The following is a 230,686-nucleotide window of genomic DNA, read 5'->3' as shown; positions in this document are numbered from 1 at the left end:
TGCAGCCAGGGCAAGGTGATCCCGGGGGCGTTGGCCCGGCTCGCCGGGCGGGAGGCCGACTTCAGCACCGCCAAGGGCGGGGGCTGGCTGCTCGCCTTCACCGCCGACCGGCTGCTCGCCGCCGACCGGCTCTGAATACCGGAAACGGGCGTCCACCGCACCGGTGGACGCCCGTTTCGTCGTACCGAGAAATCAACGCTTGGCGGCGCTCCGCTTCGCCGGCGCCTTCTTCGCGGTGGTGGCCTTGGCCGTGGTGCTCTTGGCCGTGGTGCTCTTGGCCGCGGTGGCCTTGGCCGTCGTGCTCTTGGCCGTCGTGCTCTTGGCCGCAGCGGTCTTCTTGGCCGCCGTGCTCCGGGCGGGGGTCGACTTGGTCGCCGTGGCGGTCTTCTTCGCCGGAGCAGCCTTCTTGGTGGCCGCCTTGGTCGCGGTGGCGGCCTTGGTGGCCTTCGCCGCGGTGGTCTTGGTGGCCGCGGTCGTCTTCTTGGCGGCGGTGGCCTTCGCCCCGGTCGCCTTGCTCGCCGCGGTCGTCTTCTTGGCGGCGGTGGCCTTCGCGCCGGTCGCCTTCGCGCCGGTCGCCTTGGCCCCACTCGCCTTGGCCGCGGTGGCCTTCGTGCCGGTGGTCTTGGCCGCCGCCGTGGTGGCGGTCTTCTTCGCCGGAGCAGCGGTCTTCGGCACCTTGCCGGTGGCCACCATCTCCTTGAAACCGGCGCCCGGCTTGAAGGCCGGAACGGATGTCTTCTTGACCTTCACCGCCTCGCCGGTACGCGGGTTGCGCGCTGTTCGCGCCGCCCGGACACGCTTTTCGAACGATCCGAATCCGGTGATCGCCACTTTGTCGCCCTTGGTGACCGCCGCCTGGACTTCAGCGAGGACCGCGTCGAGCGCCGCCGTCGCCGACTTCCGGTCCCCCAGGCGAGCGGCGAGCGCCTCGATGAGCTCGGCCTTGTTCACGACTTCCTCCCGATTGTGCAACTGACTCGACGCGAGCCATTCTGCGCGCACCGTATGCCCTGCGCTGCCTGGACACAAACATTCGGTGGAAAAAAGCCCTTGTGTCGTAACGGATTCGCCCCCACCGGATGAACCGGTGGGGGCGAAAACGGTGCCGTGGTCGGGCGTACGGCTAGACCACGGCGGGGCTGAACGACGGCCGACCCGCCTCGTAAGCCTCGATGTCGGCGAGGTGCCGCAGGGTGAGTCCAATGTCGTCGAGGCCCTCCATCAGCCGCCAACGGCTGTGGTCGTCCAGCGGGAACGACCAGGTGGACTCCCCGACCCGGACCTCACGGGTGGTCAGGTCGACCGTCACCGGCGTGGTCGGATCGGCCTCCACCCGGTCCCAGATCTGCTCGATCGCGGTCAGTTCCAATTCGACCGGGAGGAGCCCTTCCTTGAGCGAGTTGCCCCGGAAGATGTCACCGAACCGGGGAGAGATGACCGCCTGGAAACCCCAGTCGCGCAGCGCCCAGACGGCGTGCTCCCGGGACGACCCGGTGCCGAACTCCGGCCCGGCGACAAGGATCGACGCCCCGGAATAGACCGGGTCGTTGAGCACGAATGCGGGGTCGTCCCGCCAGGCCCGAAAGAGTCCGTCGGCGAAACCCGTCCGGGTCACCCGCTTGAGGTACACGGCCGGGATGATCTGATCGGTGTCCACATTGGAACGCCGCAGTGGCACGGCGGTGCCGGTGTGGGTGGTGAACTTGTCCATCTCTCGGCTGCCCTTCTACAGATCTGCCGGGGCGGCGAGCCGGCCGGTCACGGCGGTGGCGGCGGCGACCGGCGGCGACACCAGGTGGGTGCGCCCGCCCCGGCCCTGCCGGCCTTCGAAGTTGCGGTTGGACGTCGAGGCCGAACGCTCGCCCGGCTTCAGGGTGTCCGGATTCATGCCGAGGCACATCGAGCAGCCGGCGAACCGCCACTCCGCCCCGGCGTCGGCGAAGACCTTGTCCAACCCCTCCGCCTCGGCGGCCTCCCGGACGGCGGCGGAGCCGGGCACCACCAGCATCCGTACCCCGTCGGCGACCCGGTGGCCGCGCAGCACGTCGGCGGCGGCCCGCAGGTCCTCCAGCCGGCCGTTGGTGCAGGAACCGACGAAGACCACGTCGACGGCGAGGTCGCGCAGCGGGGTCCCGGGGGTGAGGTCCATGTACTCCAGGGCCCGGCGTGCGGCGGTCCGCTCGGCGTCGGTGTCGAAGTCCTCCGGGTCCGGCACGGCAGCGCCGAGCGGCACCCCCTGGCCGGGGTTGGTGCCCCAGGTGACGAACGGGGTGATCCGGCTCGCGTCCAGGGTCACCTCGGCGTCGAAGGCCGCGTCGGCGTCGGTGGGCAGCGTCCGCCAGTAGGCCAGCGCCGCGTCCCAGTCCGCCCCGGCCGGCGCATGCGGCCGACCCTTGAGGTACGCGAAGGTGGTCTCGTCCGGCGCGATCAGGCCCGCCTTGGCACCCCACTCGATGGACATGTTCGCCACCGTCATCCGGCCCTCCATGGACAGCGCCCGGATCGCCTCGCCCCGGTACTCCACGATGTGGCCGCGTCCACCGCCCGTGCCCACCTGCGCGATCAGCGCGAGGACCAGGTCCTTGGCGGTGACGCCGGGGCCGAGCTGACCGGTGACGTTGACCGCCATGGTCTTCGGGCGGGCCTGCGGCAGGGTCTGGGTGGCCAGGACGTGTTCGACCTCACTGGTGCCGATGCCGAAGGCCAGCGCGCCGAACGCGCCGTGGGTGGCGGTGTGCGAGTCGCCACAGACGATCGTCATTCCGGGCTGGGTCACCCCCAACTGCGGGCCGATCACGTGCACGATGCCCTGGTTCTCGTCGCCCAGGGGGTGCAGCCGCAGGCCGAACTCGGCGCAGTTGCGGCGCAACGTCTCGATCTGGGTACGCGAGGTCGGGTCCGCGATCGTCAGCAGGTCACCCCGACGCAGCCGGAACGTGGGATCGTCGTACCCGGTCGGGGTGTTGTGATCCTCGGTCGCGAGCGTGAGATCGGGTCGGCGGACCCCCCGGCCGGCCTGCCGCAGCCCGTCGAACGCCTGCGGGCTGGTCACCTCGTGCAGCAGGTGCAGGTCGATATAGAGCAGATCCGGCTCGCCCTGGGCGGTCCGTACGATGTGTGCGTCCCAGACCTTCTCGGCCAGGGTCCTCGGTTGAGTGACTCCCACCATCTGGACATCCTAAATTCTGGGAGGTAAATTTCGGCTTGTGGGACACAGTATGAGCGGTGTCGGCGTGCTCGACAAGGCGGTGGTCATCCTGGCCGCCTGTGTCGACGGCGCCAGCCTGGCCGAACTCGTTGAACGCACCAAGCTGCCCCGAGCCACCGCACATCGGCTGGCCCAGGCACTGGAGATCCACCGGATGCTGGTCCGGGACACCCAGGGGCGATGGCGTCCCGGGCCCCGGCTCGGCGAGCTGGCCAACGCCGCCCCGGACGTCCTGCTGACCGCCGCCGAGCCACTGCTGGCCGCGCTGCGCGACGCCACCGGGGAGAGCGCCCAACTCTACCTGCGCCGGGCCGACGAACGGGTCTGCGTGGCCGCCGCCGAGCGGGCCAGCGGCCTGCGGGACACCGTGCCGGTCGGCTCGGTGCTGCCCATGACGGCCGGCTCCGCCGCGCAGATCCTGCTCGCCTGGGAGCCGCCCGAGGCGGTCATGCCGCTGCTGCCCCGGTCCAAGTTCACCGGCCGCACCCTCGCCGAGGTACGCCGCCGGGGCTGGGCACAGAGCGTCGCCGAACGGGAGGCCGGTGTGGCGAGCGTCTCCGCCCCGATCCGGGACCGCACCGGCCGGGTGATCGCCTCGATCAGCATCTCCGGCCCGATCGAGCGCCTCGGCCGCCGCCCCGGCGAACGCCACGCCATGGCCGTCGTCCGCGCCGGCCAACGCCTCTCCGGCCTCTAACCCACCCACCCACCCGACCCCACCCGCCCACCCGACCCCGCCCGCCCCGTCCCGCCCCGCTGGCCGTGTTGATCAAGAGGTTTACGTCACTTTGATCTTCAGAGTTGACGCAAACCTCTTGATCAACACCAAAAAGGGGCCGGGCGGGGGGGCGGGAACGGGGGGTGTGGAGTGGGTGGGGCGGGAATGGCGATCGGCCCGACTCGACGGGCGAGACGGGCCGATCGTGTGGTAGCCCCGACCGGATTCGAACCGGCGCTACCGCCTTGAGAGGGCGGCGTCCTGGGCCACTAGACGACGGGGCCAGGCACTTTTCCTGCTTCACCACCCCGTGAGGCGGTGCGGCATTAGTCTAACGGCATCGACATCCGGCCCCCGAGACGGGGGTCGGGCCCTGCCGGCGCGCCCGAGGAGAGCAGGCGCCCGGGTGGCGAAGTAGCGGCATTCGGGTGCTCGGGACCATGCGATGTCGCCCCAGAGGCGCAGGCCTGCACGACGGGGACGGCCTGCCCAGCCAGGAGGGGCCGACGGGTCGCGGCGAGCGAGGCCGGCAGCGCGGGCGGCACGGGCCGGCCAGTACGAGGGTGGGGCGGGGGCGCATCAGCCAGCAGCATGCGTGTCGGCCCTCAGCAGTACCCGGCAGTGCGTAGCTACGGAGCGGGAGGCGGTGTACGGGCGGAGGAACCCGTCCCACCACACGGAGACGCGAAGAAGCCCGCCCCAACCAGGTGGGACGGGCTGTCAGCGTTGTAGCCCCGACCGGATTCGAACCGGCGCTACCGCCTTGAGAGGGCGGCGTCCTGGGCCACTAGACGACGGGGCCAGAACATAGCTTGTGCTTCCCTGCCCTGCCGGGCGGGGAAGCTGCACTCTACCAGAGATCAACTTCGCTCCCCTGCGGGAACGACATGGATCTCCATCAGAATCCAGCGTCCGCAGATTCGGATGAACCTGCGGTTGCGCTGGGGTACCAGGACTCGAACCTAGACTAACTGAACCAGAATCAGTTGGGCTGCCAATTACCCCATACCCCATTGGCCCCTTGTGGCGCCGGGAAGGAACTTTACCCTCCCCGCGCCAACAGGCCAAATCCAATCCCCCAAACCGCCCCTGAGCTGCGGAAACAGGGGGTGACGTACGGTCAGACGACCGGCACGACCGAGTTGGTGAGTTCGCCGATCCCCTCGATCCGCACGGTGACCGTATCCCCGTCGGTGAGCGGACTAACCCCGGCCGGGGTGCCGGTCAGCACCACGTCCCCGGGGAGCAACGTCATCACGTGCGAGATGTACGACACCAGCGCCGGCACGTCGAACACCATGTCCTTGGTCCGGCCGAGCTGGCGTACCTCCATCTCGTCCGGGTTGCGTCCCACCTCGCAGCGGATCTCCAGGTCGGAGACGTCGAGACCGGTGGTGATCCAGGGGCCGATGGGGCAGAACGAGTCGAAGCCCTTGGCCCGGGTCCACTGCGAGTCGGACCGCTGGAGATCCCGCGCGGTGACGTCGTTGGCGCAGGTGTAGCCGAAGATCGCCCGCGCGGCGGCGGCCCGGTCGGCCCGGCGGGCGCCGGGCGCCCCGATGACCACGGCCAACTCGGCCTCGTGCTCGACCTGCTTGGCGAAGATCGGCAGCCGGATCGCGTCCCGGGGGCCGATCACCGAGGTGGACGGCTTGAGGAAGAGCAACGGCTCCTTCGGCACCTCGTTGCCGTGCTCGGCGGCGTGCTCGGCGTAGTTACGCCCGACACACACCACCTTGCTCGGCAGGATCGGCGAGAGCAGCCGAACGTCGGAGAGTGCCCAGCGGGCACCGGAGAACTGGATCTGCCCGAACGGGTGGCCGTCGATCTCGGCGATGGTCAGGCCCTGCGGCCCGGCCTCCGACTCGCCCTCGACGACCCCGAACGACATTCCCTTGGCATGAGCGAAACGAGCGATACGCACCCGGCCAATCTATCCCCCACGGTGGCGTCGCCCGTCGGCCACCGGGAAACGTCGGCGCAGCGTAGGCCATCGGTCGCCGCTGCGGGCGGGGTTCGGGGCTTCGTACCCGCCCGGAGGGTCCCCGCTCCTAACGTCGGCTCCGGAGGTTCGTTGGTATGCCTGCATCGAGACGACACCACAGGGCCCTCGCGGTTTTCGTGAACTGCCTGGGCATTCTCGCCGCCGTACCGGCGCTGCCCAGTACGGGCCCCGCCACCCGGGCCACGGCGGCAAGCCCCACCACGGCGGCAAGCCCCGCCGCCCGGGAGGCGTCACCGGCAGCGGGGGGCCGGGCCGCACCGGTCGCACCGCGGGTGGCGGCCAGCGGCGCGGTCGTGCCGGTCACCCCGACGGCACCCGCCCCGGGGATGACCACCGCCGGCAACCCCGGCGTACCCCGACCGGCTCCGCAGGTCACCGTCGCCGTGGCGCCCGCCGCGACATCGGTACCGGGCTACCGGATCATGGTGCGCAACACGGGTAGCGCGACGGTGCGGACCATGGTCCGGCAGGGGGTGCCGGCGGACGCCTCGATCACCGCGGTCAGCGCGGGCGGGCTGACCACCCGGCCGGGCGGCGGCACCGGCGGCGGGGAGGTCACCTGGCGGCTCGTCGTGCCGGCCGGGGCGACCCGGACCCTGGACACCGCCCTGGCCGCCACCGCGCCGGGCCAGGACCTGACCGCACCGGCCTGCGCGTACGCCAGCGACGGCGACCAGCCGTACGACTGCGCGACCGCCACCTGGCACAGCGCGGGGACCCCGGAGGCGGCGGTGTCCGCGACGCCGGCCTGGCGGCAACCACCGATCCTGCTCGGCTTGGCCCTGGTGCTGCTGGCGCTGCTGGCCGGCGGGCTCTGGTGGTGGCTGCGGGCCCGGCGACGGGTGAGCGGCGTCGCACCGGCCGCGACCGGCCACCCGCCGTACACCGGCGGCCCGACGACCCCGGGCGGCGGGACGGTGTACCCGTCCGCCGGCGCGACGGCAGCCCCGAGCGGCGGGACGGTGTACCCGCGCCCCGCCGCCCCGGGACCGGTGGGGCGACGACGCAGCCCGTCGGTGTGGCTGGTGGTGGGGGTGGCCGCGACGGTGCTGGCCGGGGTGGCCCTCGCCGCCACCTGGACGGCCACCCGGCAGGTCGCCGCGATCGACACCACCAAGCAGCCGACCGCCGGGGCGTGGACGGGCACCAGCACGACCGGAGCCGTCGGCACCCCGCTGCGCGAGAAGGCGTTCGAGTTCACCGTCTACCGGGTGGCCTGTGGCACCGCGAAGGCGGCGCGCCAGCAGTGCCAGGCCACGGTCGGGGTACGCAACGTCACTCCGGAGCAGCAGAGCTGGCACGGTCAGCTCCAGCGGGCGTACCTGCCGGGGGGCACCTGGGTGAGCACCGACGAGGACGCCACCCGACTGGCGAACCTGGGGCGGGACATCTTCGCCCAACCCGTCTCGGCGGGCAGCCGGGTGGTGCTGCCGCTGGTCTTCACCGTGCACGGGATGCAGAAGCCGAAGCAGTTGGAGCTGCGCAGCGGGGTGTTCTCCGCCGGCGTCCGGGTGGACGTGCCCTGACCGTCAGGACCCGCCCCACGGGAGGAGACGTCCCTGGCCGGCGGGACACGCCGAATGGAAGAGCCGTCCCCTGGCCGGCGGGACGCACCGGACGGGAAAGGGGCCCGGCCGGCGGGACACGCCGGACGGGCGACGTGCCCCGATCGGAGAGACGTGCCGGGGGACGTGCGCTGAGCGGGGGCGGGCGGCGGTCGTACCCTGGAGGGTGTGACCGCCGCCCTCGCACCCGCCGCCCTCGACGCGGCCGACTGGCGGGCCCGGCGGGCGGCCCACGAGGCGCGGATGGCCGGCTGGCTGGACCCGCACCTGGCCCGGCGTCGCACCGGCGGCCGGCATCCGGTGGAGGACTTCCTCTTCACCTACTACTCCTACCGCCCGGCGCAGCTGCGCCGCTGGCACCCGGGCGCGGGAGTGCTGCTGCGCGACGCGGACCGGGCCGAGTTCGGCCGGGACTACCGCGCCGGCCCCACCGGGGTCACCCTCGACACCGACGGGGTACGCGACCGCCGCGCCGAGTCGATCGGTTGGATCCGGGAGCTGCTGGCCGCCACCGCGCGCCGGCCGGCGCATCTGGGCTGCTTCGGGATGCACGAGTGGGCGATGGTCTACCGGCAGACCCAGGAGGAGGTCCGGCACAACGCCTGGCCGCTGCGGCTCAGCCCGGACGACACCGCCGCCGTGGTACGCGAGCGGGGCGTGCGGTGCAGCCACTTCGACGCGTTCCGGTTCTTCACCGCGCCGGCCCGGCCGCTGAACCTGCTCCAGCCCACCCGGGAGACCCAGCACGCGCTGGAGCAGCCGGGTTGCCTGCACGCCAACATGGACCTCTACAAGTGGGCGTACAAGCTCTCCCCGCTGGTCGCCTCGGAGCTGGTCGCGGACTGTTTCGCGCTGGCCCGGCAGATCCGGGCGCTGGACATGCGGGCCAGCCCCTACGACCTGGCGGCCCTCGGCTATCCCCCGGTCCGGGTGGAGACCCCCGAGGGGCGGGCCGAGTACGCGGCGGCGCAGCGGGGTTTCGCCGAGCAGGCCGCCGTGCTCCGCGCCCGCCTGCTGACCGCGCTGGATCACGCCGTTCCGCCTGCCGCCCTCTGACCCTGCCGACCGCCGGGCGAGGGTCCGGGTCGATTCCGGCCCGGACCCTCGTCGGATCAGCTGGCGGTGCAGGTCGCCGTCGGGGCGGTGGCGGTGCCGGTGTGGGTGCCGAGGAACCCGAAGGTGGCCTCGGCGGCCGGGGCCAGCGCGCCGTTCCAGTTGACGTTGCGGGCGGTGACCGCGCTGCCGGTCTGGGTCAGCTCGGCGTTCCAGGTCTGGGTGATCTGCTGCCCGGCGGGCAGGGTGAAGGTGACCCGCCAGCCGGTGGTCCGCGTGACGCCGGTGCTGCGCACGGTCACCTCGCCCTGGTGACCGCCCTGCCACTGGTTGGTGATCCGGTAGCTGGCGGTGCAGGCCACCCCGGCGGGCGGCGACGTGGTCGGCGGGTCGACCGTGGGCGACCCGGTCGGACCACCCGTGGGGCTCGCCGTCGGGGTGGGTGAGGTGGTGGGGCTGACCGTCGGGGTGGGCGAGGCGGTCGGGGTGGGCGAGGCGGTCGGGGTGGGCGAGGCGGTCGGGGTGGTCCCGCCGAGGGCGGCCACCAGCGCCGGGTACCACCGGTCGGACATCTTCTGGTCGCCGGCCGCGTTGGGGTGCACCCCGTCGTAGGTGTCGGTGGTGGTGCTGAACCCGGTCCACTGGTCGACCACCACGATCGGCGACCCGGCGGTGGTCTTCCCCGCCGCCCAGCCGTCGATCGCGGCGTTCAGGGCCACCGCCCGCTGGCCGCACTCGGCGCAGCTGGACGGGGCCATCGGGATGATCTTCGCGACGATCACCCGCATCGCCGGGTTGCTGGCCCGCATCTGGTCCACCAGCTTCGAGTACGCGGCGAGAATGGTGGCCGGGGCGATGTTGCTCCACACGTCGTTGGTGCCGAAGTGCATCAGCACGATGTCGGGGCGGGTCGCGGCGAGCCAGCCGGGCAGCAGGTTCTGGTTGGCGACGTTCGTCACCAGGTAACCACCGTGGCCCTCGTTGTCCCCGTCGTACGGCTGGCCGCAGCCCTGCGGGCCGAGGGTGCCGACGAAGTCGGTGTTGGTGTGGCCCGTGGACTGGAGACGGTTCCAGAGCACGGACCGCCAGCAGCCGGGCGAGCCGGTGATCGAGTCGCCGAGCGGCATGACGCGGACCGGGGTGGCGGCGGCCGGGCGGGCCGGGCTGGCGGCGACCAGCCCGACGAGCAGGGTGAGGGGGACCGCCGCGAACGCGGCCAGCAGGGCGGAGAGGAACGGCCTTCGGAGCATGGTGAGGGGACTCCTGTCACGTGACGACGTGCGGTCGGTGACGGCCCGGTTGCTCCCACGGACATCCCAGCAGACCGCGCGCCCCGCCTCAACGCCCTCCCGCATCCTGGCGAAGCGCTTCGACGCGCAGCCGCTCCTCCAACTCGGCCAGGGTGTCGACGAACCGGAGCTGGCGGCCCCGGTCGGCCTCGACGACGAAGTCACGCAGGGCGGTGCTCCGCGTGACGTGCCCGGAGATGTCGCCGACCACGGCCAGCCGCAGCCGGTAGTTGACGAACTTCTGCACCACCTCGCCCGCCACCCCGGTTCGCAGCGTGAAGAACTCGACGGCGAGCCGGCGGACCGGCAGCACCACCAGCTCGACCCCGTGGCCCAGCGCGGCACCGATCACGTCGGTGGCGTCGTCGCCGCCGCAGATCTTCGGCCCGTCGGGGGCGCAGGCGAGCGCGGTGCAGCCGGCGAGGGTGACCAGGGTGTCGGTGGACATGCCCGCCAGCCTAGGCAGCGCGGGGGTGATCCGGCCCCGGTTTTCCGGCGCGCAGCCGGCCCGTGGTGCAGCGGCGGGCCCGCCCAGCGGCGGGCCGTACGACTCAGTCGCCGTCGGCGCGGCGGTCCCGCTTGCGCTGCGACTGCCGTTTCTTGTCGGCGAGACGGCGTTCCTTGGCACCCCGCGACGGTCGGGTGGGGCGACGGGGTGGCGGGGGCGGGGCGACGGCGTCGCGCAGCAGCGCGGCCAGGCGCTCCCGGGCCGCCTCCCGGTTGGCCAGCTGCGCCCGGTGCTCGCTGGCGGCGATGGTGAGCACCCCGTCGACCAGCCGGCCGGCGAGCCGCTCCAGCGCCCGTTCCCGCAGCACCGGGGGCAGGCTGGTGGTGCCGGCCAGGTCGAAGCTCAGCTCGACCCGGGAGTCGGTGGTGTTGACACCCTGCCCGCCGGGCCCGGACGAGCGGGAGAACCGTTCCCGCAGCTCGGCGGCGGGCACGGTCCACCGATCGGTCACCCGCAGTCCGTCGTCCACCCCGCGAGGCTAACGCCCCCGGTTGACCCCGTGCGTCGCGGTCACCGAGGGCGCGGGGCCGGGAGCCGGTTCCGCCCGGTCGTGGTCGGGCCGGCACCGGCTCAGCCACCCTTGCCGATGATCGTGTCGGCGGTCTGCTGCACCTGGTCGATGGGGATGGCGAAGCCGATGCCGATCGAGCCACTGCCGTCGATGGTGGCGATCGCCGTGTTCACCCCGACCACCTCGCCCCGGGCGTTGACCAGCGGGCCACCGGAGTTGCCCGGGTTGATCGACGCGTCGGTCTGCACCGCGCTGCGCCGGTTGGTGCCCAGCCGTACCTGCCGGTTGAGGGCGCTGACGATCCCGGCGGTCACCGTGCCGGCCAGGCCGAGCGGCGACCCGACCGCGAGCACCGGCTCGCCGACCCGGGTGGACCGGGGCTTGGCCAGGGGCAACGGGGCCAACCCGGCGGCCGACGGCACCTTCAGCACGGCCAGGTCGCTGCCGGGTTCCCGGCCCACCACCTCGGCGGCGTACCGGCGGCCGTCCGGCATCTCCACGGTCACCGCGCCACCACCCCCCTTGGCCAGGATGTGGTCGTTGGTGACGATGTGCTGCTCGTTGTCGATGGCGAAGCCGGAGCCGGTCGCCGACTGCCCGGTGGCACCCCCGCCGACCAGCACGGACACCACCCCGGGGACGGTCTTCTGGGCGGCGGTGACCAGCTCCGCCGGCACCGGGGCGGCGGAGGCCGCCGTCGGGCCCGCCCCGCCCTGGCCGGCCACCCAGCCGCCGGCCGCCGCGCCGGAGACGGTGGAGAGGGCGACCACCGCCGCGGCGGTCCACAACCGGCCACGCCAGCGCCGCCGGGACGGGTCCTCCCCCGGCCCCGGTACGTCCCACCGGGGCCGGCCGTCCGGTCCCAGGTCGGGTGAGAGAAACCAGGGACCCCGGGGCTCCCCCAGACCGGTCTGTACTGCCATACGTCCGCTCCTCACTGTGCGCTGCGACGGATCAGGGGCAGGTGGGCCAGCGCCGTCCACCTCAGGGCAGGCGGGAGAACCAGCGCATCGATCCGGCCGCCGCGCCCATGGCGAAGACCAGTCCGAGCCCGATGAACCGGGCGGAGATGTCCTGACGTTCCTTGCGGTAGCCGACCGAGGAGCCGATGTCCTCGTACACGTTGCGCAGTTCGGCGCTGCTGCCCGCCTCGTGGAAGCCGCCCCCGGTCTCGTCGGCGACCGCCCGCAGGGTCTGCCCGTCGACCGGCACCTGGATCGGCCGGCCACCCCGGTCGACGAAGCCACCCGGGGTGCCGAACGAGATGGTGTGCACCGGCACCTTCGCCGCGACGGCCGCCGAGGCCGCCTCCATCGGGTCCGCGCCGGAGGTGTTCGCCCCGTCGGAGAGCAGGATGACCCGGGCCGGCGGCGGTTGCTCGGCCGCCTTCTCGTCGAGGCTCTTCACCGCGCCGAGGGAGGCGCTGATCGCCTCGCCGATGGCGGTGCCCTGCACCCCGGTGATCCCCTCGGCGAGCCGGTCGATGCCGTCGTGCAGGGCGCCCCGGTCGGCGCTCGGCGGCACCAGCACCGCCGCGCTGCCGGCGAACGCGACCAGCCCCACGTTGAACTCGTCGGGCAGCCCGTCGACGAAGGTCCGGGCGGCCTCCTTGGCGGCGGTCAACCGGTCCGGTTCGACGTCGGTGGCGAGCATCGACGTGGAGACGTCCACGGCGACCATCACGGTGGCCCGCTCACGGGGCACCCGCACCTCGGCGGTGGGCCGGGCGAAACCGACCACCAGCAGCGCCAGCATGGCCAGGAAGAGACCGGCGGGCACGTGCCGCCGCCAGGCGGGTCGCTGCGGGGCGACCCGGTCGAGCAGCCGCAGGTTGGTGAAGCGGACCGCGTACCGGCTGCGTCGGCGCTGCATCAGCAGGTAGCCGGCGGCCAGCGCGGCCACTCCCAGCAGCAGCAGGAGCCGGGTGGGTGACTGCCAGTTCACGCGACACCTCCCCGGGAGGCGGCGGGCGCCATCGCCAGCCGACGCTGGGTGTGCACGTGCCGCACGATGTCGGCGGTCCAGTCCCGGTCGGTACGCAACGCCAGGTGACCGGCCCCGCTGCGGCGCAGCGCCCGGGCCACCTGGGCGCGCTGCGCGGCGGCGGCGCTGGCGTACCGGCGGCGCAGCCCCGGGTCACCGGTCCACACCTCGCGCCGCCGGCCGGTCTCCGGGTCGACCAGGGTGATCAGGCCGACGTCGGGCAGCTCCAGCTCGCGGGGGTCGGTCACCTCGACCGCGAGCACCTGGTGCCGGGCGGCGAGCCGGCGCAGCGTCGGCTCCCAGGGGGCCGGGGCGTCGTGGTCGTCGGGGAGCCCGTCGAGGAAGTCGGAGACCACCACCACCAGCCCCCGCCGCACGGCGGTCCGTTGCACCGCCGCGAGGGCGGCGGCCAGGTCGGGGCCGGCCGGCGGGGTGGTCGGTGGTTCGGCGTCCGCCCGGGGGGCGTGCAGCAGCGTGCGGAGCAGGCTCAGCAGGTGGGTACGTCCGCTGCGGGCCGGGAACCGGCGCAGCCCGTCGGTGCTGAGCACCTGTGCGCCGAGCCGGTTGCCGGTCCCGGCGGTGAGGAAGCCGACCGCGGCGACGGCCGCCACCGAGAGTTCCCGCTTGTCCAGCTCGGCGGTGCCGTACTCCATGCTGGGGCTGGCGTCGACCAGCAACCAGGTGGTCAGCTCCCGGTCCGCGTCGACCTCACGCACGTGCGGGACGGTGGTGCGGGCGGTGACCGCCCAGTCCATCCGACGTACCTCGTCGTCACCGGGGCGGTACTCCCGGCTGCCGGCGAGTTCGCTGCCGGGGCCGGGCAGCAGGCCGCGCAGCTGGCCCTGGAGCAGCCCGTCCAGGCGGCGGGTGACGGTCAGTTCGAGGCGGCGCAGCCGCTGTTCGGGGGCGAGGTCGGCCAGCGCCGGGCCGGCGGGTGCCGGGGCGGTCGGGGGTCTCACGCCGCCGCCAGGACGGGCGTGTATTCGGGGTGGCCGGTGGCGAGCACCGGGGGCGGCACCGCCTGGACCAGCCGGTGCACCACCGCCTCGGCGGAGACCCCGTCGGCGACCGCGTCGAAGGAGAGCACCAGCCGGTGGGCGAGCACGTCGACCGCGAGTTCGCGGACGTCCTCGGGGAGCACGTACTCGCGGCCCCGCAGCAACGCCTGGGCGCGGGCGGCGGCGACCAGGCCGAGGGTGGCCCGGGGGCTCGCCCCGTACGCCAGCAGCGGGGCGATCTCCGGCACCCCGAAGCGGGCCGGGTCACGGGTGGCCAGGATCAGCCGGACCACGTACTCGGCGAGCGCGTGGTGCACGAAGACGTGGGCGGCCCGGCGCTGGTAGTCGCGCAGCCGGACCGGGTCGAGCACCCGACGTGGGCGGGGTCGGTCGCTGCTCATCCGGTAGAGGATGGCCAGCTCGTCGGCGTCGCTCGGGTAGTCCACGACGATCTTCATGAGGAACCGGTCGCGTTGTGCCTCGGGGAGTTGGTAGACCCCCTCGGACTCGATCGGGTTCTGGGTTGCCAGCACCAGGAACGGTTGCGGCACCGGCCAGCTCCGGCCGCCGATGGTGACCTGCCGCTCGGCCATCGCCTCCAGCAGCGCGGACTGCACCTTGGCCGGGGCCCGGTTGATCTCGTCGGCGAGCACCAGGTTGGCCATGATCGGGCCGAGTTCGACGTCGAAGCTCTCCGTGGAGGCGCGGTAGATCCGGGTGCCGACGATGTCGGAGGGGACCAGGTCGGGGGTGAACTGGATCCGGGTGAAGGTGCCGCCGACGACGGTGGCGAGGGTCTGCGCGGCCAACGTCTTGGCCACCCCGGGCACCCCTTCCAGGAGGCAGTGCCCGTTGGCGATCAGCGCGGTGAGCAATCTTTCGACGAGCCGATCCTGCCCGACGATCACGCGTCTGACCTCGAAGAGGGTCTGTTCCAACTCGGCGCCTGCCGCGTCGGCTTCGACCGGGCTGGGCAGGCTGGCCAGGGTGTCCGAGATGTCCGTCACGGTGCTTGCTTCCCGGGGCGGCCGGCAGGCAAACGTCGGAATTTCCGCTCCTGTCAGGCGGTTTCCCACCCGGATCGGGACGACCTGCCCGTTGGGGCGGCAACACCGTGAGGCGGTAGGAGCCGCACCCCGGCCGGTGTCGACGCCGGGCCTCCACAGCAGACGGTGCCGACCCCCGGGTGGGGGCCGACACCGTCGACGGGGCCGCGCCTCAGTTGGCGACGAACAGGTGGAACGGCTTGCTGGACACCGAACCGCCGGAGCTGTACGTCTGGACGAAGACGCCGTTCGGGGTCTGGTTGCGCGGCGCGACCGAGATCTCACCGGCCGGCGGCACGTTGAACTGGTCGTTGGTGCCGATGGTGGCCTGGAACGCCTTCCCGACCACGCTGTAGTCGAGCAGCACCTGGTACTGGCCGGTGCCGTACTTGGTCGCCGAGACGACGTTGGCCGAGTGCTGGAGCAGGGTGCCGCCGCTGGTGACGACCGCCCAGGCGACCGAACCTGCGGCCGGCGGGGCGAGCGACACCTTCAGCGCCGCGCGGGCCTGCTGGGCTTCGGCCGCAGTTACGGCCGGCTGACCGGCGACGCCGGCCTGCTGAGCCCCGGGCTGAGCTACCTCGGCCGGGGCCTTGGTCGCCGGCTGGGCGACGGCGATCCCGCCGCCGGCCAGGGTGAGCGCCAGGACGCCGAGCGTCACCGCCGCCGCCTTACGCCTGAAGAATGTGGCCATGACAGGTCTCCCTTTTGTGACCGTGGCAATACGGCCGGCCCACCGTTCGGAGAGCCGGATGGGTCTGGTGCGGACGGGCCGGAAATGACGCGGACAGAAGAACTCCACCCGCGCCGGAAACGTTGAACGAACAACGCTTCCAACCGGTCTGAGCTGGGATTACTACGCTCCGTTGCGGCACCTCAACGAGGAGGAACGTAACACCAGCAAAAGCGGAGCGTCAATAGCGGACCAATCCGTTTTGCCATCTTTAAAATGATGTTGGAAATTGCGAAAGATGAACTCTCACCCATTCATGAATTGGCTCCGGCGCCCCTGCGCAACGGCGTCGGCCACTAGGCTGGCCGCCGTGCTCCTGATCTCGACGCCGTCCACCACCCGACGTCCCGCCGCCACCCTGATCTGCTGGCTGGCGGTGGCACCCGGCCTCGCCTGGGCGGTGGTCCGCCTCGCCGGGCTGGACCGGGGCCCGCTGGTGCAGGCGCTCGCCTTCACGCCGTACGTCGCGGGGTGGAGCCTGCTGGCGCTGGCCCTGACCCTCGTCCTGCGACGCCGGTGGCCGGCGGTGGCCGCGACAGTCGCGGCGCTGGCCCTGGTCGGTGCGGTGGCACCCCGCGCGCTGTCCGCCGGGCAGCCGGCGGTCCAGGGGCCCGGGCTGCGACTGCTCACCGCCAACCTGCTCAAGGGGGGTGCTGACGCGGCCACCCTGGTCGCGCTGGTCCGCCGGCACCAGGTGGACGTGCTCACCGTGCAGGAGTTCACCCCGGCGGCGCGGGACGCCCTCGACCGGGCCGGCCTCGCCGACCTGCTCCCCCACCGCCAACTCCACCCCGAGGTGGGCACGACCGGGTCCGGGCTCTACGCCCGTTTCCCGCTCTCCGCCGGCGGCTTCCGACGCAACGCCGGCTTCGCGTTCACCCAGGCGTACGCGACGGTGGCGGTGCCCGGTGCGCCGGCGCTACGGGTGGAGTCGGCCCACCCGGCGGCACCCTGGTCGGTCGGGGTGGTCGGCGAGTGGCGCACCGACCTGGCGGCCCAGCCGCGCGCCACCCCCGACGGTCAGCTCGGCATCCTCGCCGGGGACTTCAACGCCACCCTCGACCATTCCCCGTTGCGCGCCCTCCTCGCGAGCGGATACGTGGACGCCGCCGACGCCGTCGGGGCAGGGCTGGTGGGCACGTGGGGCCCGTACGACGGCGACCCGATCCCGCCGGTCACCATCGACCACGTCCTGGTCGACCGCCGGATCGCCGTCCACGCGGTCACCGTCCACCAGATACCCGCCACCGACCACCGCGCCGTGCTGGCCACCCTGCGCCTGCCCACCCCGTGACGGCGGGAACGCCGGCTCAGACCCGGGCCCGGTCGAGGCCGTAGGTGAGGGCGTCGACCAGGGCGTGCCAGGAGGCTTCCACCACGTTGGGGTGCACGCCGACGGTGGTCCAGTCGCGGCCGGTCCCGTCGGCCGTCTCCACCAGCACCCGGGTCACCGCGCCGGTGCCGTGGGTGCCCTCCAGGATGCGCACCTTGTAGTCGGCCAGCTCGAAGTGGCGCAGTTGCGGGTAGTACCGGGACAGCCCGACCCGCAGCGCCTCGTCGAGGGCGTTGACCGGGCCGTTGCCCTCGGCGGTGGCGATCACCCGCTCACCGCGTACCCGGATCTTCACGGTCGCCTCGGAGACCACTGCGCCGTCCTCCCGGTGCTCGACCAGCACCCGGTACGACTCCAGCGCGAACGGTCGCACCGGGGCGGCATCCGGCAGCTCGGAGCGGACCAGCAGCTCGAACGACGCGTCGGCGGCCTCGAACGACCAGCCCTCCGCCTCCAGTTCCTTGACCCGGGTGGTCACCTTCGACACGGCGTCCGGATGGCCGGCCAGGTCAAGACCCAGCTCGCGGCTCTTCAGCTCGATGCTGGCCCGGCCGGCCATCTCGGTCACCAGGATCCGCATGTCGTTGCCCACCACCGACGGGTCCACGTGGTTGTAGAGCAACGGGTCGACCTTGATCGCGCTCGCGTGCAACCCCGCCTTGTGGGCGAAGGCGGCGGCCCCGGCGTACGCCTGGTGGGTGTCGGGGGCGATGTTGGCGATCTCGGCGATGGCGTGCGAGACCCGCACCATCTGTTCCAGGCAGCCGTCGGGTAGGACGGGCAGCCCGAGCTTGAGCTGGAGGTTGGCCACGACGGCGAAGAGGTCGGCGTTGCCGGGGCGCTCGCCGTACCCGTTGGCGGTGCCCTGGACGTGCCGGACCCCGGCCTCGACGGCCGCGATCGTGTTGGCCACCGCGCAGGCGGTGTCGTTCTGGGCGTGCATGCCGAACAACGCCGGGGCGATCCCGGTCCGCACGGTCAGGTCGGCGATCGCGGCGGTCACCTGGGACGGCAGCATCCCCCCGTTGGTGTCGCAGAGCACGAACCGCTCGGCACCGGCGGCGAGCGCGGTCTCGACCACCGAGGCGGTGTACGCCGGGTCGTGCCGGTACCCGTCGAAGAAGTGCTCGCCGTCGACGAAGACCCGCCGCCCCTCGGCTACCAGGTGGGTGACCGTGTCCCGGACCATCGCCAGGTTCTCCGCGCCGGTGGTGCGCAGGGCGCGTTCGACGTGCCGGATGTCGGCCTTGGCGACCAGCGCGACGGCCGGGGTCTGCGCGTCGAGCAGCGCGCGCACCTGCGGGTCGTCGGCGACGGCGACCCCGGCCTTGCGGGTGGCCCCGAACGCGACCAGCAGGGCGTGCCGCAGGTCCAGCTCGGTGCGTGCCCGGCGGAAGAACTCGGTGTCCTTCGGCACGGCGCCCGGCCATCCGCCCTCGATGAAGCCGACCCCGAACTCGTCGAGCAGCCGGGCCACCGCGAGCTTGTCGATCACCGAGTAGCTGAGCCCCTCGCGCTGGGCGCCATCACGCAGCGTGGTGTCGTAGACCTGGAACGTCATCGCGAGTCCCTTTCTTCGGACCGTCGAACCTTGCGGGGGCAACAAAAAGACCCCCCGCGGATGCGGGAGGTCTGCGCGCTCGGCGGAGGGGAGGCCGGCGCGCTAGCTGCCAATAATGCGGGCGGAGCTGGTCACGGTCGCCACTCTGCCACTCCGCCCCGATTCTGGGAGGCAGAATCCACATCCCGGGACGGGATGTGTGGGACGTCTCCCCTCGGGTACCTCAGATGCGGACACGAAGCGCTTTTCTCCGATAACGACTACGACAGTCGAGGCAGGAGTTCTCATGGACAGGCTCGACCCGCACACCGCCCACGGCACCACGGACCCGATGGTCGACGACGGCCAGGGCGCGATCGCCGGCGGCGCCCCCGGCGGGGCGTTCAACCCGTGGAGTTACCGCGACGAGGCCGGGGTCGCCGACGCCGACCTGGTCGGCTACAAGGTCGAGGCGACCGACGGCGGCATCGGCAAGATCGACGAGGCCAGCCACGAGGTCGGCGGCAGCTACCTGGTCGTCGACACCGGTCCGTGGATCTTCGGCAAGAAGGTGATGCTCCCCGCCGGCACCATCAACCAGGTCGACCACGACGACCGGAAGGTCCACGTCGACCGCACCAAGGACCAGATCAAGGCCGCTCCCGAGTACGACGAGACCAGCCACAGCGACCCGGCCTACCGGGACAAGCTGGGCGGCTACTACGACGACACCTACGGCAACCTTCCTCCGGGCACCGCCCGGTAGCCGGTCGGACGGCCCGACCCGGCGGCCGGACGGCCCGGTAGCCGGCCGGACGGGCATGGCGGTCGATCGAAGGCCACGGCCGACGGGGCGTACACACGCCCCGCCGGCCGTTACCGTGTCCGGGTGAACCCCACCGAGGACAGCCGCCGGATCCCGTTCGCTGCGATGTTCAACTTCCGCGACGTCGGTGGCTATCCCGGCCACGACGCCCGCACCGTCCGCTGGGGGCGGCTCTACCGGTCGGACTCCCCGCACCGGATCGACGGCACCGACCGGGAAGCGTTCAGCGCCCTCGGCATCCGCACCGTGATCGACCTGCGCCGCCCGACCGAGGTGGAGCGGGACGGCCGGGTGCCCGACCTGGACGGCCTGTCCTACCGGCACATCCACCCGGAACACGCCGACTGGGCGGCGCAGACGCACGACCCGGACTCCAGCCTGGCCCGCTACCTCGCCGACCGCTACGCCGACCTCGCCGAGACCGGCACCGCCGGGCTGGCCGAGGCGGTCGGCCTGATCGCCGACAGCGCCAACACCCCCGTCCTGGTGCACTGCGTCGCGGGCAAGGACCGCACCGGCATCGTCTGCGCGCTGACCCTGTCGGTGCTGGGCGTCGACGACGACCGGATCGCCGCGGACTACGCACTGAGCGCCGAGGCGTCCCAGCGGTTCAGCGCCTGGCTGGCGGAGGCCATGCCGGACGCCCAGAAGCCACCCGCCCCCTTCCTCGGCTCCCCCGCCGAGGCGATGTCGCTCTTCCTCGCCGAACTCCGCCAGCGGCACGGCTCGATCGAGGACTACCTGCACCACGCGGGTGTGACGGATGCCCAGCTCGCCGCCCTCCGCGACCACCTGCTGGAGCAGCCCACACCGGAGTGACCCGGCCCCGGGCGGTCAGCGGATGTGCGTCACCCAGCCGCGCGGGTCGGGGGCGTCGCCGCGCTGGACCGCCACCAACTGCTCCCGCAGCGCGGAGGTGGACCGGCCCGGCTCACCGCCGCCGATCACGAACTCGCCGCCGGGGTGACGCACCCGGGCGACCGGGGTGATCACCGCGGCGGTGCCGCAGGCGAAGACCTCGCGCAGCCGGCCGCTCTCCGCGTCGGCCTGCCACTCGGCGAAGCTGACCGGGCGTTCGACGACCTGGTGCCCGGAGGCGGCGGCCAGGGCGAGCAGCGCGTCCCGGGTGATGCCCGGCAGGATCGTGCCGGTCAGCGGCGGGGTGACCAGGGTGTTGTCGTCGTAGACGAAGAAGACGTTCATGCCGCCCAACTCCTCGACGTAGCGGCGCTCCACCGCGTCCAGGAAGACCACCTGGTCACACCCGGCCTCGATCGCCTCCGCCTGGGCGGAGAGCGACGCGGCGTAGTTGCCGCCGCACTTGGCCGCGCCGGTGCCACCGGGAGCCGCCCGGGTGTAGTCCGGGGAGACCCAGACGGTGACCGGCTTGACCCCACCGGCGAAGTAGGCGCCGGCCGGCGAGGCGATGACGCAGTAGAGGTATTCGTTGGCGGGGCGGACCCCGAGGAAGACCTCGCTGGCGAACATGAACGGCCGCAGGTAGAGGCTGGTGTCGGCGCCCTCGGGGATCCAGTCCCGGTCGATCTCGACCAGCTTGCGCAGCGACTCGACGAACAGCTCCGCCGGCAGCTCCGGCATGGCCAGCCGCCGCGCGGAGGCGATGAACCGGGCCGCGTTGGCCTCCGGCCGGAACATGGTGATCGAGCCGTCGGCCGTCCGGTACGCCTTCAGCCCCTCGAAGATCTCCTGCGCGTAGTGCAGGACGGCGCTCGCCGGGTCCATCGGGATCGGCGCACGGGCCTCGATCCGGGGGTCGTACCAGCCCTTGCCCTCGGCGTACCGGATGGTCACCATGTGGTCGGTGAAGACCCGGCCGAAGCCGGGGTCGACCAGCAGGGCGGCCCGTTCGACGGCGGATACCGGCGCGGGATTCGGACGGATCTCGAAATCGAGCATGTCACCACCGCTCATCGCGCTGACCTCCCTGCGGGTTTGACGGCACGCGGGGACCACGCACCGAGCTGCTGTTCAGAAACCTACCCCGAACGGTCGTTCAGCGGATAGGTCCGCTCCCGGTGGGATCAGGCCACCGCGTGCGCGGCGAGCCGGTCCCCCACCTCGTCGGTGCGCAACGCCACGCCCGGCGTCCGGCCGGCCAGTTCGGCGGCGACCGCGCCGGTCACCCGGGCGGCGGCGTCGGCGTGGCCGAGCTGGTCGAGCAGGAGCGCGGCGGAGAGCACGGCGGCCACCGGGTCGGCGACGCCCTTGCCGGCGATGTCCGGCGCCGAGCCGTGCACCGGCTCGAACATCGACGGGTACGCCCCGGTGGGGTTGATGCAACCGCTGGCCGCCAGGCCGATCCCCCCGGTGACCGCGGCGGCGATGTCGGTGAGGATGTCGCCGAAGAGGTTGTCGGTGACCACCACGTCGTACCGCTGGGGCTGGGTGACCAGGAACATGGCGGCGGCGTCGACGTGCTGGTATTCGGTGGCGACGTCGGGGTGTTCGGCGGCGACGGCCGCAAAGGCACGGGCCCACAGCGACCCGGCGTGGGTCAGCACGTTGGTCTTGTGCACCAGGGTGACCTTGCGGCGCTCGCGGCGACCCGCCCGGGTGAAGGCGTCCCGGATGACCCGTTCCACCCCGTGCCGGGTGTTGAGGCTCTCCTCCGTGGCCACCTCGGCCGGGGTGTCCCGGTGCAGGCTGCCGCCGGCACCGGCGTAGAGCCCCTCGGTGCCCTCCCGGACGACGACCAGGTCGACCTCGCCCGGTTTGACGTTGACCAGCGGGCCGGGCACGCCGGGCCAGAGCCGGGACGGGCGCAGGTTGACGTACTGGTCGAAGGCGAAGCGGAGCTTCAGCAGCAGTCCGCGCTCCAGCACGCCGGGCGGCACGGTGGGGTCGCCGACCGCGCCGAGCAGAATGGCGTCGTGGCCGGCCAGCTCGGTCAGCACGGAGTCGGGCAGCACCTCACCGGTGCGGTGGTAGCGCGCCGCGCCGAGGTCGTACTCCGTGGCCTCGACCCCGGGGAGCACGGCGTCGAGGACCTTGAGGGCCTGCGCGACCACCTCGGGTCCGATCCCGTCCCCGGCCACCACCGCGATCCGTGCCACCTGCCGCTCCTCACCTCGTCCGCTGGGGTGAACGGTACGTCGCCGTCCCGGCTCCCGGTACGAGCCTTCCATTATCTGGGAGGGCGAAATGCTCAGCAGGCTCCCAGGCAGCATTCATGGTGCGGTCATCTCCACTGCCTAGGGTCGGTGCAGGACGGGTCGTGGGGATCCGGGACGGACCGGTCGCGACGCCGCGGCACCGTCGGTGAAGGAGCAGTGTGATGCGGACCGAGCAGCAGCGGGGGCCAGGCCGACTGGACGAGCAACCGCGCACCCGCTGGGTGGACCAGACGGCATTCTCCCGACGCCGCCCCGACCTGCGCCTGGGCGCCCGCAGCCACCGCCTCGACCGGCCCGGCGACTCGCCCGGCGGCCGGATCGCCGTGCAGCATTCCGTCCGGACCGGCACCGCCGAATACTCGCTCCTGCTCAACGCCCCCGAGGACCTGGGCCGGCGGGCGGTCGGTGACGCGCTGCGCGACGCCGTCGCCGAGCTGCGGGCCATCGACCTCACCTACGGGCCGAACCGGCCGGAGAGCCTGGTCTCCCGGCTACGACGCGGCGAGATCAGCCCCGAGTCGTACCCGCCGCTGACCGACCTGGTCGACCGCTGCGCGGCCATGCGGGCCGCCACCGACGGCTGGTTCGACGCCTGGGCCGTCCCCGGCGGCTTCGACCCCGGCGGCCTGCTCAACGGCTGGGCGGTGGAGCGGGCCGCGACCCGGTTGCGCGCCGCCGGCATCACCGACTACGCGGTGCTCTCCGGCGCCGACCTGACGGTACGCGGCCACGCCGCGCACGGCGGCCCGTGGCGGGTCGCGGTGCACCACCCGACCGACGGCCGGCGGGCCCCGCTGGTGCTGGAGATGACGGCCGGCGCGGTGGGCACCTCCGGGGTGAGCGGCCGGCAGGGACACGTGGTCGACCCGCACACCGGCGAACCGGCCCGGCAGTTGGTCGCCGCGACTGTCGTCGGGCCGGACCTGGCGGTGGCCGACGCCTACGCCACCGCGTTGTACGCGGCCGGGCCGGTGGGGCTGTCATGGTTCCGCACCGACTCGGCATATCAGGCTCTCTTCGCCCACCGGCGCCGCTGAGCGGCGCTGCGGCGCGTCGGCCGACCTGTGGAGGGGGTCCACGGGGTGGCGCGGTCGATGGGCCGGCGATCGGCCCCCACGGTCTCGGCAACGACCGTGGGGGCCGGTCAGCGACGAGTGCGCGTGGCTCGCGCATTCGAGGGGTGCGGGCCGGCCGGCCGGACGTTCGGCCCCGTCACCCGAAGACGGGTCGACATCTGACTTCCCGGTGACCGCCCCGATACGCTATCGAATCGACGCAACTCGACGCAAGAGTCTCCACAGCGGACTGTTTTCTCCGGACACTCGAACTACCTGCGGGAATCACGGCGGGTCAGTGTCGCCCGGGTGAACGCGTGATGGCACGCTGTCCGCCGTGAGTTTCGATCTGAGCGTGTGGGCCCTCCACGACGGGGCCACGCCCGAGGACGTCCGGGCGGCGGTGCGGCGGTGCCGCGAGGGGCAGCACGCCGAGCGGTATCCGGACCCCCGGGTGGTGGGCTTCTATCGGGCCGTCACCGCCTCTTATCCCGACCGGCCCGCCCATCAGGGCACCCCCTGGGAGGTCTCGCCGTTGCACGCGGCGGCCGACCATGTGGCGTTGAGCCTCGTCCCGACCTGCGACGACCAGGTGCTGCTCGACATCGAGCGGTTGGCCGGCGAGTACGACCTGATGCTCTTCGACCCGCAGGACGGCTCGGTCTACCCACCGCCGTCCCGGGTCGCCCGCTGACCCGACGCCCGACCCCACCCCGGCCCTGACCCGACTGCCGTCGGTTGTGGCCTGACCCGGCTCCTGTCCCGTCGGGTGTGGCCTGACCCGACTGCCGTCGGGTGTGGACGACGGAGGGGCCCGACCGCACGGTCGGGCCCCTCCGGATGCTGTGCCGTGGAACTACTCGTCGCGCAGGTCGGCCGCGCTGGCGGCGGTCGCGCCGATCGAGTCGGCCGCCGAGGTGAGCAACTCCGCCCCGAGCGCCTGGTCGACGGTGAGGGTCATCAGGGTCTCGCCGCCGGCCTCCCGGCGGGCCACCTGCATCGCGGCGATGTTGATGCCGGCCTCACCGAGCAGCGTGCCGACGGTGCCGACCACGCCCGGCCGGTCGGCGTAACGCAGGAAGAGCAGGATGCCCTCCGCGCCGATCTCCACATCGAAACCGTCCACCTCGGTCAGCTTGAGGACGTCCCGGGCACCGGTGTGGGCGACCGTGCCGGAGACGCTGACCGTACGACCGTCGGGCAGCGCGCCCCGGATGGTGACCAGGTTCGGGTGGTCCACCGTCTCGGCCTGGGTGACCAGGGCCACCTCGACGCCCCGCTCGGCGGCCAGGTGCGGCGCGTTGACGTAGGTGACCTGCTCCTCGACCACCGAGCTGAACAGCCCCTTGGTGGCGGCGAGCTTGAGCACCGACACGTCGTGGTTGACGATCTCGCCGCGTACCTCGACGGTGACGCTGGCGGCGATCCCGCCGGCCACGGCGGTGAACGCCCGGCCCAGCTTCTCGGCCAGCGGCAGCAGCGGCCGGACGTCCTCGGCGACGACGCCACCGGCCTGCACGTTCACCGCGTCCGGCACGAACTCGCCCTGGAGGGCCAGCTTGACGCTCTTGGCCACGGCCAGGCCGGCCTTGTCCTGCGCCTCGTGGGTGGACGCGCCCAGGTGCGGGGTAGCCACCACGTTGTCGAAGGCGAACAGCGGCGACGCGGTGCACGGCTCCTTGGCGTACACGTCGACGCCGGCGCCGGCGACCCGACCCTCGGCGATCGCGTCGGCCAGGGCCTGCTCGTCGACCAGCCCACCCCGGGCGGCGTTGACGATCCGGACGCCCGGCTTGACGATCGCCAGCTCCTTCTCGCCGATCAGGCCGACCGTCTCCGGGGTCTTCGGCAGGTGGATGGAGATGAAGTCGGCCTCCCGCAGCAGCTCCTCCAGCCCCACCAGGCGCACGCCGAGCTGGGCGGCGCGGGCCGGCTGGATGTAGGGGTCGTACGCGATCAGCCGGGTGCCGAAGGCGGCGATGCGCTGTGCGAAGAGCACGCCGATCCGGCCGAGACCGACCACGCCGACGGTCTTGCCCTGCAACTCGACGCCGGTGTACTTGGACCGCTTCCACTCGCCGGCCTTGAGCGCGGCGCTGGCGCTGGCGGTGTTCCGCGCGACGGCGAGCAGCAGCGCGACGGCCTGCTCGGCGGCGGAGACGATGTTGGAGGTGGGGGCGTTGACGACCATGACGCCCCGCGCGGTGGCGGCCGGAACCTCGACGTTGTCCAGCCCGACGCCGGCCCGGGCGACCACCTTCAGGCGCGGCGCGGCGGAGATCGCCTCGGCGTCGATCTGCGTGGCACTGCGCACGATCACCGCGTCGGCCTCCGCCAGCGCGGAGAGCAGGGCCGGGCGGTCGGTGCCGTCGACATGGCGCACGTCGAAGTCGTGCGCGAGCACCTCGATGGCAGCAGGAGCGAGTTCTTCGGCGATCAGTACGACAGGATTCATCGGTCCTCGTAGACGTCGTATTAGGTCGGCCGGGGCGACCGGGCGCCGCGATGCGCCCTGCGCCGATCCGTGCCATGGCCGTCAGGTGCCGGTCACGCACCTCTCCAAGGATCGTAGGGGGCACCCCGGCCGGCATGTCCCGGTCTGTGGGGTGAGGGCCCTCACACAGCGTTGTCGCACGCCTGTCATCCCCCGTTCATCCGACCCGGAGCGCGCAGTGCCGCCCGGTTCGGCCCGATGAGGCGTCGCTCACCCCATCCCGCCAGGTGAACCTCGCCCGCCGCCGGGCGGGCGGCGCACGGCGGGCGGCGGGGGCACGGCAGGGCCGCACGGCGGCCGGCGGGCGGCGCGGCAGGCGGCGCGGCAGGCGGCGGGCAGCGGACGACGGCGGAGCGGGGACGGCGGGCGGCGGAGCGGGGACGGCGGGCGGCGGGCGGCGGGCGGCGGGCGGCGAAGCGGGGACGGCGCCCACGGGCCTAGCAGCGGCACGGCAGATCCTCCGCATGCAGGTCACCCGCGGCCACGGCATGTCGGCCGCACCGCAACGATCTCGGCGGCCACCCCGTGGCACCGCAACGATCCCGGCCGCCACCCCTGGCAGCGCAACCGCCCCGAGGCTCCCTGTGGCACGGCGACCTGGCGGCCTGTGTTACCCAGAAAGCGGTATGCCTGGCTGGCATATTCATGCCAGCCAGGCATACCGCTTTACTCCACAAGACCAGTCAGCCCGCGACACACCCGGCGGAACCGACGACCCGCACAGGCCCGGACGACCCGCACAGGCCCGGCCGACCCACACAGGCCCGTCTAGGGCTCAGCGCGCCCGAGACCCCTCTGGTCACACCGGTCCAGGGGGTGGCGCGAGGGGTCAGGCGGTCTCGGTGAGCGGGCGGTCCACCCAGCTCATCATGGAACGCAGCTTCTGACCGGTCTCCTCGATCGGGTGCGCCGCGCCCTCGGCCCGCCACTTGGCGAAGTTCGGCCGGCCGGCCTCGTCCTCGGCCACCCACTCGCGGGCGAACTCGCCGGACTGGATCTCGCCGAGGATCTTGCGCATCTCGTCCTTGACCCGGGAGTCCACCACGCGCGGGCCCCGGGAGAGGTCGCCGTACTCGGCGGTGTCGGAGATGCTGTAGCGCATCCGGGCGATGCCGCCCTCGTACATCAGGTCGACGATGAGCTTCAGCTCGTGCAGGCACTCGAAGTAGGCCACCTCGGGGGCGTAGCCGGCCTCGGTGAGCACCTCGAACCCGGTCTGCACCAGGGCCGCCGCGCCACCGCAGAGCACCGCCTGCTCGCCGAAGAGGTCGGTCTCGGTCTCCTCGGTGAAGGTGGTCTTGATGGCGCCCGCCCGGGTGCCGCCGATGCCCTTGGCGTACGCCAGGGCGAGCGGGAAGGCGTTGCCGCTGGCGTCCTGCTCGACGGCGACCAGGCAGGGCACGCCCTTGCCGTCGACGTACTGGCGGCGGACCAGGTGGCCCGGGCCCTTCGGGGCGACCATCGCCACGTCCACGTCGGCCGGCGGGGTGATCAGGCCGTACCGGATGTTGAAGCCGTGACCGAAGAAGATGGCCTTGCCGGGGGCGAGGTTGGGGGCGATCGACTCGGCGTAGATGCTCCGCTGGGCGGTGTCCGGCGCCAGAATCATGATCACGTCAGCCTCGGCCGACGCCTCGGCCGGGGTGAGCACCCGCAGGCCCTGCTCCTCGGCCTTCGGCCGGCTCTTGGAGCCCGCCGGCAGGCCGATCACCACGTCGACACCGGAGTCGCGCAGCGACAACGCGTGGGCGTGCCCCTGGCTGCCGTACCCGATCACGGCGACCTTGCGGCCCTGGATCAGGCCCAGGTCGGCGTCGTCGTCGTAGTACACCTCAACGCTCATTGACTTCCCTTTCGTACGGCGGTCTCGTCGGACCGTCGTGGACTGTGTGCGGTGGCGGGTGAGCGGCGCGCGGTCAGGCGGCGCGCAGCGCGGGGCCGGCGGTGATCGACCGCGAGCCACGCCCGATCGCCACCGTGCCGGACTGGACCATCTCCTTGATCCCGAACGGCTCCAGGTCGCGCAGCAGCGCGTCGAGCTTGTCGGGGGTGCCGGTGGCCTCGACGGTGAGGGTGTCCGGCGCGACGTCGACCACCCGGGCCCGGAACAGGGCGACCGTCTCCAACACCTGCGCCCGGGCGGTGCGGTCCGCGCGGACCTTGACCAGCAGCAGCTCCCGGGCCACCGAGACCTGCGGGTCCAACTCCACGATCTTGAGTACGTTGACCAGCTTGTTGAGCTGCTTGGTGACCTGCTCCAGCGGCGACGAGTCGGCGTTGACCACGATGGTGATCCGGGAGACGTCGGGGTTCTCGGTCTCGCCGACGGCGAGGCTGTCGATGTTGAACCCGCGCCGGGAGAACAGGCCGGAGACCCGGGCCAGGACACCGGGCTTGTTCTCCACCAGCACGGACAGGGTGTGCAGGGTCATGCCGCCGTCTCGCTTCGCTCGGTCGGGCCGTGCCAGCGCACGGTCACGGGGAATCGGGCACTCATGTCAGATGTCGTCCTCGTCGAACGTCGGGCGGACGCCCCGGGCGAACATGATCTCGTCGTTGCTGGTGCCGGCGGCGACCATCGGCCAGACCATCGCGTCCTTGCCGACCACGAAGTCGATCACCACCGGGGCGTCGGTGATCGCCATCGCCGCCTCGATCGTCTTGTCGACGTCGTCGGCGTTCTCGCAGCGTAGGCCGATGCAGCCGAGCGCCTCGGCCAGCTTGACGAAATCCGGGATGCGGTGCTTGTGGGTGCCCAACTCGGTGTTGGAGTAGCGCCCCTCGTAGAACAGGGTCTGCCACTGCCGGACCATGCCCAGGTTGCCGTTGTTGATCACGGCGATCTTGACCGGGATGCCCTCCAGCGCACAGGTGGCCAGCTCCTGGTTGGTCATCTGGAAGCAGCCGTCGCCGTCCACCGCCCAGACCACCGTGTCCGGCCGGCCGACCTTCGCGCCCATCGCCGCCGGGACGGCGTACCCCATGGTGCCGAGGCCACCGGAGTTGAGCCAGGTGCCCGGCTTCTCGTACGAGATGAACTGGCTGGCCCACATCTGGTGCTGGCCGACCCCCGCCACGTAGATCGCGTCCGGGCCGACGATCTCGCCCAGCCGCTTGATCACGTACTGCGGGGACAGGGTGCCGTCGGCGGGCTCGTCGTAGCCCAGCGGGTAACGCTCGCGCAGGTCGTCGAGCTGGTGCCACCAGTCACCGAGGTCGGTGCGGCGGCCGGCCTTCTGGTCGGTCGTCACCGCCGCGATCAACTCCTCGATGACGTGCTTGGCGTCGCCCACGATCGGGACGTCGGCGTGCCGGTTCTTGCCGATCTCGGCCGGGTCGATGTCGGCGTGCACCACCGTCGCGTCCGGGGCGAACGAGTCCAGCTTGCCGGTCACCCGGTCGTCGAACCGGGCCCCCAGCGCGACGATCAGGTCGGCCTTCTGCAGGCCGTAGACCGCGGCGACGGTGCCGTGCATGCCGGGCATGCCCAGGTGCTGGCGGTGCGAGTCGGGGAACGCGCCCAGCGCCATCAGCGTGGTCACCACCGGGATGCCGGTCAGCTCGGCGAGCTGGCGCAGCGCCTCGGTGGCACCGGCCTTGAGCACCCCGCCGCCGACGTAGAGCACCGGCCGGCGGGCGCCGCTCATCAGCCGGGCCGCCTCGCGGATCTGCTTGCCGTGCGGGTGCAGGGTCGGCCGGTAGCCGGGCAGGTCCAGGGTGGGCGGCCAGGAGAAGCTGGTCGCCGCCTGGAGGACATCCTTGGGGATGTCCACCAGCACCGGTCCCGGACGACCGGTCGCGGCCAGGTGGAACGCCTCAGCGAGGACCTGCGGGATCTCCTCGGCGGTCTGCACCAGGAAGTTGTGCTTGGTGATCGGCAGCGTGATGCCCTGGATGTCCGCCTCCTGGAAGGCGTCCGTGCCGATCGACGGACGGGCCACCTGGCCGGTGATCGCGACGATCGGGACGGAGTCCATGTACGCGTCGGCGATCGGGGTGACCAGGTTCGTCGCGCCCGGCCCGGAGGTGGCGATGCACACACCGACCCGGCCGGTGGCCTGCGCGTAGCCGGTGGCGGCGTGACCCGCGCCCTGCTCGTGCCGGACCAGGATGTGCCGCACCGACGAGTCGTAGAGCGGGTCGTAGGCGGGCAGGATCGCCCCGCCGGGGATGCCGAAGACGACGTCGACGCCGAGCGCCTCCAGGGACCGCACCAGCGAACCGGCGCCGGAGACCGGGACCGGGCCGGACGGCCGTACGGCCGGGGTGGCCGCAGCGGCGGTGGCTCGCGGCGTGGTGGTGGGGTCGGCGTCGCCGGCCGGCTCGGTGACCGTGCGGGCCCGCCGGGCGGAGTGGGCGAGGGTCTCTGGCGTGGGTCTCGTCATGGCGGTTCAGGCCTTCGGCTGGAGTTGGGTGGAGCTGCTACGGCAGGTGCGACGGGGGCGACTGCGCGCCCCGGTGGTTCCGACGGCAATAAAAACGGCCCTCGTGCAGATGCACGGGGCCAGCGCACTCTCGACAGCAGGAGAGTGCGCTCAGGTAAGTACTCGCAGCGACCGGTTCGACGACATGGGCCAAGCCTGACGCATCTCACGCGATGAGTCAACTGATCCCACATGTTGGTTCACGAACGGGGGACACCATCTCCGGTGGGCGTCTCGTCAACCGGCCCGGCCTGCGCAGACTCCTCGTACGCGGGGCGTGGGGTGGGCACCGGCGGCGACACCGGTGGGTGGGATCGCAGCCGGGGCAGCAGCGGCGACGGGGTGGGTAGCCGCGGCGGTGGCGGCGGGGCCGGCGGGGCCGAGGCCGGGCGGGCTCCCGGCGAGGTGGCCGCCTCCAGCATCGCCTCCAGGTGCTCGGCCGGCACCCCCCAGCCGAAGAGCGCGCCCTGGCCGAACCGGCACCCGGCGGCGACCACCGCGGCCAGCTCCGTCGGGGTGGTGACCCCCTCGGCGATCACCTCCATGCCGAGCTGGTGGCCCAGCCGCATGACGATGTCGACCATCGGGGCGAAGGCCGGCCCGTCCCGGCCCACCGGGCGGACCGGCTCGTGCTCGGCGACCAGACTGTGGTCGATCTTGAGGATGTCGATCGGCAGCCGGCGCAGCTGCCCCAGCGACGAGTACCCCGCGCCGAAGTCGTCCAACGCGATCCGCACGCCGGTCAGCCGCAGCGCGGTCAGCCGGCGGATCAACTCGTCCAGGTCGGTGGCGACGGCGTGCTCGGTGACCTCCAGCACCAGCCGCTGCGGCGGCACGTGGTGGGCGCGCAGCGCCTCGGCGACCTGCACCACGTACTCCGGGGCGTGCAACTCACGCGGGGAGACGTTGACCGAGACCCAGACGTCGTGGCCGTCGGCGAGCCAGCGGGACAACTGCCAGCACGCCTGGTGCAGCACCCAGGCCCCCAGCTTGGCGATCATCCCGCACTCCTCGGCCAGCGGGATGAACTCGTCCGGCCGGATGTTGCCCAGCTCGGGATGGTGCCACCGCAGCAGCGCCTCGGCGCCCACCGGCCGGACCGAGGGCAGCGAGGCCACCGGCTGGAAGGCCAGCCGCAACTCGTCGCGCTCGATCGCGCCACGCATCTCGTGCTCCAGCCGGGTCCGCCGGGTCAGCAGCCGGTCGTAGCTGCCGTCGTAGCGCTCGATCCGGTTCTTGCCGCGCTGCTTGGCGTAGCGCAGGGCCAGGTCGGCGTGGCGCAGCAGGCCGACCACGTCCGGATCGCCGCCCTGGCCGGCCACCCCGATGCTGACCGAGAGGAAGACCGCCCCGCCCGCCTGGTCGTACGGCCGGCCGAGCACTCCCAGCAGCCGCTCGGCCACCACGTCCGCGTCGGTCGGCCGGCCCCGCATCAGCACCGCGAACTCGTCGCCGCCGAGCCGGGCGGCCAGGTCACCGGGGCGCAGGTTGCTCCGTAGCCGCCGGCCCACCTCGGCCAGCACCATGTCACCGACGTCGTGGCCACGCATGTCGTTGACGTTCTTGAAGCCGTCCAGGTCGAGCCCGAGCAGCACGCAGTCGGCCCCCTCGGCGGCACAGCGCTGCATCTCCCGCAGCAGGCCGCGCCGGTTGGCCAGGCTGGTCAGCGGATCGGTGTGCGCCAGCTCACGGAAGTGCGCCTCCCGCTCGGCCAACCGGCTGGCGTACCGGCGGACGTCGTTGAGGGTGAGGTACTGCCGGGTGACCAGCGCGAACCCCTCCAGGCTGCCGGCGATGATGGCCAGCGCGTCGAACCGGCCGCCCTGCACCAGGTGGTACATCGCCGAGCCGGCCATCGCGACCATCGGGATGAAGGCGTACTCGCCGTCACGGCGGATCAGGTCGATGTCGACCTGGCCGGGGGCGTCCACCCGGTGCACGGCGAGCGCCCCGGCGAGCAGGCCCACGGCGAGCAGCGCCATACCGGTCACCGCCATCACCGAGCCGCTCTGGCAGACCCCGGCGGCCACCCCGAGACCACCGGTGGCGGTCGCGGTGATGCCGGTGCCGAGCACGGCCAGCCGGGCCCGGGGGCCGTCGGCGCGGGCCACCACGATCGAGGTGAGGCCGGCGGTGAGCGCCGCGGTCACCGACGCGAGCAGGATGGCCGGGCAGGCGGTCGGCGTCGCCGGCCCGAGCAGCCGGGTCGGCTCCGAGAAGAGCACCCAGCCGACGAACCAGATCGCGGCGGCCACGGTCAACCCGTCGAGCAGCAACCGCGCGGCGGCGGCCCGGGCCACCATCGCGCCGGGCAGCCGGAGCAGCCCGGCGCAGAACGCCAGCCCGGTCAGCGCGGTGCCGACGGAGATCAGCGAGGCCCAACCCATCTTCTGCCCGCGCTGGTGCGCCCCGTGCTCGGTCGCGCCGAGCAACGCGACGGTGCCGGCCACCAGGGTGGCCAGGGCGACGGCGGCGGCCAGGGCGAACAGCAGGTGCGCCTGACGGTGCGGCCCGCCGCGTCGCCGGGCCGAGTCGGCCAGCAGTGCGGTGGCGGCGGCGGCCAGCAGGCCGCTCAACACCGCCACGGCGACCATGCCCGGGGGTAAACGCACGACCTCAACTGTGCCGGATCGGCGTCGGCCACGGGGTACCGGGTGTGCAACTGTTGGGACACGGCGTGCGCGGTGGTCGCTTCCCACCGGACGGTGCAAGACTGGTACCCATGCCTGAGCTGCGGTCGAGGACCTCCACCCACGGTCGGACGATGGCCGGCGCCCGGGCCCTCTGGCGGGCCACCGGGATGACCGACGACGACTTCGGCAAGCCGATCGTCGCCATCGCGAACAGTTTCACCCAGTTCGTCCCCGGTCACGTCCACCTCAAGGACATGGGTGGCCTGGTCGCGGACGCGGTGGCCGAGGCCGGCGGGGTGGGACGCGAGTTCAACACCATCGCCGTGGACGACGGCATCGCCATGGGCCACGGCGGGATGCTCTACTCGCTGCCCAGCCGGGAGCTGATCGCCGACGCGGTGGAATACATGGTCAACGCGCACTGCGCGGACGCCCTGGTCTGCATCTCCAACTGCGACAAGATCACCCCCGGGATGCTGCTGGCCGCGCTGCGGCTCAACATCCCGACCGTCTTCGTCTCCGGCGGCCCGATGGAGGCCGGCAAGACGGTGGCGATCGAGGGCGTGGTGCACTCCAAGATCGACCTGATCGACGCGATGATCGCCTCCTCCAACGAGGCGGTCACCGACGACCAGCTCGGCGAGATCGAGCGCTCCGCCTGCCCGACCTGCGGCTCCTGCTCCGGCATGTTCACCGCCAACTCGATGAACTGCCTCACCGAGGCGATCGGCCTGGCCCTGCCCGGCAACGGCTCGACGCTGGCCACCCACGCCGCGCGCCGGTCGCTCTTCGTCGAGGCCGGCCGCACCGTCGTCGAGATCGCCAAGCGCTGGTACGACCACGACGACGCCTCGGTGCTGCCCCGCAACACCGCCAACCGCAAGGCGTTCGACAACGCGGTCGCCCTCGACGTGGCGATGGGCGGGTCGACCAACACGATCCTGCACCTGCTCGCCGCCGCCCGCGAGGCCGAGCTGGACTTCACCGTCGCCGACATCGACGCCGTCTCCCGCCGGGTGCCCTGCCTGGCCAAGGTCGCCCCGAACTCCCCGAATTACCACATGGAGGACGTGCACCGGGCCGGCGGCATCCCGGCCATCCTCGGTGAGCTGGACCGCGCCGGCCTGCTGCACCGCGACGTGCACGCGGTGCACTCCCCCTCGCTGGCCCAGTGGCTCACCGACTGGGACGTCCGGGGCGGCTCGCCGAAGCCGGAGGCGGTGGAGCTGTTCCACGCCGCGCCCGGCGGGGTGCGCACCACCGAGCCGTTCTCCACCACCAACCGCTGGTCCACCCTGGACACCGACGCCGCCGAGGGCTGCGTGCGGGACCGCGCGCACGCCTACAGCGCCGACGGCGGGCTGGCCATCCTGCACGGCAACCTCGCGCCGGAGGGCTGCGTGGTGAAGACCGCCGGGGTGCCCGACGACTGCCTGACCTTCCGCGGCCCGGCCAAGGTCTACGAATCGCAGGACGACGCGGTCTCGGCGATCCTCGCCAAGGAGATCGTCGCCGGGGACGTCGTGGTGATCCGCTACGAGGGCCCGAAGGGCGGCCCCGGCATGCAGGAGATGCTCTACCCCACCTCGTTCCTCAAGGGGCGCGGGCTGGGCCGGTCCTGTGCGCTGCTCACCGACGGCCGGTTCTCCGGCGGCACCTCCGGGCTGTCCATCGGGCACGCCTCCCCCGAGGCTGCCTCCGGTGGGCTGATCGCGCTGGTGGAGCCCGGCGACGAGATCGTCATCGACATCCCGGCCCGGTCCATCGAGCTGAACGTGCCCGACGACGTGCTGGAGGCCCGTCGGGTGGCACAGGAGAAGCGCGACCGGCCCTACACCCCGCTCGACCGGCAGCGGCCGGTGTCCGCCGCCCTGCGCGCGTACGCCTCGATGGCGACCTCGGCCAGCGACGGCGCGTACCGGCGGGTGCCGGAATGACCGGCCGCGCGGGTTGATCGTCTCCACGTCGGCGATGTAGCGGTATCCCTACACGGGGACACCGCTACATCGCCCCCAAAGAGTCGATCAATCAACCCCGGGCGTCGGCACCAACGTGCTTCGCCGGCTGGCCGCAGTCGGCTACCGGACAGAAGTGTCGTGACGGACCAAAGTGATGATGTCGACAGCTCCGTCCGACAGCCGCAGCCGACCGGGCGACTCGACCGACGCCCGATCCGGCAGCTTCTTCGGTGCGTTCGCACCCACAGTCGCGCCGGTTTCTCCCCGGTTCGCCGAGTAACTTCTCGTACCACCGCCTTCACGAGGAGTCATCGCATGTCCGAGGAGACCTGGCTCGCCGCCCGTCTGATCCCCACCTCAGGCATCAACGGCGCAGAGGAACAGGAACGCCGGGCGACCTCCGCCCTGCTCGCGGTGATGAGCGCGGTACGCGAGTTCGGGCGGGTCCTGACCCAGTCCCTCGGAGCGCCGGCCGGCACCGTGCAGACCTTCATCGAGGTCCCCTTCAAGCTCGGCACCCAGCAGCTCTTTCCGGACGGCCTGATCCGCGTCACCCGGGGGCAGCGGCAGTGGACCGCCCTGGTCGAGGTGAAGACCGGCGGCAACGCGCTGAAGTCCGACCAGTTGGAGGCGTACCTCGACGTCGCCCGGGAGCAGGGCTTCGACGCCCTCGTCACGATCTCCAACGAGATCGCCCCCGTGCCGGGCCAGCATCCGACCACCGTCGACCGGCGCAAGCTGCGCAAGGTCGCCCTGTACCACCTGCCCTGGTCGGAGATCCTGACCCAGGCGGTGATCCAGAAGGAGTATCGCGGCGTCGCCGACCCGGACCAGGCCTGGGTCCTCGGCGAGCTGATCAGATACCTCGAACATCCCCGCTCCGGCGCGCTGGAGTTCAGTGACATGGGACCGGCCTGGGTGCCGGTACGCGACGGGGTGTCCGCCGGGACGCTACGGGCCAACGACGGCGGCGCGGCGGAGGTGGCCGGTCGCTTCGACGCGCTGATCCGCTACGCCTGCCTGCGTCTCGGCCGACAGTTGGGCACCGAGGTGACCCCCGCGTTGAGCCGTCGTGACCTCGCCGATCCGGCCGCCCGTACCCAGTCGCTGGTGAACCAGCTCGTCACCACCGGGGCCCTGACCGGGAGCATCAGGATTCCCGGTGCGGTCGGCGCGCTTCAGGTCACGGCCGACCTGCGGGCCGGGCAGATCGTCTGCCACGTCGACGTGGACGCCCCGCGCTCCGGTCGACCGACGACGAGGGTGAACTGGCTGGTCCGCCAGTTGAAGGAGGCACCGGACAGCCTGCGGATCGAGGCGTTCGCCATGCATGCCCGGGGCGGCGGCGCGACGGACCTCCTGCGCCAGGTCCGCGAGGAGCCCACAACGCTGATCACCGACCCGTCCCGTGAACTGCGCGCCTTCCGGGTCGCCCAGAGCACCACCGCAGGCACCAAGCGCGGCACCGGCCGGGGTGCGTTCATCGACTCCGTGCTGCACGCGGTCGACGACTTCTATCAGCACATCATCCAGAACCTGAAGCCGTGGATGCCCGCGCCGCCCCGGCTGCGTACCCCCGACGACGTCACCCCGGTGCAGCCGGTGGCCGCCAGTCTCGTCTCCACCGCCATCTCCTCCCAGGACGCCCCGGAGTTCGACGGTCCGGCGGTGCGACACGGGTCGGCCGGCCCGTCTCAGGAGTGACCCGGTGGGCTCAGGGAATGGGGCGGACCTGGGTGGCACCCCGGTAGCAGCCGGTCCGGGCCGGCGGTGACGACCAGCCCGCGCCGGTGATCAACACCTGGGCCCAGACGCAGCTCCGGGTGCTGGTGAGCAGGTTTCCGTAGGCCGAGATGCCGGCGTAGTCGATGGTGAAGTCGTGGCTGCGGGCCGGGGTGTCCCCGTCGGTGACGGCGAGCACCACCCGGGCCGGCCGGGGCACGGTCGGGGTGCCCGCCGGGGCCGGCATGAACCGGGGCCAGCTCGCCCCGCAGACCGGTGAGTACCTCAGCTCCACCAGGCCGATCACCCGCTCGTCGATCAGCACCGCCGCGCTGTCCACGGTGGCGACGGCGGGATCGGCGGCACACCCGGCGTCCTTGGGGTCCGCCCCGTCGTGCACCCGCACGGCGGGAACGGACCCGACGGGTGTCGGGGTTGCCACCCCGGCGGGCGGGGCGGACGAGTCCTGCGGCCGGTCGGCGGAGCGCCAGCCGATCGAGGCCAGGCCGACGACGAGCACCATGAGCAGGCCCGCGCCGGCAGCGGGGAGCAGCAGCCGACGGTCGGACCGGCCGGCCCGCACCGCACCCGACGGCTGCCCGGTGGGCGAGGTCTCCCGCACACCGGTAGCCGCGCCGGCGTCCCCGGCCGGACGCCCGACGGTCGCCGGTTCGACGGGAGACGGGACGGCGGGAGGCGGCGATTCACCGGCGGGCAGGGGCTCGGCGGCGCGAGGTTCGAGGTCGTCGGGCGCAGGATCGGGGGTACGCGCGGCGACCTCGTGCCAGCGGCGGGCCCAGGCAGTCTCGTCGCCGCCGAGCGTCCGGACGTACGCCAGGGTGGTGTCCAGGGTGGGCAGCTTCCGGCCGCCGGCCGCCTCCGACAGCGAGCTGGACGACCGGTGGGCCCGCCGGGCCATCGCCTGGTACGTCGGTCGGCCGGCCCGCTCGCGCAGGCTGCGCAGGTCGGCGGCGAATGCCTGCACCGGGTCGGCGTCGGGATCGAGGGGCCGCTCCGTCCGGGCCATCCGTGACTCCTCGAAATTGATTGACCAGCGCCGGCTATTGATTGTCCGACGCCACACAGCGTAGAGACGGCCGTCGACGGAAGGTAGAGATGGGAGTCGACTCATCCCGAACCGAAAGTCGACCATCCACACCGGAGGAACGATGACCACCGCACCCCGTACGTCGAGGGCCGCCCGCCGGACGTTGGCCAGCGTGGCCGCCGGCACCCTGGTCGCCGCGAGCCTGCTCGTGGCGAGCCCGGCCAGCGCCGTCAGCTGCACCACCACCGGCTGCGACGGCACCGACCCGATCAACACCGGCTGCTCGGCCGACGCCCGCAACGCGACCAGTCAGCCGGCGTACATCGTGAAGGGGGCGACCACGCTGGCGGTGGTGGAGCTGCGGTACAGCGCCACCTGCGGCACCAACTGGGGCAAGATCAGCAACCGGGTGACCCCGAACCGGGTGCAGGTCACCGTCTACCGGGACAGCCCGCGCAAGTCGACGTCGTGGTACGGCGGCACCGGTGCCCAGTACTACGGCGACCAGCTCTACGGCGACAACTCGACGATCTGCGCGGTCGGCGAGGTCGTCTACAACGGCACCACGTACACCAGCTCGCCGCTCTGCGCCTGACCAGGACGGCGGCCGGTCCGGCCGGAGCGCCGACGGGCGGCGAGGTGCGCGTCGCCCGTCGGGCGGTGGGCGACGGTGTCGCCCACCGCCGCGCGCCGGCCGGCCACGGTCAGGTGGTGACGGTGCCGCGCAGCAACTCCCGGGCGTGAGCGATGGCCGCCGGGGTGTCGGCGAAGACCAGCCCGTCGCGGCGCAGGTCGTCGGCCACCCCGAGGGTGGCGAGCACCTGGTCGTGGTCGGGGGTGATGCCGGAGAGCAGCACGGTGATCCCCCGGCCCCGCAGCCGCCGGATCGCGTCGCCGAGCACGTGTGCGCCGGTGGCGTCCAGCGCCGACACCCGCGACATCCGCAGGATGACCACCCGGACGTCGGCCACCTCGGAAAGCTCCAGCAGGAAGGTGTGCGCGGCGGCGAAGAACAGCGGACCGTCCAGCCGGTACGCCACGATGTGCTCGGCCAGCAGGGCGTGCTCCTCGGCGCTGTGCTCACCCCGGTCGAGCGGGACCTGTTCCAGCCGGGCGCTGCGGGCCACCGCGCGCAGCGCGATCACCACCGCCACGGCCACCCCGACGGCGACGGCGGTGACCAGGTCCCAGGCCACCGTGACGACGAAGGTGAGCACCAGCACCAGCGCGTCGCCCCGGGTGGCGCGGGCCAGTGCCCAGAGCGCGCCGGCCTCGACCATCCGTACCGTGGTGGCGAGCAGCACCCCGGCCAGCGCGGCGAGCGGAATCCGGCCCACCAGCGGGGCGGCGGCCAGGACGATCGCGGCGAGCGCCACCGCGTGGGTGAGCGCGGCCAGCTTCGACGCCGCCCCGGCCCGGACGTTGACCGCCGTCCGGGCGATCGCGGCGGTGGCCGGGATGCCGCCGAACAGCGGCGCGGCGAGGTTGGCCAGGCCCTGGCCGAACAGTTCCCGGTCCGGGTCGTGCCGTTGCCCGACGGTCATCCCGTCGGCGACGGTGGCCGACAGCAGGCTCTCCAGCGCGGCGAGCGCGGCCACCGCCAGCGCCGACGGCAGCAGCACCCCGACCGCGCCGGGGTCGAGGAAGCCCAGTGACGGCGCGGGCAACCCCTGCGGCAGGGCGCCGATCCGGACCAGGTCGACCGGGACGGTCTCGGCGAGCACCGTGGCGGCGGCCACCCCGAGCAGCGAGAACGGCAGGCCGGGGCGCCAGCGCGCGCCGAGCAGCATCAGCGCCGCCACCCCGAGGGCCACCGCCAACGCCACCGGCCGGGGATGGACGACGAACCGGGCGACCGCGTCGGCGGCGACGGCCCAGACCCGGTCGCCGTGCGCGTCGGTCACGCCGAGTGCGGCGGGGAGTTGTTGCAGGGCGATGACCACGGCGATGCCGGCGGTGAAGCCCTCGATGACGGGGGTGGGCAGGTAGCGGACATACCGGCCGAGGCGGGCCAGGGCGAGGGCGATCAGCAGCAACCCGGCCAGCGCGCCGACCATCAGCACCCCGGTCGGGCCGAACTGCTGCACCACCGGCACCAGCACCACGGTCATCGCCCCGGTGGGGCCGGACACCTGGAGGTGGGAGCCGCCGAAGACGGCCGCCACCGCCCCGGCGACCACGGCGGTGACCAGCCCGGCCTGCGCGCCCAGCCCGGAGGTGACGCCGAAGGCGAGGGCGAGCGGCAGGGCCACCACCGCCACGGTCAGCCCGGCGACCAGGTCCCGGCGGGGTGCGCGGCGTACCGCCTGCCAGTCGGCGCGGTCGGGCAGCAGGCCGAGGACCCGGTCGGCGACGGCGGTGACGCTCACCGGCCCGGCCGGGTCGGCGAGCCGTTCGTGGCGAGGGTACGCGGCGCGTGCCCAGCCCCGCCGGTGCCGGGCGGACCACCGACGGCGGGTCCGGCGACGGTGGGTCCGGCGACGGTGGGTCCGGCGACGGTGGGTCCGGCGACGGTGGCCGGGTCGGGGGCGGCGCGGAGTTCGTCGAGGAGGGCGTCCCGGTCGGTGAGGACGGTGCCGAGGATGCGTCGCCCGGCGGCCAGCAGGTCGGCCACGTCGGGGGTGCTCAGCGAGTACATCACCAGCGGGCCGTCCCGGTAGGAGGTGACCAGGCCGGCCCGGCGCAGCACGGCGAGTTGCTGGGAGAGGTTGGACGGCTCGACCTCGATGACGGCGAGCAGGTCGCGGACCGGCTTCGGGCCGTCCTGGAGCAGTTCGAGCACCCGGATGCGCACCGGGTGCCCGAGGGTGCGGAACAGCTCCGCCTTGGCCTGGTACAGCGGCACCGACACCGGCGACCTTCTTCCGTTCGAAGTCATGAAGACTTTAGCACTTGCGAAATTCTTCAAATAGCCTGTCGCGTGGTTCGTGACTCCCCATTCGGTACCCCGATCGCGTGGTGTGCCCCCGGCGGATCTGCCGGGGGCACACCATGCGGGTCAGTCGAGGCTGGGCCGACGAGGCACGGCGGCGGTCAGCGTGGCCCGCCCGGGTCGCGGGTCGACGCAGCCGGCGCACCGTCGGCCGGCGCGAAGATCAACCGGGAGCGCAACTGCCGGAAACCGGTACGTTCCAACTCCGCGACCACCGCCACCCGGTGGGCGTCCACGTCGGCCACCACCTCCCGAGCACCCTCGGCCGCCAACGCCGCGACCGAGTCGGCCAGCAGGTCGCCGCGCGCCGCCCCGTCCACCAGGCCGAGGTAGCCGAGCAGCGGGAAACAGGCGTCCCCCGCCGGCCCGGCCAACCCCACCGGCTCCCCGGCGGCCAGGGCGATCCGCCAGGTCGCGGCCGGACCGGTCAGCCAGGCCAGTGGATCTCTGGCCAGGTCCACCCCGGCCACCGCCTGGGCGATCTCGCGGCCGGTCAGCACGTCCGGCTCGGCGATCCGGCCGACGAGGGAGTCGATCTCCGTGCTGTCGGTGGCCGGACGGAAGGCGTAGCGGCCGGAGGCCGCCGGCAGTGGTGTGCCCGCCCACGAACACCGGAGCCGCTCACCCTGCTCGACCAGCCCGGCGAGCCGGGCCGCCGCCAGCGACGCCCGGACCACGGCGAGCACCTCCGGCCGACGCCGCCAGTGCGCCGGCAGGCCGGCGTAGTACCGGTGCGGACCGCCGAGCGCGTCGTGGGCCGCGCGCAGCAGGGCCGCACCCACCTCCGGCTCGGCGACCAGGTCGAAGCGGTCCAGCCAGGGTGCGCCGGCGGCTCCGGGCGGCAGGAGCCACGCGGCCCGGCCGACCACCCGGCCGCCCCGCAGGGCGACCCAGGTGCGCTCCGGGCGGTAGCCACCTCCGGCGACGCCGTCGGCGTAACCGATCTTGCGTAGTGGGGGCAGCGGGTCGGGCATGGACTCGAACAGCTCTTCCTCGCCCGCGACGAGCGGGCGGATGACCAGGTCGGTCATGGGGAATCCTCCGGAAGGCGAACGCCCCGGTCAGATCCGCGTGGACGCCGGAACGCGGAGGGGGCGCAGAACATCGGACATTGTTCTGACCTCCTTTCCGGCTCGACGGCGTGCCGCAAAAACGTACTCGACGCCACAGCACCGCCGCAACACCGCTTCCGGGCTGCCGAGGACCGCGCCCCGGCTCAGGCGACGGCGGGCAGGAAGCGGGCCGCGTCGGCCACGACGTACCCGTCGGTGGCCTCGGTACGGATCAGCACGCTGCCGGCCGTACCCGCCGGGAACTGGTAGGTCCCCAACGACACCCACTGCCCACCCGAGGTGCGCTGATCGACCAGCCGGGTGGTCACCCCACCGCCGTGCACCACGTCGACCGGGACGTTGCTGGCCCGGTTCGGGTCGGCCGTCCAGCGCAACTGGACCGCCCAGCTCCCGCCCGTCGGCAGGGACGGGGTGAAGCGCAGCCGGTTGACGCCCTTGCCGGTGTTGCCGTCGTGCTCGTAGTCCGTCCCCTGGTAGCCGCCGATGGCGGTGCTGGCCACCCAGACCCCGGCCCGGGTGACCCCGGCCGCCCGGTTGTCCACCACGATCTCGCCGTCGGCGGTGGGCGGCCAGCTCAGGAGCTGCCCGTCCCGGCGCAACCGGGCCTGGAGGGCGGCGACGTCGACCTGCTGCACCGGCACCCCGGCGTCGACGGCCAGCATCGCCGCCGTCGCGGCGGACTGGGCGAGGATCATGAAGACCGGTTCCATCCGGATCGAGCCGTAGGCGATGTGGCTGGCCGACAGGCAGACCGGGACGAGGAGGTTGGCGCACTGCGCCGCGCCGGGCACGATCGCCCGGTAGCTGACCGGGTACGGGCCGGGCACCCCGACCTGCACGTCGCCCTCGTTCCTGACCAGCCCGTCCACCACCACCCGCTGGCAGTTGTGCGAATCCATGGTGTAGCTGGCCAGCCCGATCGAGTCGGTAGCCCGGACGACGCCCCGGCAGTCCCGCTCGGTCATCACGTACGCCGACACCATCCGGCGGGCCTCGCGGACGTAGAGCTGCGGGGGCCAACCGCCGGTGGCGGTGAACTCGTCGGCCGCCAGGCCCCAGCGGGCGACCCCCGCCCGGACCGACGCCGGCAGCCGGGGGTCGTTGGCCAGGAACCACATCAGCCCCTGCTGGTACGTCCGGTGGTCGGCGGTCAGGCTGTCCCGCTGCGCCCGGGTCGCCGTCGGGTAGGCGTAGTTCGCGCCGATGAAGTCGGTGGAGAACGCCCCGGTGTTGTTCGAGTCGGTCTTCCCACCACCGACGCTCTGCGTGGTGAAGAACGGCCCGGTGTACCCGGCCTGCACGTACCGCAGCAGCAGTTCGTAGTCGGCCGGGTCGTAGCCGGCCGGTCGGGGGAACGGGACCCGGCCGGCGGCCTGGGTCAGGCACATCCGGAAGTTGTACGCCTGGATCCGGTCGTCACCGGTGCCGTTCGCCGCGACCGGCCCGGCGGAGATGCCGGGCAGCAGCCCGCTGGCCGGATTGCCCGGCACCACGTACGGGTCGACCGGCAGGGTGAACTGGTGTGCCCCGCGCAGTTGCACCCCGTTGATCGTCTCGCCGTACGCGGCGTTGGCCTCCCGCCCGACCGTGTACGACACCCCGGCGGCGGCCATCAGGTCACCCTCGTAGGTGGCGTCGACGAACATCGGGCCGGTGAAGAGCTGCCCGTTGTCGGTGACCAGGCCGGTGATCCGGTCACCACTGCGCTGCACGGTGGCCAGTCGGGCGTTCAGGTAGACCGGCACCCCGTGCTCGGCGAGCAGTTCGTCGAAGACCTCGGCGGCCACGTGCGGCTCGAAGACCAGCCGCATCGGCGAGTCGGGGGTGACCGGGACGCCCTGGTACCTGGCGTACACCCGGCGGTAGAACTCCCCGGCGAGACCGCCGATCGCGGCGCTGGTGCCGCTGTCGGTGTAGCCGAGCCCACCGGTGGTGAGCCCGCCGACGTGGCTGCCCGCTTCGACGATCACGGCGGTCCGCCCCAGCCGGCGGGTCTGCACGGCGGCCACGATGCCGGCCGAGGTGGCACCGTAGACCACCAGGTCGGCGGTGACGGTGCCGGCGGCCAGGGCGGGCAGGTCAAGACCGGTGCCGGCGGCCAGGGCGGGCAGGCCGGGACCGGCGCCGGCGACGACGAGGGTGGCCCCGCCGAGGCGGAGCAGGTGACGGCGGGTGAACGCAGACGACATCACGGCTGCCCTTCGGAAACGAGGGGAGGAGCGCGCCGCCGCACCCGGAATGCATCGACCCTCGCTGATCAGATCGGGGGTGTCAAGAGGCCGGGGCCGCGCCGTCGACCAGGTCGTTGACGCAGCGCAGCACCGGCCGGGTGGTCAGCGCCGCCGGGTCCAGCGGCGCACCGCAGGTCACCGTGAACGTGACCGACTCCCCCGGCAGCAGGGTGACCAGCGCCGCGTCGACCTCGGCGGCCGGGTCGAGCCGGTCCGGAAAGAGCGTCAGGTCCCGCAGCAGGGTACGGGCGGTGACCCGGACCCGCTGCCCGCCGGGGACCGGCTCCACCGTCGCGTCGAAGCGGGCCGCCGGCCACTGCGCGTCCCGGTCCTCGGCGAAGAACCACAGCGCCCGCTCGGCGGTGTCACCGGCCTCGGCGACCAGCAGCTCCCGGCGTCCCTCCTCCGCCACCGCCAGGTCCACCGGCAGCGGCACCGTCACCGCCGCGTACGCCGGCACGTCGAGCGGGTACGACGTCTTCGCCCTCGGCTCGCCGGTCAGCGTCGTCCGGGTCACCGTCACCGGGGCCCGCCACGGGGTGCCGGTCTCGTTCACCGCGACCAGGGCCAACCCGCCGTCGCGGGGCTGGACGGTGAGCAGCCGGTCGGCGTACGCCCGACGCAGCGCGTACCACAGGGGTTTGCGCCGGCCGTCACCGTCGACGGCCGACCAGGAGGTGACCGGCCAGCAGTCGTTGAGCTGCCAGACGATGCTGCCGGAGCAGACGTCCCGGTGGGAGCGGAAGTGCTCCACCCCCAGCTGGATGGCCCGCGCCTGGTTGAGCTGGGTCAGGTAGTGCCAGTCGTCGAAGTCGGCCGGGGCGGGCAGGTGCGCGTCGAGACCGCGTTGCAGCTTGGCGTCCCCGTCGGCCGCCTTCTGGTGGTGGGCCATCCCCGGCGAGTCGTGCGCCAGCGGCTCGTCGGACAACGCCCGGCGCAGCGTCGCGTACGCCGGGGGCGCCTGGTAGCCGAACTCGGCGACGAACCGGGGGACGTACTCGCGGTACTTCGGGTAGTCGTCGGTGTTCCACACGTCCCAGATGTGCGTGGTGCCGTGCGCCGGGTCGTTGGGGTGGATCGCCTCCACGCCCGACCACGGGCTACCCGGCCAGTACGGGCGGGTCGGGTCCAGCTCGGCGACCACCCGGGGCAGCAGGTCGAGATAGAAGCCCCGCCCCCAGCTGCGCCCGGCCAACGGCTCCTGCCAGCCCCAGTCGTGCCAACCCCAGATGTTCTCGTTGTTGCCGGTCCAGAGCACCAGCGAGGGGTGGCCGGCCAACCGGGTCACCTGTTCCCGCGCCTCCGCCTCGACCTCCGCGCCGAACGGCTCCTCCTCCGGGTAGGCCGCGCAGGCGAACAGGAAGTCCTGCTGCACCAGCAGACCCCGCTCGTCGGCGAGGGAGTAGAAGTCGGCCGACTCGTAGCGGCCACCGCCCCAGACCCGGAGCAGGTTGACGTGGGCGTCGGCGGCCTGGGTGAACCGCCGGGCCAGCCGGTCGCGGGTGATCCGGGTGGGGAACGCGTCGTCGGGGATCCAGTTGACCCCCCGCACCAGCACCGGCACGTCGTTGACGTGCAGGGTGAACGGGGTGCCGTGGGCGTCGGGGGTGGTGTCGAGGCGTACCGAGCGGAACCCGATCCGGTGCGACCAGGTGTCCAGCGGGCGGCCTTCCGCCGTCGACAGGGTCACCGTCAGCGGGTGCAACGGCTGCGCGCCGTACCCCCGGGGCCACCACAGCTCGGGGTCGGCGACGGTGAGGGTCAGCGCGGCCGTGCGCTGCCCGGCCGGAACGGTCGTCTCGCCGGTCACCCCGGCGACCTCGGCGCGGACGGTCAGCGGCACGTCGGCCACCCGCTCGACCTCGACGTGCAGGTCGACCCGCCCCCGGCCGTCGACGACCGTCACCAGTGGACGGACGGTGCCGAGCCGGGCGGTGGACCAGGCGTGCAGCCCGATCTCCTGCCAGATCCCGGCGGTCACCACCGTCGGCCCCCAGTCCCACCCGAAGTTGCAGGCCATCTTGCGGATGAACGCGAACGGCTCCGGGTAGGCGTTCGGCCGGTCGCCGAGCCGTTCCCGCTGCTCCTCGGCATAGCGGTACGCCGAGTCGAACCGGACGGCGAGGGTGTTCTCCCCCGACCGCAGCGCTGACCGCACGTCGAACCGGTACGACCGGTGCATGTTCGCGGTGCGGCCGACCTCGACACCGTTGAGGGTGATCGTGGCGACCGTGTCCAACCCGGCGCAGACCAGGTCGACCCGGTCGTCGTCGCCGGGCCGGTGCACGAACGTGGTCGCGTACTCCCAGTCGGTGCGGCCGATCCAGGCCAGCGCCGTCTCGTTGTCGTCGAGGTAGGGGTCGTCGATCAGGCCGGCGGCGAGCAGATCGGTGTGCACGCAGCCCGGCACCGTGGCCGGTACCGCCCGCCCGGCCACCGCGCCGGGCACCTGCGCCCCGGCCACCGCCCGCAGCTGCCAACCCTCGTGCAACACCAGCTCACTCACGACTTCACCGCGCCTTCCATGATTCCCGGACGGTCTGCCGGCCGTCCAGGACCGTTTCATCTCATCCTCCGCGCACACGTCGGGACGCCCATGACATCGACAGGCGTTGACTGAACCGGATAAGTGAGGTCACCGTACGGGCCACCCCTGACGGTGTCAACGGCCGGTTAACAGCGCCTCAATCCGGCAATCTGCACGTGATCATCGGCGCGGGAAAGCACGGCCGGGGACGCTCCTCACCCCGCTCGGCCTGCTGCTGCGGTACCCTCGCGTACATCCCACCCCGTACGCTTAACCGGGCAAGCAAATCCTCGTCGGCGGTAACGGATGACCGCCCCGGCCGGAGCGTCGACCCGACCGGGCACCGGTAGCGTGGGCACCGCCGGCGACCCCGGCCCCGTGGACGGCCCGCCCAGGCCGTGGGAAATGGAGGAGACACGCCGGTGAAGCGGCCGACCATCGCCGACGTCGCCCGACGCGCCGGGGTGTCCAAGGGGGCGGTGTCCTACGCGCTCAACGGGCAACCGGGTGTCTCGGAGGCCACCCGGCAACGCATCCTGGCGATCGCCACCGAGATCGGCTTCAGCCCCAGCAGCGCCGCCCGCGCGCTCTCCGGCGCCACCGCCGACGCGGTCGGCCTGGCCCTGTGCCGACCGGCCCGGATACTGGGCATCGAGCCGTTCTTCATGGAGCTGATCAGCGGCGTCGAGGCCGAACTCTCCGCCCGGTCGTACGCGCTGACCCTCCAGGTGGTCGCCGACCAGGAGGCGGAGATCGCCGTCTACCGGCGGTGGTGGGCCGAACGGCGGGTCGACGGCGTGCTCGTCTGCGACCTGCGGACGAACGACGTCCGGGTGCCCGCCCTGGAGGAGTTGCAACTGCCCGCCGTGGTGATCGGCGGGCCGGGCCACACCGGCACCCTGGCCCACGTCTGGGCCGACGACGCGGCGGCGCTGGCCGAGGCGGTGGAATACCTGGTCGCCCTCGGCCACCGCCGGATCGCCCGGGTCGGCGGGCTGCCCTCGCTGCTGCACACCGAGATCCGCACCGACGCCTTCGCCGAGGTGTGCGGCCGGCTCGGCCTGACCGACGCGGCGACGGTGTGGTCCGACTACACCGGCGAGGAGGGTGCGCGCGCCACCCGACGACTGCTCAGTTCCGCCCGACGCCCGACCGCGGTGATCTACGACAACGACGTGATGGCGATCGCCGGGCTCGCCGTGGCGCAGGAGATGGGCCTCGGCGTCCCCGCCGACCTGTCCATCGTGGCCTGGGACGACTCCCCGCTCTGTCAACTGGTGCACCCACCGTTGACCGCGCTCGGTCGTGACATTCCCGCCTACGGCGCGCACGCGGCCCGCCAACTGCTCGCCGTCATCGCCGGCGAGTCGGTGCGCGGGTTCCAGGACGAGACGGCGCACCTGACCCCGCGCGGCAGCACCGCACCGCCCCGGGTCAGATGAACCGGTTCAGCGGCGATCGTGCCGGCGCAGGTCACCGGGAGGTCGTCGGGAACTCCTCGAAGTACGCCTCCACCCGCTCGGCGGTCGCCGGACGCGCCAGTGCGAAGCCCTGGCCGTACCGGCAGCCGGCCCGCGTAGCCCGGTCGACCTCCGGCTCCGACTCCAGCTCCGCCATCACCACGGTCACCCCCAGCCGCTCCCCCAGGCCCACCACCACGTCGATCAGCGGTCGGGCATCCTCGTCCGGCCCGACCGGGCGGGGTTGCACCTTCAGCAGGTCGATCGGCAGCCGACGCAGCTGCGCCAGGGAGGCATGCTCCGCCCGGAAGCTGTCCAACGCGGTACGCACCCCCATCGACCGGAGCCCGGTCAGCCGGGCCACCACCGTCGGCAGATCCGCGCCGAGCCGCGACTCGGCGATCTCCAGCACCAGCCGTTCCGCCGGGACACCGTGCCCGGCCAGTACCGCCGCCACCCGGGGCACCAGATCCGGTGCCAACAACTCGGCCAGGGTGAGGTTGACCGCCAGCCACAGCTCCCGACCCCCGGTCGACCAGTCGGCGAGCTGCCGACAGGCCCGGTCCAGCACCCACCGCCCCAGCTCACCCAGCAGGCCGAGATCCTCGGCGACCGGCAGCAACTCGGCCGGCAGCACCGTGCCCAGCACGGGACTGCGCCACCGCAACAACGCCTCGATGCCGGCCGGCCGTCGATCGGCCAGCGCCAGCACCGGCTGGTAGACCAGGTCCAGCTCGCCCCGGGCCGCCGCGCCGGGCAGCTCCCGTTCCAGGTCCAGCCGGCGGACCAACTGTTCCTCCAGGCAGGCGTCGTACCACTCGATCCGGTTCCGGCCGAGTTGGACGGCGCGGCGACGGGCCAGGTCGGCCTGGCGCAACACGTCCTGCGGTCCCGTTCCGGTCAGCTCGGCCAGGCCCACGGCAACCCGCAACCGGGCCATCCCGGTCGGCACCGGGCAGGGTTCGGTCAACGCGGCCAACAGCCGTTCGCCCAACGCGTACGCCGGCACCGAGCCGGCGTCGGTGACCACCGCGAACTCCTCCCCGGACAACCGGGCGACCAGGTCCCGGGGGCCGACCACGTCGCGCAGCCGACGGGCGGTGGTGACCAGGAGCGCGTCGCCGTCCACCGCCGGGCCGGGGCCGTCCTGCGTCGGGCCGGGCACGTGCACGTCGACCAGGAGCAGGGCACCGGGCGGACCGCCCCGCTCGCCGAGCACCCGGAGCAGCTCCTGCCGGTTGGCCAGCCCGGTGAGCGGGTCGAGGGCCGCGACCCGACGCAGTTCCCGCTCCAGCCGACGGCGGTCCCCGACGTCGCGTACGTGCAGCACCACCGCCGCCACCTCCGGCACGGCACGCTGGTCGCTCACCGTCGACTCGATCTCCCGCCAACCACCGTCACCGGTGCGCATCCGGGCCACCAGCGGCGGAGCGCCGTCGTCCGGCCGGGCGGCCAGCCTGGCCAGCACCACCGGTGTGTCCTCCGGGTGCAGCAGGTCGGCCAGCGGCAGCCCGCACACCTCGTCCTGGCACAACCCGAACCAGCGCTCACCGGCCGCCGAGAGCCACTGGACCCGCAACCCGTCGTCGAGCACCACGATCAGGTCACGGCCGCCGGAGACCAACGTCCGGAAGTACGCCTCCCGGGCGGCCAGCCGCCCGGCCCACCGCCGGTTGTCGGTCGCGGAGATCAACTCCCGGGCCACCAACGACGGGATCACCGCCAGCCCCAGCAGCACCTCGGTCGGGGTGAAGCCGTCGACGAACACCAGGTGGCCGGCCGCCGCCACGGTGGCCACCACCGCCGGTGCGGTCACCCGGGGCCAGGCCGACGGCGGGCCGGCCGGATCGGCCGGGTCGCCCGCCGCGACCCGGGCCATCCCGGCGGCGGTCAGCAGCGCCCCACCGACCAGCAGTGGCGTCGCGGTCAGCAGCGCCGCTTCCGGCGCCCGGTAGGCGAGCAGCACCACCAGGTCGGCCAGCCCGAGCAGGACGGCCGCCACCCCGACCCGGCAGCGGGCCGCCCCGGGGCGTCGACGACGGTCGGCCAACGCGCTCACCAGCAGCCCGGCCAGCCCGCCCGCGCCGACCACGGTGACCACCCGGACCACCGGTGGCACCGGGCCGGGCGGGACCAGCACCCAGCCGGCGAAGAGCAGGGCGGTGCCGAGACCGAGCACGTCCACGCCACGGCGACACCGGGCCCGGGGCGTCAAGCGGGAGTGGCCGGGCAGCAGGAGCAGACCGATCGCACAGGCCAGCGTGGCCGCGCCGAGCCCGGTCGCCACGACCTCGGCCCGTCGGGACGTCGGCGCCACCGGCAGGACCGCCACGGTCAGCCCGACCACCGTCACCGCGACGTTGAGCAGAGTGGCGGCCCGACGCCGGTGCCGGGCCCGGCGCTCCCGCCCGCCCGTCGCGGTCAACTGGAACAGCCGGACGGTGGCCAGGGCGCAACCGGCGGCGCCGGCCATCGTGGTGGCCGCCAGCGGCCGGAGGAGACCGACCAGGCTGACGCCGATCAGGAGGGTGACCAGCACCGACAGCATGGCCGGTGCGGACGGGGAGCGACGGAGGAGGTGAGCGACGGTCACGGCGGTCGCCTTCGTGAGGGGGAACACGGGGCGGTGCGACAGGGGGTTATCGGCTCAACGAGTCATCACTCACCGGGTTACGCCCGCCCACCGTGATCCAGGTCACCAGCCGCCGGTGGTCGCGGCCGGTCGCCCGCCCGGCCGGAGCCGCCTCGGCCAGGGGTGGGATCATCGGACAGTGAGTCGCGCCGACACCATCCGCTTCCGGCACAACCAGGCCATCCTGGTCGCGGCCGTCATCGCCACCATCGGCGCGCTGCCCCTGGCCGCCGCCCGGTGGTACCTGCTGCCGGTGCTGCTGGTCCCGCTGGCCGTCGCGATCTGGGCCTGGCGCTCCGGCACCGACGCCGACCCGCGCGAGCTGCGGCTGCGGGCGCTGGCCGGGGGCCGACGAATCCCCTGGGAACAGGTCGTCGAGCTGGCTGCCGACCCGCGCGGCCGGGCTGTCGTCCGGCTCGCCGACGGGCAGCAACTGCCCCTGCCGGCGGTCCGGGGCGTGGACCTGCCCCGCCTGGTCTCGATCACCGGGCAGACCCTGCCCGACCCCCACTGATCCGGGGGCCCGCGACCCGCCGGCCGACCACCGCTCCCGGCCCGCCCGGCACCACCCCGTGCGGCCCGCCGCCGCCCCGGCCCGCCCGGCACCGCCGGCGTCAGTAGCCGTCGACCACCGTGTTGACCAGCGGCGTCCCGGCGACGAACCGGCGCACCTGCTCCCCCACCAGCCGGTACGCCCGGGGCAGCAGCCCGCGTACCGAGCCGGCGACGTGCGGGGTGAGCAGCACGTTCGGCAGCTCCCAGAGCGGATGGTCGGCGGGCAACGGCTCCGGGTCGGTCACGTCCAGCGCCGCCCGCAGCCGGCCGGAGGTCAGCTCCGCGACCAGCGCCGAGGTGTCCGCCACCGGGCCCCGGGCGGCGTTGACCAGCAGCGCCCCGTCCGGCATGGCGGCCAGGAAATCGGCGTCGACCAGCCCTCGGGTGGCAGCGGTCAACGGCACCAGCAGCACCACCACGTCGGCCCCGGGCAGCAGGCGGGGCAGCTCGGTCACCGCGTGCACCCCCTCGGCCGGCCGGGCGGTCCGGGCGACCAGGGTGAAGGTGACGTCGAACGGGGCCAGCCGGGCCCGGACCGCCGCACCGATCGAACCGGCCCCCACGATCAGCACCCGCTTGCCGGTCAGCTCGTCGGTCGGCGCGACCTGGTCGTACGCCCACTCCCGCCGCGCCTGGGCGCGGGCCAGCGCCGGGAAGCCGCGCAACTGGGCGAGGATCGCCGTGACCACCCACTCGGCGGTGCTGGCGTCGTGTACCCCCCCGGCGTCGCACAGGGTGACCCCGGCCGGCACCCGGCCGGCCCAGGCGTCCGCCCCGGCGGAGAGCAGCTGCACCACCGCCAGCTCCGGCAGCCGGTCCAGCATCGCCGTGGTGTCCGCACCGGCCAGGAACGGCGGCACCCAGAACCGGACGTCGGCCGGGTCGCCGGGCGGGTTCTCCGGGTCGGTCCACGGCTGTACGGTGACACCGTCCGGCAACGGCCCGAGCAGCTCGACACCGGCGGGATGCGGAATCCATACCTTCACACGTGCCGACGATAGCCCTCCGACGGCGGGCGGTGCCGACGGGCCGCCGAACGACGCCGCACCGGGCGACGCCGCCCACGTCCACAGGCGCTGGTCGGCCAGGGCGGGTATAACCGAGGGTCGGACGTCGCACGGCGCCCCCCCTCCACGGCAGACAGGTGGTCGATGACCGAGCGCAGCGAACGGCCGGCTGTCGAGATCGTCGCGTTGGCCGACCCGGCCCGGCTGCGGTCGCTGACCGACACCGGGCTGGACGCCGCGCCGGACGAGGCGTTCGACCGGTTCGCCCGGCTGGTCGGCGACCTGCTCGACGTGCCGGTGGCGCTGGTCTCCCTGGTCACCGAGACCCGCCAGTTCTTCCCCGGCGCGGTCGGGCTGCCCGACCCGTGGGCCGCCCGTCGGCAGACCCCGCTGAGCCACTCGTTCTGCCAGCACGTGATCGACACCGAGATCCCGCTGGTGCTGCCGGACGCCCGGCTCTACCCCCGGGTCCGGGAGAACCTGGCCGTGCCGGAGCTGGGTGTCGTCGCGTACGCCGGGATGCCGCTGACCGACCTGGACGGCCGGGTGCTCGGCTCGCTGTGCGCGATCGACAGCAAACCCCGGGCCTGGACGAAGGCACAGCTGCGGACGCTGGCCGACCTGGCGGCGGCCTGCTCCTCCGAGCTGCGGCTGCGGATCGCGCTGGATGCCGCCCAGGAGGCCCGCCGCCTGGTCGAACACGCGCACGACCGGCTCAACCTGCTCGCCTCGCTGAGCGAGACCCTGGCCGGCACGCTCGACGTCGAGACGGCCGTGGGGCGGCTGGCCGACGCGGTGGTGCCGCTGCTGGCCGACTGGGCCATGGTGACCCTGACCGACCGGGCCGGTACCCCCCGCCGGGTCACCGCCGTGCACCGCGATCCGGCCCGGGCCGCCGAGGTGGCCCGCTTCGGCGAGCTGGCGCTGCGCCGGCTCGGCCCGGCCTCGATCACCCGGACGGTGCTGCGGACCGGTCAGCCGGTGCTGCGCGGCGTCGCCGACCTGGACGACGTCCGGCGGGCCAGCGACGCGCCGGAGCTGGTGACCCTCGCCGAACGGCTGGGCTTCGCCTCACACCTGACCGTGCCGGTGCCGGCCCCCGGCCGGGGCGCGGTGATGGGCGCGGTGACCCTGGTCAACGGGGCTGACCGGCGGGCCTTCGACGAGGACGACCTGGGCACCGCACTGGAGATCGGCCGGCGCGCCGGGCAGGCGGTCGGCAACGGCTGGATCTACGGCGAGCAGCGGCACGTCGCCGAGGTGCTGCAACACAGCATGCTCCCGCAGTTGCCGCAGAGCCCGTGGGTCGAGCTGGTGGCCCGTTACCAGCCGGCCGCCGACCGGGTGGAGGTGGGCGGTGACTGGTACGACGCCTTCGTGCAGCCCGACGGCGACCTGATCGCAGCGATCGGTGACGTCGCCGGCCACGACATCGAGGCCGCCGCGACCATGGGTCAGCTGCGCAACCTGGTACGGGGCAACGCGTACGCGCGCAGTGATCCGGTCGACGAGCTGATGCGGCGGTTGGACGCCACCATCTCGGGGCTGCGCATCCCGACCGCCGCCACGGCGGTGCTGGCCCGGCTGCGGCCGGCACCGGGCGGGGTGGCGGTCACCTGGTGCAACGCCGGCCATCCCGCGCCGCTGCTGGTCACCGCCGACGGCACGGCACGGCTGCTCGAAAGCCGGCGGGAACCACTGCTGGGGTTGACCCGCCCGGTCCCGCGCACCGGGGCGCAGGTGCTCCTCGCCCCCGGGGACACCCTGCTGCTCTACACCGACGGGCTGGTGGAGCGGCGGGACCAGCCGATCGACGAGGGCATGGCGCAGTTGTGCGAGCGGGTCACCGCCGCCGGGGCCCGCCCCGCCGCCGACCTGTGTGACCTGCTGCTCGGCTCCGAGCAGCGGCGCGAGGACGACGTGGCGCTGCTGGCCCTGCGGGCCCGCTGAGGCGTCCGCCGACCGGTGGCCCGTCCCCGGTGACCCGGCGGGCCCGGGTTCGCGGGCTAGGCTGGGCCGGGTGAGCGCCCGTCTGCCGTACCCCCGCACCGCCCGGGTCCGCGCGGCCCTGGCGACGTCCGGTGTCGCACTGCTGCTGACCGGGTGCAGTCTCGGCCCGCCGGAGCCCGACCCGGCCGGTGAGCCACCCAACCTGCCGACCCCGTCGGCGTCGACGGGCAACCCCGAGCAGCAGGTGGTGGCCACGGTGCTGGCGAAGGGGTTGCGGGTGCCGTGGGGGATGGCCTTCCTGCCGGACGGGGCGGCGCTGGTCACCGAACGGGACAGCGGCAGGATCCTCAAGGTCGGGCCGGAGTCCGGGCCACAGGGGTTGACCGTCACCCCGGCGCAGACCGTGCCGGGGGTGGCCGCGTCCGGCGAGGCGGGGCTGCTCGGTGTCGCCGTCTCCCCGGCGTACGCGCAGGACCGGTCGGTCTTCGTCTACTACACCACCGAGCAGGACAACCGGGTGGCCCGGTTGACGCTGGGCGGCACCCCCACGCCGATCCTGACCGGCATCCCCAAGGCCGGCAACCACAACGGTGGCGGGCTCACCTTCGGCCCGGACGGGCAGCTCTACGTCAGCACCGGCGACGCCGGTGACCGCGCCGCCGCCCAGGACCGGGCCAGCCTGGCCGGCAAGATCCTGCGGATCACCCCCGACGGCAAGCCGGCGGCGGGCAACCCGTTCCCCAACTCGCCGGTCTGGTCACTGGGGCACCGCAACGTGCAGGGCATGGCCTGGGACGCCGGAAAGCGGATGTACGCCACCGAGTTCGGACAGAACACCTGGGACGAGATCAACCGGATCGACAAGGGCGCGAACTACGGCTGGCCGACGGTGGAGGGGCAGGCCGGGAACAACAGGTTCGTCGACCCGATCGTGCAGTGGGGCACCGACGAGGCGTCCTGCTCGGGGCTGGCCGCGACGGGCCGGCTGTTGGCCACCGCCTGCCTGCGCGGGGAGCGGCTCTGGTTGGTGGAGTTGACCGACAGCGGCACCGTGCTCGGCGCACCCCGGGAGCTGTTGACCGAGAAGTACGGCCGGCTGCGGGCGGTCGCCGCCGCCCCGGACGGTTCGCTCTGGGTCTCCACCTCCAACCACGACGGGCGGGGCCAGCCGGTGCCGGAGGACGACCGGCTGTTGCGGCTGGTCTTCGCCGACGGCGGCGCCGGCCGGAGCTGACGACACGCCGACGGTCGGACAGCAGGGCAGGTACCGGGCGGATCGGCCGCCCGTCCGCCGGGTTTGCCAAGATCCTTCACTGGGCAGGTCAGAATCTCAGCATGGACGGTCAGGAGAACGAGCAGCGCGGGCCCGGGGACACCGACACCCCCTCCCGGCGTGAGCGGCGCTGGCGGCCCCGGTGGCCCACCGACCGGTCGGGGCGGGCGCGGCGGGTCGGCGTGATACTGGCGGTGCTGCTGGTCGCCCTGACCGGAACGGCCCTCGGGGTGTTCGCCGGCGGTCGGGTCAGCACCGACATCGGCCCGTTCCGCGCCGACCTGACCCTCGCACCGGCCGTTCGGGGCGGCACCACCGTCGACATTCCCCCGCTGGGCGCGCTCCAGCTCGACAGCCACCAGGGCCCGACCCACCTGACGGTCGGCCTGGGGGCCCTGGATCAGCGCAAGACCGAGGCGTTGATCGACGACCCGGCCGGCATCAGCCGGGCCAGCCAGTCGGCGGTGACGGACGTCCGCAACGGGGTGCTGCGCCTCGGGCTGCGTACCCTCGGCGCGGCGGTGCTGGTCACCCTGATCCTGGCGGCGTTGGTCTTCCGGGACACCCGGCGTACCGCCTGGGCCGGCGGGGTGGCTCTGGTGGTCACCGTCGGCAGTCTCGGGCTGGCGGCGAGCACCCTGCGCCCGCAGGCCATCGAGGAGCCGCGGTACGAGGGGCTGCTGGTCAACGCGCCGGCGATCGTCGGTGACGCGCGGCGGATCGCCAACGACTACAGCCGCTACGCCGAGCAGTTGCAACGACTGGTGGGCAACGTCAGCCAGCTCTACACCACGGTCTCGGCGCTGCCGGTGTACGAGCCGGCGCCGGGCACCACCCGGGTGCTGCACGTCTCCGACATGCACCTCAACCCGACCGGCTGGCAGCTGATCCGCACCGTGGTCGAGCAGTTCGGCATCGACGTGGTGATCGACACCGGTGACATGACCGACTGGGGCAGCGAACCCGAGGCGTCCTATGTCGGCTCGATCGGCCTGCTCAAGAAGCCGTACGTCTACATCCGGGGCAACCACGACTCGCCCAGGACGGCGGCGGCCGTGGCCCGGCAGCCGAACGCGGTGGTGCTGAACAACTCGACCACCACCGTCGCCGGGCTGACCGTCGCCGGCATCGGGGACCCCCGGTTCACCCCGGACAAGGAGACCTCACCGGCCGGCAGCGGCCTCACCGCGCAGGTCGCCAACCAGGTCATCGGGGCCGGGGAGACGCTCGCCGCCACGATCCGCAGCTCGCCGCAGCCGGTGAACATCGCGCTGGTGCACGACCCGGCGTCGGCCGGGCCGCTCTCCGGCACCTGCCCACTGGTGCTGGCCGGGCACACCCATGCCCGCCAGATGTCCAAGCTTCCGCAGGTGGACGGCCAGCAGCCGACCCAGCTGATGGTGGAGGGCTCCACCGGCGGCGCGGGGCTACGCGGGCTGGAGGGTGAGAAGCCGACCCCGCTGTCGATGTCGGTGCTCTACTTCGACCAGCAGAGGCTGCTCCAGGCGTACGACGACATCACGGTCGGCGGCACCGGGCAGGCCCAGGTGAACCTGGAACGCCACGTGATCCGCGATCCGGCGAAGGGCGCCGACGTCCCCGTCACCCCGACCCCGACCCGGGGCGCCTCGGAGTCCCCGTCCCCCTCCGGTACCGCTCCGACCCCCACGTCGCCGTCCCCCAGCCCGACCCGCTGACCTACCGCTCTCCCCACCAGCCGACTCCCCCGCTGGGCCTGTCCGGGCCGAGCGGACCTGACCGCTGGGCCTGGCCCGGTAACACCAGGCCGGGCGGGGCGGCCCAGGTGAACCGGGCCGGGCGGGTCGGGCCAGGCGGGTCGGGCCAGGCAGGGCGGGCCAGGCAGGGCGGGTGGCCAGGCCCTGGTGCGAGCGCCCGCAGGCTGTCGCCGGCCCCTGCCGCTGCCGCTGCCCCTGCCGCACCACCGGAACCCGCCTCCAGAACGACAGTGCCACTCCGACACCGCCGAGCCGGTCGGTGTCGGCGCGCGGTCGAGCGCGCCACCTCGTTCGGAAGCCACCGCACATCACCCAAAGTCACCCCCAGGCCACCACCACCTACCCCCACTCGGAGACTTTGCTCTGCTGCCCCGACAGCGACAGTTACATACGGCAATGCCGCCGATCCCCGCCCTTAGCTGATCGTTTCGCATTCGCACTGGTCAAAGCTCTGTCGCTTCGAGGGCAGCAGAGCAAAGGATGCGAACCGATGACAGTGGAGGTCAGCAATCACACACGGAGGGTTATCTGCCGCGATGCGGCACACGCGCCCACGGAGGGTTATCGAAGCAGGGCAGCATTCGGCTTCCGGGTGGGTGGCAGAGAGTGCCAAGTAGTTCGCGCGCTCGCATCGTAAGCCGTTTACCGGACCCGCACCGAGGCTGCGGAGAACCTGGGCAGGGTCGACGACCGTCCCCGGCCTTCGGTCGCAGATGCCACCAATCCGGTCCAGAATGAGGGACGCGACGAAACCTGGGGCGGGGCCGGGACGCCATGAAACCGAGGCGGGGCCGAGGACCCCAGGAAATCCGAGGCGAGACCGGGCAACCCCGAGGCGGGACCGGGGAACCCCGAGGCGAGACCGGGGAACCCCGAGGCGAGACCGGGGAACCCCGAGGCGGGACCGGGGATGCATCGCAACCCGAGGCACACGTGGGGCAGGAAGCTACGTGACGACGCCGGGCCGGGGGCAGCAGGAGCAGGGGCAGAGCCGGGCGTGCGGGTGGCAGGTGGGTCAGCGCAGGGACAGGGCGGCCAGGGCGGCATTGACGATGCTGCCGGGCAGCAGGTCGTGCAGTTCGTACAGCTCGCGGACGCTGCCGGACTGGCCGAACTCGTCCACCCCGAGCGGCACCGCCGGCACCCCGAGCGCCGAGCCGAGCCAGGCCATCGCGTGTGAGGCGGCGTCGTGCACGGTCACCAACGGGGTACGGTCCCCGAAGGCGGCCCGCAGCGCGCCCGGGACGCTCGGCACGGTCGCCGTGCGCACGCCCTGGCGCAGGGTGCGCTGCCAGGCCCGGTAGAGCCGGTCGAGGCTGGTCACGTCGACCACGTGCGCGGCGATGCCCTCGTCGGCCAGCTCGGCGGCGGCGGCGAGCACCTCGGGCAGCACCGCCCCCGAGGCGGCCAGGGTCACCACCGGCGCGTCCACCAGGTGCGGGTACGCCTGGTGCGCGTCCACCAGCCGGTACGCCCCGGCGACCACCTGCCGGCGCAGCACCGCGTCGCTGAGGCGGCCCCGGGCCGCCTCGAACGGCGTCTGGTCCAGCGGGCGGGTGCTCAACCGGAAGTAGTACGCCCCGTCCTCGGCCGGCGCGGCGGTGGCAGCCGGCGCGGCACCCTGCGCGATCTGGCCGAACGCGTCGCAGAGCAACCAGTCGAGGCTGGTCGCGTACGCCGGTTCGCAGAAGGTGACGCCGGGCAGTTCCAGGCCGACGGAGGCGGTGATGGTCGACTGGTGGGCACCACCCTCCGGGGCCAGCGTGACGCCCGACGGGGTGCCGGCGACCACGAACCGGGAACCCGAGTAGGTGCCGTAGAGGAACGCGTCCAGCCCACGCAGCACGAACGGGTCGTAGACGGTGCCGACCGGTAGCAGCGGCTGCCCGGACAGGTCCCACGACAGGCCGAGCTGCCCCAGCAGCAGGAACAGGTTCATCTCGGAGATGCCCAGTTCGATGTGCTGCCCGGCGGGGCTCTCCGTCCAGCGCAGCATCCGGTCCTGCGACCAGGACCGCCGCTCGGTCGGGGCGAACACCCCGGTCTTGTTGATGAACCCGGCCAGGTTGGTGGAGGTGGCCACGTCCGGCGCGGTGGTGACCAGGTAGGGCGCCACCTGCGGGTCCCGGGCCAGCTCCACCAGCACCCGCCCGAAGGCCTCCTGGGTGGAGATCGGCTTGTGGGTGCGTACCCCGGTGGTCTCCGGGACGCTGACCCCCAGCGACCGTTGGCGGGGCATCCGGGCCAGCGCCTCGCGGCGCGCGCCGGCCCGGATGCCGGCCGGGCTCGCCGGATCGAGCCGGTCCCACTCGGTCGCGGTGGTCAGGCCGTGCGCCGTCCGCAGCACCTCGATCTGATCGGTGGAGAGCAGCGCCGAATGGTTGCGCGGGTTGCCGGCGAGCGGCAACCCCCACCCCTTGACGGTGTACGCGAAGACGACGCTGGGCCGGTCGGTGACCGCGTCGCACTGCGCGTACGCGTCGAGCATGGCCTGCAGGTCGTGCCCGCCCAGGTCGGTGACGAGCGGGGCCAACTCCTCGTCGGTGAGGTCGGCGATGAACTCGGCGATGCCGGTCGGCGCGCCGTCCAGGAACTGCTGACGCAGCGCCGGCCCGGCCAGCCCGAACAACGACTGGTACTGCTCGTTCGGCATCCGGTCGATCCAGTCGCGCAGCGCCGCACCGCCCGGCCGGGCGTACGCCTGCGCCAGCCGACGGCCGTACTTGACCTCGACGACGTGCCAGCCGGCGGCCTCGAACTGCCCACGCCACTGGTCGATCCGGATGCCGGGCACCACCCGGTCCAGCGACTGCCGGTTGAAGTCGACCAGCCACATCACGTTGCCCAGGCCGGTGGTGGCCGGGTCGGCGACCGCCTCCCAGATGTTCCCCTCGTCCAGCTCGGCGTCGCCGATCAACGCGACGAACCGGGAGTGCGGCCGGACACCGAAGTGGGCGTCGACGTAGCGGCGGGTCACCGCGGCGAACAGCGGTGCCGCCGCGCCCAGCCCGACCGAGCCGGTGGAGAAGTCCACCTCGTCCGGGTCCTTGGTCCGCGACGGGTACGACTGCAACCCGCCCCGCGCCCGCAACCTCGGCAGGTACGACCGGTCCAGGTTGCCCAGCAGGTACTGGATCGCGTGGAACACCGGGGAGGCGTGCGGCTTGACCGCCACCCGGTCCTCGGCGTCCAGGTGGGCGAACCAGAGCGCGGTCATCGCGGTGACCAGGGAGGCGCTGGACGCCTGGTGCCCGCCGACCTTCACCCCGTCGCCGGTGTCCCGGTCGTGGTTGGCCGCGTCCACGATCCGGGTGGCGAGCCACAGCACCCGTCGCTGGATCTCGTCGAGGACGTCGAGGTCGTGCTCGTTCACGGGAACTCCATCCGGGCGTCGCCGTTGACGCCCTCGGGCGGGGGGTCGCGCGGGTCGCGCGCGTACTCCGGGGGTGCGGTGCGGGCCGCCGTCGGGTCACGACGACGGCCCTCGCCGGGTGGCGGCCAGGGACCCCGTCGGGCCCCGGCCGCACCGGTCAGCCCTGGACGCCGAGGCGCTCCAGGATCAGGTCACGCAGGGTCTTGGCGTCCGCCTGGCCACGGGTGGCCTTCATCACCGCGCCGACCAGCGCGCCGGCCGCCGCCACCTTGCCGCTGCGGATCTTGTCGGCGATGCCCGGGTTGGCGGCGATCGCCTCGTCCACGGCGGCGGTGAGCGCACCGGTGTCGGAGACCACCTCCAGGCCCCGGTTGGTCATGATCTCGGTGGGCGAACCCTCGCCGTCGACCACGCCCTCCAGCACCGTACGCGCCAGCTTGTCGTTGAGCTTGCCCGCGTCGACCAGGCCCTGGAGCTCGGCGACCTGCGCCGGGGTGGCCCCGATGTCGGCCAGCTCCACGCCGGTCTCGTTGGCCCGACGGGACAGCTCACCCAGCCACCACTTACGGGCCGCCGCCGGGGTGGTGCCGGCGGCCACGGTCGCCTCGATCAGCTCGACCGCACCGGCGTTGAGCACCGACTGCATGTCGAGGTCGGACAGGCCCCACTGCTCCTGGAGACGGCGACGGTGCAGCCGGGGCAGCTCCGGCAGGGCCGCCTTCAGCTCGGCCACCCAGGCGGTGTCCGGGGCGAGCGGCACCAGGTCCGGCTCCGGGAAGTAGCGGTAGTCGGTGGCGGTCTCCTTGGAGCGGCCCGGCGTGGTGTCCCCGGTGTCCTCGTGGAAGTGCCGGGTCTCCTGGGTGATCCGGCCGCCCGCGTCGAGCACCGACGCCTGCCGCAGGATCTCCGAGCGGACCGCCCGCTCCACCGACCGCAGCGAGTTGACGTTCTTGGTCTCGGTGCGGGTGCCCCACTCCTCGCCCGGCAGGTTGAGGGAGGTGTTGACGTCGCAGCGCAGCGACCCCTCCTCCATCCGTACGTCGGAGACGCCCAGCGAGCGCAGCACGTCCCGCAGCTCCGTCACGTACGCCTTGGCCACCTCGGGGGCGAGCGCACCGGTGCCGGGAACGGGCCTGGTGACGATCTCCACCAGCGGGATGCCGGCCCGGTTGTAGTCGACCAGCGACTCGGTCGCGCCGTGGATCCGGCCGGTGGCCCCACCGACGTGCAGCGTCTTGCCGGTGTCCTCCTCGAGGTGCACCCGCTCGATGCCGATCCGCACCAGCTCGCCGCCGACCTCGACGTCCAGGTAGCCGTCGGCGCACAGCGGCTCGTCGTACTGGCTGATCTGGAAGTCCTTCGGCATGTCCGGATAGAAGTAGTTCTTCCGGGCGAACCGGCACCAATCGGCGATGGAGCAGTTCAGCGCCAGCCCGATCCGGATGGTCGCCTCGATGGCCGCCTTGTTGGCCACCGGCAGCGACCCGGGCAGACCCAGGCAGACCGGGCAGACCCGGGTGTTGGGCTCGCCGCCGAAGTCGGTCGGGCAGCCGCAGAACATCTTGGTGTTCGTGCCCAGCTCGACGTGGGTCTCCAGGCCGATCACCGGCTCGTAACGCGCAACGACCTCGTCGTACGCGGGCAGTGTCGTCGTCATCTGAACTCCAGCCTCACAGTGCCGGTGGGGTGAACGTGCCGACCACGGACTCCAGCGCGGCGGCGACCCGGTACATCCGGTCGTCGGCCATCGTCGGGGCCATCACCTGCAGACCGACGGGCAGCCCCTCGGACAGGCCGCACGGCACCGAGATGCCCGGCCCGCCGTAGAGGTTGGTCGGGATGGTGAACAGGTCCGCCAGGTACATCTGGTACGGGTCGGCGGTGCGCGCCCCGATCGGGAACGCCACGAACGGCGTGGTGGGCGAGATCAGCGCGTCGACCTGCTCGAACGCCGTGGTGAAGTCGCGGGTGATCAGGGTACGGACCTTCTGCGCCTGCCCGTAGTAGGCGTCGTAGTAGCCCGACGACAGCGCGTACGTGCCGACCATGATCCGCCGCTTGACCTCGGCGCCGAAGCCGGCCTCCCGGGTCAGCGACATGACCTCCTCCAGCGACCGGTTGCCGTCGTCGCCGACCCGCAGCCCGAACCGGACCCCGTCGAACCGGGCCAGGTTGGAGGAGCACTCGCTCGGCGCGATCAGGTAGTACGCCGGCAGCGCGTACCGGAAGTGCGGGCAGGACACCTCGACGATCTCGGCGCCCAGCTTGGCCAGCGTGTCCACCGAATCGCGGAACGCGGCCATCACGCCCGGCTCCGCACCCTCACCGGTGAACTCCTTGACGATGCCGAGCTTCACCCCGGTCAGGTCACCTGTCGCACCCTGCCTCGCGGCGGCCACCACGTCCGGCACCGGCTGCGGGATGGAGGTGGAGTCGCGCGGGTCGTGCCCGCCGATGACCTGGTGCAGCAGGGCCGCGTCGAGCACGGTCCGGGCGCACGGGCCGGGGGTGTCCAGCGAGGAGGAGAACGCGACCAGGCCATACCGGGAGGTGCCGCCGTAGGTGGGCTTCGCGCCGACGGTGCCGGTGACCGCGCCGGGCTGGCGGATCGAGCCACCCGTGTCGGAGCCGATGGCCAGCGGAGCCTCGTACGCGGCCAGCGCGGCGGCGCTGCCCCCGCCCGAGCCGCCCGGGATCCGGTCGGTGTCCCACGGGTTGTGGGTCGGGCCGTACGCCGAGTACTCGGTGGAGGAGCCCATCGCGAACTCGTCCATGTTGGTCTTGCCGAGCATCACCGTGCCGGCCGCGCGCAGCCGCTGCACGATCGTCGCGTCGTACGGCGGACGCCAGCCTTCGAGGATCTTCGAGCCGACGGTGGTCGGCACGCCCTTGGTGGTGAGCACGTCCTTCACCGCCACCGGCACCCCGGCCAGCGGACCCAGTTCCTCACCGGCGGCCCGGCGCTCGTCGACCGCGCGGGCGGCGGCCAGCGCCCCCTCGGTGTCGACGTGCAGGAAGGCGTGCACCCGGTCGTCGACGGCGGCGATCCGGTCCAGGTGGGCCCGGGTCACCTCGACGGCGGAGGTCTCCCCGGCGGCCACCAGCCCGGCCAGGTCGGTCGCGGTCATTCTGGTCAGGTCGGTCATGCCGTCGCCTCGCTCCGCTCACCGGCGCCCCGGGCACCCGGCGCACTGGGCTCGATGGTTCGCCTGTCACGCCCGCTCACGACGCCACGTCCTCGTCCAGGATCCGCGGGACGCGGAACCGCTGCTCGGCGACGTCGGGGGCACCCGACAGCGCCTCCTGCGGGGTCAGTCCGGGCACCACCACGTCCTCGCGGAGCACGTTGGTCAGCGGCACCGAGTGGGAGGTCGGCGGGATGTCCGCCGCCGTGACCTCGCCGACCTGCGCGACCGACTGGAGGATCACGTCCAGTTGACCGGCGAAGGTGTCCAGCTCCTCCTCGGTGACGGCGAGCCGCGACAGTCGCGCGAGGTGCGCGACCTCCTCGCGGGAGATGGCGGCCATCGGTGCCCCCTTCGTGACTGTGCTGCTGCGTCTGGGTGTGCCGGCCGCGCCGTCGACGGGATGACGCGCGGTGACCGGAGCGAGTCTATTGTCCTGCGCTCACCCCGACGCCTCCGACTCCCCTCATCCCGGTAGGACCGGGTCGGTCAGCGGGCGTGCCGGCGGGGAATCTCAGCGTCCGGGCTGGGCACCGGGCTGAGCGGGCGGTAGCGGGCCAGCCAGGCGGCCAGTTCGTCGGCGGGCATCGGGCGGGCGTAGAACCAGCCCTGCGCGGCGTCGCAACCGGCCGCGTGCAGGAGCCGCCAGGTCCGTTCGTCCTCGACCCCCTCGGCCACCACCCGCAGCCCGAGCGCGCCGGCCAGCTCGATCGTCGACCGGACGATCGCCGCGTCGTCGGCGTCCTCGGCCATCCCCAGCACGAACGACCGGTCCACCTTCACCTCGGACAGCGGCAGCCGGCGCAGGTGCTGCAACGACGAGTAGCCGGTGCCGAAGTCGTCCAGCGAGATGGCCACCCCGAGCTGGTGCAGCCGGGTGATGGTGGCGAGCACCCGCCGGGGGTCGGCCATCAGCGCCCCCTCGGTGATCTCCAGTTGCAGCCGTTCCGGGCGTACCCCGCAACCGGTCAGCCGCTCGGCGATCCGGTCCACGATCTCCCCGGTGTGCAGGTCGCGGACGCTGACGTTGAGCGCCGCCCGCAGGGTGATCCCGGCCGCCGCCCACTTCGCGAGCTGCGCCACCACGTCGTCGATCACCCGGTAGGTGAGCAGGCGCATCACGGCGCTCTGCTCGGCGACCCGGATCAGCTCCTCCGGGTCGACCATCCCCCGGCGCGGGTGCCGCCAGCGCAGCAGCGCCTCCACCCCGACCACCTCCCCGGTGGCGATGGCGACCTGCGGTTGGTAGTACATGGTGATCTCGCCGACCTCCGCCGAGCTGGCCGGCGGCGCGGCGTCCTGCGTCACCGAGGTCAGCACGGAGGGCCGGTGCTGCGGGGCCGCACCGCGGCGGCGGACCGGGTCGGCACCGGTGAGAATCCGGTTCAGCAGCTCGTCGGGGTGCGCCGGCCCCGGCCGCAGCCGTCGGCGCGGCAGCCACCACCGGCCCGGGACACCCAGCTCGGCCCCGCCCCGGGGACCCGGGTCGCTGGCAGGTCCGTCGTCGGGGGCCAGCCGGGGCGGCAGGGTCGCGCCGTCACCGCCCCGCACGGTCCGCCCGCCCGCCGGCCCGGCCTCCAGTACGCGCCGCAGGTCGGCCAGGAGCCCCAACCGCTCGGCGGAGTTGTGGTCGGACTCGGCCGCGTACACGGCGACGGTGTCGTTGCGGTGCTTCGCGTCGTACATGGCGACGTCGGCGTGGCGCATCAGGGTGGCGTAGTCCTCGCCGTGGTCGGGGAAGAGCGCGATGCCGATCGAGCCGCCGACGTCCAGCGGCAGCCCGTCCAGCGACACCGGTTCGGCCAGCGCGGCGACCACCCGGTCCGCCAACTCCCGGGCCTCGTCGACCCCGTCGAGCCCACCGGCCACGATCGCGAACTCGTCCCCGCCGAGCCGGGCCAGCAGGTCCCGGTCCCCGATCACCTGAGCGAGCCGGGCACCCACCTCGACCAGCAGCCGGTCACCGACCGCGTGGCCGAGCGCGTCGTTGACGTTCTTGAACCGGTCCAGGTCGATCAGCAGGAGCGCCACCTGCGCGCCGGGTTCCCCCCGGGCGGCCCGCTCGGCGTGCCGGTGCACCTGCTCGGCCACCTCGGCGAGCAGCGCCTTGCGGTTGGGCAGGCCGGTGAGCGGGTCGAGGGCCGCGAGCTGGACCTGTTCGTCGGAGAGGCGGGCCATCCGGTAGACCGCGAACAGCGGCACCAGCACCAGCGGGATCAGCGCGGCGTTGGCCCGCGCGGCGGTGACCAGGATTGGGGCGAGCAGCAGCAGCGAACCGGTGGACAGCAGTTCGAACGGCAGCCCCTGCCGGGCCGCCGGCCACCAGCGGCCGCCGAAGCGCAGCCGCAGCGCGGTGCTGACCAGCCCGTAGTTGACCACGAACCAGGTGACGGTCGCGCCGCCGACCGTGAGGATGTCGGTCCAGCCCCACCGGTCGTCGTCGAACAGGCCGCCCGGCCCGAGCCGGAGCACCAGGTACGCGGCGGCGAGCGCGCAGGCGTACTGGGCCGCGTTGAAGGTGGTCCGCCAGGGGGCGTGTCCCAGTCGTACGCCGGAGACGGCGACCGCGACGGCCTGCACGAACACCGCCGGGCCGAGACCCCAGCCGAGCAGGATGGCGAAGGTGAAGCAGGTGGACGGGAAGACCGCGGAGGTCTGCCGGCGTCCCGAGGGCACGAAGGGCCGGGCGTCGCAGCCGACCGCGAGCACCGCCATCGTCCAGAACGCGGCCGGCAACCGGTCGGGCCGGTCGAGGAGGTCGACCAGCGGCGCGACGGAGGCCAGGACGGCCAGGCCGATCACCCCGGCGACGAGACCCAGGAACGGTGCCTCCCGCCCACCCGGGAACGAGTTGCGGGGATCGGCGGTCTCCATCGCACCTCCCGGGCACGCCCATCAGGGTGTACGCCTGCCGCACACCTGCCACCATGAAACGCCCTGGGTGCCGGTGGATCCGTACGACAGCCACGAATCGGTCGTAGTCGTGACTAAGTTGGTATACGACCCCAAGATTCACCTATGGGTGGAGCGGGACAGGCGGGGCCGCGCCGGGTGGGGCGGGCGGTCAGCTCTCCTCGACCCGGGCCACCTCGCGGGCCGCCTCCGGGCCGGCGTCGAGCAGCACCCGGAAGCCGTCCTCGTCGAGCACCGGCACCTTCAGCCCGGCCGCCTTGTCGGCCTTGGTGCCGGGGTTGTCGCCGACCACCACGAAACCGGTCTTCTTGGAGACCGAGCCGGTGACCTTCCCGCCCCGGCTCTGGATCGCCTCGGCCGCCTGGTCCCGGCTGAATCCGGTCAACGTGCCGGTCACCACCACGGTGATCCCCTCCAGCGGGCGCGGCCCCTCGTCGACCGCCTCCTCGGCCATCCGGACCCCGGCCTCGGCCCACTTGCGGACCACGTCGCGGTGCCAGTCGACGGCGAACCACTCCTTGATGCTCGCGGCGATGGTCGGGCCGACACCGTCGACCGAGGACAGCTCCTCCTCGGCAGCCGCCTCGATCGCCTCCATCGCGCGGAAGTGCCGGGCCAGGGCCTGCGCGGCGGTGGGCCCGACGTGCCGGATGGAGAGCGCCACCAGCACCCGCCACAGGTCGCGTTCCCGGGCCACGGCGAGGTTGTCGAGCAGCTTGGTCGCGTTGGTGCCGAGGCTGCCGTCCTTGTTGACGAAGAACGGCGAGCGGGCGAGCTGCGCGGCGTCGAGGGAGAACAGGTCACCCTCGTCGCCGATGATCTCGGCGTCGAGCAGCGCGGCGGCACCCTTGTAGCCGAGCACCTCGATGTCGAACCCGCCCCGCCCGGCGAGGTGGAAGACCCGTTCCCGCAGCTGCGCCGGGCAGCTGCGGGTGTTGGGGCAGCGGATGTCGACGTCGCTCTCCTTGGCCGGGGCGAGCGGCGTGCCACACGACGGGCAGTGGGTGGGCATGACGAACGGGCGGGCGTCGGCGGGACGCAGCTCGATCACCGGGCCGAGCACCTCGGGGATCACGTCACCGGCCTTGCGCAGCACCACCGTGTCGCCGATCAGCACCCCCTTGCGTTCGACCTCACGGGCGTTGTGCAGGGTGGCCTGGGCGACCGTCGAGCCGGCCACGTGCACCGGCGTCAGCACCGCGTACGGGGTGATCCGGCCCGTCCGCCCGACCCCGACCTCGATGTCGAGCAGCGTGGTGTTGACCTCCTCCGGGGGATACTTGAAGGCGATCGCCCATCGGGGCGCCCGACTGGTCGAGCCGAGCCGACCCTGGATGGGGACCGGGTCGATCTTGACGACCACCCCGTCGATCTCGTGCTCGACGTCGTGCCGGTGCGCGGCGTAGTGGGCGATGTATCCCGCCACCCCGGCCAGGTCGGGGACCACCCGCCAGCGGTCGCTGGTCGGCAGCCCCCACGCCTTCAGCGCCGCGTACGACTCGGACTGGGTGGCCGGCCGGAAACCGGTGCGGGCACCGGTGCCGTGCACCACCAGCCGCAGCGGCCGGGACGCGGTGATCCGGGGGTCCTTCTGGCGCAGGCTGCCGGCGGCGGCGTTGCGCGGGTTGGCGAACGGGGCCCTGCCCTGCTCGACCAGGCTGGCGTTGAGGTCGGCGAAGCCGGCGACCGGGAAGTAGATCTCGCCTCGGACCTCCAGCAGCTCCGGGACGTCGGGGAACTCGTCGGACGGGGTGAGCCGGGCCGGCACGCTGCGGATGCTGCGGACGTTGGCGGTGACGTCCTCGCCGGTGCGCCCGTCGCCCCGGGTGGCGGCCCGGACCAGCCGACCCTTCTCGTAGGTCAGGTTGATGGCCAGGCCGTCGACCTTCAGCTCGCACAGGTAGGGCACCGGGCCACCGGCGTCCCGCTCGACCCGCTCGACCCAGGCGGCCAGCTCCTCGTCGGCGAAGGCGTTGTCCAGCGAGAGCATCCGCTCGGCGTGGGTGACCGGGGTGAAGTCGGTGGAGAAGGTGCCGCCGACCCGCTGCGTCGGTGAGTCGGGGGTACGCAGGGCCGGGTACTCCGCCTCCAACGCCTCCAGCTCGCGCAACTGCCGGTCGAAATCGGCGTCGGTGATGGTCGGCGCGTCGAGGACGTAGTAGCGGTACTGGTGTTCGGTCAGCTCCTGGCTCAACGTGGCGTGCCGCTCCCGCGCCTCGGGGGTCGGCTCACCGCCGGCCGCCGCCTCCTGCGCCGCGCTGACCTGCTGGGGAATCTCTTCTTCCGACACCCTGTCGCCTCCGGACATCGTGCGAACCTCCCCGTGATCACGCTACTGGAGCACGGTAACGGGCCGGTCGGACACTCTGCGGCCTCCCCCACCGCGCCCGACGGGCGGGCGACCCCCGACCGTGCGACGATCGCCGCACGTCGGCGGCACGGTGGCCGCCCGGAGGAAGGCGGGTACCGATGCCGGAGTGGGTGCTGTGGGGTCTGCTGATCGTCCTGGCGGTCGTCGCCGGCTGGGCCTGGAACGAGTGGCGGCAGCGGGGCGGACGCCCGTCGAGCGGCGGCCAACGCACCCGGCCGGAGCGGGGCACCCCGCCCCGGGACCGGGCCCGTCCGGCCGCGCCACCCCGCCCCCGCACCCCCACCGGCACGCCGCGGCCGGGTGACATCTGGTGGGCGGACGTGCCGTTCCACGACGGCACCGGCTCGAAGGTACGGCCCTGCCTGGTGTTACGCGCCGACGACCGGGGCGGTGAGGTACTGAAGATCACCAGCCAGGACAAGGGCGACCGGGACGACCACGTGTCGATCCCGACCCGGGACTGGGACCCGGACGCCGAGCACGACAGCTGGCTCGACCTGGCCGAGCCGCTGCACATCCCGGCCGACGCCTTCACCCGCCGGGCCGGCAGCTGCGACCCGGCGTTGTGGCGTCAGGTCCAACGGCTGCACGGACGCCGCAGCCCGGCCTGACCCGCACCGCACCCCGCCCTGACCGCACCCGGGCCGGACCGCACTCCGGCCTGACCCGCCCTTCGGGCCTGACACTGCCACGCCGCACCGCGCCCGCGCACCACCGCATCCGACTCCGCCGCACGGCGGAGCACGACCGGGTCGGTCGCGGGTCGGCGGACCGCGCGACGGCGCAGCCCACCGGTGATGCGACCCGCCTGGGGTACGGCCCGCGCGACGGCACGAACCGCCGGTGCTGCAACCCGCAGGGGTACGGCCCGCAGGGATACGGCCCGCAGGGGATACGGCCCGCGCGACGGCACGACCGGCCGGTGGTGCGGCAACCCTCCGGGCGGGTCAGTCCCAGGCCGCGCCGAGGGTGGCGAGCTGATCGGCGTACTCGATGCGGGGGGACCAGTCGGCTGGCCAGCCGGACAGCCCGTGGGCCGTGCCGAGGAACGCGCCGGCCAGCGCGGCGATCGAGTCGGAGTCACCCGCGGTGGTCGCGCCCCGGCCGATCGCCGCCACCGGGTCGTCGGGGTGCCGCAGGACGCAGAGCAGCGCGGTGGCGAGGGCCTCCTCGGCGATCCAGCCCTCCCCGGTGTGCCGGCACGGGTCACCGCCGTCGTCCGGCAGGCGCAGCGCGGCGTCGAGCCGGTCCAGCGCCGACCGGCACTCGTCCCACCCCTGGGCGATGAACTCCGCCGGGGAGTCCGCTCCGGAACGCCGCCACAGGTCGCCCAGCCAGTCGGCCCGGTAGGTGCGGCGCTGGGTCCGGGCCCGGTCGGTCAGCAGGCCGGGCAACTCCGCCAGCGCCGCGCCGTCCCGCAGCACCCGCACCGCGTACGCGGTCAGCTCGCTGGCGGCCAGGCCGGTCGGGTGACCGTGGGTGAGGCCGGCCTGGAGCTGGGACAGACCGGCGAGAGTGTCCAGGTCGACGTCGAGCAGCCCGACCGGGGTGACCCGCATGTTGGCGCCGCACCCCTTCGAGTCGATCACCGTCGCCTGCTGCCACGGCAGTCCCCGACCCAGCTCGCCGCAGGCCCGCAGGCAGGTCATCCCCGGTGCCCGGTTGTTCTCCGGGCTGGCGGCCCAGTCCAGGAAGCGCCGCCGGAGCAGCGGCTCGACCGCCTCCGGGGTGTAGCCGGGCGCGTCGTGCAGGGCCCACGCCACCGCGAGCGCCATCTGGGTGTCGTCGGTGACCAGCACCGGATCGCCGACCAGTTCCCGTGGCCCGTCCGGGCCGTACCGGCGGTGGATCTCCGGCACGGAGAGGAACTCGGTCGGCTTGCCGAGCGCATCGCCGTAGGCGAGCCCGAACAGCGAACCGGAGGCGCGGCGCAGCGAGGAGTCGATCACAACCCCGATCATGCCCCGCCCCGGCCACCCCGGCACGCCGGACGCCGCCGGCCGGGGCAGCGGCGTCGCGGCGGCACCCGTCGCGACACGTCCGCCACCCGGACGTCCGAGGACGGCCGGGCCGGCGGCGGCGCGGCAGCCGACGGCCCGGCAGGCAGCGGCGTCAGTCCCAACAGAGACAGAACGGGTGGCCCACCGGGTCGGCGTACACCCGGAAGCCCTCCCCCTCACCGGGCAGCCGACGGGCCCCCAGGGCGAGCGCCGCCTTCTCGGCCACCTCGATGTCGTCGACCGTGACGTCGAGGTGGAACTGCTGCGGACGGGCGGGATCGGGCCAGGCCGGAGGAAGCAGGTCGGGCGCCTGTTGAAAGGCGAGCCGGGGCTGCTGCCCGACCGGACCGCCGAGCACCACCCACTCGTTGCCGTCGGAATCCTCCTCGACCAGGGGCAGGCCGAGCAGCTCGGCATAGAAGCCGGCCAGGGCCCGCGGGTCGGGACAGTCGATGGCCACGGAACGCAGTTTTCCCATCATGACCGTCATCCTGCCCGCAGGGTACGACGTGAAACTCACTCCTCGTGCAGCCGCCGCCCGGCGTCACGACAGGCGGTGAGCACCGCACGGGCGTACTCCGGGCTGGCGCTGGCGAGGCCGCAGGCCGGGGTGACCACCACCTGTTCGGCGAGTTGGCGGCGCGGAAAGCCGAGGCGGTCCCAGAGTCCGCGTACCCGATCGGCGAGCTGGGCCGAGGTCGGCGCGCGGCCGGCCGACGGCGGCTGCGTCGGTGCCACCCCGGCCAGCAGGCCGAGACCGGCGTCGATCGCCTCGCCCAGCGGGTCCAGGTCGGTGAGCAGGGCGAGGTCCAGGGCCACGCCGACCGCCCCGGCGGTACGGAGCAGCTCCAGCGGCACGTCCGACGCGCAGCAGTGCACCACCGTCGGCACCCCGACCGCGGTGATGACCTCGCTCAGCAGGGAACGGGCGACGGTGGTGTCGACCGGTCGGTAGGTGCCCAGACCGCTCTCGGTGCGGACCCGCCCGGCGAGCGCCGCCGGCAGCGACGGCTCGTCGAGTTGGAGCAGCACCGACGCCCGGGGCAGCCGGCGGGCCACCGCCTCGACGTGCAGCCGCAGCCCCTCGGCCAGCGACGCGGTCAGCTCCCGCACCGCGCCCGGATCGCGCAGCAGCCGACCGCCGATCGGCAGCTCCACCGCCGTGGCCAGGGTGAACGGCCCCGCCGCCTGCACCTTCACCGGCCCGGCGTACGTCTCGGCCTGCTCGGCGAGCTGATCGAGGTCACGTTCCAGCAGGTCCCGGGCCCGGCGCAGGTCCCGACCGGGGCGGGGGGCGATCCGCCAGCGGGCGGCGTACAGCTCCACCGGCAACTCGACGAGCAGCCCGCCGGTCCGCCCGATCAGGTCGGCGCCGGGCCCCCGGGCGGGCAACTCGGGCAGGTGGGGCAGGGCGGGCAGTTCACCGACGACGATCCGTTGCGCCTCGGCGATGTCGGTGCCGGGCAGCGAACCGATGCCGGTCGCCGCGCCCGCCGGCCAGGGCCAGAGCTGCTGTCGAGTCACTGCCGAAGGGTAACCGGCCCCGGGCGACCCACCCGGCCGCCGGGGTCGGGGGCCGGGTTCAGCCGGTGATGGTGGCGGAGCCGAGCACCACGTCCCCGGCCGGGTCCGGCCGGTACGCCACGACGGCCTGCCCGGCGGCCACCCCGCGCACCGGACGGCGCAGCTCGGCGACGAGCGTGTCGCCGTCCACGGTCACGGTGGCCGGCACGACGTCGCCGTGCGCCCGCAACTGCACCTCGCACTCGATCGGCGCGGTCGGCCGCTCCCCACCGGTCCAGACCGGACGGGTGGCGCGGACCAGGGAAACCTCCAGCGCCTCGGCGGGGCCGACGGTGACCGTGTTGGTCTTGGGGGTGATGGAGAGCACGTATCGCGGTCGCCCGTCCGGGGCCGGCCGGTCCAGGTGCAGGCCCCGCCGCTGGCCCACCGTGTAGGCGTACGCGCCGGTGTGGCTGCCGACCACCGCGCCGGTCAACGCGTCGACCACCTCGCCGGGGGCCTCGCCGAGCCGCCCGGCGAGAAAGCCCCGGGTGTCGCCGTCGGCGATGAAGCAGATGTCGTGCGAGTCGGGCTTCTCGGCCACCGCCAGGTCACGCCGGGCCGCCTCGGCGCGGACCTCCGCCTTGGTGGCGTCACCGAGCGGGAACACCGACCGGTCGAGCTGCGCGCGGGTCAGCACCGCCAGCACGTACGACTGGTCCTTGGCGAGGTCGACGCTGCGGCGCAACAGACCGTCGGGGCCGAGCCGGGCATGGTGACCGGTGACCACGGCGTCGAAGCCCAGCGCCACGGCCCGGTCCAGCACCGCCGCGAACTTGATCTTCTCATTGCACCGCAGACACGGATTCGGGGTACGCCCGGCCGCGTACTCGGCGACGAAGTCGTCCACCACGTCGGCGTGGAACCGCTCGGCCATGTCCCATACGTAGAAGGGAATGCCGATCACGTCGGCGGCCCGCCGCGCGTCCCGGGAGTCCTCCAGTGTGCAGCACCCCCGGGCTCCGGTCCGGAAGGTCTGCGGGTTGCGGGCCAGCGCCAGGTGCACCCCGGTCACGTCGTGTCCGGCCGCCACCGCCCGCGCCGCCGCGACAGCGGAGTCCACCCCACCCGACATCGCCGCCAGAACCCTCACCAGCCCACGCCCCTCTCCCCACCAACCCTACCCACCCACCCCACCGCCCTCCCTCCCCCTCCCGGTCCCCCTCCCCCCCGCTCGCCCCGCCTCCGCCCCGCCCTGCCCCGCCCTGCCCTGCCCTGCCTGCCTCGGTGATCAAGAGATTTGCGTCATCCCAGCCCCCGTTCCTGACCTAAACCTCTTGATCACCGAACACCACCACCACCGCCACCGGCCACGGGGTGGGCTGGAGGGCTTGTGCGGCCGGGCGGGGTGGATGCCCGGCGAGGGCAGCCCGATGAGGGCGGGTGATCAAGAGGTTTGCGTCAACCGGCGGCCAGATTCTGACGCAATTCTCTTGATCACCGGGGCGGGGCAGGACGGGACAGAGGGGGGACGGGACAGGGGGGACGGAGGCGGGGGGTAACGGGCGGAGGCTAGCGGGGGGTGCGGAGGGCGGCGGCTCGGCGGGCTCGGTCGACGGCGGTGGGGAGGGCGGCGATGAGGGCGTCGACGTCGGCGGAGGTGCTGGTGTGGCCGAGGGTGAAGCGCAACGAGGAGCGGGCCCGGTCGTGGTCGGCACCCATCGCCAGCAGTACGTGGCTGGGCTGGGCCACCCCCGCCGAGCAGGCCGAGCCGGTGGAGCAGGCGATGCCCTGGGCGTCGAGCAGGAGCAGCAGGGCGTCCCCCTCGCATCCGGGGAAGGAGAAGTGCGCGTTGCCGGGCAGCCGGTCGACGGGGTCGCCGTTGAACACCACCTCGGGCACCGCCTCCCGGACCCGCCGGACCAGGTCGTCGCGGAGCGCGGCCACCCGGGCCGCGTACTCCTGCTGGCCCTTGACCGCGGTCTCGACGGCGACGGCGAAGGCGACGATGCCGGCGGTGTCCAGGGTGCCGGAGCGGACGTCCCGCTCCTGACCGCCGCCGTGCAGCAGCGGGGTGGCGGCGACGTCCCGGGCGAGCAGCAGCGCGCCGACCCCGGTCGGCCCGCCGAGCTTGTGTCCGGTCACGGTGAGCGCGGAGGCCCCGCTGGCCGCGAAGTCGACCGGCACCTGGCCGACCGCCTGGACGGCGTCGGTGTGCAACGGCACCCCGTGCTCGGCGGCCACGGCGGCCAGCGCGGCCACCGGCTGTACGGTGCCGACCTCGTTGTTGGCCCACATCGCGGTCACCACGGCGACCCGCTCGGCGTGCTCGGCCAACTCGGCGCGCAGCCGCTCCGGGTCGAGTTTGCCGGCGTCGTCCGTCGGCAACCAGGCGACCTCGGCGGCCTCGTGGTCGGCGAGCCAGTCGACCGCGTCGAGCACGGCGTGGTGCTCGACCGCGCTGGAGACCACCCGGACCCGGTCGGACCGGGCCGCTCGCCGGGCCCAGAAGATGCCCTTCACGGCGAGGTTGTCGCTCTCCGTACCGCCGCCGGTGAAGATGACCTCGGAGGGGCGGGCGCCCAGCACCGCAGCCACCCGCTCGCGGGACTCCTCCACCCGACGCCGGGCACGCCGGCCCGTCGCGTGCAACGACGACGCGTTGCCGACCTCGCGGGCGGTGGCGACGTACGCCGCCAACGCCTCGTCGAGCATCGGGGTGGTCGCCGCGTGATCCAGGTATGCCATCACCGTTCAGCGTAACGGCCGGGGCACGGCGCGTCGGCTACCGGATCACCCGTACCGAAGCGTGGATCAGCCCGACCCGGCCGGACCGGGACCGGCTCGGTCCCGGTCCGGCCGAACGCCGGGCCGGCACAGCCGCGCATCGCGCTGCTCCGTAGGGCATCCGGGCCGGCAGGGCAGCGCATCAGGCCGGTACGGCGGTGACGACGATGTTGTCCCGGTAGTGCCGGGTCTTCGGGTCGAACGGGCCACCGCAGGTGATCAACGTGAGGCGCGGTTTGCCGTCCCGGGCGAAGTACCGGTCCAGCGGGATCTTCGTCTTGACGTACTCCTCGCGGGCGACGACCCGGTAGGGCCGCTGCTTCCCGTCCGCGCCGGTGGCGGTGAGGGTGTCGCCCCGGTCGAGTTCGCGGAGCCGGAAGAACGCCCCCTTGCCCTGTTCGGAGCTGTCGACGTGGCCGGCGATCACCACCGAGCCGGCGTCGGTCTCCAACCCGGGTCCGTAGCGGTACCAGCCGATCTGGTCCACGCTCGGCGGGACGTCGAACTCGTCGGTCCGGGTGTCGACGCCCACCGGGTTGACCGTGGCGGTGACGTCGATCGCCGGGATGCGCAGCTTCACCGGCGGGACGGTCCGCTCGCCGGTCGGCAGGTCACCGGCGGTCACCGGCACCGACGGACCACCGGTGCCGGCTCCGGCCGTCGGGGTCGGCGTGCCGGTGGCCAGCGCCGCCGCCTCGTCCCCGCCGACGTCCTCGGCCGGCTGCGATCCGCACGCCACCAGGGTGGCGATGGTGAGCGCGGCGACGCCGGCGGCCATCGCCGCCAGCGCCCCGCGGTGGCGCACCGTCACCTGCGACCGGTCCGGGTGGTGGCCACCCGCGCCCCGCCGCCGACCAGCAGCAGTACGCCGGCACCCGCCAGCACGTACCACCAGGTGTCGACGCCGGTGCCGGCCTGCCCGCCGGTGCCGCTGGGCACCCCGCCCGGCGCGGAGTGCAGGCCGGTGATGGTCTGGGCGGCCAGGTCGAGGTTCTTGGCCTCGGCGGAACCGATCGCGTAGACGATGGTGGCGGTGCCCTCCTTGAGGTTGAGGTCCGCCGGGCCGATCGCCACGGTGTCGGTGCCGGCCAGCACCACGTCGGCCTTGACCGTGCCCGCGTCGACGTCCGCCTTGGCCTCCTTCGGGTTGGTGAGGTCCTCGAAGACCGGCTTGCCACCCGCCCGCACGTCGACCGCCGGGGCGGCGGCGGTGTGCCGGACGATCAGCCGGGCCTTGCCGGCGGCCAGCTTGGCGGTGTCGTTGACGAACGGGGTGATCTGCGGCTTGCCGTCCGCGCCCAGGTGTGCGGCGAGGCTGATGTCGGCGCCGCCGGGCACCTCGGCGTTGTCGACCTTGAGGATCGCGCTGCCGACCGGCTCGCCCGGCTTGGTCAGGGCGATGTCGTACTCGCCCTCGGGCAGGGTCAGCGGGCCGGCCACGTCGCCGGGCTTGAAGTTGTCGAGGGTCTTCTTGCCGTTGACGTAGACGTCGACCGGGGTGTCCGGGATGCCGTGCACGACGGAGACCTTGGACGAGGCGGCGTACGCCGGGCCCGTGGTCGCGGCGCCGACGCCCGCGAAGGCCAGGGCGGCCACCGCGCCGCCTGCGGCGACCCGACGGAAGATAGCGAGCTGCATGTCTGCCTCCTGGTGATTGGTACTGGTTCGTCAGGTCTGGCTTGCAGAACGGGTTACGCCGCCCGTCGCACCGCCGGATGCACCGCACACCACTTTCTTTTTCTCCGTCCGGGGTGCATCCGGGGCCGGCCCCGGCGACGAAGAGCAGGTGAGACGAGTGGAGGCGGACACGGACCGGGAGAGTGGGGCGACGGCTGTGGGAGCTACAGTCGGGCATGCCCCAGGGAAGGCGACCCGCCCGGTGACAGCGGTGGGAACAGCAGGACAGGAAGCCGAACCCCCACCCCCCGACGAGCTGGCCGCGCGCTTCCGGGCGGGTGACGAGACCGCGCTGCGGGAGGCGTACGACCGGTTCGGCCGGGCGGTGCTCCACCTGGCCACCAGCACGTTGGCCAACCGCAGCGACGCGGAGGACGTGACCCAGGCGACGTTCGTCGCCGCCTGGCTGGGGCGGGACACCTTCGATCCGACCAAGGGCTCACTGATCGGTTGGCTGCTCGGCATCGGCCGACGCAAGGTGATCGACCGGCTGCGCGCCTCGGCCCGGGAGATGCGGGTGGTGGAGACGGTCCGGCAACTGCCCGAGCCGGTCGCCACCGGCGTCGACCCGGACGTCGTGGTCGACCGGCTGGTGGTCGCCGACGAGCTGGCCCGGCTCCCGGACGACCAGCGGCGGATGTTGGAACTGGCCTTCTACGACGACCTGACACACCAACAGATCGCGACGGTGACCGGAGTGCCGTTGGGCACGGTCAAGAGCCACATCAGACGGGGCATGGCGAGCTTGAAACGCAGATGGGAGGTGGACGGTGCAGCACCTGGACCACGACCGGCTGGTCTTTCTGGCGCTCGGTGAGAGCGAGGCGGACCACGGTGAGACCGACCACCTCGGCGGCTGCGTGACCTGTCGGGGCGAGCTGGACACCCTTCGGCACGTCGCCGGGCTGGGCGCGGACACCCAGGGCCTGCACGCCCTGCCCGACCCGCCGGCCCACCTGTGGGCGGGCATCCTGGCCGAACTCGACACCGTCGCGGAGGTGCCGGCCCTGGCCGAGGCCCACCGCCAGGATCTGCCGGAGGTACGGCCAGGGCCGGCGCAGCCCGCGACCGAGGGCCGACCCGACGTCCCGCGCCGGCATCCGTCGGCGGTGACCGGTGACCGGCCGGACGCCCGTCGGCGGCAGTCGCCGTACCCGGACGCGGAGCGGGCCGCCGGGCGACCGGCGGGCCGGTCCCGACGGGGCCGACGGTGGCCCCGCTGGGCGACCACGGTCGTCACGGCGACCGCGGCCGCGGCGGTCGCGGTGCTCGGCACCGTCGCCGTCCTCGGCGACCGGGAACCCGCGCCCCGGCAGGAGGTGCTGGCCAGCGCGCCGTTGGCCGCGTACGGCAGCACGCCGAAGGACGCCAACGGTGACGCCCGGGTCTTCGCCGACGGGCGACTACATCTGCACGTCGCGAATCTCCCGGACGTTCCGGGGTACTACGAGGTCTGGCTGATCAATCCGACGACCATGGAGATGTTCTCGGTGGGTGTGTTGCGCGGTAGCTCGGGTGACGCCCTGCTGCCCCTGCCCCCGAATGTGGATCTCCAGGAGTATTCGGTGGTCGACGTCTCCGCCGAGCAGTACGACAACCAGCCCGCCCACTCCGGCGACAGCCTGCTGAGGGGCACCTTGACGGGCTGATCGGTGGGCCGGTTCAGCTCCCCGGCCCGCCGATCAGCTCCCCGCACCGCAGCCGGAACCCGGGTCCGCACCCGGGGCGCTCCGGAATGCCGACGGTCGGGTCGGGGTCGGCGGGCACCGCAGCCACCGCCCTCCGACGACACCGCCGCACCGACGACCGCGCCGCCACCCGCCCGCCGACCACAGCGCCCTCACCACGACGGAGCCGCCGCCCGGCGGACCGGACGGCGGCTCGGTGCGGACCCGGGTCGGGTCACTTGCGCTTGCGGATCTCCTCGGCGGCCTGCGGCACGATCTTGAAAAGGTCGCCCACCACGCCGTAGTCGGCCAGCTCGAAGATCGGGGCCTCGCCGTCCTTGTTCACGGCGACGATCGTCTTCGACGTCTGCATGCCGGCCCGGTGCTGGATCGCGCCGGAGATGCCCAGCGCGACATAGAGCTGCGGGGAGACGGTCTTGCCGGTCTGCCCGACCTGGAACTGGTGCGGGTAGTAACCGGAGTCGACGGCCGCCCGGGACGCGCCGACCGCGCCACCGAGCAGGTCGGCCAACTCCTCGACCAGCTTGAAGTTGTCGGCGTTGCCGACACCACGACCACCGGAGACGACGATGCCGGCCTCGGTCAGCTCGGGGCGGGAGCCCTTCTGCTCGGCCACCCGCTCGACGACCCGGGCCAGCTTGTCGGTGTCGGTGACCGCCACGGTGAGCTGCTCGACGGCCGGAGTGGCCGCCGCCGGGGTCGGGGTGACCGAGTTGGGCCGTACGGTGACCAGCGGCAGACCCTTGGTGACCTTGGACTTGACGATGGTGGAGCCGGCGAAGGCGACCTGGGTGGCGGTGCCGTCGGCGTCGAGGCCCACCACGTCGGTCAGGATGCCGTTGTCCAGCTTGACGGCCAGCCGGGCGGCGATCTCCTTGCCCTCCTGGGCCGACGCCAGCAGGACGGCGGCCGGCTGCACCCGGTTGACCAGTTCGGCCAGCACGGTCGCCTTGGGAGCCACCAGGTGACCGTCGATCTCCTCGCTCTCGGCGGCGTAGATCTTCTCCGCGCCGTACTCACCGAGTTTGGCGCTCAGCGCCTCGGCGGCACCGGCGCCACCGAGCACCACGGCGCTCGGGGTGCCCAGCTCGCGGGCCAGGGTGAGCATTTCCAGGGTGACCTTCTTGACGCCGAACTCCCTGGTGGCTTCGACGACGACGAGTACCTCAGCCATGTTCAGACCCCTCAGACGAACTTCTCGGTGGCGAGGAACTCGACCAGCTTGACGCCGCCCTCGCCCTCGTCGGTGATCTTGGCGCCGCCGGAGCGCGGCGGACGCCTGGTGTGCTCGACGACGGCGCTGGTCGCGCCCTCGAAACCCACCTCGGTCGGCGCGACGCCCAGGTCGGCCAGGGACAACGTCCGGACCGGCTTCTTCTTGGCGGCCATGATGCCCTTGAAGGAGGGGTAGCGCGGCTCGTTGATGGTGTCCCAGACGGAGACCACGGCCGGGGTCGAGGCGGTGACCACCTCGTAGCCCTCCTCGGTCTGCCGCTCCACGGTCAGCGTGCCGCCGTCGACGGTGAGCTTGCGGGCACCGGTCAACGCGGCGACCCCCAACCGCTCGGCGAGCATGTGCGGCATGACCTGGACCCGACCGTCGGTCGACTCGGCGCCGCAGATCACCAGGTCGGCACCCAACTGCCCGAGGGCGGCGGCGAGCACCTTCGAGGTGGCCACCGCGCAGGACCCGTGCAGGGCGTCGTCGAGGACGTGCACGGCGGAGTCCGGGCCCATGGAGAGCGCCTTGCGGATCGACTCGGTGGCCCGGTCCGGTCCCATGGTCAGGATGGTGACCTCGCCACCGTGCGCTTCCTTGATCTTCAGCGCCTCCTCGATGGCGTACTCGTCCATCTCGTTGATGACGTTGTTCGCCGAACCGCGGTCGACGGTGTTGTCGTCAGCACGCAGGTTGCGGTCCGCGCCCGAATCAGGCACCTGCTTGACGAGTACGACGATGTTCATCGCGATTCGACAACCCTCCTGTTGGTGGTGTGCGATCTGCTCGCCCGGTTAAGGGCGGAGCTTTGCGCGTCGTTGACACCCGGTCAACCGCGGGCTGCTGTGCAGTTACCCACGAACGCAATGTTACCTGCCAGTAGGTTAACCCTTCGGGTCACCCGCGGTGACACAGCTCACCGCGACGGCAAGCGCGTCCGAGCCAGCGCGACCGGATCAGGCCGGCTCGACGGGCCCGGCCAGTGCGGTCCTGATCCGCGCGATGGCGTCCGCCTCGGCCGGCGTCACCCCACGGTGCGCGCGGGCCACCTGCTCCGCGGCGGCCAACACCAGCTCGCGGTACGCCGACAGGTCGGCCGGCGACTTCGCCCGCAGGATGTCCACCGCGCGCCCCAACGCCGGCAACACCACCGACTCGATCTCCAGAGTCGAATCCCGGGGCAACCGGGGCAGCGAGCCGGCGGTGAGCGCCTCCTTGACCAGGCCACTGGCCTCGGCGAACGCTCCGGACGCGGCGAAGCTCTCCCGGATCATCGCGAACACGCCCGGATCGGCGTTCGACACCAGGAAGACCGCCCCGAAGGCACCCGTCTTGAGAACCTGCTGCTCGTCGTCCGTCAGCCGCTGCTCCATCATCACGGAGTGTAGACGTAGGGGGTGGTCGTGGTGACCGGGACGAAGCCGAGTCGCTCCAGGATCGGCCGGCTGTCCTCCGAGGCGTCCACCTGCAACAGTGCCTTGCCCCGCTGGTCGGCGAGCCGGGCCCGGTAGGCCACCAGCGCCCGGTAGATGCCCCGACGTCGCCACTGGGCGAGCGTCGAACCACCCCAGAGGCTGGCGAAGCCGGTGTCGTTGAGATAGCGCACCCAACCGGCGCTGACCACCGTCTCCCCCGCCTCGGCCACCACCACGGTGATCGACTGCGGGTCCGCCTCGATCTCCCGGGCCAGGCCGGTGACCAGGTGGGAACGGTCGCTGCGCCAGACCTCCTCCTCCATCGCGGCGATCCGCTCCAGGTCGACCCGACCGGTGACCTCCCGCAGCCGTACCCCTTCGGGGAGCACCGGCACGGCGCCCGCCAGCGGCGCGACCGGCCCGATCAGGACGGTCTCGCGGTCCTCCGGCACGAAGCCGGCGGCACGCAGCCGGTCCGGCAGGTCGGCGGGCTCGTCGTGGCTGTTGTGCTTCCACTCCACCGACTCGCCGCGCTGCCGGAACAGCGCGACCTGCCGGGCGATCAGCGCGTCCAACTCGTCCCCGACCAGCCCGTCCAGGGTGCGGTAAGTGAGGAAGCCGCCGTGGTCCAGGCCCAGCACCCGCACCAGCGGCCCGTCGCGTTCGACGGTCACCCCGGCCGGGACCGGGTCGGGGATCTCCGGTCGGATCTGCCGGTCGTAGCTGTCGCGCAGGATGTTGGCGTCAAGATCGGTCATCGCTCCAGGCTATGTCGGCGACAAAGCGGATAATCGGCGTCGTGTGGCAGGCGATCAGACGGTGGTTCGACCCGTCGGACCTCAACTCCGTGGGCACCACCCCCGACTACCGCTTCTCGCTGGCCAACGAGCGGACCTTCCTGGCCTGGCTGCGCACCGGGCTGGCGCTGATCGCCGGTGGGCTGGCCGCCGCCCAGTTCCTCCCGCCGCTACCGCTGCGCCACCTGCGGGAGGCGATCGCCGTGGCGCTGCTGCTGCTCGGCGCGACCGTCGCCGTCCGGGCGGTGGACCACTGGTCCCGCACCGAACGGGCCATCCGGCTCGGCGAACGCCTGCCGGCCTCCCGCTTCCCGGCCGTCCTCGCCCTGATCGTGGCGGTGGGCGCGCTGCTGCTGGTGGTGGCCGTCCTGGCGAAGGGCATGAGCGTCCGGTGAGCGGCGTCCCGCCGCGCGGGAGCGCCCCCGGTGGCGGCGATCCCGGCCTGCAACCCGAACGCACCCGACTGGCCTGGCGGCGCATGGGGCTGGCGTACACGGTGGTGACCGTGCTGGCGGTCCGGTTGGCGCTGACCGGCGACACCGCCGGCGCGCTGCTCGCCGGGGTGACCGTGCTGACCTGGTGGGCGACGCTGGTGGTGGGCTGGGGGCGGGCCACCGGTCGCCGGCAGGCCCGGATCGACACCCGGGCCGTTCCGCTGGTCGCCCTCGGCACGGTCGGTCTGGCGCTGCTGTGCGTGTCGCTGGTGCTGCGTGGGATGTGGTGACGCGCGCGGCTGCGCCATGATGGGGGCATGGCCCGGCTCTATGTGCTGTTGTTCCTGCTCCAGGTGGTGCTCGCCGCCTGCGCGCTGATCAGTTGCCTCTCCGCTGAGGACGGGGCGATCCGGGGGCTGCCCCGGTTCGCCTGGGTCCTGATCATCCTGGTCTTCCCGCTGGTCGGCTCGATCGCCTGGTTCCTCGCCGGTCGCCCCGCCCCGGAGGGAGGCCGGCGCGGTGGTTGGCCGTCCGGCCCCGGCTCCCGGCGGCCCGTCGCACCCGACGACAACCCCGAGTTCCTGAAGTCGATCGACGAACGGGCCCGCCGGGACGACAACGCCCTCTTCCAACGCTGGGAGGAGGACCTGCGCCGTCGGGAGGACGATCTGCGCCGCCACGACGGCGACCAGCCCCACACCGGCGCGCCATCCCACGACGGCGCGCCGTCGCGTGACCACACACCGCCCGCCGACCGCCCGCCGCCCCGGGAGGACGCCTCGCCCCACGACGGTGAGCGGCCCCGCGAGGGCGACCGACCCGAGATCTGATCCCGTCGGGGTGACCCGGTCCACGCCGGGCCACCTCCGACCACGGGTGTCCCGCCCGACCCTGGGTCCGGCCGGGACACCCGGCACGGCGGCGTCCGGACGCCGCCGGGGTCACCGCCGATGGTCCGCCCGAGGCTGCCCCGGGATCACCGCCTCATGGCCTCCGGGCACCGCCCGGGGGTCACCACCTGTGACCCTCCGGCCACCACTGCGGGGGCACCGCCTGTTGGCCTCCGGCCGCCGCCGCAGGGTCACAGCCGACGGCGTAGGCCCCGCACCGCGAGCGGGGCGAAGATGGCGGCGATGACGACCGCCCAGAGCAGCGACTGGACCACCGGCCCGGCGACCGGCCCGCCGACCAGCAGGCCCCGCAGCGCGTTCGCCAGGATGGTCACCGGGTTCACCTCGACCCAGTGCTGGAGCCAGGACGGCATGGTCTCGGTCGGCACGAAGGCGTTGCTGGTGAAGCTGAGCGGGAAGATCACCGTGAAGCCGAAGATCTGCACCTTGTCCGGCTCGCTGACCAGCACCCCGACCAGAACCGACATCCAGGCGGCGGCCAGCGAGAAGACCAGCAGCAGGGCGAACGCGGCGAGCAGGCCGAACAGGCCGTTACCGAGCCGGAAGCCGAGGAGCATCCCGACGCCGAGCAGCAGGGTCAACGACCATGCCTGCTTGACCGTGTCGGCGACGATCCGGCCGGCGAGCGGGGACCAGCGGGCGACGGGCAGCGACCGCAACCGGTCGAAGACGCCCTTGGTGAGATCCTGGTTGAGCCCGAAGCCGGTGGTCATGGTGGCGAAGAAGGCGTTCTGCACGATGATGCCGGGCAGCGCGAAGGTGAGGTACTCCCCCGGGCTGCCGGAGATCGCCCCGCCGAAGACGTACGTGAAGAGCAGCACGAACATCACCGGTTGGATGCTCAGGTCGAGCAGTTCCATCGGGTTGTGCTTGATCTGCACCAGGCTGCGCCAGGCCAGCGTGCCGGTGTGCCGCAGGCCGGCGGCCGGGCTGAGCCGGCGGGTCGGTGCGGGTCGGGCCGACGGGGCGGCGACGGTCGCGGCGGTCATGCCGGGCTCCCTTCCAGGGTGTCGGCGGTGTCGGCGAGGTCGGCCGTGTCGTCCTCGGCCCGGTGGCCGGTGAGGGAGAGGAACACCTCGTCGAGGCTGGACCCGCGCAGGGCCAACTCGGCGACCTGCACCTCGGCGTCGTCGAGCCGGCGGACCACGGCGGGCAGCGCGCCCGGACCGGTGACCGGCGCGGCGACCGTGGTCTGGTTGACCTCCGGGGTGGCCCCGGTCACCTCGCGGACCACGGCCAGCACGACGGGCAGGTGGGCGGCCTCGACCGGCCGGACGGTCAGCACCTGGCCGCCGGTCTTGGACTTCAGCTCCTCCGGGGTGCCCTGGGCGATCACCCGACCGTGGTCGACCACGGCGATCTCGTCGGCCAACTGGTCGGCCTCCTCCAGGTACTGCGTGGTCAGCAGCACGGTCACCCCCTCGGCGACCAGACCCCGGACGATGTCCCACAGGTCGTTGCGGCTGCGCGGGTCGAGACCGGTGGTCGGCTCGTCGAGGAAGAGCACCTGCGGCCGACCGACCAGGCTGGCCGCCAGGTCGAGCCGCCGGCGCATGCCGCCGGAGTAGGTCTTCGCGGCCCGGCCGGCGGCGTCGGTGAGCTGGAACCCGGCCAGCAGCTCGGCGGCCCGGGCCCGGGCATCGCGCCGGGACAGGCCCAGCAGGCGGCCGATGAGCAGCAGGTTCTCGGTGCCGGTCAGGTTCTCGTCGACCGAGGCGTACTGGCCGGTGAGGCCGATCAACTGGCGGACCTGGTGGGCGTCGCGACGGACGTCGTACCCGCCGACGGTGGCGTGCCCCTCGTCGGGGGTGAGCAGGGTGGCGAGCACCCGGACCGCGGTGGTCTTGCCGGCGCCGTTGGGGCCGAGCAGCCCGAACACGGTCCCGGTGGGCACCTCAAGGTCGACCCCGGCCAGGGCGGTGGTGGCGCCGAACCGGCGCACCAGCCCCTCGGCGCGGATGGCGAATGTCATCAGAACTCCCGTCGTTATCGCTGGATCGTCCAACGATGAGCGAGGGGTCTGACGTTACGTGTGTCGCCGCTGACATTCCGCCGATTTATCCGCGCACGGCCGCGCCCGACCGCCGCCGGGTCCGACGGCGGTCGCGCGCCGCGCAGTCAGGCCAGGTTCGACGAGCGCGGGTACGCGTCGGCCGGGTCGGTGAGCACGTTGACCAGGTACGGCACCCCGGCGTCGAACGCCCGACCCAGGGCCGGGCCGAGGTCGCCGGCCTTCGCCACCGTCTCCCCGGCCCCGCCGAGCGCCTCGACCACCTTGTCGTAGCGCAGCTCGGGCTGGAGGTCGGCGGCCACGTCGTAGCCGTACATGGCCCGCATCGGGTGCTTCTCCAGACCCCAGATGCCGTTGTTGCCGACCACGATCACCACCGGCAGCCGCTGCCGGACCAGCGACTCGACGTCCATCAGCGAGAAGCCGGCCGCGCCGTCGCCCATCAGCACGCAGATCTGCCGGTCGGGGTGGCTGACCCGGGCCCCCATCGCATAGCCCAGGCCGGTGCCGAGGCAGCCGTACGGGCCGGGGTCGAGCCAGGTGCCGGGCTGCGACGGCTCCAGGTAGCGGCCGGCGTACGAGACGAAGTCGCCGCCGTCGCCGATGGTGATCGCGTCCGGGGCGAGGGCCCGGCGCAGTTCGCCGTAGACCCGGGCCGGGCGGATCGGGTCGGTCTCGGCGGCCATCTCCCCGGCGTCGCGTGCCTTCGCCGCGTCCTCGGCGGTCCGCAGCCGGGCGATCCAGTCGGCGTGGTCGGCCCGGTCGCCGGTGTGGTCGGCGAAGGCGGACAGGATCAGCCGCAGGTCACCGGCGGGGCTGGCAGCCGGCTGGACGTGCCCGGCCCGCTGGGTGGGGGCGTCGACGACGTGCACGACCGCCGCGTCGCCGAAGTCGCCGAAGCTGAGCCGGAAGTCCAGTGGGGTGCCGACGACCACCACCACGTCGGCGTCGTTCAGCGCGGTCCGCCGGGCCTTGGCGAAGGCGAGCGGGTGCTCGGGCGGCAGCGCGCCACGCCCCATGCCGTTGGTGAAGACCGGCACCTGCAACGCCTCGGCGGCCTCGCGGAGCGCGGCGACCGCGTTGCCGGCGTACACGTCGGAACCCGCGATGATCACCGGACGGGTGGCGGCGGCGATCAGCCGGGCCGCCTTCGTCACCTCGTCCGGGTCGGGTTCGACCGGGGCGATCGCGGCCGGGGCGGCCAGTTCGGCGTCGCCGACGGAGAAGATCGCCTCCAGCGGGAAGTCGAGGAAGACCGGGCCCCGGTGCGGGGTGAGCGCGGTGGTCAGCGCGGCGGAGACCGCGCGGGGGATGTCGTCGGCGCTGAACACCGTCTCGGCGTGCTTGGTGACCGGGGCCACCAGCGGCAGGTGGTCCATCTCCTGGAGGCTGCCTGCGCCCCAGCGGAACTGCGGGGCCCGCCCGCCCAGCACCAGCACCGGTGAGGCGTTGAAGAAGGCGCTGGTCATGCCGGAGATGCCGTTGGTGACGCCGGGGCCGGCGGTGAGCACGGCGAGGCCGGGGCGACGCTGGAGCTTGGCCACCGCCTCGGCGGCGAAGACGGCGGACTGCTCGTGCCGGACGTCGTAGATCGGGAAGTCGGTGCTGTGGGCGGCGTCGTAGAGCGGGAAGACGTGCCCGCCGGAGAGGGTGAACATCTCCCGTACGCCGTGCGCCCGCAGTGCCGCCAACGCCAGCGCTCCGCCGTGACCCTCGACCCGTTCCGTCATCGCCGCTCCCCTCGTCCGTGACCGGAGTCACACGCTACTGGCCGGTAGGCAGGATGTGAACACTTCTCGCCCGGGGGCCGGGATCAGCGCCCGGTGAAGCCGATCAGCGCCCGGTGAAGTCCGGCTTGCGCTTCTCGACGAAGGCGGCCATGCCCTCACGCCGGTCGTCGGTGGCGAAGAGCGCGGCGAAGAGCTGACTCTCCCAGGCGAGCCCGGAGGTGAGGTCCATGTCCAGACCGGCGTCGACCGCCAGCTTCGCCGCCCGCAGCGCCTGCACCGGCCCGGTGAGGTACGGGCGCACCAGCGCGACGGCGGTGTCGTAGACCTCGGCCGCCGGGGCGACCCGGTCGGCCAGCCCGATCCGTAGCGCCTCCGCCGCGTCCACCATCCGCCCGGACATGATCAGATCCTTGGCGCGGGCCGGGCCGACCAGCCGGGCGAGCCGCTGGGTGCCACCGGCACCGGGGATGACGCCGAGCTTGATCTCCGGCTGGCCGAGCTTGGCGTCCTCGGCCACCACCCGCCAGTCACAGGCAAGCGCCAGCTCGCAGCCGCCGCCGAGGGCGTACCCGGTGATCGCGGCGACCACCGGCTTGGGAATCCGGGCGAGCGCGCCGAGGGCGCTGGAGAGGTCGGCGGCCCGCTCCGCCATGTCCACGTAGGACATGTCGGCCATCTCCTTGATGTCCGCGCCGGCGGCGAAGACCTTCTCCCCGCCGTACACGATGACGGCCCGGACGGCCGGGTCGGCGGCGGCCGCCGTGGCGGCGGCCCGCAACTCCTCCTGGACCTGCTTGTTGAGCGCGTTCATCGGCGGCCGCTCCAGCCGGATGGTGCCGATGCCGTCCCTGGTCTCCAGCCGCACGAACTCGCTCACGCTGCCCTCACTTCCTCGTCGAAGTCGCGTGCCAACCTTACGACCCGGGTCGTTGGGGTACGTAGTCTGGTGTTCGCCCACCCTCGGTCGGGAGTCCAGCGATGATCACGTACTACGACGACCGGTCGGTGCAGGTCACCTCCACCGCCATCCGGGTCGACGGTCGGGCCTTCCCCCTGGCCGAGATCGGCCTGGTCTGGCACCGCCGGGGCAGCCGCTCCTGGCGGGTGCTGGCCGGGCGGGGCGCGATCGGCGCGGCCCTGGCCGGTCCGCTGGTGGCCGCGGTGATCGGCATCGCGGTGGCCGTGTGGCTGCGCCGCTCCCCCACCGTCACGATCGCCATCGTGGGGGCGTCGGTCCTGGTCGGGCTGGCCGTCGGGCCGATCGCCGACTTCCTCTTCAACCACCTGGACCGGTCCTACGACCGGGGGAGCCGGCAGCGCGAGCTGTGGATCCGCTGGCGGGAACAGCCCGTGCTGCTGCTACGTACCGGCGACGCGCAGCGCTTCGGGCAGATCTACCGGGCGGTGCAGCGGGCGATGGAGCACACCGGCCCTTCCCTGCGGCTGGCCACCCGCCCCCGGGACCGTCCCGCCCGCAGCGCGCTCGGCCCGACCGGCGGCGATCCGGGCCGGCGCGGTCGGCCGTAGACCTCCGGAGCAGCGCCGCGTGACCTCGGCACCGCGACAGCGGTCTCGGGAACGCCGCAGCGGTTGCGGACCGGCCACGAACGGGGCGACCCGCCGCGCGGACACGGTCCACCAGCTTGCCCCGAGTCGATGCAGATCGATCGTCTCGTCATGATTCGACGATGTTCTGACCTGGTGTGGCCACGATCGACGACAGCAGGAGCTGACCGGCCTCGCCCCACCGCTCGAGCAGGTCCTTCCGATGGTGCAGCTGCTCGGAGATGTGCTGGACGCCGAAGAACGTCGCCACCAGCACCCGGGCGACCCGTGCCGGGTCGACCCCGGCGGCCAGTTGACCCTCGCGCGCGGCGGCCTCGAGCAGGTCGGTGAGAAGTGTGGTCCAGCCGAGATAGGGGGTCGGCAGTTCCACGTCGATGAGGTCGCGTTCGATCTGCAGCCGCGCTCCCGCCCGAATGATGACGTCGTCGCGGAAGGCGAGCGCGGCTCGGTCGAGCATGGCGATCATGGTCGCGAACGGATCGAGACCCTGGCTGGAGACCTCCTCCAGCATCTTCGGCCAGCGGGCGTAGTGCTCCTCGACGACCGCCCGCGCCAGGGACTCCTTGTTGGGGAAGTAGAAGTACACGGCACCCTTGGTCATGTCGATCGCTTCGGCGACGTCCTGCAGGGAGGTGTTCCGGAATCCTCGCTCGGCGAAGAGGCCGGCGGCCGCACCGAGCAGCAGCCCGTGGGTGCGCACCGCCCGGTCCTGGCGGGGCGCGTGCATCTGACGCGGCTTCCTGGCGGACCGTCGCGAAGACCTCCACTGATCGTTCATCGCATACCTCTTCTCACTGATGGGCCTCGCCGTCGCGGTTCAGGTCCTATCCGCGGGTCGTCGACCCCTCTTGCAACATACCGTTGCGTAGGTATTTTTATCAGAGCACCCAGTAGCCCCGCGCCGAGGCGGCATGCCACGGATGCCTGCCGCCCGGCGCTACGACCGGGAGAATCTCTGATGCTTCGAGATGCATCCATGTCCCGCTCGCGTCCCGCCGCCCTGCCCACGATCCGGCGGCACCGGGTATCCGGCCTGCCCTCCACCGCGGTCCACAAGCGCCGGGTCGAGGCGGTGCTCCTGAAGGGACGGTCACGACGACTCGGAGCGGACCAGTACCTGGTGCCCGCGTCATGGCCGGCCGACCATCCCCTGTATCACCCGGATCGGTACGGCCAGATCGATCCGTTGCTGGTCGCCGAGACGATCCGGCAGACAGGCATCCTCATCGCTCACGAACGCCTCGGCATTCCTCATGATCACATGTTCGTGCTCGGCTCGCTCCATGTCGAGGTGCAGGACGGCGCACACACCGCGGGTGGCCGGCTGCCGGTGGAGGTCGTCGCCCACTGCCGGCACGACGGGCGAGATCCGGGGCGAACCCGGACCGCCATGACGGCGTGGATCCAGGTCGCCGGACGGACCCTCGCACGGGCGCGGGTCACCTGGCACACGATGGAAGCTGGCCGCTATCACGACGTACGGTGGCCCACCGGTGCTGCGGTGATCCCCGACGGCCCAGCCACGCCGGCCGTACCGGGCGACCGGCTCTCGGCCACCCGGGTCGGCCGGCGGCGACCCCGCGACGTCGTGCTGGCCGGCCCCGAGTCCGGGCCATGGCTACTGCGTCCGGATCCCGCCCATCCCGTCCTGTTCGATCACCCCAGCGATCACGTTCCTGGCATGGTGCTGCTGGAGGGCGTGCGCCAGGCCTTCGCCGCGTGCAGGGACGGCGATCCAGGACGGGCCGCCACCATCGTGGAGGCGCGGTTCCGCCGGTTCGCGGAGCTCGACGCCCCCGTCCTGATCCGGCGCCGGCAACAGGGATTCACCGCCGAACAGCACGGGAGGATCCTGCTGGAGGCCACGGTCGACGGACCGGGTCCGTGCTGACCGCCCCGGACAACCTGCTGGTGCGTGCCGCCGCCACGGCCGCCGGGGCGGACTCCACGGGTCGCCTGTGTGCTGACGTCATGGAGGGCGTACGCGCGGCCCGGTTCGCCCGTCACTTCGTGCCAGCCGAGTGGGGCGGCACCGCAGGGGGATTCGGTGAGCTGGTGAGCGCCTCGGCCACCCTGGCCGGCTCCTGCACCTCGGTCGCGTGGTGCGCGACGCTGTTCGCCGCGCACGGCCGGCTGGCCGCCTACCTGCCGGCGGCCGGCCGTCACGACGTCTGGGGATCGTCGCCGGACGTACTGATCGCCGCCTCGGTGATGCCACCTCAGGGCGTGGCCACACCACAGCCGGGCGGCTGGCGTCTGGACGGCACCTGGCGATACGCCAGTGGCATCGAGTGGGCCGAGTGGGTGCTCCTGGCCGCGCTGACGGGGGAGAACGAACACCGGGTGTTCGCCGTCCCCACCGCCGAGGTCACCGTGGAGGTCACCTGGGACGCGCTCGGCCTGCGCGGCACTGGCAGTCACACGGTCGTCGTGCGCGCCGTCACCGTGCCCGCACACCGCACCTTCACCCTCGACGACCTGACACGCCCGTCCTCCCCGTCGGCGGCCCGCTGCCATTCGGTGCCGTACCCGCTGGTCGCCTCCCTGTTGTTCGCCGCACCGGTGTGGGGGTCCGCCCGGTCCGCGGTGCACGAAGCTGTGGCGGGCGAACCGCCCGCCCCGGGCTCGACCTCGCAACGGGCGCTCGGTGCCGCCGCCGCCCGGGTGGAGACGGCCGGACTGCTGATGCGGCAGGCGGCGGCCCGGGCCGACAACGGCGAGGTCGGACCGTTGGAGAGCGGGCTGAACCGCCTGACCGTTCCGTTCGCGGCCCAGCTCTGCCGGGAGGCGGTCGATGCGCTGTGGGCCGCAGCCGGGACGGGTGGTGTCGTGGGTGGGGCGCTCCAGCGGCGATGGCGTGACGTGCTGACCGCCGTACGCCATCCCATGCTCGATCCGGAGGCTGGCGCGGCGGCCTGGGTGCGGACGCACGCCACGCATCGCCGAAGCTGGTAGCCCTTGATACGCCTGAGCCTGGTCACCGGCACCGCTTCGGGTCCCGTCGACCGACGGTTGTTCCGGCCAGAGTCGTGGTATCGCGCCCCGGTGGCCGGCTGAGCACGCCAGGCCACCGGGTACCGGCCGCCGAGCCCGCCCGCACCACTGTGGACGGCGGGCTCGATCGGTCGGCGCGCCGTGGCGCGGCGAACACGACCACCGCGCGCCGGGGACCGGCCGTGGTCGCGCGTTCTCCCCACCCGGCAGAACCCGGCTTCCGGCAGGACGGAAGTCCCGAAACCATGCCCGATCACGACGAGGCGCTGCGCCTTCCCCTGCCCTGCCGGTGAGGCCCCGCCGGGGCCGACCGCCGCCCTGACCAGGCCGAACCCGCCCCAGCACCATCCTTTGTGTACGGCGGAGGAAGACTCCGGCAAAAAAAACCTTCCCAAAGGTTTGTTTCTGCGTCGGACCTCGCTAGGGTGAGTTTCGTCAGGGCGTGAAACCTCGGCCCGTCGTAGGGCCACATCGCACCGCGCTACCGCTCCACCAAGCCCTGACCTCGCCACAGCCGATCTGGGCCACCACATCCAGATCCGGAGAACGGCTGAGCCGCAGACAGCCGGACCTCCTCATCGGATCGTGGCCGCGCGGCGACTCATACCCCACTCAGCTCCAAAAACCTGCCCGTTGACCGACGATCCCTGAAAGGGGGGGTAATGCCAGCCGACACCTTGACACCCACCAGCCGCCCCAGTCCCTTGGTCCTCCCGGTGACCATCGGCGCCCAGTTCGTGCTGCCGTTGTCCCTCGCCGGAACCGCCGTCGCCCTGCCGGCCATCGCCCGCGACCTGGGCTCACAGCCGGAGAGCCTGCAGTTCGTGGTGAACGGGTTCAACATCTGCTTTGCGCTCTTCACGATCGTGTGGGGACGCCTGTCCGACCGGGTGGGCTACCGCCGCGCCCTGCAGGCCGGCATGGCGCTGATGTTCACCGGTTCGGTGCTGAGCAGCATGGCCGACAGCCTGCTGATGCTCGACATCGCCCGGGTGATCGCCGGGATCGGGGCCGCATCCGTGCTGACCGGCTCCGCCACCATCATCTCGCACACCTACAGTGGGACGGCGCGGACCAGGGCCTTCACCGCCTTCGGTGCGGTATCCGGCTTCGGCCTGGCCTCCGGCCCCATGATCGCGGGTGCGACGGTCGGCCTGGTGGGCTGGCGGGGCGTGTTCGTGCTGCACGCGGCACTGATGCTGCTGGCCCTGGCCGGCTCCCCCGCCCTGCCGCCCGGGAAGCACGAGAGCATCGAGTCCGGCCCGCTGCTGGACCTGTCCATCCTGCGCAACGAGCCGTTCATGCGCATGGCACTCGTTCCGGTCGCCGGTGCCATCGGGTTCGTCGCCCTGATCACGTATCTGCCCAGCGCCTTCGAGGCGGTGCACGGCTGGAGCACCGCCTCCTCCGGAGCGCTGATGATGGTCATGACCGGACCGGTCTTCCTCTCCCCGCTGATCGTGCACTACGTCACCGCCCGCTTCCCCCGGATCACCCCGGGTCGCACGGCTGCGATCGCGCTGCTCTGCCTCGTGCTCGGCCCCCTCGGCCTGCTCACGGTCCGGCCGGAGGCCTCGCCGTGGCTCGCCGTGGTGCCGATGCTGCTGTGCGGACTCGGCTTCGGTCTGCCGCTGGGTTTCGTCGACGGCGAGGCACTGGCCGCAGTGCCGGCCGAGCGCGCCGGAACCGCCGCGGGCCTGTTCAACCTGCTGCGCATCGGCGCCGAGGCCCTGTTCGTCGCCGCGTTCGGCGCGACCATCAGCACGCTCGTCGCACGACGCCTGCCCGACCCGGCCGTGGCCGAGCGCGTCGCGGCCGGCGAACCGGGACACGCGGCCGACTACACGGCCAGCCTCTCCGTCGCGCTCCTCGGCGCCGCGGTCCTCTCGGCCGTCCTGCTCTGGGCCTACCTCGCACTGAGCCGGCGCATCGCCGCCCGGCGGAGGCCCGTCGCGGACGTCGACCTCGTCCCGGCCGCCCCCGCGCCGGCACGCCCACAGACGATCACGGATTCCTACGACGACCGTACCGCCGAGTGCATGACCCAGGTCCGATGAGCGGGGGGACGACCAGCCTCGGGCCGGTCGCGGTGCACGACGACTACCGCAGCGAGCAACTCGTCGACCGGCTCGGCATCCAGATCGTGCGGGCCGAGCAGGGACTGGTGATCGGGACCATGCCGGTCGTGGGCAACCGCCAGCCGTTCGGCGTACTGCACGGCGGCGCCAACGCCGTGTTCGCCGAGACCCTCGGCTCGTTGGCCGCCTACATGGCCGCCGGTCCGGGCGGCAACGCCGTCGGTCTGGACCTCTCCTGCAGCCACCACCGCTGGGTCTCCCACGGCGTGCTCACCGGCACCGCCCGCGCCCTGCACGAGCACCAGGCCGTCGGGACGTACGAGATCGCCATCGAAGACGAACGGGAACGCCGAGTCTGCACCGCCCTGCTGACGTGCAGCATCCGGCGGGCAGCCGCCGCACACACCCCCTGGAGGCAGCCATGACCACGCAAGTCGCCACCACGACCTACCCCAGGATCCTGCGCCTCGACACCATCGACGACGCACTCGGTCCCGCCGCCGGCCGGTTCTTCGCCACCGGCTACCAACGGGTCCGCTACGCCCTGAACGACGCCACGTTCAGCCTCTCCGACGGCACCCTCACCGGTCGGGCCGCCCTGATGATCAGCTATCCGGTCGACTGGTCCCGCAAGGACGGCCAGCGCCGGGCACCGCACCTGAGCACCATCGACGCGCTCGTGGTCGCCGCGCGCACCACGGAACAGGCGCTCGTCGCCTCCGGTGTGCCGGTGAGCGCCCTACCAGCCGCGTTCGTACGGTCGGTACGGATAAGGGCGGGAGCCCGTCCGGTCGAGCAGCTCGGCCGGATCGACGTACGGTGCACCCGCCGCGGGACACCCCGGCCGGTCGAGGAGCCCGGCCGGTCCGGAGCCGTGCGGTCGGTCTTCGAGGTCGCCATCGGGACCATGCGCACGGACATCGAGGTCGAGCATCCCGCAGCTCAGGCCGGCCGCCACCACACCCCGTCCGCCGTGCCGCCCACGGACGGGTTGTACGTGGACGGCTTCGCCGAGCGTCGACTGTCCATCGACGGGATCCACGCCGACCTTGACGCCCTGGCGATCTCGGGCAACGTACGGCTGGGTGCCACGCGACCGCCGTCCCGCACCGGCCTCGAAGGCGGGTACCTGCCCGCCGTCACCCTGTTCGACGCGTTCGTCACCGCCCTGCAGCTGGGCCAGGTGCTGCTCTACGCGCACGACCGGTTCAGCCGGGACGTCACCAACAACCTCTGGATGCGGCAGACCCGGATCGTCCGGAACCGCCCGACGGCCCAGGGCCACGCGCCCGTCTGGGCCAGCACCCGGCTGACGAACGTCGACCTGCTCAGCAAGGGCGGTCACCGCTGGCGCATCGCGGACGTGGTGGGCGAACTCGCGGGCATCCAGGTCACCTGCTCGGTCACCCACCAACTGCCTGACAGCAACCGTCCCTGACCGACGACGTACCGGAAAGGAAACGCCGTGGCTCCCACCGCAGTCATCACGGGTATCGGCGCCAGCTTGCCACCTCGCGTGATGACCAACGATGATCTTGCCCGCCAGCTCGACACGACCGACGAGTGGATTCGCACCCGTACCGGCATCACCCGACGCCATGTGGTGGAACCGGGAACCACCACCAGCGATCTGGCCGTGGAGGCTGGTGCCCGAGCACTGAAGAACGCCGGCACCACGGACGCGGACCTGGTGGTCCTGGCCACCACGACACCCGACCGGCCATGCCCCGCCACGGCGCCGACGGTGGCGGCACGGCTCGGCCTGGGCACCGTGCCGGCCTTCGACGTGGCCGCAGTCTGCTCCGGCTTCGTCTACGCCCTCTACACCGCCGCCGCAGCCCTGGTCGCCGGACAGGCCAGGACAGCCCTGGTCATCGGTGCGGAGTCCTTCACCACGCTGCTCAATCCGCAGGACCGGACGACGGCCGCCATCTTCGGTGACGGTGCCGGTGCCGTGGTCGTCAGCGCCCACCCGAACGCGGCCGGCCCGCACCAGGCGGGCATCCTGCACTTTGATCTGGGTAGCGACGGTAGCCTGGCCGACCTGATCACGGTTCCGGGCGGCGGCGCCGAGCAGCGCACGTCGGCCCGGGAACCCGAGCCGGACGCGCAGTACTTCCAGATGGACGGCCGGGCCGTCTTCTCCGCCGCCGTACGCCGGATGAGTGACTCCACGCGCGCCGCCCTCGGTGCCAGTGGCTGGTCCGTCGAGCAGGTCGACTGGCTGGTGGGCCACCAGGCGAACGTGCGAATCCTGACGGCCGTGGCGGAGCAGCTCGACCTACCACCCGAGAAGGCCCTGATCCACCTGGACCGCGTCGGGAACACCTCCGCCGCCTCCATTCCGCTCGCCCTGGCCGACGGATGCCTCCAGGGCCGGCTGAAGGCCGGTGACCGGGTGGTCCTCACCGCCTTCGGCGGCGGCGCCACGTGGGGCTCGGCCACTCTCGTCTGGCCCGACCTGCCGCCGGTCGAAAACCCCACCACCGCACCGTGAACCACCCACCCCGTTGACCGCTGCAACACCCCAGAGGAAGGAACGTCGATGACCACCACCGCAGTCCTGGTAGAGGTGCTGGCCGGCAAGCTGGAGATGCCCAGCTCCGAGATCCCGGAGAGCGCCACCTTCGAGGAACTCGCCGCCGACTCGCTCACGTTGCTGGAGATGTCCCTCGCCCTGGAGAAGCGTCTCAAGGTCAAGATCGACGAGGGCACCCTCCAGCCGGAGCACCGGATCGCCGAGGCGGCCGAGATCCTCGAGTCGCTGCCCCGCCTGGCCTGAACCGTGCGACTGGTCCTGTTCCGTCACGGCGAGACGGCCCTCAACGGCGAGGACCGTTTCCAGGGACAGTGCGATCCGCCGCTGAGCGCCGCCGGCGAAGCCCGGATCCGGCAGGTCGCACTCGCGCTCGCCAGGCGGGCTGGCCGTTGGACCGGCGTGTACTGCTCGCCGCAACAACGCGCCGTGCAGACGGCGGCGGTCCTCGGCGCAGCCCTCGGCCTGGGTCCGCTGCCCGACGAGAACCTGCGTGAGCGGCACCTGGGCGAGATCGACGGGCTCTCCCGCAGGGTCTTCGCCGCCGAGCACCCCGACCGGATGCGATGCCTCGTCGCCCAGCTGGACTACCGGCCGCCCGGCGGTGAGACCGGGGCCAGCGTCCGCCGCCGGTTCACCGAATTCACCGGCCGACTGCTGTCCACCCCACCACCGCCCGGCGACATCCTGGTGGTGACCCACGGGGGCGTGCTCAACGTCGTACGCCGCCACCTGCTGGCCGGACAGGAACCCCCGGGCATGGTCGGGACCGGGCGGGCCGCCGTCGTCGACCTGGATTCCGGCCCCGGCGACCGGCGACCGCGGCTGAGCCTCGCCGCCTGGGACGTCGATCCGGTTGACCTGCCCCTCCACCAACCCCTTCAGCGAAGGAGCACCGCGTGAGCATCCACATCGTCGTCCGCTTCGACGTCAAACCCGAGCGCCTCGAGTCGACCCTGGCAGCCTTCGCGGAACTCGCCGACCAGACCCGCCAGGAGCAGGGAGCCACGGTCTTCGACGTCTTCCACGCCCAGGAGGAGCCGTGCACCGTCGTCCTGGTCGAGGAATGGGCCGACCAGGCGGCCATCGACACCCACATGAAGGAGCCGCACACCGCCCGGTTCCTCGACCAGATCCGGGGCGCTTTCGCCACACCGCAGGTGGTCCTCCACCTGGACCCCGTACGCGCCTGACCGACCCCCGAGAGGAGAGCCGACATGCAGGAGGGACCTGTCCGCGGTGACGTGCTCATCGTCGGCGCCGGCCCCGTCGGCATGGCGCTTGCCGCCGAGCTTCTCGCTCACGGCATCCGCCCCGTGGTGATCTCGCGGACCCGCCGGATCAGCCCGCACTCACGGGCGACGATCCTCTGGCCCCGGGTGCTGGAGCTGCTGGACCGTACCGGTGTCGGCGCCGAACTGGTGGCGGCCGGACACTACTTCGACCAGATGAACTACTACTCGGACAAGCGGCGGATCGGCCTGGTGCGGTTCGACCGTCTACCCGGCGTCACCTACCCGTTCGCCATCACGATCCCCCAGTGGCGCACCGAACAGATCCTGGAGAACCATCTCACCGCGCTGGGCGGAACCATCGAGTACGAACACCGTTTCCTCGACGCGCGCCAGGACGGCCGGCAGGTCCACTGCCGTCTGGTCGACCCGGCCGGTCACGAGTACCGTCGGTCCTTCGACTACGTGGTCGGTGCCGACGGACACGCCAGCACCGTGCGGGAACGTCTCGGTTTCGACTTCGACGGCCGTACACTGCGGACCCGCCTGGCCATCACCGACGGTGAGCTCATCGGCGAGCGCAGCAGCAGCGAGGCCGCCTACTACCTGACCCGCACGGGCAACATGGTGGTGGCACCACTGGGTGAGGGCCTGTTCCGGGTGGGGGCCAGCGTTCCGGACGGCTACGACCGCGACGACGTGCCGCGGGAGTTCTTCCAGAAGCTGCTGGACGAGCGGGTCCCGGGCGGCCACCGGCTCGGGCGGATGAAGTTCAGCGGCATCTTCACCGCACATGTCCGGGCCTCGTCGCGGTACCAGAAGGGCCGGGTTTTCCTGTGCGGTGACGCCGCTCACGCGATGAGTCCCTCCGGCGCGCAGGGACTCAACACCGGCCTACAGGACGCCGTCAACCTGGGCTGGAAGCTGGCCGGGGTGCTGCGCGACCGGTACCGGCCCGAACTGCTGGACACCTATGATCCGGAGCGGCGATCCGCCGTCCGTGCCGTGTCGAACTTCTCGACCCGGCTCGCGACGATCGGGTTGTACTCGAAACGTTGGCAGATCGCCGTCCGCGACACCGCGTACCGCATCGGCTCGGTCACCGGCCTACTGGAACGCGGCATGTCGCCGCGGCTCGCGCAGGTCGACACCCACTACGGCCCCGGCCCCGGCCTCGGACGCCGGTTACGGGCCGGTGCGCGCGTCCCGTTGGGTTGGACGCACACCCACACCGCCGCGACACTCGCCGTCGACCGGTTCACGGTACTGCTCTGGCCGGGAACCAGCTATCGCTACGAGCCGTGGACGGCTTTCGCCGAACGGGTGCGGCAGGCTGTGCCCGAGGTGGCCGTCCGGAATCTGGCGGGCCGTCCGCCCGGGCCGTTGCTGCCACGGCTGGGCCGGTCGGCCACGGCCCTCGTGGTCCGTCCGGACGGACATCTACTCACCGTCGTACCGGTCGGCGAGACCGCGTACGAAGCGGCCGTCACCACCGTCCACGCTGCCGTCCGAGCTGTCGTACGCCCGGAGGCACCTCATCCCGATCCCGTGACCCCACCCGAACAGCGCTGTCCGGTCAGCACACGAGCAGCATAGGAGCGTAGATCCGATGACCCAGCGAGTGACCCTCACCCCCGTCGAGGACATGTCCCCCGAACAGCGGGACGTCTACGACAAGTTTCAGTCGAACCTGACCCGCGCCCTGCTACTGACCCGGGGTTCGGCCGCGCCGCACCTGGCGCTGGGTGCCTCGTTCACCAGGGGCCTACTCAGCGACCTCGACCGCGAGGTGATCGTGCTGCGGGTGGCCGCGTTGCGTGACAGCGCCTTCGAACGCCTGCTGCATCTGCACCTGGCCTACAAGGCCGGTCTCACCGAAGCCGACATCGAGGCCATCGAGCAAGGCGACTTCGACCGGATGCCCGTCGGTCGGGCGGCCCTGGTGCGTTACGTCACCGAGTGCATCGACGAGCACCGGGCCAGCGCGCCGGCCTTCGAGGCGCTACGAGAATTCTATTCGCAGAACGAGATCGCCGAGGTGACGCACCTGGCCGGGCACGCCGCGATGACCGCGATGTACCTGGCCAGCCTCGACATTCCCTTGGACGAGCACCTGACGTCGTGGGACAACCTGGCCGACGTGCAGGGTGCCCCGCGCTGACGCGGCCCGCCGGGACGAGCGTCTCAGCCAGCAGGAGGAAACAATGCGTCAGGTGAGACTGGGAAACTCGGGCCTGCGGGTGTCACCACTGGCCCTGGGTTGCATGAGCTACGGCGATCCGGGCCGGGGCGCCCACCCGTGGACCCTGCCCGAGGAGCGCAGCCGCAGCCTGATCCGGGCCGCCCTGGAGGCCGGGGTCACCTTCTTCGACACCGCGAACATCTACTCCCTCGGCACCAGCGAGGAGTATCTGGGCCGCGCACTGCGTGATTTCGCCCGACGCGAGGAGGTGGTGATCGCGACCAAGGTCTTTGAGCCCATGCACAACGGTCCGCTGGCCGGCGGGCTTTCCCGGCAGGCGATCATGACAGAGATCGACCAGAGCCTTCGGCGTCTCGGCACGGACTACGTGGACCTGTACATCGTGCACCGCTGGGATCCCCACACCCCGATCGAGGAGACCATGCAGGCACTCCACGACGTGGTGAGGGCCGGAAAGGTGCGCTACCTCGGGGCGTCGTCGATGCGAACCTGGCAGTTCGCCAAGGCCCAGCACGTGGCCGCGCACCACGGTTGGACGACGTTCGTCAGCATGCAGAACCACTACAACCTCCTCAACCGCGAGGAGGAACGGGAGATGCTGCCGTTCTGCGCGGACTCCGGTGTCGGCGTCACACCGTGGTCGCCTCTGGCCCGAGGCCTGCTGAGCCGCCCATGGGGCACCGAGACCGAACGCACCACGAAGGACCTCGTCCAGAACCGGCTCTATGCCCAGACAGCAGCAGCCGACCGTCAGGTGGTGGACGTGGTGGCACAGATCGCCACCGACCGGGGCATCTCGATGGCACAGGTCGCCCTCGCCTGGTTGCTGTCCCGACCCGCCGTGTCGGGGGCGGTGGTCGGGGTCACCGATCCCCGGCATCTGACCGACGCGGTGGCTGCGGTCCGGCTCAAGCTCGACGACGACGAGATCGGGCGGCTGGAGAAGCCGTATATTCCCCACGACACGGTCGAACTGCGATAAAAGTTGCATTGCTCGCGTCTCTCCCGTCGGTAGCGTGGTGACTCGTCCACCCCTACCGACGGGAGAGTGCCGATGGCAAGGTTCGAGGGTAAGCACGTGCTCGTCACGGGCGGCACCAGCGGGATCGGTCTGTCCGGCGCACGCCGTATCGTCGCCGAAGGCGGCCGGGTCACGCTGACCGGCACCGACGAGCGGCGTCTGGCGCTGGTTGCGCAGGAGTTGCCCGCCGCGCGGGTGCTACACAACGACGCTTCGGACCCACGATCGGTCGACGACCTGGTTGACGTGGCGGCCGAAAACCCGTTGGACGGGTTGTGGCTCAACGCCGGATTCGCGTCGGTGGCCCCGTTGGAGAAGACGGACGCCGACTTTTTCGACGCCATGATCGCGGTCAACGTGCGCGCCGCCGCACTCCAGCTAGCCCGCTTGTCCCCCTACCTGAGTGAGGGTGCCTCGGTGGTCGTGACGTCGTCCACCTCCGCCTACGAGGGCGCACCGATGACCAGCGTCTATGCGGCGACCAAGGCGGCGCAGATCGCCGCGGCACGGGTCTGGGCCGCCGAACTTGCCCCCCGCGGAATCCGCACGAACGTCCTCGTGCCAGGGGCCACCGACACCAATTTCCGGCACTTCATGAGCGAGGAACAACGCTCCGGGTTCGAGTCGAGCCTCCTCGAGCGGGTACCCCTGGGCCGGATCGGCACCTCCGACGAAGTGGCCGCAGTGGCCCTGTTCCTCCTGTCAGATGACGCCTCCTATGTGACAGGTGCCCAATTCCTGGTCGACGGCGGCCTGCTCCGCCTGTGACGGACCGCCGGCCGGGCCGACGGAGGCCGGCACGCACCGCTGCCGAACGGTTATGGTAAGTGATGACCCTCTATTACCGGGACGACACGGTGCAGGTGACCTCCGAGTCGATCCGGGCCGGCGGGCAGGTCGTGCGGCTCGCCGACGTGGCGTACGTCTGGCACGCCCGGGGCGCCACCACGATGGCCGTCCGGTCCCGGATCCTCGGACGCGGCGTGCTGGTGCTGCTGCTCTCACTACCCCCGTTGGTCGCGCTGGTCTGCGTGGTCTCACTGCTCTGGTCGGCACAGGATCGCGGCGAGTGGAAACCGGCCCTGCTCGTCCTGGCCGCCTGTGCCGTCGGGGTGCTCGCCCTGCTGCCCTTCCTGGAGCTGCCGCTGGGCTGGCTGGACCGCTCCTACGAACGCGGCAACCGGGTGAACGAGCTGTGGGTGCAGCACCTCGGGCAGGAGGTGCTGCTCCTGCGCACCCCCGACGCGCTACGGTTCGGGCAGATCTACCGCGCCGTCCAACGCGCCGTCGAGCAACAGGGGGACCACCGATGAGCACCCGTCGCGGCGAGGCCGTCGCGCTGGCCGGTCTGCTCGCCCTGGCCGGCGTCACCCACTTCGCGAAGCCCCGCCCGTACGACCGGATCGTGCCCCGGGCGCTGCCCGGCCCCGCCCGCCGCTGGACGTACGCCAGCGGGGTGGCCGAGCTGGTGGTGGCCGCGGCGCTGGCGCACCCGGCCACCCGACGCCGTGGCGCTCTGGCGGCGGCGGGGCTGTTCACGGCGGTGTTCCCGGCCAACGTGCAGATGGCGGCGGACTGGCGGCGGCAACCCCCGCTGCGTCGGGCGGTCGCCTACGTACGGGTGCCCCTGCAGGTGCCACTGATCTGGTGGGCGGTGCGGGTGGCCCGCGCCCGGCCGTGACCCACCGCCCCGACTGCTGCGGTTCAGCTCAGCGGCAGCGCGGTGGCGACCGGCCAGGCCAGCAGGACCGCGCCCACCAGCGCCGGTGACCACCGGGGCGCACCGGCCCGACGCAGCACCGCCGCCCAGGCGGCCTGCCAGCCGATCAGCACCGCGAACAGCGGCACCACCAGCAGCACGAAACCGGGGGCCAGCCCCACCACGGCCGCCCCGGTCAGTGCCGGCACGGCGAGCGCGCCGACCGCCGCGTACCGCCAGCTCCGCCCGTCCGTCGCCAGCTCCGCACCGGCCAGGAAGACCAGGCAGCCGACCGCCACCACGGGCAGCAGCCACCACCGGGGCCCCACCGGCACGGCCCAGGTGAGGCCCAGGTGGATCGGCACGGCGACGGCGATCGCGGCGTACCCGGTCAACAGCAGGGTGGCGACCACGGACCGGACCGGCGCGCGGCGGCCGGGTGACCCGCCGGCCGGGACGGGCCCGCCGGCCGGAGCCGGGGCTGCGGCATGGACCGGGGCGGCGGCCGGAACCGGGACGACGCCGGGGTCGCCGCGGCGGGCCAGGTGGGCAGCGGCCACCGGCGTGCGGTGGCCAGCAGGCCGCCGGTGACCAGGAGGAAGCCGGTCAGGTAGCCGCCCACCGCGAGCGGGAGCCGGCTGGTCGGCGTCACCGCGCCGAGCAGCACGCCCAGGCCGGTGGCGCACGTCGCCACCGCCAGCACGACGGGAGCGGGAGCGACCGACCCGCCCCGGGGCCGGCGCTCGGGCGACACCCTCCGGTGCCCGGTCAGCAGCGCCGTCAGCGGGGTGAAGCCGAGCGCGAAGCCGAGCAACAGCAGCCCGCTCGGGACCAGTCGGGCGGCCGGACGCGGTGCTGCGCCGTCGCCACCACCGGCCCAGGCGGCGACCTCGGTGTGGGTACGGCCGGCGAAGAGCACCGAGATGTGCTCGACCCCCGGCACCACCACCAGCCGCCGCCCGACGCCCCGGCGGGAGGCCGCCTCGGCGGTGGCGCGGAAGCCCGGGAACTCCAGGCCGCCGACGACCAGCAGCAGCCCCTCCGGCCGACCGTCGGGCAGGTCGCGGTCGTCGGGCAGCGAGATCGCCACGGTCCGGGCGATGTCGGGGTGACCGGCGGCGTAACGGGTCACCGCACCCGCGCCCATCGAGTGTCCGACCAGGACGATCCGGGTCGGGTCGACGTCGGGCCGGCCGCGCAGGTGCCCGACGGCGACGGTCAGGTCGTGTTCCAGGATGGCGCGGGAGTCGGCGTCGTCGCGTCCCGCCCCGGCCAGGGGGGCCGGATTACCGCCGTGCCCGGCGAAGTCGACAAGCAGCGCGACCGCGCCCTGCCGGGCCACCGTGTCGGCGAGCGGACGCATCAGCCGGGCCGAACCAGCGAAACCGTGGGCGATCACCACGCCCGGTCGGCCACCCGCCGTCGGCCCGGCCCCCGTCCCGGACCGCACCTCGGCCCGCACCTCGGCCCGCACCTCGGTCAACGGGACCCCGTCGACGGTCACCTGGCGGGTGGTCAGGCCGGCGTCCGCCCGGGACAGTCCGAAGCCGCCGAGGAGCAGGGCGAGGACCGCCAGCACCGCCAGCACCGCGAGTCCACGGCCGGCCGGCGTCACGCCGGAGGGGTGGACCGACATGGCGGCACCCTACCGCCCGGCGGGACGTCCACGATCCCGGCCGGCCCACGTCCGACCTACGGCCGGGAGCACGCCCGCGTCCGGGCCCGGCCCGCACCGACGGGCGGCACTGGCCGACCCGGCGCACACTGGGTGACATGGCCATCCCCCTGCCCCGACCGACCGCCGTCGTCGGCCTCACCCGCGCCGCCCTCGACCAGGCGTTCGGTTCGGCCGCCTCGTTCGCCGCCGTGCCGGCCCGCGCCTTCGCCGTGCTCGACGGGGTGGAGGCGCTGCTGACCCGGATAGGCGGGGTGGTGGACCGGATCGAGGCGACCCTGGACCGCACCGACCGGGTGCTCACCGACGCCGAGACGGCGGTACGTGAGGTGGCGGTGATCAGCACGGCGGCGACCACGGCCATCGCGCAGGCCACCGAGGTCGCCGGGGCGGCGGCCGTGGTGGTCGCCGAGGCGGAACGGGTCGCCGGGGCGGCGGCCGGCCTGGTGGCCGAGGCCGGGCAGGTGTCCCGGGCCGCCGGCACGGTGATCGCCGAGGCCGGGACGGTGGCGGGTCGGGCCGCCGGCACGGTGGCCACCGCGGAGGGCGCCGCCACCGTCGCGGCGGAGCTGCTGGCCGCGTACGAGCCGGCGTTGCGTCGGGGTGCGCCGATGGCGAACCGGTTCGTCGCCGAGCTGAGCCACGAGGAGGTGGTCGCGGCGATCCGGCTCGTCGACGAGCTGCCCAAGCTGAAGGAACACCTGACCTCGGACGTGCTGCCGATCCTGGCCACCCTGGACCGGGTCGGCCCGGACCTGCACGACCTGCTCGACGTGACCCGCGACCTCAAGCTCGCCGTCGCCGGCATCCCCGGCCTGGGCATGCTGCGTCGCCGGGGTGAGCGGCTCAGCGACGACCCGACCGGCTGAGCACCCGGTCGGCGGGATGACCCCGTACCAGGCCACGTGATCCGGTCCGCGGGCCCGCCATCGGGGTGGTGCTGCACACCAACCTCGGCCGGGCCCCGCGCGACTTCGGGGCGGGACGGAAGGCGACTCCCGCGAAGGACCGGACCGGGCTCGGGTCCGGCAGCGTCACGGGGTGTAGAGGGCGTCGATCTCGGCGCGGCGGGGCAGGGCCACGGATGCGCCGAGCCGGCGGACACAGGCCGCGCCGGCCGCCGCCGCCCAACGCACCGCGTCGACCATCTCGCGACCCTCACCCCAGGCCACGGCCAGGGCGGCGGTGAACGCGTCCCCGGCGGCGGTCGAGTCGACCACCTCCACCGGGACGGGTGGCACGTGCACGGCACGGCCGTCCCGGTCGACGTACCAGGCGCCCTCGCCACCGAGGGTGAGCACCGCCCTGGGCACCAGCGTCAGCAGTGCCGCCGGCTCGTCCCGGCCCCGGCCGGTGAGCAGCTGCGCCTCGGTCTCGTTGACCACCAGCAGATCCACCGCGGCCAGCAGCTCGGCGGGCACCTGCCGGGCCGGTGCGGCGTTGAGGATCACCCGGGTGCCGGCGGCACGGGCGGCCACCGCCGCCTCGGTCACCGTCTCGACCGGGATCTCCAACTGGGCGACCAGCACGTCCGCCCCGCGTACGACGTCCAGCTCGGCCTCGGTGAGGGCGGTGAAGGCGGCGTTCGCACCGGGGGTGACCAGGATGGCGTTCTCGCCGGCCGCGTTGACCATGACCAGCGCCACCCCGGACGCCCCGTACACCACCCGCAGGTGGGTGGTGTCCACCTGCGCGGCGGTGATCCGGGCCCGCAGGGTGACCCCGAACGAGTCGGAACCGAGCGCGCCGAGGAAGGTGCAGGCGGCCCCGGCCCGGACGGCGCCGACGGCCTGATTGGCGCCCTTGCCGCCGGGCACCATCACGAAGTCGTTACCGAGCACGGTCTCCCCGGGCCGGGGCAGTCTCGGACCCGCCCCGACCACGTCCATGTTCGCGCTGCCCACCACGACGATCCGGCTCTGCCGCACCACGACCTCCCGCCGACCGCACGTTCCGCGGCGAGTCTAGGGCCTCCATCGCCCACCCGCGCCGGGCGGCACCGGTCGGTCAGGCGGCGCGGGCGGTCCAGCGTTCGCCACGTCGTTCGACCACCAGCGGCAGCCCGAAGGTCTTGCTGAGGTTGTCGCCGGTCAGCGTGTCGGCGAGCAGCCCCTGGGCGACCACCGCGCCGTCGCGCAGCAGCACCGCGTGGGTGAAGCCCGGCGGGATCTCCTCGACGTGGTGGGTGACCAGCACCAGGGCCGGGGCATCGGGGTCGTACGCCAGCTCGGCGAGCCGGCCGACCAGGTCCTCGCGCCCACCCAGGTCGAGCCCGGCGGCCGGTTCGTCGAGCAGCAGCAGCTCCGGATCGGTCATCAGGGCACGGGCGATCTGCACCCGCTTGCGCTCGCCCTCGGAGAGGGTGCCGTACGTCCGGTCCGCCAGGTGGCCGACGCCGAGCTGGCCGAGCAGGGCGTGGGCACGGGCCTCGTCGGCCGGGTCGTAGCTCTCCCGCCACCGGCCGACCACCGACCAGGCGGCGGTGACCACGACGTCGCTGACCCGCTCCTCAGCGGGAAGCCGCTCGGCCACCGCCGCGGTGGTCAGACCGATCCGGGTCCGCAGCTCGGTGACGTCGGTACGGCCGATCCGCTCGCCGAGCACGTGGGCCACCCCGCTGCTCGGGTGCAGCCGACCGGAGGCGAGGTTGAGCAGGGTGGTCTTGCCGGCACCGTTGGGGCCGAGCACCACCCAGCGTTCGTCCAGCTCGACCTGCCAGTCGACGTCGTGCAGCAGGGCGGTGCCGGATCGCCGGACGGTGACGCCGTCCAGGCTGACCACCAGATCCGCGTCCACGGTCGAGGGGGCGGCTGCGGCGGGGAGCGGGTCACCAGTCACCGCTCCATCCAACCACGCAGCTCCGGGGCTGCCCCCCACGGGCGGTGGCCCGGCTCTAGGGTGGGGCACCGTGTCGTTGGTCACCACACCGGGAGGACGACCCATGCCCGTACGAGACGAGGGGTGGAGCGGATGAGCGCGGTCATCGAGATCGCCGGCCTGCGTAAGACGTTCCGTACCCTGCGGCGGGGCAGCCGGGTGGCGGTGGACGGTTTCGACATGGTCGTCGAGGCGGGCCAGGTGCACGGCTTCCTCGGCCCGAACGGCTCCGGCAAGACCACCACGCTGCGCGCCCTGCTGGGGCTGGTCAACGCCGACGCCGGGGAGCTGCGGGTGCTGGGCGCGTCGGCCCCGGAGCAGTTGGGCCGGGTCGCCGGCCGGGTCGGCGCGATCGTGGAGAGCCCGCAGTTCTTCGGCAACTTCACCGGGCACCGCACGTTGCGGTTGCTGGCGGTGGCCGGTGGTGTGCCGACGTCCCGGGTGGACGAGGTGCTGGACCAGGTCGGCCTCCGGGACCGCAGCGAGGACCGGGTGAAGGGCTACTCGCTGGGCATGAAGCAGCGGCTGGCCGTCGCGTCGGCGTTGTTGAAGAATCCGGAGCTGCTGATCCTGGACGAGCCGGCGAACGGGCTGGACCCGGCCGGTATCCGGGAGATGCGCGACCTGATGCGGACGCTCGCCGAGTCCGGGGTGACCGTGCTGGTGTCGAGCCACCTGCTCGCCGAGATCCAGCTGATCTGCGACCACGTCACGATCATCGCGCGGGGTCGTCGGGTGGCCGCCGGCCGGGTGGACGACGTGCTGGCCGGGCACGACCCGCACGAGTGGCGGGTCCGGGTGGCCGAGCCGGAGCGGGGCGCGGAGCTGTTGCGGGCGGCCGGGCTGACGGTCACCGGTCACCTCGACGACGTGCTGGTGGTCGGTGGCGTGCCGGAGTCGGAGCTGATCAGCAGCACCCTGGGCGGTCAGGGTCTGTGGGTGCGCGAGCTGACCCCGATCCGGCCGGACCTGGAGAGTGTGTTCCTCGAACTCACCGCCGGGGCGGCCCCGCCCCGACAGCCGGACGGCACCACCCCGGACGATGCCATTTCCGACGAAACCGGCTCCGCCGCTGAGCCGCTGATCGAACTGGACCGGACCGACGGTCGGAGGGTGGACGCGTGAACCTGGTCCGTGCCGAGTTGGAGCGGCTGACCGCCCGACGCTTCGTCCAGCTGATGGTGCTGCTGCTCGCGGTGGCCTTCGCGGTCACCACCGCGACCACCCTGCTCGGGTCACACCGGCCGACGACGAGCGAGATGTCCGCCGCACAGACGCAGGCCGCGCGGGCGGTGGCCGCGATGGAGGCGGAACACACCCGCTGCCTGCAGATCAAGGCGGGCGAGATCCCGATCATCAAGGACGGCGAGTACGTGCCGGCGGACTGCGCTGAGCTGGACCCGGCGCGGATGGCGCAGTTGCCGCTGGCCACCGACTACCTCTCGTCGGTCTTCGTCTTCTCCCACGAGGCCCGCGGGCTGCTCTACTTCCTGATCGCGTTCCTGGTGCTGTTCGCCTTCCTGGTGGGCGCGTCGTACATCGGCGCGGACCTGAACTCCGGTGGGGTGGTCAACCTGCTGCTCTGGCGTCCGGGCCGGCTCACCGTGCTCGGCACGAAGCTGGGCACCCTGGTCGGGGTGGTGGCCGCGCTCTCGGTGCTGGCGTCGGCGTTGTACCTGGGCACCTTCTGGACGATCGGGCAGACGGCCGGCCTGCCGGGCCCGCTGGACGGGGAGTTCTGGGGGCAGCTCGGTGCCATCTACGGGCGGGGCCTGGTGCTGGTGCTGCTCGCGGCGGTGCTGGGCTTCGGGATCGCCACGCTGGGCCGGCACACCTCGGCGGCGCTCGGCGCGGTCGCCGCGTACGCGGTGGTCTGGGAGGTGGGCTGCCGGCTGGTGCTACAGATCATCGACGTGGCCCGGCCGGACCAGTTGATGCTCTCCACCTACCTGGGTGCCTGGTTGTCCGGCAAGGTGGAACTCTGGGACGGCAACGGTTGCCCGCCGGGAGGCGGCGTCTGCGACGGCGGTCTCTACACGATCACCTGGGCTCCGGCGCTCCTGGTGCTGCTGGCACTGACCGGGGCGGTCGCCGGGGCCGCGTTCACCGCCTTCCGCCGCCGCGACCTGCTCTAGCTGGGCCGTGACCTGCTTCGGTGGGACAAGGTGATCGTGACGATGTGGCCGGTGTCGCGTTCGGTCAGGCCTTGGCGGAGCCCGGTGCCCCGGCCGTAGTCGCCATCGGGCGGTCGGTGGTGGTGGGCCCTGTTCGGCGGTCGCCGCGGGCACCCGCGGCTCCACCGCGCCGATCGCGGCCGTGGCCGAACGCCGCCGCGCAGCACCCCACCAGAAGCCACCACGATGCCCACCCGGGCGACACAGCACAACAGCCTGACAAAGCACCGCCGAGAATGGGCCACCAACGGCGGTTTCCTGCTTTTCGGTTTCCACGGGGAAGAATCTGGTGTCGGGTGGGGAAACGAGTCGCAGGTCGATTCCATCATCCTACTGACCGCCGACCCGGTAGCGCATGGCGAGGAAGCCACCGGGCCACGGAGCGGAGGTCGTGCGCCTGCCAACACCGCGACGGTTTGGATATGTCGAATAGCGCAGCAGTGGCCGCCATTGACACCGGACGGGGCCGCTATCGGACCGGCTCGAATTCAACAGGTGCCATCGAGACGACCATTCTGCCGACCAGGCCAACGGAATCACCATTCGTTTCACCTGACCAGAGGCCAACGGAGTCTGGGCGACAATGCGGACAGATCCCCTTTTCCACACTTCAGGCCGGGTTCGGGGGAATGAACCTGAGCGACTCATTACTCCACGGAACATCGACAGTCAACGCATTGACAGTCAGTGACGGAGGTTGAATCATTCACTGCCATGGATCAGCTACGGGTACACCGCCGGTTTCGGGCAGGCCTGAGCACAGTTGCCGCCGCGGCAACCATTCTGGCCGTGGGAATTGCAAATCCAGCAATCGCCGCAGGGCAGGTAGTCGGTAGCGGCGGTCCGGACGCCATTGCCGACAGCTACCTCGTCGTATTCGACGATCACGGCACCGTCGATGCCCGTGCGAATGTGGCCGCACTGACCGGACGGCTGACCGCGAGGTACGACGTCGACGTGGAGCACACCTACGAGCACGCGGTCCATGGTTTCGCCGGCACCATGACCCGCACCACCGCGCGACGGCTGGCGGCCGAGGCCGACGTGGCGTACGTCGAGCAGAACCGGGTCGTGCGGGCGCTCGACACCCAGCCCAGCCCGCCGTCCTGGGGCCTGGACCGGATCGACCAGCGAAACCTCCCGTTGGACGCCAGCTACTCCTACCCGACGACGGCGTCCAACGTACGCGCGTACGTGATCGACACCGGCATCCGGACCACCCACACCACCTTCGGCGGCCGGGCCACCTGGGGCACCAACACCACCGGCGACGGCATCGACGCGGACTGCTCCGGTAACGGCCACGGCACCCACGTCGCGGGCACCATCGGCGGCTCCCAGTACGGCGTCGCCAAGGGGGTCGCCCTGGTCGCGGTCAAGGTGCTGGACTGCAGCGGCAACGGCACCCTGGCCGGGGTCACCGCCGGCATCGACTGGGTGACCGGCCACCACGCCGCCGGCGTGCCGGCCGTGGCCAACATGAGCCTCGGTGCGGTCGGAGCCGACGGCACGCTCGAGGCGGCGGTGCGCAACTCCATCGCCGACGGCGTCGTCTACTCCATCGCCTCCGGCAACAACAACACCGACGCGTGCGGCTTCACCCCGGCCAGGGTCGCCGAGGCGATCACCGTGAACGCCAGCACCACGGCGGACACCCGCGCGTCGTTCTCGAATTGGGGCACCTGCACCGACATCTTCGCCCCGGGGGAGGGCATCGTCTCGGCGTCCAACGGGAGCGACACCGCCACCGCCACGCTCAGCGGCACCTCGATGGCCGCCCCGCACGTCGCGGGCGCCGCCGCGCTGGTGCTGGCCGGCAACACCGGGCTCACCCCGGCCCAGGTGGCCGCCACCCTCTTCGACGCCTCGACCCCCAACAAGATCACCAACCCGGGCACGGGTTCGCCGAACCGCCTGCTGTACACGGGCTCGGCCCCACCCTCCCCCGGCACCGCCATGCTCACCCGGTACTTCTGGTCCGGCCGGGACCACGTCAGCTCCACCACCCATCCCGGCGGCAGCTACCAGGCCGAGGGCAGCCTCGGGAAGGTGCTCACCGCCCAGCTCGCCGGCAGCCACCCCCTGTACCAGTGCCAGGTGGGCAACGACCGGTTCACCTCCGTGTCCGCCAACTGTGAGGGCCGGACCTTCCTCGGGGTGATCGGCTACGCCTACGACAGCCCGCCGGCCGCGCCCTACCAGCTCCTCTACCGGTGCATCACGCGCGGCGGCGCGGATCACTTCGACTCGCCGGACCCGAACTGTGAGGGGCAGAACAGCGAGGGGACGCAGGGATACCTGCTCCTCTGATCGGCTGTCCCGCCGGCCGACGGCGGGGCGCGGGCCCGGGGTGCCGGGACCACGCCTCGCCGTCGCCGTCGCTCCCACCCACTGTCACGCCAGCGCCGGGAGGACCCATGAGACGACTGCTCGCCATCCTGATCGCGCTTGTCCTGATCCCGTTCACCCCCATCCTGTCGACCGAGTACGCCCACGCCGACGGCTGGTCCGGACCGCAGTCGACGATCGTCAACCGCAACGGCCGCAAGGTGATCCAGTTGTGTGATCAGGGCGGCGGCTGCCGGACGACCACGCCGTTCTTCATGGCACTGAACACACAGAGCGTCCCGATCGGGGAGAACAACTGGTCCTACTTCAACTACCAGGCACAACTGGCCGCGGCGAACACGGGCGCGGCGGAGATGAACGTCGCGCCCATGCTCCAGGTGCACCTGAACAACACCAGCAACGACTTCATCGACCAGTTGGCCGGCAAGCTCAACCAGCTCAACCCCCGGCCGTACCTGATGGTCCGGATGTACCTGCAGGACGCACCCTCGAACGCCAAGCCCATGCGGATGAAGGACCTCCAGGGCAACGTGCGCGACGACACCAACGGGGCGGGCCACCCGTGGACGTTCGACGAGTCCTGGCTGGCCTACCAGGAACAGCAGATCACCCGCGTGCTGACCCGGATGGACTCCCAGTACCCCGGCCGGGTGATGTCGCTGCTGATCGCCTACGAGAACGGCGGCGAGTGGTTCTACCGGCCCTACGGCTACCACGACACCACCAACAAGATGCTGAACTGGGGCGCCCCGGACCTGTGCGGCACCGGCCCGGACGGCGTGCAGGTCTGCCAGCTCTACCCCTGGACCAACGACGCGGGCACCCAACCCGGCCCACGCGGCCGGCACTCGTTCTATCTGGACGACTACTCCGACAGCGCCGAGGCCGGCTTCTGCGGGTGGAACGCCCTGCCGGCGAGTCTGGTCTCCAACTGCCGATCGGCCACGCCCACCGAGCGCAACAACGCCGTGCCCGGCCAGTCGCCACCGGCCTCGGGAGCGTCGCGCGGCACCGTGCTGGACCCGGCCGACATCAACTCGTTGCGGGCCGCCAAATACAACCAGTACATGTCGGCGCGCAACGTCGCGGCCATCACCCGGCTGCTGGCCAAGGCCAAGCAGGTGACCGGCAATCGCATCCTCACCACGGTGTTCTACGGCTACCTCTACGGCCTACGCACCGAACTGGCGATCAGCGGAAGCAACGACCTGACGACACTGGTCGACAGCCCGTACGTGGACATCATCGGTGTCCCTTACTCCTACGGCACCAGTCGGAGCCTGGGTAACGGGTTCGTCCAGCAGGGACCGCCGGACACCATGCGGCTGGCCAACAAGCTGTGGCTGGACGAGGACGACACCCGCACCCTGCTGGCCTGCGCGCCGTCGAACTGCCAGCCCATCCCGTTCCAGACCGCCACGAACCTGTGGGACAGCATCCGCCTGCTGCGCCGCAACCTGATGACCGCCGCGATCGGCGGGCGGGCCATCCACTTCCTGGATCTCCAGGGGTACGGCTGGTTCGGCGACCCGGCCCGAACCACCGAGTCGGAGACCCTGTGGGGGAACCTCCAGTCGGTGTTCCGGGCCGCCGACAAGATCCAGCTCGGCGGCGCGAACGCCTATCAGCCGCAGGTCGCGGTGTTCGTCGACGACGTGTCGGCCAACTACCAGCCGGCCCTGACGCCCGCCGGGGAGAGCTCCTACGCCTTCGCCAGCGACCAGCTGTCCAACCTGGTGGACGACCTGACCCGGCTGGGCACCCCGGTACGGCACTACCTGCTCAGCGACCTGACCAAGGGCAACCTCGACCTCAGCGCCGTCAAGCTCGCCGTGCTGCCCAACGCCTACGCGGTGTCCTCGACGGTGCGTACGGCGATCGACACGAAACTGAAGACCCCCGGCCGTACCGTGTTGTCGCTGTACGCCGCCGGGTACGTGCAGGACGACCAGGCCGCCGCGACCACCTCGATGACCGCGCTCACCGGCATCACGGTCGCCAAGGGCGCCGGCACGCCACCCCTGGGCCAGAGCTACTCGTTCGTCGGGCAGACCGGCGGTCCCGGATATCCACTGACCCCGTGGTTCACCGTCACCGACCCGGGCGCGTCGACCCTCGGCACCTACCAGGCGGGCGGGGTCTCGTTGGCCCGCAAGACGATCCCCGTCGCGGGCGGCAGCTGGACGTCGGTGTACGCCGCCGCGCCCAAGCTTCCCCTGGCCGCGCTCCGCAAGATCAGCGAGGACGCGGGCGTGCACCACTTCGCGCCCGTGGGCGACATCGTGGAGGCGACCGGAAACATGCTGATGGTGCACGCCGGCAGCACCGGAGTGAAGACCGTGCGACTCCCGCAGAGCATGCCCCGCGTCTACGAGACCGCCCTGTACCCCAGTGATGTCGAGATGTGCCGCAACTGTTCGCAGCTGACCAACATGTCGTTCAACGCGGGTGACACCCGGGTGTTCCGGTGGACCTCACCACCACGCGGCAACTTCGAACTCCTCACCGGATCGACCGTCGAGGGCTGGGCGGTCGACGTGGACCTGCCGACGACTTCCTCGGCGGTGGCTGTCTACCAGGGCGGGCCGGCGGGCGTGGGGACGTACCGGGGCGACTTCCCGACCGCGACCAACCGGCCGGACGTGAACTCGTACTTCGGCACCACCGGCGTACACGGCTTCCGGTTCACGCTCTCCGGATGCTCGCCGGGCACCCAGATCCACGTCTACGCCCTCGACCCGGAGGGCGGCACCGGCGACGGCAGTACCTACCTGGGGTCGCGTCCCTGCACCTGAGGCGTCGGCGGCACCGGGTAGGCGTCACGTGACGGGCAGGCCGCCCGGTGCGGTGGACCCGCACCAGTCCGTCCCCCACCCACGAAGCACCACCCGTACGACGCCGGACCACTGCGGCGGCCGCCCCCGATCCTGGCGATATCTTGCCGAGATCGGGGGCGGTGCTGGAGTATTCCTTCACATGGAGGCGGGGTGGCGGGACGCACGGTCAGCCGACGGTCGACCCGAACACCTCGTCCCGGACCGCGTCCAGCGCGGTGCGCAGCGCCCCCCGCAGGATCGGCTCCTCGGTCAGCCCGGTGGGCACCACCCGGGGTCGGACCAGGGTGATCGCGGCCACCTCGTGCTGCACCCGCTCGGCCAACGCCACGCCGCCGGCCTGCCCCACCTCACCGGCGAGCACCACCAGCGGCGGGTCCAGCACCACACAGGTGCTGGCCACCCCGAGGGCGAGCCGGCGGGCCAACTCGTCGAGGAGCGGGCCACCGGCGGTGCCGGCGGCGATGGCGGCGCGCACCGCGTCGGCCGCATCGGGCGCGTCGATGCCGTGCTCGCGGGCCACCGCCCGGACCGCGTCCGCCCCGGCGAGTTGCTGGAACGCCGGCTTGGCCCGGCGCGAGACGTCCCGGGGAATCGGCACCCCCGGCACCGGCAGGTAACCGATCTCGCCGGCCGCGCCGCTGCTGCCGTGGTGCAGCCGGCCACCCAGCATGATCGCCAGGCCGACGCCGGCACCCACCCAGACCAGCACGAAGTCCGCCACCCCCTGCGCCGCGCCGGACTGCGCCTCGGCGACGGCGGCCAGGTTGACGTCGTTCTCGAAGACGACCGGGGTGTGCAGGTCCTCCCGCAGCGCGGCGAGCAGCCCCCGGTGCCAGCGGGGCAGATTGAAGGCGAAGGTGATGTCGCCGGTCGCCGGATCGACCAGACCCGGGGTGCCGAGCACCACCCGCCGGACGCTGTCCAGCTGTGCGCCGGCCCGGCTGGCCGCCTGCACCACTGCGGTATGCACCACGCCGACCGGGTCGTCGGTGTCCCGGGTGGACTGCTCCACCTGGCTGACCACCGCGCCGGTGATGTCCGCGCAGGCGGCCATCACCCGTTCCGCGCCGACGTCCACCCCGACCACGTACGCGCTGCCCGGCCGGACGGCGTAGAGCTGCGCGTTCGGGCCCCGCCCACCGGCCTGCTCGCCGACCCGGGCGACCAGCCCGCGTTCCTCCAGCCGCTCGACCAGCTGCGAGGCGGTGACCTTGGACAGGCCGGTCAGCTCACCGAGCCGGGCGCGGGTGAGCGGGCCGCGTTCGAGCAGCAGCTCCAGCGCCGCACGGTCGTTGAGCGCCCGCAACAGTCGGGGGGTGCCGGGCAGCCGGGTCGCACTCATGCCACGTCCTCTGGTTTTCGTAAACTCTGCTAACGAATCGCGCTGATCAGGGATGTCCGTAGCGTATCGGCCGGCCCACGCCGGGAGACTCGGACGACCCGGCCGCCCGCGACGACACTCGTGCCGTCCGGTGGCGCGGGGGCCGGAGACCCGGGGCGTCCGGGCGAGGCGTCCGCACACCGGCGTCCGTGCCGGGCGGCGACGAGAGGGAGAGTCAGATGGGGGATCCAGGGCTGCGCCGGCTGGTGCTGGGCACACTGCTGGCCGCGTACCCGGGGCCGGTGCCGCCGGACTGGGCGGTCGACCTGGTCGCCGAAGGGCTCGCCGGGCACACCCTGTTCGGCACCAACGTGCACGACCCGGCCCAGTTGGCGGCGAGCACCGCCGCGCTGCGGGCCGCCCGGCCCGACGTGCTGGTCGCCATCGACGAGGAGGGCGGCGACGTCACCCGGCTGGCGCACGCCACCGGCAGCCCGTACCCGGGCAACGCGGCGCTCGGCGCGGTCGACGACACCACTCTCACCCACCGGATCTACGCGGCCATCGGCGTCGAACTGGCCGCCGTCGGCGTCACCGTCGATCTGGCCCCCACGGTCGACGTCAACACCGCCGACGACAACCCGGTGATCGGCACCCGCGCGTTCGGCAGCGACCCGGCCCGGGTGGCCGCGCACTCGGCCGCGGCGGTGACGGGCCTCCAGTCGGTCGGGGTGGCGGCCTGCGCCAAGCACTTCCCGGGCCACGGCGCCACCATCGCCGACTCCCACCACGAGTTGCCCACCGTGGACGCCGACGCGGCGCTGCTGCGGGCCCGTGACCTGCCGCCCTTCGCGGCGGTGGTCGACGCGGGCGTACAGGCGGTCATGACGGCGCACATCCGGGTGCCGGCGCTGACCGGGGACGGGCCGGCCACCTTCAGCCGGGCCGTCCTGGTCGACCTGCTGCGCGGCGAGTACGGCTTCACCGGCGCGGTGATCACCGACGCGTTGGAGATGAAGGGCGCGGCCGTCGCCGCCGGTGGGGTCGGGTCGGCCGCCGTACGGGCGCTGGCCGCCGGGGCGGACCTGCTCTGCGTGGGCGCGAAGGTCGACGCCGCGCTGGTCGAGCGGGTGGTGGCCGAGATCATCGGGGCGCTCGGCGACGGCCGGCTGGACCGGGCCCGGGTGGAGCAGGCCGCCGGCCGGGCCGCCGCGCTCGCCGCCTGGACCCGGGACGCCCTCCCGCGCGACCTGCCCGTCCCGCCCGCCCCCGTCCCGGCCGGTCTCGGCTACCAGGCCGCCCGCCGGGCCGTCCGGGTCGAGGGCGACCTGACCGGGCTGGGACGGCCGCTCGTGGTGCAGGTGCACGCCGCCGCCACCATCGCCGAGGGCCGGGTGCCCTGGGGGCTGGGTCCCCACCTGTCCGATGTCGCGCAGGTCCGGGTGATCGCCACCGAGGCCGATCCGGCCGCGGTGGGGCGGCTCGCCGCCGGTCGGCCGATCGTGCTGGTCGGGCGGCACCTGCACCGACTGCCCGGCGGTCCCGCCCTGGTCGGGGCGCTGGCCGCGACGCATGCGGTGACGGTGGTGGAGATGGGCTGGCCGGGGCGGTGGCGACCGGAGGGGGTACGGGCCTTCGTCACGACCTACGGGGCGAGCCACGCCAACGGCCGCGCGGCGGCCGAGGCACTCGGCCTGACCGACTGAAGCACGACGCCCGCACCGGGCCCGGCCGGGTCAGCGACGCCAGGGGGCCGGGTCGGCGACGCCGGGGGGCCGGTCGCCGTGGTCGTCGGGGAGGCCGAGCAGCCGCCCGACCGCAGTGATCCGCAGCACCCGGGACACCACCGGTTGCGGGTCGATCAGACGCAGGGTGGCTCCCCGGCCGACCGCCTCGGCCGCCCCGCGCAGCAACGCGGCCACCGCCGTGGAGTCGAGGAAGGTGACGGCGGAGAGGTCGACGACGATCTCCAACAGGCCGACCCGGCCGAGTGCCTCGTCGAGAGTGCGTTCCAGCCCGGGGACGGTGGCGATGTCCAGGTCCCCCACCGGTGCCAGCACCACCCGGCCGGACCCCTCGCCCGGCGTCGGCAACTGCATATCCGTCCACTCCTGGTCAACCGGTCACCGCTGACCGTGCGCGCCGACCCTCGGTGCGACGCCCGACCATACCGGTGGGCCCTGACATCGCTCGGCCGGGCCGCCGCCGGGGCATTGCCGACACCCCCGTCGACCACTGTGCGTTACCGGGGGTAAAAGGGTGCCGGAATCCTCTCTTCGCAGCTCAAGTCCACTACCGGACAATGGCAACGCGCCGGACGCCCTTGCCCGGTGCACAGAAAAGTACATAGCGTAACCAGCGCCGAGGGTCGGCCGGTGATGCCGGTCACGGCGGGACCTGGGGCAGGTTGCGGACCGTGGATCCGGCCCGGGATCCACGGTCCGCGCGCCACCCGGAGGGCCACCCGGGCCGGTCAGGGCGGGTAGACGCCGCACGACGACCAGCCCCGGTCCGGGAAGCCGGCCGCCTCGGCGACCCGGGCGGAACCGGCGTTCGCGGGGTCGTGCCGGTAGGTCGGCACCGCGCCCTCGTCGAGCACCCGGCGGGCGGCCTGCGCGACGAGCCGGCGGGCCAACCCCCGGCCGCGCGCCGCCGGCACCGTCCCGACCGCCAGTTCGTGCCCGTACGCGTCGTGTCGCTTGATCCCGACGCCGGCCAGGTAGCCGCCGTCGACGTCGCGGACCACGAGCACCTCGGAGTCGAACAGGTGCAGCCAGGGTGGAAAGGCCGGATCGGTGGGGGTGGTCCAGCCGCCCACGTCGGGCAGCGCCGCTGGCGCGAGACACCACCGGAAGACGTCGTCGTGGACCACCCAACCGGGCTGACCGACCGCCGCCGGCAGCGCCTCGTACAGCGCGGACCGTGGTCCTTCGGCGAGCGCCCGGACGGCCTCGACCTGTCGCGGCGGCACGGAGAGCACCTCACTGCCGTCGACCCGGACCGCGACGGCCGGACGGAGGCGGCCGTCCCAGGCCGGGCGCGCCCGCCGCCAGGAGCCGACCACGTGCAGGCCGGGTCCGGCGGGCCACTGCCCGAGCCAGGTCGCCAGGTGCAGGTACAACCGCCGGTCCAGCACCGCCCGCCCCTCTCACCTGATGGCCGCTTCCATGATCCACGGTACGCCGCCCCGTCCCGGCCGACGCCCGGTTGTCGGTGTCGCGCCCCGGGTAGCGGAGCACCGGACCGTGACCTGCCTCACCGGAACCCGGTCCACCGACCGCCCGTCATATCTATTTCCATACATGGACACCTTTCTTTGGGACGGTAATGGTCATGCCTATGCAGCCGAATGACCGGCACCAGCAGGACAACACGCGATTCTGGGGTACGGCGGAGGCGGCCGGCCGGTTCCCGGCCCAGCCGCGGTACCGGGAGGCCCGGCGCGGTCGCGGTGTCGACGCCCGACTCTCCTGGAGCGAACTCGACACCCTCCCCGCCGGCTCCTCCATCCGACGCGGCCTCACCGCCCGCTGAGAAACCGACCACCGACCGGCCGGGGTGTCCGGCCGGGGCGTTCGCACACCTGTCGGGTAGCGTCTTGTGGTCGATTCCGGCCAGCGACAGGAGAAGCGCAGCGCATGGGCAAGAAGACGATCCACGTCTCCGACTTCAGCGGCACCGTGCTGCGTCCCGACGACGAGGTGGTCAGGGTCGTCGTGCTGGAGCACCCCGATCTGGTGGCCGGGCCCGTGCAGTTGGACGCCACCGTGACCGAGGTGGAGGGCATCGACGACGCCGCGCTCGACGTGGCGGTGGTCGAGATCCACGACCGGCACGCCGGCGGAGAACCTCGCCGGGTGGTGCTCAATGCCAGCGAGTTCGACGCGATGGCGACCGACACGCCGATGGCACAGCTGTTGCGGACGGCCGAGCGGGTCCGCCCGCCGAAGGCCCGCAAGAGCCCCGAAAAGATCGACTACGGCACCCTCGACCACGCCGGGAAGCCGCACCGGGGCCGGGTCACCGAGGAGGAGGCCCGGCTGGTGCGCGAGCAGCTCGACGAGGTCAACAAGCGCCTCGCCGACGCCGGCGTCCGGCAGATCGACCCGGCCGACCCGGAGCACGCGCTGCGGTACGGCTTCCCCGCCGCCGACTGAGCCGACGGTGGCCGGGCGCGCCCCGGTGCCGCGCCCGGCCACCGCCGGAATTGCCACCCGCTCCGGTGGGCTCGGCGCGCGTCGTGGTGGTGGCCACCGCAGCGCCGGTCGGTGCGCTACTTCCCGGCGGCGAAGCCGGCGAGCGCGGCGGCCATCTGAGACTCGACCCCGTCCTTGGTCAGGCCCAGCCCGGACAGCACGCCGGTGCCGTCCTCCAACTCCAACAGCGCCAGCAGGATGTGCTCGGTGCCGATGTAGTTGTGCCCGAGCCGCAACGCTTCCCGGAAGGTGAGTTCGAGGGCTTTCTTGCCCTGCGCGTCGTACGGGATCAGGTCGGGGACCTGGTCGGTCGGCGCGGGCAGCGCCGCCGTGACCGCCTCCCGGACGGCCGCCGGGCTCAGCCCCTCGGCGACCAGGGCCTTGGCCGCGAGGCCGTCCGGTTCGGCGAGCAGGCCGAGCACCAGATGCTCCGGCCGGATCTCCGCGTTGCCGGCGCCTCGGGCCTCCTCCTGCGAGGCGATCACCACGTTGCGGGCCCGCGGGGTGAAGCGGCTGAACCCGGCGTTGGGGTCCAGCGTCGCCGCCGCCTCGGCCTTCGTCGCGGAGCGCTTCTGGGCAGCCTGCTTGCTCACCCCCATGCTGTTGCCGATCTCCGTCCAGGAGGCGCCGGAGCGGCGGGCCTGGTCGACGAAGTGGCCGATCAGGTGGTCGGCGAGGTCGCCGAGGTGATCGGCGACGACCACCGCGTCGGTGAGCTGGTCGAGGGCGTCCGGGCGGGCCTTCTTGATGGCCTGGATCAGCTCGTCGAGGCGGACCGGGTGTGGGAGTGGAGTGGATTCCGTCATGCGTCAACCATAAGTTGACGGGTGCGCACCGTCAACCAGAAGTTGACGAAACCCCGAGTGAGTACATCCCGACACTCTCGGTGATCCGGCGAACTCCTAGCGCAGCATCAAGGCTGCCACTTATCGATATCGGTCTCTGTGACCGGAGGAGGTTCCGTACCCCCATGCTCGGAACGATGAAACGCCTCGCCGCGCTCGCCACCACCGCGCTGCTCCTCACCACCGCCCTGGGCGCCACGGCCGCGTCGGCCGCCCGCGACGCCGGCCGGTCGGCCCCTGACCGCGCCGCCAAGACCACCCTCGTCGCCTCCTGGTACTCGGGCACCCTCGCCGCGGGTGCCACCCAGAACTGGCAGTGGAACAACAACCCCGCCGGCGCCGTCTACCAGGTGGGGCTCTCCCCGACCGGGGCCAGCACCAGCCAGCCGTGCCAGTTCCAGGTGACCAGGAGTTGGTACACCCAGCTCTACAGTGGCGAGCGCCGGTTCAACTGGGCGATCCGCAACACCGGTGCCATCGCCTGCGGCACCCAGGTCATGCTCAGCTCGCTGAGTTCCGGGGCCACCTGGGCGCTCGGCGGCCTCGCCCCCGGCAGTTCGGTCACCTCGGTCTGGAACAACAACCCGACCAACGTCGCCTACCTGCCCGGGGTCGCTCCCAGCGGTGCCACCAGCGCCACCCCCTGCCAGCTCGAGGTGACCAGTTCCTGGTACGCCCGGCAGACCAACGGTGAGCGGAAGTTCTACTTCACCGTCAAGAACGTCGGCACCATCACCTGCGCCGGCAGCGCCCTACTGGGCAGCACCTCCACCTCGACCACCTGGTCCGCCGGCACGCTCGCGCCGTCGGCCTCCAGCGGATCGGTGTGGAACAACGCCAACCCGACGACGCTGGTCTATCTGCCCGGCCTCCACCCCGCCGTGTCCACCAGCACCTGCCAGTTCGGCGTCACCAGCAGCTACTACCAGCAGGTGGTGAACTCCAACGGCACCGTCCAGCGGCAGTACCTCGCCTACTACACCAACAACGGCGGGGTCACCTGCTCCGCCACCTTCCTGCTCGCCTCGATCACCTGATCCCCGGCGCGGCGGCCCGTCCACTCCGGGCGGGCCGCCGCACCCGTCGGTCCACCATTGCGCCGACGGATGGTGGGCGAGGGGCGACCGGCCACGCCCGCCCCTCGCCGGACCGCTCGCCCCGGGCCGACGGCGCTCCGATACCGTGCGGCGACGGACCGGGTCGGGCGGCGCTGCGGGAGGAACGGGATCATGCGGTTACACGTCGGCTGCGCGATGTGGACCCACCGGTCGTGGCAGGGGCGGCTGATCGTCCACCCGCTCCCGGCGCAGGAGCGACTGCGGCACTACGCCGGCTGGTGCGACGCGGTCGAGGGGAACACCACCTTCTACGCGACCCCGACCCCGGAGACCGTGGCGGGCTGGGCCCGGCAGACCGACCCGGACTTCCGGTTCGTCCTCAAACTGCCGAAGACCGTCACCCACGAACGCCGGCTCGTCGACGCCGACGCGCCGCTGCGGACCTACTTCGACGCGATCGCGCCGCTCGGCAGCCGGGCGCACGCCCTGTGGATCCAGTTGCCGGGGTCGTTCGCGCCGACGGACGTCCCCGTGCTCGCCGACTTCCTGCGCCGGCTGCCCGCCGAACACCGGTACGCGGTGGAGGTCCGGCATCCCGCCTTCTTCCGGGAAGCCGGCGCGACGCGACTGCTGGAAGGGGTGCTCGCCGACGCCTCGGCCGAGTGGGTGCCGTTCGACACCACCGCCTTCTTCCGTACCCCGCCGACCAGTGACGCGGAGCGGGAGGCGTGGACCAAGAAACCCCGCCTGCCGTTGCGGACGGCGGCGCTGACCGACCGGCCGATCATCCGGTACCTCGGCCGCGACGCCGAGGCGGAGACCGTCGAGGGCTGGCAGCGTTGGGTCGAGATCACCGTCGGCTGGCTGCGGGAGGGCCGGTCACCGACCATGTTCGTGCACACCCCGGACAATGCCGACGCACCGCCGCTCGCCCGCCGGTTCCACGACGAGGTACGGGCCCGGGTGCCCGCGCTGGCCGCGCTGCCCGAGCCGATCCCGGTCGGGCCGCTCACCCTGTTCTGACACCCCGCACCGCGTCGGCCGTCGGCGACGTCAGGCCGTCCCGCACCGCGCCGGCCGCCGGTGCAGGCCGCCCCGCAGCAGCCGGGGTCGAAAGTTTCGAGCGCCGCACCCGAACGACCTGCCGAGGGCGGCACCCACCGACCCATCCCCTTCAGGCCCCAACCAGGAGTCCCACCGCCGCCTCACCACGTCTTCCCCGCAGGACATTTGATTGACGTTGCTCGATGTTATGCCTACAGTACCGAAAGAGTAACCGAAAGTTTACCGAAAAGATGATCGGCTCCGGCTATCCGCCGTGGCTTCTCCCCGAGCTGACGCAGGCGGTGCCGGACCCGCACGCCGACGAGCCAGGAGGAACCAGAGACATGACGCAGGTCGTCCTGTTCGCGATCGACATCTGCGCGGTGGCGCTGCTCGTGTTCGGGCTCTACTTCCCCCGACATCGACGCCGCGACCTCGTCGTCGCCTACCTCGGGGTCAACGTCGGGGTCCTCGCGGTCGCCAGCGCACTGAGCGCCAGCAACGTCGGTGCCGGAGTCGGGCTGGGGATGGCCCTGTTCGGGGTGCTGTCCATCATCCGGCTCCGCTCGACCGAACTGGACCAGCACGAGGTGGCGTACTACTTCTCGGCGCTCGCCCTGGGCCTCCTCGGCGCGCTGAGCACCAGCTCGGTCTGGCTCAACGGCGGCCTGATGGCGCTCATCGTCGCGGTGATGTTCCTCGGGGACCACCGCCGCGTGTTCCGGCACTACCGGCACCAGATCCTGGTGCTCGACTCGGCCGTCACCGACCACGCCGCACTCGTCGCCCACCTGGAACAACTGCTCCACGCCCGGGTGCACGTCGCCACCTCCCAGCGGGTCGACCTGGTCAACGAGACCACCGTGGTCGACGTGCGCTACTCGGTGGCCTGCCGTACCCCGGCGTCCACCCCCGGTTCGCCGGTGCCGGCGGGAGCACGTCGATGACCCCGCCGCCGTTCGCGTCGGCGTTGGCCGACCTGCCCCCCGTCGAGCTCGCCGAGCTGATCGACCGGGCCGCGCTGCAGAGCCGGGTGGACCGCAAGTACCTCGTCGCGCTGGACGACCTGCCGGGCCTGCTCGACCGGGTCGCCCCGTACGCCCGGGTGCTGGACATCGACGGCACGCGCACCTTCCGCTACGAGTCGGTGTACTTCGACACCCCGTGCCTGGCCAGTTACCACTGCGCGGCGCACCGGCGACGGCGACGCTTCAAGGTGCGTACCCGCACCTATCTCGACTCGGCGCAGTGCTGGCTGGAAGTCAAGCTCAGCGGAGCCCGGGGGCTGGTCACCAAGCACCGGCTGCCCTACCGGACGGAGGACCGTCGTACCGTCCGGTCGGGGCAGGGCTTCGTCGACGAGGCGCTCGGCCTCGGGTCGATCCGACCCGCCCCCGCCGGTGGTCACCTCGAACCGGTGCTGGTGACCGGCTACCGGCGTACCACGCTGCTGCTGCCGGCGACCGCGAGCCGGGTCACCATCGACACCGACCTGCACTGGCAGGACGACCACCGCGCCCTGGGTCTGCCCGGGGTCGCGGTGATCGAGACCAAGACCCGGTCGGCGGCCTGCCCGGTCGACCGGCTGCTGTGGCAGCGCGGCACCCGACCCGCCCGCATCTCGAAATACGCCACCGGCCTGGCCGCCCTGCGACCGGACCTGCCGGACGTGCCGTGGCGGCGGACGCTGCGCCGCCACTTCCGCGACGCCACCGTGTCGGCAGCGCCGGCACCGGCACCCACCACCACCCCACGAGTCACCCAGGAGACATCGTGCGTCTGACCGCTCGCACGCCCACCCGTCGCACCAGCGGGATCGCGGCCGTGGCCGTGCTCCTCACCGGGCTCCTCGTGCCGCTCACGGCACCGGCGAGTGCCGGACCGTCCACCGCGACCGCCGCCCCGGCCCCCGCCCGCGCCGGAGTCACCACCGGCCTGGACACCTCCGCCGCCGACGCCGTCGCCGCCGAGGCGGCAGCGGACGACCTGGTCGGCGACATCGTCTTCTCCCGGCCGAGTGGCACCTTCCAGGGGGAGGTGACGGTGTCGCTGAGCACCGCGATCAGCGGCGCGCAGTTGCGCTACACCACCGACGGCCGGCTGCCCACCGCCCAGTCGCCGCTGTACGCGGGCACACCGCTGCGGTTCACCCGTACCACCCAGCTACGCGTGCAGGCCTTCGTCGGCCAGACCGCGTCCGGTGCGCCCGGGACCGCCATGTACGTCGCCCAGAACGTCGCCACCGCCCACGACCTGCCGGTGGTCCTGCTCGACTCGTACGGTGCCGGCAAACCCGCCCGTGAGTATCTCGACGCCACCGCCATGATCTTCGAGCCGGGTGGCGGTGGCACCACCTCGCTGGCCGCGACCCCGACGGTCGCCACCCGCGCCGGTTTCCACCTGCGCGGACAGTCGTCGGCGTCGTTCGAGAAGACGCCGTACCGCGTCGAGCTGCGGGGCAACGACAACGCCGACGCCGACTATCCGGTGCTGGGCATGCCGGCCGACGCCGACTGGGTGCTGCGCGGGCCGTTCAGCGACAAGGCGTTGATCCGGGAGGCGCTCGTCTACGATCTCGGGCGCGAGATGGGCATGCCGGCGCCGAGGTACCGGTTCGTGGAGTTCTACCTCAACACCGACGCCGCTGCGGTGGCCGCCGGTGACTACATGGGCGTCTACATGATCGTGGAGACGATCAAGAACGCCAAGAACCGGCTCGACCTCAAGCAGCTCGACGAGGACGACCTGACCCTGCCCAAGATCCAGGGCGGGTACATCTGGAGCTTCGAGTGGCTGGCCGCCGAGGAGCCGATGCTGACCTGCACCGGGCCGGCGGCGACCTGCTGGAACTATCTTGAGGTGCGGGACCCGTCACCGTTGCAGGCGCCCCAGCGGGACTGGCTGCGGGGCTACGTGCAGGAATTCCACAACGTGCTGCGGGCGGCGAACTCCGCCGACCCGGTCACCGGCTACCGGAAGTACATCGACGTCGACTCGTTCGTGGACCAGATGATCCTCAACGAACTCAGCCGGGAGATGGACTCCTACATCCGCAGCGCGTACTTCTACAAGGACCGCGACACCAAGATCTTCGCCGGCCCGCTGTGGGACTACGACCTCACCTTCGGCGTCGGCGGCTACTTCGGCAACGACCAGATCGCCGGTTGGCAGTACCAGCAGACCCGGCAGCCGGTGGCCAACGACTGGTTCCCCCAACTGGTACGCGATCCGGCCTTCGTCAACCAGCTCCGGTCCCGCTGGCAGACGCTGCGCCGGGGCCTGCTCGCCGACACCGCCCTACAGACCCGGATCAACGCCCTGGCCACACCGTTGACCAACGCCGCGCAGCGCAACTTCCAGCGTTGGCCCAACCTGACCGCGCCGATGGTCGGCCCCTTCTACACCCCGACCGCGTCGACCTGGCAGGGCCAGGTCCAGGCCATGCGGGACTGGATGCTGCGCCGGGCGGCCTGGCTGGACTCCACCGCCGGCTGGGGTGGCCCGGTCACCACTACTCCGCCGCCCCCCACCACGACCCCACCGCCGCCGACCACGACCCCGCCACCCACGACGACCCCGCCGCCGCCGACCACGACCCCGCCGCCGACCGCGCGCTGCACCGCGACGTACACGGTGACCAGCCAGTGGACCGGCGGGTTCCAGGGGGAGGTACGGGTCACCGCCGGCACCTCGGCGATCAGCAACTGGGCCGTGACCTGGACGTACGCCAGTGGCGAGCGGGTCACCCAGGCCTGGAACGCGACCCTGACCAGCCAGGGCACGACGGTCACCGCCCGTAACGTCGCCTACAACGGCGCGCTCGCCGCGGGCGCCAGCACCTCGTTCGGGTTCCTCGGCTCGTCCACCGGCACCCCCGGCATCCCGGTGCCGAGCTGCACGACGGGTTGACCGCCGGCCCGCCCGGCCACCTGGCACCGGCCGGCCTCCGCCGCCGGTGCCAGGCGGCATGACGCGCCCACCCGGGCCCCGGCATGACGGGCGGAGCCGGGACCCGGGTGGGCGGGACCGGCGGCGACTCCCGCAACAACGTCGAAAATCAGAATTTAGTGGAGATTGCCGTCTATTAAGCGGCCGGTTCCGGGCGCTGTTCGGAGGTTCGGCGCGTAGCGCGGATTACCCGACAGACGCGCACAATTCTCCCATCATCCCCACAACCGAATAACTGCCAGTAACTAGACGCATTTGAATCCTTGCTTTCCGCACACGACATTGTTAGCCTCATACGCACCCCACTCACCATTGGGGCGAAAATTGACACCCGGATCACGCGAACTCGTCCCCCACAGACCTCGCACCTAGATTTGGGAAAAACATGAGCACAATGCGGCCCACGCAATGACGGCTGCCCCCAGCCAGGATATAAAGCCGGAAAAGAGCACCCATCGGGGTCGCGATTTCCGCCGCTATTGGATAGCCGGCGCAATTGATCAGCTTGGGTCACAGGCGTCCGGGATCGTGCTTCCACTGGTCACCCTGGCCGTGACCGGTTCACCGGCGGCAGCCGGACTGGTCGGCGCCCTGGCCCTCGCCGGGCGACTCGTCGCGGCACCGGTGGCGGGGGTGCTGGCCGACCGGTTGCCGCGCAAACGCATGATGATCAGCTCGCTGCTGGTCGCCGCCGGCGCGATGACGGCGATCTTCGTCGGGCTCCTGGCCGACGTGGCGACCCTCGGACTGCTGGCCGCCGCCGCGTTCGTCGAGGGGATCGCGCAGAGCGGTTACGAGGCGGCCGGCTCCGGCGCCATCCGCCGCCTGCTGCCGGCCGACGACCAGAAGGCGCTGTCCCGGCTGGAGGCCCGCAACCACGCCGCCCGGCTCACCGGCCCGCTGCTCGGCGGCGTGCTCTACCAGCTCGCCCGCTGGCTGCCGTTCCTGGCGGACGTGCTGTCCTACCTGCTCGCGGCGGCTCTCGTCGCCACCATCCGGACCGATCTGACGCCCGAACGCGCAGAGCGCACCTCGTTCCGCACCGACCTGAAGGTCGGGCTGCGCTTCGTGTGGCGGCAGCCGTTCCTGCGGTTCGTCACGATCTGGGCGGCCGGCATCAACTTCACCTTCGGCGCCCTCGTCTACTACGCCATCCTGACCGCCGGCCGGCAGGGTGTCCCCGCGGCGTCGATCGGCCTGATCCTCACCATCGCCAGCGTGGGCGGCCTGAGCGGCGCACTGGCCGCTCCGATGATCTTCAGCCGGGTACGGCCGACAACCGTCATCGTGTTCGCCTCGTGGGCCATGGTGGGCCTCGTCGTCGCGATGTCACAGGCCCGGCAGACCTGGAGCTACGGGCTGCTGTTCGGGCTGGTCTTCCTGCTCAGCCCGCTGCTCGGGGTCATCTTCCAGTCCCGCGTGATCGCGCTGACGCCCGACGAGCTCCAGGGTCGGGTGGCGACCGTGATGGGCACCGTCGGCGAGGTGCTACAGACACCGGCGCCGCTGCTGGCCGGGATCCTGGTGGCCTGGTACAGCCCCGGCACCGTCGCCCTGGTCTTCGCCGCCGTGCTGGCGCTGCTGGCGACGTACACCACCGCCAGCCTGCGCCAACTCCGCGCCGGTGCGGGCGCGACGGCCGGGACCGACCCCGACCCGGCCGCCACCGCCGAGGCCACCGCCGACCCCGAGGAGGCCCGCAGATGAGTGGCGGTCACCGGCTCTTCTATCCGGCGCTGCCGGTCGTCGCCGAACACGCGCCGCACCGGGCCGTCTACGTCGGCGACGCCGAGGGGCGCTGCGAGATCCTGGCCTGGGACCGCTCCGCCGGCACCGCCCGGCAGGTGACCGACCGCGCGGCCGGCACGATCCGGGCGGCGATCGACCCGACGGGGACCACCATCTGGTGGTTCGACGACGATCTCGGCGGCGTCGGCACCTGGCGGACGTGCGGCTTCGACCGGCCCGACCGCTCCGTCGCGGCGCTGCCGTCGGTGCCGCCGGCCCGGCACGCCGGCATCGCCATGGCCACCGACGGCACCACCGCGATCGGGCTGTCCGACGACGGCGGGATGACCCTCTTCCTGCGCTCCGGCGACGGCCGGGTGAGCGAACGGGCCCACGTCACCGGCTACGCGTACCTGGTCGACCTCGATCCGGCCGGGCAGCTGGCGGCGATCGGCGCCGACGCCGCCACCGACGCGGCGGTCACGGTGTTCACCACCGACGGCCGCCGGGTGGCCGACATCGCCGGCCGGGCCGACAGGCGGGTGTGGGCCCTCGGTTTCGCCCCCGGGTCCGGCCCGGCGCGGCTGCTGCTGGTGATCGAGGACCGGGGCGGCTACCTCCCGGCGACCTGGACCGCGGACGACGGCCTGGTCCGGCACGACTGGTGCCGCTTCGACACCGAGATCACCGCCGGCTGGTTCCCGGACGGGCAGCGCCTCCTCGTCCGGCAGGACCGGCACGCCCGCAGCCTGCTGCACGAGGTGGACCTCGCCGGGCGGGCCCGGACGGTCGTCGACACCCCGACGGGCAGCATCCTGGACGCCGCGGTCTGGCCGGACGGTGACATCGCGTACGTGTGGACCGACTCGGTGACCCCGCCCCAACTGCGTTCCGTGCGCGGGCTGGAGCTGCCGGAGCACCCCGGCGGTCAGCCCGACGCGGGCGGGCCGGACGCCGTCACGGCACCCACGGACTACCGCCGCGAGGAGATCCGGGTGCCGGGGCCCGGTGGCCCGATCCCCGCCCTGGTCGCCGTGCCGACCGACCGGGACGGGCCGAGACCGGCCGTCTTCCTGGTCCACGGCGGACCCTTCCAGCACGCCCGCGACGCCTACGACCCGCTGGTCGAGGTCCTGGTCAGCACCGGCTGCGTGGTGGTCCGGGTCAACTACCGGGGCTCCAGCGGGTACGGCGCGGCCTGGCGCAACGACTTCTCCGCCGGGGTCGGCCTCACCCAGTTGGAGGACCTCGCCGCGGTCCGGGCCCACCTCGTCGCCGAGGGCGTCGTCGAGGACCGGCGCACCGCCCTGTGGGGCACGTCGTGGGGCGGCTACCTGACCCTGCTCGCGCTCGGCCGGCAACCGGAGCTGTGGCGGCTCGGGATCGCGATCAGTCCCGTCGCCGACTACGTCGCCGCCTTCGAGGCGGCCACCCCGGCGGTACGGGCGCTGGACGTGCTGCTGTTCGGCGGCACCCCCGGCGAGGTGCCGCAGCGCTACGCCCGGTCCTCGCCGATCACCTACGTCGACCAGGTCCGGGCCCCGGTGCTGCTGGCCGTCTCCACCGGTGACGTGCGCTGCCCGCCGGCACCGGTGGAGCACTACGCGCGGCTGCTGGCCGGTCGCCGGATTCCGCACCAGGTGGTCCGCCGGCGGGCCGGGCACGAGGACTTCGACGCGCAGAGCCACCTGGCTCTGATGCAGACCGTGCTGCTGTTCATGCAGCGGCACTTCGACGGCGTGCGGGACGAAGGCACGCCGGTCGCGCTCGCGATGGCGCGTCCGGTGGGCTGACCCCGGCACGTGACCCGGTCCCCCGATAACGGAAAGGAGGTGAACGACATGCGCAAGAACGTTGTCGAGAACGACCCGATCAACGGCAACCGCGACCAGCTTCGGGCCTCGAACGTCACGGTCACGGTCACGGTCAAGGTCAGCTTCTAGCGGCCGTACGGGGTGTGGCCACCCGCCCGGGCAGGTGGCCCCACCCCGTATCCGTCGTCCGGTCCGAACAGCTCACGAGAGAGGAGAGGTTACGTGCGGGTCATGCTGGTCAATACGCCATGGACTTCCATCGACGTCCCTTCGTTGGCGATTGGAATCCTCACCAACAGTGTCCGGCAGAAGCTGCCGGATGCCGAGGTGGAGGCCGTCCACGCGAATCTCGACTTTGTCGACTGGGTGGTCGACCGGACCGAGTTCGGATTGAGCGACTACTACTACTATTCACTCTTCACCTATTTCGCGGGCTGCGGTGACTGGGTCTTCTCCTCGGCCCTGTACGACGATCCCGAATGGCGGGTGAAGGAGTTCACCGACCGGGTCCGGACCCAGATGACCGAACGGGAACTCGCGCTCAACATCGAGCTGCACCGGTTGGCCCCGGAGTTCGTCGCCGAACTGGCCGACCGGATCGTCGCCCAGGCTCCGGACGTGGTCGGCTTCACCTCCACGTTCCAGCAGAACGCCGCCGCCCTCGCCACCGCCAGGGCGATCAAGAAGCGGGCACCCGGCATCCGTACGGTGATGGGCGGGGCCAACTGCGACGGTGAGCAGGGCGCGGCGATCCACCGCAACTTCTCGTTCGTCGACTACGTGGTCCGGGGCGAGGGCGAGACCGCGTTTCCCCGACTGCTCGCCGCGATCGACCCGGCCCGGTCGGCGGTCGGCGTCGCGGAGCCGGCGGGTGGGCTCGCCGACATCGAGGGGCTGTGCTGGGCCGGCCCGGACGGCCGTTCCGTGGCGAACCCGATGAGCACCACGCCCCTGCCGCCGGCCGAGATCGTCTCCCCGGACTACGCGGGCTACTTCGAGCGGCTGGCCGCGTCCCGGGCCCGGAACTGGGTCGAGCCCCGGCTGGTCGTCGAGGGCGCCCGGGGCTGCTGGTGGGGCGAGAAGCACCACTGCACGTTCTGCGGCCTCAACGGGTCGTTCATGCAGTTCCGCAGCAAGCATCCGGGCAAGTTCTACGACGAGATCATCGAGCTGGTCGAGCGGCACCAGGTCCTGGACATGTTCGTCGTGGACAACATCCTCGACATGAGCTACGTGACCTCGCTGCTGCCCCGGCTCACCGAATCGGACTACGACCTGCGGTTGCAGTACGAGATCAAGTCGAACATGAAGGGCCCGCAGGTGCAGGCCCTGGCCGACGCCGGCCTGGTCAGCGTGCAGCCCGGCATCGAGAGCCTCAACAGCCGGGTGCTCAAGCTGATGGACAAGGGGGTCAGCGGCTGCCTCAACGTCCGGATGCTGCGCGACGCCGAGACCAGCGGGATCACCATCGCCTGGAACTACCTGTACGGGTTCCCGGGTGAGACCGAGGCCGACTACCTCCCGGTCATCGCGCAGATGCCGGCACTGCACCACCTGTGCCCGGCCGACGGCAACACCCGCATCGCCATCGAACGGTTCAGCCCCTTCTTCGTCAACCCCGCGCTCGGCTTCACCGACCTGCGGCCGGCAGCCCAGTACCGGCTGATCTACGACCTGCCCGAGTCGGAGCTGATGGATCTGGCGTACCTGTTCGACGTCCCGCCCCAGGGCATCGGCGGCGAGACGGCCGACCGGCTGGGCCGGGCGGTCACCGAGTGGCAGCACGAGTACGCCCGCAGCCGGCTCACCCACCACGACCTCGGCGACGAAATCGTGCTGGTCAGCCGGCGCAAGCACTTCGACTGGCACATCCTGCGGCTGACCGACCCCACCGAGCTGGCCGTCTTCCGGCAGCTCGACCAGCCGCACAGCGTCGCCGCCCTGGCCCGGCGACTGTCCGTCGACGAGTCGACCCTGGTGTCGCTGTTGCAGCGCTGGCGCGAACTCGGGCTCGTCTACGAGGACGCGGGGCAGTTCATCCAGATCGCGCCGCAGGCCATGAACCAGGATCTGCTGCGCATCGACCACCTGCACCTGGAACGCGAAGCCGCCGCCACCAGGGCCGCCGCCGAAGCCGGTGAGCCGGCCGTGCTCACCGCAGTCTGAGGGGACCGCACGTGCTCACCACCGACTTCGACTCCCGGCCCATCCTGGTCGGTCTCGCCCGCGACCACGACCCGGCCGTCCTGTCGATCCCCGGGATGACCATCGGCCCGGCCGAGCTGCGCGAGCCGGCCGCCGACGCGGTCGCCCGCTGGCGTGCCGAGGGGGTCCGCCGGGTCGACCTCCCCGGAGCCGTCGACCTCACGGTCACCGGGGCCGACGAGACGGCCGTCGACACGGTCCGCCGCCTGGTGCTCGTCCGCGAGTTGACCAGCCACGGCATCGCCGTCGACTGGCGGCTGCGGCTGCCGGGTGCCGAGGCCGACGAGTGGCTCCCCTACAGCCACCTGCGGGCGCCGGTCGAGCTGCTCCCACCGCCGGGTGGTGCGGGCGACCCCGTCCCGCAACTCGCCGCCTGGGGCAAGGCGTTCTACTTCGACAAGTGCACGTATCGCCGGGGTCCCGGATTCGTGCAGGTGCGCGACCGCCGGTCCGGCCGGCTGAATCTGTTGACCATCGACGACCCGGCCTACCTCGCGGTGCTCGACCAGCTGTTGGACGGCGCCGCCATCACCGACGTCGACCTCGACATCGCCCGTGACTTCGGTGCGGAGGGCCTGGTCACGAAGATCGGCGACCTGCTGGTGTGGCTGCCACACCGGCTCCGCCGCTGGCCCCTGCCGTCGATGGTGATCTGAGCGCCCCGGATCGTCCGCCGCCCGGCCGGTCCGCCGCCCCGGTCCACGCTCCGCGACCGCCCGCCCGCCCCGCCTGGAGATCCAGGCCGGGTGGGCGGGCGGTTCGCATGCCCCTGCCCCACCCGCCGGCAGGGGATGACTGGCGCTGCCCGAAAGTTTCGGGTATACAGAGAAGGAGCACCCCTCCTGTCGGGTCAACCATCCCCTAGCGCAGGCCAACTCCTTCGACAGCGAACGCCAGCCAGTCGAAATCCCCCCGCAGACCACCACTGGCCGGGGCGATGTTTCGGGAAGATTTCCGAAACTTGTTGACAGGTGGAGCATCGACACCCTACCGTCGCCATCGACGGCATTCGATGCTGTCGACACCACCCACCGCGACCCGTCCCCCCGGTTCTGCTGGACGACCGGCCCACCACCGCGTGGTGACACCCACCGCATGGCCGGCTGCCGTACCTGGCTACGGACAGTCCACCGGGTCGTACCGCGTCGCTGGCGTCCGCCAGCTGTCACGAGGAGGAACACGTACATGCGCGACACCTCGACCCGACCGCGAAGGAGCGGTCGCCTGCGGCTGCTGCTCAGCGCCGCGTGCGCCGCGGCGCTCGCCGTCACCGGCACGTTCATCGCCTCGCCCAACGCGTACGCCGAGAACGACCGGACCCTCACCTCGAACCTCACCGGCACGCACAACGGCTACTACTTCTCGTTCTGGAAGGACAGTGGCAACGCCAGCATCACGCTGCGGGCCGACGGCCGGTACAGCAGCAGCTGGGACCGGAGCACCAACAACTGGGTCGGCGGCAAGGGCTGGGCCACCGGCACCCGCCGGACGGTCAGCTACTCGGGCACCTACAACCCCGGCAACAACAACACCTACCTCGCCCTGTACGGCTGGACGCGCAACCCGCTCATCGAGTACTACGTGGTGGAGAACTTCGGCAGCTACAACCCGAGCAGCGGCGCCACCCGGCTGGGCACGGTCACCACCGACGGCGGCACCTACGACATCCTGCGCAGCCTGCGGACCAACGCCCCGTCGATCGACGGCATCCAGACGTTCTACCAGTACTGGAGCGTCCGCCAGCAGAAGCGCAGCAGCGGCACCATCACCACCGCCAACCACTTCGACGCCTGGGCCCGCGCCGGCCTGAACCTCGGCACCAACCACGCCTACCAGATCATGGCCACCGAGGGTTACCAGAGCCAGGGCAGCTCCGACATCACCGTCCGCGAGGGTGGCGGCAACCCCACCAGCGGACCGACCGGCAACCCGACCACCCCGCCCGCCGGCGGCAACTGCACCGCGGTGCTGTCGGCCGGCGAGAAGTGGGGCGACCGGTTCAACCTGAACGTCGCGGTCAGCGGCACCAGCAACTGGGTGGTCAGCCTCGGGCTCAACGGCGGCCAGAGCATCCAGAACAGCTGGAACGCCTCGGTCAGCGGCACCACAGGCACCGTCACCGCCAGGCCGAACGGCAACGGCAACAACTTCGGCATCACGATCATGGCCAACAACAACTGGACCTGGCCGACGGTCACCTGCCGAACGGCCTGACCCCGACCGGTTCCTGAACAGCACCGCAGCGGCGGGCGGTCCCGATGGCACCGGGACCGCCCGCCGTACCGTTGTCGCCCGTGGTCAGCCGCGTACCCACTGCTGGTTGCTGCCACCGTTGCAGGTCCAGAGCTGGACGGCGGAACCGTTGGCGGTGCCCCCGCCGTTGATGTCCAGGCAGAGCCCCGAGCCCACCCCGACGATCGTGCCGTCGGCGTTGAGCCGCCACTGCTGGTTGGTGCCGCCGGTGCAGCTCCAGATCCGGGCCCGGGCGCCCGACGCGGCGCTCGGCACGTCGAGGCACTTGTTGCCGTAGACGGTGAGCTGGTTGGTCGAGGTCAGCGACCACCGCTGGTTGACGCCGCCGGTGCAGTCCCAGATCTGCACCGCCGCGCCGTCGGTCTGGCTGGCCCCGTTGACGTCCAGGCACCGGTTGGCGCCCGCTCCCCGGATCTCACCCGTCGGGGTGCCGGGGCTGCCGACGGCGGTCACCGAGAGGTTGTCGAACTGGGCGGTGACCCCCTGCCCGGTGCCGTACCCGATCTGGCCGGCGACCCAGGTGGAGTCGTTGGCCGTGCCGACGGTGGTGCCGTCGATCGCGGCGGTGAGGGTGCTCCCGTTGAGCGTCAACGCCAGGTTGTGCCACCGCCCGGTGCCCAGGGCGGAGGTGTTGCCGCTGGCCAGGGTGCGCCAGTTGCCGCTGGTGTTGTTGCTCCGGATGGACCAGGCGCCACCGTCGGTGACCCGGAAGTAGTACCCGTTCATGTTCTGCGGGCCCTGGTGGTTGTAGGTGTTGCCGCGCCCGATGAGCTGCGCGTAGCCGGACTTCTCCAGCAGCACGTCCGAGGAGACCGTGTAGTTGCGCCAGGTCAGGTCGCCCAGCAGGGTGTACGGCTCGGCCTGGCCGGAGGTCCAGTAGATCGGCGCCTGCTCCGACATCTGGCGTACGCACTGCCCGGTGCGACCCGCCGCGCACCCGGCGATCTCGAACGAGCCCTGCTGGTCCATCAGGTAGCGCGCCTCGCGGCCGGTGGCATACGAGTCGAAGTTGTCGCTGTACGGCAGCTTCAGGTTGCCCTGCGCCGGGCTGGCCGCCGTGCCCTTGCCCTGCCCGCTGGTGGTGGTGATGCTGTAGACGTAACCGGGCTGGACGGTGAGCGAGAAGCGCCCCCCGTTCGGGGTGAGGTCACCGCCCCGGACGAAGTGGTCGGCGGTGTTGTTCGACCGCACGTTCGTCGACCAGACCCGTACCGTGCCGGTGGACAGGCCGCCGGTGACGGTGAAGTCGAGGGTCTGCGCGGCGCCGGCGTCCATCGTCTCGATGACGGTGCTGTAGTCGCTGTTGTTGGTGGACTTCAGCGAGACGTAGCTGCCGTTGTTGCGGTTGCCGCCGAGATAGCCGCTCGACGCGTCCAGGTAGCGCCACCCCGGGGCGGTGAACTGGGTGGTCTGCGCCATCGCCCAGGCGTTCTTGCCGATCGAGTAGGCGCCGGACCACGGCTGCTGGGCCACCGCCACACCCGTGGTCGCCCAGGGGATGTTGGGGGTGATGGCGGCGATGGCGGGCCAGTTGATGTAGCCGGTCATCTTGCCGTCGAGGTAGCCCCGGTTGATGCCCCGGGCGAGCGCCTGCGCGCCGGCGTTGTAGTCGTCGGAGCCGTTCTCGCTGGCCCACAGGGACTTGCCGGTGGACACCGCGTTGGTGGAGCTGGGGCAGTTGGTCTGGGCGCTGCGGTAGCCGCAGACGTAGTGGCTGCCGAAGACCTGGACGGCGCTGGCGAAGGCCGGGTCCCGCAGCGAGTCGTCGGCCGCGCCCCAACCGAAGTCGTCCGAGGCGACGATCTTCACGCTGCTGTAGCCGCGGGAGTTGAGGGTCGAGCGGAGGTTCTTGTACCAGGTGGTGTTGTAGCCCTTCTCGTTCCACCCGCCGAGGTAGTTGATGGTCAACCCGTGGGTCCCAGCGCAGTCCAGCCAGGCCACCAGGTAGTCGATCGAGTCGGTGGACCAGAAGTTGCCGTTGCCGATCCAGCCGGGTGCTCCCCAGGCCAGACCCGCCAGGGCGATGTTGGGGTTGCGGGTACGGGCCTGCTCCATCAGCCACCACTCGTAGCCCCGGTTGCAGTTGATGCTGCCCCGGGTGTGTTCGTGGCTGGGCTCCGCGCCGGAGGTGGAGTTGGTGTCGCCGCCGATCTCCACCTTCATCAGCTGCATGGCCGCGCCGTAGCCCGGCTTGAACAGGTAGTCCAGGATGTCGCTGCGCTGCGGCTCCGGATAGTCGATCAGCAGCCTGCTGTTGCCACCGCCGCCGCTGACCGCGCCGATCCCGTCCAGCGCCCGGCCACCGGACCCGCCGTTGATCGTGATGGCGGTCGCCGCCTGGGCCGGTGCGGCGAACCCGGTCAGCACCGCCGCCGCCGTCACCACCACTCCCAGCACCGATGCGGTCAACCGACGCGGACGCCACGCGCTGCGCCACGGTCGGCGGCGTGGGCCGCCGCCGCGCCGATGACTCTGTGCACTGAACATCTGACTCGCCTCCCCAGCCGGTCTCCGACCTCGAAGCGGTACGGCACACGTCGGACTGTCGCACCCGCGCAGGATGGAATTCGGCGACTATCAATGATAAGACGTCGTATGTTAGGCACCGCAGCGCTCGCCGGTCAACGCCCCCGTTCGGAGGGATTTATCCCGCCCTTTCTCTGATCAATCGCTGCGGGAATCCCAAATAGATCAGATGAATGGTTGCCGGAGCACGGCCTCAGGACCGTCACGGAAGCGACCGGTCGACGCCCTCGACGCCGGCGGGCGATCCGCGCGGGCCCGGCCCGCTGGGTGGCGGGACGCGGGGCGACGGACGGGCAACGACGCACGCCGCCGACCCGGCCGCCACCGGATCGGCGGCGGCGCGGGTCGGCGGCGCGGCATCAGCGCCTGCGGACCGGTCAGCCCTACAGGACCAGTTGCGCCGGGGTCGAGCGGTGGGTGGTGGTGCCGTCACCCAACTGCCCGGACATGTTGTTGCCCCAGCACCACAGGCCACCGTCGGTGCGTACGCCACAGCTGTGGTAGCTGACGGCCAGGTTCTGCGTCCAGGTGGTCGCGGTGCCGACCCGGACCGGAGCGGACCGGTGGGTGGTGGTGCCGTCACCCAACTGGCCGAACCCGTTGTTGCCCCAGCACCACAGGCCACCATCGGTGCGCAGCGCGCACGACGAGTCGACGCTTGCCTCGACCCTGGTCCAGGTGGTGGCGGTGCCGACCTGGATCGGGCTGGTCTGGACGCCGGTGCCGCCGCCCACCTGGCCGTACCCGTTCTCGCCCCAGCACCACAGGGTGCCGTCGGTACGGACCGCACAGGTGTGCGCGTGCCCGGCCGTCACGCCGGCCCACGTGGTCGCGGTACCCACCTGCGCCGGGGTCGCCCGGTAACCCAGGATGCCGACGCCCAGCTGCCCGTCCGTGCTGTCGCCCCAGCACCACAGCGTGCCGTTGGTCTGGACGGCGCAGCTGTGCGCGTAACCGGTGGTGACGCTCGCCCAGGTGGTCGCCGTACCCACCTGCACCGGGCTGGTCGCCCGGGAGGGGGAGGTGCCGACGCCCAGCTGCGCGTTGCGGTTCAGGCCCCAGCACCACAGCGTGCCGGCGGTCTGGACGGCGCAGGTGTGGTTGGCGCCGGCACTGACGCCGGCCCAGGTGGTGGCGGTGCCGACCTGCACCGGGGTGCTCCGGCTCGTGGTGGTCCCGTCACCGAGCTGCCCGCTGTAGTTGCCACCCCAGCACCACAGCGTGCCGTCCGCGCGGATCGCGCAGTTGTGGCTGGTGCCCGCGTCGACCCGCGACCAGGTGGTGCCGGTGCCGACCTGCACCGGGCTGGTCCGGTTGGTGGTGGTCCCGTCACCGAGCTTGCCACCGTAGTTGTCACCCCAGCACCAGAGCGTCCCGTCGGTACGGATCGCACAGGTGTGCAGGTCGCCCGCGGTGACCTGGGCGACCGGCGCGGCGGCGAACGCCACGTTCGACGTGCCCCGATCCGCGACGCCGACGCCCGCGACGGCCGCACCCGCCGAGAAGCCCACGGCGAGGGCGGCGACCCCGAGGGACACCGCCGTCGCGGTGACGGCACTGCGGGCCGCCCGCCGCCATCGGGCCCACAGGCGACTGTTCTGCTGTTCGTTCATGTTCTGTTCTCCCCAGACAAACGTCGTTTTCTGCACGGTGGAGGCGGCATCGCCCCGGCGGGTCTCCATCGACCCACCGCGTACAGCAGTGACCCTATGCATTGAATGCAATCAATGCGAGATCCTGCCGGGGCGATGCCTGACCTACCGCTGTCCTCCGCTGACGTCCGTCGGGCTCAGCTCCGGCTCCACCGCTGTCCGGCGGCGCCGTTGCAGTCCCAGATCTGGGTACGCGTGCCGTTGGCCGTACCGTTGCTGACCACGTCCAGGCACCGGCCCGAGCCGACCGCGGTGATCGTGCCGTCGGCGTTGAGCCGCCACCGCTGGTTGGCCTGGCCGTTGCAGTCCCAGATGATCACCGAGCTGCCGTTGGCGGTGGCGCCGCCGTTGACGTCCAGGCACTTGCCGCCGAAGACCCGCAGCTCCTGAGCGGCCGTCGAGGTCCAGCTCTGGTTGGTCTGCCCGTGGCAGTCCCAGATGATCGCCGCCGCGCCGTTGGTCTGCGTGCCGCCGTTGACGTCCAGACACCGGCCGGAGGACGTGTGCCGGACCGCGCCCGTGCCGGACGGCGGCGGGGTCGTCGGGTTGCCGGTCGGCGTAACCGTCGGCGAGACCGTCGGGGTCGGCGTCGGGTTGGTGCTGCCGAACTGGGTGAAGAACCGCCACACCTCGCCCTTGGTCCAGGTCCGCACGCCGCTGTCACCGCCACCGTCGACCGGGCCGGGGGTGTGACCGCCGTCGAACGCGGCCCACACCACCGGGTAGCCGGAGCGGCAGCCGGAGTAGGTGGTGGTGATGTGGGTCAGGCTGCCGGCCCGGGGCTCGGGCGGGCTCTGCGCCGTACACCCGTTGTTGCGCACGAAGGTGTCGCGCAGCGAGCGTCCGGCGGAGACGTTGAGCACCGGGTCCCCGATGCCGTGGATCCCCATGTACGCGATCGGCTGGCCACCGCCGCTGCAGCCGCTGAGCTGCCCGCCGGAGTAGACCGCGACGGCGCGGAAGACGTTCGCCCGGGAGCAGGCCAGCGAGTAGCTCATGCCCCCGCCGTAGCTGAAGCCCAGGGCGAACAGCTGGGTCGTGTCGACGCACAGGTCGTTCTCGATCAGCCGGACCATGTCGTCGACGAAGGTGACGTCCCGGCCGCTGGGGTTGGCCCAGCCGTTGCCGTTGCCCTGTGGGGCCACGAAGATGGTGCTGTTGTTCGCCTGCTGGCGCAGGCCGTAGTAGGACCAGGCGGCCCCGTCCGACCCACCCCCGTCGACGTCGTTGGCGGTGCCGCCGTTCCAGTGGAAGCCGAAGATCAACCGGTACTGGTGGTTCCGGTCGTAGTTGTCGGGGATCCGGAGGATGAAGCTGCGGTTCTGGCCGCTGCTCTGGATGGACCGCTGGCCGCTGGTCAACGTGGGTGCCTTGCCGCACCCGGCGGTGGCCGCGGCCGCGGCGACGTCGGCCGCCGCCGCGGTGGTCAGGCCACCGGCGAGGGCCGTCGCGCCCACGGTCACGACGAGGGCCGCCGCCGCCGCGAGGGAACCAAGGATGGGTCTGCGCCTAGTCATGATGGGGCTCCTGCCACTCGGCATGGACTGCTTCAGGTACGTAGTCGACGGCGATCCCGACGTGTCACGCCCGACCGCTCCCGCTGACCGCACCCGCCAAGGACGGAACACCGGGAGACACTCGATGCGCTCACCACGCCGGCTGGCTCATCGCCGCAGCTGCCAGCCACTGGTTCCGCTGCCCAGGCAGGACCGACTGGTCGTCGAATCGATCGGTGGTCCACATCGCGCTCGCCCGAACGCCACCCGGTCGACCGCCGGTGCCGGAGCGCCGGGCTCGACGTCGAATCGATTCGGCAAGACCCTAGGTCGGAAAGTGAAATATGTCAATGCTGTGTCCTGCGGGTTGCGACCGGGATACACCGGCCCGACGACACGGGACCGCAGGCCACGGCACGTCGCCGACGGGCGGTGGCAGCCTCCCCGCGGCGCACGTACCAGGGCGACACCCCATATCGCGCGACCGGCCGGGGCGGCCGAGCCGGCCGGGGACGATCGACGCGTGGTGGCTGCGCCGGGGCGGGCAGCACGACCCTCCCGATGAAGCCGCCCCGGGACCGGACAACGCCGGCCCCGGGGACGCCGGTCAGTTGCGCAGGCTCCACTGCTGGTTGGTGCCGCCGTTGCAGGACCAGAGGATGATCTTCGTGCCGTTGGCGGTGGCCGCGCCGTTGGCATCGACGCAGAGCCCGGACTGGACGTTGGTCAGGGTGCCGTTGGCGTTGAGGTTCCACTGCTGGTTGGTGCCGCCGTGGCAGTCCCAGATGATGACCGTGGTGCCGTTGGTCGTACCCGCGCCGTTGGCGTCGAGGCACTTGTTGCCGGACCCGGTCAACTGCTTACCTGCGGTGTAGGTCCACTGCTGGCCGGTGCCGCCCGTGCAGTCCCACAGCTGCACCTGGGTGCCGTTGGTGGTGCTGGCGTTGGGCACCTCGACGCAGCGGCCGGACTGGGCACCCACGAGCCGGCCACCCTGCGGGCCGGGGCCGGTGCCGCCCTGCTGCCGGACGATCGAGGCCGACTCGGCGGACCGGTTGCCCTGCGCGTCGAGGACGAAGAGCCGGTACTCGCCCTGGGTCGACGGCACCGCGATGGACGTGGCGGTGCCCGCGGCCCTGGTCATCGTCGGGCCTGCGGTGAAGGTGGTTGTGCCGGCCGGGGCCAGCCAGACCGTCCTGGTCGCGTCACCGGTGCTGCGGATCGGGATCGACGCCGTCGCGCTGGTGACGAAGGTGCTGGCCGGCAGGACGTAGTTCGGCTGGGAGAGGTTGCCCGCCGGGATGATGTCCCGGAACGCGTCCTCCAGGCCCGAGTTCGCGGCGATGGCGTACGCCGGCGCCGGCCAGACATAGTCGGAGGAGACCAGAATGTCGCTGACCGTGCTGTTGGGCAGGTTCTTGTTGGAGACCTTGTTGATCGGGCCGTAGATCTGCGTGATGCTCAGGTCGTGCTTGCGCCCGAAGTCGTCGGAGTTGATCATCCAGGTGATGTTCTTGTCCACGCTCAGCACGTTGTCGCGGAACGTCATGTACGCCGAGCCCTCGTCCGGGTGCAGGCCGTACTTGTGACCGGACGGCACGCCCTGGAGATAGTTGTTGGTGATAGTCGTCCCCGGCTGGGCGCCCAGCGTGTAGATGGGTGCCGTGTCACTGAGCCGCTGCACGGTGTCGATGATGTGGTTGTAGCTGATGGTGTTGTTGCGGGCCGTCGTGGTGGGCCGGTTCGGCGCGATCGAGCCCGACGAACCGTCGAAGTTCCACCAGCCCCAACCGAGCGTGATGCCCGACCACGGTGACTTCTCGATCCGGTTGCGCTGCACGGTCAGGGTGTCCACGAAGTACGCCGAGATGGGGCTGTGCCCGTTGAACAGCACCGCGCTGTCGTAGAGGTAGTTGTTCTTGATGTCGATGTTCTTGGGCAGCCCCTCGACCTGCGGCAACCACTTCTCCCGGTTGGTCGACGTGCCGTCGCCGATGTAGACGTGCTGGGGGTGGCCGACGGTGAGCGCGGAACCGGCGACGTCGTTGGTGAAGTTCCCGATCAACTGGCTGTTCTGCACGTCGTTGACCATGTTGATGCCGTTGATGCCGGTGTGCTGGACCCGGTTGCGCTCCAGGCGGATCCCGTCGGCATTGTCCACCTGAACGATGCCGGGAGTGACGTCGATGTTGCGGTAGTAGTAATCGTGGAAGTTCCGCTTCGCGTACGCGGTCGCACTGACGTTCCCCTGCTGCGCCTGCTTGAAGGAGGAGCCGGCGACGTTGACCAGGTTCCAGTCGGAGTGCTGGACGGTGAGACCGGAGAACGTGATGTTGCGCGCGTGGCTGCTGGTAGACGTACCCGCGACCCGCAGCAGGGTGGTCACGTTGTTCGGCGCGAAGACCGACGCGGTGGACATGTTCTCGGCGCTGCTCTTGTAGTAGTAGAGCGTCTTGCTGCCCTTGTCGAAATAGAACTCACCCGGCGCGTCCAGGAACTCGTAGGCGTTCATCACCTTGTGACTGCCGCCCACCTGCGCGTTGCCGTTGAACGAGCCCTGGGCGATGGCGGCACCCGGCTGCTGGAACAGCGCCACCCGGTTCGCGCCGTCGGAACTGGTGGTCACCTGGCGTACCCCCACGATGGCGGTGGTCCAGGTGGTCGCCGTCTCGATCTCGATGTCGTCGGCGTTGCGGGCGACGGCGGGAAAGTCGTTCAGGTTGTACTTGGCGCCGTCGCACTGCGACCCCGACTCCCAGGCCCACGCCGCCTGCCCGGCCGTGATGTTGTACGTCCCGTAGCAGCCCGCCGACCCGATGGTCTTCGACGCCATGAACGCCCGCTTGTCGTTGACATAGAGCGCCCGCAGTTTGTTGGCGCGATCCAGCGGCGCCTTCCAGATGTTCCCGCTGTGCTGGGTCCACCCGGTCACCGGCACACCACCGTCGAGCACCGGCGTCTCGCTGGGATAGGCGGAGTACAAGACCCGGTATCCGTTACTGCCGGAGTCGCCCGCGCCGAACTCGACCGTGCTGGTCACCGGATATCTGCCACCACGGAGATAGACCTGGATGTCACCGGTCATGTTCACGTTAACAGTACGCACGGCGTCGCGCGCGCGTTGCAGCGTCTTGAACGGTGACTGGAGGGTGCCGGGATTGGTATCGCTGCCGTCCGGCGCGACATAGTAGGTCGCCTGCACCGCGGCCGACGCCGGCAGTTGATTCGCGAGCACTGCCGGGAGTGCGGCGGCGACGAGCAACGCGCCGGCCAGCAACGACCTTCGGGCGGTGGAGAGGGCTGATTTCACGTACCGTTCCTTTCGCATGCCACCGACAGACATGTCCGCTGGACAGTCGTCCTGGGGGTGCGACAGTGAACCCGCCATGCGAACACGGGCCGCCGCGCCGGGAGGCAGGGGTGCTCCGGGCGGGTCGGCCGTTGGCGGGTTCCTGGGGAGATGCCGTGACCGGCGGCGGCAAGGTCCACGTTCGAGCGACAAGCATCAACCGGCGACAGTTCCCTGCCACCGGGAACTCCCGCCGCCCGCTCACCCGCTCTTGCCTGTGGTCACGGAATTCTGCCCCGAAGCGTATGCGTCAGACCCAAGGGACGCAACCACCAATTGTCAACCACCTATGCGTAATCGTGACCGCAATGATCAGTCGCGAGGCCGGGCGGTGGGTCGGCACGCCAGCGGTGGCCCACCTGGCAGCCGGGTCGCGTCCGCGTCAGGTCCGCCGGCCGGGCCCGGCGTCGCGGCCCGACCGACGCGGGGGTGGACGTCCCCGGGACCTACCGGTCGTCGCGCCGACGACGCGCCCGCTCGAACTCGGCGACATCCGACGTCCACGGGCCGTGCTGTTCGAGTGCGGCGCAGCCGCCACGGACGAAGGCGCTCACCAGGGTCCGGTACGCAACTCGACAGCACTAGCGAGTCGAGCAACACGTGCCCGTGCTCGTCGACCGTCAGCGCGACGACGGCGCTCTCCCCCGCCGGCCTTTCGTCGTAGCTGTCCGGGTCCGGTTCGAACACCCGGGACAGCACCTCGAACAGTTCGTCGAGACGGTGGATGCCCAGATACACGACGTGTCGCCAGGTCTGGTTCGGGCGCAGCTTCCACCGCGAGAGCTCGTGACCCGCCTCCCACGGCAACGGCTGTCCCGGCTGAACCGCGAAGACCAACCGGTCCCGGCTGACCCGCTCGACGCTCTGCGGACTGAACATCTCCACGGTTCGCCAGAACCTGACAACCTCTGCCTGTGCGGCCTGCGCGCTCCGTCGCAACACCACTCCGATCGTCGATCAGATCGTGCCCGGGCGGAGGATCGTATCGTTCGCAGAACGCCGACGGGCACCCGACGGGGCTCCCGGACGGGGCTCCCGGACGGGGCTCCCGGACGGGGCCCGGCTCTTGGTCGACCACTGTCCTTGTCGGTGCCGCCCTCGTCCTGTGTCGACAGTTCTCCTCCGTGCCCATCGTGACCGGGCCCCGCACGATGAAAGCCTCATTGTTAGGGGATTCGCTTTCGCACCGGGATGGTAGAAACGAACCGACCGACCGGTGTGCCCAGCGGAGGGTGAATGGGTGTCTGACATCGCGGACCCGAGCCGGCATCTCGTCCTCACCATGGACGTGGAGCGGTACAGCGGGCGGGACAACGTGCTCCACTGGCGTGTCCAGCAGGCCCTGCCGAGGATCATGCAGCGGGCCCGGGAGAAGCTGGGCCTGATCGGCGTCCACGAGGGCCTGGTCCACCTCGACGGCGACAACGGCTTTCCCGGCGAGGCCGTCGTCACGGCCTGCCGGCTGGTCGACTCTCCGCAGCTCAAGGCCGCCCTGCGACGGTTCCCCGACGCGCAGGTCGCACTGATCGTGTCGGACCGGCTCTACCAGGATGTCGGCCGGCACTACGGTGACCCGCGGCCGGCGCACTTCCTGCGGGTGACCGCCGGCCTGCCGGAGAAGAGCGCAGAACAGCCTCTCCCCGCCACCGCCCCGGTCCAGCCATCCGCCGGTGGTCAGACCTTCCGACACATCACGGCGCACGGGCCGGCGGCGTTCGGCAACGGCAACGTGATCACCACGTACGGTTCCGCCGGCGGCGCGACCCCGCACCGGCCCTGACGATGGCGCAGGACCATCCCCGCACCGACCAGGTGGCACCGTCACCCGAACCGGGCACCGGCATCCACCAGGCCAGCTACTCCGGGATCACCACCCACGGGCCGGCCGCCTTCGGTAACCACAACATCGTCAACCAGGTCAGCTACCGGAGCGCCCCGCCCACGCACGCCGACGACGTGCTGGTGTCGAAGGCCCTGGAGGCTCTGGCGGGACAGGTGGAGACCGAGCGGCGGCGGGACGAGGAGCGCAGCCAGGTGCTGCGACGCCCGCTGCCCGTCCGCTGGGCGGTGACCGCCGCCGGCTCGGCGATGGCCGACGTCGACCGGTCGTCGATCGGGGTCGCCGACGACCGGCTCCCGGCTGGCGGGTTGGACGACCTCGCCGGTCTGCTCGCCCGGCGGCTACCGCACCGACGGCTGGTGATCCTGGGTACGGCCGGTGCGGGTAAGACCGTGCTGGCCACCCGACTCGTGCGTGGTCTGCTCCGGGAGCGCCTGCCCGGCCAGCCGGTCCCGGTGCTGCTGCCCGCCGACACCTGGCACCCGGGCGAGCAGCACCTGCGGGAGTGGATGGCGCAGCGGCTGACCCAGGACCATCCCCACCTGGGGACACCGGCCCCGGGCCGCTCGCGCACCCGTCGGACGATGGCCACCCATCTGATCGAGAGCCTGCTGGTGCTGCCGGTCCTTGACGGGTTGGACATGATCGGCGACGGGCTGCTCGGCACAGCGCTCAGCGAGCTGAACAGCCTCGGCACCGGCGAGCCGCTTGTGGTGACCAGCCGCATCGAGCCGTACGAGGGCGCGGTCCGGATCGCCGGCTGCGGGCTGTCCGGGGCTGCGGTGGTGGAGGTGCTGCCCCTCAGGTTGACCGAGGCCCGGAACTACCTCGCCCCCGCAGGCGAAACCGGGCGGTGGAACCGGGCCTTCGCCGAGTTGACGAACGACCCGGACGCCCCGCTCGCCCAAGCCCTGCGGACGCCACTGATGGCCTGGCTGGCCCGCACCATCTACACGACAGCGACACCCACGACCGTCACCGCCGACCCGGCCACCACCGTCGCCGATCCGCAGGAACTGGGCGACCGGGCCCGTTTTCCGGACCAGAACGCCATCGCCGACCATCTCATCGACGGTCTGCTGCCGGCGGTCTATCCGGCCGAGCCGACCCCGACCAACCGCCGGGACTCCGACGAACGGTGGCACCGTCAGGATGTGGAACGGGCGCTGATCTTCCTGGCCCGGCACCTGTGCCGGAACGACACCCACGAGATCGCCTGGTGGCGACTCGACCGCGCGGTCCGGCACCAACGAACCCTGTGGACCCCGCTGCTCATCGCGCTCTACGGACTGTTCTTCGGGCTCGGGCACAGCCTGACCGCCGGCCTGGCGATGGGGACGGTCCTGGGCCTGATCGGGGCGAGCCGGCGGGCCCGCACCAAGCTGGGCTGGGTCGCCAGCGAGACCCCGTACCGCACGAAGATGAGCTTCCGCCGGCTCCGGGCCACCCTCTGGTACGTCCTCGTCTCCACCACGAAGCTGGCCGTGCCGCTGCTGGCGGGGCTGGTCCTGCTGTCCGTGCCGGAACCTGGTCCGCTGGTCATCACGGCGGGCGTGCTCCTGCTGGTGACGACAGCCGTTCTACTCGTCCGGCAGACCTGGCGGCGCAGAGAACGCGACCTGACCCGGGAACTCGTGGTGCCTGCCGATCCGTCCCGCGCCGTCAGTCCGACCTCGACGTTGCGCGGCGACCGGGCGGCGGCACTGATGGTCGTGCCGCCGGCGATCCTGCTCGGCGCAACGCCGGCGATCCTGTTCGGCACCGTTCGCCCGATGCTGGCCGCGACCGCGTTCGTCATCGGCTGGATCGGCGCTGGCGCCTGGGCCAGGTGCACGGTCGCCCGGGCCGTCCTCGCGGCCCGGGGGCACCTACCGTGGCGGACCATGGCCTTCCTCGACGACGCGGTAGACCGGGGCGTGCTGCGGCGGGTCGGTGCCACGTACCAGTTCCGGCACCCCCGGCTCCGCGACCGGCTGGCCGAGCATCCCGGTAACCGCTCCGCCTGGTGCGAAGCCAGCAGTCGAAGACGCCCGCCGGACGGCGCGCCAGGTGCACCGCTGTAGGCCTCAGTCCGTGTGGCACGGAACGGTCCAACGGCTCCCGAGCACCCACCGAGACACCGAGCCAGGGACTGTAGAACACGAACGGCCCTGTCTGGGACTGTGAAACGAACGGCCCTGTCTCAGATTCGGTGGTGACGGAGGGTGCTGTTATCCGAGGAGGATGCGGTGTCGGAGCAGGGTGAAGCCCGCTCGTCCGTGGATTTGGCGTGCGATTCGTTTGGTCTTGGTGTTGACGCCTTCGGTGGGGCCGTTGCTGTACGGAAGCATGAGTGCGGCGTTCACGGCGTCGCGGTCCCGCTCCAGGCCTCGGGTGAAGGCGTGCAGGTGGGGCAGATCGACCGTGCGGACCTCGTTGATCCAGTGCGAGAGCGTGTCGGCGTTTCCCGGCTGGGGCGTGAGGAACTGGGCGAAGCTCTCGATGGCGGTGGCCAGATGGGTCATCTCGGGGCAGGCTGCGGTGAGCCGTGCCAGGAGGTCTTGATGTTCGGGGGTGAGGTTGTCGGGCCTGGTGAGAATCATCCGGGCGAGCCGGCGGGGGGAGATGTGGCTGCGGTCGGCGTCCGCGCGGCCTTGGTTGATGCACTTGTGCAGGAGGTTGAGGCAGCCGGTGTAGCCGAGGGCCTTGATCTCGTCGAAGAGGTGCTTGACGCCGACGCCGGGTCCTCGGCTCGACGTTTGCGTAGGTGTTCGCGGTAGGGGTCGACGAGGCTGGCACGGTACTTGGGGACGCGGAGCATCCGCTCGGGCCGGTCGGTGCGTGCGTAGCGCTTGACGTTGTTCAGGGCCAGTTGTAGGCGGCGGGCGCAGTCGAGTAGGCCGACGCCCTGGTGGATTAGTCGTGCTGGCAGTGGCGCTGCTGTTCGTACTGCCCCGGATCCGTCGGGCCGTCACCCGCGCCCAGGCGGCGGTTGGTGAGGTCGGTTCCGCGCTGGACCGAACGCTTGGCGCCATCCGTACGGCCAAGGCGAACGGCGGCGAGGGCCGGGAGACCGTCGTCGGGTCCGCGATAGAACGCGCCCACCTCGCCGGCCTGACTGGTGCCCGACACCGCGCCATGGTCAGCGTGCTCTCGGCGATCAGCGTGCAGGCGGCGATCCTGGTGGTCCTTGGACTCAGTGGCTTTCTGGTGACCACTGGAGGGCTCATTCTGTTCGCCCTGATCGCCTTCCTGCTAGATGTTATCTACCTCTCCAGCCCGATCTCTGCCCTCACTGGCTCGCTGAGCCTGTTGCAGCGAGGGCTGGGGGCGGCCGTCCGGATCGGCAAGGTCGAGTCGATGGCCGTCGAGGAGGACGTCGACTCGGCCGTGTCAACGCTCGTTGTCCCGGGACCGCCCCAAATAGAGATCCTGGAGCTTGTGTTCCCCTATCCCACTCGCATACCGGTGTCGCGTGGCGTCTCGATCAACGTTGCCGCGGGGAGTCAGACCGCGCTTGTCGGACTCTCCGCGGCCGGCAAGACCACTCTGTTCGCGCTTCTGCAGCGATTCAACGAGCCGGATCGCGGCGCCATCCGGCTGGGCGGCCGGGATATCGCCGAGCTCACCCGAGCCGAGGTCCGCCATTTGACCGCCTATGTCGAGCAGGACGCCCCCAAGATGGACGGCATGATCCGTGACAATCTTATCTACGGTAATCCCACGGCGAGCCCGGATGAAATCGCTGAGGTGCTGCGGGACACTCGACACGAGCTGGCCCTGCGCGAGGCGCTGGATGCGGTCTCAGCCAGACGCACAGTGCTGCTGATCGCCCACCGTCTATCAGCCGTCGCCTCGGCAGAACAGATCGTGGTGCTTGAGAACGGGATTGTACGCGCGGCGGGCACCCACGAGTCGCTGCTGCGAAGCGACGCGCTCTACCGCGAGTTGGCGGCGACCCAGTTCCTGACGAACGAGACACCTGTTCCCATCGCACGGCAGCGCGAGTCATGGCTTTTCGGACTTCCCCTGCGGAATCGGCCCAGCTCCGCCTTCACCCCTCCCTAGCGAGCGCCGCCGGTTGAGTCGTTCACGAGGACCGCCTATCGTCTGGGGAGGGGTTCTCGCCGTGACAGGGCACCCACCCGAAGAGTTTCAGGCGCACCAGAGGCGGTGAGGCGTAAAGGTGTTAACCAATGTGCCGAGACATTCGCCGGAGGCATCGGAGCCGATTGCATCGAGTGAAAGTGAACTTGCTCGGTCGGTTAGCCGGTACGCGTTGTGGGTGCGTAACGCGGTTATCGTGCCATCCGGTGCGTTCGGCGTTGTCGCGGTTGACACGAACGGCGCGCTCGCGACCGCCTGCCTAGTCGGGTACGCCGCCGCATGGTGCGCCTTTCAGACATACTGGCGGTTTCGTCGACCACCGGCGGATTGGTTCATTGCGGCCGAAGGGCTGATGCTAGTCTCGGTCACGCTCAGCCAGGCGTACCTCGGGCCACAAACAGTCGGTAGTTGGACATTTGCGGTCGTGGCGATCACTACGGTCACCTGTCACTTCGAGTGGGTCCACCGGCCGGCTGGCGGATTCATTGTGGCCATACTGAGCATCGGTAGCTACGCACTCGGCAACCTACTCAGCGGGCCCGATCAGGGTCTTGTCGGCCATTGCCTCGGCTTCGCCGTGCAGTCGTTCCTCGCCTGGATGAGCTTCGCGCTGGTCCGAACTAGTGCCCGCGCCGCTGATCGCATTGCCGAAAGAGCCGCTCACCGGCGGCGAGAGGCCGCCGTCGCCGCGGCACGGCGGGCCGCCGAACTAGAGGACCTCGCCATGCTGCACGACACCGCCAGCACCACCCTACTGATGGTCTCCTCCGGGACGCTCGACAGCGCCGGATGGTTGCCGGATCGGGCCCGGCGCGACCTGGAGGTGCTCGGCTCGGTGCCCGGCACGGTGGCACGCGATGTGGATCTGTCCTCGCTGCTCGAAACTCTGAGAGAGTACCCCGGCGTGCCGATCCGCCTAGACGTCCGAGGGCCGCTGACGATACCGGCGAAGCCGGCGTTCGCGATCTTTCTCGGGGCACAGGAAGCTCTGAACAACGTACGACAGCACGCGGGGGACACAGACGCGTGCTTGTGCGCGGGCCGAGATCACGGCGGCAGGGTCCTGGTCGAGTTGCGCGATCTGGGCCGCGGATTCCATCCGGCGGATGTACCCGCACACCGGCGGGGCATCTCTGGCTCCATCATGGCTCGGATGAGCGCCGCGCACGGGTTCGCCCAGGTGGTGTCCCGGCCCGGAGCGGGCACGACGGTGCGGTGGATCTGGCCGACCGACGAAGGGTGGGACCAGCATGTCGATCGCGCTGACCGAACGACGGCTGCTTAACGGGTTGCGGATCGCGCTGCTGATCGTCGCGGTCGTGGTCCAGTTTGGACTAAGCCTCCCGCCGGCCCTCCGACGAATCGGGCGAGCGGACGGAGTTTGGCTTGAGAGCGCCGCGTACATCCTTCTGGCCCTGGTGGGCGTCGGCGGCGCCTTCTTCGTGGTGCGTCGGCGGTACTTCGCGCCGTCAGTGAGGTGGTTGGGCGTGGCGGCCGTACTGTTGGCCTCCGCACTTGTCTGCATGGCGTTGCCGCCCGAGCCGCTTGTTCGGATCAATCACTGGTACTTCGGCCTGATAGGTTGGTACGGTCTATTCCTGCTCTTCGATCTACCGATGGTCGTCATCACCGCCTTCCTCGCCACCCACCTGACCATGACGATGGGTGTAGTGGTAGTGGTCGGCGCACCAGTCGTGGAGCTAGCGTCATCGGCGATTCAATGCGTGTCGGTGCTCGGCCTCCAACTCGGTCTGGGACTGGCCGCGCTGGTTGTCCGTCGCGTGGCACGGTCCGCGACCGAGTCCTTCCGAGCCGCCGAGTCAATCCGTACCGCAGAGGTGGCCGCCGCGCTCCTGCACCGCGACCGGGAACGGCGATACGCGCAGTTACTGGAGACGACGGCACCGCTACTGGCCGCTCTGGCAACCGGCACACTCGACCCGGCAGCCGAGGGCACCCGACGCAGATGCGCCATCGAAGCGGCGCGAATGCGGCGCCTTTTCGCTGAGAACGACAACACCTCGGACCGTTTGCTTCACAGCCTGCAAGCCGCCATCGACGTCGCCGAACGGCATGGCGTGGTCGTCCAACTGGCTGTCCGTGGGGAACCGTGCCAGCTTGCGGCAGAGGTGCGTCGGGAATTGCTCGAGCCCATCACCGAGGCTCTGATCACCGCCACATCCGTTGCACGGGTGACCCTGATGCGCCGACCCGGCCAGGTACGGGTGAGCGTCGTCAGTGACGTGGTGGAGGTGCCGGCACCGAATCCGCAACTACACCACGTCCGCGTGAACCGGGTGGCGAGCGGCAGCTCGCTATGGATGGAGGCCGTGTGGGAACCGAGAAGCCGATAACGGCTGTGGTCATAGATGATCACCCCGCGATCCTCGCTGGAGTGGAGGCGTGGCTCGCCGCTGCACATCCGCCGATCCAGGTGGTAGCCACTGGCACCACGATCAAGACAGCCTGGATCCCGCCGGGCGACTCGGCGCAGGTCGTGGTGCTGGATTTGCGGTTGTCGACCGAGCGCTCGCTGTCTTACGGCGACCTGCGGCGCTTGGTGAACGCCGGCCGGCAGGTGATCGTCTACACCATGCTAGAGGACGAGCGGGTCGCTCTCAACTGCCTCGATCTAGGCGCGGTCACATTTCTTACCAAGACGGAGGGCAAGGAGCATCTGGTTGCAGCGACGATCGCGGCGGCCGAACATCGTCCCTACATGCCGCCTGCCCTGGCCGGAGCGATCGCAGCGAATGCTCGATCAGATCAGCCGCGTCTTTCCTCACGCGAGCAGGAGGTATTGGCCGAGTGGTTTCAAAGCGAGTCAAAGCAAATGGTTGCCGAACGTATCGGCATCACGGTTCGTACGGTGAACACCTATCTCGACCGGGTACGGATCAAGTATGCGAACGTCGGCAGGCCGGCTCCGACGAAGGCAGCACTCGTCGCGCGGGCCATTCAGGACGGGCTGATCGAGGCAGACGAGCTATAGGCGATAGGCGCGCCGCCGCAGAATAGCAGGCCAGGGCCTCGAACGGGGCCCAGACCACCGGTAGCCGGCCCGGCACGAGTAGGTGGTGACGATGTGGGTCAGGCTGCCCCGCGCGGGCTCGGGGGCGTTCTGCGCAGCGCAACCGTTTTTCGGAGCCCCCTGCCGCGTAGTGACCGGCCGCTTTGGATGTTGTCGTTGATGCCGTGAATGCTCCCATACGGGGAAGCCGCCGTCCGGCTTGGGTGTCGGGTCAGAGACCATTACTTGAGCCACACTCGACTGGGCGTGAAGGCGTCACCGAAGCGTCGACGTCAACACGGGACGGCGGTCGAAGGGCGACCCGCAGACGTCGACCGGCCCGGTGTCATCTCGACCCTCCGGACGGGACGCGGACCGATATATATCGACGTTCATATCGGTATGACGTACGACGTCCGTCAATTCCCTGCTGCTGTGGGCCTCCCACCGACGACGCTCCCCCCGGGTCGGCGCAGCCTGCGCTGACGCACGGTAACGACGTGGGCCTGGTGCTCGTCGGGTGCCCGGACACCGGGGTCTCGTCGGTAGCTGGCAGAACAGCTGGGACGTCGTCCTGACCGAACCGGCCCGGCCGCCGTCAGGTGGATTTCTGCGACCCCGCTGCAGGCTGTGGCCCGGCCAGGACCGAGCTTTCTGTTCCGGGGTTCGAGCCGCCGGCGGCGCACCACCACCGCCCGGCCCCGTTCACGGCCCGGGATCTTCTTCGTGGCGTCTCTACCGGTCGTCGCGGCCGCGGCACAGGACGGAAACCACCACTGATCCACACAGTGTTCCCTGAACGAGGGTCGTGCGCGCGGATGGCCGGGCTCCATAACGTTGTCCCTGGCAGACGGTCCAGCCGAACGAAAAGGACCGGCCCGCCTGACCGTCATCCGGAGTCCGGGATGGCCGGGCTCCCCTCATCCAAGGAGATGGCTTCGTGTCCAACGAAAACGCGTACGAGATCCCCGCTCTGATCGAGGTCGGCGACTTCGCCGAACTCACCCAGCTCACGTCGCAGGGTTACTGGATCGACAGCCCGTGGGGCTCGTGGTGGTTCTGAGCCACCCGATGGCCGCAGGGCTGAGTGAAGCGGGCAGCGTCGCCGGGGCACAAGCCTGACGCGTCGGCGGTACCGCACCCGATCACTCCAGCACGAGGGGGCCCGCACCGACGCCACACGCCGGTCGGGCCCCCTTTCTGGCATTCCGATGGAGGGTACGAATGGAGTTCGTGGTACTTCCCGACCACCCGGCCGGCGCCGAGGCTCTCGCGCTGGCCCTGACTCCCGGGCTGCCGTGCCCCACGGTGATCGAGCACCACTCCGGCAGACCCTGGATCGTGGGTGACTGGCGGACCGACGAGATCATGTCCGTCTCCGCCGGTCCGAGGCGACTTGTCCTGCTCGGCTGCGCAATCGCCCAACCGGACGCCCTGGCTGCCCGGCTGGGTCGGGTCCGCTCCCTGGCGGACCTGGACGATCTCGCCCGCCTGATCGCCGGCAGCTTTCACCTCGTCGCATCGTTCGACGGCGACGTCCGCGTCCAGGGCACGCTGTCCACCGCATGCCAGGTCTTCTACGCCACGGTCGCCGGTGTGACGATGGCGGCGGCCCGCCCCGAGACGCTGGCCGACCGCATCGGCGCGGGCATCGACGAGGAGCGGGTGGCGCTCGAACTACTGTCTCCGTTCGGGCCTCCCTGGCCGCTGAGCGAGCGTTCGGTGTGGCGCGGGGTGCGTAGTCCGCCCATCGGGCACTGCCTTGAGATCGACCGGAACGGCACCGGCCGGACCCGACGTTGGTGGACGCCGCCGGAGCCCGAACGCCGGTTGGGCGACGGTGACTTCGTCCGCGAGGCGTTGTTCCACGCCGTGGAGGCACGTACTGCGGGCCAGCAGCTGGTGAGCGCCGATCTCTCCGGCGGTCTCGACTCGACGAGCCTCTGCTTCGTCGCCGACCGGTCCGGCGGCGCACCCCTGGCGACCCTGCACTACGAGGCGCACGGTGGGCGGGGCGAGGACCTGCTCTGGGCACACCGGGCGGCGGCCGAACTTCCGCGGGCCCGCCACGTGGTGGTGCCGCCGACGGAGACGCCGGACTGGTACGCGCCGTTCGCGCACACCCCGCACGACCGGGAGGGCCCGCTGATGTTCGTCCGGGCCCGGGCAACCGTCGAGCATCAGGCCGCCCTCGTGGCCTCCCTGGGCGCACGCCGTCACCTGCAGGGCGTCGGGGGTGACGAGATGTTCCTCCCGAGTGTGATGTGCATGCACGGGCTGATCCGGCGTGCTCCGTCGGCGGCACTGCCGCACGTGCGCACGCTGCGGTCCAGACGCCGCTGGTCACTGGCCACGACGGTGCGGACGATGGCCTCCGCGCCGTCCTATCCGCGCTGGCTGGGCGCCCAGGTCGACGAACTCGCCGATGAGCGGGCCTGGGGCTCGGGCGCGTACTGGGAGATTTCGCCGAAGCTCCCGCCCTGGATCACCGCGGACGCGGCGTCGGCCGTGCGCCGTCTGCTGCGCGAGGCCGTGGCTGCGGGCCCCGAGCCGCTGGCCGCGCTCCCGGTCCAGCACGAGATGATCTGGATCAACCGGGTCAACGGCACGGTCATGCGGCGCAACTCACGCATCGGTGCGCACGCGGGTGTCTCGTTCCACGCCCCGTACACCGACGATCGGGTGCTGGAGGCCGTGCTGTCCGTGCGTCTGGTCGATCGGGTGGCTCCGGGCCGCCTCAAGCCCGTACTCGCGCGGGCGTTGGACGGTGTGGTGCCGGCCGGGATCCTGCAACGGACCGGCAAGGACGACGCCAGCCCCACCCTGTATGCCGGACTGCGCCGACGCCGCCGCGACCTGCTCGAATTCGCTGCGGATACCCGCCTGGCCAGAATGGGACTGATCGACGGGGCGGCGTTGCGTCGCCTGCTCACTGGCACACATGCCGACACCCGGCCACTGATGCCCTTCGATCCCACCCTCGCCTGCGAGTTGTGGCTCCGGGCCGTGGCCGACCCGGCCCCGACCGCCCCGACCCCCACCTTCCGAACCACCTGAGGAGGCATGATGACCTTCGCCCTGGTGCCCGGGGTGTCCATCGCCGACACCGGGAACGGCGCGGTGCTGCTCGACGAACGCAACGGCCGTTACTGGATGCTGAACTCCACCGGCGCGGTGGTGTTGCGGTGTCTGCTGGACGGTGAGCCGCCGGAGGAGGCCGTCCGGACGTTGCTGCGGCGCTTCCCCGACGCGCCCGACCGGGCCGCCGCCCACGTGGACGCCCTGCTCGACGCCCTGCGTACGGCACAGGTGATCGCCACATGAGCGGCGGGACCCTGCGCCTTGAATCGGCCAGCGCACCGCCCCGGCGCCTGCGGCCGCCGGCCCTGCTCGCCGCGGGCGTCGCGCGCCTGCTGACCCGGCTGCCGCCGGCCACGCTACGCCGGGCGCTGGTGTTCGCGAGCCGGGGCGCGCACCCCGCGAACGTGGCGCAGGTGCTGCGGGCCCGCAACGCGGTGGTGTACGTGAGCCTGGCCTGCGCCGGCCCACGCTGCCTGCAACGGTCGATCGCCGCTGCGTTGTTGTGCCGCCTGGGGGGCACCTGGCCCCAGTGGTGCACCGGCGTGGTCACCGAACCCTTCGCGGCACACGCCTGGTTGGCGGTGGACGGTGAACCCGTGGGCGAGGACCCTGGTCACGTCCGCGCCTTTCACGTCATCATGTCCGTGCCACCCCGCCGATGAACCGCGATGACGGCCCCGCCGTACACCGAAGGACGGCGTCGCACCTACGGCGATATCGAGGCGGTGCAGGGCCTCGACCTGACCGTGGCGGCGGGTGAGAGCTTCGGCTTCATGGGCCCCGACGGAACCGGTAGGTCCACCACAATCTCGGTGCCGTGTGCCTTGCCGCGCCCTACCGCCGGCAGCGCGGAGGGGGCCGGCGTGGATGTCGTCCGCGACCCAGCAGCAGAGCGTGCGGAAGCGCGTCAGCTTCCCCTCGGGGCAGGGTGGCCATAGTTGCGGACGATCTCGGTGGTCAAGGTCATCACCTCGGGTGCGGCGCGCTGTACGTCGTCGTCGCGGAAGCTGAACGCGAACAGACCCTTTGTGGTCAGTCCGGCCAACGCGGTGGGGGTGAAGGTCTCCCGGAGGTCCTTCAGGTAGATGTCGACCGGGTCCTCGTGCGGGCCGAAGTAGGCGACCATCACCGGACCGTACCGGCCCAGGACGTCGACCATCTGGCGGATGTCTTCGGCGTTCCCCTGCTTCTCGAAAGCGTTGAAGCTCTGGAAGTCGGAGACGCTCATAGCCTCGACGAAGTACTGGAACATTGAGCGGCCCGCGCCGATGTCGGGCTCGTCGTACGAGGCCGTCCAGCCGTCCCAATTGAGCCCGATGCGGGCGTTCGGTGCTTGCCGGTGAAAGAGTTCAACCAGCTCGAAGTAGCGTTCCTTGAGGGCCATATAGTAGTTCGTGGTGGCGGCATCGGCGAGGTATCCGGTGTTTGCGCAGGACATTTTCTGCAGGCCATGGAACATTGAGATGTAGAGGGGCGGGCCGTCGGCCTTGCCGGCGAAAGCGCGGGCGAGTCGGCGCATGTCGACCATGAATTCCGAGGAAAGTGGATAGGCCTGCCCGCATGCGCACCCGAAGCGGGTGTCGATCGATTCCCCGTCGCCCCAGGTAGCCACCACCAGATGCATGGCACGCCCGTATCCGTAGATCCGTGGGATGACGTCGGCCCGCCAGCCCTCGAATTGGTCGAGCTGATCGGACTTGTGGTACCAGGTGGTGATCATGCCGATGCCGGAGGCGATGAGCGGGGACCGCTCGGCGGGAATGGCGTCCGCGCCCAGACCGAACAGGATCTTCGGCGTCGGTCCGCCGGTGACCGGCGGCGAGGTCGCGGCGGGGGAACCTACCTCGGTCACCGATGCGCCAGCCGATCCGGTGACCGCGAACAGCAGCACGACGAGTACGGCGGCCAGCGAAAGGCGCAACCGCACCCGCGGCCCACTCGCGGCGGATGGTGACACAGGGTTCTTGACCGTGGGAGCGGGAGCGTCGGCTGTCTGTGACAGCAGCGTCCGGTAGATGTCCTGCAATCGGGTGCCGGGTTCGGCACCGAAGTTCTCCAGCAGCACCAGCCGGGCCTGCTCGTAGTTGGCCAGCGCATCGACCTGCCAGCCTGCCGCCTGTTGCGCCAGCAACAGCCGCTCCCACGCGGGCTCGCGCAGGGGGTCCTCGGAGAGCACCGCGCGGAGCACGATGATCGCCTCGGTGGTCTCGCCGCGCTCGAGCAGCGCGTCGGCGAGGCAGTATCGTGCCGTCAGGCGTACCTCTTGCAGGTGCTGGGCGGCGACGACGTCGACCACGTCCTCGTCCGGCGTGCCTTGCCACAGCGTCAGCGCCCGGCGCTGAATCGTGACCGCCTCTTCCGGCCGTTTCTCGGTGCGGGCCTTGACACCCTGCTCCACCAGCGACACGAACAGGTCGATGTCCAGTTCACCGGGATTCACGGTGAGCCGGTATGCGCCGCGCCGGCCGGCAAGCCGTTCGCCTGCGGCCTCCGGCGGAAGAACCTTACGCAATTGATGAACGTATGTCTTGATGCTGCCGCTGATGGAACTCGGATAGGCCGCCCGGTCCCACAGTGCCTCGGCCAACTCCTCGACGGACACCCAGGCGTTGCGGCGGCGCAGCAGCACAGCCAGCAGATCCCGGCGTTTGCCGGGTGCCAATGCCTGGGACTGCGCGTCCAGGCCGGTGACGCTGAGCGGGCCCAGCGCGACGAAGATCGGCACATTTACTCCCTGTATCGACGACGGACCCCAGCGTAAGGCAGCGGGCTTACTCCTACGAGTGCTGAATGCCGCGCGGACCGGGCGGTTGACCCGCACGTGACCGCAGGATGACCGGCGAGCGGGCCGGGTGCCGACAGATGGGAGGTCCGTAGCGTCAAAGGCAAGAAAAACCGAGGAGATTCGATGCGGCTAAGGTCGGTCATCGCCGCTGCTCGCGGTCTGATCACGGTGACCACATCGACGTCGGTGCCACCCGTGCCGCCGGCATCAATGCCGATCCATCGGCGGGCACAATGGTCAGCTCCTGCAGCAATCCGATCCTGGACAGCGATATCATCGGCTGTGCCATGGACACCTGGGCGTTCGGGCCGGCAGGCACGTTGACCGTACGGATGCAGATGGACCGGTGTAACTCCGAGCGAGACCGGCCAGCGCTTCGACGGCTGGGGGTCCGTGCTCGTTCGCAGATGACCGGCGCGAACAACGGGCGCCCGGGAGCACGTCGGGAGGTGCGATGCCGATCTCAGCCAGTGGCGCAACTTCGGGTTCGAATGGACACCGCAGCAGGTGACCGGCGAAATCGCCGGCGTCGAGTGGTTGACTGGGCCGGGGGTACGCGATCGGGGGCGTCAGCCGGCAACCAGATCCTCTGCCTCGACCAGTCCGTCCGCCAAGGCACGAACCAGCAGGTCGGCCTTGGTCGGCAGATGCAGGCCAAGGGCGGCGTACTTGGCCCGGATCCGCTTGATGTACATATCCACCGTGTGTGGCGACACACCCATCCGCCGGGCGACCGATGCCTTGGTCATCGACCGGAGCCACCACAGCAACGCGGTGCGCTCCCGATTGGACAGCCGAGGAACCGGCTGCCCGGCGTGCGGGGCGCGGGTTCGAGCCGCCGCCACGATCGCCGCCATCAGTGCCTGCCGGTGCCCATTCTGGGGGACGAACGCATAGGCGCCGGCGGCCAGAACCGCAGCGACCACCTCCTGCTCCTGCGGTGGGCAGAAGGCGACGACGGGCTTCTCGTAGGCGGTGAGCACTCGGCCGCCACAGACCAGCGGATCCAGCACCACCACGTCCGCGCCGGCGCTAGTGCCAACGGGGACCGTCCGCCAGTCTCGACGCAACCAGCCCCGCACCCCCTCCTCTATCACGGGCATCAGATCGCCCACGCCGACCCGGATCCACCACCGCGCCTCGTCGACCGACTCAAGACTCATGAGCCGATGCTCGTCTCGGCAGTCACGGCCCGGTCACGGCAGGGTAAACCCCCTGAACGGGCACGCTGACGTCCGCTGAGGCGAACCTCGCTGCCGTCGGGAGGGGCGCTCGGCAACGGTGAACTGACCGGCGTCGAAGCCAAGGTGCTGGCGCGACGGCATGCGGGCCCGTTGTGGCCGTCGGCTCTAGCGCCTCCCGCCTGGAGTCGACCGCCGAAGGCGTGTGATCGCAACTCGTCCAGGTCGATGATGCCCCGCTCTGCGAGCACCGAGTGCCGACAGATGCCGACCAATTCCGACTCGGCCGCTCGGATTCCACGGGAAGCCTGCGGATCCCCTGAGGTCTTACGGTTCCGCCGAAGGAAGTCTTCCGGGAGTAGTCCCCGCATCGCTTCTCGGATCAGCGGCTTGACCTGCTTGGGATGCCCGCAGCCCGGTATTCGAGTTGCCAGGCAGGCCTCAACGACCCGGTCATCGAGTAAGGGCGACTCGAACGCAACCCGCTGGGCGGCACCGACCTCGATGGTGAGCGAGTCACCCGGGGCGACTGGCTCGAACCCACGCCACAGCGGTTCCTCTGGCAGAGGATGTACCAACGGCATGATCGTGCGCAGCGCGCGCGTAGTCTCGTCGAAGTCGAATGAGCCCATTTCGGTCAACACGTCAGCCCGATCCGAGGCGACCCAGACACCATCGATCCGGGCACGGTAGATCCGCCGTACTCCCAAGGCATACGACCTTCCGGCGAACGACGCGACCACCCAGAAACTGCCGCCCAGTTCGCGGGCGAGCCGGTCCGGGCCATCCAGATGCCGAACAGCCTGGCTCAGGCCGGCCGGGGTCACGGCGGAGAATCCGACCACAGCTAACCGGCGTTCCGATCTGTCCGCCGAGACCGCGACCTGTTCAGCCGGGTAGTTGTGCACCAGCCACGGCCGGCCTGACGGATGGTGCGGGACTGCGGACCCACGAGCAAGGCGGCGGGCCAGTGGCACGGCCGAGTCGGTATCGGGGAGCAGCACGAAACCCCAACCTGCAATCACAGACACTCTGTCTCCCCACGCCGACTCGTGCACCCGACTTCCTGTTGCCACCAGGCTGGCATCGACCGGTGCACCCAGCGTGGTCCTACTGTGGTGACACGAAAGCGTAGGATAATCCGGGCCTGCTTCCCTGATCTCCGTCAATGCTGGTGGCCGGAGAGCCACCGCGTCTTGACCCGCACGCGACAGTTGCGTCCACCGGCCAGTCACGCACGACAGCCTGCTGCAGCCGGTGTATCCGGTACGAACGAAAGCCATGCTGCTCAACCAGGCTCATCGAGACGAGCCGCTCCAACAGGACCCGAACCCGAGCACGGTCCACTCCCATCAGGGCAGTGGCCGCGTCCAGATCGAAGCTTGACCACAAACGCGACGACAACCGTCGCAGCAGGACGATTTCGGCGGGCTTCAGCCAGTTGAACGCACGACTCAGCGCGATCCGGACGTTGGCTTCGGCGTCGTCGTCGGTCTGTAGCAGGTCTAAGAGGTTGCGCTCGTCTCGGAGTTCCGCCACCATCTCGCCCAGGCTAAGCTCTGGGATCCGACAGAACCGCTCAATCGCGATCCGCAGTGCCAACGGCAGTCCGGCACAGAGGTCGAGAAGTTGATCTACCGCGTCCGGCTCAACCACGAGCGGGGATTGCTTCAGGAGCACACCGACCAACTCCCGACCCTCATCGGACCGTAGTCGACCCACCGAGAGCCGGGCCGCCCCGTTCCGGGCCACCAGGCCACGGAGCTGGTTCTGGCTGGTTATCAGCACCACTCCGCCCACACCGGGCAGCAGCATCTCCACCTGATGGTGGTCGCGGACATCGTCAAGGACCACCAACATCCGCCGGCCTGTCAGCACCGAACGGCAGAGCGCGATCCGGCTGAGATCCCCTTCGGGGAGGTCGTCGTCACGGGTGCCTAACGCGCGAAGGATCTCCGCCGCGACCTCGCCCGGAAAGAGCGCCTGCCCGGGGCGGGACCCACGCAGGTCAAGGTGTAACCGGCCATCGGGGAACGGGAGCGAGGTGTGTGCCATCCAGTGCCGAACCAATGCGGTCTTACCCACCCCCGCGCCTCCATCGAGCACCACGACCCTTGCCGTGTCCTTACATAGCCGATCGAGGGCGTCCACTTCCCGCCGTCGGCCCACGAACCTGTCAGCCGGCAAGGTCGGAGTACACACCGCCAGCACGACGTCTGCCGGCCTGCCCTGTCCTGCCGGCTTGGTGTTCTCGCTGAGGATCCGTAGATGGAGGGCACGGAGGGTCTCGGACGGCACCACCCCGAGCTGATCTGCCAGCAACCGCCTGACCTGCTGGTACCTGCTGAGCGCTTCGGCTGTACGACCGCCGCGATGCAGGCTGAGGATGAGTCGGTGCCAGAGAGTCTCCCTAAGGGGGTAATACGCGATCAACCTCTGCACCTCGATAGAGACCATCCCCGCCTCGTCTCGATCGAGCGAAAGGTCGCAACGCCGCTCGACAGTCTGCAACATCTCCTCTTCCAGACCGACAGCGATCTCGTCAGCCCATCGGGCGCTGCCCAGCCCACTCAGCGGTCGACCCCGCCACAGCCGAAGAGCTTCGGCGAGCAGAGCGGCCTCCCCGACCGGGTCGGCACAGGAACTGGCTTCCTGGCGCAGCCGCCTGAACCGATTGAGGTCGATACACTCGGGATCAACCACCAAGCGATATCCACCCGCGTCGAAGTCGATAACTGCCGAATCGGTGCGGCCAGCCACCCGCAGCATGCTCCGCAGGCGCCTGACATAACCCCGCAACGTGGTCCGCGCGGAGCGCGGCGGCTCCTCGTCCCACACTCGGCCAACTAGTTCATCAACGCTCACGAGCTGCCCAGACCTCAAAGCAAGCGTGGCAAGAAGCAGTCGCTGCTTGGTTCCGGGCACAGGCACTGAGCCTTCAGCCGTCTGCACCTGCAGTTCACCCAGCATCGCAATAGAGAAACCGCCCATAGCCGTGCCCCCACGAGCTCTAGCTGATTGGACCACCAGACCATAGCGGGATCCGCATCGTCACCATGTGGGTTCTTCGCCCCACAAGCGACCCCTGCGGGGCTGTAGAGCAGAGCGTGACGGCCCTGCAGGCGCGCGATCAGCTCACCGAAGAGTTGCGGACTTCCGCGCAGCTGTCGCCAGTTGTCGGCGTCGACTGTCGGCCCCAGTGGCCCGCACGGCGGGTGCAGGATCCGCCGACCGAAGCGGGGGTTACGGTGGATGAATAACAATCCGACGATGAGGCTGCAAATGATCAATGTCCAGGAGTTCGCGCGACGGCTGAGCACTCTCGGAGCTGATGCGTTCACCAGCGACGACGTCGTGGACCTGGCGACTGCGGCCGATGTTCGCATCAGCGCAGACGTCGAGATCGACGCCACCCTGGCGCAGCGCTTGCTCGACCAGATCTCGCCCACCCTGCCGGTCACCGGGGCCCAGATCGCGGCGTCGCAATGGCCGCCACCGAAGTCTTCCCATCCTGCAGCGCCTTCGGTGTCGTTCTCCAGCCCTGGTGCCGTCGACGGACCGGCTGATCAGCCGACCCGACACCGCAGTTCTAGGTCTGCGGGTGGAGGTCGGCGACCCGGCTCCCGACGAACTGGCAGGTGAAACTGCAGTCCCAGCTTCTTCAGCAACCGCCAGACTGCTCGCCGCAGCCGTCGACCACGACGCGAGCTGCGAACCGAACTCTCGCCGCGATCATCGGCTGAACTTTGTCCTCCTGTCCGGCTCCGTACGCCCGGGCAGGCTCGACGCACGATGATCCCGGTAAAGCACGCGGATCGCGGCTCCGGATCCGGATCCGGATGTCCGATCATTGGGCTGGATGGCTGATGTCGAACGATCCGGTGTCGGGACGTGCGCGTTGACAGCGCTCGCAGGTCGGTCTTCGGGTCAGATCTCGCCGTCGTCGAGCTGGCGCACCGTGCCGTCCGGCATCATGCGGTGGCGGCGTGGCGGTTCCATGCTCTGCAGGATTCGTTCCATCAGGTCGTCGCGTTCCGCCTGTTCCCGGCCGGTCGGGTCGGCGACGTGGAAGCCGTGCAGGGGAACATCGAACGGATCGATGTCGTCCGGGTCGGGTCGGCCCTCGAGGATGAAGCCGAAGAATGCGCGTAGGGCCTGCTCGCCCAGGTCCAACGGGTGGAAGGCAAGAGGGTACGGATCCTCGGAGAGCATGGGCTCGACGGGATGTTCGCCCGCCCAGTACGGCATTTCGAAGTCGTACGGCTCTCCGATGTTCTCCCCGATGCCGGCGGCCGGCGAGATGCTCAGCGAGCGGACAAGCTCGCCGTTCTCCCACACCGCGAAGCACAGCCAGTCGGAGGCCGAATGCATGCCGTGCATGATGATCCGCCGGCCCCCTGCGGCGCGAAGCAGCCCGGCAGGTACCTGCGATGGGAGATCACAGACGAGCCGGAGGTCGCAGAACAGCTCGGCACCAGCCAGGACGGTCGCGTAACTGGTGTCGTCCGGCGGACAACTATGGTCGCCGAGCGAGCCGTCGCCGATGGGTGTCACCTCGTAGCCGGGATGCATCTCGCGCACAAGGTCTATGACCTCCGCTGGGCGCGACCGGACCGCTTCCCGCAGAGCAGGGCGCAGATCACCCTCAGCGAAAGCGAGCAGTGCGGTACGCGCACCCATCGGTCGTCTGCCCCCAGCGCCAAATGATCACTGCAGACTACGCCTCCTCTCGCCTCGGCGAGGCGGCTACAGGCCGTCCACACTCAACGCCACGCAGCGGTATCCGCTTCCCGACAAGACCAGGCATTCCTTCGATCGGCCGACTGCGACGTTGCGCGACGCGCGGTCAGCGGCATGGAGCGTATGCGACCTGGACTGCCGGTGACCGACCGGGGTTTATCGGCGGCATGGGGTATACGGATGGTTCATGATGGTGGCCGTGGAGATCGAGTTTTGTCACGGGGGATATCACCGCGGAGCGGGTGGATGCGATCGTCAATGCGGCGAATTCGTCGTTGCTGGGTGGTGGCGGGGTGGACGGTGCGATCCACCGTAGGGGTGGCCCGGCGATCCTGGACGAGTGCCGCGCGCTGCGGGCCAGCCGGTTCGGCCGGGGACTGCCGGTCGGGCGGGCCGTGGCGACGACTGCGGGCCGCCTTCCGGCCCACTGGGTCATCCACACCGTCGGGCCGGTATGGAGCGCCACCGAGGATCGATCGGGCATTGCTGCGTGACTGCTACCGCAACTCGCTGATCGTCGCGGCCGAGCTCGGCGCGACGTCGGTGGCGTTCCCGCTGATCTCATCCGGCGTGTACCGGTGGCCGAAGGAGGTTGCAGAAGCTCGTTGGCTGCACGACTAGGGTGTGAAACACCTCAGCGATCGCCGGCCGCCCTACAGCATTGATCACACCGATGCCGCTCACCATCACGCCTCCCTCGAAGACACTGGTGTGTCGGTCGTCGCCCCGGGAGAGCCAGCGCGTCGCCTGGCCCAGTCGACGAAGCGGTCGAACAGGTCCTCGCAGTCACTCGTCCCGCTGGCGTCGGCCTGGCTCAGGTCGTCGATGGCCTCGTGCAGACATCCGGCCAGATAGAGGAACAGGCCGATCCGATTGCCCGCGTACTCCGTCAGGAGCACATTCCTGGCCCCGTCGCAGGGCCATGAATGGCCGCAGGCGCGACAGCCCCAGTGCGGACGCGACGGCACATGCTCATGGCCCATCCGGCCGCAACAGCCCGCCGCAGTCGCCGGAGGACTCTGGTTGATGCTCACCGGCGGATCTCCCCTCGGGCCCGCTGCGCGAAGAACCGACGCCACACGTAGGTCAACAGCGGCGGATCCGCCGTTCCCGCCAGCACGGGTCCTGTCGACGCCGGTGGGCCGAGCCGCTCCTGCTGGCCCCTCGCGTAGCGGGAGACGTACACGGTCATGCCCGCTCCCCCGTCACGACACGTCCTTCGCAGCGGTGGGTCCACCAAGGCCCGGTGGACCCACCGCTGCCGGCCGGCGGCTCGGCAGCGAGGTGACCGCCACCCGCCCACGCAGCCCTTCTGGCGGTACGCGGACGAGGAGTCACCAGTGCTGCCGGCGGACTGGCCGGTGACAGCAGTTGCGGAGGCGTCGGGTCGCGTTCCGGCCTGTCACCGCTCGGCACATCCATCCGAAGCTCCCTGCTCTGAGACTGCCGCTGACCTACCGGCCCGCCCTGGGAAGGCGGCCCGGTACACCCACCATCGCCCGGGGCAGGGCATGCGCGGAATGTCCTGTCGGTGCACCGCCGGTGCACCTGCGGTAACCCCAGGTGCCGCTACGATCACCAGGCAGGAGACGGTCCGTCGGGAGGACGTGCGATGACTCCGATCACGACCTGGACCGGCCGGGACGCCACCGCCCTACGTCAGGCAGCGCGGATGAGCGTCACCGCCTTCGCCGAGCACCTGGGCGCGGCCCGCCGGACGGTGGCCAAGTGGAGCAGCCAGGGCGACAACGTCATCCCCCGCGCCGACATGCAAGCCGCGCTGGACACCGTGCTGACCCGAGCCACACCCGAGGTCCGCGAACGCTTCGCAGCCCTGCGGGCGACGGGCACCAACGGTGCAGCCGCGAGCACCACGCCACCACACCCCGGCCCAGATGCCGATACTGGTGAGGACAGCCACCACAGCCCGGACTCGGATGGTGACGTGCAACGGCGAGACTTCCTGCGCAGCGCTGCGGTCAGCGTCGCTGCTGCCCCCGGCGTCGGGCCGGTGCTCGACGCGCTCGTCTCGCCCCAACAACAGCCCGCCACGGTGTTGTCCGTGCAGCAGCTCTCCGGCAAGGTGGCCGCCGTCAAACGCGACTACCAGGCATGCCGATACGAACGGGTCCCCTCGACCGGCTCGGCACGCTGTTACCCGCTCTCGAACCCGCCAGGGCGGACGCGGAGGGCACGCAGCAACGGCAGGTCGACGTCCTGGCCGCCGAGCTGTACCACGTCGTCGGTAGCGTCCTGCTCAAGCTGGGCGACCGTGCAATGGCCCTGGTCGCCGCAGAGCGGAGCACCCGCGCCGCCGCGACGAGCCAGGACCCGGTGGCCGTCGCCGCGAGCGCACGGATCATGACTCACGCCCTGATGAGCAACCACCACGACGAGCAAGCCGTGACCCTCGCCGCAGACGCCGCCGGCGTACTCGACCGGGATACGGGCCTCGCGTCGACCGACGCGGTCGCCGTGTACGGCGCCCTCGTCCTACGCGGCGCCGTCGCCGCAGCCCGCCGCGACGACCGGGACACCGCACACACCATGCTCGACGAAGCGACCCGCGCCGCGACCCGACTCGGCTACGACGGCAACGACCGGTGGACCGGCTTCGGTGCCACCAACGTCCTGCTGCACCGAGTCAACATCGCCCTCACCCTCGGCGACGCCGGCACCGCCATCACCATCGCCCGCACAATCCCCCTCGGCAAGGTGACCCTCGCCGAACGCAAAGCCACCCTCTACGTCGACGTAGCCCGCGCCTACACCCAGTGGGGACGCCACGAACAGGGCCTCAACGCCCTGCGCACCGCGTACGAGGTGGCACCCGAAGAGATCCGCTGCCGCCCAGCGGTCCACCGCCTCACCAACGACCTCGCCCACCTCGCCACCGGCCCGGTACGCGCCGCCGTCGTCGACTTCACCCGGACCGCCGGGATCCCCCGGTGACCGCAGGGCACCTCCAGATCGTCGTCTGCGCCGCCGGCCCCGCACCCGACGTCACCACCCTGATCAACACCGCACACCAACGGTCCTGGACCACGACGGTCACCGCCACACCCCACGCGATGGACTTCATCGACATCCCAGCCATCGAAAAGCTGACCGGCGCACCCGTGCGATCCGACTACCGGACATCCCCGGGCACCCGCCGCCCGCTACCCACCACCGACGCACTGGCCATCGCACCCGCGACCTACAACTCGATCAACAAGATCGCCCTCGGCCTCGCCGACAACTACGCCATGACCACCACCGCCGAACTCATCGGACGACACATACCCACCGTCATCGTCCCCTTCGTCAACACCGCCCTCGCCACCCGACACCCCTACCGCCGCGCCGTGACCAACCTCCGCGACGAAGGCATACACATCCTCCTCGGCCCCGAACACAACTGGGAACCACACCCACCTGGCACCGGCAACGACCGCCGGCTCGCATTCCCCTGGACCACGGCGTTCCACGCAGCCGCCGCACTCGCTGAGGAGAAACAGCCGCGGAAATAAGCAGCCCGGGGTCAACCCCGATCACATCCGTCGACCGACGGCCCGGTGCCCACACCACCCGGGCATGCAGCAAGATCATCAGACGACGGCCGGAAGAACGCATAGGCGAGGCTGGGCGGCTCCGACGTCCACCCACATGCCGTTCGTCCACCGGAAGCCGGAACGGTCCAACGGCTCCCGAGCACCCACCGAGACACCGAACCACCGACAGAAACGCCAAAAGGCTCCGACCCAGGGTGAAACCCCAGGTCAGAGCCTTTTTTGGTGGTGCGCCGCCAGGGACTCGAACCCCGAACCCGCGGATTAAGAGGTTGATCTTGGTCGAGTCGTCTGGTCCAACGGGGTCGCGTGAGTCCATCTGTTCATGGTCAGGCCCCAGCTTCAGCGGGACGGTGTCCGGCCCAGTCCATCGCGTGCTGGCCCCGTCCATCGCGCGCGAGCACCCACGGAGACACCGCATGGATCATGACAACCAGCTGGGTACGGATCACAGTCGGCCCCGGGCCATGCTGACGCAGAATCAGTCACACGGACTGGGCCCACTATCACTCACCGATCGGGGGGTCACGCGTACCTGAACGTCCTACAACGACGGTCGGTCGAGCCCATGTCTCGGCGCAAGGCCGGCACCTAGAGTGTTGCGGTGCTGACCCTCGGCGTCGACTTCGCAGCGGCGGACAAGCGTACGGCGATGGCGACCATCGAATGGCTGTCGGACCGCGCAGTGGTGCGAGACGTGGTCCTCGACGTCGGTGACGCCCAGATCGTCAAGGCCAGCCAGGACGCGGACAAGGTCGGGCTGGACTGCCCGCTCGGCTGGCCGGAACCCTTCGTCGCGCTCGTCACGGCCCACCGGTCCGGCCACGTCACCGTCGCCGACGGCGATGCCGCACGGTGGCGGCGGCGGCTGGCCTACCGGTTGACCGACGAGGTGGTTCGCGAGACGACCGGCATCATTCCGCTCAGCGTCGCCGCGGACCGCATCGCTCATGCCGCATTCCGGTGCGCCGGGCTGTTGGCGATGCTGGCCGCCGCCGGACACGACGTCGACCGGTGCGGCGACGGCAAAATCGTCGAGGTCTACCCGGCCGCGGCCCTGTGCCGCTGGGGGCTGACGTACCGCGGTTACAAGGGACGGGGCCAGAAGACGCAGCATGCCGACCTCGTGACCGCGCTCTGCACGGCCGCACCCTGGCTCGAGCCTGGCGCTTCCGAGCCGCTGTGTCGACGCAGCCACGACGCCTTCGACGCGGTCGTCGCGGCCCTCAACGCACGTGCCGCCGCGATCGGCGGGGCGACCCGACCCGACGACGAGCAACGGCAGACCGCAGGAATCGAGGGCTGGATCGCCCTGCCCACGGGCCCACTCAGCGACCTCGTCGACGACACCGAAGCAGGCGGGAGGCGCTCATGACCTCGGGGCTGAGTTGGCTGGACACCTCGCGCGAGGATCAGCAACGCATGCGCGAGTTGCTCAAGCTCTTCAGCGACACGGAGAGCCGGGACGAGCTGGGCATCGGTCAGGTCCGCGACGCGTTCAGCGACCTGCTGTTTCCCGGCACGTCGGTCCTGCAGAACCGGGCACGGTACCTGTTGATCGCGCCCTGGTGCTACCAGGAGGCGCAGAAGGCTGGGCTACGCGGTGACCGCCTCGCCGCGCGGGTCGACCGCAACGAGCGGAAGGTGATCGCCGCTCTGCTGCGCGGAGAAGACACGGAGGGCATGATCGGCAGGCGTGCCGGAGTCGGGGTTCGCACCCTGCCCTCGAACATCTACGCCGTTGCTCTCCAGGAGTACGGCATCCGCAGCGGTGAGGATGACATGGCACCGGACCGACGGCTGGTATCCCGGCTGGCCGAGGCTGATGAGCTGACCGAGCGGTCGCGCGGCAGTTGGCATCCGACCCTGCCCGGAGCGCCGGCGAACTTTCCGCAGGAGGTCGAGGGCGGGCTGAGGTTGCACCCGGACGAGGCCCGTTGGCTGCGCGAGCGGATCACCGACGCGGTGCCCGGCACCCTGCTGGCGTACCTGCTCGAGCCCGCGCATCGCCCTGGGCCAGAGGGCGATGCGCCGTGGGACGAGCCGGTGGCACTGGCCGCGCCGGAGCCGATCTGTTCCCTGGTTCGGGACACGCAGCGTTTCTCGCTGGCGATGCATGGTGCGGCGCTGTTGTACAACCTGCTCGTCGCCGAGCGGTACGAGCGGGCGGGCCTGTCCGAGCATGAGGAGCCGGCGGATCGCTACCGCGACAGGCTGTCGGAATGGAGCGGTCGGGTGTCGGCGGAGCCGGGCCTGAAGGGCTGGGATCGGTCGGGGATGTGGACGCTGCTGATCGAGAAGAATCCGCGGATCAGCGCGAACGTCAAGGCCCGGCAGTTCATCGAGCGGTGGCTCGACGCGGTGACCAGCGGGGCTGCCGGCGAGGCGGTTAGCGACCCGGCCCTGCGGGATCTCGTCGGCGGGCGGGAGCGGTCGGTGAAGAGGGGCCAGTCGCGGTTGGTCAACGACAAGTTGTTGCGTACGTGGAGTGGCGCCTCGGGCAGTCGACGGCTGGTGTTCCGTTGGCCGCAGGTCCGCCGGATCCTGACCGACATCCACGACGGCTGTGCTGCGGGTTCTTCGGAGGCTGCCGGTGCTCGCGCCTGACTCCCGCGCGCTGTTGCTCGACTCGTTGCGCCCACCGCCGGGGGCGCGGTTGTCCCGGGCCGTGGCGTTGACGTTCACCCTGGATCTGGAGAGTCTGCTGGTCGCACCGTTGGCGTTCGCCGCGCATGGCCTGCGGGAGTCGGCGGACCCGATCGCGGTCATGGAGGGTGTACGGCGCTGCGCGGACCGTATCGATGTGTTCTGTCAGGCGGGGCAGATCGTGGTGCCGTCAGGGGCGTCGGCGCTGTTGGCGTTCGTCGAGCCGACGGTGCATCAGGTGCGCCGGCCCAAGCCGGGTCACCTGTTCCACCCCAAGCTGTGGGCGCTGCGGTTCTGCGACGACACGACCGGAGAGGTGTCGCTGCGGCTGCTGGTGCTCAGCCGCAATCTGACCAAGGATCGCAGCTGGGACGTGTGTCTTCGTTTGGATGGTGTGCCCGGCACCCGCCCGAGGGCGGACAACCGGGCTCTGGCCGATCTTCTGCGGCATGCGGTGCGGCTGGCGGTCACGCCGCTACCGGCCGCGCGGCACGCGGCGATCGAGGCGCTGTGCGAGGACCTGCGTCGCGCCGATTGGGAATTACCTGAAGACGCCCGAAGCATGGTCTTCCACGCCCTTGGGGTGCCTGGTAGCCGCCCGCCGGACTTCGCGGGGACGCGTCACCTGGTCATCTCGCCGTTCTGCACGCCGGGTGGCCTGAGCCGGTGCGCGCCCAGCGGGGCGCTGTCGGTGGTGAGCCGACAGGAGGCACTCGACCGCCTGCCCGAGGAGAGCCTGACCGGTTCCGAGGTGTTCGTGGTCAGCGCCTTGGCCGGTCTGCCCGCCGAGGAGGCGCCGCCGGGTCAGGAGGTGCTGCACGGGCTGCACGCGAAGGTGTACGTGGTGGAGAAGGGCCACCAGGCACGGGTCCTGCTCGGCTCGGCGAACGCCACCGACGCGGCGTTCGGCGGCAACGTCGAGTTGCTGGTGGAGCTGGTCGGCAGCCGGAACCGGTGGGGGATCAACGCCCTCCTCGGTCCCGATGCGGGTTTCCGGGAGATCCTCGAACGGCACAACCGCCAGGACGTCACCGAGCCGGAACCCGACGCCGGTTTCCTGCGTGATCTCATCCGGGACATCGCCGCCATACCCATGTCGGCCACCGTCACGACCTCGGCCGACGGCTACGAGATCCAGCTCGACTCGCAGGAAACCCTGCCGAAGGTGACGGGTGTACGGATCACCGCGCAGTTGCACACCCGCCGTGGGGAGGCTGTGCCGCTGGCTCCGGGCCAGCGGGTGTCCGCGGCGTTCGCCGGGCTCGCGTTGGCCGACATCACCCCGTTCGTCCTGCTGGTCGCCGAAGACCGTACGGGTCGGGAGCAGACCGTCGTCCTCGCCACCCTGATCGGTGACCCCGCCCACCGGCTCGACCACGTCCTCGCCCAGCAGATCGACACGCCGGAGAAGTTCCTGCGGTTCCTACTGTTGATGCTCGGCCTCGGCACCGAAGCTACCGCCGCCATGAGCGGCGACGCCGGCGGGCAGGGCATCTGGCGTACCGGCGGCACCGGCATCCTCGAACTGCTGCTCAACGCTCTCGTGGACCGCCCGGAGCAGCTCGACGACCTGGCCCGGTTGGTCGCCCGTATCGAAGCCGACGGCGACAGCAGACAGCTGCTGCCGCCCGGCTTCACCGAGCTGTGGCGGATCATCGACCAGGCACGGGACGCGAGGGCAGAGGCGGTGGGCCGGTGAAGCGGTACGACGCGGGGCCGGTCATGGCCGGCCTGAAGGACTTCCAGCGCGCCACCGTCGCTCATGTCGTCGACCGGTACTTCGGTGCCGACCCGACCCGCCGGTTCCTCGTCGCCGACGAAACCGGACTCGGTAAGAGCGTCGTCGCCAGGGGCGTCATCGCCCAAACCCTGCAGCGGCTGCAGGACGACGACAGCGTGGATCGGGTGGACGTCATCTACGTCTGCTCCAACCAGGACGTCGCCCGGCAGAACATCGACCGGCTGCGGGTCACCGCCGACAAGACCGTCACCCTGTCCAGCCGGCTCACCTTGCTCGCCAAGCACGCACACCGGCTCAACGCCGCGACCGCCACCACCGGCAAGCCGATCAATCTGATCGCGTTCACCCCGGGCACCTCCTTCGACCAGGGCTGGCGCACCGGTGCCGCGGAGGAGCGGGCGCTGATCTTCCTGCTCCTCGAACAGGCCCACTCGTGGGACGGCTGGCGAACCCGAGCCGCGCTTCGCGCGTTGCAGGCGACCGTCGCCACCCCTGAGAAGTTCGAGGAGCAGTGCAACCGGCTCTGGGAGCAGCTCGAAGGAGAGATCGACCCGACGATCGCCGAGGGGTTCCTGCGTCGTGCCCGCCACGGCGGCCTGCTCGACGAGTTCGACGCGCTACTCGACGGCATCGGTCGACGCCCCGCCCTGCCCGACGCGCTGCGGGAGAAGGCCCGCAAGCTCACCGGTGCCCTGCGAACGGCGCTGGCCACCGCCGGCGTCGAGGTCCTCGACCCGGACCTGGTCATCCTCGACGAGTTCCAGCGGTTCCGGGAGCTCCTCGACCCGGACGGTGGCGACAGCGCGGAACTCGCCCGGCACCTGTTCGACCATCGCGCCGCCCGGGTGCTGCTGCTGTCGGCCACCCCGTACAAACCGTTCACCTTCGCCGAGGAAGCCGGCGCCGGCGAGGACCACTACCGCGACTTCCGGCAGGTCCTTCGCTTCCTCACCGACGACGAGCCCTGGCACGCCGACGTGACGAAGACCTTCGAGGCGTACCGGGACGCCCTGGTCCGCGGCGAACCCTGCGGCGACCTGCGCGACCGGCTGCGCAGCCTATTGCTGCGGGTCATGTGCCGCACCGAACGGCCCGCGCTGGGCAAAGACGGGATGCTGAGCGAACACCTCGACCTCGCCGACGACCTCGACACCCGTGACGTGCGCGGCTACGTGACGATGCGCCGGATCGCCGACGCCGTCGACGCACGAATGTCGGTCGAGTACTGGAAGTCCGCCCCCTACTTCCTGAACTTCCTCGACGGCTACCAACTCGGCGACAAGGTCCGAAAAGCGCTCGACGGCAAACCGGACCCCGACGTCACCGCACTGCTGGCCACCGCGCAACTACTCGACGCCGACACGATCAACCGACGAGAACCCGTCGATCTCGGCAACGGCCGGCTACGGCGACTCGCCGCGGACACCGTCGACCGGGGCTGGTGGCGGCTGCTGTGGCTGCCCCCGTCCCTGCCTTACCACACCCTCGACGAACCGTTCGCCACCGCAGCGGCCGAAGGCATCACCAAGCGACTGCTGTTCTCCTCCTGGAACGCCACCCCCACCGCGGTAGCCGGACTACTCAGCTACGAAGCCGAACGCCGGCTCGGCGGCCACGGAAAAGAAAGCCGGCACCTCGACTACCGCACCGAACACAACCGCCCAGCCGCCATGAGCGCCCTGGCAATCTTCTGGCCCCATCCCGCCCTGGCCACACTGTGCGACCCGCTGACCTTGGCCCGGCAGCGACCGGACGAGACCACGCCGCTGGCCGCGTTCGAACGCGAGGTGCGGGAACGGCTACTCGCTCACGCCTCCACCGATACAGCGGCCACCGAAGCGACCCCGGCCGAACCGTGGGAACTGATCTTCCGGTGGCCCGGCGCCGACCCCGGCTGCGACGACGCCGCTGCCGCCCTGGGTACCTCCGCCGACGAAGACGCAACAGCCACCGGCCTAGACCGGCACGTGGAACGAGCCCGTGAGCTGGCCAGCAACGCCCACTACCCGGCAGAAGACCACCTCCACGGTCTGCTCGACAGCGTCGCGGCGATCGGCATGCACGCGCCAGGCAACATCGCCTGGCGGGCACTGTCCCGACTGCTCCACCCCGACGACGCGGTCACACCAGCCGGGCACTGGCACGCCGCGGCGATACTGGCCAACGGACTACGGTCCTTGTTCAACCGCCCTGAATCCGCCCAACTGCTCGACAGCCTGTCCATGGGCCAGGTCTACTGGCAGGCGGTCCTGCGCTACTGCGCCGCCGGTGATCTACAGGCCGTCCTCGACGAGCACCTGCACACCCTACGCAGCGGCACCGCCGACACCCGCCTCGACAACGAGAACCTCTACCGGCTCGCCGACGAGGCACGGCTGGCGATCGCCAGCCGACCGTCAACGTACGAAGCCTTCAACCCGCACTGCCCCAACGAGCCGATCAAACTGCCCGGCCGGTTCGCGCTGCGCTACGGCGCTCGCGGCGAAGAACAAGCCCAAGCCGACCGCAAAGCAGTCGTACGCCGAGCCTTCAACAGCCCCTTCTGGCCGTTCATCGTCGCCACCACCAGCGCCGGCCAGGAAGGCATCGACTTCCACCAGTGGTGCTCCGCCGTCGTGCACTGGAACACCCCCGCCAACCCCGTCGACTTCGAACAACGCGAAGGCCGCGTCCACCGCTTCGGCGGACACGCCGTACGCCGCAACGTCGCCACCGCACACCGTGCGGAGGCCCTACGCTCGCCCGAGCCGGACGTGTGGAAGGCCCTGTACGACGCAGCACGAGCGGTTTCTGGAGAGCTTGGCGACTTCGCGCCGTACTGGGTGTTCCCCGGGCCGGCGAAGATCGAACGACACGTCCTGCCCTACCCACTCAGCCGCGACCAGGCAAAACTCGACCGGCTCAAGTCGGACCTAGCGGTGTACCGGTTGGCGTTCGGCCAGCCACGGCAAGAAGACCTCCTCAACCTGCTCCGACGCCACACCACCGACAGGACCGACACGACCGAAATCCTGAACCTACGACCGGCCCCCGAGAGATTGCCTCAGTGACAGACCAAAACAGCCGGCTTCCTTGACCAGCGGAATTCACAGCATGCAGCGGGGCGAAGCCCCACTGGACAAGCAGCTTCAACACTAACGTCCGCACAGGATCACCAGGTCAGCCCCAGTCTTACGAGTACCGCCCAGTCCAGGCAGTCCCGCAGGTTAAGAGATTGACCTTAGTCGAGTCGTCTGATCCATGTCGGTCGCTGAAGTTCATCTGTTCGCGGTCATGGCCATGTTTCCTCAAGACGGTGTCCCACTCAGTCCGCCCGTTGCGAACCTGTCCCTGGCACCGGAGCACCCGGCGAGCACCCACTGATGCGCCGTGTTGGTCGACGGGTCCGGGAGCTTTGGCTGCTCCCGCGAGAGCTTGCCCCGGCGATCTCAGCCACGCCACCAGACACACTCACGTCGCTCGAGACAGATTTCTACCGGTTTTTGCGTCCGGTAGCGAATGGCAGGCCGACTGGGGTCCGCCCGCCGCCACGACGCCTGCATCCTCGACAACGTCGCCTACCCAGGGTGCTCGGTATGACGCGGACCGAGGTTTAACGGCCGCCACCGGGTGGAGGCGATACTCGACGCCGGTGTCCGCCGCACCATCATCGGTGCCGAGCGGAAGAGGGTGGTCACCGATGACCCAGCCTGATGACGATGTGCGTCTCGACGAACAGCACGCCGCGGCGGTCCGGTACCTGGTCGCCCATGCCGACCAGGTGGGTCGGGCCTCCGGCCGCGAGCCCATGCGCGAGGCGCTGCTGCTGACCCGCGGCCGGTGGCCGCGCCGGCACGGCTGGCCGGTCGTGCCGCGCCTGGGCACACCGTGGCAAGACACGGTGTCCGCCGAACGGCACGGTTGGCGCTGCCGGGCGGCGTACCTGCCCGGGCTTGCGGACATGGTGTTCGAAGTCGACTACCAGATCTGCCGCCGCTGCCGACTCGAGCAGCCTTACACCCTGCCCCGCTACCAGCGGCGCGGTCTCGCCCGTGCCAGCCTGGCGGCGCTGCGCGTCGACCAGCCGGGTCTGTCCTGGCACACCCTGAGGCAGCACCTGTACGAGGGGCGGGCGTTCTGGATCGCCGTCGGTCAGGACTGCCGGGTGGCTACCGACCGCGGGCGATGTGTCCGCACGTCCCGTCGGGCTGACGGCCGGATCGGTGGGTACGACCACCGGACCCCGGGTCAGGGCCAGCAGGTTGGCGACCCCGGTGACGTGCCGCTGCGGGTGCGGCAGGCCTAGACCGGCCAGCTCGACGCGGGTGTGATCTCGTCGAGGTCGAGTGGCCTCGGCCGGGCGAGCGCGTCGAGCAGTGCCCCGGTAAAGGTGGTGTACCGGGATCCCGGTGGGGCGTGCGCGGTGGTCGAGCTGAGGACGTAGGTGCCGGCCAGGTAGATCTGACCGGCCACCAGGGTACGCGGATCGGTCATTGCGGCTATCGCCCGGCCGGAGAAGCAGCAGTCCAGGGCGAGTACCCGGGCCCGGGCCCGGCCGAGGTCGCACTTGAGCGTGCTGATCGGCAGCGGGTCCAGCCGAGCTGGTCCGGGTCGGTTCGTCCGGGTGCGAGGTGCAGCACCCCGTCGTCATCGACGATGCCGTGCCCGGCGTAGTCGACGAGCAGCAGATCGGTGGCAGTGGCGCTGGTCCGGGAGATCGCCCTGCCGACGGTAACCAGGTCGACCGGGTCGCCGTCGGGGAGCCCGATCACCTCGCAGTTGCCGGCGGCGGGGCCGGTGAAGAGGCCGTGCCCGGTTCGGTGAACACGTCACGTACTGCGGCCAGTTTGTGTCGGACAGCGAGCTGATCGGAGGTATCGGGGGATGGTCCCCAGCTGCCATGTGGAACGATCTCGACCGGAGATTCGGCATTTCGGCGGCATCGTCGCGTCGCCTGCAGACGGTCGTTTCGCGACCAGGTGGTAACGCCGGCTGGACCAACGGATTTCCAGGGTGTCGCGATCGCTCCCGACTCGACGGTCGATGGTGATCGACGCACGCGCGCAGAAGCCCTACTCATGTTTCACGTAATCCACTAGAGTGCGCAGTCGATGAACGTTCTATCCCAGATGAACGCACGGCTTCGCCGGATTTTTCGTGGTGAGGAGCCGTACGGTGACGGAACCCCTGCTGAGCAGGCCCGACGATTCCGAATGACCGAGCTGCTGCCGGCCACGATTGCCCAGGCCCGACGCAACTCGGCCGAAGTTCCCCGGCAACCGGTCGATCTCCTGATCAGTCTCTCCGGCTTCTCGCCCGAGACGACGATCCTCGCCTTCGAGCTACTCAAGCCGGAACGATTGATGATCATTGGATCCTGGTCGACCCGGGAGAGCATCGACGTCATCCAGGATGCGTTGCGTGTTCCACCGTCCCGGCTGGACGTGCGGTATGTCGAGCCGACAGATCCCCTCAAGATCTACCAGGTCGTCCAGGAGGCGGCTCAGATCGGCGACGTCAATCGCGACGGCCGGGCCCGGATCATCATCGACATGACCGGCGGCAAGAAGGTGATGAGTGCCAGTGTGGCGCTCGCAGCCGCGCAGCTCGACCTGCCGATGTGCTACATCGACGGCAAGTTCGATCCCGAACTGCGCCAGTCGGAGCCGGGGACGGAGCGACTGGTGGTGGTACCCAACCCGACGACGCTCTTCGGCGACCGGGAACTCGACGCCGCGCTGGTGACGTTCCGGCACGGGGCCTACGCGGCGGCCCACGAGCGTTTCGCCAAGGTGGCGGACACCGCGTACGAGCCCGCCCGGGCGCGTTTCCTACGTGATCTGACTGACGTCTACCAGGCCTGGTGCGACCTCAACTTCGATGGCCTTCGGGACCGGGTCGCCGCACTGCGCAGCCGGCTGGCGGACGCCGCATACCGACCTCCGCCGCCACTCGTTCGTCGACTGCACGACCAGCTTCGATTCCTCGATTCGCTGGTCGATCTGCACGACGACCGCCGGGACGGGCCCCCGCTACTGCTCAACTTCTATCTGCTCGGCCGGCACTACCAGGGGCTCGGCAGGCACGACTTCGCCGCCCTGCTCTACTACCGGACGATCGAGAGCAGCACGGCGCAGCGGCTGGCCGCCATAGGTCCCGGCTTCTCCGGTAGAGAACCGGACTACTCCCTGTTCGGTCCGGACCCGGCCGACCTCGCCGCCCGGTACGAGCGGGCGGCCAGCGCAGTGCACGGCAAGGACGTGGTCGGCCTACCGGTTGCCGTCGGGCTGATGGACGGCGTCGTGCTCCTGCACGTGCTGAACGATGCACTGACCAAGCAGCTCGGGCTCACCAACGCCAAGGCGTTCGGCCACCTCCGGACGCTCGTCCACGCCCGGAACCAGTCAGTGCTGGCACACGGCACGGGTACTGTCACCGCCAAGTTGAGCGCCACGCTGGAGAACTTCGCCCTGCGTAGCCTGCGTGCCTTCTGGAACATCGAGTTCGCCAAGGAAAACGTGGACGAGCGGATCAGTGCGCTGCAGTTCCTGGTCGAGGTATGACGGCTCCGCTCGACCTGCCCGAACGCTGGGTCGACGAGCTGACCGGCCAGTGGTCCGAGGCGCTGCGCCCGACCCTGCACCTCAGCATCTTTCCCAACCAACTCGTGTTGCCGGAGGGCAGCACGAAGGACGACCTCAAGGCCGACCTCGAGCAGGGTTTGTGGCTGGTGGCCCACCGACGGCGGGGTTGGTACCGGCTGGGCGGCGACCTGTTCGAGGTGTCCGTGCAGTCTCGGCCGGCTGAGGTGGCCAAGCACCCGCTTGCGGTCGTGCATAGCGTGACCGAGGCCGTAGGAGTGCCGCCGAGCGTCAGGATGCAGCCGACCGTCAACATCGTCCCGATCTTCGGGGAAGCACTCTGCGATCTCGCCTCCATCCATAAGCTGCTCAAGCAGGTCGGTGCGGTACGCGCTCGGCTCGGACGCGGCCGACCCTCGCCGCACCTGAGGCGACATGGCGCGCTGCGGAGCCAGATCAGCAAGGAGTACGGAGACTTCGGCACCATGCTGGATCTGCTGGCCGAGCGAGCGGCCCGTCAGCCGGACATCATGATCGAGGGCCGGGTGACGGCCGACTCGGCGGTCCAGATCGAACTGGACCGCGCGCCTGAGCAGCTTCGTAATCGGCGGATCACCATCCAGGTCGACGCGGATGAGGAGTACCAGACCCGGGTCGTTCGGATCAACGGCCGGGTGGCGACGGTGGACGGGATACGCGGATGGGCCGTCCCGGAAGGCACCCGGGTGCGAGTCGTCTCCTCGTCCGGGTTCGGTATGCGGCAGAACGCCGAGGCACTTGACCGCTTCAAGAGCGGTCAGGTCGAAGGATCGTGGGACGATCTCGCCGCGCTGCTCTGCGACCCTCGGCAACTCCGGGCTCCGCAGGCGCCGCCCGTGCCGGAGCGATTCTTCTGCGATTCCGACCCGGCCGGTGACCCGCTCGACGACGACCAACGGAGGGCCGTCGCCGGCGCTCTGGCGACACCACACGCCTATCTGATCCAGGGACCACCCGGCACCGGCAAGACCTCGGTGATCAGCGAACTGATCCGGCAGGGCATCGCTCGCGGTGAGCGGGTCCTGATGCTGGCGCCGAGCCACGTTGCGGTGGACGAGGTGCTGCGCCGGGTCGGCCCGAAGCCGGGCGTCCGAGCTTTGCGGATCACCTGGAACAGCGACAAGGTGGACGCTGCGCTACACCCGTACCTGTTCGACCGGGTCGGTCACGAGCTAGCCCGAGAGGCGTTGCGTACGGGCGGTGACAAGCGTGGCCAGTGGCGCTGGCGGCTGGACGAGCTGGACAGGTACTGGCCGGTGCTCGCGGAGCTGGCCGAGGTGGTCGAGCAAGAGCGCCGGGCGAAGATGGCCTACACGTTCGCCTACGAGGAACACGTCCGCCTGATCGAGGCCCACGCGGCAATCACGTCCGAGGCCGAGGAACGGGTCACCGTCGCCACCGCACGGGTGGTGTACGGCCGGCAACGCGAGCAGGAAGCGGTGACGGCCGCGGCGACCGCCATCGAGCAGGCCAACCACCTCACCCAGGATCACGACGATCGGCTCAGGAACCTACGCTCGGCAGCGATCGCCGCCCAGTCCGCCCTCCACGCGCTGGGGTTGCGTCCACGGGAGTGGTGTACGACTTGCCCGTGATGGGCGTGTTGCGTAGATGAGAGACGGCCATCGCGTCGATCCTTCAAGACGACCAAGTCAGAGAAGGAAGAGAGACCGCGATGGCCGCATCTGAGAGTGTGAACCCTGTTGAGCTGCTGCGCGAGCAGATCGAGGGCGCGTCGCCGGACGTGTTGCAGGCGATGATCAGAACGTTCGCGCAGGCGGTGATGTCCGCCGAAGCCGACGCGATCTGCGGTGCCGGGTATGGGCAGCGCAGCGACGAGCGGGTCAACTCCCGCAACGGATACCGGGTGCGGGAGTGGGACACCCGTGCCGGAACGATCGACCTGGCGGTGCCGAAGCTGCGCACTGGTTCGTACTTTCCGGACTGGCTGCTGACGCACCGCCGGCGAGCCGAACAAGCTCTCGTCTCGGTGGTGGCAACCTCCTATCTGCTCGGCGTCTCGACTCGTCGGGTGGAGAAACTGGTCGAGCAGCTCGGCGTCCGGCAGCTGTCCAAGTCGCAGGTGTCAGAGATGGCCGCGCACCTCGACGCGCAGGTCGAGGCGTTTCGCAACCGGCCTCTCGACGCCGCGCATTACACCTTCGTGTGGATGGACGCCCTGACGATGAAGGTCCGCGAGCACGGGCGCACGGTCAACGTCCACGCGCTTATCGCTGTCGGCGTCAACGCCGACGGACAACGTGAAGTCCTCGGCCTGGACGTCGCCTCCGACGAGGACGGCGCCGGATGGCTGGCGTTCCTACGGTCGCTGACCGCCCGGGGCCTGTCCGGCGTCCAACTGGTCATCTCCGACGCCCACCGCGGCCTCGTCGCCGCGATCGGCGCCGCCCTGCCCGGCGCGGCTTGGCAGCGCTGCCGCACCCACTACCTGCGCAACCTGCTCACCAAGGTCCCCAAGTCGGCCCAGCCGTGGATCGCCACCCTGGTCCGCACGATCTTCGACCAGCCCGACGCCGACGCCGTCCACGCCCAGTACGGGCGGGTCGTGACCACGATCGAGGCGAAGTTCCCCGCCGCCGCCGAACACCTCGACCACGCCCGCGACGACCTCCTGGCTTTCGCCGGCTTCCCCCGCGAGATCTGGCGCCAAATCTGGTCGAACAACCCTCAGGAACGGCTGAACAAGGAGATCCGCCGCCGCACCGACGTCGTCGGGATCTTCCCCAACCGGGCGGCGATCATCCGCCTCGTCGGCGCCGTCCTCGCCGAACAGACCGACGAATGGACCGAAGGACGCCGCTACATGGGCCTGGAACTCCTCACCAAAGCCCGCCCCGTCATCGTCGAGCCAGACCAACACGACACCGACCACGCCGATCCCAGCCCGATCGCCGCCTAACATCAAACCGGATCCCGCGATGGCCGTCTCTTACACCACCAGCGCGGACGTGACCCGCGCTGGACGCGGTGACAGCGGAGGTGGCGGCAGCGGAGCAGGCGGTGGCCGACCAGACCGCGACGATCTCGACGATCGAGTCCCGGCTACGGCAGTGGGAACTGAGCGCGGGGCGCAACGACGTGGACGTCCGAGTCGCGCTGGAGCGAACCAGCAACAGGCTCGGTGCGCTCGAGTACCAGCTGGCTACCGCGACCAGTGGCGCAGGCGGTTGGCTTGACCGACTCGGCGTCGGCCCGGCTGCCCGAATCCGTCGGCAAATGGCGATGGTGCAGGCCGAACGGCGACAGTGGGCGGAGCGCCGCGCGAGCCTGGACCGTTCGGCGGCACTGGCCGACGCGGACCGACGTTCCCTCGTCCAGCATCGGGAGAATCTCGCGGCGTGGTTGCGCGTGCGGACCGAACGGACCGTCGCCCGGGCCGAGGCCTGGTCCACCTGGCAGGCGACGACCGATACCGTCGCCGCCAGGTACGGTGAGGCGGTCGGTGGTCGGCCTTTGGCGGTACCTGCCGATCAGTTGTCCTACTGGCGGCGCTGCTGTCAGCTCCTTGGTCAGGAGCCCAGGAACCTGCTCGGTTCCTCGGATCTGACGGCCCTTCCGGAACTGGCGGAGGTGATTCGGCTCCGTCACCGGGTCGCCGCAGACCGGGCGGATCGGGTGCAGGCGGCCCAGGCCCTGACCACCGCGCGAATCAGTTTCGAGCAACGGCTCTCTGACGAACGTCGGATCACCGAAACTGACGTGGCCAGGGTAACCGCCGCCCTGGCCGCCGCCGAAGCGGCGGTGGTCCGGTATGGTTCCGCGCTGGCCGAGGCCGGACAGCGTTGCGATCAGGCCTACGAAGCCTACGAGGGCGTCACCGGCCGCTGGCTAACGACGAACGTGGACGTCGATACCGAGCTGGCAACGGTCGACCGGGAGCGGACATGGTTGCAGCCCGCAGCAGCACGTCGTCGCCGCCCCGGCCGAAGTGGTCCTGGCAACGGTCGACCGGGAGCGGACATGGTTGCAGCAGCTCCTCGACCTGCGGGACCGGTGGGAGCAGCTGACCGGGGATCGGTCCACGGACGACCTGGTCGAGGACATCCGGAAGTCCTTCGTCCGCGGAACGAACCTGGTATGCGCGACGACGAAGGGAATCGTCAGCCGAGGCAGTGGGCCGGTTCGGGACACCGACTACGCCATGCTGATCGTCGATGAGGCCAGCCGGGTAACCGGGAGTGAGTTCCTGATCGGAGCGGTCCGGGCCCGCCGGTGGGTGCTCGTCGGCGACGAGTATCAGCTCCCACCGCACGTGGACGGCGATGACGAGCACCACCTGCATGCGCTGACCGCGATCCACCGCGCCGAACGGGGCGCCGCGCCCACTCTGGAGGAGGCGGTGTCCCAACTCGCCGGGCTCTGGAAGGAGGACGAGGAACTGCATGAGTTCCGGAACCGGGAAGTCCTCCGGTTAGCCCAGCAGTTGGTCGACAGCGGTGACTGGGTAGACGGGTACCGGGACACCTTCACCGCTGCCCACCGCCACTTCGAGGGCGCCGACGCCGACGCCACCCTGCTCAAGGCGATGCTCCGGCACCTGGTGCACAGCCTGTTCCAACGGACGGTGCCGAAGGCACGCCCGGAGTTACGGCAGCGCCTCACCACCCAACGACGGATGGTGCCGGCGCTCGCCAGAGTGGTGCGAGAACCCATCTACCGGGGCCGGTACCTCGATCCGGAACCAGCCGAACTCGTGGCGAGAGGGCTGCACCCGATCACCACGCCGAACTTCCCAACCCCGGTCACCTTCATCGACACCAGCCTCTACATCGGTGCGCATAACGAGCGGGTCGGGACAGGATTCGTCAACGCCCTCGAGCGTCAAGCGGTGCGCTGGGCGATCCAGACGTACGACCGGGATCTGGTCAACCGTAAAGTCGGCGGCACAGTCCGGGTGAGCGTCCTCTCCTTCTACAAGGCTCAGGCCGCCCGGCTCGACCAGGACATCAGGAAGCTGAAGCTGAGGGTTCTGAAGCCGGACGTGATCGACGTCATCGACGCGATCCAGGGGCAGGAGGCCGACATCGTCTTCCTGAGCTTCACCCGGGCCGTCGGTCACCGGCCCAGCCAACATTTCGGTCAGTGGCTCAAGGACGTGCGCCGGCTGAACGTCGCCTGCACCCGGGCGCGCAGGGCACTCGTGCTGGTCGGACACTCGCAGACGCTGAAACGACTCAACGGGGTTGAGGAGGCCAACGTCTTCTACGAGCACCTTTTCAGTCTCTTCGCGACCGACCCGGAGTTCCAGATCAAGAAGCGTTTCAAGTGACCGGCGGGATCGAGTGGGGACCGGTGGCGCCCGAGCTGTCCAAGGACGCGGTGGCGGAGATCGCCGATGCTCTCCTGCCGGTCCACCTGTGGTGGGCGCCGGTGACGAAGGTGGTGAGCGACCAGTTGGCGGTGATCGAGCGGTTCGTCATCGAGGCGGCGCTGCACCTGGGCGAGATTTCGTCCGGTGACATCGCCGAGGTGACCGGTCTGCCGCCGGACCTCGCCGAGCGGGTGACCGCGCGGGTCGCGGCGGCCGGCGCCCTCGAACCCGCCGCGACGGCACCAGAGGGATCCGCCGCCACGGCTTCTGTGTACCAGCCGGTGCGGCCGGCCGCGACGGAGATCCTTTCCTCGGCAGAACTGCGTGAGTACCACCGGGCGCACCTGTTGTTGATGTACTTTCCGCGCACCGGGGACCTGGTCGCGTTCGATACTGACTCGAAGGGATTCGATCCGTCGTTGATTCATCGGCTGACTCCGGCCTTCGACGCTCCGCTGCCACCCGAGACCGCAGGTTTGCCGGTGGGGGACTTCCTCCAGTCCAAGATCTCTGCGGGCACCGTGGTCGGGTTACCAGATTGGGTCCACTCGGCTGAGTCGGATGCCGGTGACCTACCGGAGACGTGTCCGGCCTACCGCTGCCGGGGCTACCTCAAGCGGGACGGGAAGGGGCCAGTGCTCCGGCTGCTCGACGCCCGTCGGCCGGACAAGTATCCGCTCACCCTGCCCAGCCGGATCATGGCGCAGGCGACCGGGCTCGGCGCCTGGTTCGAGGCCGAGCTCGCCGCGTTCGATACCGCCTTCTCCTGCTGGGGCGCGCCCTTGCCGGGTCCGCGCCTGGCACCGCCAGCGGAGGGGGGAGTCTGGGAGTGCGCACTGCCAGCCGGGCTCACTCAGGCGATGATCGCCGATGAGTTGCCGGTGAGTCGCCCACTCAGCTTGGCGAACCACGACCAGGAGATCACCCTGCGGGTACCAGTCCGGCTGAGCCCGGCGGACGAGGCGGCCAACGCCCTCTTCGCGGTCGACCATGCCGCGGCCACCCTGTTGGCCGAGCCGCCGAACCAGCTGGCGGCCACCAAGCTCGCTGCGGCAACACAAGCTGCGGCTGACGAGTACGGTCACCAACCGACCGAGTACGACGTGGTCGCGGAGCTGTGGCGCAGGCGTCAGTTCTTCCAGGTGTACGCACTCCGCGCGGTCGAGGACTTCTCCTATGACTGAGCTGCTCGACCTGGGCGCGCTGCGGGTGCCGGGCGGCTACTTCGTCCACCGGGCGGATGCCCCGCACCGAACCCCTTTCAAACCGTCGGACGAGCGGGCTGGAGGGTATCGCCACAGCTTCACCTACGCGGGCGGTGGCTCGACCAGCCGATCGGATCTTGTCGAGCTGATCGAGTCGGCTCGGCGGAAGGTGTTCGTAGCGAGCTACTTCATCGGTGACCGCGAGGTCCGGGAAGCGCTGTGCCGCGCGGCGAGCCGGCTGCATGGCGGCGTCTACGTCATCTCGGCGATGACCGACAAGGATCTGCAACGGGCGATCAACGAGATCGGGGATGCTGAGCGGATCGACAGTCAGATAGAACGCAAGCGATTCGAAGAACTCACCCAGCACGGCATCGCGGTACGCGCGTACGAGGGTTGCCATGCCAAGTTCGCGGTGGTGGACGACCGGATCGCGTTGGTGTCCAGCGCCAACCTGACCACGGCTGGGCTGGACAGGACCGGTGAGAACGGTGTCGTGGTCGACGTACCGGAGGTGGCCGAACGCATCGCCCGGTTCTTCGCCGCGCTGTGGCACGGTAGCCGGTGGGAGATGGCGATGACCGGACAACCGACCGTCGGCGAGCGGGTTGCGCAGAGCCGCCCCGCAGTCCTTCCGGCACCGGACCTCGATCAGGCCGGACCGATCTGGACCCGGCACACCGAGCACCACATCGCTGCGACGATCCGTCGCTTGGTGCGATCCGCCTCCCGCGAGCTGCTGCTGGCCACGTTCAGCCTGGACGGCATGTCTGGCCGACGGGAGCTGCTTCTCGCAGACGTCCAAGCGGCGGTCGAGCGTGGGGTCACGGTACGGATGCTACTGCGCGGCCGAAACCACGTGCCGACGCACTTCGCCGACGCGGCGACCTTCGCCGAGCTGGGAGTGCAGCTCTACCCCTGCACTCTCAACCATGCCAAGGGGGTCATCGCGGACGGGGTGCGGGGTGCCCTCTTCTCGGCGAACTTCGACGCGCGACACGGGCTGGACCGAGACGTCGAGTTGGGTATGCGGCTGGACGACACACCCGCACTGGCCGAAGCAGCCCGCTACTTCGAGCACGCGATCGCGGAGCGTGACCTGGACTATGTCCGTCGTCCGACTGCCGCAGTTCTGGCGGAGCGGCTCTACAGCTACCAGGTCAGCGCCTGGCCCCTCGGCGAACAGGTAACGGTCTTGGCTGGCGACGCCGACTGGGCGAGGCTCGTCGACACGGCGGAGGGACCCGTAGTCTTCAGCGGAGCGGCAGACGAAGGTCTCGCGCTCTACGCGGGACACCGGAGCTGGCGGCTGACAGCCACCGGTTCGGGTCCGATGCGTCTGGTCGGCGTGGCGGAGCGCCAGCGTGTCGCGGCGACGGAACGACTGGTCCAGTGGCTGACCGAGAAGGGACCCAGAGGCAGGGAGGCACCGCCGAGCCGAGGTGTGTGTGCGGCGACGTTTCAATGGGTCCGAGCAGTCGACACCTGATCGTGGTCGAGCACTGCTGTCAGGTTTCGCTGGCCAACCAGGGGGTCGGGTCCTGCCGCACCTGGTCGGTCGAGGTGAGTGCGGCTCCGATGACGGCGGCGTCCAGACTGAGCAGGGCGGCACGGACGGTGACCGGTGCCCATGCGGCGGTGAGGACCCGCTGGTCGATCTCCGCTCGGGCGTTCGTGGTGAGCCAGGACGACAGCAGGGAGAAGCTGCCACCCAGGAGCACGGTGTCCATGTCGAGAATGTTGAGCATGTCGGCCAGGGCTATGCCAAGGGCGGTACCGGCGATGTCCAGCATGGCCAGGGTGCCGGGTGTCCCGGCGTCGGCACGGGCGGCGATGGCCGCCCTTCGGTGTGGTGCCGGCAGGCGTCGGCTCGTCGCGCAGGATCGCTTGGAGGCTCGCGTAGGTCTGCAGGCAGCCGTGCGTGCTACAGGGGCAGGGCTTGCCGTCCCGGTGGACGGTGGCGTGTCCCAGCTCGCCGCTCCAGCCATGGGCGCCCCGCATCAGTTGCCCGTCCAGGACGATGCCGGCGCCGATGCCGAGCCCACCGGAGACGTAGACGAAGCTGTTGGGGCTGTTGTCGCTGGCGTAGAGCTCGCCGAGCGCGGCGAGGTTCGCCTCGTTGTCCACCGCGATCGGCAGATCGAGATCGAGCTCCCGAGTGGCGGCGCCCAGGAGCGCGCTGGCGTCGACGTCCTGCCAGCCGAGGGCGGGGGCGGAGCGGACCACGCCGTGCTGCACCGCGCCATCCGCGCCAGTCGGCTCAGCACGGCCGAGGCGTCGCCGTCGGCGTAGCTGGTCGCCTCGAAGGTCAGGTTCCGGACGGTGCCGGTGAGGTCGACGACGCAGGCGGCGAGACTGTCCGCCCGGATGTCCAGGCCGAGGCCTGCCGGACCGGTTTCGGAGGTGGTGAGACCGGCCCGGGGGCGACCGGCCCGCCCGTCGTGGGTGACGCCGGTCTCGGTGATCAGTCGGCCGTCGAGGAGTTCCTCCACGATCCGGGTGATGGTCGGCCGGGTCAGGCCGGTGGCCATGGCCAGCTCGGTGCGGGGGATCGGTCCGCCGGCGGCCAGGATGCGGCGGAAGATCAGCTCGAGGTTGAGGGTGCGCAGCCTCTCCTGCCGGGCCGGCTTCTCGGGCTGCCGGGGCCGGCTCGGCCGGATGGGCGGGGTCATGCCGCCGCCGATCGGGCGGTCGCGGCGAGGTCGGCCGCCTTCGCCCGGGAGAGCCTGCCGTTGACGACGGCGACCACGTGCCGGGCGATCGCCTCGCCCGGGGCCAGGCTGATCGGGTGGTCCCAGGCGACGGACGAGCCGACGCCGAGGTAGTCGCGGGGCGCGGACGAACCACCGGTCCGCGGCGGTGGTGCCGTCCACCGATACGAAGATCATGGTCCAGGTGGCGTCCGTGACGTCGGTGCCGGCTGACCGCGAGCCAGCCGGCGACGCTGCCGTGGACGGCAGCGAAGTCCGTACCGCCCGGGCTTATCACCTCGGCGGCGCCGGTCACGGTCGGGCCGCGCCAGAAGAAACCGCCGTACCCGGCTCCGGCTGCGGGGTCTGTGTCCGACGCCGAGACAATATCCTACCATTTACACCTTTTACGCCCTTACGATGATCTCACGTCACCAATGGCTCGATGCGTCGAAACGGAATTGTCTGGTAGGTCCGGCCGTTCCCGGCCGGACCTACCAGCTCCCATCGGATTTACGGAACCGAGCTGGTTCCAGCTCGCGACGCTCAGTCCTTCTCGAAGCCGAAGGACTGGAACTTCAACGTGTTGGCGTTCTCAGTTACGATCCGCACCTTGTCGTCAGGGAATCCGTCCTGTTTTACGGCGGTGATGTGGACGTCGATCTCCAACTGCGCGCCCTCGACCGCGGCTAGATGCTGCAGGATCTCCTGGGACAGGCGCGTGAGGTCCCGGCTGTACCGCTCGGGATCCAGCCGCTTGACGCCAACGAAGCGCACGTTCTGGGGCATCGGAGGGGTGGGCCCCGGCGGTGTGCTTGTCTCGTCGCCACCCGAGGGCCTGGATTCTCCATCCTGGCCCTCGGTTTCCGTGCCGGTTCCGCCTTTCGGCTCCGTTCCGCCCGCCGGCTCGGCGTCCCGCTGCTGCTGAGCCAGTGATGGCTGGATCAGCAGCGTGGAGTCGGTGATCTGGCCAAACTTGTCGTGCGGCGGCAGCGCGAGATTCCGGTAGTTGCCCGTCTCGGCGTCGAGCGCCTCCGCCAGCGCGAAGCCCTCGCTGAGCCAGGCGAAATCGTCCAGGCCAGACCGCACCGCTTCGTCCAGAACCGATCGGTCACGCAAGCGGGTGAGGTACGGGTACTTGCGGTAGTACGACCAAAGATCGGCCATCGAGACGTGGCCCTTGTTCCAGACGGAGGCGAGTGGCCCGTCGAGGTCCATCCGTACGTTGCGGGCTCCGTAGGTGGTAGCGAGCAGCCCGCCCTGGCGAAGCTTGGCGGACACCCGATGGGCCAGGCGCGCTTCCGACCCGTCGGCCTTGAGCGCTTGCAGCTCCGACGGTCGCGCCGGGTCCGGCTGATCGGGCACGAGGGCCCAGATGTAGGCACCGGCTGCCCGGAGGCCGACGGTGTCGGTGGCGGTTTTGCGCCGTCGCTCGGCCATCGCCTTCTGCTGGGCGGTGAGGTTCAGCTCGTCTATGCGTTCACAGATGTGCCGCCAGGCGAGGTAGTCGCGGGTTGCGTCGGCGAGCTCTTCCATCCGCTTCTGATCCGGCGCGAGGAAGACGACCGTGTTGCGATTGGCCCGCTGCGCGGAGCCGCGAGTGTCGAGGCACTGTCTGGCGAATCGCAGCGCGGCGGAGTCGGTGTTGCCTCGAGAGTGCGAGTACTGCGGGTGCAGGATGACCAGCTTCGCTTCTTCGGTGTCCGGTACGGCGGCGCTGTCCTCGGGGCAGGTATGGACAGCGGCGAACTCGCCACGGTTCGACCGTTCCCTGCTGAGACGAACCACCAACTCCGCCCATACCTCTTCCGGGTGCTCCCGGAGCCGGTCGGCGAAGTCCTGGGCCGTGCGGGTCACAGAGGCCTGGGTGTCGTACCAGTAACGCGCCCCGTCGACGTAGAGGTAGGTGGCACGCTGGCTCAGTACCTCCAACGCGGAGCCGAAGTTGCCGACGGTGTCTCCTGGCACGGCGACACCCAGCCAGACGTGCTGCCGCTCGATGCCCTTGTGTGCAGTCTGCAAGGTGGGAGCCGAACCCACGAAGATCGTTCGGGCGATACGTCGAGTGAGGGCCCGGGCACCAAAAGTGGGACGATCCCCGTCGATACGAACAGGCGTGGCACCCTCACCGTCGATGTCGGAGTCGATGATCGGCTTCCAGGAGTCGGGGAGGTACTGCGTCAGCTCGCTCGCCACTCGTGCGTCGTCGAGCGGCACGGAGCCACCCATGATGAGCGGGCTGGCGTCCTGCCGGTTCCACAGCGCGTGCACGACCGTGCTCATGAGCCGCAGCACACCGCGGGTTCGCTGGAACCGCTCCAGCGTCGACCAGTCCTCATACATCCGGTCGAACAGCTCCGGGTGAATCGGGTACGCCCTCTTGATGCGATCTTCGTAGCTCATCTCGGCGCATTCACGCGGGAACTCGCCGCGATGCTCGGCGTAGAACTGCACGAACTGGCGCGCGACAGCACTGATGTGCGCCTGCGCCGCAGCGTCCGCAGGCTCGAACAGGCGACGTCGGACGATCTCGAATGACTCGTACGCCGAGGCGGGCCGCCAGTGGTCGGCGACCCGGCGGACGACGTTCTGCAGCCGACGCAACGCCTCACGACCGTTCGCCCCGCCGACCTCCAGGTCGCTGCCCTCGTCCGCGCCTTCGCCCTGCTGCGACGCGGTGTCCGAGGCAGGAATCGAGATCACCAACAGGGCACCCGGGATGGACTTGACCACCTCCGTCAGGGTCTGGGCGAACGTGAACTGGGTGTCGAAGGAGCCCGCCGGCAGGTCATCCTTGCCGTAGAGGCCCCGCGCGTAGGCGACCCACTCGTCGATGAGGATCAGGCACGGTGCGTGCGCGGTGATGAGCTGCCCGAGCGCGGCGCCCGGATTGGTCGATGTCTGGTCCGCCTCGGCGATCATGTCGTACGCGGCTCGTCCGCCAAGCTGCCAGGCCAGCTCACCCCACAGCGTGTTGACCTTGGTGCCGTTCTCTTTCTCGGCAGGCTTACCGGGCATCAGGTGGGTGCCGACCAGGGCTACCCGCTTCACCTGCCCCTCACCGGGCAGGCTTACTCCACTCAGCAGGTCCTGCAGTTCCTGTGGATACTCGGTCACGGGCCGACCGGAGAACAGGTGGTAGAGAGCCAGCATCGAGTGGGTCTTGCCGCCACCGAAGTTGGTCTGCAGGTTGATGATCGGACTGGCGTTCATGTCGCCGCTGATCCGCCGAGCCGCCCTGTCGAGCAGGTCCCGAAGGCCCTCGGTCAGGTAGGTACGCCGGAAGAACTCCACAGGATCGCGGTACTCACGGCTGACATCCGGGTTGCGGGTCGCTACGAAGTGGAGGTCGGCAGCGAACTCCGCCGCGTTGTACTGGCCAGCAGCGACGTCACGATGAGGCGTGATCACCTCGCGCCACGACTTAAGGCCGGTCCCGGGTACGTTCGGTGTGGTGGCAGCTTTGACGCTCTTGCGAGTCTCGGCCTCGTACACCGCACGCTGATGGTCCAGCCGAAGCTTCCGCACCTCCTCGGCCTGCTCCGCCGCGCCGGCTGCCGTCAGCAGCCGTTCCATCGAATCCAACGACCGGTACGTGTCGTCAGGGCTGAACGCCGCGTTGTGAGCCCACCGGTTACGAGTCTCCCGTAGTTCAGAGGCGAAGGACTGCTCCACCCGGGAGAGCTGATCTTTAAAGACCCGCCATTCCTCCGTCAGTACCTTGAGCTGCACCTGCGGATCTGTCTTGCTGTAGGTCTTCGCGGTGCCATGCTTCGCTGCGTCGCGCGCCTCAAGGACCTCAACCCAGTCACGGTCGCCAGGAGTGGCCACGCTCATCCCGTCATCGACGAACTTCTCCAAACCGGCTGCGAGAAGTTCGAATCCCTTGCCGATGCGGTCCCGGTTGCTGATCGCCATGTTGGGCTACTCCTCGCCATTGCTGAAGTCGAACTCGCCCTGGACGGGCGGAGGGGTTAGCGGGCCATCGGTGCGTGCGGCGGCGGAGAGGTCGGACCACGAGGTGCCCAGCCCGTTGAAGAGCAGCGCCGTCTGAGTCCAGCCCCGCTTCTCACAGATGGAGAAGAGTAGATAAGCAAGTTCCTTGGCAACATCCAGATCCACGCGTTGGCCTGCGGCCGCCATGAGCCGGGCAGCTTCCTCGGCTCCTTGCGCGCTAAGCGCTCTTCCTAGCCGGAGCACAACTTCCCATACACTAATCCGATCGTCAGTGGCTGGATCCCAGTTCTCCTCCAACTCAAGCGGCTCAAGAAGGCGTGCTTTCCCGGCGCGAGCCCAAAATACTCCACCCCGAGTCAAACTGTCCACCGAGGTATTCGTCGACCGCGCCAACTCATCGGCGCGTCCGTATAGTTGCTCCTCCCAGCCAAACTGGGTGAACCACTTCAGGCAAAAACGCGTCTCGGGGTCGAAGTCGCCTTCTTGGTCGGCTAGCACCTCGTCAAGTATCTGATTGATGAGTCCTAGTGCTGTGCGTACTCTCATCGGAGAGCCGTCCGGCTCTACGATCTTGGCATAGCTCGAGAAGACTGCCATGCCGGGACCAATGGCGGCTTGCGCGAGATCAACGGGGGCGATGCTGCCTTGCTGCAAGGTCCTAAGTGCTTCAGGAAGGCGTAGTCGTAGTTCAGAGATAAAGGCACGGCGAGTTGATGTACCTGCAGCGCTTGGCCGGGCTCTGCAGACAAGAACGATATAGCTAGCAAGGGCATTGCTGGACAAGCCCCTACTGCGTGTCGTGCTTGTCGCATGCATTGGCCAAGAGGCCGTGATCACCACTTGGGCCTCAATCAGCGCCTGCAGCATTGCCTCCCAGCCTGTCGAGCCGTAATTGCCGTAGGCGCCCTCCTTCTGCTGATGTGCGTAGATTAGGATCATGGGAAGGTCGTTGGCAGAGAGCTCTAGCAGGTTCTTGAAAACCGCTTGAAACTTCTGAATAAAGAATTGGGTGGCCTGCTGTTCGGAGCCGTTATGGCGAGCCCTGTCGGCGATTAGTTCGCTAATTCGAGGCGAGCGCATTGTTGTATACAGGTCAGGAAAAACGTCGCGCAGGGCTTCCCTGTGCCAGAGGTAAAAATAATCGGCCAGGTCCGCGTAGCCGATTGCATCAAAATAGGGGGGATCTGTAGCAACAAGAATGCGTGACGGGGCGCTAATGCGAGACGCTACGGTTTCGGCATCCCCGAGAGTTACGGTGCCGCGGCCACCCCTAATCGGAATCGAATCAAGTGACCTCAGGGCAGTTGTGCCGACTTGCCCCCAATCACCGACCGAGCCGGCCAGAGGATTCGCCTCAGCGAAATCCCAGACCATTGTTACTATCTGCTGACTAAATCCGGCCTCCACCTTTGATGGGCCTTTGCGCGTTCGCCAAGTCGCTTGCTTGGATAGAAAGCGGGATTGGCGGCCCACGCAAAGTCCCAAGAAGGCTAAGACCGCAAGGGCGTACTTGCGCGGCACTTCAGATTCAAGCAACTCACTCCGCAGCGCTGCAACTTCCCGAGCATAGGTCGATAGAGCTTCTGCCTGCCGCGGGGTGTAGAGGCTTAGGTAGGTAGGGAAGCCGTATGCTTGAACCCTGAAGCCGAGCGCCTCGCCGGGCAAGTCAATATCGTCGATGTCGGGATACTTGTCTGGTATCCCTGCGGCGCTGTCACGCCCTGGCGCCTCGAACCACCTGCTTCCAGTAGGCCCTACCCAAGCGACCGACATCAACTGTTCAGTCAGGTTGCCGCTAGTGCCGGCTTGCCTTACATGCTCCTCATCAAATTCCTGCCCGCAACGCGGGCACCTGAACTCAGCTCGGCGGCCCGCAATTTTTGTCGGTGCAGTGGCGTCTGCATGCTTCGAGGTTACGCCAAACACGCAGCGGTCACTGGAGATGTCGAGCGTTAGGAAGAATTCTCGCCCAGGTTGGGCGGAGAGAGTGGATGATGCGAAAAGCGGGACCGGAAGCCTGCATGCAGGGTTCGGGCATTCTGTTACGTGTGCCCACAGCCAAGCGTATGGGCGGCCCCGCTCGCTTTGCTGGCCGTAGAGTTGCTCGAGTCTCGGCTCGACTCGTCGCTTGATTTCGGAAATCCAATACATCGCATCTCTGCGGAATCCTGAGAAGACGTCGTCCTCGAAGAGAGCAGAGCTGCCCTTGTCAAAATAGGGGCCGCTGTTTTGGCAGGCGGGAAGGAGTTCAGTTAGCGCCTTGGTGATGAGTGCAGGAACGGGGTTCAGATCATTGCCAAGCGTGTTGATCCCGAGGCGTTGCGCTTCAATCAAGGTTGAACCTGCGCCACAGAAAGGGTCGACGACTAGAACCTCCTCGGCGCCGTTGGAGGTGGTGAGCCGACTTTGCACCTTTTTCAAGGCTTCTACTGGCGGCAAACCGCCGTCTGTCGGGACCAAGTCACGCAGCTCATCGAGTAGCGCCTGTCGCTCTCCATCGTCACCTGGGTCGTCTAGCAAGGCGGCGGCGAGAAGTGCTCGCCAAGCAGGGGCGGGCATCGGCGCGAACCACTTATGTAAGTTACGTGCCGTTCCGGTCTTCCTATTCTTCTCTGCCCGATTAGCTCGTGAGATTTGCTCCAACGGCAATGTGGCTTCGATGAGCTTCTGCTTTGGATGTCCTTCGGTATTGCTCATAGCGGTGCTTCTCCCTTATTCCACATGTCGTGCCAGTTGCCGCGGACGCCGTCTGCGGCGAAGTTCCCGAAGTCGAATCCTTGGAACGGATCGAGAACGTAGCGCACGTCGTCGTGATCTGGTCCGTCTGGGTGGACGCTGACCAGGGCGAGCCGGTAACGCTCGGCGTTCTTGCCGTACAGGACCTCGTTGCGGGTCACGATGAAGTCGTCGGCGCCGAGGATGCGGCCCTTAACCTCGATGAAGACGTAGTGCCCGTCGGCGGTCAGGGAGCGGATGTCGTACCCCTTGTTGTTGTGCGGCATCTCGGTGGGCTGCCGGCCGAGCTCGCGCTCGGCGGCCATTACCGCAGCGACAGCCCGTCGGTCCACCTCGGCAGTGTTCTTGGCGTACGTCACGACTGGCTGGTCGCGCTGCCCGGTGAGCCGATCGATGAGCCCTTGCGGCACGACGAGCGCGCCGCCGGCGACGACAGGCGGCAGCGGTCGCAGCGCCTCGTCGGCTTGCAGGTGAGCGAGGCGCTGCTCTAGCCGGCGCTCCAGATCGCGAGCGCGGCGCTGCGCGGTTTCCGGTTTGATCTTCAGGCTACGTCCGGCCGCCGCTTGGTCGAGCAGCTCCGCATGGCGGGCATCCCAGTAGTTGATCTCTTGGATGAGTCGCTGACGCACTTGCGACCGAGTGCGCTGCACAACACTGCGTACGCGCTGCTGCACCTCTGTGAGGTGGTCACTGATGCCGTGCTCGACTGCCCAGCTCACCGCGATGTCCTCGGCCCCACTGGCCAGCCATGGCTCGTTGAGCAGGTCGGCGAGGTGCTGGGCTTCGTCTGCTGTCGGCGGGCGGTAGTCCAGGTAAGGGGCCGGACCCGCGGAGTCGGCCCGGCCGCCGGGACGGATCTCGACGAACTCGAACCGTTTGGAGACGGTTCGAGCCGGCTCGTGACCGTCGGTGATCTGTTGGGTCAGAGCGACCAGCAGCCGGGGATCCTCGCCCGGGTTGCTGCCGTCAACAAGCATCGTCCCCTGCTTCAGCAGGGTGCCGTACCGCTCGACGATGATGTCGACGACCGCGTCCAGCAGCGGGTGTCCCGGCGCGATCAGGTCCGCCTTCGGCTTGCCGGGCACCCGGACCAGCTCGCGCTCGAAGCACACCCGCTCGTACCGGCGCAGCACAGGTGCGCCGAGGCCGATCTGCCTGTCGCGGTCCCGCACGGCGGCCGGTACGTGGGTGACTTCGAAGCGGCCCGTTTCGCGGGCCGACATGATGCCGCCGAGTAACCGGAATGCCTCCGCGAAGAACGCCTGCACGTAGTGCGGCTGGAGCTTGCGGGCGCGCGCCTCCTCCATCCGCAGTCGCAGCTGCTGCACGTCCGTCTCGGCGAGCGTGTCGTGATGCAGTGCCCGCTCGGCCATCAGCTTGTCGAGGCCGGTGCTGACCTCCGCGTCGATGACCTGGTCGAGCTTCGCCCGAACCTCGGGACGGTCGCCGTAGCGGATCGCCTCGACGAGCAGGTCGCGCAGCGGCCGGCCATCGAAGGCCTCGCCGAGCACGTCAAAGACCTTGCCCTGATATGCGCGTCGCTGCTCCTCGACCTTGTCGAGGAGTCGCAGGAAGACTGCGCCTTCTCGGGTGTCGTCGGCGACCAGGTTCCATAGCCGGCACACCTCGGTCTGGCCGATGCGGTGGATCCGACCGAAGCGTTGCTCGATGCGGTTCGGATTCCACGGCAGGTCGTAGTTGACCATGAGGTGTGCGCGCTGGAGGTTGAGACCTTCACCGGCGGCGTCGGTTGCCACCAGTACCAGGGTGGCCTTGTCCTGGGTGAAGAGCTCCTGGGCTGACCGGCGTGCCTCGCGTCGTACGCCGCCGTGGATGGCGACGACAGCCTCGTCGCGGCCCAGCAGGTCGCGAATCTGATCCACGAGGTAGTTCAGGGTGTCACGGTGCTCAGTGAAAATGATGATCTTGCGCCGGGCTCCGTCGGCCTCGTACATCGACTCCTCGTCGAGCAGCAGGCCACGCAGCTCAGTCCATTTCTTGTCGGTGCCCGCCCGGTGGACACGGCGGGCCAGCTCCTCCAGATCCGCAAGGACGGCGATCTCGGTGTCCAGCTCAGCGATGGTGCGGGCGGCGGAGGCTGCATCGACGACGTTCTCCTCGGCCTCCTCACGCTCCTCGCCGGTGAGGTCGTCGAGGCTGTCGTCGGTGATCTCGACGTTGCGGCCGAGCAGCTCACCGAGGCGTTGCTGCAGGGTCGACTCCCCCACACTGCGCAGCTCGATCATCTGCTGCCGCCGTAGTTGCAGCCGGCGGCGCCGACGCTCCAAGGAGCGGAGGATGGCTTCCGGGCTGGACGCCAGCCGCCGCTGCAGGACGGTCAGGGCGAAGCCGACCGTGTTGCCGCGCCGGCCGTCTCCTTCAGCCTTGAGTTGCTCGGCCCGGTTCATCTCCTCGCGGACGTACTGGGTGACCGCCTCGTATAGGTCGCGCTCGCCAGGCGACAGCTGGTAACGCAGGGTCTCTGCGACCCGTTCCGGGAACAGGGGCTTGCCCTCGAAGGTGAGCAGTTCCTCCTTGACCATGCGGCGCATCAGTCCGCCGGTGTCGATCGAGTGCACCGCGTCGCGGTATCGCCCCTCGAACCGGTCCGCGTCCAGCAGCGCCAGGAAGAGCTGGAAGTCCTCCTCCTTGCCAGCATGCGGAGTGGCGGTCATCAGCAGGAGGTGGCGGGCAACCCGGCCAAGTAGCCTGCCCAGCTCGTACCGCTTGGTGGTCTTCAGCTCTGCGCCGAAGTAGTGGGCAGACATGCGGTGGGCCTCGTCCACCACGACCAAGTCCCAGTCAGAGCGCTCCAACTCCTCTTTCAGGTCGTCGGCTCGCGACAGCTGGTCCATCCGGGCGATCAGCAGGGGCGTGCGCTCGAACACCGAGCCGGCGATGGTGGCGTCAATCGATGTCCGGGTCAGCAGCTCGAAGCGGAGGTTGAACTTGTCGAGCAGCTCTTCCTGCCACTGCTCCACCAGGCTGCCAGGCGCGACGATCAAGCAGCGTGCGAGGTCTCCGCGGAGGAGTAGTTCCTTGATGTAGAGGCCAGCCATGATGGTCTTGCCGGCACCCGGGTCGTCGGCGAGCAGGAACCGCAGCGGGGTCCGAGGCAGCAGTTCGCCGTAGACCGCCTTGATCTGGTGCGGCAGTGGATCAAGGTCGCTGGTGCTGACCGCGAGCATCGGGTCGAACTGGGCGGCCATCCGGATGCGCAGGCCCTCCGCAGCTAGCCGGAACAGCGCCGGATCGCCATCGAAAGCGTAGGCGCGGGACGGTTCCGCCAGCGATAGCGAGGGCTCGTGGTCGCGGTACAGCAGGCGATGGTCGACCCGACCCCCGTCGTCCTGATACGTGAGGGTGAGCGCATTGGACCCGTGCCACTTGACGTCGACGACGGTGACGACGCTCCCAGCGACACCGCCAACCCGCGCCCCTGGTGTTAGCTCCTCAAGCTTGACGCCGAGCTGGTGCACACCCGGAGTAACGCTGCGCCATTGCCCGGTACTCACGCCGACTCTCCCGATAGATTCAAGTCGATTAATGCCATGCAGGCATGCAATGCCATCAAGATGGAACCAAAAGGCTGAACCGACCGATACGAAAAGATGCAATTCTCGCTCAAATACGAATTCGCCCCCTTCGCCCGTTTTTCGGGCTTACGACAACCGACGTCCGCGAAGGAGACGCTTCGCCGCCTACCGCTCCGCTCAACCGCCTCTTCGACTTACGGCTGTCTGTCACACCCGATGGCCGGCACCGGAAGCCTGAAGATCTCGCCCATCGGCGCCCGCTCAGCACTGCGGGTCCGACAGGAAACCGTTGTGTCGTAGTCGCTTCACCCTGCCCAACAAATCAGAAATCGTCTCCTGGCGATCCAGATCATTGAGACCGCTGGGGAGTGAGTTGCCCAGGGAGAGAGAAGTGTAGCGTCCCGGACGCTACAGGTCAGGGTCTGCTGCACGGATAGGTGACAGTTGCAGTCACGACAGGTTCGTCTGCCGCTTTATGCTGGGACTATGCGGGCTATGCCCCTCCAACCTGCCTTCGTCTGGGTACTACGGCGGCGGTGGCTTCGGCGGCGGCGTGTGAGAGTTCGGGTAGGACGTCGCCGTAGAACTTGGCGGTGAAGTGTGGGCTGGAGTGGCGGAGCCGGTTGGAGATGACTTTCATCTGGACGCCGGCGGCAAGGCCCATGGTGGCCGCGCCGTGGCGCAGGTCGTGCAGGCGGATGGGTGGTAGTCCGGCTTGGGTGGCGAGGTGGTGGAAGTGGTCGGTGACGTCGGCGGGGTGCAGCCGCCCGCCGGTGGGCGTGGTGAACACCAGTCCGGTCCTGGTCCAGGCGGTGCCGGCGGCGAGGCGTTCGCGGTGGTGGCGGGCGCGGTGGGCGCGCAGGACGGTGACGGTTTCGGTGTCGAGGGCGATGGTGGCTTCGCTGTCGGTGGTTTTGGGGGTGTCGATGGCGGTGGCCCAGCCCTGTTGGACCAGTTGCCAGCGGACGGTGAGAGTTTTGGCGTCGAGGTCGAGGTCGTCCCAGTGCAGGCCACACGCTTCGCCTCGGCGCAGGCCGGTGAAGGTGATGAGGTGGTAGAGGGCGTAGAGGCGGTCGCCGGCGTCGTGGGTGTGGTCGAGGAACCGGCCGGTGTGTTCGGGGGTCCAGATCATGACCGGGCTCGGGGTCTTACCGGTGTCACGCCATGTCTTGACGCGTTGGTCGGTCCAGACGGTGGGCTTGGGTGCTCGGGCTCGGGGTAGCTCGACCAGGAGGGCGGGGTTGAGGTCGAGGTAGCGGTGGCGGCGCATCGCGTCGTTGAGGGCCTTGCGCAGGGTGGCGTGGATGACGTGCATCGTGCGAGGGCCGACGATCCGCTGGTTCTTCACCTGCTCCCGTTTTGCCTGGTTTCGGCTGGCGCGCAGGGCGGCGATGGTGGTGTTGCGTTCGGCGATCGCCTCGTACATGGCGTCGATGTGACCCGGGCGGAGCCGGTCGATGCGCAGGTGCCCGAGGTGCGGGATCAGGTACAGGCGGATGTGTCCTTCGTAGGAGCGCAGGGTGCCTTTCTTGATGTTCTTGCGTCCGGTGAGCCAGTCGGTGAGGTAGTCGGCCATGGTGGGGAGTTCGGTGGGGGTGATGTCCAGGTGCAGGGTGCGGCGGACCTCTTCGGGGGTGGGTACGGGTGCGCCGGTTTTGACGGCGGTTTCGATGAGGTCGCCGGTTTTGACCATGACGTGGGGGTCGCTGGCGTCGGGGACGGCGAGGGCGGCGCGGATGCGGTCCAGGACGGCGTCGGCGTCGGCCTGGGTCGCGTAGGGGCCGTGGCGCAAGGGTCGGCGGGTGCCGTCGGCGCGGGCGGGGAGTTCGATCTGCCAGTGCCATTGGCCGTGGTTGCGGGACCAGCCGCCGCCGGGCCGGCGCAGATCAGGGCAGGATCGTCCCAGGCGGCGGCCGGTGGTGGTGTCACGGCAGCCGCAGCGTTTGAAGATGGAGCCCTTCATTCGTCGTCTCCTGGGTGCTCGGTGGGGCGCCGCCAGCGGTGACGGTGGTAGTCCGCTGGTGGCGGGGTCGTTGCATCCACGCTCGACACCCCGCCGGGATCAAGTCCCCCACCACCCTGGGGGTCGGGGGTGGTGGGCTGGTCGAGCAGGAGGAGCCGGAGGAGGCCGGCGACCGGGACGATGATGCGGGTACCGGCGCGGATCAGTGGTGTGGGGAAGGTGTCGGTGGCGGCGAGGCGGTAGGCCTGGGACCGGCTGATGCCGAGGACGGCGGCGGCGGTGGGCAGGGTGGTGGCGGCGCCGAGCGCGCGGATCCGCTCGGCGGTCCACGGCGCTTCCGGTGACGGGGGTGGGCCAGTCGGTCGGGCGTCGGAGTTTGGGGTGGGGTCGGCGTTCATGAGCTGGGGTCTCCTGACAGTGGTGGAAGGGCGGGAGAGGTACGCGAACTGGTGGACCCGGCGGCTGCCGGTGTCACCGGCGGCATGCCGTGGTCGGCTGGCTTTCGGCCCTGCCAGTCAGGGGCTGAGGTTGGCGGGGGTTGGTCGGCTTTGAGGATCTTCAGCAGCTGTCCCGCCCGGGTGTTGGACACGGTGTGCCCGGTGCCGCGCAGGGCGGTGGCCAGGGCGGCGCGGGTCAGCGGCTGACCGTCAGCGACAAGGTCGTCCCGGGCGCGTCGGGCGGCGGACAGCAACGCGTCGGTGGTGGTGGGGTGGGTGGACGGTCCGCGCCGGGACGGCCGGTGCCGGCGGACCGCTTCCCCGGCATGGGGCCGGTCCGGACCGTGGTGCGGGTGCTCGTCGCTGGTGTCGTGGACGGTCCGCGAAGCACCGTGCTGGTCTGTGGTCGGCGGGGTGGACCGGCCGTCGCCGTGGTCCTCGACGAACTCGCTCGGGGCGGTAGTGGTGGTGGGCTGGTCCACCGATTCGACGGCGGATGGATCGGTTGCGGTGGGGGCGGGTTGTGGTGAGGTGTTGGTGTAGCCGAGGGCGATCTTGACCATGACGAGGAACCCGAGCGCCGGCACGGCTGCGGCGATCCAGCCGATCGGTGACGCCTCGGCCTCCACGACCTGCGCCGCGAGAGACAACGCCACCGCGCAGCCCAGCACCGCCGCCGGAAACACCACCGACACCTGGGCCCGCTTGCGGCGGCGCAGTTCCAGGCCGGAGGCGACCGACATCAGCTCCAGCACGATCGCGTCCGCCCACGCCAACCACCCCGGCTGACCATGAGCGGCGGCCACGTTGTGCACGTGGGTGAAGCTGGCCGCCCCCGCCGCCCCACCGATAGCCAGCATGATCACCACCTGCACGGCCCCCTCCACCGGGGCGCGTGGCGGACCGAAGTCCGGATCACCGGGTGCGGTCGTGGCCGACCACCTCCCCGGACCGAACCACCATGCCCGGTCCGCGCGGGCGCGCGGACCGGACCACCGGACGGACGATCCCGGCGTGCCGGACCGGGACCGGGACTTGCCGGGTCCAGGCCGGGCAGCGGTCCGCGGACCGGCCACCCGGGCGCCGGCACACCTGCGCCCGCTTCCTGTCAGGGCCGTCCGGAACTGTCACCGGGCAGCCAGCAACCTCCGGGAAGCCGTTGACAGACCAGTGACAGAACGACTCTGAGGCTGTCGGCCACTCCCCCGCCGGCCGCGCGAGGACGGTGTCCGGTGACGCGTCGTCGGTCATGCCGCCTCCCCGGTCCGGTCACGGTCGTCGACGACCCACACCGACAGCTCAGCCAACGTGGACCGGCGCCCGTCACCGCCGGGCACCGCCCACACCGCCTCAGCGGGACACAGACCCGCCGAGGTGGCGTGGTCACGGGCACCGGTAGCCACCGGCACCACCAGCGGCATCTCAGCCAACACCCGCCGCAGGTTCCGCTCCCGCGCAGCCGAGTGCAGCCAGAACAACACCGGCCACCCCCGCCCCAACGTCGCGAACCACTCCCGGTAGCCGACCAGCTTGCCGACCAACACCGACAACGACTCACCACCGGTGTCGTACTCCACGAAGAACGGCACCACCGTGTGGCCCGAAACCCACCGGCCGTAGCCGTCGGGACGGACCCGGGGCTGGTACGCGCGCACCAGGGCCGGGTCCCCCGGTCGGGTGAACACCCCCAACCGCTGACACGCCGCCTCCGACAACCACTCCCCCAACCGCGCATCAGCATGAGTGTGGGCGTAGCCGACGAGGTCGGTGAAGAAGCCGTTCACCCCCAGGCGGTGCTCCAGCGTGCGGCTCGACGTCCAACGGCGCCGCTCGGACCGGGCGTGATCACGCCGGGGCGGACGCTCATCACGACCAGCAGCCACGACCTCCGCGCCGAGCTGATCGATCACGTAGTGGTACGGGTACGAACCGCCATCAGCGCGCTGCGGACGGAACCGGGCCACCAACCGCAACCGGTACAACGTCCGCAACCGGCGCTGGCAGAAATCCAGAGACGGGAACAGGGCATGCGCGATCTGGAACGACGTCAACACCCCGTGGTCGTAGAGCCAACCCAACAACACCCGATCACGGCCGGTCAGCTGAGACTGAACCCGCAGAACCGGATCATCCACCGACCACCACCTCCCTCCTGTATGGAATGCCAGCCCCAGGGGGAGAGACCCGAGACCATGCAGGGTCTGTCGCAGGACAAGCCAACAGCGCTGACAGCCGGCCTGACCTGCGATGTGAGACGGAACAAGGGGTCCGTTCCGGGGTCCGGTTGAAGACTGACCTCAACACCGACACCAACCCGGACCCCGCAACGGGCACCGAAACGGAATCTGTCACCGCCACCGGCACCAAGCCGGAGCGCACAGAGACGAGATGGACGAAGAACACAACAACTCCTTGATTGAGCACAACGAAGATGGGCGACGGCATTCACGACGCCGCAGGGATATGCAGCCATGGCGAGCGGCGGTGGACTATGGAGAAGCGCCCTGTAGAGCTGACAACGAAAGCCCGACCGGGCATCCGGTCGACCCGAGGGCGGATGAGGACAGCAACGACCGACACGACCACCAGAAAGGCGGTCGCGGCAGCAAGAACGGCGGCAGCAGCTACGGAAGCAGGACGGCACACCCCCGCGCCGGCAGGCAGCGCCGCGCAGCGGGAGACAAATGCCCGAAAGCCGTCGACATCACGGCTCGGTAGGGCGTCGACTCAACCCGCCGGAGAAAGAACCTTCATCGCGAACCCCCTACCAATCAACACCAACGACGATCCGCCCACCCCGAGCCTCGAACGACCGGCGACGCTCCTCCATGGAACGTCGCCAGCCTGGCCGATTGGACCCGGCAGACAGACCGCCACGCGGTCACGTCCGTACCAGTACGCCTCCCCCGGCAGCACCCTGTCAACCAGCATCGCCAGCAGCCGATCACGACGTCTCCGGACCCAGCCGGACGTACCGACACCCGCCAACCCGCACTGGACCCCAGCGGCACAAATCCACGCCCGCAACAGGCAGAAAAAATCTTGACCAACACTCACAAACGTCTCACTTCATGAGACGACGATCCCGTCCGGGAGTGCGCTTGGAGGCGATCCACCGCGCATCGGGCAACTTGGAGCCACCCTGCCGCGCCCTCCAGCGGTACCAGAAGCGGACCCCCCAGGTCGTCCCGGTACGGCACCCTTCCTTCGGTACCGAGCCACCCGCCAGGGCGGGGCCCGTAGGGTCGGTCGCGTGGCCGAGACACAGACCGAACCCGACCTCTCATACATCGCCAGCGTGACGCGGGTCCGCGCTGCCGCCGGCGCGATCCTCCGGGATCAGGCCGGCCGGGTGCTGGTGGTCCACCCGACCTACAAGGACGTGTGGGAAGTTCCCGGCGGAATAGTGGAGCCGGACGAGTCTCCGGCGGATGCTTGTGTACGCGAGATCCAGGAGGAACTTGGCCTTCCAGTGCCCACGGGAGCGCTGCTGTGCGTCGACTGGGTGCCGGCGAACCCACCCTGGGACGGCGGACTCATGTTCGTCTTCGACGGAGGCGTACTGACAGCGGACCAGATCACGGCGATACGACTGTGCCCGGACGAACTCGACCGGTTCGACTTCGTCGAGCCGGAGCGCCTGAGCGAGGTGTTGATCCCACGACTGGCTCGGCGGGTTGCCGCGGCCGTCGCCACGATCGGGCATGGCGGCGTCTATCTCGAAGATGGAGTCGCCGTCTCAAGCAGGTAGTCGGCCGGATTGAGCCGTGGACGCGGCGCTCGTGGCAGGTCGGGCACAGCGGAACTCCCGAAGGCCGCCGAGCCCTGCCGGGGACACGATCTCGACAACACGGCGATCAGCAACTGCTGCCTGTCCACCTCGACTCACTCACCGAACTACCCAATCTGATCCACAGACATAACGAGTCGACCGCCTGACCAGCCCGAAGATCCGCGCAACCACTCAATGTGAAGCTGCGCAGCACGCGGTACACGGCGGACCCGGTCGTCCGAAGGGAGGGGCCCCACCTGCCCTGCTGCTCTGATGCTCGGTAAGACTCAAGGTGCTGGGCGGCATGGCGCGGCAGGCCCGCCATGTGGAAAAGCACGGTGAGCAAGGAGCGGACAGGACGACGGACAAAGAGCGGTGCCGCTGCACTGATCCGCTCGTGGTCTGCTCGCCTGGCTCTCTGGTCGAGTTGGCCGCAGCACTACCGGCGTCCGGTAGATTCGTGGTCGCCCGCCTTGACGGTGCCAGGATGACGAGTGCCGACCAGGTCTTCTACGACTTCTCGGACACGCTGCTCTTTCCCAGCTACTTCGGCTGGAACTGGAATGCCCTGTCCGACTGCCTCCGAGATCTGCACTGGCTGCCGGCGGACGGCTACCTGGTGATCGTGGAGAACGCGCATCGGCTACTACCGGACAGCACCCAGGACCAACGCATCCTCTTGCGCATCCTGACCCGGACAGCGCACCACTGGGCCAACCCGCTCGGCCAGCCAGACGGGAAGGTCGTTCCGTTCAAGGTGCTACTGCTGTGCACCCGTGATGAGGAGGCCGTGCACCTGCGGCAGGCCATCACCCGAGCAGCCCACAACGAGCGGTGAGATCTCGAACCGCTCGCGACCGCTGCTACCCACGGGCGCAGCAACGACCCCCAGGCGGCAACAACACGAGGCCACAGCGAACTGCTCGCGGCAGATCCGGATGGCCGTGAGAGCAACAGCAGTGCCGCATCATCTGCTCATGACCTCTACCGACTCGTCGTGGCTGCCGTTGTGGTCCACCGACTCGTTGTTGTCGATCGGATCGCGAGGGTCGGTGCTGTCCATCGGCAGCGTCGGCTCGATCGCCTCTGTCGGCAGCGTCGGCTCCGCCGGATCGGTCCTGTCCGTCGGATCTGCGCTCTCGATCGGGCCTGCCCTGTCGTGGCGGTCTCGCTGGTCATCGCTGGCTGACCACTCCTTCGTGATGGGCTCCCGCGAACATGCCGGCGCACTCATCGGTCCGTCTGCGGCATTGGCAGCCGTGGCGCTGACCGCCTATGCCGGCTACCTGCTGGCGCGCATCCGCCAACCGGATGAAGGCCATTGAGGGCGGCACGCGGGCGAAGTCGTTTCTGGCCGGGCTGATCGCTGCCGAGAGTGCGTCGCGGCCTCTGAAAGTGACACCCCGTCATCGCGCATCACCACACCGGCGTGCCACGCGGCCGATGGCAGGAAGGCGACAGATCAGCGAATCCGTCGCGGCGATCAGACTGGCACAGCGCTCGGTCGATGCGTTTAGCCTCGATCGTTCACGGCTGAGGGCGGCGGTTGTGGTCCCGCACCTTTGATCGTTGGTGTTCGATTCGTTTGGGTCGTGGGCGTGGTGGTGGGCCGTCTGTCGCGGCGGTGGGCGTGGTCTCCTGGGTTCCTCCGGTCGGTGGGATGGCGGCTGTGGTGGTCAGCCGGGGGCGGGGATCGCCGCGATCCGGGTGAACGCGGCGGTGATCTGGTCGGCCCAGGGCCAGGTCGTGGGGATGCGTAGCCGTCGGCGGCGTTGCCCGTGGACCAGGCGCGCGGCGGTGTGCAGCAGGCGGTGGCGCAGCGTCTTGGGTTCGCAGCGGGTCAGGTCACCGGTCAGGGCGAGGATCTGCAGCCAGGCGATCAGGTCGGCGGCGATCGCGGCGAGGGTGCACCAGGCCTGGTTGATGGCGAACTCGCGGGAGGGGAGTCGGCGCAGGCCGGTGTCCTTGGCGCAGCGGATGCGGTCCTCGATGCGGGCGTGGGCGCGGTGGCGGGCCTCCAGCCACTGTAGGGCGCCGATGGTGGTGTTGGTGACGAAGGCGGTGTAGCGCCAGCCGTCGCGGTGCTCGAACAGGGTCAGCTGGGCGCCGGGGTGGGGGCGTTCCCGGCGGACGATGACCCGCATCCCGGGCGGCCAGCCGGTCAGGGTGAGCAGGCCGGTCAGTCCCGTGACGTGCGCGCCGTCGCGTAGGCCGCCGTCGGCGTTGATCGCCGGTGTCCAGGCCGAGGCGGGAACCGTGGTGATCGCCCGGCGTTCCGGCTCGCCGATGGACCAGCCGATCGAGTACTCGACGGTGCGGCCCCGCTTGGTGTTCTGCGTGGTGAGCCAGTCGAGCACGGTGTGGGTGGCACCAGCGGAGTCGGCCCGCACCAGCAGATGCCGCCGATAGCTGGCGGGGACCTGCGCGAACGCCTCGCCCAGCACGTGCAGGTGATCGGCGGCGGTGTTCGCCCCGGCGTTGCCCGGCCGTAGCTGGACGGCCAGCGTCTCACCGGTGTTGTCGCAGGTGACCAGGAGGGGATGGAACCCGAAGGTGCGCTTGTAGGTCTTGTCCGCGCCGTCCTTCTCACTGTGCGCGACCAGCAGGGTCGCGTCGACGTCCAGGACCACCACACCGGCCCCGACGCCCCGACCCGCGGCCCGGGCGGCCGGCAACCGGTCGAACAACGACCACACCCGCGCCCGGACCGTCGCCCGCGCCCGCGCGATCCGCCGCGCCCGCACCTCGTCGACCTCAGCCAGGGCCCGCCAGCACGTCGCCGGCGAGGCGACTGGCCCGAACACCTCGCCTTGATGCCGGACCACGTCGATGTCGGCGATCACCTCCCCACCGTCAGCGATCATCACCGCGAGATCGGTCAGGACACGACCCCTGTCCCTGCCCGGCGTGAATCCCCGACGCGCTACCGCCTGCGACAACGCCCCGGTCAGGCCGGTCCTGTCAGCGAGAGCACGTAGCAACACCAACCCGGCGCGTGACACCACACCACGACCGCCGACCTCGACGGACAAACCCCTGGACCAATCGGTATTCTGCACCTACGAAGTGCCTTCCACGCGCGGAACTCTGAACGACTCGACACCGGTCAGTTTTCCTTACGTGGCAGGCACTTCGCCGTCTCCGCAGAGCCTTCCCAACCCCCAAGATCACGGCAGCCGTGAAAGACCGAGGTTAGTCAAGGTTGGCGATGCGTCTTGTGATCAGGCAGCCACGCTGGCATCCTTGCGTGGCATTCCGGCAAACCGGGCCGTCGGATCGCCTCCGTAAGCAAGGCGGAGGACGAGATCCAGCAGACCAGGGATGTGGATGGCCTCGATCTTGCAGGGGCCGTCCCAGAGGACTACCAGCGAGTTTCGACGGGCGGCGATGGGTTGGCACCTAAGTCGGGCGGGCCAGACGGCCCCAACACGCTGCTCAGCGACGCCCGCCGCCGGCTTCTGTCCCCGAGCGGTTCAGGCCGACGGATGTCTCGGCAGGAGGTCGCCGAGGCTGTCAACAACTACCTGTGGGACACCTACGGCACGAGAACCAGCATTGACGCCAACCACGTCGGGAAGCTTGAGCGAGGAGAACACCGCTGGCCCAAGCCCACGACCCGGGAGGCATTCCGGGCGGTGCTGAAGGCGTCGCGGGACGCTGACCTAGGCTTCTACATCACCCGTGGCCAACGCCATTCTGATCCCGTTGCGCACCATATGCCCCCCGGTGAGATGCTCACTGCTGGTGATGATCACGCTGGCGAGTCGCTGACCGGCAGGGAGATCACGGACACTGGCGACATGAACCGCCGCGAGTTGCTACGCGTGCTGAGCCTGACAGGTGCGCTGTTGGCTGCGCCCGTCCCGGGCAGCCAGCTCGACTGGGCGCGCATCGAGTCCTCCGGTGAGGGGAACAGGCGCCTAGACCCAGCGACCCTCGACGAGTACGAGAGGCTGAACGCCCAGCTGTGGGCGGCCTTCGGCGCGGCCGAGGCCAAGGCGGCAGTATCGCCGCTGGTCAACCGTCAGCTGACGACGCTCACGGCCAACCTACGTCGCTCCCACACGACACTCGTGCACCGCAGGCTCTGCGGGGTCACCGCCGACCTGCTCCAGCTCGCCGGCGAGGTCGCCTTCGACGCGAACGCGTACAGCGAGGCCGCGCACTGCTACACCCTGGCAGCGACCGCCGCCCGAGAAGCCGCTGCCTACGACCTCTGGGCGTGCGCGATGATCCGTCACGCCTTCATCAGCGTCTACGAGCGCGACTTCCTGCACGCCGCACCGATGCTGGACGTTGCCGCCAGCTTGGCTCAGAACGGGGACAGCGCGCTGTCGACCCGGCATTGGGCACACACTGTGCGGGCGCAGGCTCTCGCGGGCCTCGGTGACCTCAGCGGATGCCGGCAGGCGCTCGACCAAGCCGAAGAGGTCAACCACCTGCACGGCCGGGTGCATAACGGCGGATGGTTGCGCTTCGACGGCTCCCGGCTCGCCGAGGAACGCGGAGCCTGCTACGTCGAGTTGAGGCGCCCAGACCTGGCCGAGCCGGTGCTGTCTGGTGCTCTATCGCAAAGCCTCTCCACGCGACGACGCGGAACCGTCCTGACGGACCTCGCCTTGGTCGGAGTTCACCGTAGCGACGTACACCAGATCGTGCTCTACGGCGGCGCCGCCCTCGATGCTGCCCGTCAAAGCGGCTCGGGCGTAGTCGGCTCCAAACTTAACCAACTACACCACCACTTGCAGCCGTTCCTTGCCGACACTCACGTGCGGCATCTCCACAGCCAGATCAATGCCCTGATAGGGGCAGGGAACTGACACGACCAGAGGGAGGACCAGCATGCAGGTCGAAGAACCGGGCCGTGTGTTCCGCGAGGCATGGATCGCGGGAGTCCGTAAGCACTACCCCGACGAACCGAAACCGGGCTACGTCACGCCCTGGGAGGATACGCCCGACTGGGAACGGGAGAGTGCCGCCGCCGTGTATGAGCAGGTCCGCCAGTTCGTCGAGACAGCCGACGCCGCAACCGCGAAGCTGACCCGTGAACAGAAAGGACGCTTCGTCGCCCTGTGCTGGATTGCGCAGATTTTCAAACACTTCCCCAGCCCGAAGGCTTCCTACGTGGCCGACTGGTCAGACATGCCGGAGTGGCAGCGGGAGACGGACTCGGACATCTTCGAACACATCGAGCAGACGTTGGTCTCGATGCGCTGAGCTGAGAACCAATCGACAGGAGCACGCAACTCCCACATCATGCTCGCATCGGGGTCCGGCTTCTTCCACGCCGGCGCGAGATGGCGGGCAGGGCACTACGCCGGCCAGCATGAACTTCGCCTGCAAGCGGTGACACTCCGAGGTCAGCGCGGCGCGCCCGGCTTCCCGGGCGCGCCGACGAGACAGCAGCTCAGTGTGCGTCAAACTCACCGTCGCGGATGCCATCAGTGAACGCCGTCCACTCACCCCGGGTGAACCTCAGCACTGGTCCCGTCCGGTCCTTCGAGTCCCGCATGCCCACGGTGCCGTCGAGCGCGAAGGCGACCTCGATGCAGTTGTCGCCACCGCCGGAGCGGCTGGACTTCCGCCAGTTGGTGAACTTCTCGGGGTGCATGGTCATCTCCTGGTGTAGTCGGGCAGTTCCTCCGCCACGCTGGCGAGGAAGTCGAGGCTGTCAGCGGGGCTGAGGGCTGCGGCACGCAGGCGCTCGTACAGGGAGGCGTAGTTGGCAACCTCGTCCGGGTCGGTGAGGACGAGGTCGCTGGTGATGGTGTCGACCGCGACGACCACCGGATCGCTCGGGTCGGGGTATCGGTAGCTGAAGTACGACGACCGGGGTACCGCGTTGCCAGCGATTCGCGCGGTCAGCCGCAGTACCCGGATCGTGGTCTTCTGCTTCTCGTGACCGACGTTGATCAGGTGGTCGAGCTGCGCGCGGACGACCTCCGGCGGTGCGGCGTGCCGACGGATCGCGAGCTCGTCGATGATCACTTCGTAGGTGGGTCCGCCGGGTCTGTCAAGGACCCGTTGCCGGGCAGCTCGTGCTTCCAGTGCTCGCTCCACCGTGAATCTCCGGGGGTAGGCGGCACGATCTGCCACCGCGCGGACTTCGGTGTACGCCGGGATCTGCAACAAGCCCGGCAGCAGGGTGATGTGGTATTCGGCGATGTGCTCTGCACCGGCTTCCAGGTCCGCGTAGAGGGCCTGGCGTGGTCCCATCTCGACGCGGAACTTCTCCCACCAGCCGTTCTCCTGGGACTCACGAGCGATGGCCATGATCTCTTCCCATCGCCGCTCGTCAACCCGAAAGTAGTCGAGGACTCGCATGATCTCGTCTTGATCTGGTCGGACTCTCGCGTTCTCCAAACGGCTCAGCTTTTGCTTGGCGATCTTTGTCTCTTTGCAAAGCCGCTCAGCGGAGTAGCCGTGTTCCTCCCGTAGCCGCACGAGTTCGGAAGCGAGCCGGCGACGACGCACATATGGACTGATCACCGACACCCCCGGCAGAGACGCGAATAGCCCCGGTGATCCATCCCGCCTGGATCCCGGCGACGAGAGCGTAACGCCTGTTTTGCCGATCACCGCCAGCGCCGACCGTGCTTTCCGCAAGGAAACCCCTGGCCAAGCGCGCGGCGACCGGTAAGTCTCCCCCCAACTTTCCCCATTGGCCGGTGTTCCCGAGGCTACGCAAGAACCGCGATCGTGAAATCACCACAAGCGATGTGTCTACGGCTTGGAGTGGGGTCATGCAGCGGCAGCTTCGCGGCGGACTCCCACGTCCGAGGTGCGGGAGGAGCGGCATGGACGCCACGAGCGCAACGCTGATCGTCACCAACGCTACCGGGGCCTGCGGCGGTCTCGAAGGGGTGCGGCTGGCTCTAGGCGGTGGTCAGAGCGCAGGGGCCACGGCGGGCGTGCTCGTGTCGAGTCTGCATGGCTCGCGCCTGGTCAACCTTGCTATCGACGTTTACCGGACGCATCCGGCGGTGCCGCAAGGGTGCGGGTGCGGCCGACCGGAATGTCAATCTCGGCTACACGCCATGAAGATCTTCGCCGCGATGGTGGGGGGCACGAGTCTGCCCGACCATCTCTACCCATTGTGGGGATTGCTGGCCTGTAAGGGGTGCGGCCTGCCGCTGTGCCCACTCGAATCCGTCGATGGACGGCGCTCCTACCGCTCACCGTGCGGATGCCGGATGAATCTGGTCGAGGCAGCTACCGCTGAGCGGCTGACCTATGAGGCCCTCCACAGTCGCGGTCTCGCTCCCGCCGAAGGGCTTCCCGAGTCTGCGTGGGGTGCACTCTTCGGCCGAGAGTTGGCCTACGTCCGTGTCAGCGCTGCGCCGGAAGATCTGGTGCTCGTCCGGCGTACCTGAGGCTCCTGCCCGCTGTCACTGCCGGGGAGGGCGTGGCGGCGGGCAGGCCAAACGTAGCGAGTTCTCCTTGGACGCCGTTCCAGAGAAAGCGGATCGATCCGCCAGCCAACGTGCCGGTAGCTGCGGGGGCTACCTGCCCACCCATCATCCCAGTCCCATTGGAGGTTGCCATGAACAGCGTGCTCGCCGTCAGCAACGACCCGTTCGAGCTCGACGTGCAGATCGTCACGGAGGGTCCGGTCGCCGCCGCCCTGCTGGCCGACACGGACGACGGCTGCGACACCGTGAAGGGCAGCGACTGCTGATCGAACACCCTCGCTGGTTCCGGCAGGCGATCCCCCGATGCCTGCCGGAACCAGCACCCCACATCCAGCCGTGCCCCCGGAGGAGCGCCTCGTGACGGAAGGAGGACGATTCATGTTTCGGTCGGTCGATGCCGCGACGATCCGCATTGCCGCTCACTCATGGCCCGACGGCCCGGCTCCTTGGCCGGACCGGAGCGACACCTCCGGTGTCGCGGACTGGTTGCAAGCAACGTGGCGGAAGGTCGGCCTGGCCGAGGCTGTCTGGGCCGCCAGCCCTGAGTTCGCTGCTCGCGTAGAAGCGGTCCTCGCCACAGGAAGCGCTACTCCAGACCGAGGGTGGCGGATGGCGTTGGCGTTGGCGCGGTACTTGGTCCGTGCGCAGCGGCGTGCGACGCCCTTCGGGCTGTTCTCGGGGGTGGCGACTCTGCGGTTCGACACGGTGGCTGCGGTGGTGCCGGCGGGGCAGTCGGCGCTCCGGGTACGGCCGGACGCGAGTTGGCTCGCGTCCCTGATTGCGCGCCTTGAAGTTGAGCCCGACGTGCGCCGCCGTCTGCCTGTGCAGGCGAACAACCTGGCGCTGGTGAACGGGCCTCGGATAGTCGTGGCGCGCCGGCCGCACGCTTCTGCAAGTGCGGAGTCGACCTCGGTGAGGAACACCGCAGCGGTACGGCTGGCGGTGTCACTCGCCCGTACCCCAGTGCCGTGGGCTGAGCTGGTCGACACGGTCGCTGCTGCGTTTCCAGGCTTCCCACGCGCGTCCGCTGACACGATGATTGCCGGCCTCGTGGACCATGGCATGTTGATCTCCGCTCTCCGGCCACCATCGACGTGCACAGACTCGATCAGGTATGTCCTGGACACCCTCGATGCGGTGTTCGACGGTGCTCCTGAGGGACAACGAGCCCTTCGGGCCGAGCTGCGCTCGCTGCATGGTCGGCTCGGTGGTACCAGCGTAGGGAGCGCGACTTACCTTCGTGGGCTCGCCGACGATTTGCGCAGCGTGGCAACGGCCACCCAGCCGTTCGCGGTGGATCTTCAGCTCGCGGATCAGGTCGCCCTGCCGGAGCAGGTCGCCGCCGAGATCGCGGCATCAGTGGAGATGCTACGGCGGCTGACGCCGGATCCGGCGGGGCGGCCGGAGTGGCGTGCGTACCGTGCTCGGTTCGTCGACCGCTATGGGATGACGGCGGTGGTGCCGCTGGATCGGCTGGTAGATCCGCTCGTCGGGTTGGGCTTCCCAGAGCACTTCGGCACGGTGGCCGACGCGCCTGCGGCGCCACTGTCTGGCCGTGACGAGCGCCTGCTCGCGATGGCTCAGCAGGCGGTGATCGACGGCTGCCGTGAGGTGGTTCTCGATGACGCGGTCGTCGAATGGCTCGCCGGCCCCAGCCGAGTCACGGGGCCGGTCAGCCCTCATGTCGACGTTTCGGCAGAGGTCCGCGCGGTGTCGCTGGGGGCGCTGACACAGGGACGGTTCACTGTCGCGCTGACTGGCATGGGCCGCTCGGCGATGGCGACGAGCGGGCGCTTCCTCGACGGGCTGCCCTACGCCGATCGGGAGTTGATGTGCCGGGAGTTCGCACGCCTTCCTGTCGCGGTGGCCGGGGCCATGCCGGTGCAGCTGAGCTTTCCGCCGCGCAAGCTGCACGCCCAGAACGTGCTCAGCTCTCGGCAGGTACTTCCGTGGCTGGTGAGCCTGGGCGAGCACCGGCCCGTGGCCGAGAACGTCATTGGCCTCGACGACCTCGGTGTGACCGCAGAGCGCGATCGGCTGGTGCTGGTGTCGATGTCGCGGCGGCGGGTGGTGGAGCCGACAGTGGCGCATGCCGCCGCCGTACACACGATGCCGTTGCTCGGCAGGTTTCTCCTGGAGCTTCCGCGAGCTACGGATGCCCGGTTAAAACCGTTCGACTGGGGTGCGGCGTCCTGCTTGCCGTTTCGACCCGCGCTGAGGTACGGGCGCGTCCTCCTGGCGGCGGCCCGGTGGCGCGTCGATCCGACGTCCCTGCCCGGTGCAGACGCCAGCGATGGCGAATGGTTGACCGCCTGGGAGGCGCTGCGGACGAGGCTGCGGCTGCCGGCATGGGTGCAGGTCGGCAACGGTGACCAGAGGCTTCGGCTCCATCTCGATCAGTCCATGGATCGTGCCCTGCTTCGTGCCCACCTGGACGCCAGCGTCGGACCGTTAACCGTGGTGGACGCAGCAAGCCCGGAAGACTTCGGTTGGCTCTCCGGTCGCGCCCACGAGATCGTCGTGCCCCTCGCCTCGACGGCTGCGCCCGCTGCCGCGCCGGCTGCGATTACCGCGCGGGACGCGTGGCCGCCACCAACTCCCGCCGAGCCGCTCCTACCTGGTGCCAGTGGCCTGCTGTCCGCTTCGGTGGCCGTCGAGCCTTCGACGATGGAGCTGGTGGTGATGCGAGGGCTGCCCGCGCTGTTCGCCGACTGGCCCGAGCCGCCGCTGTGGTGGTTCGTGCGCATGCGACGCCCCACCCCGCATCTTCGACTACGACTGCGCACCGATGACTACGGTGACGCGGCGGTACGGGTCGGGCGGTGGGTCGCCGGGCTCCGACAGCAGCGCCTTGCCGGCGGTTGGAGCCTGGACACCTACCATCCCGAGTCCGGTCGCTACGGCTGCGGCACCGCGCTGGCAGCAGCCGAGAAGTTGTTCGCCGCCGACTCCTCCGCAGCCCTGGCGCAGCTGGTAGCGCAGCCCGAGTCTGGGATCGATCGGCGGGCACTGACCGCCCTGAGCATGGTCGACCTGGCCGCTTCGATGCTCGGCAGCCGGACCGACGGATGCGAGTGGCTGGTGGCGCGCCCCGAGCAGACCGGGCAGGCACCGGTCCAGCGGGACGTGCTGCGTCAAGCGGTCACCCTCGACCCGGGCGAGCTTCCGGAGCCCATCCGGGATGCATGGCAGGAACGCACCAGGGCCGCGACCCGGTACGCCGCCGAACTGTCCGCCGTCGCCGGCCCGCTCACTCCAGCCTCGGTGCTCGCGTCGCTGATGCACCTGCATGTCGTTCGCGCTCTCGGCCCCGACGAAGACGCCGAGCAGCGCATGTATCGGTTGGCCCGCCATGTCGCGCTGGCGGCGGTGCGTCGCCGGGTGCGCGCCGTAGGAGCGTCCCGATGACCGGAGCACCGCTGAGGACACCGTTGCTACGGACGGCCGAGGCGATGGCCGCGTGTATCACCGACACCCTGACCGAGCCGCCGCCCCCGGATTTCGCGGCGGACGACTACGGGCCACGCAGTACCCGCTGGTACGCCCAGTCGCTGTCCCGGGGTGCCGCCGGGGTGGCACTCTTGCACGGGGTGCGAGCGCAGACCGGACACGGCGGGTGGGAACCGGTCCATGCCTGGCTGCGACGCGCGACCGCTGACGCGCTGAACAGCGGCAGCGGAGCCGGACTCTGGTTCGGCGCACCCGCTGTCACCCACGCGCTGACCATGGCCATGCCGCACTCCCGCCCGGCAGCCCTGGACGCGCTTGATCATGCCCTCGATGACCTGGTGGAACGCCGCCTGGCCGCTGCCACGGCACGTCTCGCGGCGCAGGCCCGGCCCGCGCTGTCGGAGTTCGACCTCGTACGTGGGCTGACCGGCCTGGGAGCCCACCTGCTGCGCCGCGCACCGCACGGACCTCTGCTCCGGCGGGTGCTGGCGTACCTGGTCCAACTCACCGAGCCGGTGCACACCGACGACGCCGCGGGCCGGCTCGCGCCGGGGTGGTGGAGCGCAGACCCCGCCGACCACGAAGGTTCGGAGCAGGGCGGGCATGCGAACTTCGGCATGGCGCACGGCATAGCCGGCCCGTTGGCTCTCCTGGCCCTGGCCATGCGGCAGAACATTCGGGTGCCGGGGCACGCGAAGGCGATCCGTTGGATCTGCACGTGGCTCGACCGCTGGCAGCAGACAAGCCCTGCAGGACCGTGGTGGCCGGAGAAGATCACCGTCGCGGAGTTGCACGCCGGGAAACCCTCCATGAGCGGACCGGCGCGGCCGTCCTGGTGCTACGGCACCCCCGGAGTCGCCCGCGCCCAGCAGCTGGCCGGGATCGCTCTCGACGACCCCGCCCGGCAACAAGCGGCAGAAGAGGCCCTGACCCGCTGCCTGGCCGACCCCCTCCAACTCAGCCGGATCGTCGATCCGTCGCTGTGTCACGGCTGGGCAGGACTTGCCGCTACAGCCTGGTACGCCGCCGCCGACGCCCGCACCACCATCCTGCATGGCCGGCTGCCCCAGATCGTGCGCCTGCTGATCCAGCACGCCACGGACACCACCCCGGCACGATCCGGCTTGATCACCGGCCCCGCTGGAATCGCCCTCACCCTGCACACCGTCGCGACCGGCACCGACGTCCGCTGGGCCACCAGCCTGCTGATCAACTAGACGAGGAGATCGTCGTGGATCTCGATTCCGAACCCGACACCGAGCCACCCGGCGTGGCGCCGGCAAGCCGATGGCGCCAGATCAACCTGACGTTCTCGGACTGGCAGACCGCTGAGGATTTCGCCGCTACACGGCTCGCCCCTGAGCTCGCCGCTGCGGAAGACCACCGGGCGATCACCGCGTTCTGGTTTATCCGTAAGAGCGAGACGTGGCGGCTGCGGCTCCTGCCCGGCGACCGGCTCGCCCAGTTCTACGCGCTCCTCGCCGCCATCACTGACGACGACCGCGTCCGCGGTGTCACCGAGCCTGTCTACCGGCCCGAGGCGTACGCCTTCGGCGGGGACCAGGCCATGACGATCGCCCACACCCTCTTCCACGCGGACAGTCGCCACATCCTCGGCCATCTCGCCACCGCCGGCGGCACCCATCGGCGTGAACTCGGGGTCCTGCTCGCCGCTCGCCTCATGCGCGCCGCCGGACTGGAGTTCTCCGAGCAGGGCGACGTCTGGCGGCTTCTCGCCTCCCGCCGGCACCAGCCGAACGCCCCCGCGCCAACCCCACCGCTCATCGCGGCGGTGCAGCGCCTGATCACCGCAGCCGACGACACGGCCGCAAGCCCACTGACCGTCACCCCGCAATGGCCGAAAGCCCACGAGCAGGCAGGCGCGGACCTCGGCTTCCTCGACCGGCACAGCGCGCTGACCCGCGACCTACGCGAGGTGCTGACCCACCACCTTCTGTTCCTGTTCAACCGGCTCGGCATCTCCGCCGCCGACACCTGGCTACTCGCGACGGCCGCCGTAACCGTCACCTTCCACCACCTCTTCGACACCCCCTCCGGCTATCAACCCACCACCAAGATCGACAGTAGGGTCAACGCAGTGAACACTTCCCCCACCGCACCGGGAACGTCGAGTGCCGCGACGCTCCGCGAACAGCTCGTCAGCACGCTCGAACAGCGCGGCCACATCCGCTCCGCCCCCGTCGCGCACGCCTTCCGTGCGGTCCCCCGCGAGCAGTTCCTTCCCGGTGTCGACCTGGAAACCGTCTACACCCGCCGTCAGATCGTCACCAAACGGGACCCCAGCGGTGCGGCGTTGTCCTCCGCGTCGAGCCCCAGCCTCGTCGCGGACATGCTCGAACAACTCGCCCCACAATCCGGCCATCGCGTCCTGGAGATCGGCGCGGCCACCGGCATCAACGCCGCACTGCTCGCCGAGCTGACCAGCCCCGGCGGCACGGTCGTCACCATCGAACTCGACCAGGACCTCGCCGACGGCGCCCGCGCCGGCCTCGACCGTGCTGGCTACGACACCGTGAAGGTGATCTGCGGCGACGGTGCCCTGGGCGACCCCGACCACGCGCCCTACGACCGGATCATCGTCACCGCCGGAGCCTGGGACATTGCCGCCGCCTGGTGGGAACAACTCGCCGACCACGGCCGCATCGTCGTGCCCCTGCGCGTGCACGAGAGCGGCCTGACCCGATGCTTCGCCTTCGACCGCACCGACCCCCACCATCTCGTCAGCACCACGACGCCACTGGTCTGCGGATTCGTCCCCATGCGCGGCAGCACCGAACACACCGACCACCACGTACGCCTCGACACCGACGTGGTCCTCAAACTCGACGCCACCGACCAGCCCGACCGCGCCGCCCTCGCCAACGCCCTGAGCCACCCCCGGCTCGAACGCTGGACCGGCATCCAAGTCAGCGACGCCGATCCCATCGGCCACCTCGACCTGTGGCTCCTCGTCCACGCCAACCGGCCGTTCGGCCGCCTCGGCGTCGGCGACACCGCCCGCACCAACGGACTGGTCACCCCCGCCTACCGGTGGGCCGGTGCCGCCACCTACCACGGCGGCACCATCGCCTACCTCGCCTTCCAAGACACCGGCGACGGCCATCACGAACTCGGCGCGATCGCCCACGGACCCGAAGCCACCACGCTCGCCACCGACCTGACCAACCTGCTCGACCAATGGGACGCCGCAGGCCGCCCCAACCAGCCCACCGTCACCGCCCACCGCACAGGAACCCGACCCGCCAGACACGACGACATCAGCCGACCCGACATCACCCTCACGATCACCTTCTGACCGCACCCACACCGGCGCGGTGCCCTGTCCCGCCCCGGCACCCGTGGGACGAGCACAGCTGAGATGTCCCGCACGCCCTGGACGCACCTCGTTGCCACTACGCGGCTCTTCCGCAGCAGATGAGGACACCATGACTCCGTCTCTTGCCGCCACCATCGCCGCCCGCTTCCCTCTCGTCGCCCGCAAACGACCGCCCGCCAAACCACTGGACGCTCGGGTAGACCGACTCGTCAGGCTCGCCGAAACCGCACACCGCGAAGGCGACCCGGACAGGGCGTCCATGGTGTTCAACGGGGCGGCCCTCATCGCCTCCGACTGCGGAGACCCCAACCTTGCCCACGCCTGGTGCCGCCGCCACGCAAGCCTCTACCTCAACCAAGCCCCGCTGACCGGCCACACGGCCCGCTTCGCTCTCGAACCAGTCGTCAACCTCGCTCGCCTACGCATCCGTGAAGGCGACGGCGACGGCGCGTACCGCCTACTCACCCACCTGTACACGGCAATCGGCGGCGGCGCTCCCGCTGTTCTGGACGACCTGGAGGTACACCCTCGACAGCTTCCCGCTGACCCCGAAGAACTCGATCAGATCATCGGTTGGCTGCGCGGCACACTGCTCTCCGACGGAACCCGCGCCCTTCTCCTCGCCGAACGGTGGGACGACGCCGTGAACCATGTGCGCCGGTACGACGGGGTCGGACCTACCCTCCTTGATGGACGACAAGTCGCGATCGTCGCCCACCTACTGCAGAACGAAGGGCCGGCAGCAGCAGATCTCCTCACGACCACAAAGATCGAAGCGCCGTGGGAGCACGCGGTGCATGGACTCCTCACGACCTGGCTGGACCTGGCTGCGGGTCACACCCCCGTCGACCACGCTGACGTCATCGATCGAGTGTCGGCCACACCACGAACCACCGGTCTCACCGTGTTCCGCGTTCGCCTCGGACTGACGGCCCTGGATCTCGCGGTGAGCATCCCAACCGCTGCCGTAGACAGCCTGACCAAACAGTTGGTCGCAGATGCTATCCACGACGAGGACGCCAACGCGGCGCGCGACCTCATCAATCATCCGGCCGTTACCTCCGAAAGCGAAGGGACGCTGCGGGCTTTGATCAGGGCAAGTGGTTTAGGCCAGGGCCACCTACCAGCAGCAGCGGTTGATCAGCTTTCCTCAGCACTTGATGTGGCTGGAACCGCAATACAACGGCATCTGCCCTGCCAGCGGAACCGATTGAGGGAACGACAACCCCGGTCGATGCTGCGATGAAACGAGCCGTCATATTCGTCGGAAGCTGTAGAGGCAGGTGTACGTGAGCCCGGACCTGCTCGGCAAGATCGAGAAAGCCGAGCGTACCGCCAGCCTGGACGTCATGAGTCGCTGCGACCAGGCGTTGGAGACGGGCGGAGCGTTGGCCCGCTTACGACGATTCGTGGACCACTACTCGGCAGCGCAGCCACGAACGGATACCTCGGTTGAGATGCCGAAACGGTTCATGGTGGTCATGGAGATCCTGCCTGCCGGGCCTATCGACTCCGACGCCGTTCCCCTCGTGAACAGCGGCGGCCGAACTCGTTTGTACGCACTTCACGGCGGACAGGGCAGATGATCGGAACGGATGCCGTCCCCGGTCCCGTCACTTCGGAGCAGATTCGCGACCTGCAGAAGGCGCTGGGACGGCAGTTGGCCCACTGGCGCAAGGCAGCCGGGATGACCCAGGCCGCCCTCGCCAGGCGGACGGCCTACTCCCGCAGTTCGGTCGCGAACGTGGAGATTGGGCGGAACGCCATCACTCGTGGCTTCTGGGAGCGCGCCGACCGCGAACTCCGAGCGCAAGGATCGCTGGTGGACGCGTTCGACACGCTCCAAGAGCTGATCACCATGCTCCAGAGGCATCGAGCGTGGCTAGCCGAACACGAACGACTGCAACGCCATCAGGCAGCCGTACCCGCGAAGCCACCACCCGGTCTCATGGTCACGACTCCAGCCTGCGCATGCACGGTCGCGATCGCTCGTTGGGGGGAACGGGAAGTCCTTGCGCTGCGGGAGGCACTGCGGCTCAGCCTTGGGGCGTTCGCCGAACGGCTCCGCGTGCCTTCCTCGGTCGTCGCCACCTGGGAGGACCGCAGACAGCTTGAACCTCCGAACCTGATGATGCAGGCAGCCCTCGACGACCTCCTCAAACTCGCCGACCAGGACACCCGGACCCGCTTCGCACGGATTCTCCAGATGCCACCGATGAGGTCCACAGGCCACGCCGGTAGGCCTCAAATCGGTCAACCTGCGACGGCGACCCCGCCTCACCGAAGTGAGGGACCGCAGGCCACGCGGTGAAGGGACAACGATGGGCAGGCCGCAAAGGACCTCCCGCGATCGTGCCAGCCGGTCATGTTCGGGGGCCCTTCCAGACCAACGCCCGCCGCCGCCAGTGGCGCCCCACCGGAAGCCCTCATCAGGTAGATGGGGTCCGGCTGGGGTCAGATCCTCCGAGTAGCCGACCGCGCTCGCCCATTGGCTAGGTTGACTGGACGACGACATCTTGGAGTGCCATTGGACCCGCAAGAGGCTCTGCTGCGTCCTGCCCGGCTTTATGGAGCTGAGGACGTCCGCAGGCGCGAGTGCCCGATACCCGCGGTCCCTGGCGTCTACGGCTGGTACTTTGCCTCGCCGCCGTCCCTGGTCCCCGTCGAGGAGTGCCACACGTGGAACGGGTCGACACTGCTCTACGTCGGCATCTCACCGAAGGCACCACCGAGCAACGGCCGCCCTCCGAGCCGGCAGACGATCCGCAGCCGGATCCGATACCACTACCGCGGCAACGCCGCCGGGTCGACGCTGCGGCTGACCCTCGGCTCACTTCTCGCTGAAGACCTGGGGATCAGTCTGCGGCGGGTCGGGAACGGAAGCCGGCTGACGTTCGGCCGAGACGGAGAACATCAGCTCAGCGCCTGGATGGCCGACAACGCCCGAGTCGTGTGGACCCCGGCAGAGCAGCCATGGGCACTCGAAGAAGAGCTCATCCGAACACACGTACTGCCGCTGAACCTTGACCAGAATCGGGATGGCTCCTTCCACAGCCAGCTTTCCGCACTCCGCGCCGCCCAGCGCGCTCAAGCCCGGCTGTCACCCGTAGAGCGGCAACCCTGATCAACGCCCACTCGCCGGGAACGCCAGCACGGCGCGCCTTGGCCTCTCGTCCGCCGCCTCCCCATGAACACGACCACCATGCCGACCACAGTGCGCCGCTTCGCCAAGGAGGTACGGCGTATCGATGAACTTGAGCCAAGCCAGGGCCGGGCGGCTCATCGCCGCCCGATGCGGTGGCCAACCTCGGGCCGTTCTTCCGATACAAGTTCGAACTCGGCCCAAGCACGGGCGGTCAGCCTGCTCCTATACCGAGAGCAGGGCCTCCTGGTTGGAGAGGATGAACTCTTTCAGCGCATCCGGCTTGAGATCCACCGCAGGCAGCTTGTCGATCGCCACCCGATCGAGCTGGTAGCCGCCACGCGACGGATCAGCGAACTCCTCCCCGGTCCGGGCGTCCTCGTTCAGCTGACGTAGCCGACAGACGAAGAAGTGCTGGACGGAAACGCCCTCACCAGCGGAGGCGGTGAACAGGAACACCTGGACGAACCGGTCCGCCTCGGCACCGAGCTCCTCGTGCAACTCACGGCGAAGCGCCGCCTCCAGGGAGACATCCGTCGACTCCAGACCGCCGCCCGGCGTCGTCCAGTACGGCACCTGACCGGGCTTGATCCGCTTGATCAACACGAGACGGTCGTCCTCATCCAGCAAAACGGCCCGCACCGACCTACGCACGATCTGACGCACGACTCACCCCTGTCCGCACCCAAGATCAATAAAGTCACAAAGGTGCCCGGTTGCGGCTTTAGACGCGCAACGAGGTACCTGGCAAGCCGGACCCGCCGACGCGGACGTGACCGACGCGGCGCGTCAGTTGATCCGTCTCTCCACCGACGCCACCCGTCCAGCGGAAGCCGGAACGGTCCAACGGCTCCCGAGCACCCACCGAGACACCGCGCCACGAACAGAAACGCCAAAAGGCTCCAACCCAGGGTGAAACCCCAGGTCAGAGCCTTTTTTGGTGGTGCGCCGCCAGGGACTCGAACCCCGAACCCGCGGATTAAGAGCCCACGTCCGTCAATGTCGGAGGATGATGGTTGATGTTAGCCAATGCCGCCTGAACAGGCAATAAGCCCGATGACGTGTCGCGCACTGCCGCCCCGTGCCGGACGGTTCCGGGACGTCCGGTCCCCCTACGGTCCCCCATGCAGAACCGGTTGACCAAACGGGTGAAACAAGCATTTCGGACACTCGGTGTGGCGTAGCTAACAGACTCAAGCGGCGTAGGTTTCTTCGATCCACTCGGCTGGCCGATCTGGCTTTGTAGCCAGGTCGGCCAGACGGCTACCTGAGAGCGGTTGCCACCGAGGTGTGAAACCCTGCGTGGCAAGCGGGAAGGAGACCAGGGTGGCCGTGATCGTGGAGCCGGTTGTCTCGGAGGAGAAGCTACGTTCATTGCTGAACGAAGGCGGCGAACAAGAGTGCTTGGATTTCAAGGCGACCTCGGACCTGTCGGTCACCTATGATCTGGTCGCCTTGGTGAAGGATATCGCCGCGATGCTCAGCAACGAGCTTGGTGGTTACATCGTCATCGGCGCCCACGATAATGGCGTCCCGGCACCCGGCCTGACGGCCCGCCACCTGCAGCTGTTCGACGAGTCCCGTGTCCGCGCGAAGATCGTCAAGTACCTGCCGGAGCCGTTCGACTTCAGCGTCGCCCGGCACACCATCGACGGATGCCCGATGGTGCTGCTGTATGTGAGCGCGAGCCCGAAGGGCTTCCACATCTTCAGCCGCAACGGAGAATACGAGCTCGACGACCCGCAGGCGAAAGGTGGTAAACGCAAGGGGTTCGAGTTCCGCCGCGGTGAGGTGTTCGTGCGCCGCGGTACCTCGTCCGTGGTGTGGGAACCCGCCGACCGGGAGCGCCTCATCGGGGCCATCGTTGCCCGGCACAAGGACCAATGGCGCACGGAGTACCGCGACGAGATCACGGCGATGATCAACGTACGGTTTAGCGCCCACAATCTGCAGCAGCTACCCGCCGCCGCGATGACCTGGCGGCTCGACCCCGACGCCTTCGATGAACTGACCCTAGAACTGCTCCGCCGCCAGGACCTCATCCCGCTACGTCGCGCCCTGCTGCAGTCCGTCGCCGACGCTGCGGCCATCCCTGATCTGCCGGACTTCGACACCCTGCTGCATCGGGTGACCAGCGTCGCCGCGCAGGCGCTGACCTACCAGGAGCAGCCTTGGTTCATCGAAGCAGTGCAGGCGCTGACCCAGATCTTCGAACGGCCCGGGCCACCCACCGATCCAGCCTCCACACTGGAACGGCGGCTGCTCGTCGCCGCCCACGGCTACGCGCTCGGCGCCCTGGCCGTGAGGATGAGGAACTGGCCTGCGGTTCGGCACATCTCTGACCGGCAAATCCGAGGCGCGGAGTTCAACTACTACCGCAACTGGTTCCGTCACACCATCGTGAACGCCAGCCGCGCCAGGATGATCGACGACAGGAACCCCGACATCATCGGGCGGGCGCGCAACATCGTCCGCGAGACCGCAGCGCTGCACGCCGACCTGCCCGCCGAGCACGATGAGATTCTCAACAGCCTGTGCCAGTTCGACGCGCTCACCGGCATCGTGTTCCTCGCCGACCCCGCCGGCTCCGGCAGCCCGAGCTACTGGCCCCACTTCGCCCTCTACGACCACCGCCGCACCGAGCCAATCTTCGTCGATCTGTCTACTGACCAGGCCATACGCCAACAGATCGCCGGTCACGACAACGACAGAGTGGTCGCCAGCGCAATGGTCGAGATCGACGGCATGGCCCGACACGCAGGCTTCCGATACGACGGTTGGGAAGGCTTTGCCTACACCAACAACAGGGAGGTACTCGACTTTTTGAGCCGTCATGCGACGAACGCAACGGCGGGCTAGTGCCTCGTCTTTGAACGTTGGTCGGGTAATGCGTCGGTTCTGAGGATGGATCGGGCAGGCTGTCTCCCAGCACTCGTGGTGGGAGGTGGTGGCCGGTGGGCAGAAGGCCGGAAGTGTTCGTCCGGCAGGTGTCGATGGTCGAGGGCCAGCGGTTGCAGCGGATCACCAGGACGGCGAAGGACCCGGTGAAGCTGCGGCGGGCGATCGTGGTGCTGATGTCCGCCCAGGGGCAGCCGGCCCCGGACATCGCTCATCTGCTCACGAGCAGCGAGGATTACGTCCGCGACGTGATCCACGCGTTCAACGAGCGGGGGTTCGACGCCCTGGACCCAAAATGGAGCGGGGGCGCACCGAGACGGATCGATGAGCAGACCCGCGACTGGATCTGCGTCATCGCCCGGTGCGACCCCCGCTTCCTCGGCCAACCGTTCTCCTGCTGGTCGCTTGCCAAACTGCGCGATTACCTCATCGCCGCGGGTTACGTCACGACGATCAGCGTCGAGACCGTGCGTCGTGTCCTGCACGAACGCGGGGTGACGTGGCAGGCCACCAAGACGTGGAAGGCCAGCACCGACCCCGACTTCACCACGAAGATGCGCCAGGTCCTGGACCTCTACGACCACCCACCCGCCGACGGCAGGGTGCTCTGCGTCGACGAGTTCGGGCCGCTGAACCTGCAACCCCGCCCAGGACGGGCCTGGCGACCCGTCGCACACCCGATGCGACTTCGTGCCACTTACACCCGCGACCAGGGCGTACGACACATGATCGCCGCCCTGGACCTGGCCACCGGCCGCCTGCACTACCGCATCCGCGACCGCAAACGGTGGCGCGAGTTCCTGATCTTCCTCAAGACCCTGCGCCGCCGCTGGCCCAACCAACGCCTGCACCTGATCCTGGACAACTTCTCCCCGCACAAGCACCCCGAGGTCCGCACCTGGTGCGCCGCCAACCGCGTCGACCTGGTGTTCCTACCGACCTACGCGTCCTGGCTGAACTGGATCGAGGCCGAGTTCGCCGCCCTGCGCTACTTCGCCCTCAACGGCACCGACCACCGCAGCCACGCCGAACAGGACGCCGCCCTCGGCGACTACATCCGCTGGCGCAACCAACGCGCCAAACCGAAAACGTCATTCGCCACCGGCTCCAAGATCCGCCACCCCGATTACCCGTACAAGGCTGCATGACGAGGCACTAGTACTCTAGCCGTCGAGCCCATGCGTAACCGCCAGGTTAGACCACGGCGAATTCGTGCCAGAAAAACACGCGCTCCTGCCAGTCAACCAGTGCGGGCCAGCCGCTGGCTCTCGCTACGCACCGCCGACGGGTTGCGTCCGCCAGCGGGCACGCAAAGTTCCTCACCCCGCACGTCCTGCGGAAGTCCCGGACCACCTGCAGGTAGTCCGGGACTTCTTGTCGTCAGGCGCCGGGCAGCTGGTCGGGGGTGGTCGGCTCGGAGGTGCGGCGCAGCAGCAGCTGCCACCCGGCCTCGCGACGATCATGCAGTTTGGCGATGGCGCGCATCAGGGACTCAGCGTCCTTCCTGCTGTACCCGTGGAGGTCAGTGACCGAGTCGCCGACCTCCACCCGAACCCGCCTGCCCACGTGCCGGCCGATGAACGCACCCACGGCCCCGCCCATCTCTGCCCAGACCTCCGGGGTGCTCACCGCGACGGAGATCAGTTCCATCGCGGCGCTGCCGGCAGAGAATTCCGACGCCATGCTGTTGTCGACGTCGGCCTCTGTGAGCAGACCCTGCAACTGTTCTCGGTAACCAGGAGTGATGCGGATCTTCGCGTACCCGGTACCCGCCCACGGCTCGATCCGGACCACGACGTCGGCATCCCGTTGGACAGTTGTCATGCTCTCTAATGTGGCAGGCCGGTGCGACAACCTCCCGCACGCACGGCTACCTGCCCAGCGACGGCCGCTGGTCGATCTCCAGGCCTCGATGAGAGTCGCCTACGCGGCTTACCTACCGTGGCAGCGACACTGCCCGGCGCACGTAGCCACTGGACCGTGGCACCTCCTCGCGGCAACGCTGGTCGTGTCCCCGTGTGCCAAGCAGGGCTCACTCTTCGACGCCCTGGAGCTGTCGTGACCGTCTGAGTGAAGACCGGCGAGTTGTGGTCCAAAGGCCGCGACTGGGACTGGGCCGCGCCAGGCGTGCGAGAGCCACTACCGCCGCCTGCTGCTGGGGCGCCTGAGCCCTGCCGCCTCGACGGACACGGGCTGCCGCAATCTGAGCGGCCTGGCCCCGTTCTCCCTCCGGCTGGTCGGGTACGCGATTAGATCCCGCCTGCCAGCCCGCCTTACCCCTTCTCGAGAAACCGGAGGCGGTCTCACCCGTCCTTCTCACCGCTCGGGTCGTGGCGCGATGTCTACTCCCGCTGGTGCCAGCGTTGGCCGAACGCGGCCAGTCCCAGCCAGGGCAGGTCACGCCGGCCTGGGCTTACGCCGATCCCCTCGGCCTGTTCAACGCAGGCGGCTACCAGGCTCGGCCGGTCGAGGGAGCCTGCAACGAAATTGCTCGATGTCGTGATGTCGTCCAACTGACTACTACTCGGCCGCGTCTAGGGGCAGTGTGATCCGCAGACTGGTACCAGAGAGTTCGGCCTCGAAGGCCAACCCGGTGTCGAGGATCGCTTGGATATCCGTGTGGTCGGCGGCAGATACGTGAGCGACAGCCTGGGTGTCGGACCAGACCGCAATACGGGCTGGCTCGGGGTCGCCCTCGACCGGCCGGATCGAAAGATCCTGGCGTTCGTTGGGGTCTTGAACATCGAGTACGTCTAGGGTGACCGAGCCCGTTTCCAGGAGAGCCTTGAGCAGGCTGCGGCTGCGTAGCCGGGTGTAGTCGAGCAGGTCTAGGACCTCAGATGCGGAGGCGTCGTAGCGGTCACGCCATTCGGTGATGCCCATCCCCGCCAGCCATGCGCGAAGGTCGTCGTGGGTGGCCTGTAGATCGCGCGGCCGGTCCCGGGAGATCGCGTGGGCCAGCCTGCGTGACCTGATTCCCGAGGTCATCAGCCGCAGCGCGTGCGGAGAGTCGACACCGTACCGGATATATCCGGCGAGTTCGGGGCACAGCCGTGCCTCGGAACCCGCGTCCAGCAGGTGCGCATTGACGATGTCGACCACCGCGCCGACCGTCCAGGCGAGGAAGTGCTCGAACTGCTCGGAGGCTGCCCCGACCATTTGCTCGATGCGGAATGCAGGGTCCGTGACCGGGGCGAGGTGCGTGTTCGCGAGTTCGGGCAGCGTCTGGCCGGAGACCCAGTCGGCGAGAAGATCTACCGGGCGTACCGTGATTTCGGCCCCGCGCGGGCTGATTTTGAACTGCCAGTCGGGAGCCTCGGCGAGGTCGAGCAGCTCGGTGAACAAGGTGGGCAGCTGGCGGATGGCCGAGACCGGGGTGAGCAGGTCCGGCAGGGTTCCAGCTGCCTCGGCACGCTCGATCGCGGAGGCGATCCTGGTGGCCAGGGCATCAATCGTCCGTGCTGATCCGATCGAAGTCCCGGTTCGAGCCCATCGGCGTCGGCTTTGCGGATCGCTGGCCACGTAGCGTCGGCGGATGGTGTCGGCGATTTGGGCGCACGCCCGTCGGGCCTCGGGCGATTGCCTCGCGGCGAGGGTCGCGCCGACAATGCTGGAGAGATCGACGTCGGCAGGATCGATCCCGCGTCCCTCCTCGATGGACAGGGCGAGCCACACGAAACTGATGAAGTCGCCGGCCTGGTCGAACGTGGTGAAGATGGCGTCCTCGGTGGCGCGTAGCTCGTCCTCCAGGCTTGCGAACGCACCCAGCGCCTCATCGGTGATCAGCGACGACGTGACGGCCAGCGACTCGGCACTCGGGTTGAGGTCGTGGAAGTCCTGCTCGGTCGGCTCGGCGGCGCGGACCAGGACGATCCACCCCTCGGTTTCCTTACCCGCTCGGCCTGCCCGTCCCATCGCGTTGACCAGGCGCGCACCGCTTAGCCGGCTCTCCTCGGACTGGTCCGGGAACGGCTGATCATAGATGATCACGGTTCGCACGGGCAGATTTACCCCGTCGGTCAGCGTGGAGGTGCAGGTCAGGTAAGGCAGAGTGTCATCGCGGACCGCGCCTTCGAGTGCCTCCAGCACCTCGACGGGGAGACCGGCGTGATGGAAACCAACGCCACGTTTCAGGACGCCGACCAGCGGATGGTCGTCGCCAAGTTGCTGGCGCACGAAGTCCACTAGCGCGGCCAGGCCGGGTTGTTCTTCGCAGAATTCGGCGATGCCTCCGGCGAGTTGCTGGGCCTGCTTGCGGGTCGTGGCGACGACCAGCACCGATCCGGCATGGCCGAGTAGAGTGATCGTCTCGCTGGCGATCATGTATTTCTTCGTGGTCCGGCCGCTGTCGATGATCTTCTCGCGGGAGAGGCGTCTTTCCGACTTTTGGACGAGGACCCATTCGACGTCAGGTGTGACGGTCAATCCGGCAGTGCGGTTCTCGGCCAGCCTGAGCCGGAAGTGGCCGGTCAGCGGGGTGGTATGGCGAAATCGCCACTTGCTGCCCGCCCCTCCCTCGACTCGGGTGTCATTCCAATTGGCCGTGGTGGTGAATGCGGCGTGCAGCCGCCGTGGGCCGCGCCACTGGGACTCGAAGCGTAGGCATCTTCCGGCTGGGTCGAGCCACTGGGCGATCTCCCCGGCGTTACCCATCGCTGCGGAGATCAGGATGATCTTGTGGTCGGTTTGCGCCGTGAGGTAGTCCAGCAGTGCGATCACCGCTTCGAGCGTGAAGCCCCGGCCGGTCTCCTTGAGCAGTTGCGCCTCGTCGAAGATGAACAGCCCGAACCGGTCGAGGACGGCGGCGACGTCATGACGGAGCAGGTGCGCGAGGCGTTCCGGCGTCATGACCTCCACGTCGGCCGGGTCATCGTCTCGGACGGCGTCGAACAATCCCCACAGGCTCGAGAAGTCGGCCTGCTCCGCGCCGGTCTCCTTCTGAAGCACTCGTATGCGGCTGGACATGGCCCGCCGCACCTCGCGGCCGAGGCTACGGGTCGGCACGACGTAGCAGACGCTCCGGTCGGTCCGGTCGATATGCTCGACCGACAGCAGCTGCCCGACCAAGGTCTTTCCGCCGCTGGTAGGCACGGCCAGAACCATCCGGCGTACGTCGGGGTCGAACGGCGACCTCGTCTTAGTAAGCAGCGCACGCTGCGGCTCCCACAGCGTCATCACCGGCGGACTACCCATCGTGAACGACTGCCTGACCAGTGCCGACACGTCCGGCGGAAGGACGTTGGGGTTCCAAAGCGAGCCGGCTTGGACCTCGCCGGAGAGCCCCAACAGATGGCTCGCTACCCACCGCGCGTGCAGGTCTTCGGGGCCGGCCTCGCCGACTGCAGCCATCCGAAGCCGCTCGACGCCGGTTTCAAGCCGGTCGGACCGGCCGGTGGCGAGGTACATGAGGAGGTCTTCAGCGCCGAGCACCACCATCTGGCTGGGGCCGAGGGCAGTGGTCCTCAGATCGTCGGTGCCGGCATCGCGCGCGACCGTGTTGAGCTGACGGCGCCAAGTGCCGAACCAGCGGAACAAAGTCCTGGTCTCGAAGCCGAGGAACGCTAGACCGGCCTCGAGGGACAGCGTCGCGAAGTGGTCGGTGACCGGGCCGGTGACGTCTATGTCGTCGCGGAGCCGGTTCATGATCGCGGTGGCATTCGGATCGCGACCGCCGCGGCGGTACCCGATGGCGGCGGCGAACCCGAACGA

183 protein-coding genes, 3 tRNA genes and 5 pseudogenes (2 of these 191 running past the window's edge) are annotated in these 230,686 nt (G+C 70.7%); 101 read left to right on the top strand and 90 right to left on the bottom strand.

Annotated elements, in window-relative coordinates:
- A protein-coding gene (locus ACQP1S_RS07075) for an NUDIX hydrolase (protein ID WP_432904383.1) crosses the window boundary here: on the top strand, positions 1-135 show its 3' end. It extends 750 nt beyond the left edge of the window; 135 of the gene's 885 nt are visible here — the last part of the coding sequence; its start codon lies off the left edge, out of view; it ends in the stop codon at positions 133-135.
- A 57-nt stretch (positions 136-192) separates the two neighbouring features.
- On the opposite strand, the gene ACQP1S_RS07070 is transcribed toward ACQP1S_RS07075, so the two are convergent.
- The 3 genes from ACQP1S_RS07070 to leuC form a co-directional block, all read right to left on the bottom strand.
- Positions 193-951 carry an HU family DNA-binding protein gene (locus tag ACQP1S_RS07070; RefSeq protein WP_432904380.1) on the bottom strand — a complete coding sequence of 253 codons (759 nt, stop codon included), beginning with the start codon at positions 949-951 and terminating at the stop codon, positions 193-195.
- 172 nt (positions 952-1,123) lie between these two features.
- Positions 1,124-1,711, bottom strand: coding sequence for a 3-isopropylmalate dehydratase small subunit (gene leuD, locus ACQP1S_RS07065; RefSeq protein WP_091245659.1), 588 nt, complete (start codon positions 1,709-1,711; stop codon positions 1,124-1,126).
- A gap of 15 nt (positions 1,712-1,726) precedes the next feature.
- The gene (gene leuC, locus ACQP1S_RS07060) at positions 1,727-3,169 is read right to left on the bottom strand and encodes a 3-isopropylmalate dehydratase large subunit (RefSeq protein ID WP_432904377.1); all 1,443 of its coding nucleotides are present in this window, start codon (positions 3,167-3,169) and stop codon (positions 1,727-1,729) included.
- A gap of 49 nt (positions 3,170-3,218) precedes the next feature.
- On the opposite strand from leuC, the gene ACQP1S_RS07055 reads away from it, so the two are divergent.
- Entirely contained in the window at positions 3,219-3,905 is a 687-nt protein-coding gene (locus ACQP1S_RS07055; RefSeq protein WP_088646078.1) for an IclR family transcriptional regulator, read from the top strand.
- A gap of 229 nt (positions 3,906-4,134) precedes the next feature.
- Here the strand turns inward: ACQP1S_RS07055 and ACQP1S_RS07050 are convergent.
- The 4 genes from ACQP1S_RS07050 to ACQP1S_RS07035 form a co-directional block, all read right to left on the bottom strand.
- Positions 4,135-4,210 (bottom strand) — tRNA-Glu (locus tag ACQP1S_RS07050).
- 445 nt (positions 4,211-4,655) lie between these two features.
- Positions 4,656-4,728: transfer RNA gene (locus ACQP1S_RS07045), tRNA-Glu, on the bottom strand.
- 139 nt (positions 4,729-4,867) lie between these two features.
- Positions 4,868-4,939, bottom strand: a tRNA-Gln gene (locus ACQP1S_RS07040).
- A gap of 107 nt (positions 4,940-5,046) precedes the next feature.
- Positions 5,047-5,850, bottom strand: coding sequence for a fumarylacetoacetate hydrolase family protein (locus tag ACQP1S_RS07035; RefSeq protein ID WP_091245651.1), 804 nt, complete (start codon positions 5,848-5,850; stop codon positions 5,047-5,049).
- Positions 5,851-6,047: 197 nt separating this feature from the next.
- Here ACQP1S_RS07035 and ACQP1S_RS07030 point away from each other — a divergent pair, with 197 nt between their 5' ends.
- A complete protein-coding gene (locus ACQP1S_RS07030; protein ID WP_432904373.1) occupies positions 6,048-7,457 on the top strand; it encodes a hypothetical protein in 1,410 nt (469 codons plus the stop codon).
- Positions 7,458-7,664: 207 nt separating this feature from the next.
- A complete protein-coding gene (locus ACQP1S_RS07025; RefSeq protein WP_432904371.1) occupies positions 7,665-8,552 on the top strand; it encodes a 3-methyladenine DNA glycosylase in 888 nt (295 codons plus the stop codon).
- A gap of 56 nt (positions 8,553-8,608) precedes the next feature.
- Here ACQP1S_RS07025 and ACQP1S_RS07020 read toward each other — a convergent pair whose 3' ends face one another.
- From ACQP1S_RS07020 to ACQP1S_RS06985, 8 genes are all read right to left on the bottom strand, one after another.
- Positions 8,609-9,799: a cellulose binding domain-containing protein gene (locus ACQP1S_RS07020; protein WP_432904368.1), complete on the bottom strand. Its 1,191-nt coding sequence runs from the start codon at positions 9,797-9,799 to the stop codon at positions 8,609-8,611.
- An 88-nt stretch (positions 9,800-9,887) separates the two neighbouring features.
- Entirely contained in the window at positions 9,888-10,286 is a 399-nt protein-coding gene (locus ACQP1S_RS07015; protein WP_091245640.1) for a DUF4180 domain-containing protein, read from the bottom strand.
- A gap of 103 nt (positions 10,287-10,389) precedes the next feature.
- A complete protein-coding gene (gene arfB, locus ACQP1S_RS07010) occupies positions 10,390-10,815 on the bottom strand; it encodes an alternative ribosome rescue aminoacyl-tRNA hydrolase ArfB (RefSeq protein ID WP_432904364.1) in 426 nt (141 codons plus the stop codon).
- Positions 10,816-10,916: 101 nt separating this feature from the next.
- On the bottom strand, positions 10,917-11,780 hold the full coding sequence (locus tag ACQP1S_RS07005) for a S1C family serine protease (protein ID WP_091245635.1): 864 nt from the start codon (positions 11,778-11,780) through the stop codon (positions 10,917-10,919).
- Between the two features lie 61 nt (positions 11,781-11,841).
- Complete coding sequence (locus ACQP1S_RS07000) at positions 11,842-12,801, bottom strand: VWA domain-containing protein (RefSeq protein ID WP_432904361.1); 960 nt, start codon at positions 12,799-12,801, stop codon at positions 11,842-11,844.
- Positions 12,798-13,799 (bottom strand): DUF58 domain-containing protein, encoded by a 1,002-nt coding sequence (locus ACQP1S_RS06995; protein WP_432904358.1) that lies wholly within the window; start codon positions 13,797-13,799, stop codon positions 12,798-12,800. Before ACQP1S_RS06995 ends, ACQP1S_RS07000 begins: the two co-directional genes overlap by 4 nt.
- On the bottom strand, positions 13,796-14,845 hold the full coding sequence (locus tag ACQP1S_RS06990; RefSeq protein WP_432904356.1) for an AAA family ATPase: 1,050 nt from the start codon (positions 14,843-14,845) through the stop codon (positions 13,796-13,798). Before ACQP1S_RS06990 ends, ACQP1S_RS06995 begins: the two co-directional genes overlap by 4 nt.
- A gap of 211 nt (positions 14,846-15,056) precedes the next feature.
- Complete coding sequence (locus tag ACQP1S_RS06985) at positions 15,057-15,578, bottom strand: hypothetical protein (RefSeq protein ID WP_432904353.1); 522 nt, start codon at positions 15,576-15,578, stop codon at positions 15,057-15,059.
- A gap of 355 nt (positions 15,579-15,933) precedes the next feature.
- Between ACQP1S_RS06985 and ACQP1S_RS06980 the strand changes: the two genes are divergently transcribed.
- The gene (locus tag ACQP1S_RS06980; protein ID WP_432907843.1) at positions 15,934-16,911 is read left to right on the top strand and encodes an endonuclease/exonuclease/phosphatase family protein; all 978 of its coding nucleotides are present in this window, start codon (positions 15,934-15,936) and stop codon (positions 16,909-16,911) included.
- A 16-nt stretch (positions 16,912-16,927) separates the two neighbouring features.
- Here the strand turns inward: ACQP1S_RS06980 and cimA are convergent, their stop codons facing one another.
- Positions 16,928-18,511, bottom strand: coding sequence for a citramalate synthase (gene cimA, locus ACQP1S_RS06975; RefSeq protein ID WP_432904350.1), 1,584 nt, complete (start codon positions 18,509-18,511; stop codon positions 16,928-16,930).
- A 286-nt stretch (positions 18,512-18,797) separates the two neighbouring features.
- Between cimA and ACQP1S_RS06970 the strand changes: the two genes are divergently transcribed.
- Together ACQP1S_RS06970 and ACQP1S_RS06965 are read left to right on the top strand one after the other, a co-directional pair.
- Positions 18,798-19,256: a PRC-barrel domain-containing protein gene (locus ACQP1S_RS06970; RefSeq protein WP_091245613.1), complete on the top strand. Its 459-nt coding sequence runs from the start codon at positions 18,798-18,800 to the stop codon at positions 19,254-19,256.
- A gap of 165 nt (positions 19,257-19,421) precedes the next feature.
- A complete protein-coding gene (locus ACQP1S_RS06965; protein WP_432907840.1) occupies positions 19,422-20,135 on the top strand; it encodes a tyrosine-protein phosphatase in 714 nt (237 codons plus the stop codon).
- A gap of 15 nt (positions 20,136-20,150) precedes the next feature.
- Here ACQP1S_RS06965 and ACQP1S_RS06960 read toward each other — a convergent pair whose 3' ends face one another.
- Together ACQP1S_RS06960 and ACQP1S_RS06955 are read right to left on the bottom strand one after the other, a co-directional pair.
- Positions 20,151-21,248 carry a branched-chain amino acid aminotransferase gene (locus ACQP1S_RS06960; protein WP_432904347.1) on the bottom strand — a complete coding sequence of 366 codons (1,098 nt, stop codon included), beginning with the start codon at positions 21,246-21,248 and terminating at the stop codon, positions 20,151-20,153.
- Positions 21,249-21,358: 110 nt separating this feature from the next.
- On the bottom strand, positions 21,359-22,390 hold the full coding sequence (locus ACQP1S_RS06955; protein WP_432904345.1) for a 3-isopropylmalate dehydrogenase: 1,032 nt from the start codon (positions 22,388-22,390) through the stop codon (positions 21,359-21,361).
- Positions 22,391-22,611: 221 nt separating this feature from the next.
- Between ACQP1S_RS06955 and ACQP1S_RS06950 the strand changes: the two genes are divergently transcribed.
- The gene (locus ACQP1S_RS06950; RefSeq protein ID WP_432904342.1) at positions 22,612-23,487 is read left to right on the top strand and encodes an FAD:protein FMN transferase; all 876 of its coding nucleotides are present in this window, start codon (positions 22,612-22,614) and stop codon (positions 23,485-23,487) included.
- A gap of 355 nt (positions 23,488-23,842) precedes the next feature.
- On the top strand, positions 23,843-24,199 hold the full coding sequence (locus tag ACQP1S_RS06945; protein ID WP_091245599.1) for a hypothetical protein: 357 nt from the start codon (positions 23,843-23,845) through the stop codon (positions 24,197-24,199).
- 162 nt (positions 24,200-24,361) lie between these two features.
- Here the strand turns inward: ACQP1S_RS06945 and serA are convergent, their stop codons facing one another.
- The 5 genes from serA to ACQP1S_RS06920 form a co-directional block, all read right to left on the bottom strand.
- The gene (gene serA / locus ACQP1S_RS06940) at positions 24,362-25,960 is read right to left on the bottom strand and encodes a phosphoglycerate dehydrogenase (protein WP_091245596.1); all 1,599 of its coding nucleotides are present in this window, start codon (positions 25,958-25,960) and stop codon (positions 24,362-24,364) included.
- Positions 25,961-26,828: 868 nt separating this feature from the next.
- Positions 26,829-27,842 (bottom strand): ketol-acid reductoisomerase, encoded by a 1,014-nt coding sequence (gene ilvC / locus ACQP1S_RS06935; protein ID WP_091245592.1) that lies wholly within the window; start codon positions 27,840-27,842, stop codon positions 26,829-26,831.
- A 73-nt stretch (positions 27,843-27,915) separates the two neighbouring features.
- Positions 27,916-28,431 (bottom strand): acetolactate synthase small subunit, encoded by a 516-nt coding sequence (ilvN, locus tag ACQP1S_RS06930; RefSeq protein WP_067307043.1) that lies wholly within the window; start codon positions 28,429-28,431, stop codon positions 27,916-27,918.
- Positions 28,432-28,497: 66 nt separating this feature from the next.
- Complete coding sequence (locus ACQP1S_RS06925) at positions 28,498-30,384, bottom strand: acetolactate synthase large subunit (protein WP_432904336.1); 1,887 nt, start codon at positions 30,382-30,384, stop codon at positions 28,498-28,500.
- Between the two features lie 239 nt (positions 30,385-30,623).
- Positions 30,624-33,035 (bottom strand): putative bifunctional diguanylate cyclase/phosphodiesterase, encoded by a 2,412-nt coding sequence (locus tag ACQP1S_RS06920; RefSeq protein WP_432904333.1) that lies wholly within the window; start codon positions 33,033-33,035, stop codon positions 30,624-30,626.
- Positions 33,036-33,145: 110 nt separating this feature from the next.
- Here ACQP1S_RS06920 and ilvD point away from each other — a divergent pair, with 110 nt between their 5' ends.
- Positions 33,146-34,993, top strand: a complete 1,848-nt coding sequence (ilvD, locus tag ACQP1S_RS06915) for a dihydroxy-acid dehydratase (protein WP_432904330.1) — start codon at positions 33,146-33,148, stop codon at positions 34,991-34,993.
- Between the two features lie 336 nt (positions 34,994-35,329).
- A complete protein-coding gene (locus tag ACQP1S_RS06910) occupies positions 35,330-36,718 on the top strand; it encodes a stress response protein (RefSeq protein WP_432904327.1) in 1,389 nt (462 codons plus the stop codon).
- A 10-nt stretch (positions 36,719-36,728) separates the two neighbouring features.
- Here ACQP1S_RS06910 and ACQP1S_RS06905 read toward each other — a convergent pair whose 3' ends face one another.
- Positions 36,729-37,763, bottom strand: a complete 1,035-nt coding sequence (locus tag ACQP1S_RS06905) for a helix-turn-helix domain-containing protein (RefSeq protein WP_432904324.1) — start codon at positions 37,761-37,763, stop codon at positions 36,729-36,731.
- A 142-nt stretch (positions 37,764-37,905) separates the two neighbouring features.
- On the opposite strand from ACQP1S_RS06905, the gene ACQP1S_RS06900 reads away from it, so the two are divergent.
- Entirely contained in the window at positions 37,906-38,379 is a 474-nt protein-coding gene (locus ACQP1S_RS06900; RefSeq protein ID WP_432904321.1) for a DUF2690 domain-containing protein, read from the top strand.
- Between the two features lie 109 nt (positions 38,380-38,488).
- Here ACQP1S_RS06900 and ACQP1S_RS06895 read toward each other — a convergent pair whose 3' ends face one another.
- The 5 genes and pseudogenes from ACQP1S_RS06895 to ACQP1S_RS06875 all read right to left on the bottom strand — a co-directional run bounded on the left by ACQP1S_RS06895 (position 38,489) and on the right by ACQP1S_RS06875 (position 46,526).
- Positions 38,489-40,153 (bottom strand): SulP family inorganic anion transporter, encoded by a 1,665-nt coding sequence (locus ACQP1S_RS06895; protein ID WP_432904318.1) that lies wholly within the window; start codon positions 40,151-40,153, stop codon positions 38,489-38,491.
- 158 nt (positions 40,154-40,311) lie between these two features.
- A pseudogene (locus ACQP1S_RS06890) lies at positions 40,312-40,635 on the bottom strand (ArsR/SmtB family transcription factor); the annotation flags it as partial.
- A 182-nt stretch (positions 40,636-40,817) separates the two neighbouring features.
- Entirely contained in the window at positions 40,818-41,747 is a 930-nt protein-coding gene (locus ACQP1S_RS06885) for an acetyltransferase (RefSeq protein WP_432904315.1), read from the bottom strand.
- 185 nt (positions 41,748-41,932) lie between these two features.
- Positions 41,933-43,978, bottom strand: coding sequence for an FAD-dependent oxidoreductase (locus ACQP1S_RS06880; RefSeq protein ID WP_432904312.1), 2,046 nt, complete (start codon positions 43,976-43,978; stop codon positions 41,933-41,935).
- 82 nt (positions 43,979-44,060) lie between these two features.
- Positions 44,061-46,526, bottom strand: coding sequence for a glycoside hydrolase family 2 protein (locus ACQP1S_RS06875; RefSeq protein WP_432904310.1), 2,466 nt, complete (start codon positions 46,524-46,526; stop codon positions 44,061-44,063).
- 443 nt (positions 46,527-46,969) lie between these two features.
- Between ACQP1S_RS06875 and ACQP1S_RS06870 the strand changes: the two genes are divergently transcribed.
- A complete protein-coding gene (locus ACQP1S_RS06870) occupies positions 46,970-47,989 on the top strand; it encodes a LacI family DNA-binding transcriptional regulator (protein WP_432904307.1) in 1,020 nt (339 codons plus the stop codon).
- 31 nt (positions 47,990-48,020) lie between these two features.
- On the opposite strand, the gene ACQP1S_RS06865 is transcribed toward ACQP1S_RS06870, so the two are convergent.
- A complete protein-coding gene (locus ACQP1S_RS06865; RefSeq protein WP_432904304.1) occupies positions 48,021-50,600 on the bottom strand; it encodes a putative bifunctional diguanylate cyclase/phosphodiesterase in 2,580 nt (859 codons plus the stop codon).
- A gap of 178 nt (positions 50,601-50,778) precedes the next feature.
- Here ACQP1S_RS06865 and ACQP1S_RS06860 point away from each other — a divergent pair, with 178 nt between their 5' ends.
- Complete coding sequence (locus ACQP1S_RS06860) at positions 50,779-51,153, top strand: PH domain-containing protein (RefSeq protein WP_091245558.1); 375 nt, start codon at positions 50,779-50,781, stop codon at positions 51,151-51,153.
- Between the two features lie 100 nt (positions 51,154-51,253).
- Here the strand turns inward: ACQP1S_RS06860 and ACQP1S_RS06855 are convergent, their stop codons facing one another.
- Positions 51,254-52,180 carry a 2-hydroxyacid dehydrogenase gene (locus tag ACQP1S_RS06855; protein ID WP_432904302.1) on the bottom strand — a complete coding sequence of 309 codons (927 nt, stop codon included), beginning with the start codon at positions 52,178-52,180 and terminating at the stop codon, positions 51,254-51,256.
- A gap of 165 nt (positions 52,181-52,345) precedes the next feature.
- Here ACQP1S_RS06855 and ACQP1S_RS06850 point away from each other — a divergent pair, with 165 nt between their 5' ends.
- The 3 genes from ACQP1S_RS06850 (at position 52,346) to ACQP1S_RS06840 (ending at position 57,121) form a co-directional block, all read left to right on the top strand.
- Complete coding sequence (locus tag ACQP1S_RS06850) at positions 52,346-54,151, top strand: GAF domain-containing SpoIIE family protein phosphatase (protein WP_432904300.1); 1,806 nt, start codon at positions 52,346-52,348, stop codon at positions 54,149-54,151.
- A 70-nt stretch (positions 54,152-54,221) separates the two neighbouring features.
- On the top strand, positions 54,222-55,385 hold the full coding sequence (locus ACQP1S_RS06845) for a PQQ-dependent sugar dehydrogenase (RefSeq protein WP_432904297.1): 1,164 nt from the start codon (positions 54,222-54,224) through the stop codon (positions 55,383-55,385).
- A gap of 101 nt (positions 55,386-55,486) precedes the next feature.
- Positions 55,487-57,121 carry a metallophosphoesterase gene (locus ACQP1S_RS06840; protein ID WP_432904294.1) on the top strand — a complete coding sequence of 545 codons (1,635 nt, stop codon included), beginning with the start codon at positions 55,487-55,489 and terminating at the stop codon, positions 57,119-57,121.
- A gap of 1,054 nt (positions 57,122-58,175) precedes the next feature.
- Here ACQP1S_RS06840 and ACQP1S_RS06835 read toward each other — a convergent pair.
- The 6 genes from ACQP1S_RS06835 to ligA all read right to left on the bottom strand — a co-directional run bounded on the left by ACQP1S_RS06835 (position 58,176) and on the right by ligA (position 68,939).
- Positions 58,176-60,533 carry a transketolase-like TK C-terminal-containing protein gene (locus tag ACQP1S_RS06835; RefSeq protein ID WP_432904291.1) on the bottom strand — a complete coding sequence of 786 codons (2,358 nt, stop codon included), beginning with the start codon at positions 60,531-60,533 and terminating at the stop codon, positions 58,176-58,178.
- Positions 60,534-60,690: 157 nt separating this feature from the next.
- Complete coding sequence (gatB, locus tag ACQP1S_RS06830; RefSeq protein WP_091245544.1) at positions 60,691-62,190, bottom strand: Asp-tRNA(Asn)/Glu-tRNA(Gln) amidotransferase subunit GatB; 1,500 nt, start codon at positions 62,188-62,190, stop codon at positions 60,691-60,693.
- Between the two features lie 13 nt (positions 62,191-62,203).
- A complete protein-coding gene (gene gatA / locus ACQP1S_RS06825; protein ID WP_363667224.1) occupies positions 62,204-63,679 on the bottom strand; it encodes an Asp-tRNA(Asn)/Glu-tRNA(Gln) amidotransferase subunit GatA in 1,476 nt (491 codons plus the stop codon).
- Between the two features lie 76 nt (positions 63,680-63,755).
- Positions 63,756-64,061 (bottom strand): Asp-tRNA(Asn)/Glu-tRNA(Gln) amidotransferase subunit GatC, encoded by a 306-nt coding sequence (gene gatC, locus ACQP1S_RS06820; RefSeq protein WP_067307096.1) that lies wholly within the window; start codon positions 64,059-64,061, stop codon positions 63,756-63,758.
- 146 nt (positions 64,062-64,207) lie between these two features.
- Complete coding sequence (locus ACQP1S_RS06815; protein WP_432904286.1) at positions 64,208-66,592, bottom strand: putative bifunctional diguanylate cyclase/phosphodiesterase; 2,385 nt, start codon at positions 66,590-66,592, stop codon at positions 64,208-64,210.
- 190 nt (positions 66,593-66,782) lie between these two features.
- A complete protein-coding gene (gene ligA, locus ACQP1S_RS06810; RefSeq protein WP_432904284.1) occupies positions 66,783-68,939 on the bottom strand; it encodes an NAD-dependent DNA ligase LigA in 2,157 nt (718 codons plus the stop codon).
- Between the two features lie 161 nt (positions 68,940-69,100).
- Between ligA and ACQP1S_RS06805 the strand changes: the two genes are divergently transcribed.
- Entirely contained in the window at positions 69,101-69,613 is a 513-nt protein-coding gene (locus tag ACQP1S_RS06805) for a type II toxin-antitoxin system PemK/MazF family toxin (protein ID WP_432904281.1), read from the top strand.
- A 336-nt stretch (positions 69,614-69,949) separates the two neighbouring features.
- Here the strand turns inward: ACQP1S_RS06805 and ACQP1S_RS06800 are convergent, their stop codons facing one another.
- The 7 genes from ACQP1S_RS06800 to ACQP1S_RS06770 form a co-directional block, all read right to left on the bottom strand.
- A complete protein-coding gene (locus ACQP1S_RS06800; protein WP_432904278.1) occupies positions 69,950-70,963 on the bottom strand; it encodes an ADP-ribosylglycohydrolase family protein in 1,014 nt (337 codons plus the stop codon).
- A gap of 151 nt (positions 70,964-71,114) precedes the next feature.
- Positions 71,115-71,483 carry a VOC family protein gene (locus ACQP1S_RS06795; protein WP_176738975.1) on the bottom strand — a complete coding sequence of 123 codons (369 nt, stop codon included), beginning with the start codon at positions 71,481-71,483 and terminating at the stop codon, positions 71,115-71,117.
- Between the two features lie 35 nt (positions 71,484-71,518).
- Complete coding sequence (locus tag ACQP1S_RS06790) at positions 71,519-72,526, bottom strand: methionine synthase (RefSeq protein ID WP_432904275.1); 1,008 nt, start codon at positions 72,524-72,526, stop codon at positions 71,519-71,521.
- Between the two features lie 58 nt (positions 72,527-72,584).
- Positions 72,585-73,658: a tRNA 2-thiouridine(34) synthase MnmA gene (gene mnmA, locus ACQP1S_RS06785; protein WP_432904273.1), complete on the bottom strand. Its 1,074-nt coding sequence runs from the start codon at positions 73,656-73,658 to the stop codon at positions 72,585-72,587.
- 419 nt (positions 73,659-74,077) lie between these two features.
- Entirely contained in the window at positions 74,078-75,253 is a 1,176-nt protein-coding gene (locus ACQP1S_RS06780) for a cysteine desulfurase family protein (RefSeq protein ID WP_432904270.1), read from the bottom strand.
- 181 nt (positions 75,254-75,434) lie between these two features.
- On the bottom strand, positions 75,435-76,103 hold the full coding sequence (locus tag ACQP1S_RS06775; protein ID WP_432904268.1) for a class F sortase: 669 nt from the start codon (positions 76,101-76,103) through the stop codon (positions 75,435-75,437).
- Positions 76,100-76,930 (bottom strand): DUF4397 domain-containing protein, encoded by an 831-nt coding sequence (locus tag ACQP1S_RS06770; protein WP_432904265.1) that lies wholly within the window; start codon positions 76,928-76,930, stop codon positions 76,100-76,102. Before ACQP1S_RS06770 ends, ACQP1S_RS06775 begins: the two co-directional genes overlap by 4 nt.
- Before the next feature lie 250 nt (positions 76,931-77,180).
- Here ACQP1S_RS06770 and ACQP1S_RS06765 point away from each other — a divergent pair, with 250 nt between their 5' ends.
- Together ACQP1S_RS06765 and ACQP1S_RS06760 are read left to right on the top strand one after the other, a co-directional pair.
- The gene (locus ACQP1S_RS06765; protein WP_432904262.1) at positions 77,181-77,786 is read left to right on the top strand and encodes an RNA polymerase sigma factor; all 606 of its coding nucleotides are present in this window, start codon (positions 77,181-77,183) and stop codon (positions 77,784-77,786) included.
- Positions 77,740-78,618, top strand: a complete 879-nt coding sequence (locus ACQP1S_RS06760) for an anti-sigma factor (protein WP_432904259.1) — start codon at positions 77,740-77,742, stop codon at positions 78,616-78,618. Before ACQP1S_RS06765 ends, ACQP1S_RS06760 begins: the two co-directional genes overlap by 47 nt.
- A 253-nt stretch (positions 78,619-78,871) precedes the next feature.
- On the opposite strand, the gene ACQP1S_RS06755 is transcribed toward ACQP1S_RS06760, so the two are convergent.
- The 4 genes from ACQP1S_RS06755 to ACQP1S_RS06740 form a co-directional block, all read right to left on the bottom strand.
- Positions 78,872-79,831: an electron transfer flavoprotein subunit alpha/FixB family protein gene (locus ACQP1S_RS06755; RefSeq protein ID WP_432904256.1), complete on the bottom strand. Its 960-nt coding sequence runs from the start codon at positions 79,829-79,831 to the stop codon at positions 78,872-78,874.
- Between the two features lie 11 nt (positions 79,832-79,842).
- Positions 79,843-80,622 carry an electron transfer flavoprotein subunit beta/FixA family protein gene (locus tag ACQP1S_RS06750; RefSeq protein ID WP_091245512.1) on the bottom strand — a complete coding sequence of 260 codons (780 nt, stop codon included), beginning with the start codon at positions 80,620-80,622 and terminating at the stop codon, positions 79,843-79,845.
- A 210-nt stretch (positions 80,623-80,832) separates the two neighbouring features.
- Positions 80,833-81,249, bottom strand: coding sequence for a hypothetical protein (locus ACQP1S_RS06745; RefSeq protein ID WP_432907838.1), 417 nt, complete (start codon positions 81,247-81,249; stop codon positions 80,833-80,835).
- A 2-nt stretch (positions 81,250-81,251) separates the two neighbouring features.
- Positions 81,252-82,049, bottom strand: coding sequence for a GNAT family N-acetyltransferase (locus ACQP1S_RS06740; protein ID WP_363667250.1), 798 nt, complete (start codon positions 82,047-82,049; stop codon positions 81,252-81,254).
- Between the two features lie 11 nt (positions 82,050-82,060).
- Here ACQP1S_RS06740 and ACQP1S_RS06735 point away from each other — a divergent pair, with 11 nt between their 5' ends.
- The 3 genes and pseudogenes from ACQP1S_RS06735 to ACQP1S_RS06725 form a co-directional block, all read left to right on the top strand.
- Positions 82,061-82,483 (top strand): YidH family protein, encoded by a 423-nt coding sequence (locus tag ACQP1S_RS06735; protein ID WP_432904252.1) that lies wholly within the window; start codon positions 82,061-82,063, stop codon positions 82,481-82,483.
- A complete protein-coding gene (locus tag ACQP1S_RS06730) occupies positions 82,480-82,812 on the top strand; it encodes a DUF202 domain-containing protein (protein ID WP_432904249.1) in 333 nt (110 codons plus the stop codon). Before ACQP1S_RS06735 ends, ACQP1S_RS06730 begins: the two co-directional genes overlap by 4 nt.
- A gap of 27 nt (positions 82,813-82,839) precedes the next feature.
- Positions 82,840-83,229: pseudogene (locus ACQP1S_RS06725) on the top strand (PLD nuclease N-terminal domain-containing protein); the annotation flags it as partial.
- 374 nt (positions 83,230-83,603) lie between these two features.
- Here the strand turns inward: ACQP1S_RS06725 and ACQP1S_RS06720 are convergent.
- The 4 genes from ACQP1S_RS06720 to ACQP1S_RS06705 all read right to left on the bottom strand — a co-directional run bounded on the left by ACQP1S_RS06720 (position 83,604) and on the right by ACQP1S_RS06705 (position 88,051).
- Positions 83,604-84,422, bottom strand: a complete 819-nt coding sequence (locus ACQP1S_RS06720) for an ABC transporter permease (protein WP_432904246.1) — start codon at positions 84,420-84,422, stop codon at positions 83,604-83,606.
- Entirely contained in the window at positions 84,419-85,405 is a 987-nt protein-coding gene (locus ACQP1S_RS06715) for an ATP-binding cassette domain-containing protein (protein WP_432904243.1), read from the bottom strand. The genes ACQP1S_RS06720 and ACQP1S_RS06715 overlap by 4 nt, the downstream gene beginning before the upstream one ends.
- Positions 85,406-85,551: 146 nt before the next feature.
- A complete protein-coding gene (locus ACQP1S_RS06710) occupies positions 85,552-87,174 on the bottom strand; it encodes an acetolactate synthase (protein WP_091245499.1) in 1,623 nt (540 codons plus the stop codon).
- A gap of 103 nt (positions 87,175-87,277) precedes the next feature.
- Positions 87,278-88,051, bottom strand: a complete 774-nt coding sequence (locus ACQP1S_RS06705; RefSeq protein WP_091245497.1) for an enoyl-CoA hydratase-related protein — start codon at positions 88,049-88,051, stop codon at positions 87,278-87,280.
- Positions 88,052-88,152: 101 nt separating this feature from the next.
- On the opposite strand from ACQP1S_RS06705, the gene ACQP1S_RS06700 reads away from it, so the two are divergent.
- Complete coding sequence (locus ACQP1S_RS06700; RefSeq protein WP_432904239.1) at positions 88,153-88,701, top strand: DUF6232 family protein; 549 nt, start codon at positions 88,153-88,155, stop codon at positions 88,699-88,701.
- 148 nt (positions 88,702-88,849) lie between these two features.
- Here the strand turns inward: ACQP1S_RS06700 and ACQP1S_RS06695 are convergent, their stop codons facing one another.
- Positions 88,850-89,467 carry a ScbR family autoregulator-binding transcription factor gene (locus ACQP1S_RS06695; protein ID WP_432904236.1) on the bottom strand — a complete coding sequence of 206 codons (618 nt, stop codon included), beginning with the start codon at positions 89,465-89,467 and terminating at the stop codon, positions 88,850-88,852.
- Between the two features lie 231 nt (positions 89,468-89,698).
- On the opposite strand from ACQP1S_RS06695, the gene ACQP1S_RS06690 reads away from it, so the two are divergent.
- The 15 genes from ACQP1S_RS06690 (at position 89,699) to ACQP1S_RS06620 (ending at position 102,485) form a co-directional block, all read left to right on the top strand.
- Positions 89,699-90,631 carry a ScbA/BarX family gamma-butyrolactone biosynthesis protein gene (locus tag ACQP1S_RS06690; protein ID WP_432904233.1) on the top strand — a complete coding sequence of 311 codons (933 nt, stop codon included), beginning with the start codon at positions 89,699-89,701 and terminating at the stop codon, positions 90,629-90,631.
- Positions 90,625-91,695, top strand: coding sequence for a hydrolase (locus tag ACQP1S_RS06685; RefSeq protein ID WP_432904230.1), 1,071 nt, complete (start codon positions 90,625-90,627; stop codon positions 91,693-91,695). The genes ACQP1S_RS06690 and ACQP1S_RS06685 overlap by 7 nt, the downstream gene beginning before the upstream one ends.
- Before the next feature lie 755 nt (positions 91,696-92,450).
- Positions 92,451-93,791: an MFS transporter gene (locus tag ACQP1S_RS06680; RefSeq protein WP_432904227.1), complete on the top strand. Its 1,341-nt coding sequence runs from the start codon at positions 92,451-92,453 to the stop codon at positions 93,789-93,791.
- Positions 93,788-94,237 carry a hotdog fold thioesterase gene (locus ACQP1S_RS06675; protein ID WP_432904224.1) on the top strand — a complete coding sequence of 150 codons (450 nt, stop codon included), beginning with the start codon at positions 93,788-93,790 and terminating at the stop codon, positions 94,235-94,237. Before ACQP1S_RS06680 ends, ACQP1S_RS06675 begins: the two co-directional genes overlap by 4 nt.
- On the top strand, positions 94,234-95,250 hold the full coding sequence (locus ACQP1S_RS06670; RefSeq protein ID WP_432904222.1) for an AvrD family protein: 1,017 nt from the start codon (positions 94,234-94,236) through the stop codon (positions 95,248-95,250). The genes ACQP1S_RS06675 and ACQP1S_RS06670 overlap by 4 nt, the downstream gene beginning before the upstream one ends.
- A gap of 81 nt (positions 95,251-95,331) precedes the next feature.
- On the top strand, positions 95,332-96,309 hold the full coding sequence (locus tag ACQP1S_RS06665) for a beta-ketoacyl-ACP synthase III (RefSeq protein WP_432904219.1): 978 nt from the start codon (positions 95,332-95,334) through the stop codon (positions 96,307-96,309).
- A gap of 48 nt (positions 96,310-96,357) precedes the next feature.
- Positions 96,358-96,594 carry an acyl carrier protein gene (locus ACQP1S_RS06660; RefSeq protein WP_282271663.1) on the top strand — a complete coding sequence of 79 codons (237 nt, stop codon included), beginning with the start codon at positions 96,358-96,360 and terminating at the stop codon, positions 96,592-96,594.
- Between the two features lie 3 nt (positions 96,595-96,597).
- The gene (locus ACQP1S_RS06655; protein ID WP_432904215.1) at positions 96,598-97,251 is read left to right on the top strand and encodes a histidine phosphatase family protein; all 654 of its coding nucleotides are present in this window, start codon (positions 96,598-96,600) and stop codon (positions 97,249-97,251) included.
- Positions 97,248-97,541: a putative quinol monooxygenase gene (locus ACQP1S_RS06650; RefSeq protein ID WP_432904212.1), complete on the top strand. Its 294-nt coding sequence runs from the start codon at positions 97,248-97,250 to the stop codon at positions 97,539-97,541. Before ACQP1S_RS06655 ends, ACQP1S_RS06650 begins: the two co-directional genes overlap by 4 nt.
- A gap of 24 nt (positions 97,542-97,565) precedes the next feature.
- Entirely contained in the window at positions 97,566-99,176 is a 1,611-nt protein-coding gene (locus ACQP1S_RS06645; protein WP_432904209.1) for an FAD-dependent monooxygenase, read from the top strand.
- 13 nt (positions 99,177-99,189) lie between these two features.
- Positions 99,190-99,741, top strand: coding sequence for a carboxymuconolactone decarboxylase family protein (locus ACQP1S_RS06640; RefSeq protein ID WP_432904206.1), 552 nt, complete (start codon positions 99,190-99,192; stop codon positions 99,739-99,741).
- A gap of 43 nt (positions 99,742-99,784) precedes the next feature.
- Positions 99,785-100,765 (top strand): aldo/keto reductase, encoded by a 981-nt coding sequence (locus tag ACQP1S_RS06635; protein ID WP_432904203.1) that lies wholly within the window; start codon positions 99,785-99,787, stop codon positions 100,763-100,765.
- Between the two features lie 72 nt (positions 100,766-100,837).
- Positions 100,838-101,572, top strand: coding sequence for an SDR family oxidoreductase (locus tag ACQP1S_RS06630; RefSeq protein ID WP_432904201.1), 735 nt, complete (start codon positions 100,838-100,840; stop codon positions 101,570-101,572).
- Between the two features lie 62 nt (positions 101,573-101,634).
- On the top strand, positions 101,635-102,117 hold the full coding sequence (locus ACQP1S_RS06625; protein ID WP_432904198.1) for a DUF6232 family protein: 483 nt from the start codon (positions 101,635-101,637) through the stop codon (positions 102,115-102,117).
- Positions 102,114-102,485: a DoxX family protein gene (locus tag ACQP1S_RS06620; RefSeq protein ID WP_432904196.1), complete on the top strand. Its 372-nt coding sequence runs from the start codon at positions 102,114-102,116 to the stop codon at positions 102,483-102,485. The genes ACQP1S_RS06625 and ACQP1S_RS06620 overlap by 4 nt, the downstream gene beginning before the upstream one ends.
- Before the next feature lie 23 nt (positions 102,486-102,508).
- Here ACQP1S_RS06620 and ACQP1S_RS06615 read toward each other — a convergent pair whose 3' ends face one another.
- Both ACQP1S_RS06615 and ACQP1S_RS06610 read right to left on the bottom strand, forming a co-directional pair.
- Entirely contained in the window at positions 102,509-102,916 is a 408-nt protein-coding gene (locus ACQP1S_RS06615; protein WP_432904193.1) for a hypothetical protein, read from the bottom strand.
- Positions 102,895-104,139, bottom strand: coding sequence for a dienelactone hydrolase family protein (locus ACQP1S_RS06610; protein ID WP_432904192.1), 1,245 nt, complete (start codon positions 104,137-104,139; stop codon positions 102,895-102,897). Before ACQP1S_RS06610 ends, ACQP1S_RS06615 begins: the two co-directional genes overlap by 22 nt.
- Positions 104,140-104,276: 137 nt before the next feature.
- Between ACQP1S_RS06610 and ACQP1S_RS06605 the strand changes: the two genes are divergently transcribed.
- Positions 104,277-105,047, top strand: coding sequence for a hypothetical protein (locus tag ACQP1S_RS06605; protein ID WP_432904189.1), 771 nt, complete (start codon positions 104,277-104,279; stop codon positions 105,045-105,047).
- Between the two features lie 165 nt (positions 105,048-105,212).
- Here the strand turns inward: ACQP1S_RS06605 and ACQP1S_RS06600 are convergent, their stop codons facing one another.
- Positions 105,213-106,106, bottom strand: coding sequence for a ribokinase (locus ACQP1S_RS06600; protein WP_091246200.1), 894 nt, complete (start codon positions 106,104-106,106; stop codon positions 105,213-105,215).
- Between the two features lie 79 nt (positions 106,107-106,185).
- On the bottom strand, positions 106,186-107,016 hold the full coding sequence (locus tag ACQP1S_RS06595; protein WP_245722502.1) for an ABC transporter ATP-binding protein: 831 nt from the start codon (positions 107,014-107,016) through the stop codon (positions 106,186-106,188).
- A gap of 132 nt (positions 107,017-107,148) precedes the next feature.
- Between ACQP1S_RS06595 and ACQP1S_RS06590 the strand changes: the two genes are divergently transcribed.
- The 4 genes from ACQP1S_RS06590 to ACQP1S_RS06575 all read left to right on the top strand — a co-directional run bounded on the left by ACQP1S_RS06590 (position 107,149) and on the right by ACQP1S_RS06575 (position 114,373).
- Positions 107,149-108,180 (top strand): ABC transporter ATP-binding protein, encoded by a 1,032-nt coding sequence (locus tag ACQP1S_RS06590; protein ID WP_432904184.1) that lies wholly within the window; start codon positions 107,149-107,151, stop codon positions 108,178-108,180.
- Complete coding sequence (locus ACQP1S_RS06585) at positions 108,177-109,190, top strand: ABC transporter permease subunit (protein ID WP_432904182.1); 1,014 nt, start codon at positions 108,177-108,179, stop codon at positions 109,188-109,190. Before ACQP1S_RS06590 ends, ACQP1S_RS06585 begins: the two co-directional genes overlap by 4 nt.
- 951 nt (positions 109,191-110,141) lie before the next feature.
- A complete protein-coding gene (locus ACQP1S_RS06580; protein ID WP_432904179.1) occupies positions 110,142-111,539 on the top strand; it encodes a S8 family peptidase in 1,398 nt (465 codons plus the stop codon).
- A gap of 107 nt (positions 111,540-111,646) precedes the next feature.
- Positions 111,647-114,373, top strand: coding sequence for a hypothetical protein (locus ACQP1S_RS06575; protein WP_432904176.1), 2,727 nt, complete (start codon positions 111,647-111,649; stop codon positions 114,371-114,373).
- A 208-nt stretch (positions 114,374-114,581) separates the two neighbouring features.
- On the opposite strand, the gene ACQP1S_RS06570 is transcribed toward ACQP1S_RS06575, so the two are convergent.
- Positions 114,582-115,757 carry an ROK family transcriptional regulator gene (locus ACQP1S_RS06570; RefSeq protein WP_432904173.1) on the bottom strand — a complete coding sequence of 392 codons (1,176 nt, stop codon included), beginning with the start codon at positions 115,755-115,757 and terminating at the stop codon, positions 114,582-114,584.
- A gap of 218 nt (positions 115,758-115,975) precedes the next feature.
- Here ACQP1S_RS06570 and ACQP1S_RS06565 point away from each other — a divergent pair, with 218 nt between their 5' ends.
- On the top strand, positions 115,976-117,442 hold the full coding sequence (locus ACQP1S_RS06565) for a glycoside hydrolase family 3 N-terminal domain-containing protein (protein WP_432904171.1): 1,467 nt from the start codon (positions 115,976-115,978) through the stop codon (positions 117,440-117,442).
- Between the two features lie 30 nt (positions 117,443-117,472).
- Here ACQP1S_RS06565 and ACQP1S_RS06560 read toward each other — a convergent pair whose 3' ends face one another.
- Complete coding sequence (locus ACQP1S_RS06560) at positions 117,473-117,835, bottom strand: STAS domain-containing protein (protein ID WP_091245457.1); 363 nt, start codon at positions 117,833-117,835, stop codon at positions 117,473-117,475.
- A 374-nt stretch (positions 117,836-118,209) separates the two neighbouring features.
- Complete coding sequence (locus ACQP1S_RS06555; protein ID WP_432904167.1) at positions 118,210-118,872, bottom strand: GNAT family N-acetyltransferase; 663 nt, start codon at positions 118,870-118,872, stop codon at positions 118,210-118,212.
- Between the two features lie 203 nt (positions 118,873-119,075).
- Here ACQP1S_RS06555 and ACQP1S_RS06550 point away from each other — a divergent pair, with 203 nt between their 5' ends.
- Both ACQP1S_RS06550 and ACQP1S_RS06545 read left to right on the top strand, forming a co-directional pair.
- The gene (locus tag ACQP1S_RS06550; protein WP_432904164.1) at positions 119,076-119,270 is read left to right on the top strand and encodes a DNA repair protein; all 195 of its coding nucleotides are present in this window, start codon (positions 119,076-119,078) and stop codon (positions 119,268-119,270) included.
- Between the two features lie 104 nt (positions 119,271-119,374).
- On the top strand, positions 119,375-119,893 hold the full coding sequence (locus ACQP1S_RS06545; RefSeq protein ID WP_432904161.1) for a hypothetical protein: 519 nt from the start codon (positions 119,375-119,377) through the stop codon (positions 119,891-119,893).
- Between the two features lie 116 nt (positions 119,894-120,009).
- Here ACQP1S_RS06545 and ACQP1S_RS06540 read toward each other — a convergent pair whose 3' ends face one another.
- Entirely contained in the window at positions 120,010-120,738 is a 729-nt protein-coding gene (locus ACQP1S_RS06540; RefSeq protein WP_432904158.1) for a Clp protease N-terminal domain-containing protein, read from the bottom strand.
- A 176-nt stretch (positions 120,739-120,914) separates the two neighbouring features.
- On the opposite strand from ACQP1S_RS06540, the gene ACQP1S_RS06535 reads away from it, so the two are divergent.
- From ACQP1S_RS06535 to ACQP1S_RS06490, 10 genes are all read left to right on the top strand, one after another.
- Positions 120,915-121,814 carry a hypothetical protein gene (locus ACQP1S_RS06535; RefSeq protein WP_432904156.1) on the top strand — a complete coding sequence of 300 codons (900 nt, stop codon included), beginning with the start codon at positions 120,915-120,917 and terminating at the stop codon, positions 121,812-121,814.
- A gap of 216 nt (positions 121,815-122,030) precedes the next feature.
- Complete coding sequence (locus ACQP1S_RS06530; protein ID WP_218108211.1) at positions 122,031-122,858, top strand: DUF72 domain-containing protein; 828 nt, start codon at positions 122,031-122,033, stop codon at positions 122,856-122,858.
- 365 nt (positions 122,859-123,223) lie between these two features.
- Entirely contained in the window at positions 123,224-123,826 is a 603-nt protein-coding gene (locus ACQP1S_RS06525; protein ID WP_432904153.1) for a DUF4956 domain-containing protein, read from the top strand.
- Positions 123,823-124,662: a polyphosphate polymerase domain-containing protein gene (locus ACQP1S_RS06520; protein WP_432904150.1), complete on the top strand. Its 840-nt coding sequence runs from the start codon at positions 123,823-123,825 to the stop codon at positions 124,660-124,662. Before ACQP1S_RS06525 ends, ACQP1S_RS06520 begins: the two co-directional genes overlap by 4 nt.
- A complete protein-coding gene (locus ACQP1S_RS06515; protein ID WP_432904147.1) occupies positions 124,653-126,788 on the top strand; it encodes a CotH kinase family protein in 2,136 nt (711 codons plus the stop codon). Before ACQP1S_RS06520 ends, ACQP1S_RS06515 begins: the two co-directional genes overlap by 10 nt.
- A gap of 447 nt (positions 126,789-127,235) precedes the next feature.
- Positions 127,236-128,534, top strand: coding sequence for an MFS transporter (locus ACQP1S_RS06510; RefSeq protein ID WP_432904144.1), 1,299 nt, complete (start codon positions 127,236-127,238; stop codon positions 128,532-128,534).
- Positions 128,531-130,348, top strand: coding sequence for a prolyl oligopeptidase family serine peptidase (locus ACQP1S_RS06505; protein WP_432904141.1), 1,818 nt, complete (start codon positions 128,531-128,533; stop codon positions 130,346-130,348). Before ACQP1S_RS06510 ends, ACQP1S_RS06505 begins: the two co-directional genes overlap by 4 nt.
- Positions 130,349-130,642: 294 nt before the next feature.
- On the top strand, positions 130,643-132,535 hold the full coding sequence (locus ACQP1S_RS06500) for a RiPP maturation radical SAM C-methyltransferase (protein WP_245722499.1): 1,893 nt from the start codon (positions 130,643-130,645) through the stop codon (positions 132,533-132,535).
- An 11-nt stretch (positions 132,536-132,546) separates the two neighbouring features.
- A complete protein-coding gene (locus ACQP1S_RS06495) occupies positions 132,547-133,230 on the top strand; it encodes a DUF5825 family protein (protein ID WP_091245425.1) in 684 nt (227 codons plus the stop codon).
- 529 nt (positions 133,231-133,759) lie between these two features.
- The gene (locus ACQP1S_RS06490) at positions 133,760-134,788 is read left to right on the top strand and encodes a glycoside hydrolase family 11 protein (RefSeq protein ID WP_432904138.1); all 1,029 of its coding nucleotides are present in this window, start codon (positions 133,760-133,762) and stop codon (positions 134,786-134,788) included.
- Positions 134,789-134,872: 84 nt separating this feature from the next.
- Here ACQP1S_RS06490 and ACQP1S_RS06485 read toward each other — a convergent pair whose 3' ends face one another.
- From ACQP1S_RS06485 to ACQP1S_RS06465, 5 genes are all read right to left on the bottom strand, one after another.
- Positions 134,873-137,314 carry a ricin-type beta-trefoil lectin domain protein gene (locus ACQP1S_RS06485; protein ID WP_432904135.1) on the bottom strand — a complete coding sequence of 814 codons (2,442 nt, stop codon included), beginning with the start codon at positions 137,312-137,314 and terminating at the stop codon, positions 134,873-134,875.
- Positions 137,315-137,736: 422 nt separating this feature from the next.
- The gene (locus ACQP1S_RS06480) at positions 137,737-138,966 is read right to left on the bottom strand and encodes an RCC1 domain-containing protein (RefSeq protein ID WP_432904132.1); all 1,230 of its coding nucleotides are present in this window, start codon (positions 138,964-138,966) and stop codon (positions 137,737-137,739) included.
- A 176-nt stretch (positions 138,967-139,142) separates the two neighbouring features.
- Entirely contained in the window at positions 139,143-140,522 is a 1,380-nt protein-coding gene (locus ACQP1S_RS06475; protein ID WP_432904129.1) for a ricin-type beta-trefoil lectin domain protein, read from the bottom strand.
- A gap of 586 nt (positions 140,523-141,108) precedes the next feature.
- On the bottom strand, positions 141,109-143,811 hold the full coding sequence (locus ACQP1S_RS06470) for an RICIN domain-containing protein (RefSeq protein ID WP_432904126.1): 2,703 nt from the start codon (positions 143,809-143,811) through the stop codon (positions 141,109-141,111).
- 485 nt (positions 143,812-144,296) lie between these two features.
- The gene (locus tag ACQP1S_RS06465) at positions 144,297-144,404 is read right to left on the bottom strand and encodes a DUF6357 family protein (protein ID WP_245722498.1); all 108 of its coding nucleotides are present in this window, start codon (positions 144,402-144,404) and stop codon (positions 144,297-144,299) included.
- 686 nt (positions 144,405-145,090) lie between these two features.
- Between ACQP1S_RS06465 and ACQP1S_RS06460 the strand changes: the two genes are divergently transcribed.
- Both ACQP1S_RS06460 and ACQP1S_RS06455 read left to right on the top strand, forming a co-directional pair.
- The gene (locus tag ACQP1S_RS06460; protein ID WP_432904123.1) at positions 145,091-145,630 is read left to right on the top strand and encodes a hypothetical protein; all 540 of its coding nucleotides are present in this window, start codon (positions 145,091-145,093) and stop codon (positions 145,628-145,630) included.
- 2 nt (positions 145,631-145,632) lie between these two features.
- A complete protein-coding gene (locus ACQP1S_RS06455; protein ID WP_432904120.1) occupies positions 145,633-147,753 on the top strand; it encodes a hypothetical protein in 2,121 nt (706 codons plus the stop codon).
- A gap of 147 nt (positions 147,754-147,900) precedes the next feature.
- On the opposite strand, the pseudogene ACQP1S_RS06450 reads toward ACQP1S_RS06455, so the two are convergent.
- Positions 147,901-148,589: pseudogene (locus tag ACQP1S_RS06450) on the bottom strand (transposase); the annotation flags it as partial.
- 2 nt (positions 148,590-148,591) lie between these two features.
- Between ACQP1S_RS06450 and ACQP1S_RS06445 the strand changes: the two are divergent.
- From ACQP1S_RS06445 to ACQP1S_RS06405, 9 genes are all read left to right on the top strand, one after another.
- Entirely contained in the window at positions 148,592-149,737 is a 1,146-nt protein-coding gene (locus ACQP1S_RS06445; RefSeq protein ID WP_432904117.1) for an ATP-binding cassette domain-containing protein, read from the top strand.
- A 217-nt stretch (positions 149,738-149,954) separates the two neighbouring features.
- Positions 149,955-151,061: a sensor histidine kinase gene (locus tag ACQP1S_RS06440; RefSeq protein WP_432904114.1), complete on the top strand. Its 1,107-nt coding sequence runs from the start codon at positions 149,955-149,957 to the stop codon at positions 151,059-151,061.
- Complete coding sequence (locus tag ACQP1S_RS06435; RefSeq protein WP_432904111.1) at positions 151,027-152,130, top strand: hypothetical protein; 1,104 nt, start codon at positions 151,027-151,029, stop codon at positions 152,128-152,130. The genes ACQP1S_RS06440 and ACQP1S_RS06435 overlap by 35 nt, the downstream gene beginning before the upstream one ends.
- Positions 152,109-152,768 carry a response regulator gene (locus ACQP1S_RS06430; protein ID WP_432904108.1) on the top strand — a complete coding sequence of 220 codons (660 nt, stop codon included), beginning with the start codon at positions 152,109-152,111 and terminating at the stop codon, positions 152,766-152,768. Before ACQP1S_RS06435 ends, ACQP1S_RS06430 begins: the two co-directional genes overlap by 22 nt.
- 958 nt (positions 152,769-153,726) lie before the next feature.
- Positions 153,727-153,849, top strand: coding sequence for a lasso RiPP family leader peptide-containing protein (locus ACQP1S_RS06425; protein ID WP_363667320.1), 123 nt, complete (start codon positions 153,727-153,729; stop codon positions 153,847-153,849).
- 161 nt (positions 153,850-154,010) lie between these two features.
- Entirely contained in the window at positions 154,011-155,843 is a 1,833-nt protein-coding gene (locus ACQP1S_RS06420; RefSeq protein ID WP_432904104.1) for an asparagine synthase-related protein, read from the top strand.
- Positions 155,844-155,849: 6 nt separating this feature from the next.
- A complete protein-coding gene (locus ACQP1S_RS06415; RefSeq protein WP_432904101.1) occupies positions 155,850-156,110 on the top strand; it encodes a lasso peptide biosynthesis PqqD family chaperone in 261 nt (86 codons plus the stop codon).
- Entirely contained in the window at positions 156,107-156,529 is a 423-nt protein-coding gene (locus tag ACQP1S_RS06410; RefSeq protein WP_432904098.1) for a lasso peptide biosynthesis B2 protein, read from the top strand. The genes ACQP1S_RS06415 and ACQP1S_RS06410 overlap by 4 nt, the downstream gene beginning before the upstream one ends.
- 6 nt (positions 156,530-156,535) lie before the next feature.
- Positions 156,536-156,805 carry an ATP-binding cassette domain-containing protein gene (locus tag ACQP1S_RS06405; protein WP_432904095.1) on the top strand — a complete coding sequence of 90 codons (270 nt, stop codon included), beginning with the start codon at positions 156,536-156,538 and terminating at the stop codon, positions 156,803-156,805.
- On the opposite strand, the gene ACQP1S_RS06400 is transcribed toward ACQP1S_RS06405, so the two are convergent.
- The 4 genes from ACQP1S_RS06400 to ACQP1S_RS06385 form a co-directional block, all read right to left on the bottom strand.
- Positions 156,775-158,592: an AfsR/SARP family transcriptional regulator gene (locus ACQP1S_RS06400; RefSeq protein ID WP_432904092.1), complete on the bottom strand. Its 1,818-nt coding sequence runs from the start codon at positions 158,590-158,592 to the stop codon at positions 156,775-156,777. The genes ACQP1S_RS06405 and ACQP1S_RS06400 overlap by 31 nt on opposite strands.
- A 629-nt stretch (positions 158,593-159,221) precedes the next feature.
- The gene (locus ACQP1S_RS06395) at positions 159,222-159,815 is read right to left on the bottom strand and encodes a helix-turn-helix transcriptional regulator (RefSeq protein ID WP_432904089.1); all 594 of its coding nucleotides are present in this window, start codon (positions 159,813-159,815) and stop codon (positions 159,222-159,224) included.
- Positions 159,812-160,864, bottom strand: a complete 1,053-nt coding sequence (locus ACQP1S_RS06390; RefSeq protein ID WP_432904086.1) for an asparagine synthase-related protein — start codon at positions 160,862-160,864, stop codon at positions 159,812-159,814. Before ACQP1S_RS06390 ends, ACQP1S_RS06395 begins: the two co-directional genes overlap by 4 nt.
- Before the next feature lie 79 nt (positions 160,865-160,943).
- On the bottom strand, positions 160,944-162,803 hold the full coding sequence (locus ACQP1S_RS06385; protein WP_432904083.1) for a BTAD domain-containing putative transcriptional regulator: 1,860 nt from the start codon (positions 162,801-162,803) through the stop codon (positions 160,944-160,946).
- Positions 162,804-163,103: 300 nt separating this feature from the next.
- Here ACQP1S_RS06385 and ACQP1S_RS06380 point away from each other — a divergent pair, with 300 nt between their 5' ends.
- Positions 163,104-163,475 (top strand): hypothetical protein, encoded by a 372-nt coding sequence (locus ACQP1S_RS06380; protein WP_432904080.1) that lies wholly within the window; start codon positions 163,104-163,106, stop codon positions 163,473-163,475.
- A 285-nt stretch (positions 163,476-163,760) separates the two neighbouring features.
- Here the strand turns inward: ACQP1S_RS06380 and ACQP1S_RS06375 are convergent, their stop codons facing one another.
- Complete coding sequence (locus ACQP1S_RS06375; RefSeq protein WP_432904077.1) at positions 163,761-164,513, bottom strand: DUF6928 family protein; 753 nt, start codon at positions 164,511-164,513, stop codon at positions 163,761-163,763.
- A gap of 302 nt (positions 164,514-164,815) precedes the next feature.
- On the opposite strand from ACQP1S_RS06375, the gene ACQP1S_RS06370 reads away from it, so the two are divergent.
- Complete coding sequence (locus tag ACQP1S_RS06370) at positions 164,816-165,067, top strand: macro domain-containing protein (protein ID WP_432904074.1); 252 nt, start codon at positions 164,816-164,818, stop codon at positions 165,065-165,067.
- The gene (locus tag ACQP1S_RS06365; RefSeq protein WP_432904071.1) at positions 165,057-165,194 is read left to right on the top strand and encodes a macro domain-containing protein; all 138 of its coding nucleotides are present in this window, start codon (positions 165,057-165,059) and stop codon (positions 165,192-165,194) included. Before ACQP1S_RS06370 ends, ACQP1S_RS06365 begins: the two co-directional genes overlap by 11 nt.
- Before the next feature lie 65 nt (positions 165,195-165,259).
- On the opposite strand, the gene ACQP1S_RS06360 is transcribed toward ACQP1S_RS06365, so the two are convergent.
- Both ACQP1S_RS06360 and amcA read right to left on the bottom strand, forming a co-directional pair.
- A complete protein-coding gene (locus tag ACQP1S_RS06360) occupies positions 165,260-165,472 on the bottom strand; it encodes a hypothetical protein (protein ID WP_432904068.1) in 213 nt (70 codons plus the stop codon).
- A 131-nt stretch (positions 165,473-165,603) separates the two neighbouring features.
- The gene (gene amcA, locus ACQP1S_RS06355) at positions 165,604-165,765 is read right to left on the bottom strand and encodes a multiple cyclophane-containing RiPP AmcA (protein ID WP_432904065.1); all 162 of its coding nucleotides are present in this window, start codon (positions 165,763-165,765) and stop codon (positions 165,604-165,606) included.
- Between the two features lie 420 nt (positions 165,766-166,185).
- Here amcA and ACQP1S_RS06350 point away from each other — a divergent pair.
- From ACQP1S_RS06350 to ACQP1S_RS06320, 7 genes and pseudogenes are all read left to right on the top strand, one after another.
- Positions 166,186-167,525, top strand: a pseudogene (locus ACQP1S_RS06350) (hypothetical protein).
- Positions 167,522-168,085, top strand: a complete 564-nt coding sequence (locus tag ACQP1S_RS06345) for a flavoprotein (RefSeq protein WP_432904063.1) — start codon at positions 167,522-167,524, stop codon at positions 168,083-168,085. The pseudogene ACQP1S_RS06350 and the gene ACQP1S_RS06345 overlap by 4 nt, the downstream one beginning before the upstream one ends.
- 643 nt (positions 168,086-168,728) lie before the next feature.
- Positions 168,729-169,499, top strand: coding sequence for a DUF429 domain-containing protein (locus ACQP1S_RS06340; RefSeq protein ID WP_432904060.1), 771 nt, complete (start codon positions 168,729-168,731; stop codon positions 169,497-169,499).
- Positions 169,496-170,731, top strand: a complete 1,236-nt coding sequence (locus ACQP1S_RS06335; RefSeq protein ID WP_432904057.1) for a DUF6361 family protein — start codon at positions 169,496-169,498, stop codon at positions 170,729-170,731. Before ACQP1S_RS06340 ends, ACQP1S_RS06335 begins: the two co-directional genes overlap by 4 nt.
- Entirely contained in the window at positions 170,718-172,469 is a 1,752-nt protein-coding gene (locus ACQP1S_RS06330; protein ID WP_432904054.1) for a hypothetical protein, read from the top strand. Before ACQP1S_RS06335 ends, ACQP1S_RS06330 begins: the two co-directional genes overlap by 14 nt.
- Entirely contained in the window at positions 172,466-175,561 is a 3,096-nt protein-coding gene (locus ACQP1S_RS06325) for a C-terminal helicase domain-containing protein (protein WP_432904051.1), read from the top strand. Before ACQP1S_RS06330 ends, ACQP1S_RS06325 begins: the two co-directional genes overlap by 4 nt.
- Before the next feature lie 629 nt (positions 175,562-176,190).
- A complete protein-coding gene (locus ACQP1S_RS06320; RefSeq protein ID WP_432904048.1) occupies positions 176,191-176,796 on the top strand; it encodes a hypothetical protein in 606 nt (201 codons plus the stop codon).
- Here ACQP1S_RS06320 and ACQP1S_RS06315 read toward each other — a convergent pair.
- Positions 176,793-176,984, bottom strand: coding sequence for a hypothetical protein (locus ACQP1S_RS06315; protein ID WP_432904045.1), 192 nt, complete (start codon positions 176,982-176,984; stop codon positions 176,793-176,795). The two genes, ACQP1S_RS06320 and ACQP1S_RS06315, sit on opposite strands and share 4 nt — an antisense overlap.
- A 719-nt stretch (positions 176,985-177,703) precedes the next feature.
- Here ACQP1S_RS06315 and ACQP1S_RS06310 point away from each other — a divergent pair.
- From ACQP1S_RS06310 to ACQP1S_RS06280, 7 genes are all read left to right on the top strand, one after another.
- A complete protein-coding gene (locus ACQP1S_RS06310) occupies positions 177,704-179,053 on the top strand; it encodes a TIGR02710 family CRISPR-associated CARF protein (protein WP_432904042.1) in 1,350 nt (449 codons plus the stop codon).
- On the top strand, positions 179,050-180,705 hold the full coding sequence (locus tag ACQP1S_RS06305) for an AAA domain-containing protein (protein WP_432904039.1): 1,656 nt from the start codon (positions 179,050-179,052) through the stop codon (positions 180,703-180,705). Before ACQP1S_RS06310 ends, ACQP1S_RS06305 begins: the two co-directional genes overlap by 4 nt.
- Positions 180,706-180,785: 80 nt before the next feature.
- Positions 180,786-182,030: an IS256 family transposase gene (locus ACQP1S_RS06300; protein ID WP_432899198.1), complete on the top strand. Its 1,245-nt coding sequence runs from the start codon at positions 180,786-180,788 to the stop codon at positions 182,028-182,030.
- A gap of 101 nt (positions 182,031-182,131) precedes the next feature.
- Positions 182,132-183,289, top strand: coding sequence for a hypothetical protein (locus ACQP1S_RS06295; protein ID WP_432904036.1), 1,158 nt, complete (start codon positions 182,132-182,134; stop codon positions 183,287-183,289).
- The gene (locus ACQP1S_RS06290; protein ID WP_432907835.1) at positions 183,174-184,400 is read left to right on the top strand and encodes an AAA domain-containing protein; all 1,227 of its coding nucleotides are present in this window, start codon (positions 183,174-183,176) and stop codon (positions 184,398-184,400) included. Before ACQP1S_RS06295 ends, ACQP1S_RS06290 begins: the two co-directional genes overlap by 116 nt.
- A complete protein-coding gene (locus ACQP1S_RS06285; RefSeq protein WP_432904033.1) occupies positions 184,397-185,626 on the top strand; it encodes a hypothetical protein in 1,230 nt (409 codons plus the stop codon). Before ACQP1S_RS06290 ends, ACQP1S_RS06285 begins: the two co-directional genes overlap by 4 nt.
- Complete coding sequence (locus ACQP1S_RS06280; protein WP_432904030.1) at positions 185,619-187,136, top strand: phospholipase D-like domain-containing protein; 1,518 nt, start codon at positions 185,619-185,621, stop codon at positions 187,134-187,136. The genes ACQP1S_RS06285 and ACQP1S_RS06280 overlap by 8 nt, the downstream gene beginning before the upstream one ends.
- A gap of 19 nt (positions 187,137-187,155) precedes the next feature.
- Here the strand turns inward: ACQP1S_RS06280 and ACQP1S_RS06275 are convergent, their stop codons facing one another.
- The 9 genes and pseudogenes from ACQP1S_RS06275 to ACQP1S_RS06235 all read right to left on the bottom strand — a co-directional run bounded on the left by ACQP1S_RS06275 (position 187,156) and on the right by ACQP1S_RS06235 (position 203,101).
- Positions 187,156-187,635: an ROK family protein gene (locus ACQP1S_RS06275; RefSeq protein ID WP_432904027.1), complete on the bottom strand. Its 480-nt coding sequence runs from the start codon at positions 187,633-187,635 to the stop codon at positions 187,156-187,158.
- Positions 187,580-187,873: pseudogene (locus ACQP1S_RS06270) on the bottom strand (ROK family protein); the annotation flags it as partial. The gene ACQP1S_RS06275 and the pseudogene ACQP1S_RS06270, both read right to left, overlap by 56 nt.
- A gap of 1,010 nt (positions 187,874-188,883) precedes the next feature.
- Positions 188,884-192,255 carry a Swt1 family HEPN domain-containing protein gene (locus ACQP1S_RS06265; RefSeq protein WP_432904024.1) on the bottom strand — a complete coding sequence of 1,124 codons (3,372 nt, stop codon included), beginning with the start codon at positions 192,253-192,255 and terminating at the stop codon, positions 188,884-188,886.
- A gap of 6 nt (positions 192,256-192,261) precedes the next feature.
- Positions 192,262-194,991 (bottom strand): DUF1156 domain-containing protein, encoded by a 2,730-nt coding sequence (locus ACQP1S_RS06260; RefSeq protein WP_432904021.1) that lies wholly within the window; start codon positions 194,989-194,991, stop codon positions 192,262-192,264.
- Positions 194,988-198,545, bottom strand: coding sequence for a helicase-related protein (locus tag ACQP1S_RS06255; RefSeq protein WP_432904018.1), 3,558 nt, complete (start codon positions 198,543-198,545; stop codon positions 194,988-194,990). The genes ACQP1S_RS06260 and ACQP1S_RS06255 overlap by 4 nt, the downstream gene beginning before the upstream one ends.
- Positions 198,546-199,059: 514 nt before the next feature.
- Positions 199,060-200,529: a tyrosine-type recombinase/integrase gene (locus ACQP1S_RS06250; protein ID WP_432904015.1), complete on the bottom strand. Its 1,470-nt coding sequence runs from the start codon at positions 200,527-200,529 to the stop codon at positions 199,060-199,062.
- The gene (locus tag ACQP1S_RS06245; protein ID WP_432904012.1) at positions 200,526-200,927 is read right to left on the bottom strand and encodes a hypothetical protein; all 402 of its coding nucleotides are present in this window, start codon (positions 200,925-200,927) and stop codon (positions 200,526-200,528) included. Before ACQP1S_RS06245 ends, ACQP1S_RS06250 begins: the two co-directional genes overlap by 4 nt.
- On the bottom strand, positions 200,924-201,826 hold the full coding sequence (locus tag ACQP1S_RS06240; RefSeq protein ID WP_432907832.1) for a DUF2637 domain-containing protein: 903 nt from the start codon (positions 201,824-201,826) through the stop codon (positions 200,924-200,926). Before ACQP1S_RS06240 ends, ACQP1S_RS06245 begins: the two co-directional genes overlap by 4 nt.
- Before the next feature lie 387 nt (positions 201,827-202,213).
- On the bottom strand, positions 202,214-203,101 hold the full coding sequence (locus tag ACQP1S_RS06235) for a replication-relaxation family protein (RefSeq protein ID WP_432904009.1): 888 nt from the start codon (positions 203,099-203,101) through the stop codon (positions 202,214-202,216).
- A gap of 1,118 nt (positions 203,102-204,219) precedes the next feature.
- Between ACQP1S_RS06235 and ACQP1S_RS06230 the strand changes: the two genes are divergently transcribed.
- From ACQP1S_RS06230 to ACQP1S_RS06220, 3 genes are all read left to right on the top strand, one after another.
- Entirely contained in the window at positions 204,220-204,717 is a 498-nt protein-coding gene (locus tag ACQP1S_RS06230; RefSeq protein ID WP_432904007.1) for an NUDIX domain-containing protein, read from the top strand.
- A 325-nt stretch (positions 204,718-205,042) separates the two neighbouring features.
- Positions 205,043-205,576, top strand: a complete 534-nt coding sequence (locus ACQP1S_RS06225) for a barstar family protein (protein ID WP_432904004.1) — start codon at positions 205,043-205,045, stop codon at positions 205,574-205,576.
- A gap of 139 nt (positions 205,577-205,715) precedes the next feature.
- The gene (locus ACQP1S_RS06220) at positions 205,716-206,063 is read left to right on the top strand and encodes a hypothetical protein (RefSeq protein ID WP_432904001.1); all 348 of its coding nucleotides are present in this window, start codon (positions 205,716-205,718) and stop codon (positions 206,061-206,063) included.
- 351 nt (positions 206,064-206,414) lie between these two features.
- On the opposite strand, the gene ACQP1S_RS06215 is transcribed toward ACQP1S_RS06220, so the two are convergent.
- Complete coding sequence (locus ACQP1S_RS06215) at positions 206,415-207,797, bottom strand: IS1380 family transposase (protein ID WP_432902020.1); 1,383 nt, start codon at positions 207,795-207,797, stop codon at positions 206,415-206,417.
- Between the two features lie 426 nt (positions 207,798-208,223).
- On the opposite strand from ACQP1S_RS06215, the gene ACQP1S_RS06210 reads away from it, so the two are divergent.
- Both ACQP1S_RS06210 and ACQP1S_RS06205 read left to right on the top strand, forming a co-directional pair.
- Positions 208,224-209,558: a transcriptional regulator gene (locus ACQP1S_RS06210; RefSeq protein WP_432903998.1), complete on the top strand. Its 1,335-nt coding sequence runs from the start codon at positions 208,224-208,226 to the stop codon at positions 209,556-209,558.
- 22 nt (positions 209,559-209,580) lie between these two features.
- Positions 209,581-209,955 carry a hypothetical protein gene (locus ACQP1S_RS06205; protein WP_432903995.1) on the top strand — a complete coding sequence of 125 codons (375 nt, stop codon included), beginning with the start codon at positions 209,581-209,583 and terminating at the stop codon, positions 209,953-209,955.
- Positions 209,956-210,145: 190 nt separating this feature from the next.
- Here the strand turns inward: ACQP1S_RS06205 and ACQP1S_RS06200 are convergent, their stop codons facing one another.
- Entirely contained in the window at positions 210,146-210,355 is a 210-nt protein-coding gene (locus ACQP1S_RS06200) for a DUF397 domain-containing protein (protein ID WP_432903992.1), read from the bottom strand.
- The gene (locus tag ACQP1S_RS06195; protein WP_432903989.1) at positions 210,352-211,227 is read right to left on the bottom strand and encodes a helix-turn-helix domain-containing protein; all 876 of its coding nucleotides are present in this window, start codon (positions 211,225-211,227) and stop codon (positions 210,352-210,354) included. Before ACQP1S_RS06195 ends, ACQP1S_RS06200 begins: the two co-directional genes overlap by 4 nt.
- Before the next feature lie 308 nt (positions 211,228-211,535).
- Here ACQP1S_RS06195 and ACQP1S_RS06190 point away from each other — a divergent pair, with 308 nt between their 5' ends.
- The 9 genes from ACQP1S_RS06190 (at position 211,536) to ACQP1S_RS06150 (ending at position 222,061) form a co-directional block, all read left to right on the top strand.
- Entirely contained in the window at positions 211,536-212,111 is a 576-nt protein-coding gene (locus tag ACQP1S_RS06190) for a hypothetical protein (RefSeq protein WP_432903986.1), read from the top strand.
- A gap of 170 nt (positions 212,112-212,281) precedes the next feature.
- Positions 212,282-212,416 carry an FxLD family lanthipeptide gene (locus ACQP1S_RS06185; RefSeq protein WP_219467782.1) on the top strand — a complete coding sequence of 45 codons (135 nt, stop codon included), beginning with the start codon at positions 212,282-212,284 and terminating at the stop codon, positions 212,414-212,416.
- Between the two features lie 112 nt (positions 212,417-212,528).
- Positions 212,529-215,558: a lantibiotic dehydratase gene (locus tag ACQP1S_RS06180; RefSeq protein WP_432903983.1), complete on the top strand. Its 3,030-nt coding sequence runs from the start codon at positions 212,529-212,531 to the stop codon at positions 215,556-215,558.
- Positions 215,555-216,817, top strand: coding sequence for a lanthionine synthetase C family protein (locus ACQP1S_RS06175; RefSeq protein ID WP_219467777.1), 1,263 nt, complete (start codon positions 215,555-215,557; stop codon positions 216,815-216,817). The genes ACQP1S_RS06180 and ACQP1S_RS06175 overlap by 4 nt, the downstream gene beginning before the upstream one ends.
- Positions 216,818-216,831: 14 nt before the next feature.
- Complete coding sequence (gene fxlM, locus ACQP1S_RS06170; RefSeq protein ID WP_432903980.1) at positions 216,832-218,916, top strand: methyltransferase, FxLD system; 2,085 nt, start codon at positions 216,832-216,834, stop codon at positions 218,914-218,916.
- A 130-nt stretch (positions 218,917-219,046) separates the two neighbouring features.
- A complete protein-coding gene (locus tag ACQP1S_RS06165; RefSeq protein ID WP_432903977.1) occupies positions 219,047-220,183 on the top strand; it encodes a hypothetical protein in 1,137 nt (378 codons plus the stop codon).
- 43 nt (positions 220,184-220,226) lie between these two features.
- Entirely contained in the window at positions 220,227-220,523 is a 297-nt protein-coding gene (locus ACQP1S_RS06160) for a hypothetical protein (RefSeq protein WP_432903974.1), read from the top strand.
- Positions 220,520-221,248 carry a helix-turn-helix domain-containing protein gene (locus ACQP1S_RS06155; protein WP_432903971.1) on the top strand — a complete coding sequence of 243 codons (729 nt, stop codon included), beginning with the start codon at positions 220,520-220,522 and terminating at the stop codon, positions 221,246-221,248. Before ACQP1S_RS06160 ends, ACQP1S_RS06155 begins: the two co-directional genes overlap by 4 nt.
- 126 nt (positions 221,249-221,374) lie before the next feature.
- Entirely contained in the window at positions 221,375-222,061 is a 687-nt protein-coding gene (locus ACQP1S_RS06150; RefSeq protein ID WP_432903968.1) for a GIY-YIG nuclease family protein, read from the top strand.
- A gap of 243 nt (positions 222,062-222,304) precedes the next feature.
- Here ACQP1S_RS06150 and ACQP1S_RS06145 read toward each other — a convergent pair whose 3' ends face one another.
- Positions 222,305-222,745, bottom strand: a complete 441-nt coding sequence (locus ACQP1S_RS06145) for an NUDIX hydrolase (protein ID WP_432903965.1) — start codon at positions 222,743-222,745, stop codon at positions 222,305-222,307.
- Between the two features lie 660 nt (positions 222,746-223,405).
- On the opposite strand from ACQP1S_RS06145, the gene ACQP1S_RS06140 reads away from it, so the two are divergent.
- On the top strand, positions 223,406-224,938 hold the full coding sequence (locus tag ACQP1S_RS06140) for an AlbA family DNA-binding domain-containing protein (RefSeq protein ID WP_432903962.1): 1,533 nt from the start codon (positions 223,406-223,408) through the stop codon (positions 224,936-224,938).
- A 95-nt stretch (positions 224,939-225,033) separates the two neighbouring features.
- On the top strand, positions 225,034-226,125 hold the full coding sequence (locus ACQP1S_RS06135) for an IS630 family transposase (RefSeq protein ID WP_432903959.1): 1,092 nt from the start codon (positions 225,034-225,036) through the stop codon (positions 226,123-226,125).
- Positions 226,126-226,357: 232 nt separating this feature from the next.
- On the opposite strand, the gene ACQP1S_RS06130 is transcribed toward ACQP1S_RS06135, so the two are convergent.
- Both ACQP1S_RS06130 and ACQP1S_RS06125 read right to left on the bottom strand, forming a co-directional pair.
- Positions 226,358-226,771, bottom strand: coding sequence for a hypothetical protein (locus ACQP1S_RS06130; RefSeq protein WP_432903956.1), 414 nt, complete (start codon positions 226,769-226,771; stop codon positions 226,358-226,360).
- Positions 226,772-227,497: 726 nt separating this feature from the next.
- Positions 227,498-230,686, bottom strand: the 3' portion of a protein-coding gene (locus tag ACQP1S_RS06125; protein WP_432903953.1) for a DEAD/DEAH box helicase. Its footprint extends 297 nt past the window's final position; the window shows 3,189 of its 3,486 coding nt (coding positions 298-3,486); its start codon lies beyond the right edge, outside the window; the stop codon is at positions 227,498-227,500.

The organism is Micromonospora matsumotoense (assembly GCF_050951065.1).
Taxonomy (GTDB): domain Bacteria; phylum Actinomycetota; class Actinomycetes; order Mycobacteriales; family Micromonosporaceae; genus Micromonospora; species Micromonospora matsumotoensis.
The sequence above is the reverse complement of the archived record's forward strand: the minus strand, read 5'-3'. Positions and strand labels throughout refer to the sequence as shown.

What these genes read in the sequence shown, in the direction of transcription:
- ACQP1S_RS06490 (WP_432904138.1), top strand. Translation starts at nt 133,760, where the DNA reads ATGCGCGACACCTCGACCCGACCGCGAAGGAGCGGTCGCCTGCGGCTG.
- ACQP1S_RS06315 (WP_432904045.1), bottom strand. Translation starts at nt 176,984, where the DNA reads ATGACCGATCCGCGTACCCTGGTGGCCGGTCAGATCTACCTGGCCGGC.
- ACQP1S_RS06305 (WP_432904039.1), top strand. Translation starts at nt 179,050, where the DNA reads ATGACGGCTCCGCTCGACCTGCCCGAACGCTGGGTCGACGAGCTGACC.
- ACQP1S_RS06250 (WP_432904015.1), bottom strand. Translation starts at nt 200,529, where the DNA reads ATGAAGGGCTCCATCTTCAAACGCTGCGGCTGCCGTGACACCACCACC.
- ACQP1S_RS06225 (WP_432904004.1), top strand. Translation starts at nt 205,043, where the DNA reads ATGGCGCGGCAGGCCCGCCATGTGGAAAAGCACGGTGAGCAAGGAGCG.
- ACQP1S_RS06670 (WP_432904222.1), top strand. Translation starts at nt 94,234, where the DNA reads ATGACCACGCAAGTCGCCACCACGACCTACCCCAGGATCCTGCGCCTC.
- ACQP1S_RS06900 (WP_432904321.1), top strand. Translation starts at nt 37,906, where the DNA reads ATGACCACCGCACCCCGTACGTCGAGGGCCGCCCGCCGGACGTTGGCC.
- ACQP1S_RS06625 (WP_432904198.1), top strand. Translation starts at nt 101,635, where the DNA reads ATGACCCTCTATTACCGGGACGACACGGTGCAGGTGACCTCCGAGTCG.
- leuD (WP_091245659.1), bottom strand. Translation starts at nt 1,711, where the DNA reads ATGGACAAGTTCACCACCCACACCGGCACCGCCGTGCCACTGCGGCGT.
- ACQP1S_RS06420 (WP_432904104.1), top strand. Translation starts at nt 154,011, where the DNA reads ATGGAGTTCGTGGTACTTCCCGACCACCCGGCCGGCGCCGAGGCTCTC.
- ACQP1S_RS06770 (WP_432904265.1), bottom strand. Translation starts at nt 76,930, where the DNA reads ATGCAGCTCGCTATCTTCCGTCGGGTCGCCGCAGGCGGCGCGGTGGCC.
- ACQP1S_RS06675 (WP_432904224.1), top strand. Translation starts at nt 93,788, where the DNA reads ATGAGCGGGGGGACGACCAGCCTCGGGCCGGTCGCGGTGCACGACGAC.
- ACQP1S_RS06320 (WP_432904048.1), top strand. Translation starts at nt 176,191, where the DNA reads ATGACCCAGCCTGATGACGATGTGCGTCTCGACGAACAGCACGCCGCG.
- ACQP1S_RS06985 (WP_432904353.1), bottom strand. Translation starts at nt 15,578, where the DNA reads ATGGCCACATTCTTCAGGCGTAAGGCGGCGGCGGTGACGCTCGGCGTC.
- ACQP1S_RS07005 (WP_091245635.1), bottom strand. Translation starts at nt 11,780, where the DNA reads ATGGCAGTACAGACCGGTCTGGGGGAGCCCCGGGGTCCCTGGTTTCTC.
- ACQP1S_RS06665 (WP_432904219.1), top strand. Translation starts at nt 95,332, where the DNA reads ATGACCAACGATGATCTTGCCCGCCAGCTCGACACGACCGACGAGTGG.
- ACQP1S_RS06570 (WP_432904173.1), bottom strand. Translation starts at nt 115,757, where the DNA reads ATGAGTGCGACCCGGCTGCCCGGCACCCCCCGACTGTTGCGGGCGCTC.
- ACQP1S_RS06240 (WP_432907832.1), bottom strand. Translation starts at nt 201,826, where the DNA reads ATGCTGGCTATCGGTGGGGCGGCGGGGGCGGCCAGCTTCACCCACGTG.
- ACQP1S_RS06780 (WP_432904270.1), bottom strand. Translation starts at nt 75,253, where the DNA reads ATGGCATACCTGGATCACGCGGCGACCACCCCGATGCTCGACGAGGCG.
- ACQP1S_RS06885 (WP_432904315.1), bottom strand. Translation starts at nt 41,747, where the DNA reads ATGACCGACCTGGTCATCCGCCCGCTCGTCGCGGGCGAGGAAGAGCTG.
- ACQP1S_RS06530 (WP_218108211.1), top strand. Translation starts at nt 122,031, where the DNA reads ATGTGGACCCACCGGTCGTGGCAGGGGCGGCTGATCGTCCACCCGCTC.
- ACQP1S_RS06905 (WP_432904324.1), bottom strand. Translation starts at nt 37,763, where the DNA reads ATGGCCCGGACGGAGCGGCCCCTCGATCCCGACGCCGACCCGGTGCAG.
- ACQP1S_RS06480 (WP_432904132.1), bottom strand. Translation starts at nt 138,966, where the DNA reads ATGAACGAACAGCAGAACAGTCGCCTGTGGGCCCGATGGCGGCGGGCG.
- ACQP1S_RS06210 (WP_432903998.1), top strand. Translation starts at nt 208,224, where the DNA reads ATGTCTCGGCAGGAGGTCGCCGAGGCTGTCAACAACTACCTGTGGGAC.
- ACQP1S_RS06590 (WP_432904184.1), top strand. Translation starts at nt 107,149, where the DNA reads ATGAGCGCGGTCATCGAGATCGCCGGCCTGCGTAAGACGTTCCGTACC.
- ACQP1S_RS06880 (WP_432904312.1), bottom strand. Translation starts at nt 43,978, where the DNA reads ATGTCGTCTGCGTTCACCCGCCGTCACCTGCTCCGCCTCGGCGGGGCC.
- ACQP1S_RS06805 (WP_432904281.1), top strand. Translation starts at nt 69,101, where the DNA reads ATGCCGGAGTGGGTGCTGTGGGGTCTGCTGATCGTCCTGGCGGTCGTC.
- ACQP1S_RS06840 (WP_432904294.1), top strand. Translation starts at nt 55,487, where the DNA reads ATGGACGGTCAGGAGAACGAGCAGCGCGGGCCCGGGGACACCGACACC.
- ACQP1S_RS06965 (WP_432907840.1), top strand. Translation starts at nt 19,422, where the DNA reads ATGTTCAACTTCCGCGACGTCGGTGGCTATCCCGGCCACGACGCCCGC.
- ACQP1S_RS06190 (WP_432903986.1), top strand. Translation starts at nt 211,536, where the DNA reads ATGGACGCCACGAGCGCAACGCTGATCGTCACCAACGCTACCGGGGCC.
- gatC (WP_067307096.1), bottom strand. Translation starts at nt 64,061, where the DNA reads ATGGCCGCCATCTCCCGCGAGGAGGTCGCGCACCTCGCGCGACTGTCG.
- serA (WP_091245596.1), bottom strand. Translation starts at nt 25,960, where the DNA reads ATGAATCCTGTCGTACTGATCGCCGAAGAACTCGCTCCTGCTGCCATC.
- ACQP1S_RS06610 (WP_432904192.1), bottom strand. Translation starts at nt 104,139, where the DNA reads ATGTCGGTCCACCCCTCCGGCGTGACGCCGGCCGGCCGTGGACTCGCG.
- ACQP1S_RS06375 (WP_432904077.1), bottom strand. Translation starts at nt 164,513, where the DNA reads ATGGGTGCGCGTACCGCACTGCTCGCTTTCGCTGAGGGTGATCTGCGC.
- ACQP1S_RS06925 (WP_432904336.1), bottom strand. Translation starts at nt 30,384, where the DNA reads ATGACGAGACCCACGCCAGAGACCCTCGCCCACTCCGCCCGGCGGGCC.
- ACQP1S_RS06635 (WP_432904203.1), top strand. Translation starts at nt 99,785, where the DNA reads ATGCGTCAGGTGAGACTGGGAAACTCGGGCCTGCGGGTGTCACCACTG.
- ACQP1S_RS06260 (WP_432904021.1), bottom strand. Translation starts at nt 194,991, where the DNA reads ATGAGCAATACCGAAGGACATCCAAAGCAGAAGCTCATCGAAGCCACA.
- ACQP1S_RS06735 (WP_432904252.1), top strand. Translation starts at nt 82,061, where the DNA reads ATGTCGGCGACAAAGCGGATAATCGGCGTCGTGTGGCAGGCGATCAGA.
- ACQP1S_RS06525 (WP_432904153.1), top strand. Translation starts at nt 123,224, where the DNA reads ATGACGCAGGTCGTCCTGTTCGCGATCGACATCTGCGCGGTGGCGCTG.
- ligA (WP_432904284.1), bottom strand. Translation starts at nt 68,939, where the DNA reads ATGTCCGGAGGCGACAGGGTGTCGGAAGAAGAGATTCCCCAGCAGGTC.
- ACQP1S_RS06265 (WP_432904024.1), bottom strand. Translation starts at nt 192,255, where the DNA reads ATGGCGATCAGCAACCGGGACCGCATCGGCAAGGGATTCGAACTTCTC.
- ACQP1S_RS06245 (WP_432904012.1), bottom strand. Translation starts at nt 200,927, where the DNA reads ATGAACGCCGACCCCACCCCAAACTCCGACGCCCGACCGACTGGCCCA.
- ACQP1S_RS06300 (WP_432899198.1), top strand. Translation starts at nt 180,786, where the DNA reads ATGGCCGCATCTGAGAGTGTGAACCCTGTTGAGCTGCTGCGCGAGCAG.
- ACQP1S_RS06745 (WP_432907838.1), bottom strand. Translation starts at nt 81,249, where the DNA reads ATGGAGCAGCGGCTGACGGACGACGAGCAGCAGGTTCTCAAGACGGGT.
- ACQP1S_RS06410 (WP_432904098.1), top strand. Translation starts at nt 156,107, where the DNA reads ATGAGCGGCGGGACCCTGCGCCTTGAATCGGCCAGCGCACCGCCCCGG.
- ACQP1S_RS07015 (WP_091245640.1), bottom strand. Translation starts at nt 10,286, where the DNA reads ATGTCCACCGACACCCTGGTCACCCTCGCCGGCTGCACCGCGCTCGCC.
- ACQP1S_RS06740 (WP_363667250.1), bottom strand. Translation starts at nt 82,049, where the DNA reads ATGACCGATCTTGACGCCAACATCCTGCGCGACAGCTACGACCGGCAG.
- amcA (WP_432904065.1), bottom strand. Translation starts at nt 165,765, where the DNA reads ATGACCGTGTACGTCTCCCGCTACGCGAGGGGCCAGCAGGAGCGGCTC.
- ACQP1S_RS06380 (WP_432904080.1), top strand. Translation starts at nt 163,104, where the DNA reads ATGAGGCTGCAAATGATCAATGTCCAGGAGTTCGCGCGACGGCTGAGC.
- ACQP1S_RS06715 (WP_432904243.1), bottom strand. Translation starts at nt 85,405, where the DNA reads ATGACATTCGCCATCCGCGCCGAGGGGCTGGTGCGCCGGTTCGGCGCC.
- ACQP1S_RS06185 (WP_219467782.1), top strand. Translation starts at nt 212,282, where the DNA reads ATGAACAGCGTGCTCGCCGTCAGCAACGACCCGTTCGAGCTCGACGTG.
- ACQP1S_RS06950 (WP_432904342.1), top strand. Translation starts at nt 22,612, where the DNA reads ATGCGGACCGAGCAGCAGCGGGGGCCAGGCCGACTGGACGAGCAACCG.
- ACQP1S_RS06815 (WP_432904286.1), bottom strand. Translation starts at nt 66,592, where the DNA reads ATGGAGACCGCCGATCCCCGCAACTCGTTCCCGGGTGGGCGGGAGGCA.
- ACQP1S_RS06175 (WP_219467777.1), top strand. Translation starts at nt 215,555, where the DNA reads ATGACCGGAGCACCGCTGAGGACACCGTTGCTACGGACGGCCGAGGCG.
- ACQP1S_RS06720 (WP_432904246.1), bottom strand. Translation starts at nt 84,422, where the DNA reads ATGACCGCCGCGACCGTCGCCGCCCCGTCGGCCCGACCCGCACCGACC.
- ACQP1S_RS06700 (WP_432904239.1), top strand. Translation starts at nt 88,153, where the DNA reads ATGATCACGTACTACGACGACCGGTCGGTGCAGGTCACCTCCACCGCC.
- ACQP1S_RS06200 (WP_432903992.1), bottom strand. Translation starts at nt 210,355, where the DNA reads ATGACCATGCACCCCGAGAAGTTCACCAACTGGCGGAAGTCCAGCCGC.
- ACQP1S_RS07020 (WP_432904368.1), bottom strand. Translation starts at nt 9,799, where the DNA reads ATGCTCCGAAGGCCGTTCCTCTCCGCCCTGCTGGCCGCGTTCGCGGCG.
- ACQP1S_RS06620 (WP_432904196.1), top strand. Translation starts at nt 102,114, where the DNA reads ATGAGCACCCGTCGCGGCGAGGCCGTCGCGCTGGCCGGTCTGCTCGCC.
- ACQP1S_RS06645 (WP_432904209.1), top strand. Translation starts at nt 97,566, where the DNA reads ATGCAGGAGGGACCTGTCCGCGGTGACGTGCTCATCGTCGGCGCCGGC.
- ACQP1S_RS07055 (WP_088646078.1), top strand. Translation starts at nt 3,219, where the DNA reads ATGAGCGGTGTCGGCGTGCTCGACAAGGCGGTGGTCATCCTGGCCGCC.
- ACQP1S_RS06960 (WP_432904347.1), bottom strand. Translation starts at nt 21,248, where the DNA reads ATGAGCGGTGGTGACATGCTCGATTTCGAGATCCGTCCGAATCCCGCG.
- ACQP1S_RS06180 (WP_432903983.1), top strand. Translation starts at nt 212,529, where the DNA reads ATGTTTCGGTCGGTCGATGCCGCGACGATCCGCATTGCCGCTCACTCA.
- ACQP1S_RS06545 (WP_432904161.1), top strand. Translation starts at nt 119,375, where the DNA reads ATGGGCAAGAAGACGATCCACGTCTCCGACTTCAGCGGCACCGTGCTG.
- ilvD (WP_432904330.1), top strand. Translation starts at nt 33,146, where the DNA reads ATGCCTGAGCTGCGGTCGAGGACCTCCACCCACGGTCGGACGATGGCC.
- ACQP1S_RS06630 (WP_432904201.1), top strand. Translation starts at nt 100,838, where the DNA reads ATGGCAAGGTTCGAGGGTAAGCACGTGCTCGTCACGGGCGGCACCAGC.
- ACQP1S_RS06695 (WP_432904236.1), bottom strand. Translation starts at nt 89,467, where the DNA reads ATGCACGCGCCCCGCCAGGACCGGGCGGTGCGCACCCACGGGCTGCTG.
- ACQP1S_RS06280 (WP_432904030.1), top strand. Translation starts at nt 185,619, where the DNA reads ATGACTGAGCTGCTCGACCTGGGCGCGCTGCGGGTGCCGGGCGGCTAC.
- ACQP1S_RS06565 (WP_432904171.1), top strand. Translation starts at nt 115,976, where the DNA reads ATGGGGGATCCAGGGCTGCGCCGGCTGGTGCTGGGCACACTGCTGGCC.
- ACQP1S_RS06275 (WP_432904027.1), bottom strand. Translation starts at nt 187,635, where the DNA reads ATGGCTGGAGCGGCGAGCTGGGACACGCCACCGTCCACCGGGACGGCA.
- ACQP1S_RS06310 (WP_432904042.1), top strand. Translation starts at nt 177,704, where the DNA reads ATGACCGAGCTGCTGCCGGCCACGATTGCCCAGGCCCGACGCAACTCG.
- ilvN (WP_067307043.1), bottom strand. Translation starts at nt 28,431, where the DNA reads ATGACCCTGCACACCCTGTCCGTGCTGGTGGAGAACAAGCCCGGTGTC.
- ACQP1S_RS06550 (WP_432904164.1), top strand. Translation starts at nt 119,076, where the DNA reads ATGCAGCCGAATGACCGGCACCAGCAGGACAACACGCGATTCTGGGGT.
- ACQP1S_RS06690 (WP_432904233.1), top strand. Translation starts at nt 89,699, where the DNA reads ATGCTTCGAGATGCATCCATGTCCCGCTCGCGTCCCGCCGCCCTGCCC.
- cimA (WP_432904350.1), bottom strand. Translation starts at nt 18,511, where the DNA reads ATGACGTTCCAGGTCTACGACACCACGCTGCGTGATGGCGCCCAGCGC.
- ACQP1S_RS06520 (WP_432904150.1), top strand. Translation starts at nt 123,823, where the DNA reads ATGACCCCGCCGCCGTTCGCGTCGGCGTTGGCCGACCTGCCCCCCGTC.
- ACQP1S_RS06435 (WP_432904111.1), top strand. Translation starts at nt 151,027, where the DNA reads ATGTCGATCGCGCTGACCGAACGACGGCTGCTTAACGGGTTGCGGATC.
- ACQP1S_RS06220 (WP_432904001.1), top strand. Translation starts at nt 205,716, where the DNA reads ATGACCTCTACCGACTCGTCGTGGCTGCCGTTGTGGTCCACCGACTCG.
- ACQP1S_RS06800 (WP_432904278.1), bottom strand. Translation starts at nt 70,963, where the DNA reads ATGATCGGGGTTGTGATCGACTCCTCGCTGCGCCGCGCCTCCGGTTCG.
- ACQP1S_RS06510 (WP_432904144.1), top strand. Translation starts at nt 127,236, where the DNA reads ATGACGGCTGCCCCCAGCCAGGATATAAAGCCGGAAAAGAGCACCCAT.
- ACQP1S_RS06415 (WP_432904101.1), top strand. Translation starts at nt 155,850, where the DNA reads ATGATGACCTTCGCCCTGGTGCCCGGGGTGTCCATCGCCGACACCGGG.
- ACQP1S_RS06850 (WP_432904300.1), top strand. Translation starts at nt 52,346, where the DNA reads ATGACCGAGCGCAGCGAACGGCCGGCTGTCGAGATCGTCGCGTTGGCC.
- ACQP1S_RS06660 (WP_282271663.1), top strand. Translation starts at nt 96,358, where the DNA reads ATGACCACCACCGCAGTCCTGGTAGAGGTGCTGGCCGGCAAGCTGGAG.
- ACQP1S_RS06750 (WP_091245512.1), bottom strand. Translation starts at nt 80,622, where the DNA reads ATGAACATCGTCGTACTCGTCAAGCAGGTGCCTGATTCGGGCGCGGAC.
- ACQP1S_RS06795 (WP_176738975.1), bottom strand. Translation starts at nt 71,483, where the DNA reads ATGATGGGAAAACTGCGTTCCGTGGCCATCGACTGTCCCGACCCGCGG.
- ACQP1S_RS06485 (WP_432904135.1), bottom strand. Translation starts at nt 137,314, where the DNA reads ATGTTCAGTGCACAGAGTCATCGGCGCGGCGGCGGCCCACGCCGCCGA.
- ACQP1S_RS06155 (WP_432903971.1), top strand. Translation starts at nt 220,520, where the DNA reads ATGATCGGAACGGATGCCGTCCCCGGTCCCGTCACTTCGGAGCAGATT.
- ACQP1S_RS06710 (WP_091245499.1), bottom strand. Translation starts at nt 87,174, where the DNA reads ATGACGGAACGGGTCGAGGGTCACGGCGGAGCGCTGGCGTTGGCGGCA.
- ACQP1S_RS06560 (WP_091245457.1), bottom strand. Translation starts at nt 117,835, where the DNA reads ATGCAGTTGCCGACGCCGGGCGAGGGGTCCGGCCGGGTGGTGCTGGCA.
- gatB (WP_091245544.1), bottom strand. Translation starts at nt 62,190, where the DNA reads ATGACGACGACACTGCCCGCGTACGACGAGGTCGTTGCGCGTTACGAG.
- ACQP1S_RS06755 (WP_432904256.1), bottom strand. Translation starts at nt 79,831, where the DNA reads ATGGCTGAGGTACTCGTCGTCGTCGAAGCCACCAGGGAGTTCGGCGTC.
- ACQP1S_RS06335 (WP_432904057.1), top strand. Translation starts at nt 169,496, where the DNA reads ATGACCTCGGGGCTGAGTTGGCTGGACACCTCGCGCGAGGATCAGCAA.
- gatA (WP_363667224.1), bottom strand. Translation starts at nt 63,679, where the DNA reads ATGACCGACCTGACCAGAATGACCGCGACCGACCTGGCCGGGCTGGTG.
- ACQP1S_RS06395 (WP_432904089.1), bottom strand. Translation starts at nt 159,815, where the DNA reads ATGAGTCTTGAGTCGGTCGACGAGGCGCGGTGGTGGATCCGGGTCGGC.
- ACQP1S_RS06540 (WP_432904158.1), bottom strand. Translation starts at nt 120,738, where the DNA reads ATGACGGAATCCACTCCACTCCCACACCCGGTCCGCCTCGACGAGCTG.
- ACQP1S_RS06405 (WP_432904095.1), top strand. Translation starts at nt 156,536, where the DNA reads ATGACGGCCCCGCCGTACACCGAAGGACGGCGTCGCACCTACGGCGAT.
- ACQP1S_RS06970 (WP_091245613.1), top strand. Translation starts at nt 18,798, where the DNA reads ATGGACAGGCTCGACCCGCACACCGCCCACGGCACCACGGACCCGATG.
- leuC (WP_432904377.1), bottom strand. Translation starts at nt 3,169, where the DNA reads ATGGTGGGAGTCACTCAACCGAGGACCCTGGCCGAGAAGGTCTGGGAC.
- ACQP1S_RS06640 (WP_432904206.1), top strand. Translation starts at nt 99,190, where the DNA reads ATGACCCAGCGAGTGACCCTCACCCCCGTCGAGGACATGTCCCCCGAA.
- ACQP1S_RS06475 (WP_432904129.1), bottom strand. Translation starts at nt 140,522, where the DNA reads ATGACTAGGCGCAGACCCATCCTTGGTTCCCTCGCGGCGGCGGCGGCC.
- ACQP1S_RS06455 (WP_432904120.1), top strand. Translation starts at nt 145,633, where the DNA reads ATGGCGCAGGACCATCCCCGCACCGACCAGGTGGCACCGTCACCCGAA.
- ACQP1S_RS06910 (WP_432904327.1), top strand. Translation starts at nt 35,330, where the DNA reads ATGTCCGAGGAGACCTGGCTCGCCGCCCGTCTGATCCCCACCTCAGGC.
- ACQP1S_RS06575 (WP_432904176.1), top strand. Translation starts at nt 111,647, where the DNA reads ATGAGACGACTGCTCGCCATCCTGATCGCGCTTGTCCTGATCCCGTTC.
- ACQP1S_RS06205 (WP_432903995.1), top strand. Translation starts at nt 209,581, where the DNA reads ATGCAGGTCGAAGAACCGGGCCGTGTGTTCCGCGAGGCATGGATCGCG.
- ACQP1S_RS06165 (WP_432903977.1), top strand. Translation starts at nt 219,047, where the DNA reads ATGACTCCGTCTCTTGCCGCCACCATCGCCGCCCGCTTCCCTCTCGTC.
- ACQP1S_RS06150 (WP_432903968.1), top strand. Translation starts at nt 221,375, where the DNA reads ATGGGGTCCGGCTGGGGTCAGATCCTCCGAGTAGCCGACCGCGCTCGC.
- ACQP1S_RS06535 (WP_432904156.1), top strand. Translation starts at nt 120,915, where the DNA reads ATGAAACGCCTCGCCGCGCTCGCCACCACCGCGCTGCTCCTCACCACC.
- ilvC (WP_091245592.1), bottom strand. Translation starts at nt 27,842, where the DNA reads ATGAGCGTTGAGGTGTACTACGACGACGACGCCGACCTGGGCCTGATC.
- ACQP1S_RS06605 (WP_432904189.1), top strand. Translation starts at nt 104,277, where the DNA reads ATGGCCATCCCCCTGCCCCGACCGACCGCCGTCGTCGGCCTCACCCGC.
- ACQP1S_RS06385 (WP_432904083.1), bottom strand. Translation starts at nt 162,803, where the DNA reads ATGCTGGGTGAACTGCAGGTGCAGACGGCTGAAGGCTCAGTGCCTGTG.
- ACQP1S_RS06505 (WP_432904141.1), top strand. Translation starts at nt 128,531, where the DNA reads ATGAGTGGCGGTCACCGGCTCTTCTATCCGGCGCTGCCGGTCGTCGCC.